The following is a 223,589-nucleotide window of genomic DNA, read 5'->3' as shown; positions in this document are numbered from 1 at the left end:
CCTTCGCCTGCAAGTTTGCAGGCGAGGTGAAGGGCTTCGACATCACGCAGTACATCTCCGAGAAGGAAGCGCGCCATATGGACCGCTTCATCCACCTCGGGATGGCCGCCGCTATCCAGGCGGTACAGGACAGCGGTCTCAAGACCGGCGATGCGCTGTCGCCCGAGGAGGCGACGCGCATTGGCTGCAACATCGGCTCGGGCATCGGCGGACTGCCGATGATCGAGGAAACGCACGCGGAACTCGTGAATCGCGGCCCGCGCCGCGTGTCGCCGTTCTTCGTGCCCGCCTCGATCATCAACATGATCTCGGGCCACGTTTCCATCAAGTACGGCTTCCAGGGTCCGAACATCGCGGTCGTCACGGCCTGCACCACCGGCTTGCATGCGATCGGCCTGTCGGCCCGCATGATCGAGTACGGCGATGCCGACGTGATGATCGCGGGCGGCGCCGAGTCAACCGTCTCGCCGCTGGGCATCGGCGGCTTTGCCGCGGCGCGTGCACTCTCGACGCGCAACGACGATCCCCGCACTGCGTCCCGTCCGTGGGACAAGGACCGTGACGGCTTCGTGCTCGGCGAAGGCGCGGGCGTGGTCGTGCTCGAGGAATACGAGCATGCCAAGGCGCGCGGCGCCAAGATCTACGCCGAGGTCTCGGGCTTCGGCATGAGCGCCGACGCCTACCACATGACGGCGCCCAACGTCGACGGCCCGCGCCGGTCGATGTCGATGGCGCTGGCCAACGCAGGCGTCAATGCCGACGAGGTGCAGTACCTCAACGCGCACGGCACCTCGACCCCGCTGGGCGACCTGAACGAGACCAACGCGATCAAGAACACCTTCGGCGCCCATGCGAAGAAGATGGTCGTGAACTCGACCAAGTCGATGACCGGCCACCTGCTGGGCGGTGCCGGCGGCATCGAATCGGTGTTCACGGTGCTCGCGCTGCATCACCAGAAGAGCCCGCCGACCATCAACATCTTCAACCAGGACCCGGAGTGCGACCTCGACTATTGCGCCAATCAGGCGCGCGATCTCAAGATCGATGTCGCGGTCAAGAACAACTTCGGCTTCGGCGGCACCAACGGCACGCTGGTGTTCAAGCGCGTTTGATTCTTGCTCTTCCATGTACAGCGCACCGTCGGTGACCTATCCGGTGGGGCGCTCGCGCGGCGCGACCCGGATCCTGATTGCCACGTGGGCCCTGGGCGCCTGCTGCGCAGGTCTCTCGTGCTATCTGATCGATAGCGTCGGGTGGCGCCAGTTGCTGCTGGTCCTGAGCGTCCTGTTTTCAGGCGTTGCGGCCGGACTCGGGCTGCGAAGCGACGGTGCGGCCATGTTGCACTTCGACGGCCTGTGCTGGAGCCTGACCGGCGCCGACCCCGGCCGGGCCGTTCGCGCGGCGCGCGCCGCCGTGGCGCTCGACCTGCAATCGCTGCTGCTGGTCCGCCTGACCCAGCCGGGCCGCGCCGGGCGATGGATATGGATCGAACAGCGCGCCATGCCGGAGCGCTGGCGCGATGTACGCCGTGCGGTATATTCGCGCGCCCCGTCCGCCTCGCCTGCGGGCGAGCCGTGGCGAGCAACCGCGCCTGCCGATGCGCCCTGAACCTCCCCGATGACAACTTCTCCGCCGCCAGTGCCACCGGACTCCGGCTTGCCCGATGGGGCCGCCGAGGCGCCGCGCCCGGGCGAGGTCGACCTCCAACTGGTCCAGCGCACGGTCGCGGGCGACCAGAAGGCCTTCGAACTGCTGGTCATCAAGTACCAGCGCCGGATCGAGCGCCTGATCGGGCGCATGGTGCGCGACGTCGACCTGGTCGAGGACATCGCCCAGGAAACCTTCATCCGGGCCTACCGCGCGCTGCATCAGTTCCGCGGCGACGCCCAGTTCTACACCTGGCTCTACCGGATTGCGGTCAACACCGCCAAGAAGGCATTGGTCGACATGAAGCGCGACCCGACCATCTCCGAAAGTGCCTTGCGGCCGTCTTCTGACGAGGATGATGAAACTTACCGCCCTGGAAACGAACCAATCAGCGACGAAACTCCCGAATCAGTCTTGGCAGCAAACGAGATCGCCCAGGTGGTCGAGGCGGCCATGGAAGCATTGCCGCCCGAATTGCGCCAGGCGGTCACCCTGCGCGAGATCGAGGGCATGAGTTACGAAGAAATCGCCGAGGTCATGAATTGCCCGATCGGCACGGTGCGCTCGCGTATTTTCCGGGCGCGTGAGGCCATTTCGGCCAGGGTCAAACCGCTGCTGGACAACCAGTCCGGCAAGCGTTGGTAGGTAAGCAGGTGAATGAAATGAATCAGACGATGACGGTTCGTGAACAGGTGTCCGCACTGGCGGACGGTCATTTGCATGGCGAGGACTTCGCGCGGGCCATCGACACCACCTGCGCGGAGGAGGACGCGCGCGGTGCCTGGCGCGCCTATCACCTGGTGGGCGACATCCTGCGGTCGGGCGCCCATTCGCCCTGCAGCGACACCAATGCATTCCTGGCCCGTTTCCAGCAGCGCCTGGCCGCGGAGCCCGTCATTGCGGCGCCGGCGCTGGTGGCAGCGCCCGCCCCCGCGGTGCTGGCGGCGCGGCACAGGACTGATGCAGCCAACGAGCCGGTGTTCCGCTGGAAGCTGGTGGCTGGTGCTGCGTCGCTGGTGGCGGTTGCCGCGATCAGCTGGACGCTGGTCGGAAACGGCATCGGTGTGTCGTCGCCGGGGGCCCAGATCGCAGCCCAGCAGCAACCGGCGGCCAATTCGGTGCTGGCCGCCGCGGCCGCCAACAGCCAGCTTGCGCCCACCGCTGCGCTGACGCCAACCCGCGTGATGGTCGGCAACGGCAGTCCGCAGGTCATGTTGCGCGATCCACGGCTCGACCAGCTGCTCGAAGCGCACCAGCAAGCCGGTGGTGCATCGCAAATGCCCTCGGGCTTCCTGCGCAACGCGACCTTCGAAGGCCCTGCGCGCTGATCCGCGCCCGTCGCTCTCCAATGACCGTTCAGATGCCGATCTCCGCACGCGCGTTCGCGCTGGTGCTCGCTGCTTTTTGTTTTGCGCAGATCGCGGCCGCGCAGACCCGGCCCGGGCTGGCGAACGCCAAGGGGACGGCCTCGGCCCAGTCGGGCGATGCGCCGCCCTCGATGAGCGTCGTCGAATGGCTGCAGCGCATGCACACGGGGGCCCGGCAGCGCAATTACGTCGGCACCTTCGTGGTTTCGGCTGCGGGTGGCGACCTGTCGAGCGCACGCATCTGGCATGTGCGCGACGGCGACCTGCAGATCGAGCGCATCGAGGCCCTGTCGGGGCCACCGCGCTCCACGTTCAGGCGCAACCACCATGTGATGACCTTCCTGCCCGAGGCGAAGGTCGTGAAGGTCGAGAAGCGCGAGAACCTCGACCTGTTTCCCAATCTGCCCGACAAGCCCGATTCGTCGATCGGCGATTTCTACGACGTTCGCGCCATCGGCAAGGACCGTGTGGCGGGCTTCGACGCCGACGTGGTGCAGCTGGTGCCGAACGACGGGCTGCGCTTCGGCTATCGCATCTGGAGCGAGCGCCGTTCCGGCCTCGTGGTGAAGCTGCAGACGGTGGACGCCGAATCCCGTGTGGTGGAGCAATCGGCGTTTTCCGAGTTGCAGCTCGACGCACCGATCAAGGCGCAGGCGCTCGCGCAGATGATGACCAACACCAGCGGCTACCGCGTCGAGAAGCTGGAGCTCGAGCGCGCCAGCGCGCAGGACGAGGGCTGGGTGCTCAAGGCGCCGGTGGCCGGCTTCAAGCCGCGCAGCTTCTACAGGCGTCCGGCCGGCAGCGACAACAAGGCGGGGCAGGACCGCACCGTCCAGTGGACCTTCTCCGATGGCCTGGCCTCGGTGTCGCTTTTCATCGAGCGTTACGATGAAAAGCGTGCGCCCCGCGATGGCGTGCTGACAATCGGGGCAACCAACGCCATTCGCCGGCGATTGCCCGAACCGGTGAGCGATTGGTGGCTGACCGCCGTGGGCGAGGTGCCGCAGCAGACGCTCAATGCGTTCGCCCAAAGCCTCGCGCGTACGCGCTGACCCGCTGCGCATGCGCAGCAGATGGCGCTGAACCAAGTCCGCATCACCGACTCATAGCTCTTCTTCTTTTGGCCGCTCTGTTCTTTTGAAAGAAAACCGATGATGTTCAAAGTCGAGGGACACAAGCTTCGTTCCTATCTCTTCGCATTCGGCATGGCCTGCTCGGCAGCCGTGGGTTTCCTGCCGGCCGCGCCGGCCATGGCACAGACGCCGCAGGCGCGCGGATTGCCCGATTTCGCCGATCTCGTGGAACAGGTCGGGCCGGCCGTGGTCGGTATCCGTACCGTCGAGAAAGTGACTTCGAGCGGCGGCAGCGGCGAAATGGACGAGGAGATGCAGGAGTTCTTCCGGCGCTTCTTCGGGCAGCCGCTGCCGGGCAACCCGCGTCCGGGCCCGCGCCCGAACCGGCCGCAGCAGCCGCAGGAGGAAGAGCGTCCGCGCGGCGTGGGCTCGGGCTTCATCCTTTCCGCCGACGGCTATGTCATGACCAATGCCCACGTGATCGAGGATGCATCCGAAATATTCGTCACGCTGACCGACAAGCGCGAATTCAAGGCCAAGCTGATCGGTGCCGACAAGCGCAGCGACGTCGCCGTGGTCAAGATCGAGGCGACGAGCCTGCCGGTGGTGAAGGTCGGCGACATCTCGAAGCTGCGCGTTGGCGAATGGGTCATGGCCATCGGTTCGCCGTTCGGCCTGGAGAACACCGTGACCGCCGGCATCGTGAGCGCGAAGCAACGCGATACCGGCGACCTGGTGCCCCTGATCCAGACCGACGTGGCCATCAATCCCGGCAACTCGGGCGGCCCGCTGATCAACCTGCGCGGCGAAGTGGTGGGCATCAACAGCCAGATCTATTCGCGCTCGGGCGGCTACATGGGCATTTCGTTCTCGATCCCGATCGACGAGGCGATCCGCGTCAGCGACCAGCTGCGCGCCACCGGCCGCGTTTCGCGCGGGCTGATCGGCGTGACCATCGGCTCGGTCTCCAAGGACGTGGCCGAATCCATCGGGCTCGGCAAGGCGCGCGGTGCGCTTGTGAGCAGCGTGGTGCCGGGTTCGGCGGCAGACAAGGCCGGCGTGCGCGAAGGCGACATCATCACCAAGTACGGCGACAAGGCCATCGAGACACCCAGCGACCTGTCGCGCTCGGTGGCCAGCACCAAGCCCGGCGCCAGGAACACGCTGACGGTGTTCCGCAACGGCAGCACGCGCGAGCTCTCGGTCACCGTGGCCGAGGGCGATCCTGAATCCAAGCCGTCCGGCAAGCGCCAGCCCGAGCGCGAGGAGCCGCAGGCCAAGCCGTCGGCGGCCGGCAAGGCGCTCGGCCTGGTGGTGAGCGACCTGACCGACGCCCAGAAGAAGGAACTCAAGATGCGTGGCGGCGTGCGCATCGAGGCGGCAAGCGATGTCGCCGCGAGGGCCGGCCTGCGTGAAGGAGACGTGATCCTTGCCGTGGGCAATATCGAGGTCTCGAGCGTCAAGGAATTCGAATCCGCGGTCGCCAAGGCCGACAAGGGCAAGCCCCTGAGCGTGCTGTTCCGCCGCGGCGAGTGGGCCCAGTACGCCCTGATCCGTCCCGCACGCTGATCCGGCCTTTCCGTCAAGTGGCCCCACCCGTCACTCGGGTTTGGGGCCTATTTTTTGAGGTGTTTGCGACGCTGGAGCGCCCGGTTTCAAAAAAAATTCCGGGCCGAAAGCGTGTCAATTTTGTTTGTACTCACTAACTTATAGATAGGCTTAGGACGATTTTCGGTAGAATAGAAGCCATTGGGCGGCGGGTCCGCGCATAAGGGGAGAGCTTTCCTTCACCATGCGAGATGTCAGACAGCAGTCCACCGGCGCTCCACAGATCGCCCACAAGTTGTTCATGGAGTGCTCCACCGATCTTGTGGATAAGTTGTTTATATCTTTGATGTTGTGGACCTGCAACGACCCGTTTTGACCCTGTCCCCGGATGTACGTGCCTCCCTTTTTGCCTACAATGAAGCTCCAACTACTGCAGTTGCCATTGCTTGTTGGTTCAGGGCGCGTCTCCAGAAGACGCGCCCTTTTTTCTTGCCTGTCGCACTCTGCGCACGAGCCAATTCAAGTACTTAAGCGTTCCCGTTGATGAATCACATCAGAAATTTTTCGATCATTGCGCACATCGATCACGGCAAGTCGACGCTCGCGGACCGTTTGATCCAGCGTTGCGGCGGCCTCGCGGAACGCGAGATGGAAGCGCAGGTGCTCGACTCGATGGACATCGAAAAAGAGCGTGGGATAACCATCAAGGCGCAGACCGCCGCGCTGCACTACAAGGCACTCGATGGGCAGGTCTACAACCTCAATCTGATCGACACGCCGGGCCACGTCGACTTCTCTTATGAAGTGAGCCGCTCGTTGTCGGCGTGCGAAGGTGCGCTGCTCGTCGTCGATGCATCGCAAGGCGTCGAAGCGCAGACCGTGGCCAACTGCTACACCGCGCTCGACCTCGGCGTCGAAGTGGTGCCGGTACTCAACAAGATGGATCTGCCCAACGCGGACCCCGACAACGCACGCAGCGAAATCGAGGACGTGATCGGCATCGACGCGACCGATGCGATTCCGTGCTCCGCCAAGACGGGCCTGGGCATCGACGAGATCCTCGAAGCCATCGTGCACAAGATGCCCGCGCCGCGCGGCAATCCCGACGGCCCGCTGCGCGCGATGATCGTCGACAGCTGGTTCGATCCCTACGTGGGCGTGGTCATGCTGGTGCGCGTGGTGGACGGCCGCCTGGTGAAGGGCGAGCGCATCAAGATGATGGCGTCCGGCGCCATGTACAACGCCGACAACATCGGCGTCTTCACGCCGGCCAACGAACCGCGCGCGTCGCTCGAGGCCGGCGAGGTGGGCTACATCATCGCGGGCATCAAGGAACTGCAGGCCGCCAAGGTCGGCGACACCGTGACGCTGATCAAGCCGGGCACGGGCGGCGCGGCCGCCACCGCCACCGAGGCGCTGCCGGGCTTCAAGGAAATCCAGCCGCAGGTGTTTGCCGGCCTCTATCCGACCGAGGCCAGCGAGTACGACTCGCTGCGCGACGCGCTGGAAAAGCTCAAGCTCAACGATTCGTCGCTGCGCTACGAGCCCGAGGTGAGCCAGGCGCTGGGCTTCGGCTTCCGCTGCGGTTTCCTCGGCCTGCTGCACATGGAGATCGTGCAGGAGCGCCTGGAGCGCGAGTTCGACCAGGACCTGATCACGACCGCGCCGAGCGTGGTTTACCAGGTGGTGCGCAACGACGGCGAAGTCATCATGGTCGAGAACCCGTCCAAGATGCCCGATGTCGGCAAGATGAGCGAGATCCGCGAGCCGATCGTCACCGTGCACCTCTACATGCCGCAGGAATACGTCGGTGCGGTGATGACGCTGGCCAACCAGAAGCGAGGCGTGCAGATGAACATGGCCTACCACGGCCGCCAGGTCATGCTGACCTACGAGATGCCGCTCGGCGAGATCGTGCTCGACTTCTTCGACAAGCTCAAGTCGGTGAGCCGCGGCTATGCCTCGATGGACTACGAGTTCAAGGAATACCGCGCCTCCGACGTGGTCAAGGTCGACATCCTGCTGAACGGCGAGAAGGTCGACGCGCTGTCGATCATCGTGCACCGCAGCCAGTCGCAGTACCGCGGCCGGGCGGTGGTCTCGAAGATGCGCGAGATCATTTCGCGCCAGATGTTCGACGTTGCCATCCAGGCCGCCATCGGGGTCAACATCATTGCGCGTGAGACAATCAAGGCGCTGCGCAAGAACGTTCTTGCCAAGTGCTACGGCGGCGACATCACCCGCAAGAAGAAGCTGCTCGAAAAGCAGAAAGCGGGCAAGAAAAGAATGAAGCAGATCGGCTCCGTCGAGGTCCCGCAAGAGGCCTTCCTCGCGATTCTGCAAGTCGAAGACTGATCTCAAAAATGGCATTCATCACTTCCCTGGTCCTCGCGGCCTTTGCCGGCTATGTCGGTGCCTGGTACTTTGGTGCCATCGAGGGCAATTTCGCGCTCCTGCTGTTCCTGGCCACGGTGGTCACCGGCCTGTACTGGCTGGCCGAGCGCTTCTACTTCCTGCCGCGGCGCGAGCGCGCCGCCGCGGCGCTCGAAGCCTCCCTGAGCGAGCGCAACGCGCGCCTGGCCGGCCAGGGCATCACGCAGGTCGACACCGTCGACGCCAAGGCCGGCGAGCGCCTGCTGATGCAGCCGTGGTGGCTCGACTGGACGGCGGGGCTCTTCCCGGTGATCCTGGTGGTGTTCCTGCTGCGCTCGTTCCTGTACGAGCCCTTCAAGATTCCGTCGGGTTCGATGATGCCCACGCTGCTCACGGGCGACCTGATCCTGGTGAACAAGTTCACCTACGGCCTGCGCCTGCCGGTCATCAACACCAAGATCACCGACGGCACGCCGCTGGCGCGCGGCGACGTGGTGGTGTTCCGCTATCCGCCCAAGCCGAGCATGGACTACATCAAGCGCGTGGTCGGCATCCCGGGCGACGAAGTGGCCTACTTGAACAAGAAGCTCACCATCAACGGCCAGCCGGTTTCCAAGAACCCGATGCCCGACTACCTCGACAGCGAGTCGATGCGCCTGCTCAGGCAGTTCAACGAAGACCTCGGCGGCAAGCAGCACAGGCTGCTCAACGACGATGCCGGTCCGGCCTTCGTCCAGGGCGCCACCGACTTTCCGTACCGCGAGAACTGCCGCTACTCCGTCGAAGGCGTGGTCTGCAAGGTGCCGGCCGGCAACTACTTCATGATGGGCGACAACCGCGATAATTCGGCGGACTCCCGTTTCTGGGGCTTCGTTCCGGACAAGAACATCGTGGGCAGGGCGTTCTTCGTCTGGATGAACTTCGGCGACCTGGGTCGCATCGGTCCATTCCAATAAGCAGTCAGCATTGTTCGAGGGGTAAGAGGGCATGAGAACAAATCGGTCCATCCGCAGCAGGGCCGCGCACCAGCGCGGCATCTCGTTCATCGGTCTGGTGTTTGTCGCCGTGGTGCTGGGTTGCGTCGGCGTTGTCGTCGCGCAGGTCATCCCGACGCTGATCGAATGGCAGGCCATCGACAAGGCCGCCAACAAGGCCAAGGAAGGCACCACCGTGCCCGAAGTGCGCGCGATCTTCGACCGGGCCCAGGCCATCGACGACTTCCAGTCGGTTTCGGGCAAGGACCTCGACATCAGGAAGGTCGGCGACAAGGTGGTCGTCTCGTATGCCTACGAGCGCGAGATTCCCTTGTTCGGGCCGGCGTACCTGGTGCTCAAGTACAAGGGCGAGACCCGCTGAACGCGGCGACACGCAAGGTGGACGGCGGCCTCACGGCGCTGCAGGCGCGCCTCAAGCATTCGTTCTCCGACACGCGGCTGCTCCAGCTCGCGCTCACGCACCGCAGCTTTTCGGCCGACCACAACGAGCGCCTCGAGTTCCTGGGCGACTCGGTGCTCAACCTGGCGGTATCGCACCTGCTGTACACGCGCCTGTCGGCCCTGCCCGAAGGCGACCTGTCGCGCGTGCGGGCCAACCTGGTCAAGCAGGACACCCTGCACCGCCTGGCGCTGGAACTGCAGCTGTCGCCATTGCTGCGGCTCGGCGAAGGCGAGGCGCGTTCCGGCGGTCCCAACCGGCCGTCGATCCTGGCCGACGCGCTCGAGGCGCTGATTGGCGCCGTCTACCTCGATGCCGGCTTTTCAGCCGCCGAGGCGCTGGTGCGGCGGCTCTACGAGTCGGTCGAAATCAATCCGCGCATGGACGCGGTGGCCAAGGATCCGAAGACCGAATTGCAGGAATGGCTGCAGGGTCACAAAATGAAGCTGCCGGTGTACCGCGTGGCGGCCACGCTCGGCGCAGCGCACAAGCAGACCTTCGACGTCGAGTGCGAGGTGCCTGAGTTGGCCCTGCGCGAACGCGGCATCGGTGGTTCGCGACGTGCCGGCGAGCAGGCTGCCGCGGCGGCCATGTTGATCCGGCTCAAGGCACGCGGGGCCGCGTGAAATCAGAATGAACGACGCTATCAAATCAGCAGCAGACTCCCAGGGCCCGGCGGGCGAGACGGGCGCAAGCGGCCCCCAGCACTGCGGCCTGATCGCCATTGTCGGCAAGCCCAACGTGGGCAAGTCGACGCTGCTCAATGCGCTGGTGGGGCAGAAGATCAGCATCACCTCGCGCAAGGCGCAGACCACGCGGCACCGCATCACGGGCATGCGCACGCTGGGCGCCACGCAGTTCGTGTTCGTCGATACGCCGGGCTTCCAGACCCTGCATGCCAACGCGCTGAACAAGTCGCTCAACAAGACCGTGCAGGGCGCGGTCGGCGACGTGGACCTGATCCTTTTCGTGGTCGAGGCCGGCAGCTTCACGCCGGCCGACGAGCGGGTGCTCAAGCTGCTCGGCAAGGGCATTCCGACCGTGCTGCTCGCCAACAAGCTCGACAACGTGCACCGCCGTGGCGACATCGCGCCGTGGCTGCAGACCATGCAGGCGAAGCACGCCTTCGCCGAGTTCGTGCCGATGTCGGCCAAGAATGCCAAGGATATCGAGCGCCTGTTCGGCATCTGCGAGAAATACCTGCCCGAGCAGCCCTGGTTCTATGCCGAGGACGAGCTCACCGACCGCAGCGAGAAGTTCCTCGCGGGCGAGCTGGTGCGCGAAAAGCTGTTCCGCCTGACCGGCGACGAACTGCCCTACACCTCGACCGTGATCATCGACAAGTTCGAGGAAGAGCCGCCGCAGAAAAAGGGCCAGAAGCGCCTGCTGCGCATCGCCGCCACCATCGTGGTGGAGCGCGACGGCCACAAGGCCATGGTGATCGGCGACAAGGGCGAACGCATCAAGCGCATCGGCATGGAAACCCGGGTCGAGCTCGAAAAGCTGGCCGACGCCAAGGTGTTTCTCGAACTGTGGGTCAAGGTGCGGTCCGGCTGGGCCGACGACGAAGCCCGCGTGCGCTCGTTCGGCTACGAATGAAGTGGCAACTGCCCACCGCGTTTCGCACGAACCGGCGTACGTGCTCCATCGCTACGACTGGAGCGAGTCGAGCCTGATCCTCGAGGTCTTCACCCGGCACCACGGGCGCATCGCGCTGGTGGCCAAGGGGGCGAAGCGGCCGAGCTCCAATTTCAGGCCGGTGCTGCTGCCGCTGCAGCCGCTGCAGCTCAACTACGGCGGCGATGCCGAGATCCGCACGCTCAAGGGCGCCGAATGGATGGGCGGCCATGTCATGCCGACCGGCGAGGCGCTGCTCTCGGGCTACTACGTCAACGAACTGCTGCTGCGCCTGCTGGCGCGGGACGACGCCCACGAGGCGCTGTTCGATGCCTATGCGGGCGTGGTCCAGGTGCTGGCGGGCGACCACGCCGGCGCGCAGGCCACCACCCAGGCCGCGGCGCTGCGCGCCTTCGAGCTGCTGCTGCTGCGCGAAGTGGGCCTGCTGCCGTCGCTCGACGCGCAGACCCTCACGCTCGAGCCGCTGGTGGCCGATGCCCGCTACACCCTGGTGCCCGAAGCCGGCCTGCGGCTGGCGGCCGAAGCCGAGGCGGCGCTGGCCGGTGCCGACTGGCAGTCGCTGCAGGGCGTGCTCGACGATCGCGCGCCCTTCACGGCCACGCTGCGCGAGATTGCCACCATGAATGCCGGCAGCAACAGCGCCCTCAGGAACCAGCTGCGCGCCCTGCTCAACTACCATTGCGGTGTGTCCACGCTGCGCACGCGGCAGATGATGAGAGATTTGCAAGCCCTATGAGCACTCCCGGCCATTCCGCTACCACCTCGCTGTCGGTCAACCTCAACAAGGTGGCCCTGGTGCGCAATACGCGCCATCTCGGCATTCCGAGCGTGCTCACTGCCGCCAAGGCCTGCCTTGCCGCCGGAGCGCAGGGCATCACCGTGCACCCGCGGCCCGACGAGCGCCACATCCGGCCGCACGACGTGAGCGATCTGGCCGCGCTGCTGGCCAGGGACTGGCCCGCGATCGAGTTCAACATCGAAGGCAACCCCTTCCACAACCTGATGGACTTCGTGCGCGCGCTGAAGCCGCACCAGGCCACCTTCGTGCCCGACAGCGAAACCCAGTCGACCAGCGACCATGGCTGGAGCTTCCCAGAAGACGCCGACCGCCTGCGCCCGTTGATCGCCGAAGCCCAGGCCCTGGGGGTGCGCGTGAGCCTCTTCATGGACCCCATCCCCGGGATGATGGCCGCGGCCAAGGCTGTGGGCGCCGATCGCGTGGAACTGTATACCGAAGGCTATGCCGCATCGCGCGGCACGCCGAACGAGCGGGCCGTGCTGGCGCGCTATGTCGAAGCGGCACGCGCGGCGCAAGCGGCGGGCCTCGGCCTCAATGCGGGCCACGACCTGAGCCGCGACAACCTCACGGCGTTCCTGCGCGCCGTGCGCGGCGTCCAGGAGGTTTCCATCGGACATGCCTTCATCGCCGATGCGCTCGAACTGGGCTACGCCGCCACCACCAAGGAATACCTGCGCTGCATCGAAGAAGCGCAGTGAACGCTGGAGCGGCATGATCTACGGCATTGGTACCGACATCTGTGATCTGCGGCGCATCGCCGCAACGTTCGAGCGCCAAGGTGAGCGCTTTGCCCACCGGGTGCTGAGCGACGCCGAATTCGCGGTCTGGAAGGCCCGCAGCGAACGCTGGCCCAAGCGCGGCCTGAGCTATCTCGCCACGCGTTTTTCCGCCAAGGAGGCCTTCAGCAAGGCCATCGGCCTGGGCATGCGCATGCCGATGAGCTGGCGCCTGTGCGAGATCGCCAACCTGCGCAGCGGCAAGCCCGTCATCGTGCTGCATGGCGAGCTCAAGGAATGGTTCGAAGCCCGGGGCCTCACGGCCCACGTCACCGTGACCGACGAAACCGAATATGCCGCGAGCTTCGTGGTAGTGGAGAAGCTATGACCGCCGGGCTCGCCCGTTCCCACGCGCCGCTGATCATCGACGTGGCGGCCACCGGGTTGAACGACGCCGACCGCCGGCGCATTGCCAACCCGCTGGTCGGCGGCGTGATCCATTTCGCCCGCAACTGGCAGGACCGTGCGCAGATGAGCGCGCTCAATGCCGAGATCAAGGCGATCCGTCCCGACCTGCTGGTCTGCGTGGACCACGAAGGCGGCCGGGTGCAGCGCTTTCGCACCGACGGCTTCACGCGCCTGCCCTCGATGCGCGCGCTGGGCGAGCTGTGGATGCGCGATGCCATGCACGCCACGCAGGCCGCAACGGCCGCCGGCCAGGTGCTTGCCGCCGAGCTGCGCGCCTGCGGCGTCGACTTCAGCTTTGCGCCGGTGCTCGACCTCGACTACGGCGGCAGCAGCGTGATCGGCGACCGCAGCTTCCACCGCGATCCGCGCGTGGCGGCGCTGCTGGCCAAGAGCGTGATGCACGGCATGCTGCAGATGGGCATGCGCAATTGCGGCAAGCACTTTCCGGGGCACGGCTTCGTCACCGCCGATTCGCACGTGGAAATTCCGGTCGACCGGCGCAGCCTCAAGGCCATCCTGGCCGACGATGCGCGGCCTTACGACTGGCTCACGGGTGCGCTCACCGCGGTGATGCCGGCGCACGTGATCTATCCGAAGGTCGACAAGCGGCCTGCGGGCTTTTCGTCCAGGTGGCTGAAGGACATCCTGCGCAGCAGGCTTGGCTTCGATGGCGCCATCTTCAGCGATGACCTGAGCATGGAGGCGGGGCGCTACATCGACGGCGAGCTGCTGAGCTATGCCGATGCCGCGCTGGCGGCACTCGATGCGGGCTGCGACCTGGCGATGCTGTGCAACCAGAGCATCGGCGATGGCCGGCCGCTCGACGAACTGCTTGATGGCTTCGCCGCGGCGGCCAGGGCAGGGCACTGGCAGCCCGATGCGAAGAGCGAATCTCGCCGGCGGGCGCTGCTGCCGGAAACGCCGCCGCTCGACTGGAACACGCTCGCCGATTCGGCGGGCTATCGGCACGCGAAGCAGGTGCTTGCGCAGGCCGGGCTCGCAGCGCCGCACGGCGCCTGATGTACGGCTACGGCGTGTTGCCCGCGGGCGCGCTCGGCAGCGCGCTTGCCCACAGGCGCTCGCCGCCCGAATCCAGGTGCGTCAGGTACAGCCGGACATCGAATTCGAGCCGGTGGTAGTCCGGCTCCATGTGCTCGCACAGCGCATAGAAGCTCTTGTCATGGTCCCGCTCCTTCATGTGCGCGAGCTCGTGGACCACGATCATGCGCAGCCATTCCAGGGGCACCTCCCTGAACAGGCTCGCCACCCGGATCTCGCGCTTGGTCTTGAGCTTGCTGCCCTGCACGCGCGAAACGGTGGTGTGCGTGCCGAGCGCATTGCGGATCACATGCAGCTTGCTGTCGAACGCCACCTTGGATAGCGGCGGGGCCTTGCGCATGAAATCGCTCTTGAGTCCGCTCACGTAGTCGTAGAGCGCACGGTCCGTCTGCACCTCGTGAAGGGGGCCGGGATAGCGCTTGCGCAGCAGGGGCGCGAGCCCTTCGGTGGCGACCAGCTGCTGCACCTGCGCCAGCAGCGCGGATGGGTAGCCCGCGAGATACTTCATTTCATGCAACCGGTCCCGCGCAGGCGAGCCCGGTCGCCACGCCGCCGAACAGGTCGCCCTCGACCAGGTTCACGCCCGCGAAGCTCCTGCGCAAGGCCTGCTGGAACGGCCGCAGCGCGGACGAGCCGCCCGTCAGGTAGATGGCGTCGAGGTCGCCGCTGCGCAGCCCGGCGCGCTTGACGCAGGCATGCGCGCAGGCAATCACGTTTTCGAGCAGCGGGGAAAGCTGCTGCGCCATGTCGGCGGGCGAGAGCGAGGCGGCCAGCCCCGGCTCGGCGCACGAGAGGTCGATGGCGGTGGGCGCATCGTTCACCGACGCGTCGATCTTCGCCTGCTCGACCTCGCTCGCAATGCGGTGGCCGTGCCGCTCTTCGAGCACCGTCATCAGCCGGTCGTGCAGCCGGGTGTCGCTGTAGCTGGTGCGCAGGTCTTTCGCCTGCCGCACCGCCTTGGCGGCATAGAGCCAGTTGATCAGGTGCCAGGATGAAAGCTCGAAGAACACCTTGCTCGGCACTTCGCGCCCCTGTGCGCCCGTGTGGCGAAAGCCGAACTCCGGCATGACGCGGTCGAGGTTCAGCCGCTGGTCGAAGTCTGTGCCGCCGATGTGCACGCCGCTGGTGGCCAGCACGTCGCTGCTGCGGTCTTCGCGCGCGGCGCGGTCCGGGCCGACGCGCACGACGGTGAAGTCGGAGGTGCCACCGCCGACGTCGACGATCAGCACCAGCGATTCCTTCGCGATGCGCTGTTCGTAGTCGAAGGCCGCTGCAATCGGCTCGAGCTGAAAGGCGACGTCGCGGAACCCGGCTTCGCGGGCCGCATGGCGCAGGCTTTCTTCCGCGCGTTCATCCCGTTTGGAATCGTCATCCACGAAGTGCACCGGCCGGCCGATGACGACGCGCTCCGGCACCCGGCCCAGCTCGCGGCTCGCGCGCACGGCGAGTTCGCGCAGGAAGCGCGCGATGATGTCCTCGAAGCTCACGAGGCCGTCGTAGATGGCCGTTTTCTCCTGCATCAGCGCGCTGCCGAGCAGGCTCTTGAGCGAGCGCATCAGGCGGCCTTCGATGCCGGCCAGGTAGAGCGCGATGGCTTCGCGGCCGAAATGCGTCGTGCGGTCTTCGGCGTTGAAGAAGATCGCGGTCGGCAGCGTGGTGGCCGCGCCTTCGATGGGCAGCAGCCGGGCCGCGCCGTCGACCCGGCAGGCCACGGCGGAATTGGAGGTGCCGAAGTCGATGCCGATCGTCGGCAGCGACGACGGTAACTTCACGCTCAAGATTCCCTGCGCAGCGCCGGGAACAGGATCACGTCGCGGATGCTCGGCGAATCGGTCAGCAGCATCATCAGCCGGTCGATGCCGATGCCGCAGCCGCCGGTAGGCGGCATGCCGTATTCGAGCGCACGCACGAAGTCGTGGTCGTAGAACATGGCTTCGTCGTCGCCGCTGTCCTTGGCGGCCACCTGCGCGTTGAAGCGCGCGGCCTGGTCCTCGGCGTCGTTGAGCTCGCTGAAGCCGTTGCCGAATTCGCGGCCCGTGATGTAGAGCTCGAAGCGCTCGGTGACCTCGGGGCGCTCATCGTTGGCGCGCGCCAGCGGCGAGATCTCGGTCGGGTGCTCCATGATGAAGGTCGGCTGCCAGAGCTTCTCTTCCACCGTCTCTTCGAAATACATCACCTGCAGGCTGGCCAGGCTGCGCTGCGAGAGCTTGTCCTTTTCTTCGCTGAGGCCGATCTTGCGCAGGGCGTTGATGAGCCAGGCGCTGTCGTCGACGCCGGTGCCCGCTTCCGTGTACTTGAGGATGGCTTCGCGGATCGTCAGGCGCTCGAAGGGCTGCGTCAGGTCGACCGGCTTGCCCTGGTAGGTGAGTTGCTGCGTGCCCACGGCCTTGTCGGCGATGGTGCGGATCAGCGTCTCGGTGAAGTCCATCAGGTCGCGGTAGTTCCAGTAGGCCGCGTAGAACTCCATCATCGTGAACTCGGGGTTGTGCCGCACCGAGATGCCTTCGTTGCGGTAGCTCCGGTTGATTTCGAACACGCGCTCGAAGCCGCCGACGATCAGGCGCTTGAGGTACAGCTCGGGCGCGATGCGCAGGAACATCTCCTGGTCGAGCGCGTTGTGGTGCGTCTTGAAGGGCTTGGCATTGGCGCCACCCGGGATGGGGTGCAGCATCGGCGTTTCGACTTCGAGGAAGCCGTGGGCCACCATGAACTCGCGCAGCGCGCTCACGGCCTTGCTGCGCGCGGTGAAGCGCACGCGGGCGGTTTCGTCGGTGATCAGGTCGACGTAGCGCTGGCGGTACTTCTGCTCCTGGTCGGCCATGCCGTGGAACTTGTCGGGCAGCGGGCGCAGGCTCTTGGTGAGCAGGCGCAGCTTGGTGACCTTGACCGACAGCTCGCCGGTCTTGGTCTTCATCAGCGTGCCTTCAGCGCCCACGATGTCGCCCAGGTCCCAGCGCTTGAACTCGGCGTAGGCCTCTTCGCCGATGGCATCGCGCGTGACGTAGAGCTGGATGCGGCTGGTCGCGTCCTGCACCGTGGCGAAACTGGCCTTGCCCATCACGCGCTTGAGCATCATGCGGCCGGCCACGCTCACGGAAATGGCTTGCGATTCGAGTGCCTCGGCATCGACGGCGCCATGCATCTCGATCAGCGCGGCGGCGCGGTGACCCGGCTTGAAGTCGTTCGGAAACGCGACCCCCTTGCCCTCGGCCTGCGCGGTGCGCATCAGCTTGAGCTTTTCGCGGCGTTCCGCGATGAGCTGGTTGTCGTCGACGGCAGGCGCGGTGGCTGGAGCCGCGGCGGGCGTGGGAATGGAGGGGATCAGGTGGTCGGACATGAAGAGCGGGTGGGGGCGCAACAAAAAGCGTGCGCAACCGGGCATTTTAGCCGATCGGGTGCAAACGGAACCGGCCCCCAGTGCCCGCCAAACCTGCGCGAAATGCTATGAAAGAAGTAGCAACTTATTCAGTGATGCCCGCGCGTGCCAGCAGATCGCTGACCAGTTCGAGCCGCATCAGCGGACTGTCGAGTTCCATGAGCCGCTGCCGCAGTTCAAGCTGCATGGGCACCAGTTCGCACCAGCGGTTGGCCACCCAGCCGCAATCGTCGAAGCGGTAGGGCGCGCCGACGGGCAGGCGCAGGGCCTCGGCGCCCTGCGCGCGGCGGCGTTCTTCGAGGGTGTCGACGAGGCGCCGCAGCGCCGTGGCGGTGTGCTGGAGATCGCCCGGAATCCCGAGCGCAGTGTCTTCGGCCACGGCTTCCACCTCGGCAACCCACAAGCCGTATTTCTGCAGTTCGGCGGCCCGGACCCGGAACCGCTGGGTGCCCACGCATTCGATCTGCAGCAGGCCGCTTTGCGGCGAATCGAATTGGCGGATGACCGCCAGCGTGCCGACCGCCGCGAAGCTCTCCGCCTCGGCGCCGGCCTTGCGCACCTCGCTGCCGCTCGTGAGGCTGACCACGCCGAAGGGCGCATCGGCCTTGCGGCATTTGCCGATCATGTCGAGATAACGCACTTCGAAAATACGCAGCGGAAGCACGCCGTCCGGAAACAGGACCGTGCCGAGCGGGAACAATGGCAGTGAATGCAAAAGGGGCTGTGTGGTCATCGAGGAACCTTGCATGGCTATCATCGCATTCCCCTCACGACCACGCCCCATGCTCTACCAGATCCCCTCGTTCCTTCTCGACGTGATCGTCGGCCTGCTCGGCGGCGCCTGCCTGCTGCGCCTCTACATGCAGTACCACCGCGTGCCTTTCGGCAACCCGCTCGGGCGTTTCGTCTTTGCGATCACCGACTGGATCGTGCTGCCGCTGCGCCGCATCGTGCCTTCGGTCAAGCGCTGGGACCTGGCGAGTGCCATCGCGGCCTGGCTGCTCGTGCTGGCCAAGTTCCTGCTGCTGTGGCTCCTGATCGGCAACCTGGGCCGGATTGCCACCCTGCCGCTCGTTTCGCTGGTGGGGCTGCTGCAGCTCGCGGTGTCGGGGCTGACGGCGCTGCTGGTGGTCTATGCCGTGCTGTCGTGGATACCGGGCGCGTCGCCGATGCTGCTCGACCTGATCTCGCGGCTGGCCGAACCGCTGGTCCGGCCGTTCCGCCGGTTCATCCCGCTGATCGGCGGCGTGGACCTGTCGCCCCTGGCCGCGATCGTGGTGCTGCAGGTGATTGCGATCGTGCTGGGCAACCTGCTGGTGCTGGCTTACCAGCTGGGTGCCTGATCGGTCTTTCGTTCAGCTCACCGCATCGGCCGGCTGGCGCAGCAGCATTGCGAGCGTGCTCGCAATGGTCTTGCGCAGCTCGCGGCGGTCGCTGATGAAGTCGATCGCGCCCTTGGTCTGCAGGAACTCTGCGCGCTGGAAGCCTTCGGGCAGCGTCACGCGCACGGTCGATTCGATCACGCGCGGGCCGGCAAAGCCGATCAGCGCCTTGGGTTCGGCAATGACCACGTCGCCCACGAAGGCGAAGCCGGCCGAGACGCCGCCCATGGTCGGGTCGGTCAGCACGCTGATGTAGGGCAGGCTCTTCTTGGCGAGGCGCGTGAGCGCCGCGTTGGTCTTGGCCATCTGCATCAGCGAGAGCAGGCCTTCCTGCATGCGGGCGCCGCCGGTGGCGGTGAAGCAGATGAACGGCACCTTCTGTTCGATGGCCGTCTCGACGCCGCGCACGAAGCGCTCGCCGACCACGCTGCCCATGCTGCCGCCCATGAACTCGAATTCGAAGCAGGCCACGACCACGCTGATGCTGTGGACCGAGCCGCCCATGACGACCAGGGCGTCGGTCTCTCCGGTGTTCTCGAGCGCTTCCTTGAGCCGTTCGGGGTACTTGCGGCTGTCCTTGAACTTGAGCGCGTCCACCGGGAGCACTTCCTGGCCGACTTCGTAGCGGCCCTCGGCGTCGAGGAAGGCGTCGAGCCGCGCGCGGGCGCCGATGCGATGGTGGTGGCTGCAGCTCGGGCAGACGTTCTGGTTGTGCTCGAGGTCGGTCTTGTAGAGGACGGTCTCGCAGGCGGGGCACTTGATCCACAGGCCCTCGGGCACCTGGCGGCGCTCCGACGGGTCGGTTTGTGCGATCTTGGCGGGTAGCAGTTTTTCAAGCCAGCTCATAGGACTCCGATTTAGCTCCCCCCGCCCGCGTGCGGGAGAGGGGCTGGGTGAGGGCAGCAGCGATTATCGGCCAGCCGCGTTCTTGGGGGTAGCCGCCGGCAGGGCATCGAGCGCCTCGCGGATGCCGGCCAGGAATTCGCGCACCGCGGGCACCACCTTTTCGCGCGGCTGCCCGTCGATCAGCTGGATGATCCTGGTGCCGATCACGACCGCATCGGCGGCCGAACCCACGGCCTGCGCCGTGCGCGCGTCGCGGATGCCGAAGCCCACGCCCACCGGAATGCTCACGTGCTCGCGGATGCGCGGGATCATCCGGCCGACCGCTTCGGTGTCGAGGTGGCCGGCGCCCGTGACACCTTTGAGGGACACGTAGTAGACATAGCCGCTCGCGATGCGCGCGACCTGCGCCATGCGTTCGCTGGTGCTGGTGGGAGCCAGCAGGAAGATCAGGTCGATGTCCGCCGCCTTGAGGTCGGCGGCGAAAGCCTCGCATTCCTCGGGCGGGTAGTCGACCACCAGCAGGCCGTCGACGCCCGCAGCCGACGCATCGCGGATGAAGGCCTTCTTGCCGTGCACGAGGTCGTAGCGCTCGACCGGGTTCGCATAGCCCATCAGCACCACGGGCGTGGTCGCGTCCTTCTGGCGGAAGGCGGCCACCATGGCGAGCACCTGCTTCATGCCGACGCCCAGAGCCAGCGCGGCCTCGCCGGCCTTCTGGATCACGGGGCCGTCGGCCATGGGGTCGGAGAAAGGCACGCCCAGTTCGATCACGTCGGCACCGGCCTCGACCATGCCGTGCATGAGCTCGGGTGTGATGTCGGCGAAGGGGAAGCCCGCGGTCACGTACGGAATGAGGGCGCGGCGGCCTTCCTTCTTCAGGGCCTCGAAAGTGGCGGCAATGCGGCTCATCACTTGCCTCCCTTCACGCTCAGACCGCGCATCGAGGGGCGGTCGTAGAAGTCGACGCCCGACAGGTCGGCGACGGTGCCGATGTCCTTGTCGCCGCGCCCCGAGAGGTTCACGAGGATCGACTGGTCCGGCCGCATGGTCTTCGCGAGTTTCATGGCATAGGCCACGGCGTGGCTCGATTCGAGGGCCGGAATGATGCCTTCGGTGCGGCACAGGTAGTGAAAGGCTTCGAGCGCCTCGGTGTCGGTGATGCCGACGTACTCGGCGCGGCCGATGTCGGCCAGGTAGGCGTGCTCGGGGCCCACGCCGGGGTAGTCGAGGCCGGCGCTGATGCTGTGCGTTTCGGTCACCTGGCCGTCCTCGTTCTGCAGCAGGTAGGTGCGGTTGCCGTGCAGCACACCGGGGCTGCCGCGCAGGATCGACGCCGAGTGCTTGCCGCTGTCGAGCCCCTCGCCCGCGGCCTCCACGCCGATCAGGCGCGTGCCTTCGAACGGGATGTAGGGATGGAAGATGCCCATCGCGTTGCTGCCACCGCCCACGCAGGCCACCACCACGTCGGGCTGCCGGCCCTCGGCTTCGCCGGTGATGCCCTGGGCCGCGAGCATGGCGGGCATCTGGTCGATGCACTCCGTGCCGATCACGCTCTGGAAGTCGCGCACCATGGTCGGGTAAGGGTGCGGGCCGGCCACGGTGCCGATGATGTAGAAGGTGTTCTCCACGTTCGTGACCCAGTCGCGCATGGCCTCGTTGAGCGCGTCCTTCAGCGTCTTGCTGCCCGATTCCACCGGCACCACGGTAGCGCCCAGCAGGTTCATGCGGTAGACGTTGGGGCTCTGGCGCTTCACGTCCTGGCTGCCCATGTAGACCACGCACTCGAGGCCGTAGCGCGCGCAGATGGTGGCGGTGGCCACGCCGTGCTGGCCGGCGCCGGTTTCGGCGATCACGCGGGGCTTGCCCATGCGGCGTGCCAGCATTGCCTGGCCGATCACGTTGTTGATCTTGTGCGCGCCGGTGTGGTTGAGGTCTTCGCGCTTCAGGTAGATCTGCGCGCCGCCCATCTCGCGGCTGGTGCGCGCGGCGTGGTAGACCGGCGAGGGGCGGCCGACGAAGTGCTTGAGCTCGTAGTGGAATTCGGCGAGGAAGGCCGGGTCGTCCTTGTACTTCGCGTACGCGTCGCGCAGTTCGTTGATCGCGTGGGTGAGCGTTTCGCTCGCGAAGGTGCCGCCGTAGTTGCCGAAGTGGCCGGTGGCGTCGGGTTGCTGGTAGTCCTGGATATGGCTTTGCATGGTTCTCGATCGTTGGGCCGCAGCCCGAATCACGATCGGGTGCGGCGGCTAACTGGAGAAGGAGGCGTCTGCGGCTCTCACGGCGGCGACGAATTGCCGGATCTTTCCGGCGTCCTTCAGGCCCTTGTTCCCGGGACCGTCGATCTCGACGCCCGAGCTCACATCAACGGACAGCGTCTTGCAGCGCGTCCGCAGGATGCGAATGCCATCGCTCACGTTTGCAGGTGTGAGCCCACCACTCAAGACGAGGTGAGCGTCGACGGCGGGTGGAAGAAGTGACCAATCGAATGCCTTGCCGCCACCGCCATAACCTTCGACATGGGCGTCGAGCAGGATGGCCTGGGCGTGGGAGTAATCGGACGCGTATTTTACGAGGTCGAAGCCGGCTCCGGCGGCGCCCAGCGGAATACGGGCTGCGCGCATGTAGCGAAAGCGCCCCGGGCCGGTGGCCTGCTCGCACTGTTCGGGCGTTTCTTCGCCGTGGAACTGCGCGATCGCGCCCCTCACGCGTGAGAGGGCCGCTATGACTTTGGGAGCATCCTCGTTCACGAACAGCAGCACCGGCGTGATGAAGGGCGGCAGGCGCAAGGCGAGCTCGGCGGCGCGCTCGGCCGTCACGGCGCGCGGGCTTTTCGCGTAGAGCACGAAGCCGACGGCATCGGCCCCAGCCTCGACCGCGGCATCCACGTCGGCCTCGCGCGTGAGGCCGCAGATCTTGATGCGGGTGCGGGGAGCGGCAGTCATGGCGGCCCATCATAAGGAGCGCCGCCGGCCTGCAGCGTGGCCTCGGCCGGCAGACCCCACTTGGCGTCGTACAACGGCCCGAGAAAATACAGCCCGTTGGCCGAGAAGGTGGGCGCCGCCACCTTGCGGCTGCGCGCCTCGAGCACCTCGCTGATCCATTCGGGCCGCTCGTCGCCGCGGCCGATGCGCACGAGGCAGCCCATCAGGTTGCGGATCATGTGGTGCAGGAAGGCATCGGCCTCGAACTCGAAGTGCCAGCGGCAGCGGTCGCCGCTGCCGTTGCGCGTGATCTCGATGCGCCGCAGGTCCTTGACCGGCGAGCGGGCCTGGCAGGCCGAGGCGCGGAACGAACTGAAGTCGTGCCGGCCTACCAGCAGGGCGGCGGCGGCGCGCATCGCATCGCCGTCGAGCGCATGCATCGACCAGCCGACCCGGCCCGAATCGAGGCTGGGCCGCACGGGCGATTGCGACAGCACGTAGAGGTAGCGCCGCGCCAGTGCGCTGGCGCGGCAATGGAATTCATCCGGCACCGGCTGCGCCCACTGCACCGCGATGTCGTCGGGCAGGAAGCGATTGGTGCCGCGCATCCAGGAGAAGGGCTCGCGTTCGACGGTGGTGTCGAAGTGCACCACCTGCATCAGCGCGTGCACGCCGGCGTCGGTGCGGCCGGCGCACAGCGTGCCGATGGGCTGCGCCGCGAACTTGGTGAGGGCCGCCTCGAGCTTGTCCTGCACCGTGCGGCCCGAGCGCTGGCTTTGCCAGCCCTCGTATGCCTGGCCGTTGTAGCGGATGCCTAGCGCCAGCCTCACGAATTCAGGAACAGCGGAAAAAGCCGCTCGTCAGCGCAGCTCGGCGAGCAATTGCCTCGCCTGCGACTTGAGGTCGCCGGCGCTTTCGGCTTCGACTTCCTCGACCAGCGAGCGGGCGCCTTCGACGTCGCCGATGGCCTGCAGCTCGCGCGCCAGCGACAGCTTGACCGCATGGGGGCTCTCGTCGCCATCGTCGTCCTGCGCGGCTTCGGCGGGCCTTGCTGCTGCATCGGCGGTACCGGCCACCGGGCGGGCGGGAAGGCCGGCCAGCGCACTCATGTCGAATTCGATGAAGCCCGAGTCCGCAGGCAGGTTGCCGCGCAGCCCGGCCGGGCGGGTGTTGGCTTCGGCTTCGCCCAGCGCGCCGGGGCGGGTGATCGGGGACAGTGCGCCAGGGGCGGTGTCGAAGTCGTTTTCCAGGTCGACCGGTGCCGTGGGCGCGTGTGCATGGCCGTTGGACAGCGGCGCACTGCTGGCGGCAGGCGGCGCATAGGCCGTCTTCGGCAGGCTGGCACTCACCGGGGCCGGGGCCGGTGCCGGTGCCGGTGGCTGGCTCAGGTCCAGATCGAAGTCCAGCGGCGCAACCGAGGGCACGAAGGCTGGCGCGGCCGCCATGACAGGAGCAGGCGCCGCCACCGGGGCGGGCGCGGGCTTGGCCGCTGCCGTGGCAAGGGCGCCGGCAAAGGCGGCGCTTTCGGCGGGGGTCACGCCGCGGGGCGTGCCCGATTCGTACAGCGGATTGCCCGGATCGAGGTCCTTGCCCATTTCGACCACGCGGTTCCAGTCGGCGCCGGTGCCGTTGGTCAGCTTGTGCACTTCGGTCGCCAGGCCTTCGTAGGCCCGGACGTCGCGCCGCTTGGCATGGATCTCGAGCAGCTTGAGGTGGATGGCCGTGCGGTCCGGATTCACGCGCAGGGCTTCGCGGAGGATTTCCTCGGCCTGCAGGTCGCGGCCGTAGGCCAGGTACACGTCCGCTTCGGCCACGGGATCGACGTCGCCCGCATCGAGCTGGCTCGGCGAGTACGACAGCGACGACACGGTGGAATCGCCGCGCTGCTTGGTGTCGACCGATTCGCCGCCGCTGGCGCCGAAGAACGAATCCTTGGGAATGCGGCTTTCGAGGAACACGCTTTCGCTCATTTCTTCGCGGCGGCGGCCCAGGACGCGGTAAAGCAGGAAGCCGACCAGCAAGGCGATCAGCGCCGCACCGCCGAGCATCAGCGGGTTGTCCATCAGCTCTTCGAAGAAACCGCGCTCCACCGGAGGCGGCGGAGGCGCTGCCTTGACGACCGGCTTGGGCGCCGGGGCCGGCGCAGCGGCCGCGGCACTTGCCGCCGCTGCGGGAGCGGCCGGTGCCAGTTCGGAAGTTGCAGCAGGCGCCGGTTCGGCGGCTGGAGCGGTGGGGGCAGCTGCTGCCGGTACCGCTGCAGCAGGCGCGGGAGTCGCTGCCGGTGCCGGCGCCGAAGCGGCAGCGGGCGCCGTGGCGGGGACGACGGGTGCTGCGGCGGGCGCTGCAGCCGGGGCGGGCGCGGCGGCTGCAGGCACCGCAGCGGCCGGTGCCGTGGTGGCGGCTACGCCCGGATTGGGAACGGGGATGCCGGGGGCTGCCGGGGCAGGTGCCGCCGAGCCAGCGGCCGGCGCCGCCGAACCGGTGGCTGCCTTGAGCTTGGCCAGTTCGTTGATGTTCTTCGAGAGCTCGGCAACGCGGTTGTTGCTGTCCTGCGCCTGGCGGGTTTGCGCAACCTTTTCTTCGGCGGCACGGGCCGCTGCGCTGCCCTGCGAGATCGTCAGCTTGTCGGGTGCGCTTGCCGCGGCATTGCGATCCTCGACGTTGGCCTGCAGCTTGCCAGAAGCCTTGCGGTCGGCAGCGGCCACGTTCGACGTGGGTGCGTTCTCGGCAAGGCGCTGGCGGTAGGCGCGGAAGTCGCGGCTCTGCGCGGTAATGGTTCGCCGCGCTTCCGACGGCAGAATGGCGCCGGCTTCGGTGGCGCTCGGCAGATCGAGCACGGCGCCGGCCTTCATGCGGTTGACGTTGCCGCCAATGAACGCATCGGGATTGGCAAGCAGGAGCGCCACCAGCATCTGGTCGAGCGAAATGTCGGCAGGCTTGTGGGCCCCGGCGATCTTGCTGGCGGTATCGCCGCGCTGGACCGTGACCTGCTCGCCGCCGCCTGCCGGGCGGGCCGGCGCAGCGGCGCCGGGCGCCTGCGGTGCGGCGGTGGCGGGCACCGGCGCGGCGGGAGCGGTAACCGGTGCGACCGGCGCGCGCTCGCGGCGTGCGCGCGCCGCAGCCGCGCCCGGGCGTTCCGCAGGCGACGTGCTCACCTGGGGCGTGGCGGGCGCGATGGGCACGCTCGGCGCCGCCTGGCGGGTTGCCGGCGGATCGAGCAGCACGGTGTAGTCGCGCACCATGCGGCCCGACGAACCGTTGGCTTCGAGCAGCAGGTCGACGAAGGGATCGTTGAGCGGACGGCTGCCAGTGAGCCGGACGACGTACTGGCCGCCGGCGCGGCGCTGCAGCGTCGCCTTGACGTCGCTGAGCGCGGCGTTGTACGGAACGCCCGCATTCTTGAAGGCGTCGGCGCTGGCGACGCTGATCTTCAGGCTGTCCGCCTCGGCGGCGGCCATTTCGGTCACGTCGATTTCGGCGCGAAGCGGTTCGCCCAGGGCCGATTGCACCTTCAACTGCCCCAGCGCGAAGGCGCTGGCGTCTGCGCTTGCAATACCCAGGACCACGGCAACGGCCGTGCCCAGAACGGAAAGGCGAAGACCATTCAAGGGCAGGGAGGGGCGAGCGGCCGATGGGCGGGCCGCGGGCAACAGATGTCTTGTCATGCTGATAGGGGCGGCTCAGGCCCAGAATTTGTAAGAGGACGTTAGCATCATCACCGGGTACTGACAAGGCGGTGCGCCCGTTCTACCCAGTGCGCGCATACTTACGCACACATTCAGTGTTGCCTGATGGCAACACTTTCGGTCCATGGAGAGCCTGCGCGCCCCCATCAAGCCTCAAGGAGGATGCGCAGCATGCGGCGCAGCGGTTCAGCCGCACCCCACAGCAGCTGGTCGCCGATGGTGAAGGCGCCGACGTATTCGGGGCCCATCGCCAGCTTGCGGATGCGGCCGACCGGGATGTTCATGGTGCCCGTCACCGCCACTGGCGTCAGGTCCTTGAGGGTCGCTTCACGGGTGTTCGGCACCACGCTGGCCCACGGGTTGTCCGCGGCGATCAGCGCTTCGATGTCGGCCACGGGCACGTCCTTCTTGAGCTTGAAGGTCAGTGCCTGGCTGTGACAGCGCATGGCGCCGATGCGCACGCAGAAGCCATCGACCGGCACGGCGGCGGTGCCGAAGCCCGCGCCCTGGCCGAGGATCTTGTTGGTCTCCGCGCCGGCCTTCCATTCTTCCTTGGACATGCCATTGCCCAGGTCCTTGTCGATCCAGGGGATCAGCGAGCCGCCCAGCGGTGCGCCGAAGTTGGCCGTTTCCGAAGCGCTGAGATTCTGCTGCCTGTGCAGCACCTTGCGGTCGATCTCGAGGATGGCCGACTTGGGGTCGTCCAGCAGTGCGCGCACCTCGGCGTTGAGCGTGCCGAACTGCGTCAGCAGTTCGCGCATGTGCTGCGCGCCGCCGCCCGAAGCCGCCTGGTAGGTCATGCTGGTCATCCACTCGACCAGGCCCGCCTTGTAGAGGGCGCCCACGCCCATCAGCATGCAGCTGACCGTGCAGTTGCCGCCGATCCAGTTCTTGCCGCCCTTGGCGAGCGCGTTCTGGATCACCGGCAGGTTGACGGGGTCGAGCACGATGACCGCGTCGTCCTGCATGCGCAGGGTGGAGGCGGCGTCGATCCAGTGGCCGCTCCAGCCCGCGGCGCGCAGCTTGGGGAACACCTCGCTGGTGTAGTCGCCGCCCTGGCAGGTGATGACGATGTCGCACTTCTTGAGGGCCTCGATGTCGTTCGCATCCTTGAGCGCGGTCTCGTTCCTGGCCATGGCCGGGGCCTTGCCGCCGGCGTTGGAAGTCGAGAAGAAGACCGGCTCGATGAGCCCGAAGTCGCCTTCGGCCTGCATGCGGTCCATCAGAACCGAGCCGACCATGCCGCGCCAGCCCACGAGGCCGACCAGAGGTTGAGATGCGTTCGCCATTTCAGTTTGCCCTTTTAAAAAAGAAAGAAGTTGTCTTTTCTTGCCCCCGACTCGTCGAGCCGGGGAGGGGCGTGACGAAGCGGGCTGCGGTTAGCCGGTAATCGTCTTTTTGGTGATTGCTGCAACAACCGCGTCGCCCATTTCGCGGGTGCCGACGCGCTTCGTGCCTTCTGACCAGATGTCACCGGTGCGCAGCCCGGAGGCGAGCACGTGCTTGACCGCCGACTCGATCCGGTCGGCAGCTTCGGCTTGGTTGAGTGAAAAACGGAGCATCATGGCAGCGGACAGTATTGTAGCCAATGGATTGGCAACCCCTTTTCCGGCAATGTCGGGTGCGCTGCCGTGGCTGGGCTCGTACAGGCCCTGGTTGCTCGAATTGAGCGACGCCGAGGGCAGCATGCCGATGGAGCCGGTGAGCATGGCGGCCTCGTCCGAGAGGATGTCGCCGAACATGTTGCCGGTGACGATCACGTCGAACTTCTTGGGTGCCTTCACGAGCTGCATGGCCGCGTTGTCGACGTACATGTGGTCGAGTTCGATGTCCGGATAGTCCTTGTGCACCTCGGTCACGATGTCCTTCCAGAACTGGAAGGTCTCCAGCACGTTGGCCTTGTCGACGCTGGTCACGCGCTTGCTGCGCTTGCGTGCGGCCTCGAAGGCCACGCGGGCGATGCGCTCGACCTCGGGGCGCGAATAGCGCATGGTGTCGAAAGCCTCTTCGGCGCCCGGAAAATGCCCGTCGACGGCTGTGCGGCGGCCGCGCGGCTGGCCGAAGTAGATGTCGCCGGTCAGCTCGCGGATGATGAGGATGTCCAGGCCCGCAATCAGCTCGGGCTTGAGGCTCGAGGCGCCTACCAGCTGCTCGTAGCAGATGGCCGGGCGGAAGTTCGCGAACAGCCCGAGGTTCTTGCGCAGGCCCAGGATGGCCTGCTCCGGACGCAGCGGGCGGTCGAGCTTGTCGTACTTCCAGTCGCCGACCGCGCCGAACAGCACCGCGTCGGCTTCCTTGGCGAGCTTGAGCGTGGCTTCGGGCAGCGGATGGCCATGGGCCTCGTAGGCCGCGCCGCCGACCAGCGCCGTTTCCATCTCGAACGAGAGGTCGAGCGCGTCGAGCACGCGAATGGCTTCGGCCACGATTTCAGTGCCGATGCCGTCGCCCGGGAGAACTGCGATTTTCATGATTGGGTCTGAGGTTTTTTGAAAAAGGAAATGCGGTCGATCACGAGATCATCGTGTGCGCGAGCCAGGGCTTCTGCGCCAGCCGCTCGGCCTCGAAGGCCTTGATCTTGTCCTTGTGGCGCAGCGTGAGGCCGATGTCGTCCAGCCCGTTGATCAGGCAGTACTTGCGGAAGGCCTGCACGTCGAACGCGAACTCGCCGCCATCGGGCTTCACGACCACCTGGCGCTCCAGGTCGATGGTGAGCGTGTAGCCGGGGAACGCGAAGGTCTCGTCGAACAGCTGCGCCACCTGCGCCTCGGGCAGCACGATCGGCAGCAGGCCGTTCTTGAAGCTGTTGTTGAAGAAGATGTCGGCATAGCTCGGCGCGATGATCGCGCGGAAGCCGTACTGGTCGAGCGCCCACGGCGCGTGCTCGCGCGACGAGCCGCAGCCGAAGTTCTTGCGCGCCAGCAGGATCGAGGCGCTGGCGTAGCGCGGCTGGTTCAGCACGAAGTCGGGGTTCGGCTTGCGGCTTTCCGGATCCTGACCCGGAAAGCCGGCGTCCAGGTATCGCCATTCGTCGAACAGGTTCTGGCCGAAGCCGGTCTTGCGGATCGACTTGAGGAACTGCTTCGGAATGATCGCGTCGGTGTCGACGTTCTCGCGGTCCATCGGGGCCACGAGGCCCTTGTGCACGGTGAATTTCTGCATGTGAATTTCTCTCTGTGTTCAGGCGAACGTACGGACGTCGACAAAATGGCCGTGCACCGCGGCGGCGGCGGCCATGGCCGGGCTCACGAGGTGGGTGCGGCCCCCGGCGCCCTGGCGGCCTTCGAAGTTGCGGTTGCTGGTGGAGGCGCAGCGCTCGCCGGGCTCCAGGCGGTCGGCGTTCATCGCCAGGCACATCGAGCAGCCGGGTTCGCGCCATTCGAAGCCCGCGGCCTTGAAGATCAGGTCGAGCCCTTCGCGCTCGGCCTGTTCCTTCACGACGCCCGAGCCGGGCACCACCATTGCGAGCTTGACGTTCCTGGCCACCTTCCGGCCGAGCTTCTTCACCACGGCGGCGGCCTCGCGCATGTCCTCGATGCGGCTGTTGGTGCACGAGCCGATGAACACCTTGTCGATGAAGATGTCGTTCATTGCCTTGTTCGGCTCCAGGCCCATGTAGACCAGCGCGCGCTCGATGGCGCTGCGCTTGCTGGCGTCCTTTTCCTTCTCGGGATCGGGCACGCGGCCGTTGATGTCGACCACCATCTCGGGCGAGGTGCCCCAGGTGACCTGCGGCTGGATCTGCGTGGCATCGAGCTCGACCACGGCGTCGAATTTCGCGTCGGGGTCGGACTGCAGCGTGCGCCAGTAGGCCATGGCCAGGTCCCACTCCACGCCCGTGGGTGCAAGCGGGCGGCCCTTGACGTAGCTGATGGTCTTTTCGTCGACCGCCACGAGGCCGGCGCGCGCACCGGCCTCGATGGCCATGTTGCAGACCGTCATGCGGCCTTCCATGCTCAGGTCGCGGATGGCCGAGCCTGCGAATTCGATCGTGTAGCCCGTGCCGCCGGCCGTGCCGATCTTGCCGATGATGGCCAGCACGATGTCCTTGGCGGTGCAGCCGAAAGGCAGCTTGCCCTCGACCTTCACGAGCATGTTTTTCGCCTTCTTGCCCAGCAGCGTCTGCGTGGCCATGACGTGCTCGACCTCGCTGGTGCCGATGCCGTGCGCGAGCGCGCCGAAGGCGCCGTGGGTGGAGGTGTGCGAGTCGCCGCAGACGACAGTCATGCCCGGCAGCGTGGCGCCCGATTCGGGCCCGATCACGTGCACGATGCCCTGGCGCTTGCTCAGGAACGGAAAGAACGCGGCGGCGCCGAATTCCGCGATGTTCTTGTCGAGCGTGGTGACCTGCTCCTTGCTGGTCGGGTCGGCAATGCCTTCGTAGCCGCGCTCCCAGCCCGTGGTCGGCGTGTTGTGGTCGGCCGTGGCCACCACCGAGCTGATGCGCCACAGCTTGCGGCCGGCGACGCGCAGGCCCTCGAAGGCCTGCGGGCTGGTGACTTCGTGCACCAGGTGGCGGTCGATGTAGAGGATCGCGGTGCCGTCTTCCTCGGTGTGGACGACGTGTTCGTCCCAGATCTTGTCGTAGAGCGTGCGTGCCATGTCGGTCTCTTCTGTCTTTCGTGGGGAGTTGGATTGTCTTGTGTTCTAGGCGGCGAGCGGCTCTGCGGCGGCCGCCGGCGTGTGCAGATGGTTGACCAGCGCGCGCGCGGCCACCGGCAGGGTGGAGAAGTCGCGCGCCGCCAGGCGGATCTCGCGCCGGGACCAGGCGTCGTTCAGCGCCACGCTGCGAAGGTGGCTGCCGATGCCCGCCTGCAGCAGTTCGAATGCGCGCTGCGGCATCACGCCGATGCCCAGCCCGTTGTCGATCATGCGGCACATCGCGTCGAGCCCGGTCACGTGGATGCGCAGCTTGACGCTGCGGCCCGCCTCGAGCGCGGCCTGGTGCATGGCCACGTAGATCGAGCTGTTGGTATGCAGGCCGACGTGGTCGAAATCGAGCGAGGCGGCGAAGTCGATCGGCCCCTGCGTTGTCGTGAGCGGATGCCCCGCGGGCGCGATCAGCACGAGCCGGTCGTGGCGGTAGGGCAGGGTCTGCAGCTCGTTGGTGCCGTCGGGTATGTGGCAGATGCCGAGGTCGGCGGCGCCTTCCTGGACCGCGCGCACCACTTCGTTGCTCAGGTGCTCTTCGAGGTCGATCTTGATCGCGTCGTGCTCGCGCGTGAAGGCGCCGAGGTCCTCGGGAAGAAACTGCACGATGGCCGAGATGTTGGCATGCACGCGCACATGGCCGCGCACGCCCTCGGCGTATTCGCTGAGCTCGCCCTGCATCTTCTCGAGGCTGTAGAGCACCGAGCGCGCATGGTGCAGCAGGCTTTCGCCCGCGGGGGAAAGATCGACGCCGCGCGCATGGCGGTAGAGCAGGGTGGTGCCCAGGGTGGCTTCCAGGTCCGAGAGCCGCTTGCTGATGGCCGATGCGGCAATGAACTCGCGCTCCGCCGCGCGCCCGATGCTGCCGAGTTCGCAAACGGCCACGAACAGCTGCAGCGACGTGAGGTCGATGCGCCGGGCGAAATTGCGTTCGGAAGTGGTCATGGGGCTTTGGGCATCGCGTTTGGCGATGAGTTCGCCATTTTCCCAGGGTTTTGATGGGTCTGCCATCGCCATGTGAGATGGGTTCCTTGCCCTGGGGCGACGAGTCCCCTGCGGCCCCGCACGGCAAAACGCCCCGCGCCTCGCTTGTCGGCGAGGGGCGGGGCGTGCGGGACTCGGGCGTTTACTGGCGCTTCTTGGCGGCGTCCTCGACCTTTTCGCCGCCCTTCTGGATGTCCTGGCCAGCACCCCTGAAGGTGTTGCAGCCACCCAGCGGGATGGCAAGTGCGAAAGCGACGGCGATCAGCGCGGTAAGTTGCTTCATGACGGGTCTCCTGAAGGCGGTTGAAAAGCAAGGCTCGGAATCGGGCCTTCGCAGTCGAACCTACCCACGCCCCGCGGGCCGCCCTGTCAGCCAAGACGCAAAAAAGCTGCCCGAGGGCAGCTTTCCGGCTTGAGCGCAAGCAGCGCGCGTTCAGCGCTTTCCGATGGGCTGCACGTCGCGCTTGGGCGAGCCTTCGAACAGCTGGCGCGGGCGGCCGATCTTGTACTCGGGGTCGCCGATCATTTCGTTCAGCTGGGCAATCCAGCCGACCGTGCGGGCCAGCGCGAAGATCGCGGTGAACAGCGGCACCGGGATGCCGATGGCGCGCTGCACGATGCCCGAGTAGAAGTCGACGTTCGGGTAGAGCTTGCGCGACACGAAGTACTCGTCTTCCAGCGCGATCTTCTCGAGTTCCTTGGCGAGCTTGAACAGCGGATCCTGCTCGAGGCCCAGCTCGGTCAGCACTTCGTTGCAGGTTTCCTGCATCAGCTTGGCGCGCGGGTCGTAGTTCTTGTACACGCGGTGGCCGAAGCCCATGAGCTTGACGTTCGAGTTCTTGTCCTTGACCTTCTTGATGAACTCGCCGATCTTCTCCACGCCGCCTTCCTTCTGGATGTCGTAGAGCATGTTGAGCGCCGCTTCGTTGGCGCCGCCGTGGGCCGGGCCCCAGAGGCAGGCCACGCCGGCCGCAATGGCCGCGAAGGGGTTGGTGCCCGACGAGCCGCACAGGCGCACCGTCGAGGTCGAGGCGTTCTGCTCGTGGTCCGCGTGCAGGATGAAGATGCGGTCGAGCGCGCGCTCGAGCACCGGGTTCACCTTGTACTCCTCGCACGGCGTGGCGAACATCATGTGCAGGAAGTTGCCCGCGTAGCTCAGGTCGTTCTTCGGGTACATGTACGGCTGGCCGATCGTGTACTTGTAGGCCATGGCCACGAGCGTGGGCATCTTCGCGATCAGGCGGATCGCGGCGATCTCGCGGTGCTCGGGATTGTTGATGTCCGTGCTGTCGTGATAGAAGGCCGACAGGGCGCCCACCAGGCCGGTCATGATGGCCATCGGATGCGCGTCGCGGCGGAAGCCGCGCAGGAAGAACTGCATCTGCTCGTTGACCATCGTGTGGTTGGTCACGAGCTTGGTGAAGTTGGTCTTCTTGGCCTGGTCCGGCAGCTCGCCGTAGAGCAGCAGGTGGCAGGTCTCGAGGAAGTCGCAGTTGGTGGCGAGCTGCTCGATGGGGTAGCCGCGGTACAGCAACTCGCCCTTGTCGCCGTCGATGTACGTGATGGCCGACTGGCAGGCGGCGGTCGACATGAAGCCCGGGTCATAGGTGAACATGCCGGTCTGCGCATAGAGCTTGCGGATGTCGATCACGTCGGGGCCGACGGTGCCCTTGTAGATCGGCAGTTCGACGCTGTCTCCGCCGTTGCTGAACGACAGCGTGGCCTTGGTATCGGAAGCTTTCATTTCGGGTTTCTTTCAGAGGAGTATTCAGGAGGGCGAAGAGGAAACGGAGGTTGCGGGGCGCTGCGCGCCGTCGGTGCGCATCAGCTGCAGCAACTCGACCACCTCGGCCCCGGCCCATGCGGGCTCGGGCTCCTTTCTTCGCAGGAGAAGATCGAGGAGATCGTTGTCCGACAGGTCCATCAAGGTCTCCATCGCTCCCGCCTGGCCGTTGGTCATGCGGGATTCGTGCCGCTCGAAGAAGCGGGCGATGAACAGGTCGTTCTCGAGCAGGCCGCGCCGGCAGCGCCATTTCAGCTTGCTCAGCGCGCGTTGGCTGATCAGCTCGGACGGGTCGGCGGCGGTTTGCATGGTTTCTCTCGGAAAAGGATCAGATGGCGCGGCGCACCATCAGTTCCTTGATCTTGCCGATCGCCTTGGTCGGGTTCAGGTTCTTCGGGCACACGTCGACGCAGTTCATGATCGTGTGGCAGCGGAACAGGCGGTACGGGTCTTCGAGGTTGTCCAGGCGCTCGGCGGTGGCTTCGTCGCGGCTGTCGGCGATGAAGCGGTAGGCCTGCAGCAGGCCGGCCGGGCCCACGAACTTGTCGGGGTTCCACCAGAAGCTCGGGCAGCTGGTGGAACAGCTCGCGCACAGGATGCACTCGTACAGGCCGTTGAGCTCGTCGCGCTCCTCGGGCGACTGCAGGCGCTCTTTCTCGGGCGGGACGTTGTCGTTCTGCAGGTACGGCTTGATCGAGTTGTACTGCTTGAAGAACTGCGTCATGTCCACGATCAGGTCGCGGATGACGGGCAGGCCCGGCAGCGGCTTGAGCACGATCGTGCCCTTGAGCGTGAGCATGTTGGTCAGGCAGGCCAGGCCGTTCTTGCCGTTGATGTTCATCGCGTCGGAGCCGCAGACGCCTTCGCGGCACGAGCGGCGGAACGACAGCGTGGGGTCCTGCGCCTTGAGCTTCATCAGGGCGTCGAGCAGCATGCGCTCATGGCCGTCGAGTTCGATCTCGACGGTCTGCATGTAGGGCTTGGCGTCCTTGTCCGGGTCGTAGCGGTAGATCTGGAATGTGCGCTTCATCGTGAAACCTTGTGATGTTGTTCTTGCTTAGAACGTACGGACCTTGGGAGGAACGGAGTCGACCGTCAGCGGCTTGAGGTTGACCGGCTTGTAGGAGAGGCGGTTGTCCTGGCTGTACCAGAGCGTGTGCTTCATCCAGTTGGCGTCGTCGCGGCCGAGCGGCGCGACCGGGTCGTCGGCCGGGCGTTCGTAGTCTTCGACCGTGTGCGCGCCGCGGCATTCCTTGCGGGCGGCGGCCGAGACCATGGTGGCCTGCGCCACTTCGATCAGGTTGTCGACTTCGAGCGCCTCGATGCGCGCGGTGTTGAACACCTTCGACTTGTCCTGGAGGCCAATGGCGTTGACGCGCTCGCGCACGGCGGCGATCTTGACCACGCCTTCGTCCATCGAGGCTTGCTTGCGGAACACGGCGGCGTGCTGCTGCATGACGGCGCGGATCTCGCCCGCCACGTCCTGCGCATACTCGCCGCCGGTGGCGGCTTCGAGGCGGTTCAGGCGCTCCAGCGTACGGTCGGCGGCATCGGCCGGCAGCGGCTTGTGCTCCTTCAGCTTGTCGTTGAACTCGACGATGTGGTTGCCGGCCGCGCGGCCGAACACCAGCAGGTCGAGCAGCGAATTGGTGCCCAGGCGGTTGGCGCCGTGCACGCTCACGCAGGAGCATTCGCCCACCGCGTAGAGGCCGTTCACCACGGCGCTGTTCTGGTCGCCTTGCTGCACCACGACCTGGCCGTTGATGTTGGTCGGAATGCCGCCCATCTGGTAGTGAATGGTCGGCACCACGGGGATCGGTTCCTTGGTGATGTCGACGTTGGCGAAGTTCACGCCGATTTCGTACACCGAGGGCAGGCGCTTGTGGATGGTCTCGGCACCGAGGTGGTCGAGCTTCAGCAGCACGTAGTCCTTGTTGGGACCGCAGCCGCGGCCTTCCTTGATTTCCTGGTCCATCGAGCGCGAGACGAAGTCGCGCGGCGCCAGGTCCTTCAGCGTGGGCGCATAGCGCTCCATGAAGCGCTCGCCGTTGCTGTTGAGCAGGATCGCGCCTTCGCCGCGGCAGCCTTCGGTCAGCAGCACGCCGGCGCCGGCCACGCCGGTCGGGTGGAACTGCCAGAACTCCATGTCCTGCAGCGGGATGCCCGAACGCGCGGCCATGCCCAGGCCGTCGCCGGTGTTGATGAAGGCGTTGGTCGAGGCCTGGAAGATGCGGCCCGCGCCGCCGGTGGCCAGCAGCACGGTCTTGGCTTGCAGGATGTGCAGGTCGCCGGTTTCCATTTCGAGTGCCGTCACGCCGACCACGTCGCCATCGGCGTCGCGGATCAGGTCGAGCGCCATCCATTCGACGAAGAACTGGGTGCGCGCTTCGACGTTCTTCTGGTAGAGCGTGTGCAGCATCGCGTGACCGGTGCGGTCGGCCGCGGCGCAGGCGCGCTGCACGGGCTTCTCGCCGTAGTTGGCCGTGTGGCCGCCGAACGGACGCTGGTAGATGGTGCCGTCGGGGTTGCGGTCGAAGGGCATGCCGAAGTGTTCGAGCTCGTACACGACCTTCGGGGCTTCGCGGCACATGAACTCGATCGCGTCCTGGTCGCCGAGCCAGTCGGAGCCCTTGATCGTGTCGTAGAAGTGGTAGTGCCAGTTGTCCTCGCTCATGTTGCCGAGCGATGCGCCCACGCCGCCTTGGGCAGCGACGGTGTGCGAACGCGTGGGGAACACCTTGGAGAGCACCGCCACGTTCAGGCCCGCGCGGGCCAGCTGCAGCGAGGCGCGCATGCCGGAGCCGCCGGCGCCGACGATCACGACGTCGAACTTGCGCTTGGTGATTTGTTCTTTTGTGTAGGTCATGGTGGGGGTGGGGTCCTCAGATCTTCCAAAGCACTTGAATGGCCCAACCCGCACAACCGACAAGCCAGACGATGGTGAAAATTTGCAGGGCGAGGCGAATGCCGACGGGCTGGACGTAGTCCATCCACACGTCGCGCATGCCGACCCATACGTGGTACAGCAGGGCGGCGATCACCGAGAAGGTCAGCACCTTCATCCACTGCGCGGCGAAGATGCCGGCCCACAGGTCGTAGCCGATGGGGCCGCGCGTGAAGATCAGCTGCGCGAGCAGGATGATCGTGAAGAGCGCCATCAGGCCGCCCGTGATGCGCTGGCTGAGCCAGTCGCGCAAACCGTAGTGCGCGCCGACGACGATGCGCTTGGAGCCGTAATTCACAGACATGGTTGGCTCCTTCTCAGTACAGGCCGAACAACTTGGCGCCGAGCACCACGGTGAGCAGGACGCTCAGGACCAGCGTGACCAGGGCGGAGCTGTGTCCGAACTCCTTGGTGACGGCGGCGTGGCTCACGTCCATCCAGAGATGGCGCAGGCCGGCGATGAAGTGGTGCAGGTAGGCCCAGATCAGCGCGAGAGCCACCAGCTTGATGAACCAGCCCGGAACGAAACCAAGGCCGCTGTTGAACGCGGCCTTGAACCTGGCGAAGGAATAGTCGGACGAAAGCGAGGTGTCGAACATCCAGATGATGAACGGCAGCAGCAGGAACATGATCACGCCGCTCACGCGGTGCAGGATCGACACGATGCCGGCCGGCGGCAGCCGGTAGGTCGTGAGATCGGTGAAGGCGTTGATGTTTCGGAATTCGCGGCGCGGCGGCCGGGGAGGAGTTGCAAGCTCTGTCATTGGGGGGGGGCTTTCGTGGCTTGGTGGCTTGTTCTGAGAGCGAACGCTTTTGTTTCTTCTGCGGAATGCAAACAACGCAAAATTCTATTGCAATGCACCATTGCGTGGCGGAGGGGCCCGCGTCGGCGCAGCGCTGCAGTCGGATGCTAGGGAGTTCGCGGCGTGTTGCGCACGAATCTTTGGCGCTGCCATGCGGTGGGATCGTGATGCCATCTGGATGCGCGCTCAGCCGAGCTGGTTGCGGTAGTGGTGCGTGTCGGTGCGATAGAGGCCGCGGCGCAGTTCCATCGGCATGTCGTGGTAGGTGTGGGCCAGGCGCTCCACGCTGAGCAAAGGCATCTGCAGCGGCACGTCGAGCAGTGCGGCCTGCTGCGCATCGGGCAGCACCGCGCGGATCTTTTCTTCGGCGCGCACCATGCGCACGCCGAATTCGGTTTCGAACATGGCGTACATCGGGCCCGGCCAGGCGCGCAGCCGCTCGGCGGTGAGGCCCTTGAAGGGCGCACCGGGAAGCCAAAGATCCTCGAGGATGGTGGGCACGCCCACATAGGCGAGCACGCGCCGCACCTGCAGCACCGCGTCCCCCGTGCGCAGGCCGAGGGCGCGCGCCACGTCGGCCGAAGCGCGCTGGCGGCGGCAGTCGACAATGGTGCGCTCGGCCGGGCCTTCGGTGCTCGGGGTGCCGACATCGGGCACCAGCTTGAGGAAGCGGTATTGCACATGCTGCTCGGCATGCGTGGCGACGAAGGTGCCCTTGCCCTGGCGCCGCACCACGAGGTTCTCGGCCGAGAGTTCGTCGATGGCTTTGCGCACCGTGCCCTGGCTCACGCGAAAGCGCACCGCAAGGTCCATCTCGCTCGGAATGGGCTCGCCGGGCTTCCACTCGCCGGCCTGCAGGCTCTGCAGGATCAGCGTCTTGATCTGCTGGTAGAGCGGACTGAAGGAGGGCGTCGCAGAATCTTCGAGGACGGTGGGGGCATTCATGGCAGCGGTGGGATGCGCCGTGGCGGAACCTTGGAGCATATCTTATATAAGACATAAGACGAGGCTCATCGAATCGGCTTAAAATGCGGGCCGGCCTGCGCCGCGGGAAGGATTCCCGCCCTGCAGGACCATCGGCGCCACGCGCGCCCGCCGATACCGTTTCACCATCTTCTGGAGTCTTCCCATGAGCAAAAAACCCGTCCGCGTTGCCGTCACCGGTGCCGCCGGCCAAATCGGTTACGCCCTGTTGTTCCGTATCGCGTCCGGCGAAATGCTCGGCAAGGACCAGCCGGTCATCCTGCAGCTGCTCGAGATCCCCGACGAGAAGGCCCAGAAGGCGCTCAAGGGCGTGATGATGGAACTCGACGACTGCGCCTTCCCGCTGCTGGCCGGCATGGAAGCCCACGGCGACCCGATGACCGCCTTCAAGGACGCCGACTACGCCCTTCTGGTCGGTTCGCGTCCGCGCGGCCCGGGCATGGAACGTGCCGAGCTGCTGGCCGTCAACGGCGCCATCTTCACGGCGCAGGGCAAGGCGCTCAACGCCGTGGCCAGCCGCAACGTCAAGGTGCTGGTGGTCGGCAACCCGGCCAACACCAACGCCTACATCGCGATGAAGAGCGCTCCCGACCTGCCGCGCAAGAACTTCACCGCCATGCTGCGCCTGGACCACAACCGCGCCGCCAGCCAGATCGCTGCCAAGACCGGCAAGGCCGTGGCCGACATCGAAAAGCTCGTCGTCTGGGGCAACCACTCGCCCACGATGTACGCCGACTACCGCTTTGCCACCATCAAGGGCGACAGCGTCGCCAAGATGATCAACGACCAGGAATGGAACGCCAACACCTTCCTGCCGACCGTCGGCAAGCGCGGCGCGGCCATCATCGAGGCCCGCGGCCTGTCGTCGGCCGCCTCGGCCGCCAACGCCGCCATCGACCACATGCGCGACTGGGCCCTGGGCACCAACGGCAAGTGGGTCACCATGGGCATTCCGTCGGACGGCCAGTACGGCATTCCGAAGGACACGATGTTCGGCTTCCCGGTCACCTGTGAAAACGGCGAGTACAAGCTGGTCGAAGGCCTGGAAATCGACGCATTCAGCCAGGAACGCATCAACAAGACGCTGGAAGAGCTGCAAGGCGAACAGGCCGGCGTTGCGCACCTGATCTGAGCAGGATCGGCCGGCATGCTCGACTGGAATCCCGCGCTCTACCGTCGCTACGAGGACGAGCGCACCCGCCCCGCACAGGAACTCCTGGCGCGGGTGCCGTTGTCCGGAGCGGCCCACGTGGTCGACCTCGGCTGCGGCCCGGGCAACTCCACCGAACTGCTGGCCAACCGGTTCCCGACGGCGAAAGTCGTCGGGACCGACAACTCCGAAGCCATGCTGGCGAGCGCGCGCGAGCGCCTGCCACAGGCACGCTTCGAGTTGAGCGACATCGCGACCTGGGCGCCGCAAGACCAAGCGCCCGACCTCATCTACGCCAACGCAGCCCTGCAGTGGGTGCCGGATCATGAGCAACTGATTCCGCGCCTGTTCGCTGCGCTGGCCCCGGGTGGCGTGCTCGCCATCCAGATGCCCGACAACCGCGAAGAGCCCACGCACCGCCTGATGCGCGCCGTGGCCGCCGAGGCGCCCTGGGCCGAGCCCATCGGCAATGCCGACCGGCTGCGCACCCTGCTGTTGCCGCTCGGCGGCTACTACGACCTGCTCGCGCCCGGCGCGGCCAGGGTCGATGTGTGGCACACCATCTACCAGCACCCCATGGCCAACGCCGCGGCCATCGTCGAGTGGGTGCGCGGCACCGGGCTCAAGCCTTTCGTCGACCGCCTGCCGGCCGACCTGCAGGCCAGCTACCTGGCCGAATACGAGCGCCGCGTGGACCAGGCCTATCCCGTGCGCACCGACGGCAAGCGGCTGCTCGCCTTCCCGCGCATGTTCATCGTGGCGCAGAAGAAAGCATGACGAAAGCCGTTCATCCCGCTGAAGTGCTGCTTGGCGCGCAAGCCGGCGCCGTTACCTTGCCCGTGTGCGACCACTACAGCGGCGTCGAAGTCCGCATGAAGAAGAGCCTCGCGCTGCAGGCCGAGATGGCCGACGAGTTCGGCGCCTGCGTGTTCGACGTCACGCTCGATTGCGAGGATGGCGCCCCCGTGGGCGGCGAGGCGGAGCATGCCGCGCTGGTGACCGAACTCGCGCTGGCCGCCAGGCCCGGCATGCGCGTGGGCGTGCGCGTTCACCCGGTGGACCATCCCGCCTTCGCCGGCGACGTGATCACCATCGCCGGCCGCGCCGGCCACCGGCTCAGCCACCTGATGGTGCCCAAGGTGGAGTCCGTGGCCGATGTGGCGCAGGCGGTGGCGGCGCTCGAGGCCGCCGATGCCGATGCACTGCCGCTGCACGTGCTGATCGAATCGCCGCTGGCCGTGCACAACGCGTTCGAGATCGCGGCGCATCCGCGCGTGCAATCGCTGAGCTTCGGCCTGATGGACTTCGTTTCCGCCCATGCGGGCGCGATTCCCGCCGATGGCATGGGCGCGCTGGGCCAGTTCACGCATCCGCTGGTGGTGCGCGCCAAGCTGGCCATCGCATCCGCCGCGCATGCCTACGGCAAGGTGCCTTCGCACTGCGTGGTCACCGAGTTCAACGACACTGGCGCCATGCGTACGGCAGCCCGCAAGGCGGCCGCCGAATTTGGCTACACGCGCATGTGGAGCATCCATCCGAACCAGATCCGGCCCATCCTGGAGGCTTTTGCGCCCGACGAGGCGCAGATTCAAATTGCCACAAAAATCATTACAAATGCGGCCCTCGCAAATTGGGCACCGACACAAATTGATGGCACATTGCACGACCGCGCGAGCTATCGCCATTTCTGGCAAGTGCTGGCGCGTGCCCACGCAACAGGGCGCGCGCTGCCGCCAGAGGCCCAAGCCTGGTTTGCACTCGCGGCCTCCTGAAACTTCCGAATCCAGCCTCAAGGAAACATCCATGAAGAAAATTGCCCTGATCGCCACCCTGGCCCTGGCGCTTCCGTTCGCCGCCATCGCGCAGACCACCCCTGCCAAGCCGGCCGCCAAGTCCGAGGCCAGGAAGGCGCCCCCCAAGAAGCAGGTCACCCGCAAGGCCGCCAAGGCCGTCGAGGAAGTCACGCCCATTGTCGATGAAACCAACATCGTGCTGACCGAAGCCGACCTGGCCGTGGCCCAGCGCGTTTCCGTCGGCAAGGCCCAGTGCGAACTCGGCGCCGACGTGACCGTGGCGGCCGACGAGAAGAAGCCCGGCTTCTTCAACGTGTCGACCAAGGGCGTGAAATACCGCATGCACCCGGTCGAAAGCCGCACCGGCGCCATCCGTCTCGAAGACCCCCGTGCTGGCGCCATGTGGCTGCAGCTGGGCAACAAGTCGATGCTGATGAACCAGAAGGCGGGCCTGCGCATTGCCGACGAATGCCAGACGGCGGAGCAGGTCGCATTTTCTGAAGAAATGAAGAAGAACCCGCCCAAGAGCCTGTTCGAAGGCGCCGACGCGGCCAAGAAGTAAGAGAGTCCCACACGGGATGCGGCGCGGCTCTTGCTTGCCGTATCGCATGCCCGTCAGCCAGCCAGTTTCCGGAGAAAAGAAGATGTTGCAAGCCTACGTTGACCATGTTGCCGAACGCGCCGCGCTCGGTATCCCGCCGCTGCCATTGAGCGCGAAGCAAACCGCCGAAGCCATCGAGCTCCTCAAGAGCGCGAATGCCAAGGACGGTGCCTTCCTGCTCGATCTGCTCACCCATCGCGTGCCCGCCGGCGTCGACGACGCGGCCAAGGTCAAGGCGAGCTACCTGGCGGCCGTGGCCCACGGCACCGAGAAGAACGCGTTCATCTCGCGTGCGCGTGCCACCGAACTGCTCGGCACCATGCTCGGCGGCTACAACATCAGCCCGATGATCGACCTGCTCGACGACGCCGAAGTCGGCGCCGTGGCGGCCGAGGGCCTGAAGAAAACCCTGCTGATGTTCGACCAGTTCCACGACGTCAAGGAAAAGGCCGACAAGGGCAACGCCCACGCCAAGGGCGTGCTGCAGAGCTGGGCCGATGCCGAATGGTTCACCAGCCGCCCCGAAGTGCCGCAAAGCATCACGGTCAGCATCTTCAAGGTGGCCGGTGAAATCAACACCGACGACCTTTCTCCCGCACCCGACGCCACCACGCGTCCCGACATTCCGATGCACGCCCTGGCGATGCACAAGAACGCCCGTCCCGGCATCGTCCCTGAAGAAGACGGCAAGCGCGGCCCGGTGAAGTTCATCGAGGATCTGCGCGCGCGCGGCCACCTCGTGGCCTATGCCGGCGACGTGGTCGGCACGGGCTCCTCGCGCAAGAGCGCCACCAACTCGGTGCTCTGGTTCACCGGCGAAGACATTCCCTTCGTGCCCAACAAGCGCTTCGGCGGCGTCTGCCTCGGCGGCAAGATCGCCCCCATCTTCTACAACACCATGGAAGACTCGGGCGCGCTGCCCATCGAGCTCGACGTGAGCCAGATGAACATGGGCGACGTGGTCGAGCTGCGTCCCTACGAAGGCAAGGCGCTGAAGGACGGCAAGGTGATTGCCGAATTCAAGGTCAAGAGCGACGTGCTGTTCGACGAAGTGCGCGCCGGCGGCCGCATTCCGCTGATCATCGGCCGCGGCCTCACGGCCAAGGCGCGCGAGGCGCTGGGCCTGCCGGCGTCGACGCTGTTCCGCCTGCCGCAAAGCCCGGTCGACACCAAGAAGGGCTTCTCGCTCGCGCAGAAGATGGTCGGCCGCGCCTGCGGCCTGCCCGAAGGCCAGGGCGTGCGCCCCGGCACCTACTGCGAACCCAAGATGACCTCGGTCGGCTCGCAGGACACCACCGGCCCGATGACGCGCGACGAACTGAAAGACCTGGCCTGCCTGGGCTTCTCGGCCGACCTCGTGATGCAGTCGTTCTGCCACACGGCGGCTTACCCCAAGAAGGTCGACGTCAAGATGCACCATGAACTGCCCGAGTTCATGGCCAACCGCGGCGGCGTCTCGCTGCGCCCCGGCGACGGCGTGATCCACTCCTGGCTCAACCGCCTGCTCACGCCCGACACCGTCGGCACCGGCGGCGACAGCCACACCCGCTTCCCGATTGGCATCAGCTTTCCCGCGGGCTCCGGCCTCGTGGCCTTCGCGGCCGCCACCGGCGTGATGCCGCTGGACATGCCCGAATCGGTGCTCGTGCGCTTCAAGGGCAAGATGCAGCCCGGCGTCACGCTGCGCGACCTGGTCAACGCGATTCCGCTGTATGCCATCAAGAGCGGCCTGCTCACGGTCGAGAAGAAGGGCAAGAAGAACATCTTCTCGGGCCGCATCCTCGAAATCGAGGGCCTGCCGGACCTGAAGGTCGAACAGGCCTTCGAACTGAGCGACGCCTCGGCCGAGCGCTCGGCCGCCGGCTGCACGGTGCACCTGAACAAGGAACCGATCATCGAGTACATCAACAGCAACATCACGCTGATGAAGTGGATGATTGCCGAAGGCTATGCCGACGCCCGCACGCTGGCGCGCCGCATCGCCGCGCAGGAAGCCTGGCTTGCGGACCCGCAACTGCTCAAGGGCGATGCCGACGCCGACTACGCCGCCGTGATCGAGATCGACCTGGCCGAGATCCACGAACCCATCGTGGCCTGCCCGAACGACCCCGACGACGTGAAGACGCTGAGCGACGTGGCTGGCGCCGTGATCGACGAAGTGTTCATCGGCTCGTGCATGACCAACATCGGCCACTTCCGCGCCGCATCGAAGCTGCTCGAAGGCAAGCGCGACATCCCGGTCAAGCTGTGGATCGCACCGCCCACCAAGATGGACGCGCAGCAGCTCACCGAGGAAGGCCACTACGGCGTGTTCGGCAATGCCGGTGCGCGCACCGAAATGCCGGGCTGCTCGCTGTGCATGGGCAACCAGGCGCAGGTCCGCGAAGGCGCCACGGTGATGTCGACCAGCACCCGCAACTTCCCGAACCGCCTGGGCAAGAACACCAACGTGTACCTGGGTTCGGCCGAGCTGGCCGCGATCTGCTCGCGCCTGGGCCGCATCCCGACGCGCGAGGAGTACATGGCCGCCACGGGCGTGCTCGACGCGTCGAGCGCGCAGATCTACCAGTACCTGAACTTCGACAAGATCGACGACTACAAGACCGAGGCCGGCGCCGCAGTCGCGGCCTGATCCTCAGGCAGTTCGCGCATGGGATGGGAGCCCCGCTACGGCGGGGCTTTCCTGCGTCTGGAGTGGCACTTTTATCTGCCTCCCCGGCCGTCTCCGACACGCAAGGGCGCCCTCGGCCGGCCGGGAGAGCCGGCCTGGCCGACAAGAATGGCTTTCATCCGCCGCTTGTCGCGGAGAACAAGGAGACACGCCATGCCTCTGGCCTCTCTGATCGGCCGATGGGCCATGGAGCCGTTTTCCAAGGCGCTGCCGCCGCTCGGCGACACCGAACGCGCCGCGCTCGAGGCCGGCACCGTCGGCTTCGAAGGCCTGCTGTTTTCGGGCCGCCCCGACTTCGACCTGCTCTCGGCCATGGGGCCCAACCGGCTCAGCGAGCGCGAGCAATCCTTTATCGACCGCGAGGTGCGCGAACTGTGCCGCATGCTCGACGACCACGCCATCGACCAGGCGCGCGACCTGCCGCCCGAGGTGTGGCGGTACCTGCGCAACAAGCGCTTCTTCGGAATGATCATTCCCGAGGAATTCGGCGGTCTCGGCTTTGGCCACTACGCGCACGCCACGGTGGTGGCGCGCATCGCCACCGTCAACATTGCCGCAGCCGTGACCGTGATGGTGCCCAACTCGCTCGGGCCCGCGGAGCTGCTGCTTCGCTATGGCACCGACGTGCAGAAGGTGCGCTACCTGCCGCGCCTGGCCGATGGCCGAGAGCTCCCATGCTTCGGACTGACCTCGCCCTACGCGGGCTCCGACGCGGCGGCCATTCCGGACCGCGGCGTCATGGTCGAGCGCGAATTCGGCGGCCGGCGCACGCGCGGCTTCCTGGTCGACTTCGACAAGCGCTACATCACGCTCGCGCCCGTCGCCACCGTCGTGGGGCTGGCCTTCCATGCGGTGGACGAGAGCAGGCCCGAGGGCGAGCGCGAACTCGGGATCACCTGCGCGCTGATTCCGGTGCCGCACGAAGGCATGGAGATTGGCCGGCGCCATCGCCCGATGGACAGCGCCTTCATGAACGGCCCCATCCATGGGCGCCAGGTGTTCGTGCCGGTGGACTGGGTGATCGGCGGCGAGAAGCAGGTGGGCCAGGGCTGGCGCATGCTGATGGAGTGCCTGGCCGCGGGCCGCGCCATCTCGCTGCCCGCGCTCGGCTCGGCCATGCAGCAGACGGCGCTCTACGTGAGCAACGGCTATGGGCAGGTCCGCGAGCAGTTCGGACTGCCGATCGGCAAATTCCATGCGGTTGCGGGCCTGGTCGCGCAGATGTCGGCCGAGCTCTATGCGAGCGATGCGGCGCGGCGTTTCACCGCGGCCGCGCTGGACAAGGGCGAGCGGCCGAGCGTGGCCAGCGCGATCCTCAAGGTGCAGCTCACCGAGGCCGGTCGGCGCGCCGTGAACCACGGCATGGACATCCTGGGCGGCAAGGGCATCATCGCCGGGCCGTCGAACCTGCTTGGCGTGTCCTACCGGCAGGCGCCGATCGCCATCACGGTGGAGGGCGCCAACATCCTGACGCGCGCACTCATCGTGTTCGGCCAGGGCGCGATCCGCTGCCATCCGCATGTGCTGAGCGAAATGGCGGCCGTGCAGGCGCGCGACGAGGCGGCGCTGGGTCGGGCACTCGTCGCGCATGGCAAGCACGTGGCCACCAATCTGTGGCACAGCCTGTTCGGCGCGCCCGTGCTGGGCGAGCCACCCGAGGCGCTGGCGCGCGAGGCACGGCTGATCGCGCGCATGAGCGCCAAGTACGCGCTCACCGCCGACCTGGCCATGGGCCTGCTCGGCGGCCGGCTCAAGCGCATGGAGCTGCTGTCGGCGCGGCTGGGCGACGTGCTCGCGCACCTGTACCTGGCAAGTGCCAGCGTGTGGCGCTATCGCGTCGATGCGGCGCCCGAATTGCTGCCCTTCGCGCAGGCCGCGATCCGGCTGCAGTTGGACGAGGCGGGGAAGATCCTGCGCGACCTTTATGCCAACCTGCCGACCACCGGGCGGCGCGTGATCGGCGCGCTGGTGCTGCGCCGCACCGCGCACCTGGCGCCGCTGCGCGACGTGCAGCTGATGGCGCTGGCCGAACTGCTGCGCACGGATCCGCGCATCGTCCAGCGCTTGGCGCCGGACCTCAGCGAGCCCGCGGCCGGCGGCTTGCGCGACCTGATGCATGCGATGGAACTGGGCGAGCAGCTCGGTGGCGACACCGCGGCCGCGCTCAACAAGGCGCTGCGGCGTACCCGCTCGTTCGAGGCGGCCGCAAGCTCGGCGCCCGATCCGGAACTGGCGCTCGCCTATCTCAAGGCCGCCGACAAGGTGATCCAGGTCGACGACTTCGAAGGCCCCGCGCAGCAGCAGGCGCGCGCGGCGCTCAACCAGCCGGCTGCGCCGCCAGCGCAGCCAGCGCCGCGGCCGTCTGCGCATCGGCCGGAAAGAAGGACTCCACCGCCAGTTCCTGCAAAGTGACGTCCACCGGCGTGCCGAAGATGGTGGTGGTGCTGATGAAGCTCAGCACGCCGTTCGGCGTGGCCAGCCGAAAAGGCACCACGACGCCCGAAAGGTCCGTGTCCGCGGCGGGTGTGTCGTGGCTCACCTGGGGGGAGGGATAGGCTTCGAGTTCGTCGTGCAGGGCCTGCAGCACCGTGTCGCCGGTGGCCGCAATCTGCTGCTGGAGCCGTTCGAGCAGATGGGCGCGCCATTGCGCGAGATTGGCGATGCGCGAAGCCAGGCCGTCCGGATGCAGGCTCAGGCGAAGCACGTTGATGGGCGCCTTCACCAGCTCGGGCGCGGCGCCGGCCATCAGCATCGGCACCAGCGCGTTGTGCGCCACCAGGTTCCAGTGCCGGTCGACGGCCAGGGCAGGGAACGGCTCATGGCCCTTGAGCACCAGGTCCACCGCGCGCCGGGCCGAGGCCATGGCCGGGTCGTCGAGCGAGCGCTGCCTGTACATCGGCGCGAAGCCCGCGGCCACCAGCAGCGCATTGCGCTCGCGCAACGGCACGTCGAGCCGCTCGGCCAGGCGCAGCACCATCTCGCGGCTGGGCGCGGCGCGGCCCGTCTCCACATAGCTCAGGTGGCGGGTCGAAACCTCGGCTTCCTGTGCCAGGTCGAGCTGGCTCAGCCGGCGGCGGGTGCGCCAGTGCCGCAGGTGGGCGCCGAACGGATCGCGCGCGCCGGGCTGGCTGGCCGGGATGGAGTGGGTGCGGGTGGTGTTCATCGCCCGCATTCTGGCGCGGCGCCGATGCGGCGCCATGACCTCCCAGGTCATCGACGCGGCGCAGGCGGCGCGGAACCATTGGCTCCAACGCGGCAGGACTGGCTTGCGGCGTACCACCCGAAGGAGATTCTCATGTCCGTCTTTGCATCCCCCCGCTTCCTGCCCAACGTGATGTGGGCCGACGCCGCGTCCTGCGCCGCGACCGGTGCGCTGCAGGTCGCGTTCACCGGTGCGCTCGCCGGGCTGACCGGCCTGCCGGCGCCGCTGCTCATGGGAACCGGTGTCTTCCTGCTGGCCTATGCAGCCGCCGCGGCCTTGATGGCCAGCCGCCGCACGCCGCCGCGCACGCTGATCGGCCTCGTGGTGGCCGGCAATTTCGGCTGGGCCGTGGCCTGCATCGCGCTGCTGGTGAGCGGCATCTTCGCAGTCACCGCGCTGGGCACGGCCTGGGTGCTGGCGCAGGCGCTGTGCGTGGTGGTGCTGGCCGAGCTGCAATGGACCGGCCTGCGCCGCACGCGCGGCGGCGCGGACATGGCCTTGGCCTGAGTGCGCGGGATGCCGGCAACGCCCATTCATCCGGCATTTTTCGCGATGAGGAACGCTACGCCTCGAAGGCATGAGTTGGAAGACAGACTACAGCAACTGACATCGTTCCCCGCTATCCTTGAAGAGCTTCCACGAACAATCAGGAGTTCCTCAATGGCCAAAGCACCGGCGCACGCCTTTGCGTCCACCCTCAAGACCTTCAAGACCGCATCGGGCAAGTCCGGCAAGTACTGGTCGCTGAAGGAGCTGGCCAGGCAATATCCCAGCGTTGAACGGCTGCCGGTGTCGATCCGCATCGTGCTCGAGTCGGTGCTGCGCAACTGCGACGGCAAGAAGGTTTCGGCCAAGCATGTGGAAGAGCTGGCCCGCTGGGCGCCCAATGCGGACCGCATCGACGAGATCCCGTTCGTCGTCACCCGCGTGGTGCTGCAGGACTTCACCGGCGTGCCGCTCCTGGCCGACCTGGCCGCCATGCGCAGCGTGGCCGCCAAGCTCGGCAAGTCGCCCAAGACCATCGAGCCGCTGGTGCCGGTCGACTTGGTGGTCGACCACTCGGTGATGGTTGACTACTACGGCACGCCCAAGGCGCTCGACCTCAACATGAAGCTCGAGTTCCAGCGCAACAACGAGCGCTACCAGTTCATGAAGTGGGGCATGCAGGCCTTCGATACCTTCGGCGTGGTGCCGCCGGGCTTCGGCATCGTGCACCAGGTCAACCTCGAGTACTTTGCGCGCGGCGTCTACAAGAGTTCGAGCGACGACGCCGAGGTGCCGGTGTACTACCCCGACTCGCTGGTAGGCACCGACAGCCACACCACCATGATCAACGGCGTGGGCGTGGTGGGTTGGGGCGTGGGCGGCATCGAGGCCGAGGCCGCCATGCTGGGCCAGCCGGTGTACATGCTGACGCCCGACGTGGTGGGCTTCGAGCTCACCGGCAAGCTGCGCGAAGGCGTCACGGCCACCGACCTGGTGCTGTATGTCACCGCCATCCTGCGGGCCGAAAAGGTGGTGGGCAAGTTCGTCGAATTCTTCGGCCCCGGCGCCGCCTCCATCGCAGTGCCCGACCGCGCCACCATCGGCAACATGGCGCCCGAATACGGCGCCACCATGGGCTTCTTCCCGGTCGATGAAATGACCGTGGCGTACTTCGAAGGCACTGGCCGGACCAAGGAAGAGGTCGAGCGCTTCGAGGCCTACTACAAGGCGCAGGGCCTGTTCGGCATGCCGGCGCCCGGCGACATCGACTACACCAAGATCGTCAAGCTCGACCTGGGCACCGTGTCGCCGAGCCTCGCGGGCCCGAAGCGGCCGCAGGACCGCATCGACCTGGGCCATCTGTCGACCAAGTTCTCCGAACTCTTCAGCAAGCCCAACGACGCCAATGGCTTCAACCAGCCGCCCGAGCGCCTGAAGCTGCGCTATCCGCTGGCCGCGAACGGCCAGGGCGACGACGAGGAAGCCGCCCCGCCGCCGCCGGGCGCACCGCGCGACGTGGTCGAGATGGTGGCCAACCGGTCGACCAAGGCGGCCGCCCATGTGAGCGCGACTGCGCCCCCGGCGCCCAAGAACGGCGTGACCATCGGCAACGGCGACGTGCTGATCGCGGCCATCACCTCGTGCACCAACACCTCCAATCCGAGCGTGATGCTCGCGGCCGGCCTGCTGGCCAAGAAGGCGGTGGAGGCGGGCCTCACGGTCAAGCCGCACGTCAAGACCTCGCTCGCACCGGGTTCGCGCATCGTCACCGAATACCTCGAGAAGGCGGGCCTCTTGCCGTACCTCGAGAAGCTGGGCTTCTACCTGGCGGGCTACGGCTGCACCACCTGCATCGGCAATGCGGGCGACCTCACGCCCGAGATCAACGACGCCATCGTCAAGAACGACCTGGTCGGCGCGGCCGTGCTCTCGGGCAACCGCAACTTCGAGGCGCGCATCCATCCGAACCTGAAGGCCAACTTCCTGGCCTCGCCGCCGCTGGTGGTGGCCTTCGCGATCGCGGGCAACGTGATGGTCGACCTGATGACCGAGCCCGTGGGCAAGGGCAAGAACGGCAAGGACGTGTACCTGGGCGACATCTGGCCCAGCCCCAAGGAAATCGACCAGAACCTGCGCCATGCGATGAACGCCAAGTCGTTCCGCGAGAACTACGACAAGGTCAAGACCGACCCGGGCAAGTTCTGGAGCAGCATCAAGGGCACGACGGGGCAGGTCTACGACTGGCCTTCTTCCACCTACATCGCCGAGCCGCCGTTCTTCGAGGGCTTCAAGATGGAGCCGCACGCCTCGGACGCGGGCTTCAAGGGCGCGCGGATCATGGCGCTCTTCGGTGACTCGATCACCACCGACCACATCTCGCCGGCCGGCTCGATCAAGGAGAGCTCGCCCGCGGGCATCTGGCTCAAGGCGCACGGCGTGGCCAAGGCCGACTTCAACAGCTACGGCTCGCGGCGCGGCAACCACGACGTGATGATGCGCGGCACCTTCGCCAACGTGCGCATCAAAAACCTGATGATTCCGCCCGACGTCAACGGCACGCAGGAAGAGGGCGGCGTCACGCTGTTCCAGCCCGGCAACCAGAAGATGTTCATCTACGACGCCGCCATGAAGTACATGGAGCAGGGCGTGCCGACGGTGGTCTTCGGCGGCGAGGAATACGGCACCGGCTCGTCGCGCGACTGGGCCGCCAAGGGCACGCAGCTCCTGGGCATCAAGGCCGTGGTGGCGCGCAGCTTCGAGCGCATCCACCGCGCCAACCTGGTCGGCATGGGCGTGCTGCCGCTGCAGTTCCGCGGCGCCGATTCATGGCAGACGCTGGGCCTCGTGGGCGACGAGAAGATCGACGTGGTGATCGGCGGCGAGCTCAAGCCGCAGATGGACGTGAAGCTCGTGGTGCACCGCGCCGACGGCAGCCACCAGGAGGTGACGGTGCGCCTGCGCATCGACACGCCGATCGAGGTCGACTACTACAAGCACGGCGGCATCCTGCCGTTCGTGCTCAGGCAACTGCTCGCGGCTTGATCCGCGTCGGCCTCGTCTCCGACACCCACGGCCTGCTGCGCCCGGAGGCCGTGGCGGCGCTGCAGGGCAGCGACTTCATCGTGCATGGCGGGGACATCGGCGACGCCGGCATCCTCGAGGCGCTCGCCGCCATCGCGCCGCTGACGGTGGTGCGGGGCAACAACGACCGCGAGCCGTGGGCCGACCGCATTCCGGAAACGGCCTTGCTGAACGCTGGCGGCGTGGTCGTGCATGCGATACACGACCTGTCCCAGTTCGCCGCCGCCCCCGCCGGGGTTCGCGTGGTGGTCTCCGGCCATTCCCACAAGCCGAAGATCGAGGAGCGCGCAGGCGTGCTCTACGTCAATCCGGGCAGCGCCGGCCCGCGCCGATTCAAATTGCCAATTGCCGTGGCCGAGCTCATCGTCGATGGCGGTGCCGTGTCGGCACGCATCATCGAACTGGGTTGAGCGGGCACTAGCGGCCGGGATCCACGCGAAAAAGAGCCCGGCCCCCGAGGTCAAAGGGGCTTAGTCAGGTTTCTGCGATTGAGAATTGATAGCATCTAGCTTTTGCTCAATTGGCGCGTTCGGAACCCGACGCACTTTCTTACCGTGCAAACCAACAATTTCGGGGCCGCGCCGGCATCTTCCGGCCTGCGGCTCGACCAGCTTCCCGACAACCAGTGGGCCACCGTGCTCGACGTGGCCCGCCCCGAAGGCGCGGACGACCGCGAACTCGTGCTGCGCCTGACCGAGATCGGCTTCGTGCCGGGCGAAGCCGTGCGCGTCGTCGCCCGCGGCCTGCCGGGGCGCGAGCCGCTGGCGGTGCGGCTGGGCCACACCACCTTCGCGCTGCGGCGCCATGAGGCCGCATTGATTCACGTGGCACCCGGCGTGCCGGAGGGCGCAAGCCATGGTTGAGGCCGTCATCCAGGGACCGGGGCGCCTTGCGGCCACGGCGCAGCCGGCGCGCATCGCGCTGCTGGGCAATCCGAACTGCGGCAAGACGGCGCTGTTCAACCTGCTCACCGGCAGCCGCCAGAAGGTGGCCAACTATGCCGGCGTGACGGTCGAGCGCAAGGAAGGCTCGCTTCGCACCGCGTCGGGCCGCCGCGTGTTCGTGCTCGACCTGCCGGGCGCCTACAGCCTCAACGCGCTCAGCGTGGACGAGGCCGTGACGCGCGACGTGGTCACCGGCAAGAGCAGCGAGCCCTTGCCCGACCTGCTGGTGTGCGTGACCGATGCCACCAACCTGCGGCTCAACCTGCGGCTCGTGCTCGAGGCCAAGCGCCTGGGCCTGCCGATGGTGGTGGCGCTCAACATGACCGACATGGCCAGGAAGCAGGGCATCGCGGTCGACACGGCCGTGCTGTCGCGCGAACTGGGCGTGCCGGTCATCGAGACCGTGGGCGTGCAGTCTGGCGGCGCGCAGGGCCTGCTCGAAGCCCTCGATGCGCCGGTGGCCGCCGCGGCGCCGCTGCCCTGGCAGGCGCCGGGGCTGGACGACGTGCTGGCCACGCAGCGCGAAGTGCGCCGCATCCTCGGCTTGGCCGTGCGCGAGCCGGTCGGCAGCCTGGCCACCAGCGACCGCATCGACCGCGTGGTGATGCACCCGGTGTGGGGCCTCCTGGTGCTCGCGGTCACGATGTTCCTGATGTTCCAGGCCGTGTTCAGCTGGGCCAACGTGCCCATGGACGCCATCAAGGCCGCGACCGAAGGCCTGGGCGACCTGCTGAAGACCCACATGCCCGAAGGCATGCTGCAGAGCCTGCTGGTCGACGGCGTGATTGCCGGCGTGGGCGGCGTGATCGTGTTCCTGCCGCAGATCCTGATCCTGTTCCTGTTCATCCTGGCGCTGGAAGACTCGGGCTACCTGCCGCGCGCGGCCTTCCTGCTGGACCGCGTGATGGGCACGGTGGGCTTGTCGGGGCGTTCCTTCATTCCGCTGCTGTCGAGCTTTGCCTGCGCCATTCCCGGCGTGATGGCCACGCGCACCATCAGCAACTGGCGCGACCGCATCACCACCATCATGATTGCGCCGCTCATGACCTGCTCGGCGCGCCTGCCGGTCTATGCGCTGCTGATCGCGGCCTTCATTCCGGCGCGCACCGTGGGCGGCGTGTTCAACCTGCAGGGCGTGGTGCTGTTCGCGCTGTATGTCTTCGGCATCGTGTCGGCCATGGCGGTGGCCTGGGTGATGAAGCGCTTCCGCGACAGCAAGCAGCATTCGCCGCTGATGATGGAGCTGCCGGCGTACCGCTGGCCCAACCTGCGCAATCTGGCGCTCGGGCTCTACGAGCGGGCCTGGATCTTCATCCAGCGCGTGGGCACGATCATTCTCACGCTCACGATCCTGCTGTGGTTCCTGTCGACCTTCCCGTCGCCGCCCGAAGGCGCCGCCGGCCCGGCCATCCAGTACAGCCTGGCCGGCATGATCGGCCGCGGCCTGGAGCACATCTTCGCGCCCATCGGCTTCAACTGGCAGATCTCCATCGCGCTGGTGCCGGGCATGGCGGCGCGCGAAGTGGCGGTGGGCGCGCTCGGCACGGTGTATGCGCTCTCGGCCACCGGCGACGACGTGGCCGGCCAGCTCGAGCCGCTGATCGCGGGCAGCTGGTCGCTCGCAACGGCGCTGTCGCTGCTGGTCTGGTATGTGTTTGCGCCGCAGTGCATTTCCACGCTCGCGGCGGTCAAGCGCGAAACCGGCTCATGGAAGTACGTCTGGATCATGGCTGGCTACCTGTTCGCGCTGGCCTACCTGGCATGCTTCATCACCTACCGCGTGGCGCTGGCACTGGGCGCCGGATGACCTGCCGCAAGGCTTGAGCGATGTTTCTGGGTTAGTCTCGAACGCGCGTTGGAGTAAACGGACATGACACAGCAATTGATCGTCGGATTGATCGTCGCGGCAGCCGCGTTCTATGCGGTCTGGCGCTGGATGCCCGCGGGCTGGCGGCGCAGTGCCGCGCACAAGCTTGCGGCCGGCACGCACCGCGCCGGACTGGTCGACCAGGAGCGCGCCGATCAGCTGGCGGCCTCGCTTGCCAGGACCTCGGGCTGCGGCTCCTGCGACAGCTGCGGCAGCTGCGGTCCCAAGACGCCCGCCAATCCACCCGAATCCGAAAAAGCCGGCCAGGGCCCGCTGTCCACGCACAGCCGCTGAGGCCGATGCCCGCGCACATCCTCGTCGTCGGGGGCGGCATCGGGGGGCTTTCTGCTGCGCTGGCGCTGTCCCGCGGCGGCCACCGCGTCGATGTCTTCGAGCAGGCGCCCGTGTTCGCCGAGATCGGCGCCGGCATCCAGATGGGGCCCAACGTCACGCGGCGCCTCGCGCAACTGGGCCTGGCCGAAGGCCTGGAGGCGATCGCCGCGCGGCCTGATGCCCTGGTGGTGCAGAGCGCGGGCAGCGGCGCCGAACTGGCCCGCCTGCCACTGGGCGATGCCATGCGCGAACGCTACGGCGCTCCCTACCTCTGCGTGCACCGCGCCGACCTGCATGCGCTGCTGCTCGAAGCGGTGCACGCCCGCGGCAGGGGCACCCTGGTGACCGATGCGCGCATTGCGCAGGTCGAGACCAGCGACGATCTCGTGTGCATCTCGAGCAGCGGCGCGCGGGCCTGGGAGGGCGAGGCACTGATTGGCGCCGACGGCCTCTGGAGCCTGGCGCGGCAACGCCTCGACGTGCCGTCCGCAGCCGAGCCGCCGCGCGCCACCGGCCACACGGCCTGGCGCGCGATGGCCGAGCAGGCCGCGCTGCCGCAGGCCCTGCGCCGCGGCCGGATCGACGTGTGGCTCGGCCCGCACCTGCATGCGGTGGCTTACCCGGTGCGCGGCGGCGCCTGGCTCAACGTGGTGGTGATCGCGGAATCGGCACCGGCCGGCGATGCGCGCGACTGGGACCAGGCCAGCAGCCTCGCCGCACTGCAGAAGGCCACGGGCCGCAGCGGTCGCGCCTTGCAGGCCTTGCTCGAAGCCATGCCCGGCTGGCGCGCCTGGACGCTCAGCGACCGGCCGCCGCTGGCTTCCGCGGCCGAGATGGCCCATGAGCGCGTGGCGCTGGTGGGCGATGCCGCGCATCCGATGGTCCCCTACCTGGCGCAGGGCGCAGGCATGGCCATCGAGGATTCGATGGCCTTGGCCGAGGCACTGGGCCAAGGCCGTGCGGCCGACGTGCCGGCCGCCTTCGCCCGCTATGCCGAGGCGCGCTGGCAGCGCAACGCGCTCGTGCAGGCCAAGGCCCGGCGCAACGGCCAGATCTTTCATGCGGCCGGTGCGGTGCGCATCGGCCGCGACCTGGCGATGCGCACGCTGGGCGCACGGCTGCTGGACCAGCCCTGGCTGTACGGCGGCTGACGGCAGCCGTACCGACTGTGTTCAGAGCCTGAAGGTCTGCAGGTGCTCGATGCGTTCGGCCAGGCCTTCGGCACCGAGATAGTGGCCATGCGTGCCTTCCCGGACCTCGAGCAGCGTGGCTTCGAGCTCGGCGAGCGTCGCATCGCGCTCGATCACGAAGGCGGGCGGCATGTCGATGCCGGCTTCCGCGCATGCATCGGCGATCAGGTGCGCGCTGGCGGGCGCACCGCAGGCCGCGCACTTGACGATGGCCGCCACGCTGGGCTCCGCCCCGTTGGCAAGCAGCGCGCTCGTGAGCTCGGGCGAGATCTGGCCGTCGACATTGCCCAGCGCGTCGCGCGCCACCGGCGCGCCCGCGCGCACCAGCGCCATGGCCGCGGCGAAGGCGCCCTGGCCAATGGCCACGTCGGTGGCCAGCGCGCTGCCCTGCTGCGGGCCGTCGAAGCTCACGCCGGCGGCCGCGAGTTGGGCCACCAGATCCGCGTCGTCGGTGCCGATGGCGTGGTGCAGCGCGGCACGCGCAATGGCCGGCAGCCGGCGCAGCGTGCCGTCCGCCAGCGGCGTGCGCCAGTCGACCACCGCGCGGCAATAGAAGGCCACCAGCTTGTCCATCAGGTCGAGGTCCAGCCCGTGGTCCTGGTGCCGGTCGTCGAGGTACTGCAGCAGCGCCTGGCCCGAGAAGTAGTCGCCCGTGGGCGCCAGCGGGTCCTCGTCCAGGTGCAGGGCCGCGAAGGCGCCGCGCAGGTCGGGCGCGATGGTGCTCACGCTGTCTTCGTGCAGCGCGTGCGTCCAGGCGGGCGGCAGCCCGTGCTTCCACGCGACGATGCGGCCGTGTTCGGGGCCGGGCTCGACCACCGCATAGACGCGGTCGAGGTATTCGAAGCCGCCGAAGGGCAGGTGCGTGAGCTTGCCGCCCCAGGCGCGGCCTTCTTCCTTGGCGGCCTCTTCGGCCAGCTCCTGTTCGTGTTCGATCCAGCCCTGCAGGTCGCGGTAGCCGTCGCTGCCGTCCCAGAACAGCTCCGACCAGCTGATGGATTCCACGTTGCCGCTCATCGGCAGCGACAGGTCGTAGTCGAGCCGCCCGCCCGCCGTCTGCCGCCACAGCGCGGCCAGCGCCTCGGGGAGCGGGCCGGCGCACAGCGCCTCGATGGCGGCGATCCGCTGCGCCGGCATGGGCGGCTGGGCCTCGAAGATCACGCGGTCCGCGAACAGGACCACGCCATGCTCTCGCAAGGTCGCAAGCTCTTCGAGCGAGAACTGGACATCGTTCATGGCAGTGCCTCCGTTGTTGTTGCCAACGAATGTAGCGCTTCGGGCGGATGGGGCAAGCGGGGCAAGCGATAGCTCACAGATCGGTGCGCAGCTTCCAGATTTCGGGGAACAGCACCACGTCGAGCATCTTGCGCAGGTAGCTCACGCCGCCGGTTCCGCCGGTGCCGCGCTTGAAGCCGATCACGCGCTCGACCGTGGTCACGTGGCGAAAGCGCCAGAGGCGGAAGGCATCTTCCAGGTCGGTGAGCTTTTCGCCGAGCTGGTACAGGTCCCAATGGTCGTGCGGGTTGCGGTACACCATGAGCCAGGCCGCTTCCACGCCGTCGCTGGCCTGGTAGGGCTGGGTCCAGTCGCGCTCCAGGTGGTCGGCGGGCACCGGCAGCCCGTGCCGTGCGAGCAGCTTCAGCGACTCGTCGTAGAGCGACGGCGAGCGGTAGGCCGCATCCACCTGTGCGAGCAGATCGGGCCGGTGCGCATGCGGCTTGAGCATGGCGGCGTTCTTGTTGCCGAGCGCGAACTCGATGCAGCGGTACTGCGCGCTCTGGAAGCCGCTGGAGTTGGCGAGATAGGGGCGCATCGCCGTGTACTCGGGCGGCGTCATGGTCGAGAGCACCGTCCATGCGCTCACCAGCTGTTCCATGATGCGGCTCACCCGCGCGAGCATCTTGAAGGCGTCGGCCAGCTTCTCCCCGGCGATGCAGGTGGTGGCGGCGCGCAGTTCGTGCAGCATCAGCTTCATCCACAGTTCGCTGGTCTGGTGCTGCACGATGAACAGCATCTCGTCGTGCGCGGGCGACAGCGGATGCTGCGCGTTGAGGATCTCGTCCAGATGCAGGTAGTCGCCATAGCTCATCGACGCGCTGAAATCCAGCTGCGCCTTTTCCTCGTGGACGATCTTCTCGGGGCTCTTTTCGGTGCTCATGTCACTGCGTTCTTGCGGTTGAATTCGGCGCGCCGCCACTCGCCCGTCTCGAGCACCTGCACCAGGTGCTCGACCGAGTTCCACACGTCCTCGAAGCCGAGGTACAGCGGCGTGAAGCCGAAGCGGAGGATGTCGGGCATCTGCGAGTCGCCGGCGCGGTAGTCGCCGATCACGCCGCGCGCGATCAGCGCCTGCACGATGGCGTAGGCGCCTTCGTCGCGGCTCAGGCACACCTGCGAGCCGCGGCGCGCATGCTCGCGCGGCGTGACGAGCGCGAGGCCCTGTCCCGCGCAGCGCTCTTCCACCAGCGCGATGAAAAGGTCGGTGAGCGCGAGCGACTTGGCGCGCAGCGCGGCCATGGCGCCCTGTTCGCCGTTGAACACTTCGGCCGCGAGCACGGTATCCAGGCCGCACTCCAGCCCCGCCAGCGCGATGACTGGCTGCGTGCCGCAGAGATAGCGGCCCACGCCCGGCGCGGGGCGATAGTGCGGCGTGAACTCGAAGGGCGCAGCGTGCCCCCACCAGCCCGACAGCGGCTGCTCGAACTTGCCCGCGTGCCGCGTATGCACCCAGGCGAAGGCCGGCGCGCCGGGGCCGCCGTTCAAATACTTGTAGCCGCAGCCGATCGCGTAGTCGGCATTGCTGTCGTTGAGCGCCACGGGCACCGCGCCCGCGCTGTGCGCCAGGTCCCACACCGTGAGCGCGCCGGCGGCATGCGCGGCGGCGGTGACGGCCTTCATGTCGTGCATGGCGCCGGTGCGGTAGTTCACATGCGTGAGCATCAGCACGGCCACTTCGTCGGTCAGCACCGAACCCGGGCCTTGCAGTTCGCCCGCATCGATCAGCTTGAGCGTGAAGCCGCGCTCGCGGCACAGCGACTCGGCAATGTAGAGGTCGGTCGGGAAGTTGCTGCGCTCGCTGACCACCAGCTTGCGCCCGCTGTCCTTCTGCTGCGAGAGCGCCGCGAACAGCACCTTGTAGAGATTGACCGAGGTGCTGTCGGTGCACACCACTTCGCCCGGCGCGGCGCCGACCAGCCGCGCCACCTTGTCGCCCAGGCGCTGCGGCAGGTCGAACCAGCTGGCGGTGTTCCACGAGCGGATCAGGCCTTCGCCCCATTCCTTGGCCACCACTTCGGCGATGCGCGCGGGCGCGGCCTTTGGCAGCACGCCGAGCGAGTTGCCGTCGAGGTAGAGCACGCCCTCGGGAATGATGAATTGGTCGCGCAGGGCGCGCAGCGGGTCTTGCGCGTCGAGCGCGCGGCAGTCTTCGAGGGTCGTCATGATGGAGGTCTTCAGCGGGGAAGCTCGCGCAGCGCGGCGCGAACCGGGGAGGCATCGGCGCTGACCAGCTTGAGCGGCAGCGCGATGAGTTCGTAGTCGCCTTCAGGCACGTCGTCGAGCACCAGGTTCTCGAGCACGCGCAGGTCGAGGCGGCGGATGCGCTGGTGGCTCTCCAGGGTCTTGCTGTCGGCCGGATCGATGCTGGCGGTGTCGATGCCGATGAGCTTCACGCCCATGGCCGCGAGCCGCTCGACCGTGGCGGGCGCGTAGGCCGCGAGCTGCGGGTCCCAGTGGCCGACGGGCATGGCGGCATAGGTGCGCACGAGCACACGCTGCGGCATCTGGCTCGTGACGGCGTGCGCGATGTGTTCCCACTCGATCAGCGGCCCCTTGGCAATCGCGTGGATCACCCGGCACGGACCGAGGAAGGGCGCGAGGTCGACGAGGCCGATGGCCTGGCCTTCGGCGTCGTAGTGCAGGGGCGCGTCGGCATGCGCGCCGACGTGGGGGGAGAGCTTGATCTCGCTGACGTTGACCGGGCAATCCGGCGAAATGGTCGCGGCCCAGCGCTGCTGGTAGGGCGTGTCGCCGGGAAACACCGGCGCGCCTTCATGCACGGGCGGCGAGATGTCCCAGAGGCGGAGTTGGGGTTGCAGGGAACGCATGGCGCGAAGTTAGCGCCGGGCGGGGCGTCGTGGTGTCGGTTATTTCCAACACACGGCGTGACGAGATGATCGACCGGCTCAGGAAGGCAGCCCCGGCAGCCCGTGCCGCGCACGGGCCCGCTCGCAGGCGCCGCTGCCGGCCTGCAGCTCATGGCAGGGGTTGGGGCGCCATTCGTAGATGCCACAGGCCACGGCCTGGCCGATCTTGCCGGTGAGCGCGGCGCAGCGCGGCGGCGTGTGGTCGGTGCCGCGCATGCGGCAGAGGGCGCCGTTCACGTCGACCGCAAGGCCGGACGGCACCTTGCCGCCGTTGTCGTCGAGTTCGTGGATGCTGAAGTCGACGCGGTAGCTGGCGCAGCAGGCGCCGCATTGCTGGCAGGAGGTGGACATGCTCATCGGAAGGAATGCTAACGCCCGGTGTGTCAGGCCGCACTCCACGGCAGGCGGACCCGAAAGCCGACGCCGCGGCCCTGCAGCCCCTCCACGATCTCGACGCCGCCGCCCAGGCGCAGCGCCGCCTGGCGCACGATCGACAAGCCCAGCCCGGCGCCGCTGGCGCGAGCTTCGCCGCCGCGATGGAAGCGCTCGAACGCGTGCGCACGCTGCGCCATGGGAATGCCGGGGCCATCATCGCGGACTTCCACGAGCAGGTGGCTGTCTTCGGTGCGCAAGCTCACGGCGATGCTGCTGCCCGGCACGCCGTGCCGCAGCGCGTTGTCCACCAGGTTGCGCACGATCGATTCCATGGCCGGCAGGTCGATGCGGCCGTGCAGGGTGTCGGGCGCGTCCAGCGACAGTTCGCGGCCGTCGCGCAGCGCTGTCTGGGCCGCATGGCCGAGCAGGGTGCGCATCCAGTGCGCCAGGTCGATGCGGGAGGCCGGCGTGGTGCCGGCGCGGTCCAGCGCGGCCAGGTCGAGCAGTTGCTGCGCGAGGTGCGAAGTGCGTGCGATGGCGAGGTTCAGCTCCGCCTCGGCTTGGGCGCGCTGCGCTGCATCGGTGGCCTGCGCCAGCACATGGGCCTGTGCGTTGATCACGGCCAGCGGCGTGCGGATCTCGTGGGCCGCGTCCTGCACGAAGGCGCGTTCGCGCTCGAGTTGCCCGCGCATGCGCGCCAGCAGGGCGTCCAGCGCGTTCACCAGCGGCACGAGTTCGCGGTGCCGCGCCGCGACGCCGACGGGGCGCAGGTCGGCCGCGTCGCGCGCGGCGATGCGATCGGCCAGTTCCTGTAGCGGGCGCAGCCCGCTGCGAATGGGCAGCCAGATCGCCAGCAGCACCAGCGGCAACGCGATGCCCAGGTAGGGCAGCAAGGCAGCGCCGTTGTAGGCAAGAAAGGCGCTGTCGCTTCGCATCGGCTCGGCGATGTTGAGCGTCCACTGCGGCGTGCGGGCCTGTGCCAGCACATAGCGCGTGCCTCGCAGCTCGATCTGCTGCAACGGACGGGTGATGGCGGGGAGGCGCTCGATCGCCAAGCCGTCCGTGGCATGGATGCGGGTGCCGTCCCGGTCGAGCAGTTCGAATTCGAAGGCGCCGGGCAGGCGGCCGAACTCGCGCCGGCGGATGTTCAGCCAGGTGGCGCTGGCATCGACGAAGGCCACGGCCTGGTCGCGCGTGTGCAGATGCACCATCGACGCCTGCAAGGCGCCGGCGAAGCGCTGCAGGCCGGGGTCCTGCACGCGCACGCGAACGCGCTCCAGATAAAGGTAGGCCAGCAACGCGGCCCAGATCAGCACGAAGGCCAGCAGCACCGCCACGGCGCTGCGGCGCACCAGGGAGGGCTGCAGCGCAGCGCGCCAACGGCTCATGGAGCGGCGTGCCGTATCGCTGGCAGTGGTGCTCATGATTCCAGCAGGTAACCCACGCCGCGCACGGTGCGGATGCGCTCGGCGCCGATCTTGCGGCGCAGGTTGGACATGTGCACCTCGATGGCAGCGAAATCCATCGGATCGCCCAACGGGGCGAGCCGCTGCGCCAGGCTGCTCTTGGCGACCACGGCGCCGGGCTCGCGCGCCAGTTCCAGCAGGACCTGGAACTCGCGCTGCGACAGGGCCACGGCTTGCCCCGCCAGCTGCACCCGATGCCGGCGCGGCTCGATCACCAAATCGCCCAGGGTCCAGCTGTCGCTGGCCTGGCGCGCGCTGCGCCGCAGCACCGCGCGGATGCGCGAGATCAGCTCGGCGGTGGCAAAGGGCTTGACCACGAAATCGTCCGCGCCGCCGTCCAGGCCGGCCAGCCGGTCGTCCAGTGCCGAGCGTGCGGTGATGACGATCACCGGCGTCTGGCCGCCGGCATGGCGCCATCGCCGCAACAGGTCGAAGCCGCTCCCGTCGGGCAGCGACAGGTCGAGCAGCACGCAGTCGAACTGGGCGTCGTCCAGGCGCGGCGGCGCATCCGCCGCGCGCCGCCGCCATTCGCTGCTGAGCCCCTCGACCTTGAGCGCGGCCTGCAGCGCGGGGCCCAGGTCCAGGTCGTCTTCGATGAGCAGGAGGTGCATGGCAGGATTCTGCGGGGACGCAGCCAAAGGGAAGCCAAAGCGCAGCGCGAGGTCTGCTCTTTGGCTGTTCTTAAGCTGGGTTTTCGCAGAATGACAACGCACAAGGAGGAGACCGATGCACATCACCCACCGCGCCTGGCTGCCGTTGCTGGCGGCAGGCACCCTCTGGCTGGCCGGCTGCGGCACGCCGCCGCGCCATCCCGCGCTGCAGGAAGCGCAGCAGAAGGCGCAACTGCCGCCGCTGATCCCCGTGCGCGACTTCGTCGCCAACACCGAGGGCAGCGGCAACTACCGCATCTCGCCCGACGGCCGGCGCCTGGCCTGGCTCGGCACGAGCGGACTCTGGCCGGCGGTCTGGGTCAAGACGCTGGGGCGCGACGATGCACGCGCATTGCGGGTGCGGGCCGGGAGCCTGGCCTGGTCGGGCGACGGCCGCCGCCTGCTGCTGAGCAGGGATCCGGATGGCAGCGAGAACACCCGCTGGTTCGCGGTGACGGTCGACCAGGCGGAGGGGTTCGGCGCGCCGGTTTCGCTGTTCCCCGAGGCGGACACGCGCGCCTCGCTGCAGCGCACGATCCGCGGCACCGCACGGGTGGTGCTGCAGGCCAACCTGCGCGACAAGAAAGTCTTCGAGCCCTTCCTGGTCGACCTCGCATCCGGCCAGCGCACGCGCATGGCTGCCAATCCGGGCACTGTCACCGGCTGGCTGGTGGACCGCGGCGGCACCCTCCGCGGCCGCGTGCAGAGCGACGATGGCGGGGCATGGCTGCAACTGCCGGGCGCGCCGGGCCAGGACGAGGGCTGGCACACCACCGTGCGCTGGGGCCGCGAAGAGTCCCTCTACGTGGTCGAGATCGATCCGCAGGGCAGCATGGCCTGGGCGCTGTCGGCACGCGGACGCGACAAGTCGGCGCTGGTCCGGCTGGATCTTGCGACGGGCCAGGAGACCGTGGTGGAGTCGAACCCCGAGGTCGACATCTCGCGGGTCCTCGTGAGCCGCAACAGCGGACGGCCCCTGATGGTTCACGCCGAGCCCGGCTACCCCGTCCAGAAGTACCTGGATGCCGCCTTGCAGGCACGCCTGGAGCCTTTGGGCGAAGGCCGCCCGGCCGCCATCCACGTCAACAGCCTGGACGATGCCGAACAGGCCATGACGGTGAGCGTCGGCACCGATCGCGGCACCCGCTTCTACCTGGTGAGCGGCCCGGATGCGGCGCCCGAACTGCTGGGGCAGACCAGCCTGAACCTTCTCGCCGACGCGTTGGGCGAAAAGCGCCCGGTGCGCTTCCAGGCGCGCGATGGCTTGACGATCAACGGCTACCTGACGCTGCCGCCCGGGGTGCCGGCGCGGGGCCTGCCCATGGTCCTGCTGGTCCATGGCGGCCCGTGGGCGCGCGACGGCTGGTCGGCCAGCGGCAACAGCCGCGGGCTGCAGCAGTTCCTGGCCAACCGCGGCTATGCGGTGCTGCAGCTCAATTACCGCGGTTCCACCGGCTATGGGCGTGCCTTCATGGAGAAAGCCGTGGGCGAGTTCGCCGGCCGCATGCACGACGACCTGGTCGACGGCGTGCGCTGGGCGGTGCAGCAGGGCGTGGCCGATCCGGCGCGGGTGGCGGTCTGGGGCGCCAGCTATGGCGGCTACGCGGCGCTGCTGGGGGCCACGCTGACGCCGGAGGTGTTCGCCTGCGCGGTCGACGTGGTGGGCGTGTCGGACCTGGCGCGCCTGCTGGAAACCGCGCCGCCCTATTGGGCGCTCGGCCTTCCGTGGTGGAAGCGCTACGTGGGCGATCCGGCCGATCCGGTGCAGCGCAAGGCCATGGACGCCAGGTCACCCGTGTACATGGCTGCCAACGCGCGCGTGCCCATCCTGGTCATGCACGGCGTCAACGACGTGAGGGTCAAGCTGGAGCAGTCGCAGCGCATGGTGCAGGCGCTGCGCGAGCATGGCAAGACCGTGCGCTTCGTCACCTTCGGCGGTGACGGGCACGGCAACTACAAGTGGAACAACAACCTGAAGATGTACCGCGAAACCGAGGACTTCCTGGCCGGCTGCCTGGGCGGTCGCAGCGCCGGCTTCGACTACTACCAGCTGGGCGCCTGGGCCTTCTGACCGAGCCCAGGGCTTTGCGGCCTACAGCCGCCCCAGCAGCAGAAACTCCATCAGCGCCTTCTGCGCATGGAGCCGGTTCTCGGCCTCGTCCCACACCACCGACTGCGGGCCGTCGATGACCTCGGCCTGCACTTCCTCGCCGCGGTGCGCGGGCAGGCAGTGCATGAAGAGGGCGTCGGGCTGGGCGATGCGCATCATGTCCTCGTCGACGCACCAGTCGGCAAAGGCCTTGCGGCGGGCCTCGTTCTCGGATTCGTAGCCCATGCTGGTCCAGACGTCGGTGGTGACCAGGTCGGCGCCGCGGCAGGCTTCCATCGGGTCCTTGAAGACCTGGTAGCTGTCGGCCGAGCGCAGGCCCGCCACCGACTGGTCGACCTCGTAGCCGCTGGGCGTGCTCACGTGCACCTTGAAGCCGAGGATCTCGCTGGCCTGCAGCCAGGTGTTGGCCATGTTGTTGCCGTCGCCCACCCAGGCCACCGTCTTGCCCTGGATGGAGCCGCGGTGCTCGATGTAGGTGAAGATGTCCGCGAGGATCTGGCAGGGGTGGAATTCGTTGGTCAGGCCGTTGATGACCGGCACGCGCGAATGCGCGGCGAAGGTGTCGATCTTGGTCTGCTCGTAGGTGCGGATCATCACGAGGTCGACCATGCGGCTGATGACCTTGGCGCTGTCCTCGATGGGCTCGGCGCGGCCGAGCTGGCTGTCGCCGGTGGTCAGGTGCACCACGCTGCCGCCGAGCTGGTACATGCCCGCCTCGAAGCTCACGCGGGTGCGCGTGCTGGCCTTCTCGAAGATCATGGCCAGCGTGCGGTCGGTCAGCGGCTGGTGCTTCTCGTAGGTCTTGAACTTCTTCTTGATGATCGCCATGCGATCGAAGAGGTAGGTGTACTCGTCGGCGGTGAAGTCCGAGAACTGCAGGTAGTGGCGGATGGCGTTGGGCGTGGTGGCGGTCGTCATTGCGCTGCGGGCTCCGACAGGAATGTTTTGACGATGGGCGCGAGGATCGCGACGATCTCGTCGGCCTCGGCAATGCTCAGGATGAGCGGCGGCACGAGGCGGATCACCTTGTCGGCCGTCACGCTCAGCAGAAGGCCGGCGTCGCAGGCGCGGTTCAGGATCACGCCGCAGGGCCGGTCGAGTTCGATGCCCAGCATCAGGCCCTGGCCGCGGATCTCCTTCACGCCGGCCAGGCCGCCGATTTCGCGTTCGAGCGCGGCCTTCAGGTGCTCGCCCACGGCGGCGGCGTTCTCGAGCAGCTTGTGCTCTTCCATGATGCGGATGGTCTCGATGCCGGCGCGCATCGCGAGCGGGTTGCCGCCGAAGGTGGTGCCATGGTTGCCGGGGCCGAAGATGTTGGCAGCCCGGGGGCCGGCCACCACGGCGCCGATCGGCACGCCCGAGCCCAGGCCCTTGGCCAGCGGCATCACGTCCGGCTTGATGCCGGCCCACTGGTGCGCAAACCACTTGCCGGTGCGGCCCATGCCGCATTGCACTTCGTCGATCATCATGAGCCAGTCGCGCTGGTCGCACAGGGCGCGCACCTGCTTGAGGTATTCCCAGCGCATCGGGTTGATGCCGCCTTCGCCCTGGATGGTTTCGAAGAACACGGCGACCACGTTGGGGTTGCCTTCGGTGGCCTTTTTCAGCGCCTCGATGTCGTTCAGCGGCACGCGGATGAAGCCCTCGACCAGCGGGCCGAAGCCGGCCTGCACCTTCGGGTTGCCCGTGGCCGACAGCGTGGCGATGCTGCGGCCGTGGAACGCGGCTTCGTACACCACGATCTCGGGCCGTTCGATGCCCTTGTCGTGGCCGAACTTGCGCGCGAGCTTCAGGGCTGCCTCGTTGGCTTCCAGGCCGGTGCAGCAGAAGAAGGCGTTGGTCAGGCCCGACAGCTCGGTCAGCTTGGCGGCCAGCTGCTCCTGGCCGGGCACGTGGTAGTAGTTGGAGCTGTGGATCAGCTTGCTGATCTGGTCCTGCAGCGCGGGCACCAGCTCGGGATGGTTGTGGCCCAGCGTGTTCACGGCAATGCCGCCGAGGCCGTCGAGGTAGGCCTTGCCCGCGGTGTCCCAGACTCGGCAGCCCTGGCCGTGCGACAGCGCGATCGGCAGGCGACCGTAGGTGTTCATGACGTGGGGCGAGGTGGGCTGGGCGGTAGCGCTCATTCGGTTCTCCAGATAGGGAACCGCGGATTCTAGGCGTGCGGTTTGACGGCTTCGTTGAGGATTCCGCATTACAGCAATGCCCGCTGCCCGGGAGGCGAAAGGCGCCCGGATAGAATCGCTTGTTGCACCGCAGCACCTGCTGCGGGCGCCTCATTCAACGATGATTTCCCCCACTGCCAAAGAAATCTTCATCCAGGGCATCACCCACGATGGCCGGACTTTCCGCCCCAGCGACTGGGCCGAGCGGCTGGCCGGCGTGATGTGCTCCTTCCGTCCCGGTGGCGCCTATCCGGGCAGCCACCTGAGCTATTCGCCCTGGTGCATTCCGACCACCATCAACGGGGTCAAGTGCGTGGTGGTCAACCGCGCGCTGCGCGACGTCGAACCCATGGCCTGGGACTTCTGCGTGAATTTCGCGCGCGACAACGGCCTGCAGGTGGCCGAGGCCTGCCTGGTGCCCGACGTGCCGGGCGCGCCACCCAAGGCCTGAGCGGGCGGCTTCCCCGGACAGGAAGCGATCGGACATGAAAAAACCGCCCGAAGGCGGTTTTTTACACTTTGCTGCAGCGCACCCCGATCAAACGGCGGACCGGAGAATTCCGGTCCGGGCTTGCCTGACAGGTGTCAGGCGGCGGCCTTTTCAGGCGCGAGGGCGAGGGCCTTGACCTTCGCCGACAGGCGGCTCTTGTCGCGAGCTGCCTTGTTCTTGTGGAAGATGCCCTTGTCGGCGACGGTGTCGACGATGCTCTGGGCCTTCGCGAAGAGTTCGCTTGCCTTGGTCTTGTCGCCGGCCAGGACGGCCTTTTCGACATTCTTCACGGCGGTGCGGTATTTGGAGCGCAGCGAGGTGTTCGCAGCGTTGAGCTTGGTGTCCTGGCGGACGCGCTTACGGCCGGAGGCGAGGCGCGGGTTCTTTTTCTTGGGCTTGGCGGATGCCATGATTTAGTTCCTTAGGTGTCTGAGGATGATGCAGCAAAGCCCTCCATTATAGGCCGGGTTGCCTTTTTCGCCGAATCGAGGCTTGCCGGGCCCTACACTCGCCCCGTGTCCCTGTTCAAATCCGCTTCCACCGTATCCCTGCTGACGCTCGCTTCGCGGATCACGGGCCTCGTGCGCGACGTGCTTTTTGCCTCGGTGTTCGGCGTCAGCGCGCTGACCGACGCGTTCAACGTCGCCTTTCGCATTCCCAACCTGTTCCGGCGGGTTTTCGGCGAAGGCGCCTTCAGCCAGGCCTTCGTGCCGGTGCTCGCGGCGCGCAAGACCGAGGCCGGCCAGGAGGGCGCCAAGGCGCTGATCGACCACGTCGCCACGCTGCTGGCCTGGGCGCTGGTGGTGGTTTGCGTGGCCGGCGTGGTTGGCGCGCCCCTGCTGGTATGGGCCATGGCCAGCGGGCTGGCGGGCTTCGATGCGGCCGTGGTCATGACGCGCTGGATGTTTCCGTACATCGGCTTCATGTCGCTCGTGGCGCTGGCGGGCGGCATCCTGAACACCTGGCGCAAGTTCGCGGTGCCGGCCGCCTCGCCGGTGCTGCTCAACATCGCGCTGATCCTGGCGATCGTCGTCGGGGCGCCGCTGTTCCGCCGCTACGGCATCGAGCCGATCTATGCCCAGTGCGTGGGCGTGCTGGTCGGCGGCGTGCTGCAGCTGGCCATCCAGATTCCGGCGCTGCGCGCGCTGGGCCTCATGCCGCGCATCGGCGCGAGTTTCAAGGCGCTGGGCGACGCCTGGCGCGATCCCACCACGCGCCAGGTGCTGAAGCTGATGCTGCCCGCCCTGCTGGGCGTGAGCGTCGCGCAGATCTCGCTGCTCATCAACACGCAGATCGCCTCGCACCTTGCGGTCGGCAGCGTGACCTGGGTGAGCAATGCCGACCGCCTGATGGAATTCCCGACCGCGATGCTCGGCGTGGCGCTGGGCGTGGTGCTGATGCCCCAACTGGCCGGCGCCCGCGCGGCCAAGGACGATGCGCGCTATTCGTCGCTGCTCGACTGGGGCCTGCGGCTGGTGGTGCTGCTGTCGGCGCCGTGCGCCGTCGCGCTGCTGCTCTTTGCCCAGCCGCTGGTGGCCGTGCTGTTCCACAACGGCGCCTACCAGGGCGAGGACGTGCGGCGCACCACCGTGGCGCTGATGGGCTACGGCGTCGGGCTGATCGGCCTCGTGGCCATCAAGGTGCTCGCGCCCGGCTACTATGCCAGGCAGGACACGCGCACGCCCATGCTGATCGCCGTGGGCGTGCTGGTGCTGACCCAGGTCCTCAATTTCTTCCTGGTGCCGGTGCTGCAGCATGCGGCGCTCACGCTGACCATCGCCATCGGCGCGCTGGTCAATGCGATCTGGCTGCTGGTCGGCCTGATCCGCCGCGGCAGCTACAAGCCTGAACCCGGCTGGGGCAAGTTCGCGCTGCAGGTGCTGGCGGGCATGCTGGTGCTGGCGGCCCTGCTGGCGTGGGGTTCGCGCTACTTCGACTGGATCGGCCTGCGCGAGCAGCGCTTTTATCGCATCGGCCTGCTGGCCGCGCTGATCGCCGGCGCGGCGCTGCTTTATTTCGCGGTGCTCGCGGCCGTGGGCGTGCGGCTGCGCAGTTTCGTGCGCCGGTGAGAGGCCTTGCGTTGCGGCTTTGCGCAACGCAGCCGATTTCGAATTGCGCAAGCTGAAAACACCGCCTTGACGCTCCCCGCATGCTCCTCTACAAAGACACATGACGTTCAGCTTTCAGGTTCCCACGGCCCTGGCGTATTTCGAATCGCTGGTGCAGAGCGACGAACATTTTCCGCTGCTGGAGGCTGCCGCCAGCCTCGCGCAGGACGAATACCCCGACCTCGACGTGCAGCAGGTGCTGGGCGACGTCGACCAGCTCCTCGCACGCCTGAAGCGCCGGCTGCCGGCCGATGCCGCGCCGCTCGCCCGGCTGCGCGCGCTCAACCAGTTCTTCTTCAACGACCTGAACTTCGGCGGCAACGTCAACGACTACTACGACCCCGACAACAGCTACCTGAACGCCGTGCTGCGCACGCGCCGCGGCATTCCCATTTCATTGGCGGTGCTGTGGATGGAACTGGCGCAGGGGCTGGGCCTGCAGGCGCGCGGCATCGGCTTTCCGGGCCACTTCATGCTCAAGGTCACGCTGCCGAAGGGGCAGGTGGTGATCGACCCCTTCACCGGCAAGTCGCTCTCGCGCGAAGAGCTCGGCGAGCGGCTCGAACCCTACAAGCGCAGCAACGGGCTGGTCGGCGACTTCGACGTGCCGCTGGGCCTGTACCTGCAGCCCGCCAGCTCGCGCGAGATCATCGGGCGCATGCTGCGCAACCTGAAGGAAGTGCACCGCGCGCAGGAAGACTGGCAACGCGCCATTGCCGTGCAGGACCGCCTCATCGCGCTGCTGCCCAATGCCTGGGGCGAGTACCGCGACCGCGGCATCGCGCATGCCGAGCAGGGCAACACCGCAGCCGCCGTGCGCGACCTGGAAACCTACCTCGAGCATGCGGAAGACGCGCTCGACGTCGACGTCATTGCCGAGCGCGTGGCGGCGCTGCGGCGCGAATCCGACTGATGGCCACCAGCACCGGCGTGGCCGACGCCCCCGATCTCGGCACCTTGCATGAATTCCACGGCGTGCAGCCCGTGCTGCCGGTGTCCGACGCCGCGCGCGCCGCGCGCTGGTTCCGCGACGTGCTGGGCTTCGAGATCGACTTCATCGCCGGCGAGCCGCCGAGCTATGCGCGGGTCAAGAAGGGCGACCGCAGCTACGGCGACCCGGTCTACCTGCGGCTGTGGCAGTGCAACACGCGCGGGGCGCCGCCCTGGCGCGGCGAAATCGTGATCCACGTGGGCAAGGACATCGACGGCCTGCACGCCGCCTATGCGAAGCGCGGCGTCACGGTGATCGAGCCGCCCATCTCGCAGCCCTGGGGTCTGCGCGAATTCGCCATCCGTGAACCCGACGGGCATGTGCTGCGCTTCTGCGGCTATCTGCCCTGAATTTCTGATACATAAAATTACAAATAGGTCGAGGCGAGCGTGTCGATCGGGCCTGCGCTCGTGCGACGTGTGAACAGGAGCGCGCGGTTTCAGTGCCTCCCGATTTCATCAACTTCAGGAGAAACGACATGCGATTCATGGTTCTGGTCAAGGCCAACAAGGATTCCGAAGCCGGCGTGATGCCGAGCACCGAAGTGCTCACCGCCATGGGCAAGTTCAACGAGGAACTGGTCAAGGCCGGCGTGCTGCTGGCGGGCGAGGGGCTGCATCCGTCTTCCAAGGGGGCGCGCGTGCGCTGCGAGGGCCTGAAGCGCACCGTCATCGACGGTCCTTTCGCCGAGACGAAGGAGTTGCTCGCGGGCTTCTGGCTGCTGCAGGTCAAGTCGAAGGAGGAAGCCATCGAGTGGATCAAGCGCAGCCCGTTCCAGGAGGGCGAGATCGAGATCCGCCAGGTGTTCGAAGCCTCCGATTTCGGCGATTCGATGACGCCCGAGCTGCTGGCGCAGGAAGAGCGCCTGCGCGCCGAATCCGAGGCCCGGACCAAGGCCGGCCGCTGAACGGCAAGACCGCACCGAAGGAGACCACCATGCGATTCATGCTGCTGATGATTCCCCACGGCTACGAGACCGCCGCGCCCGGCACCATTCCCGACGACGTCGATGCGGTGGCGGCCATGATGGCCTACAACGAGTCGATGCAGAAGGCCGGCGTGCTGATCAGCTGCGACGGCCTGCATCCGCCCTCGATGGGCGCGCGCGTGAGCTTTCCGGGCCGCAAGCCCAAGGTTGTCGACGGTCCTTTCGCCGAAGCCAAGGAAGTGCTCGGCGGCTACTGGATCATCGACGTGCCCTCGCGTGCCGACGCCATCGAATGGGCCACGCGCTGCCCCGGCAGCGAGAGCGAGGTCATCGAGGTCCGCCAGATCCAGGAAATTGCCGACTACCCGCCCGACGTGCAGGCGCTGACCACCGAATTCGCGTCGATGCAGGCGGTCAAGAAGACTTGAGCCATGGGTGCTTCCGAGGGCCGCGGCGGCGGCGGCGAGGCCGCCGTCCATCGCAGCATCGAGGCGGTGTGGCGCATCGAATCCGCCAGGATCATCGCCACCGTCGCGCGCATGGTGCGCGACGTGGGCCTGGCCGAGGAACTGGCGCAGGACGCGCTGGTGTCGGCCCTCGAGCAATGGCCCGCCAAAGGCGTGCCCGACAACCCCGCCGCCTGGCTTACGGCCGTGGCCAAGCGCCGCGCGCTCGACCGGCTGCGGCACCGGCAGCTGGCCGAGCACAAGGCGCCCGAGATCGGCCGCGAACTCGATGCGCAGCACGAGATGGCCCAGGCCGATTTCGCCGAAGCGGTCGATGCGGCCATCGACGACGACATCGGCGACGACCTGCTGCGTCTGGTGTTCACCGCCTGCCATCCCGTGCTTTCGACCGAGGCGCGCGTGGCGCTCACGCTGCGCTTGATGGGCGGCCTCGGCACCGACGAAATCGCGCGGGCTTTTCTCGTGCCCGAAGCCACCGTGGCGCAGCGCATCGTGCGCGCCAAGCGCACGCTGCTCGAAGCGCGCGTGCCCTTCGAGGTGCCGCGCCGGCATGAACTCGAAGCGCGGCTCGCCTCGGTGCTCGAGGTGCTCTACCTGATCTTCAACGAAGGCTACTCGGCCACGGCCGGCGACGACTGGATGCGTCCCGCGCTGTGCGAGGAAGCCATGCGCCTGGGCCGCATCGTGGCGGAACTGATGCCCGATGCATCGGAAGTGCATGGCCTCGTGGCGCTGATGGAAATCCAGGCCTCGCGCACGGCCGCGCGCGTGGGCGCCTCGGGCGAGCCGGTGCTGCTGCTCGAGCAGAACCGCGCACGCTGGGACCACATGCTGATCCGGCGCGGCCTTGCGGCACTGGCGCGTGCCGAGGCGCTTGGCGGCGCCTTCGGCCCCTATGCGCTGCAGGCGGCCATTGCCGCCTGCCACGGCCGCGCGCGCACCGCGGAAGACACCGACTGGCCGCGCATCGCTGCGCTGTACGACGCGCTGGCCGAACTGTCGCCGTCGCCCATCGTCGAATTGAACCGCGCGGTGGCGCTGTCGATGGCTTTCGGGCCGGCCGCGGGGCTCGAAGTGGTGGATGCGCTCCTGGGCGAACCGGCCTTGCAGGCCTATCACCTGCTGCCGGCGGTGCGCGGCGACCTGCTCCTGAAGCTCGGCCGCCGCGGCGAGGCGCAGAGGGAATTCGACCGCGCCGCCTCGCTCACGCGCAACACGCGCGAGCGGACCTTGCTGCTGGCGCGCGCGCGGGCCTGCGCGGCCGCGCAGGGCTGAAACTCCTGGCCGCTATGCCTTCGGCGCCGAGGCCGAAGGCGAGCCGGGCAATCCGAACTGGTGCCAGGCGCGCCGCAGCTGCGTGTCAGAGCCGAAGCCCGAGATTTCCGCCGCCCGCGTCACGCTCGCGCCCGAGGCCAGCGCGAGCTGCGCGGCCGCCAGCCGCAGCCGGCGCAGGTAGGCCAGCGGCGCCACGCCCGCGTGCTCGACGAACAGCCGCGTCAGGTGCCGCGCCGAGGTGTGGGCCACTTGGGCCATCCGCGGCACGCTCCAGTCGGCCTGGGGCTGCTCGCTGACGGCGTCCTGCACGCGGTGCAGCGCGGCATGCAGGTGGTTGCGGTAGGCCAGGAAGGGCGACAGCTCCGGATCGTGCGGACCGCGCCGCTGCGCCACCACCATCGTCTGCGCCACCTGGGCGGCCAGCGCTTCGCCGCACACGTCGGCGATGCGGTGCAGCACCAGGTCGATGCCGGTGGTGACGCCCGCGCTGCTGTACACCGGCGAATCGATCACGAACACGCGGTTGGCGACCACCTCGCAGCGCGGCTCCACCGAGCGCAGTTCGTCGAGGTGATGGTGGTGCGTGGTGGCGCGCCGGCCGCAGAGCGCGCCGGCATGCGCGGCCAGCAGCGCGCCGGCGCAGACCGTGACCAGCTCGAGCCGGCCGGGCTCGAAGCGCTGGCCGCGCAGCCAGTGCAGCAGCTCCTGCGTCTCGGCGTTGTCGATCGGGATCGCGTCTCCGGGCAGCCCGACCAGCACGACCCAGGCCGGGCCATGCCATTGCGTCGGCAAGGGTGCGAGGTTGGCGAGCACTACGCCCACGGATCCGATCGACGTGGGCCGCGGGCCCGCGAATTCGATCTCGAAGCGCTCGGGCAGGCCCGCCGCAAGCAGCCGCTGGTTCGCGATGCGCAGCGCCTCGGCCGGGCCGGCCCAGTCGAGCACCAGGCTGCCCGGCAGCAGCACGAACACTACGCGGATGGGGTGTTGCCGGAGGTCCATGCGTAGTCCATCTGGCGCGCGGTACGTTCGGCCAGCGTGCGGCCGGCCAGGCGTTCGACCAGGTACAGGCTCATGTCGATGCCCGCGCTGATGCCCGCGGAGCTGACGATGCGGCCGCTGTCGACCCAGCGCTCGTTTTCGCGCACGTCGAGCGAGGGGAACTGCTCGCGCAAGTCCGCAATGTCTTCCCAATGCGTGGTGACGACTTCGCGCGTGGCCACGCCGCTTTTCGCGAGCAGGAAGACGCCGGTGCAGACCGAGGCGGCCAGCTGCGCGCCGGCCGCGCAGCCGGCGATCCAGCGCAGGGTGGCGGGGCTCGCCATGGGGGCATCGACCACGCCGCCGGGCACGATCAGCAGGTCGGCCGTTGGATTCGCGGCCAGGTCGTGATCGGCCAGCAGGCGCAGGCCGGCGCGCGCCTGCACGGGTTGGCTGGTGGTCGCTGCCACCGAGGCGACCTCGAAGGGGGCTTGCGCGCCGGGATTCATGCGCTGGCCGACGCGGCTCGCGGTGGTGAACACTTCGAACGGCCCCGCGAAGTCGAGCGCCTCGACGCCATCGTAGGCGAGGATCAGTACCCGAAGGCTCACTGGTGCACCCTTGGGGCGGCGCTCATGCGGCCACGCTTTCCGCGGAGCGCGCGCCGGCGCGCTCGAGCGCCTGCGCCACGCTGCAAACGGTGGCGAACCGGCCGTCCAGCACGGCCGCCGTGCGCGCCTTGATGTCGGCCGCGGCAAGCGGCCGGCCATCGGGCTGCAGCATGTCGAAGGTCAGCGTGGCCTCGGTCACGTAGTCGACCTCCCAGCCCAGGTCCGAGGCATGGCGCGTGGTGGTTTCGCAGCATTGCTCGGTGCGGATGCCGCTCACGATCAGCCGGCCGATGCCCTGCTGCGTGAGCCAGATGTCGAGCCCGCTGTTGACCAGCGCGCTGTGGCGGTGCTTGGTGAAGGTGGCTGCCGCCTCGAATGGCGCCAGGCCTTCGATCGGCCGCACGAAACCCGATTCGACCGCGAAGGGATGGCTTGCGGTGGCGGGACCGTCGACGTGGAAGACGCGCACGACCGGAATGCCCGCGGCCAGGCAGCCCTCGATCAGCGCGTTCTGGGCGGCGAAATAGGGCTGCGCGACGGGTTCGGACCAGTACGCGCGCTGGCGAAACGATTCCTGCGCATCGATCACAATCAGACAGGATTTCATGGCGTGGCTCGAAAGAGCGGAGTGGATGATGCCGCTTATTCTTCTACGCTGCCAGGGCGCGGTCCGCGCCGAAGCGGACCAGAACCGATCAAATCAGGACATCGGGGCTAAACCAGGCCGGCCGCCTGCAGCTCTTTCTTGAGGTACGCGTAGAAAAGCGGCGCCGCCACCAGTCCGGCCGGGCCGAACACCGCCTCGGCCACGAACATCACCGCCAGCAGCTCCCATACCCGCATCTGCGTGCGGCTGCCAACGACCTTGGCGTTGATCACGTATTCGGCCTTGTGGATGATGATCAGGAACACCAGGCAGGCCAGTGCCGTCACGGGCGACACCGACAGCGCCACCAGCGTGATCACCGAGTTGCAGACCAGATTGCCGACGATGGGCACCAGGCCCGCCACGAAGGTCAGCGTGATCAGGGCCGGCGTGTAGGGCAGGTGAGGACCCCAGAGCGGCATCAGGAACAGCAGGAAGACGGCGGTCAGCAGCGTGTTGAAGGCAGCGATCCAGAACTGCGCGGCCACGATCTGGCCGAAGGCCTCGCCGAAGATCGCGATGCGCCGGTGCAGCTGCGCGGCGAGCGGCCGGCGCTGCAGCGGCGAGGGCGCGATGGCGGCCAGTCCGCCCACGATGAGCCCCACGTAGGCAAACAGCAGGCCGCCGAGCCATGCCCGTCCGGCCAGCGCCAGCGATCCGGCCTGCGCGCGCAGGTAGTTGGCCACCACGCGCTGCACTTCGGCCGCGCCTTCGGGCAGGTAGACCGCAATCTCGGGTGGGAGCTTGAGCCGCAGTTCGAGCACCGTGCGGGCCGTGTAGTCGAGCAGTTCGCGGTACTGGTCGGGCGCGTCGAGGATGTACTCGCGCGCTTGCGACAGGCCCAGGGAGACGAGCGCGATGGGTGCCAGCAGCACCAGCGTGACTGCCAGCACCCGGGCCAGGACGTCGGCACGCCCGAGCGGCAGCCTGAGCCGGGCCAGGCCGGCGCCGATCAGGCGCGCAAACCAGCGCGTGGCGAGGAAACCGATGCACACGCACAGGAGGCCGGGCAGCAGGTGCTGCCACATCACCAGCAGCAGCGCGGCCGGCATCAGCAGGTAGCTGGCCAGAACCACGTTGCGCGAGGCGGCCTGGGGCTTGGTCTCGAAGGTGGCGAGGGAGGGTTTGGCCATCAGGGTCCGGGTGCTGCGCTTGCGAGCCTCGGAGCGAGGAGATCAGCCAACCACGACGGCGGCGCCCGCGCCGCGCTCGGCGATGGTGCCGATCTCGAACACCGACTCGCCGGCCGTGCGCAGCGTGGCGGCGCAGGCTGCGGCTTCGGCTGCGTCGATCACCACCACCATGCCGATGCCGTTGTTGAAGGTGCGGTTCATCTCGATGTCATCGATGCCGGCCACCTTCTGCAGCCAGGCGAAGAGCTCGGTCTGCGGCCAGCTGCCCTTCTTGAGGTGGGCGGCCGTGCCTTCGGGCAGCACGCGCGGAATGTTCTCGAGCAGGCCGCCGCCGGTGATGTGGGCCAGCGCCTTGATCGGGTGCTTGGCCAGCGCCTCGAGCACCGGCTTCACGTAGAGGTGGGTGGGCTCCATCACGGCTTCGCGGAACGGCTTGCCGTCGAGCGTGGCGGGCAGATCGGCCCCGGCGCGTTCGATCACCTTGCGCACCAGGCTGAAGCCGTTGGAATGCACGCCGGCCGAGGCCAGGCCCAGCACCACGTCGCCCGGCTTCACGTTCTGGCCCGTGAGGATCTTCGACTTTTCGACCGCGCCGACCGCGAAGCCCGCCAGGTCGTACTCGCCGGCCGGGTACATGCCGGGCATTTCGGCGGTTTCGCCACCGATCAGCGCGCAGCCGGAAATCTCGCAGCCGCGGGCGATGCCGCCGATCACGGCCGCGGCCGTGTCCACGTCGAGCTTGCCGCAGGCGAAATAGTCGAGGAAGAAGAGGGGCTCGGCGCCCTGCACCAGCACGTCGTTGACGCTCATGGCCACCAGGTCGATGCCGACCGTGTCGTGCATGTTCCATTCGAAGGCCAGCTTGAGCTTGGTGCCCACGCCGTCGGTGCCGCTCACCAGCACCGGCTCCTTGTAGCGCTTGGGCACCTCGAACAGCGCGCCGAAGCCGCCGATGCCGGCCAGCACGCCTTCGCGCAGGGTCTTCTTGGCGAGCGGCTTGATGCGGTCGACCAGAGCGTCGCCGGCATCGATATCGACACCTGCATCCTTGTAGCTGAGCGGGGTGGGCGTGGGGGAAGTCATGGTCGGACGGTGTCGAGAAGGGCGGGAAGGTGGAGGCGCCGGCGACCGAAGCGGCCGGGCCGATAGAATTCCTCACGATTTTAAGGGCCCTCCGGGCCCCCTCCATGAACCTTCCCGGGATGAAACAGCTCGCGCTCGATATCGGCATTGCGACGGGCCCCAGCTTCGACGCTTTTTTTGCCGGCCCGAACGAGGCGGCGCTGCGGCACCTGCAACTGTGGGTGGGCGGCGCCGGCAGCGCCGTGCCTCACTCTCCCGTCCCGACCTACCTGTGGGGCGAAGGCGGCAGCGGCAAGACCCATCTGCTCGAATCGGTGCGTGTCGCACTGCGGGAGCAGGGCGCGAGCGTGGGCTGGCTGCATGCCGGCCTGCTGGAGCCGCCAGAATTCGACGAGCGCTGGGGTGCCGTGCTGCTCGACGACGTGCACCTCTACACCGCCGTGCAGCAGCACGCGGCCTTCAACTGGTTCGTCAACGCGCAGACGCTGCAGCGCGGCGTCGTGGCCGCGGGCGCGCTGCCGCCGGCCGACCTGCCGCTGCGCGAGGACCTTCGCACCCGGCTGGGCTGGGGCCATGTGTTCCACCTGCAGGTGCTGAGCGAAAGCGAACGCCGCGCGGTGCTGCGCCAGGCCGCCGACACGCGCGGCGTCATGCTGTCGGACGAGGTGCTCGACTACATGCTGCATCGCTTCAGCCGCGACCTGGGCAGCCTGATGGAACTGCTCACGCAGCTCGACGGCTATGCCCTGCAGACACAGCGCGCGATCACGATCCCGCTGATCCGATCCATGCTCGAAAACGAATAGAGAAGAGCTTCAACCAACAATGATCAAGAAATTCATCGACAAGCTGCTCGGCAAATCGGCCGGCGGCGCACAGGGCAAGGGCCGCTTCGGCAAGCGCCAGGAGGTGCCGGCAGAGGTTCACAAGATCGATCCAGCCCTGGTCGACGAACGTGCCAGGAACGTCGTCACCACGCTCCAGCAGGCGGGCTACGAGGCCTACGTGGTGGGCGGCGCGGTGCGCGACCTGCTGCTGGGGCTGCGCCCCAAGGATTTCGACGTGGCCACCAACGCCACGCCCGAGCAGGTCAAGTCGCTCTTCCGGCGCGCCTTCATCATCGGGCGGCGCTTTCGCATCGTGCACGTGGTGTACGGCCGCGGCCGCGAGCACGAGGTGATCGAGGTCTCGACCTTCCGCGCCTACATGGACAATGCCGCCGCCGAGCAGGTGGCCGGCAACGAGCGCACCAGCAAGGGCGAGCTCGCGAGCATGAAGCATGCGGTGGACGCCAGCGGCCGCGTGCTGCGCGACAACGTCTGGGGCCCGCAGGAGGAAGACGCGGCGCGCCGCGACTTCACCGTGAACGCCATGTACTACGACCCGGCCAACCAGGTCGTGGTCGACTACCACAACGGCATCCGCGACGCCCAGAAGCTCACGCTGCGCATGATCGGCGATCCGGCCACGCGCTACCGCGAAGACCCGGTGCGCATCATCCGCGCCATTCGCTTCTCGGCCAAGCTCGCGGCGCTCGGTTTCAAGATGGAAGCCAAGACGGCCGCGCCGCTGGTCGAGTCGAGCAAGCTGCTGGCCGACGTGCCGCAGAGCCGCCTGTTCGACGAAATGCTCAAGCTGCTGCAGACCGGCCATGCCATTGCCACGGTCGAGCAGCTGCGCAAGCTTGGCCTCGCCAAGGGCATCTATCCGCTGCTCGACGTGGTGGTGGAGCGGGCCGATCAGCCCTTCGTGAAGGCGGCGCTGCAGGACACCGACCGCCGCGTCGGCGAAGGCAAGCCCGTGGCGCCGAGCTTCCTTCTGGCCTGCGTGCTGTGGGCCGACGTGCGCGACGGCTGGGCCCAGCGCGTCGAGGGCCAGCGCGGCCAGCGCCCGCAGCCGCCGTTCCCGGCGCTGCAGGACGCGATCGACGACGTGTTCAACGCCCGCATCGGCGATGTGTCGGGCCGCGGCAAGCTCGCTGCCGACATGCGCGAGATCTGGATGATGCAGCCGCGCTTCGACAAGCGCACCGGCTCCACTCCCTACAGCCTGGTGGACCAGGCGCGGTTTCGTGCAGCCTTCGACTTCATGCGCCTGCGCGCCGACGTGGGCGAGGTCAGCGAGGCCATTGCCGAGTGGTGGCAGGAGTTCAGCACTGCCGACGACGTGCGCCAGCAAGACCTGCTGGAGCAGGTGCGCGACGAGCAGAAGACCCGTCAGCGCGTGCGAACTCGCGACCCGGTGGCGCCCAAGCCCTCCCGCGGCGAACCGGCGGCGCGCCAGCGCCAGCCCGATGCCGACGCGCGGCAGGACGGCGAGGCCGAAGTCGAAGTCGAGGCCGGTGCCGTGCCGCCCGATGGCGAGCCGGCTGCGCCGCGCAAGCGCCGCCGTCGCCGCAAGCCGCGCACCGGAGGTGGTGGTGATGGTGGCGGCGAGGGCGGCGGGAGCGCCGCAGCCGAATGAGCGCACCGAACCGGCCGAAGGACGGCAAGAGCGGCGGCGCTTCGCCGAAGCCGAAGAGCGGCGGACCGGCGCCCGCACGGCGCCCGCCCGCCCGGCCTGCGGGCAAGGCGGGGTCTGCGGGGGCGCCCGCCCGCCGCACGCGCGAGGACTATCCGACCGTGCAGGCCTTCGTCGCCATCGGCGCCAACCTCGGCGACGCCCGGGCCGCCGTGACGGCGGCCATGGACGCCATCGGCACCATCGAGCGCACCGTGGTGACGGCGCGCTCGTCGCTCTACCGCAGCGCGCCGGTCGATGCGACCGGGCCCGATTTCATCAACGCCGTGGTGGCCGTGCGGACCGGGCTCACGGCCGAGGCCTTCCTGGCCGAGCTGCACCTGCTCGAGGAGCAGGCCGGCCGCGAGCGGCCCTTTCCCAATGCGCCGCGCACGCTCGACCTCGACCTGCTGATGCACGGCAATGCGATCAAGGACACGCCCGCGCTGGCCTTGCCGCATCCGCGCATGCGCGACCGCGCCTTCGTGCTGAAGCCGCTCGCCGAGATCGCGCCCGACAAGGTGCCGCGCGCGGCGCTTGCCCGCGTTTCCTCGCAGGTCATCGAGCGGATTCGCGACTGAGCAGGCGGGGCGGTGAGCCCCGTCGGCCGGGCGGCTTTGTTTCGCCCATTACACTTGCGCGGTTTTTCATGACGTTGTCACACATTTGTGGCAGCCGCGAACCCAGGAGAGAGCCATGTTCGGCAAGCTGCTGCCCCGCGAGGGGAATTTTTTCGAGATGTTCAACCAGCACGCCGAGCGCATCGTCGAAGCGGCGCGGGCGTTCGAGCAACTCGTGGCCAATTACAGCGACGTGCACCTGCGCGAGCAGTACAACCGCGACGTCGACAATGCCGAGCGTGCGGCCGACCGCGTCACGCACGACGTCAACCGGCTGATCCACAAGACCTTCATCACGCCGATCGACCGCGAGCAGATCCACAAGCTCATCAACACGATGGACGACGTGGCCGACCTGATCCAGGACTCGGCCGAGACCATGGCGCTGTACGACGTGCGCCACATGACCGACGAGATCGTGCGCCTCACCGCCCTGAGCGTGAAGTGCTGCGACCGCCTCAAGGACGCCGTCAAGTTCCTCGGCAAGATCGCCGACCCGGCGGTGGCCGAGGCCACGCTCAAGACCTGCGAGGAAATCGACCGCCTCGAGTCTGATGCCGACCGCGTGATGCGCAGCGCCATGAGCAAGCTGTTCCGCGAGGAGCCCGATGTGCGCGAGGTGATCAAGCTCAAGGCAATCTACGAATTGCTCGAGACGATCACCGACAAGTGCGAGGACGTGGCCAACGTCATCGAGGGCATCGTCCTCGAAAATTCCTGAGCGGTAACCATCGATGGCAACGGTTCAGGTCGCCCTCTGGGTGGTGATGATTCTGGTCGCGCTGGCGATCTTGTTCGACTTCATGAATGGCTTCCACGACGCGGCGAACTCGATCGCCACCGTGGTGTCGACCGGCGTGCTCAAGCCGGGCCATGCCGTACTGTTCGCGGCCTTCTTCAACCTGATCGCGATCTTCATCTTCCACCTGAGCGTGGCGGCAACGGTCGGCAAGGGCATTGCCCAGCCCGGCGTGGTCGATGTGCACGTGGTCTTCGGCGCGCTCGTGGGCGCCATCAGCTGGAACCTCGTGACCTGGTACTACGGCATCCCGAGCAGCTCGTCGCACGCGCTGATCGGCGGCATCGTGGGCGCCGTGATCGCCAAGACCGGTACCGGCGGCCTGGTGGCTTCCGGCATCTGGAAGACCGTGGCCTTCATCTTCGTTTCGCCATTTCTCGGCTTTCTGCTGGGCTCGATGATGATGGTGCTGGTGGCCTGGGGCTTCCGGCGCGCCACGCCCTCGCGCGTGGACCGCTGGTTCCGGCGGCTGCAACTGGTTTCGGCCGGGGCCTACAGCCTGGGCCACGGCGGCAACGACGCGCAGAAGACCATCGGCATCATCTGGATGCTGCTGATCGCCACCGGCTACGCCTCGGCCGGCGACGCGGCGCCGCCGAACTGGGTCATCGTGAGCTGCTATGCCGCCATCGCGCTGGGCACCATGTTCGGCGGCTGGCGCATTGTGAAGACCATGGGCCAGAAGATCACCAAGCTCAAGCCCGTGGGCGGCTTCTGCGCGGAGACGGGCGGCGCGATCACGCTGTTCCTGGCCACCGCGCTGGGCATTCCCGTGTCGACCACCCACACCATCACCGGCGCCATCGTCGGCGTGGGCTCGGCGCAGCGCGCGAGCGCCGTGCGCTGGGGCGTGGCGGGCAACATCGTCTGGGCCTGGATCTTCACGATCCCGGCGTCGGCTTTCGTTGCGGCGATTGCCTACTGGTTCAGCTGGCAGATTTTCTGAGGCTGCGCAGCCTTCGGGCGCAACACTTACTGTGAGATCTTCCGGCCTTCCTCGACCTGGTGTTCGAAGTAGCGCTGGAAGCTGAACACGATGCTGGCCATCAGCACCGTGGTGCCGAACAGGAGTGCCAGCACCACGGCGCCGATCGTGGCCCAGTTCGTGCGGCCCGGCGCGGCGTCCGAAGGTGCGCCGCCGTTGAAGCGGGCGTTCCACTTCTCGGGCGTCATGAGGCCGTAGACGATGGCCGTCAGCGCGCATCCTGCGATGGTGAAGCCCAGTAGCGGAATCAGCACCCAACTCCAGCCGTCGTCCAGGCCGTACATGCGCGCGCGCTCGATGCCGTACAGGCCCAGCGCGGTGGGAATGGGCAGCAGCCAGCCGAACCAGTCGCCGATGCCGCGCAGGTAGAAGCGGTGCAGGCCCAGCGGGCCTCCCAGGAAGGAGAGCCAGGCGGCAATGGTCTTGTTTTTCATTCGGGTTGGGTGGTGCTGCCTTCGCCGAGCACCTTTTCCATCAGGACCACGTCGCGCCATTCGCCGAACTTCCAGCCGCAGTCCTTGAGCACGCCCACGTGCGTGAAGCCCTGGCTGCGGTGCACGCCGACCGAGCCGGCGTTGGCCGAATCGCCGATGACGGCAATCAGCTTGCGCACGCCCGCCGCCTCGGCGGCCTGCGAGAGGGCGGCCAGCAGTTGGGCGCCCAGGCCCTTGCCGCGTGCGGCTTCGGACATGTAGATCGAGTCTTCGGCCGAAAAGCGGTAGGCCGGGCGCGGCTTGAACCAGTTGCAGTAGGCAAAACCCAACACCTCGCCATTTTCTTCGGCCACGAGGTAGGGCAGGTTCCTGCCGAGCACGTCGGCGCGGCGCGCGGCCATGTCGGCGGCAGAGGGCGCTTCGGTCTCGAAGGTGCCGGTGCCGTTCAGCACGTGGTGGGCGTAGATGGCCGTGATGGCCGCGATGTCTTGGTCGCGGCTGGGGCGGATGGTGAGGGTCATGCAGGTGGCAAACGGAACGCGGCAAGCGCGGAAATTCGGAGAAAACGCGGGTCGGGCTATAATCGCAGGCTTTTCAGCGTGTCGCTGGCCGGGTGGCCATGTCGCGTGTCTCGACGTTGAAAGAACACTGTGAGCGGGCCTCTTGTCAAACAACGGGCTTGCTGCACCACCCAAGGATAAATCATGGTCGTCATTCGACTCTCCCGCGGCGGCTCCAAAGGCCGTCCGTTCTTCAACATCGTCGTGTCGGACAAGCGCGTTCGCCGCGATGGCCGCTTCATCGAGCGCCTGGGTTTCTACAACCCGACCGCCAAGGAAAACGAAGAAAGCATCCGTATTGCCCAGGACCGCCTGGCCTACTGGAAGAGCGTTGGCGCACAAGCTTCGCCCACGGTCCTGCGCCTGATCAAGCAAGCCGCTGCAGCAGCCCCCAAGGCAGCTGCCTAAGCTGCCCGGCACGCCGATGCTGCCCGCACTCGAAGCCGCCGAATTGCCGGCGGATGCGATCGAGGTAGGACGCATCGCCGATGCATGGGGCATCAAGGGCTGGTTCAAGGTCCTGCCCCACAGCGCCCAGCCCGAGGCGCTTTTTTCTTCCAAGCGCTGGTTCCTGCAGGCTCCCGGAGCCTCGGCAACCGCAGCTTTCCGGCTCGCGATCCGCGAAGCCAAGGAACACTCCGACTGCATCGTCGCCTCCTCCGAGGACGTGCCCGACCGCAATGCGGCCGAGGCGCTTCGCGGCGCGCGCGTGTTCGTGCCGCGCTCGAGCTTTCCCACGGCCGGCGACGACGAGTACTACTGGGTCGACCTGATCGGCCTTTCGGTGGTCAACCGCGAAGGCGTGCCGCTCGGCACGGTGCGCGAGCTGCTCGCCACCGGCCCGCAGACCACGCTGGTGCTCGCGGCCGAGGAAGACGGCAAGGCCATCGAACGCATGGTGCCCTTCGTCTCGGTCTTCGTCGACAAGGTCGACCTCGCCGGCCGCCTCATCACGGTCGACTGGCAGCCTGAATACTGACCGGGGCTCGCGCGCATGCGCTTCGACGTCCTCACGCTGTTTCCCGAACTGTTCGCGCCCTTCATGGCCAGCGGCGTGACGCGCCGCGCCTACGAGGCCAAGCAGGTCGAGGTCGTGCTCTGGAACCCGCGCGACTTCGCGCAGGGCAACTACAAGCGCGTCGATGACCGGCCCTTTGGCGGCGGACCCGGCATGGTGATGATGGCCGAGCCGCTCTCGGCCTGCCTTGACGCGGCGCTGGCCGCGCGCGGATCCCGGGCGCCGGTCGTGCTGTTCTCCCCCATCGGCGAGACTTTGCGCCACGAAGCGGTCGAGCGCTGGTCGGCCAGCGAGGGCGCGGTGCTGGTCTGCGGCCGCTACGAAGGCATCGACCAGCGCTTCATCGACACGCGCGTGACGCACCAGATCAGCCTGGGCGACTTCGTTCTTTCGGGCGGTGAGATCGCGGCCATGGCGCTGCTCGATGCCGTGGCGCGGCTGCAGCCCGGCGTGCTGGGCGACGAGGCCAGCCATGTGCAGGACAGCTTCAATCCTTCGCTCGACGGATTGCTCGACTGCCCGCACTACACCCGGCCGGAGCAATGGAACGGGCAGGGCGTGCCGGCGCCGCTGCTGTCAGGGCACCACGTGCAGATCGAGCGCTGGCGCCGCGACCAGCGCCTGGCCATCACGGCCGCGCGGCGGCCCGACCTGATTGCCGCCGCACGCGCCGCCGGCCGCCTGAGCAGGGTCGATGAGGCAGCGCTGAAAAAAAAGCTATAATCCTCGGTTCCCCGATCCTCTGCCCGGCCGCGCCTGGCTTGTTGCTTTCATCCAGCGATGGAAGAGCAATGAAACCGAAGGCGCCTTTTGTGTAGCGCGAGCACGATCGAATATCAGGAAATCATGAACCTCATCGAAACCCTCGAGCAGGAAGAAATCGCCCGCCTCGGCAAGAAGATCCCCGATTTCATGCCCGGTGACACGGTCATCGTCAGCGTGAGCGTCGTCGAAGGCACCCGCAAGCGCGTGCAGGCCTACGAAGGCGTCGTGATCGCCAAGCGCAATCGCGGCCTCAACAGCGGCTTCACGGTGCGCAAGATCTCCAGCGGCGAAGGCGTGGAGCGTACGTTCCAGACCTACAGCCCGCTGATCGCCGGCATCGAAGTCAAGCGCCGTGGCGATGTGCGCCGCGCCAAGCTGTACTACCTGCGCGAGCGCAGCGGCCGTTCGGCACGCATCAAGGAAAAGCTGCCGGGCAAGTCGCAAGCAGCATCGGCCGCCAAGTAAGCTGCCTTCCTGCCGTGCAAAAAGCCGCCGCTCAGGCGGCTTTTTGCGTTGTGCGCCGTGCACGCTTCTTGCAAAAAGACAGCGCGGCTTTTTTACGCTCTACTCCTTCACTGAAACTCTCTCACTTGACCCACTCCACCGCCCCCATGCAACTCGCTCCCGTCGAACCCGTCAATGCCGTGGTGCCGCCCACGCTGCTGCCGTTCGACCCGCGCGAGGCGCCTGTGGTCGGCGGCCCCGACGGCCTGCCCGCCGTGGCAACCGCGCAATTGACGACCGAGGCCCTGCGCAGGCGCTTTGCCGCCCCGCCCGAGTGGACGCCCGAATTGCGGCGCGAGCCGCGCCTGACCGACCGCGCCCCCGCGCAGGCGGCCGTGCTGGTGCCCATCGTGCAGCGCGCGCAAGGCGCCACCGTGCTGCTGACCGAGCGCACGGCGCACCTGTCCAACCATTCGGGACAGGTGGCGTTTCCGGGCGGGCGCGTCGATCCCGAGGACGCCAACATCGCGGCGGCCGCACTGCGCGAGGCCTGGGAAGAAGTCGGGCTCTCGGCCCAGTACATCGAAGTGCTCGGCAGCCTTCCTACCTACACGACCATCACGTCATTCATCGTGACGCCCGTGGTTGCGCTGGTGAAGCCCGAGTTCGAGCTCACCATCAATCCCTACGAAGTGGCGCTGGCCTTCGAGGTGCCGCTGGCCTGGCTCATGGATCCGGCCAACCACCGCCGCCATACCGTGCCTGCGCCCGACGGCACCCGCCGCGAGTGGTATTCGATGCCCTACCAGGACGGCACCGAAGAGCGCTTCGTCTGGGGTGCCACCGCGGGCATGCTGCGCAATCTCTATCGTTTCCTCAGCGCCTGAGCTCGGCCCGCGCCGCGCCTGTGCAGGCGCCCTCGCTATCATCGAAGGATGAGCTTCTTTGCCATCCTGTGTGCGTTGCTGATCGAGCAGGTGCGGCCGCTCGCCTCCCACAACCCGGTGTACGGCGGCGTGCTGGCCTGGACGCGCTGGACCAGCCGCAATTTCGACGCCGGCAAGCCGCACCATGGATGGGTCGCATGGGGCCTTGCGGTGCTCATGCCCACGCTGATGACGCTGGGCATCCACCTGCTGCTGGTGTTCACGCTGGGGCTGCCGTTCGCAGTGCTCTGGAGCGTTGCGGTGCTCTACGTCACGCTCGGTTTCCGGCAGTTCAGCCACCACTTCACGGACATCCGCGATGCGCTCGACGAAGGTGACGAGCCGCTCGCGCGCTCGCTGCTGGCGCATTGGCAGGGCGTGGATGCGGCCGGACTGCCGCGCAGCGAAATCGTTCGCCACGTGATCGAGCATTCGGTGATTGCGGCGCACCGCCACGTGTTCGGCGTGCTGGCCTGGTTCTCGGTGCTGGCCGCCCTGGGCCTGGGGCCGGCCGGCGCGGTGTTCTATCGGATGAGCGAGTTCGTTTCGCGCTACTGGCACCACAAGAACGGCGCGGCGGTGCAGCCTTCGAGCGTCTCGGTGCAGCGGGCCGCGGAGAGCGCCTGGCACGCCATCGACTGGCTGCCTGCGCGCATTACCGCACTGGGCTTTGCCGTGGTCGGCAGCTTCGAAGAGGCGATCGACTGCTGGCGCAATGACGCACGGCGCTTTCCGAGCGAGAACGACGGCGTGATCCTCGCGGCGACCTCGGGCGCCGTCAATGTGCGCCTGGGCGGCGGCGCGCTGAGTCCGATTCCCGTCACCGATCCCCTCCCGCGCGCACAGGCCGGCGATTCGATGGCCGATGGCCGCCGGCTCGACAGCGGCAGCACGCCGGGCCGCGAGCCCGAGCCCGGCCACCTGCGCAGCGTGGTGGGCCTGGTGTGGCGTTCGGTGGTGATGTGGATGGTGCTGCTGGCCTTGCTCACGCTGGCCCGCCTGCTCGGCTGAGCGGCAGCTCTCCAAAAAGATCATGACCACCCCTGCACCGGCCTTCTGGAGCCCGCGCATCGGCGCGCTCGAACCCTATGTGCCCGGCGAGCAGCCGCGCATCGCCAACCTCGTCAAGCTCAACACCAACGAGAACCCGTATCCGCCGTCACCCCTCGCCATCGATGCCATCCAGCAGGCGGCGGCGAATGGCCTGGAGCGCTATCCGGACCCCGCCTCGCTCGCACTGCGCGAAGCGGTGGCGCGGCGGCACGGCCTGCAGGCCGACCAGGTCTTTGCGGGCAACGGCTCGGACGAGGTGCTGGCGCACGCCTTCTTCGCCTTCTTCCAGCAGGCCGAGCGGCTGCTGATGCCCGATGTGAGCTACAGCTTCTACCGGGTCTATGCGCAGCTCTACGGCATCGACTGCGAACTGCTGCCGGTCGACCCAGGCCTGTGCATCGACGTCGATGCCATGGCGGCCCGCGCCCGCGGCGGCTGCGCGGGCCTGGTGATCGCCAACCCGAATGCGCCCACGGGCATCGGGCTGCCGCTCGCACGCATCGAGCAGCTGCTCGCGGCCTGCCCTGAGCGCGTGGTGCTGGTCGACGAGGCGTATGTCGATTTCGGCGGCGAGAGCGCGCTGCCGCTCATTGGCAAATATCCGAACCTGCTGGTGGTGCAGACCTTGTCCAAGTCGCGTTCGCTGGCCGGCCTGCGGGTCGGCTTTGCCTGCGGGCAGGCGCACCTGGTCGAGGCGCTGGTGCGCGTCAAGGACAGCTTCAATTCCTATCCGCTCGACCGGCTTGCCACGGCGGGTGCGGTGGCGGCGCTCGAAGACGAGGCCTGGTTCCAGGCCACGCGCGACAAGGTCGTCGACACCCGCGAAGGGCTCAGCCTGCAACTCGAAGACCTGGGCTTCGAAGTGCTGCCTTCGCAGGCCAACTTCGTGTTCGCACGCCATCCGGAGCGCGACGCGGCCGAACTGGCGGCGCTGCTGCGCGAGCGCGCGGTGCTGGTGCGGCATTTCAGGCAGCCGCGCATCGCGCAGTATCTGCGCATCAGCATCGGCACTCGCGAGCAGTGCGGGGCGCTGGTGCAGGCGCTCGAATCGATCCTGGGCGTTCAGTAGCGCGACTGGCTGAGTTCGGCGAAGAGTTCGCCATAGATCCTGTAGCGCGTGGCGCTGATCGGCCCCGGCTTGCCGGGCGCGCCCACGTTCGCGATCACGCCGCAGCCCGGCTCGTGCAGATGGGTGCAGTTGTAGAACTTGCAGTCGTTCGCATGCGCGGCAATGTCGGGCATCAGGCCCGCGAGCTGCATCGGCGCGATGTGGTTCAGGCCGAATTCCTGGAAGCCCGGCGAATCGATCAGGCTGGTGGTGCGCGCCTCGTCGACCCAGTACCAGGTGGTGCTGGTGGTGGTGTGCTTGCCCGAATTCAGGGCCTGCGAGATTTCGCCGGTCAATGCGGTGGCACCGGGTACCAGCAGGTTGATCAGCGTGCTCTTGCCGGCGCCCGAGGGCCCCAGCACCAGCGTGCTCTTGCCCGCGAGCAGCTTCATGAGCGACGCGTAGTCGGCCTCGCCCGACGCCTTGAGCGAGAGCGGCAGCACGCCATGGTGCATGCGGCGGTAGGGCGCGAGCTTGTTCCATGCGCGCTCGAAGGGCTCGGCCAAATCGCTCTTGTTGAGCGCGATGATCGGCGTGATGCGTTCGGCTTCGGCGGCAATGAGCGCACGCGCGAGTTGATGCTCGGAGAACTCCGGCTCGGCCGCGATCAGGATCAGCACATGGTCGAGATTGGCCGCGAACGACTTGGTGCGGATTTCGTCCTGCCGGTAGAAGAGGTTGCGCCGCGGCACGACTTCTTCGATGGTGCCTTCGTCTTCGCTGGCCTGCCAGCGCACGCGGTCGCCGACCACGGCCTGGCTCTTCTTGCCGCGCGGATGGCAGATCAGGCGTTCGCCCGCTGGCGTTTCGACCAGGCAATGGCGGCCATGGCTCGCGATGACCAGGCCGTCGTGAAGAATGCGCGCGGAGGCGACGGCCCCCTTGGCGGGAGTGCGGCCCGGCTTAGCCAACGGCGGGTTTCCTCATCACGGTGCCGGGCTGGCCACCAGCGCGTTCGCCTGGCGCGCGCACTCGAAGTCGGTGATCGAGAGCCCGCCCACGTCGTGCGTGTTGAAACGCACCACGCAGCGGTTGTAGTGCACCGAGAGGTCCGGATGATGGTCTTGCGTATGGGCGATGAAAGCCAGCGCATTCACGAACGCGATGGTCTCGAAGTAGTCGGCGAAGCTGAAGGTCTTCTCGATGGCCACATTGGCACCGTCGCCGTCGAGCTTCCAGCCATCGAGCTTGGCGAGGCCGGAGACGATTTCGGTGGCGCTCAGTGACTTGCGGGGGATGTTTTTCCAGTCTTTGGGCTTGAACATGCTGCTCATGGTCTCGGCTTTCCGGCAAATGTCTTCTTCAGGCCGCCGTCATGCGCGCAAGGCGCTCGGAGGCCGGAGGGTGGGAGTAGTAGAACTTGACGAACACCGGGTCGGGCGTGAGCGTCGACGCGTTGTCCTGGTAGAGCTTGAGCAAGGCGGCCGACAGGTCGGCGCCGCTGGTTTGCGCCACCGCATAGGCATCGGCCTCGAACTCATGCTTGCGCGACAGGCGTGCGGGCAGCGGCGCGACGAAGAAGCCGAACACCGGCACTGCGAGCATGAAGAGCAGCAGCGCGAGTGCATCGTTCGGCGCCGTTGCCGCCATGTTGGGCTGCACGCCGAGGCCCGTGTAGAACCAGGCCTGGGTCGACACCCAGCCCAGCAGTGCGAAGCCCGCCAGGCTCAGCGCGAACATCGCAACGAGCCGCTTCACGATGTGGCGGTGCTTGAAGTGGCCGAGCTCGTGCGCGAGCACGGCCTCGACTTCGGCTGCGTCGAGCTGGCGCAGCAGCGTGTCGTAGAACACCACGCGCTTGCTCGCACCAAAGCCGGTGAAGTAGGCATTGGCATGGGCGCTGCGGGTGCTGCCGTCCATCACGAACAGGCCCTTGGCGGCAAAGCCGCAGCGCTTCATCAGCGCCGTGACGCGTTCCTTGAGCGTGGGGTCGTCGAGCGGCTTGAACTTGTTGAACAGCGGCGCAATGAAGGTGGGGTACACCAGCATCCCCAGCAGGTTGAATCCCATCCACACGGCCCAGGCCCAGAGCCACCAGGTGGCGCCGGCCGCGCCCATGAGCCACAGGATCAGCGCCGCAATCGGCAGGCCGATCGCGGCGCCGAGTGCCGTGGACTTGAGCGTGTCAGCGAGCCAGAGGCGCAAGGTCATCTTGTTGAAGCCGAAGCGCTCCTCGAGCCTGAAGGTCTGCCAGAGCGTGAAGGGCAGCTCGAGCAGGCCGCCGATGACCGCAAAGGCCGCCAGCAACGCCAGCTGCTGCACCATGCCGCCGCCGAGCCAGCTCAGCAGCAGCCTGTTGAGCACGTCGAGCCCGCCCAGCAGCGTCCAGCCAAGCAGCAGCGCGGTGCTCCAGGCCATTTCGACGAGGCCGAAACGCGCCTTGGCAATGGTGTAGTCGGCCGCCTTCTGATGGGCGGCGAGGCTGATGGTGTGCTCGAAAGCCGCCGGCACCGCGCCGCGGTGCCGCGCCACGTGGCGCACCTGCCGCGAGGCGAGCCAGAACTTCACGAGCAGGCCCGCGACCAGTGCAACGGCGAAGGCAGTGGTGAAGATGAGCGAATAGGACATGACTGGCGAGTTTAGCCCTCGGGTCCGGCCGGCGCAGGCCTTCGACGACAATCCTGCCATGCCCGAATCCCTTGACCCCACGACCGTCGCAACCCTCCCCGTCCTCAAGAAAAGCGACCAGAACCTGGTCTGGCTCGATTGCGAAATGAGCGGCCTCGACCCCGAGAAGGAGCGCCTGCTCGAGATTGCCGTGGTCGTCACCGGCCCCGACCTCACGCCACGCATCGACGGCCCCGTGCTGGTCATCCACCAGAGCGACGCGGTGCTCGACGCCATGGACGCCTGGAACAAGGGCACGCACGGCCGCAGCGGCCTGATCGACAAGGTGAAGGCTTCCACGCTGGACGAAGCCGCGGCCGAGCAGCAGCTGCTGGAGTTCGTGGCCCGCTATGTTCCCAGGAGCGGTTCGCCCATGTGCGGCAACACCATCGGGCAGGACCGGCGCTTCCTGGTCAAGTTCATGCCCAAGCTCGAGGCGTACTTCCACTACCGCAACCTCGATGTCAGCACCCTGAAGGAGCTGGCCAAGCGCTGGAAGCCCGCCGCCTACAGCGCCTTCAAGAAGCAGCAGGCGCACACCGCGCTGGCCGACGTGCACGAATCCATCGAGGAGCTCGCGCACTACAGGGAAACCTTCCTGAAATTGACGGATTAGGTAAAAACCCCGAGTCGTGCCATAATCGATGGCTTCGCTGATCTGGGGGATTTTCCGGTCAGCGTCTCTTGCATCTCCCTATCTTGCACACCGCGCCCGATCGCATCCGCTGATCAAAAAGGGCCGCAGCTTCCGGCGAAAGCCAGAAGTTGAATGTCGTTGGATGGTTGATGTTTTTAACCACCAACGGGGCGCCGCCTACGGCAGCGCTCGCGTTTGAGATTGATATTCACATGACCGACGCTTTTGAAGCGCAGGGCGAGTTCGCGCCTGTGCAATCCACCAACAACAACGAATTCATCGCCGCCGTGGACACCGTGTCCGAAGCGCCGATCCTCGAGGCGCTCGACGCCGCAGCGCCCGAAGCGGCCGCGGCCGAAGAAGCCCGCGTGCCCAACGGCTTCATCAAGCTCGGCCTCGCGCCCGAGCTGATCGCCGCCGTGGCCGACCTGGGCTTCACCCAGCCCACCACCGTGCAAGACAAGGTGATCCCGCTCGCCATGGGCGGTGAAGCCGGCCAGGACGGCAAGGCCCGTTTTGTCGACCTGATGGTCTCGAGCCAGACCGGCTCGGGCAAGACCGCCGCCTTCCTGCTGCCCGTGCTGCACACGCTGCTCAAGCGCCAGGCCGAGGCCGAAGCCGAAGCCAAGGCCGAATTCCAGCGCCTGGCCGCCGAAGCCGCCGCGCGCGGCGAAGCCGTGCCGAAGAAGCCCAAGCGCAAGGACCCGACCAACGCCCGCCATTTCAAGGCCGCCACGCCCGGCGCCCTGATCCTGTGCCCGACGCGCGAACTCGCGCAGCAGGTGGCGCATGACGCCATCGAACTGGTTCGCCACTGCCGGGGCCTGCGCGTGGCCAACGTGGTGGGCGGCATGCCCTACCAGCTGCAGATCGCCAAGCTGCAGAACGCCGACCTCGTGGTGGCCACGCCCGGCCGCCTGCTCGACCTGCAGCGTTCGCAGCAACTCAAGCTCGACCAGGTCAAGTTCCTGGTGGTCGACGAGGCCGACCGCATGCTCGACCTCGGCTTCTCCGACGATCTGGCCGAAGTCAACCAGCTCACCATCGAGCGCCAGCAAACGATGATGTTCAGCGCCACCTTCGCGCCGCGCATCCAGCAGCTGGCCCAGCGCGTCATGCGCGAGCCGCAGCGCATCACCATCGACAGCCCGCAAGAGAAGCACGCCAACATCAAGCAGTCGCTGTACTGGGCCGACAACAGCCAGCACAAGCGCAAGCTGCTCGACCACTGGCTGCGCGACACCAGCATCAACCAGGCGATCGTGTTCGCCAGCACGCAAGTCGAGTGCGACGGCCTCGCCAACGACCTGCAGCAAGAAGGCTTCAGCGCCGTGGCGCTGCACGGCGCCCTGAGCCAGGGCCTGCGCAACCGCCGCCTGATGGCGCTGCGCCAGGGCCAGGTGCAGATCCTGGTGGCCACCGACGTGGCCGCGCGCGGCATCGACGTGCCCACCATCACCCACGTCTTCAACTTCGGCCTGCCGATGAAGGCCGAGGACTACACCCACCGCATCGGCCGCACCGGCCGCGCCGGCCGCGACGGCCTGGCCATCACCTTTGCCGAGTTCCGCGATCGCCGCAAGATCATGGACATCGAGCAATACAGCCGCCAACAGTTCAAGGCCGAAGTGGTGGCCGGCCTCGAGCCGCAGCAGCGCATGCCGCAATCGCGCCCGCCGATGGGCGAGTACCGCGGCGGCCGTGGCGACAACCAGTCGCGCGACCGCAAGTTCGGCAATGGCGGCGGCGGTGGCTACCGTGGCGGCAACAGCGGCGGCTATGCTGGCGCCAGCGGCTTCAACGACCGCAACGCACGCGGTCCGGCCCCGAGCCAAGGCCACCAGGGCCCGCGTGGCTTCCAGGGCGGCAACAACGCCGGCTTCGGCGGCAGCCGTGACGACGGCGGCAATGGCGGCGGCTACGGCCGCAAGCCGGGCTGGGGCGACAACAGCGCCCCGCGCGGCGGCCACGGCCAAGGCCACCACGGTGGTGGCCGCGGCGACGGCGGCTTCGCGCCCCGTGAAGGCTTCGCTCCGCGCGAGGGTTTTGCACCGCGCGGCAACGGCGCAGGCCATGGCGGCCCGGGCAAGGTGTTCGTGCCGCGCGACGCCCAAAAGCGTGCGTTCAAGCCCTCGCGCTGATCCATTTCCAAGCGGCCGGCCGGCCGCTCGCCCCAAAAGAAAGCCCGCGCTTCCCACGAAGCGCGGGCTTTTTCATTGCGGGTTTCCGAGGGGGGCGCAGGCACGAAACTTGATTGACATATGAATCGATGAAAAGTAATGTAATAGGGCATTGCTTCCCCGGTCCGTACCGCGGCTGCCGGTTCATCGACGTCTGCCTTTCAAAGTTCGAACATGAAAATTGCAATTCTTGGTGGTGGCCACGGCGCCTATGCGGCCGCCGCGGACCTGTCCGAAGCCGGCCATGAGGTGCGCCTTTGGCGCCGCGATGCAGCCGCGCTCGAGCCGGTGGTGCAAGCCGGCGCGATCACGCTGAAGGACGCCGATGGCGTGCGCGAGGTGCCGCTGGCGCTGGCCACCGCCGACATCGCCGCGGCGCTCCAGGGCGCCGAGCTCATCGTCATTCCCACGCCCGCCATCGCCCAGCACGACATCGCGCTCGCCATGGCGCCGCACCTGGCCGACGGCCAGGTCGTCTTCCTGCCGCCGGGCACCTTCGGCAGCTATGTGATGGCAAGGACGGTGAAGCAGGCCGGCAGCCGCGCCGACGTAGCCTGGGCCGAAACCGGCACCTTGCCGTACCTCGCGCGCAAGCACGGCGAGCGCGAGGTGAACCTCACGATCCGCGCCATCCGCCTGCCGACCGGCGTCTATCCGGCGCGCAAGGAGGCCGAGGCCGTCGAGGTGATCCGCCGCGCCTACCCGGCGGTGCATGGCTGCGGCAATGCGCTCTCGGGCGCGCTCATGAACGCCGGCCCGGTCATCCACCCGCCGCTGATGGTGATGAACGCCGCGCCGCTGCAGCACTTCGAGCGCTGGGACATCCACAACGAAGGCACGCAGCGCGCCGTGCGCGACGTGACCGACCGGCTCGACCAGGAGCGCATGGCCGTGCGCGAAGCCTTCGGGCAGGGCGCGCCGCACTATCCGCTGGCCGACCACTACAACAACGACCAGTGGATGTACGGCGACGCGCACAAGCAGCTCGTCAAGTCGGGCGACTGGCGCGAGAACATCGACCTGCACACGCACCGCTACATCACCGAGGACACCGAGCTCGGCCTCGCCTTCCTGGCCTCGGCCGCGCGCCATGCGGGGGTGGATGCGCCCATCGCGCATGGCCTGCTGGCGATCGTCGGCGGCTTTCTCGGCCGCGACCTGCGGCACGGCCCGCGCACTTTCGAGAGCCTGGGCCTGGCCGACCTGAGCGCGGCGCAGCTCGCGCAGAGGCTGCACGATGGCGAATGAGCGCGCGTCGCTGCCCCGCTTTGCGGCTGTCGGCGCGGGCCGCATGGGGCGCGGCATCGCGATCGCGTTCGCCTACGCGGGCCACCGCATCTCGCTGGTCGACCTGCGCCAGCGCAGCGACGAGGACTGGCAGTGGCTGCAGGGCGAAGCGAAGGCCGAGATCGAAGCCAGCCTCGCGGGCCTGGCGCAGCTCGGGGTGATCGACGCTGCGCAGGTCCAGTCCATTGCCGCCCGCGTGGACTTCGTGAGCGCCGCCGAAGCACCGCAAGCGCTGGCCGCCGCCGAGCTGGTGTTCGAGGGCGTGCCCGAAACCCTGGAGGCCAAGCGCGAAGCCTTCGAGCAGCTCAACCGCCATTGCCGCGACGACGCCATCCTCACGTCGACCACCAGCAGCATCCTCGTTACGCAGCTCGCGGCGCTGGTGCGGCTGCCCGGGCGCTTCCTGAACATGCACTGGCTCAATCCGGCTTATGTGATTCCCGTGGTGGAGCTCAGTTGCCATCCCGGCACCGATGCCGCCGTGCTCGCGCGCACCAAGGCGCTGATGGAGGCCATCGGCAAGCTGCCCGTCGTCTGCGGCGCGTCGCCGGGGTACATCGTGCCGCGCCTGCAGGCGCTGGTGATGAACGAGGCGGCCCGCATGATCGAGGAGGGCGCCGCCACCGCCGAGGAAATCGACAAGGCCACGCGCTACGGCCTCGGCCTGCGCTTTGCCGCGCTCGGCGTGGTCGAGTTCATCGACTTCGGCGGCTGCGACATCCTGCACCACGCGAGCCGCGAGATGTCGGCCTCGATCGACAAGGGGCGCTACACCGCGCCGGCCATCGTCGATCGCATGGTCGAGGAGGGGCGGCTCGGCCTCAAGAGCGGCAGCGGCTTCTACGACTACCAGGGCCGCGACATCGCGGCCTACCGGCGCGACGTGCTGTCGCGCACGCTCGGCGAGTTGAAGCACGCGGGCCTGTGGCGCGCGCCGGCCGGCGAGACGCTGCCGTGACGATCCGCCGCGCCTTTGCCGACCTGTCGGTGGGGCAGGTGCACTACGCGGCATGCGGCGATGCGAACGCGCCGGCCGTGCTGCTGCTGCACCAGTCGCCGCGCAGTTGGGCCGAATACCGCGAGGTGCTGCCGCTGGTCGGCGCGCGGTATCGCACCGTTGCCATGGACACCGCGGGCTTCGGCGATTCGGCGGACGGCGGCGTGCCGGCGAGCATTGCGCAGTGGGCGCGCGTGGCGGGCGAACTGCTCGATGCACTGGGCATTGCGCGGGCCGACGTGGTGGGGCACCACACGGGCGGCGTCATCGCGGTCGAACTGGCGGCGGCGTTTCCGGGCCGGGTGCGCAGCCTCGTGCTGTCGTCCACGCCGTACACCGGCGAAGCCTTTCGCATCGCAAGGGCCGAGAGGCCGCCCATCGACGAGGTCGCTCCCAGCGAAGACGGCAGCCACCTGGCGGCACTCTGGCAGAGGCGCCAGGGCTTCTATCCTGAAGGGCGCCCCGATCTGCTCGAGGCCTTCGTGCGCGATGCATTGAAGGTCGGCCATCGCGTGGAGGAGGGCCATCGGGCCGTCGCGTCCTATCGCATGGAAGAGCGCATCGGCCGCGTGACGCAGCCCGCGCTGATCATCCGCGCCACCGCCGATCCGTTTGCCGCGCCGCATGCGCAGGAGCTGCTGCACCACCTGCCGCAGGCGCGCATGGTCGACATCGAAGGCGGCATGGTCCCCTTGCCCGACCAGATGCCCGAAGCCTTCGCGCAGGCGGTGCTCGATTTTCTTTCGGCGCTGCCCTCATGAAAGCCATCCGCATCCACGGCTTCGACGCGGTGCCGGTGCTCGAAGAGGCGCCCGACCCGGCGCCACGGCCCGGCCGCACCATCGTGCGCATGCACGCGGCCACCGTCGGCCACATCGACCGCACCGTGTGGCGCGGCAGCTTCCTGCGCCATCCGCCGCTGCCCTACACGCCGGGCGTGGAGGCCGCGGGCATCGTCGTTGCCAGCGGGCGCTTTGCCGCCGGCCAGCGCGTGTGGCTGCGCGGCAGCGGCCTGGGCACGCTGTTCGACGGCACCTGGTGCGAGCAGATCGATGCGCCCGACGAAGCGCTGGGCCTGTTGCCCGACGTGCTGCCGATGGCGGTGGGTGCCGCGTTCTTCTCGCCCACCACCTCGGCATGGGTGGCGCTGCATGAAGTCGCGAAGCTGCAGGCCGGCGAGCAGGTGCTGGTCACGGGGGCGAGTGGTGCCGTGGGCTCTCTCGCCGTGCAGCTGGCGCGCGAGCTTGGCTGCTCCGTGGGCGCGGTCGATCCGGACGCCGAGGCCCCGCCGACCGCGAGTGCGGACCTGCTGATCGACACGGTCGGCGGCACCGTCCTGTCGGCGGCCTTGCCGGCCGTGCGGCCCGGCGGGCGCGCCGTGCTCATCGGCTACACCGCGGGCCCCACGCTGCAGCTTGACATCGCGCACTTCCTGCAGCGCGACGTGGCGCTGCTGCCGCTCAACATGTTCAGGCGCGAAGCCGCCGGCCGGGCCGCGGCGCCCGAGCTGCTTGCGCGGCTGGCCGACGGCCGCCTGCATCTGGAGGTGCGCAGCTTTGCACTGGCCGATGCCGCCGTGGCGCTCGAATGGATTGCGCAGCGCGGCCATCGCGGCCGCGCGGTGCTGGTGCCTTAGCCGCGCCCCGCGCGCAAGGGGCGGGGCGCTTCAGTCTTCTTCCGGCTCCTCGACCGGCACATGCACATGCAGGTCGATCATCTGCCGCAGGGTCTGCTTCAGTTCCTCGGCGCGCCGCAGGCCGAAGGGTTCGAGCACGCGCCGCTCATGGTCGCGCGCGAGTTCCATCAGGTGCTCCACGGCCTTCAAGCCCTTGCGCGTGATGCGCACCAGCGTGATGCGGCGATCACTCTCATGGGGCAGCCGCTCGACCTGTCCGCGTGCCTCCATGCGGTCGAGCAGCCGCGTGACGGTCGGCTGCTTGGTCACCGTCACCTGCGCGAGCTGGCCGATGCTGATCGGCTCGCTGCCCGCGAGCGAGGCCATCACGCGCCACTCGGACACCGAGAAGCCCTGCTGCCGCGCCACCTCGTGGAATTCCGAGGAGATCAGCTGGCTGGCCTGCGCCAGCAGCGCGGGCAGGTAGTCATCGACGAAGCGATGTGTTTCAGGAGATGGCTCGGCCATGGAGGCACCTCACGGCCAAGCGCCCCGAACCAACCGCGGGCACGCTGCTTGCATGTCTAGGGTAATTCATGATTGTGGATACATTCATTTGTCAACATTATAGAAAGCACGGTGCGGCAGCTTGCACGCATCGTCCCACGAGAGAGAACAAGGACCGACATGGCTGAGCGTTCGTTCGTCGAAGAAGTCAAGAAGCTGCGGCTTTCTGGCGGAGATGTGTTTCGCGGTGAAGGCATTCTGGCGGTCACCAAGGCCCTGCTCGAATCGGGAGTTTCCTATGTGGCGGGGTACCAGGGGGCACCCATCTCGCACCTGATGGATGTGCTGGCCGATGCGCAGGACATCCTTGCCGAGCAGGGCATCCGCTTCGAGAACAGCGCGAGCGAAGCCACCGCGGCCGCCACGCTGGCCGCTTCCGTCAACTATCCATTGCGCGGTGCCGTCACCTTCAAGGCGACCGTGGGTACCAACGTGGCCTCGGACGCGCTGGCCAACCTGGCTTCGGGCGGCGTGACCGGCGGCGCGCTGATCATCGTGGGCGAAGACTACGGCGAGGGCTCGTCGATCATGCAGGAGCGCAGCCATGCCTTCGCGATGAAGTCGCAGATCTGGCTGCTCGATCCGCGGCCCAACCTGCCGAGCATCGTCGATGCGGTGAAGCAGGGCTTCGATCTCTCGGAGGCGAGCAACACGCCCGTGATGCTGCAGCTGCGCATCCGCGCCTGCCATGTGCATGGCCATTTCATTGCGGGCGACAACAAGCGCGCGAAGTTCACGCTGAAGGACGCGCTCGAGAATCCGCAGCGCGACGTCGGCCGCATCGTGCTGCCGCCCGCGAGCTTCGTGCACGAGCAGGAGAAGGTGAAGGACCGCTGGCCCGCGGCCGTGCGCTTCATCGAGGAGCGCCAGCTCAACGAGTTCTTCTCGGAGGACGCCGACGACATCGGCATCATCGTGCAGGGCGGCAGCTACAACACGCTGCTGCGCGCGCTCGAGCGGCTCGGCCTGGCCGACGTGTACGGCAATACCCAGGTGCCGCTCTACGTGATGAACGTGGCCTACCCGGTCATCGAGAGCGAGGTGATCCGCTTCTGCGAAGGCAAGCGCGCGGTGCTGATCGTGGAGGAGGGCCAGCCCAACTTCGTCGAACAGAACCTCGCGACCATCCTGCGGCAGGCCGGCTCGACCACCGCGCTGCATGGCAAGGACATGCTGCCCGTTGCGGGCGAGTACACCGCATCCGAACTGCTGAAGGGCGCGCGCAGCTTCTGCGAGCGCTATGAACGCCTCGCGCCGCTGCCGGTGCCTCCGCCGGTGCGCAAGGTGATTCCGCTCAAGGAAGTGGCGGCCATCGGCGTCGATGCCGCGCCCGAGCCGGCGCAGCCGTCCACCTCGCTCGCCGAGGTCGTGCATGCGCGCCCGCCGGGCTTTTGCACCGGCTGCCCCGAGCGGCCGATCTTCAGCGCGATGAAGCTGGTCGAGCGCGAGCTGGGTCCGCACCACGTGAGCGCCGACATCGGCTGCCACCTGTTCTCCATCCTGCCGCCCTTCAACATCGGCAACACCACCATGGGCTACGGGCTCGGCGGCGCCGGGGCCTCGGCGCTCAATGCGCCGGCAGGCAAGCGCGCGATCTCGATGATGGGCGACGGCGGCTTCTGGCACAACGGCCTGACCAGCGGCGTGGCCAACGCGGTGTTCAACAAGAGCGACAACCTCACCATCGTCGTCGACAACAACTACACCTCGGCCACGGGCGGGCAGGACATCCTCTCGTCGAACGCCGTCAACAGGACCCGCAGCACCGGCCACGAGATCGAGCGCGCCGTGCGCGGCGTGGGCGTCGAGTGGGTGAAGACGATGCGCCGCACCTACGACGTCGCCGGCATGCGCGACGCGCTGAAAGAGGCGCTCACCACGGCGAAGAAGGGCCCCAAGGTCCTGATTGCGCAGTCGGAGTGCATGCTCAACAAGCAGCGCCGCGAGAAGCCGCTGGTGCGCAAGGCCATCGTGGACGGCAAGCGCATGGTGCGCGAGAAGTTCGGCGTCGATTCCGATACCTGCACGGGCGACCACTCGTGCATCCGCCTGTCGGGCTGCCCCTCGCTGTCGATCAAGCCCAATCCCGATCCGCTGCGCACCGATCCGGTGGCCACGGTGCTCGACAGCTGCGTGGGCTGCGGCGTGTGCGGCGAGGTCTCGCATGCGGCGGTGCTGTGCCCGTCGTTCTACAAGGCGCAGATCGTGAGCAACCCGAACCGCTGGGACCTGCTGCGCGAGCGCCTGCGCGCCGCCATCATCGGCTGGCTGCAGCGCGGCGAAGCGCGCCGCCGCGAAACCTATGCCTTCTGAAGCGATGACGAACAAGGCGCAACCGATCAAGATCGCGATCCTTGCCATGGGCGGGGAGGGCGGCGGGGTGCTGGCCGACTGGATCGTCGACATGGGCGAGGCCAATGGCTACGTCGCGCAGACCACCTCGGTGCCGGGCGTGGCGCAGCGCACCGGCGCCACCATCTACTACGTCGAGCTGTACCCCATCGCCCAAGCCGAAGCCGACGGCGGCCGGCCCGTGCTCGCGCTGATGCCGCTGCCGGGCGATGTCGACGTGGTGCTGGCCTCGGAGCTCATGGAGGCGGGGCGCGCGGTACAGCGCGGGCTCGTCACCAGCGACCGCACCACGCTCATTGCATCCACGCACCGCGTGTTCTCCATCGCCGAGAAGAGTGCGCTCGGCGACGGCCGCGTCGACAGCGCGCAGCTGCTCGCGCACACCGCGCGGGCCGCCAAGCGCTTCATCCGCTTCGACATGGCGCAGGCGGCCGAAGCCGCGGGCAGCGTGATCAGCGCCGTGCTGTTCGGTGCCCTGGCGGGTTCGGGCGTGCTGCCGTTCAGCCGCGCGCAGTTCGAGGCCACCATCGAGCGCGGCGGCGTGGGCGTGAGGCCCAGCCTCAAGGCCTTTGGTGCGGCGTTTGCGCGTGCGCAGGGTGGCGACGATGGCGAAGCGCCGCCCGAAGCGGCAGCTGCCATGCCAACGCCGCAGCCGCGCCATCCGGCCGTGCGTGCATTGGTCGAGCGTGTGCAGCGCGAATTTCCTGCTGCGGCCCACGACCTGCTGCTCGAAGGCGTGCGCCGCCTGATCGACTACCAGGACACGGCCTACGCCAGCCTGTATCTCGACCGCATGGCCGCCGTGGCAGCGCTGCCGGGCCATGGCGACCATCGGCTGCTGCGCGAGACAGCGCGCCACCTCGCGCTCTGGATGTCGTACGAAGACACGGCCCGCGTTGCCGCGCTCAAGACCCGCGCCACCCGCTTCGAGCGCGTGCGCGGCGAAGCGCGCGTGCAGCCGGGCCAGGTGCTCGCCATCAACGAGTACATGCATCCGCGCCTGCAGGAAATCTGCGAGACGCTGCCGGGCGGCATTGGCCGCTGGCTCATGAACTCCACGCTGCCGAAGAGGATCGTCGAGCGCTTCACGCAGCACGGCCGCGTGATCCAGACCAGCTCGCTGCACGGCTACCTGATGCTGCGCACCGTCGCGGCCATGAAGCGCTGGCGCCGCTCGACGATGCGCTATGCGGAGGAAAACCGCCGCATCGAGGAATGGCTGCAGCGCATCGCCGCCACCGCGCAGTGCAACCCCGAACTGGCCGTCGAGCTCGCGCAGTGCCAGCGCCTGGTCAAGGGCTACAGCGACACGCACGAGCGCGGCATCCGCAACTACGACACGGTGATGCGCGCGGTCGAGCGCGCCGGTGCGGCGCTGGCCCCGGCCACCTTGCGCGAGCTGCGCGATGCGGCGCTTGCCGACGAACACGGCCACAAGCTGCAGGCTGCGCTGGCGCAGCACGCTCTGGCCTGAAGAGACAACGGACGAACGATGACCGCTCCCACCGCCACGCTCCAGCTTCGCGTTGCCGAAGCGCGCCAACTCAATCCGCTGATCCGCACGCTGCGGCTGCGCGCCGAAGACGGCCGCGCGCTCCCCGGTTTTGCGGCCGGCGCCCACATCCGCGTGCAGGTCTCGCTGCCGGACGGCAAGACCGATTGGCGCCACTATTCGCTGATCAACTTTGCGACTGCACGCAACGCCAACAACGCGCCGACCGAATACGTCATCGCCGTGCGCAAGGAGGCCGAAGGCCGCGGCGGCTCGCGCTTCATGCACGAAGCATTGAACGAGGGCGACACGCTCGCCATCGAGGCGCCGAAGAACGACTTTCCGCTGCACACCGGCCCCGGCGGATCGGTGCTGGTGGCGGGCGGCATCGGCGTCACGCCGCTCGCCACCATGGCCGCACGCCGCCGCGCCGAGGGTGCGCCGGTGCACATGCACTATGCCGGCCGCAGCCGCGAGCTGATGGCCTTCCTGCCCGAGCTGCAGGCGCTGCTCGGCGACGACCTGCGCGTGCATGCCGACGCCGAGGCCGGCGGGCCGCTCGACATCGACGCGCTGCTCGACGGCGTGTCCGCCGGCGACCGCCTCTACGTCTGCGGCCCCAAGGTCATGCTCGACGCCGTGCTCGCCCGCACCCAGGCGCGCGGCTGGGAGCACGACCGCGTGCATTTCGAGCTGTTCACCGAGCCGGTCGCGGAAGAGGGCGATCAGCCCTTCGAGGTGGAGCTCGCCCAGTCGGGCCAGCGCCTCACCGTGCCGGCCGACCAGAGCATCCTCGACTGCCTGATCGAGCACGGCTGCGACCCGATGTTCGACTGCAAGCGCGGCGAATGCGGCGTGTGCGCCACGCCCGTGCTCGAAGGCGAGATCGATCACCGCGACTACGTGCTGACCGCCCGCGAGAAGGCGCAAGGCAATGTCATGCAGATCTGCATCTCGCGCGCCAAGGGTGCGCGCCTGGTGCTCGATATCTGAAGCAGGAGACACGAGAACCATGACCTCGTACCGAGACAACCCCGATGCCATCCGCGCGCTGGTGCAGAAGGACCGTGTGCACCGCGACCTGTACACCAGCCAGGAGCTGTTCGAGCTGGAGCAGGAGCACTTCTTTGCCAACACCTGGAACTACGTCGGCCACGAGAGCCAGCTGCCCAAGCCCGGCGACTGGATCAGCAACGAGATCGCCGGCCGTCCGCTGATCGTCGTGCGCCACGCCGACGGCAGCGTGCGCGCGATGATGAACCGCTGCGCCCACAAGGGCTCGCGGCTGGTGAACGGGCCTTGCGGCAACACCGGCAAGTTCTTCCGCTGCCCGTACCACGCGTGGACCTTCAAGACCGACGGCTCGCTGCTGGCGGTTCCGCTGAAGACCGGCTACGAGAACACCGCGCTGCACGAGTGCGAATCGGCCAAGGGGCTCACCACGCTCAGGCATGTGCGAAGCCACCGCGGCTTCATCTTCGTGAAGATCAGCGATGCGGGGCCGGACTTCGACGACTACTTCGGCGATTCGCTGAGCTCCATCGACAACATGGCGGACCGCTCGCCCGAGGGCGAACTTGAAATCGCGGGCGGCTGCCTGCGCTTCATGCACCAGTGCAACTGGAAGATGTTCGTCGAGAACCTCAACGACACCATGCATCCGATGGTGGCGCACGAGTCGTCGGCCGGCACCGCCAAGCGCATGTGGGCCGACAAACCCGAGGACGAACCCAAGCCCATGGCGGTGGAGCAGTTCGCGCCCTTCATGTCCGACTACAAGTTCTTCGAGGACATGGGCATCCGAACCTATGACAACGGCCACAGCTTCACGGGCGTGCACTTCAGCATCCACAGCAAGTACAAGGCGATCCCTGCCTACGACGGTGCCATGAAGGCGCGCTACGGCGAGGCAAAGACCGCGCAGATCCTCGGCATGGCACGGCACAACACGGTGTACTACCCGAATCTCACGATCAAGGGCGCGATCCAGGCGATCCGCGTGGTCAAGCCGATCTCGGCCGACAAGACGCTGATCGAGAGCTGGACCTTCCGCCTCAAGGGCGCGCCGCCCGAGCTGCTGCAGCGCACCACCATGTACAACCGGCTCATCAACTCGCCGTTCTCGGTGGTAGGGCACGACGACCTGCAGGCCTACCGCGGTATGCAGGCCGGGCTGCATGCGAGCGGCAACGAGTGGGTGAGCCTGCATCGCAACTACGACCCGTCGGAGTTGAAAGGCGGAGAGATCACCACCGGCGGCACCAACGAACTGCCGATGCGCAACCAGTACCGCGCGTGGGTCCAGCGCATGACGGAGACCATGTGATGGCCGGCACCGAAGTCACCCGCCAGGACCTGATCGACTTCGTCGTGAACGAGGCGCACCTGCTCGACACCCGCCGCTACGAGGAGTGGAACGCGCTCTTCACCGACGATGCCTTCTACTGGGTGCCGCTGGTGCCTGACCAGGAAGACGGCCTCAACCACACCTCGCACCTCTACGAGGACAAGCTGCTGCGCGACCTGCGCATCGAGCGCCTCAAGAGCCCGCGTGCCTTCTCGCAGCAGCCGCCGAGCCGCTGCCATCACCTGCTGCAGGTGCCCGTGGTCGAGCAGTTCGACGCCGAGGCCAACCGCTTCGTGGTGCGCACCGGATTCCACTACACCGAATCGCAGGGCGACGAACTCCAGTTCTACGTCGGTACCTTCTTCCATCACCTCAGGGTGCAGGACGGCGCGCTGCGCATGGTGCTCAAGCGCGTCAACCTGCTCAACTGCGACGCGGCGCTGCCGGCCGTGCAGCTTTTTATCTAGGGACGCGATGCCACACGCCACCGTCCACGACGTTTTCGCGGCCACCGCGGCGCGCACGCCGCAGGCCGAATTCCTGTTCACCGAATCGGTGACGGCCGCTGCCTACGGAATCGAAGCTGGCGCCATCCGCTGGGCCGATGCTGCCGCGCAGATCGAGCGCCTGCGCGCGGCTTACGCGCGAGCCGGCTACGGGCACGGCCACCGCGTCGGACTGTTGTTGGAGAACCGGCCGGACTTCATCTTCCACTGGCTCGCGCTGAACGCACTGGGCGCGAGCGTGGTGCCGATCAACGCCGAGATGCGCTCGGCCGAGCTGGCCTACCTGATCGGCCACAGCGAAATCAGCCTGGCCGTGACGTTGCCAGGGCGCGCCGCCGACCTGCGTGCTGCGGCGACGCAGGCGGGCGTGGCGTTCGAGACGATGGGGCCTGAAGACGCAGTGCCGCCAGCGAAGACTGCCGCACCACGCGCCCATGAGCCCATCGGCGCCGACACCGAATGCGGCCTGCTCTACACCTCCGGCACCACTGGCCTCCCCAAGGGCTGCATCCTGAGCAACGCCTACTTCCTGCGCGCCGGCGAGTGGTATGCGGCGCTTGACGGCGTTTGCAGTATTCGCCGCGACACCGAGCGCGTCATCACGCCGCTGCCGCTCAACCACATGAACGCGATGGCCTTCTCCACCATGGTGGTGCTGGTCGCGGGCGGCTGCCTGGTGCAGCTCGACCGCTTCCATCCGAAGACCTGGCTGGCGAGCGCATGCGAAAGCGGCGCGACCATCGTGCACTACCTGGGCGTGATGCCGGCCATGCTGCTGTCCGCGCCCGCATCGGCTGCCGACCGCGACCATGCCATCCGCTGGGGCTTCGGTGCCGGCGTGGATCGCAAGAACCATGCGCCTTTCGAGGAGCGCTTTGGCTTCCCATTGGTCGAGGCCTGGGCCATGACCGAGACCGGCGCAGCCGCCTGCATCATGGCCAACCGCGAGCCGCGCCTCGTGGGCACCAGCTGCTTCGGCCGGCAAGAGGGCTTCGTTCAGATCCGCCTCGTGGGCGAGGATGGCAATGAAGTCGGCGTCGATGCACCAGGCGAGCTGCTGGTGCGTTCGGCCGGCGACGACCCGAAGCGCTATTTCTTCTCCGGCTACCTGAAGGACGAAGAGGCCACGCGCGAAGCCTGGGCCGATGGCTGGTTCCACACCGGCGACCTGGTGCGCCGCGATGCCGCGGGCAACTTCTTCTTCGTCGACCGCAAGAAGAACGTGATCCGCCGCAGCGGCGAGAACATCTCGGCCGTCGAAGTGGAGAGCGTGCTCAACCAGCACCCGGCCGTGAAGGCCTCGGCCGTGGCCGCCACGCCCGATGCGGTGCGCGGCGACGAGGTGCTGGCCTGCATCGTGGTGCGCGAAGGCGCCGATGCATCGCAGCGCGAGCAGCTCGCCGCCAGCATCGTCGAGCATGCGCTCGCCCAGCTGGCCTACTACAAGGCTCCGGGCTACGTGGCCTTCGTCGAGGCGCTGCCGCTCACGCCGTCGCAGAAGATCCAGCGTGGCCAGCTGCGCGAGATGGCGCAGTCGCTGCCGGGCCAAGGCCATTGCGTCGACACACGCGCCATGAAGAAAAGACAACAGGTGGGGCAGGCATGACGGCAAGACGACGACTCTCCTACGAAGGCGTCGCGGTGGCCGTGCCCATCACCGTGCCCTATGTGCGCTACTCCACGCGCACCGCGCACTGGTTCATCGGGCAGGCCATCGAGGCGCTGGTCGAAGCCAGCGGCGTGGCCAAGGAACAGATCGACGGCCTGTGCCTCAGCAGCTTCTCGCTCGCGCCCGACACGGCCGTGGGCGTCACGCAGCACCTGGGCCTGTCGCCGCGCTGGCTCGACCATGTGCCCACGGGAGGCGCCTCGGGCGTGATGTGCCTGCGCCGCGCGGCGCGCGCGGTGCAGGCGGGCGATGCCGACATCGTGGCCTGCGTGGGCGCGGACACCAACCACGTCGATTCCTTCCGCCAGACGCTCGGCAGCTTCAGCAACTTCGCGCGCGATGCGAGCTACCCCTACGGTTCCGGCGGGCCCAACTCGATCTTCGCGTTCATCACGGCCAACTACATGCGCACCTACGGCGCACGGCGCGAAGACTTCGGCCGCATCTGCGTGGACCAGCGCACCAACGCGCTCGGCAATCCGAACGCGATGTTCAAGAAGCCGCTCACGCTCGACGAATACATGGCCGCGCGGCCCATCTCGGACCCGATCCACCTGTTCGACTGCGTGATGCCCTGCGCGGGTGCCGATGCGTTTCTCGTGATGAGCGAGGAGCGCGCGCGCGACCTCGGTCTTGCGCACGTGGTGATCCGCGGTGCCATCGAGCGCCACAACGCCTACGCCGACGATCCGGTGATGGTGCAGGGCGGCTGGCGCATGGACCGCGATGACCTCTACGCGCAGGCCGGCGTGCAGCCCGCCGCGCTCGACTTCGTGCAGACCTACGACGACTACCCCGTGATCGTGATGATGCAGTTCGAGGACCTGGGCTTCTGCGAGAAGGGCGAGGGCGCGGCCTTCGTGCAGGCCAACACGATGACCTTCGACGGCAGCTTTCCGAACAACACGAGCGGCGGGCAGCTCTCGGCCGGGCAGGCGGGCGCGGCGGGCGGCTTTCTAGGCATGGTCGAGGCGATCCGTCAATTGACCGATCAAGCCGGCTCACGCGCGGTGCCCGAGGCACAGCTGGGCCTCGTCGCCGGCTTCGGCATGGTGACTTACGACCGTTGCCTGTGTACAGGCGCCGTCATTCTCGGGAGACCCGCATGACGATGCCTTTGATGCGCCCCCCGCGCAAGAACCCGGTGCTGCGCACCCGGCAGATGAACCTGCCGCCCGGCGCGCGCGGCCGTGTCGCGCTCGGCCTCACGGCGGCCGCTGCCGAAAGCCGCTTCGAGCTGCAGACCTGCGAGCAATGCGGCACGGTGCAGTACCCGCCGCGCGAGGTCTGCCACAAGTGCCTCTCGGCCTCTTTGCGCTGGCGCGCGCAGGGCGGCGAGGGCGAGCTGCTCGGCAGCACCACGCTGCACCACAGCAACGACCTGTTTTTCCGCGAGCGGTTGCCCTGGCGGCTGGGCCTGGTGCACCTCGATGCAGGCCCCACGCTCATGGTCCACCTGCATGGCGAGGTCGGCGATGCCCCGCAACGCGTGCGCGTGGGTGCCCGGCTCGACCGCGCGGGCCAGGCCGTTCTCATTGGTTTTCCGATTGAAGGGAGTCCCCACATGGCCGACGACAAGATGCTGCGTGAAATGACCAGCGACCCCAAGTTCCGCAAGGTGCTGGTGACCGATGGCAAGACCGAGGTGGGCCAGGCCATCGTGCGTGCGCTGGTGAAGGCCGGCGCCGACATTGTCTGGGTCGGCCATGCCGAGCCGTGGAAGAAGATGGGCGAGGGCCTGGACGACATCTCGGCGCTGCCCCAGGTCACGCTGGTGCCGCTGGACCTCACCAACGGCCGCCAGGTGACCGAGCTCGCGGGCTCCATCGGCGGCAAGGTCGACATCGTGATCAACAACGCGGAGGTGCACCGTACTTTCGGCATCGGCGCGCGCCGCGGCACCGACGTCGCCAAGGCCGAGATGGACATCAACTACTTCGGCCTGCTGCGCCTCGCGCAGGAGCTCGGCCCCGCGCTCAAGGGCCGCTCGGCCGACGGCGCGACGGGGGCCACGGCCTGGGTCAACCTGCTGTCGATCTACGCGCTCAGCAACTTCCCGCCGCACGGCACCTTCAGTGCCTCGAAGGCCGCGGCGCATTCGCTCGCGCAATGCCTGCGCGCCGAGATGCGGCCGGCCGGCATCCGGGTGATCAACGTGTTCCCGGGCCCTATCGACGACGAGTGGAACCAGCACACGCCTCCCCCCAAGCTCGCGCCCACCGCGCTGGCCAACGCCATCGTGAAGGCGCTGCGCGACGGCGTCGAGGACGTCTATCCGGGCGACGTGGCGCAGGAGTGGCTGGAGCGCTGGCGCGACAACCCGAAGGTGCTCGAGCGCGAACTTGCGGCGGGCGGCTGAGACAGGAGCCACACGAATGACCACGACAACCGAACTGATGTCCGCCGCCGAAATCCTCGGCGGCCTCGTGACCGCGATGGCCAGCGGCCGCATTCGCGTGATCGACCTCACGCAGACGCTCACGCCCGAGTTTCCGCAGATTGCCTTGCCGCCCGAGATGGGCCAGTGCTGGCCCTTCCGCATCGAGGAAGTGTCGAAGTACGACGAGCGCGGCCCGGGCTGGTACTGGAACAATTTTTCCTGCGGCGAGCACACCGGCACGCACTTCGACGCGCCGATCCATTGGATCTCGGGCCGCGATCTGCCGAACAACTCGGTCGACACGATTCCCGTGCAGCACTTCGTGGCGCCGGCCTGCGTGATCGACTGCTCGGCCGACGTGCAGGCGAACGACGACTACCTGCTGAGCGTGGCCGACATCGAGCGCTACGAAGCGGCGCATGGCCGCATTCCGAAGGGCGCATGGGTGCTGATGCGCACCGACTGGTCCAAGCGCAGCGACCCCGAGGCCTACCAGAACTTCGACGAGACCGGCCAGCACACGCCCGGCCCGAGCACCGAGGCCGTGCGCTTCCTGGTCGAGCAGCGCGACGTGCTGGGCTTCGGCTCGGAAGCCATCGGCACCGATGCCGGCCAGGGCTACCACTTGCGACCGCCGTACCCGTGCCACTACTACATGCACGGCGCGGGGCGCTACGGGCTGCAGTGCCTGAGCAACCTCGACCTGCTGCCACCGTCGGGAGCGGTGCTGATCTGCCCGCCGCTCAAGATCGAGAAGGGCAGCGGGAGCCCGCTGCGCGTTCTCGCCTTGGTGGGAGCGCAGGCATGACGCCGAAGGTCGCGGCCATCACCGGCGGCAGCGCCGGCATCGGCAGGGCGATCTGCGAGGACCTGCTCGCACAGGGCTACGAGGTGGTCTCGCTCGCGCGCCGCAAGGCCGGGATCGACCATCCGAAGCTGCACAGCATCGAGGTCGACCTGAGCGACCGCGCCGCGACGGGCGAGGCCGTGCGCGAACTGGTCGAGCGTTTCGCACCGACCACCATCATCCATAACGCCGGCGTGATCCGCGCGGCTTTGCTGCCCGAAGTGAAGCTCGACGACCTCGACACGCTGGTCGACCTGCACCTGGCCTCTGCGATCCAGCTGGTGCAGGGCGCGCTGCCCGCCATGCGTGCGCAACGCTTCGGCCGCATCGTGCTGCTGTCGTCGCGCGCCGCACTGGGCCTGGCCACCCGCACCAGCTACTCCGCCACCAAGGCCGGCATGCTGGGCATGGCGCGCACCTGGGCGCTCGAACTCGCCGCGGACGGCATCACCGTGAACGTGGTGGCACCGGGCCCGATCCGCACCGACATGTTCTACGACGTGGTCGAGGCCGGCAGCGAGAAGGAACGTGCGCTCGCCGCCTCCGTGCCCGTCAAGCGCCTTGGCGAATCGGCCGACGTGGCACGCGCCGTGCGCTTCTTCGCAGACCCGGACAGCAGCTTCATCACCGGGCAGGTGCTCTACGTCTGCGGCGGCACCAGCGTTGGCAGCCTCGCTCTCTGACAGTCATTCAGCGTTCTTCTCGTTCATCCATCACCTCTGGAGCATTGCCATGAAAGTCCTGAACCGATTCCGTGCCATCGCGGGCATTGCCGCGGCCTTTGGCGCCCTGAGCGCCGCGGGCGCATGGGCGGCCGATCTCAAGGTCGGCTTCATCACGTCGCTGTCGGGGCCGGTGTCGTCGCTCGGCATTCCCTACGAAAAGGGCATGAAGGCCGCCATTGCCTACAAGGCCGACATCGGCGGCCGCAAGATCCAGCTGGTGCAGCTCGACGATGCGTCCGACCCGTCCACGGCCGCGCGCAATGCCCGCAAGATGATCGACGAGGACAAGGTCGACGTGATCATCGGCACGGCGGGTTCGCCCGGCGCGCTGGCCATTGCCGGCGTGGCGCGCGAGACGAAGACGCCGCTGATCTCCATCGCCAACGCCAACCTGCCGGGCGAGGAGGGCGCATGGATGGTCACGCTGCCGCAGCCCGCCCCCTTGATGGTGAGCGCGGTGGTCGAGCGCATGAAGAAGTCGGGTGTGAAGACGGTCGGCTACATCGGCTTTTCCGACGCCTGGGGCGACCTGGTGTACGGCGCGCTGCAAAAGAGCGCGGAGCCCGCAGGCATCAAGATCGTCTCGAACGAGCGCTATGCGCGCGCCGATTCATCGGTGACCGGCCAGGTGCTCAAGATCGTGGCGCTGCGGCCTGACGCGGTGATCACCGGCACGTCGGGCACGCCTGGCGCGCTGCCCTACCTGGCGCTCGCGGAGCGCGGCTACAAGGGCCAGATCTACGGCATGCACGCGCTGATCAACCCCGACTTCGTGCGCGTGGGCGGCGCCTCGGTCGAAGGCCTGCTGGCGCCTACCGGCCCGGTGATCGTGGCCGAGCAGCTGCCGAGCGAAAACCCGATCCGCAAGGTGTCGATGGACTTCCGCGCGGCCTACCAGAAGGCCAACGGCGCGCCGCCGACCGATGCCTTCTCGGCCTACACCTTCGATGCCTGGCTGCTGTACCTCGATGCGGCCCAGCGCGCACTCGCCACCAAGGCCGAGCCCGGCACGCCGCAGTTCCGGCTTGCGCTGCGCGACGCCATCGTGAGCACCAAGGAGCTGGTGGGCACGCACTCGGTCTACAACTTCAAGCCGACGGACCGGTACGGTTCCGACGAGCGCTCGCGCGTTGTCGTGAAGCTGGAAAAGGGCCAGTGGAAGCTGGTTCCCTGAAACAACACACGCTGGAGCAACCTCAATGATGAAAAAGAACCTGGCCCGGATCCTCGGCCTCACCGCCGTGGCACTGGCGGCCGCACAAGCCATGGCGGCCGATCTCAAGATCGGCTTCATCAGCTCGCTTTCGGGCCCGGTCGCGGCCTTGGGCGTGCCGTACGAGAAGGGCATTCGGGCCGCCATTGCCGAGCATCCGGAGATCGGCGGCCGCAAGGTCCAGCTGATCGTGCTCGACGACGCCTCCGATCCCACCACCGCCGGGCGCAACGCGCGCAAGCTCGTGGTGGAAGACAAGGTCGACGTGCTGATCGGCACTTCGGGCGTGCCGGGCGCGATGGCCATTGCGTCGGTGGCGCGAGAACTCAACACGCCGCTGATCTCGCCCACGCCCGTCACCATCCCCGGCCCCGAAGGCGCCTGGACCGTGACGGTGTCGCAGCCGTTCCAGCTCATGGTCGCGGGCGTGGTCGAGCGCATGCAGAAGTCCGGCGTGAAAACCGTGGCCTTCATCGGCTTTTCCGATGCGCTCGGCGACCTGGCCTATGACTCGCTCGTGAAGAGCGCCGAGAAGGCCGGCATCAAGGTGGTGGCGAACGAGCGCTATGCGCGCAGCGATTCGTCGGTGGCCGGGCAGGTGCTCAAGATCGTCGCGCAGCGGCCAGATGCCGTGTTCGCCGGCAACTCGGGCACGCCCGGCGCGCTGCCTTACCTCGCCCTCGCCGAGCGCGGCTACAAGGGAAAGATCTACGGCACGCACGGCCTCATCAACGCCGACTTCGTGCGCGTGGGCGGTGCCTCCATCGAAGGCCTGCAGGTACCCAGCGGCCCCGTGCTGGTGGCCGACCAGCTGCCCGACAGCAACCCGATCAAGAAGGTGTCGATGGGCTTTCGCAGCGCCTACCAGAAGGTCAACGGCGCGGTGCCGACCGATGCCTTCTCGTCGTACACCTACGACGCCTACCTGCTGCTGGCCGATGCCGCCTCGCGCACCAAGGGCGAGCCGGGCACGCCGCAGTACCGCAGCGCGCTGCGCGATGCCATCGCCAGCACCAAGGAATTGGTGGGCACGCACGGCATCTACACCTTCAAGCCCGACGACCGCTACGGCTCCGACCAACGCGGCGTGGTGATCGTGCAGATGAACAAGGGCCAATGGAAGCTCGTGCCCTGAGCACGTGCTGAACCCACGCCGACCGTGCCCACGCCGATGACCAGCTACCGCCATCATCCCGACCGCATCGCCGCGCTCGTGCAGGACGACCGCGTGCACCGCGACCTGTACCTGAGCGAGGAGATCTTCGCGCTCGAACAGGAGCACCTGTTCGCGAACACCTGGGTCTATCTGGGGCATGCGAGCCAGGTGCCGGAGGCGGGCGACTTCGTGGCGCAGGACATTGCGGGCCGGCCGCTGCTCATGGTGCGCCAGCCTGATGGCGCGGTGCATGTGCTCTACAACCGCTGCGCCCACAAGGGCACGCAGCTCGTGACCGACGAATGCGGAAACACCGGCCGCTTCTTTCGCTGCCCCTATCACGCCTGGACCTACAAGCTCGACGGCGCACCGCTCGGTGTGCCGCTGAAGAACGGCTACGAAGGCACGCAGCTCAAGTCCTGCGAGTCGGGCCGGGGGCTCTCGGTGGTGAAGCACGTGAAGGTCTACCGCGATTTCGTCTTCGTGCGGCTCGCGGACAGCGGCCCTTCGTTCGAGGACTACTTCGGCGAGGTGCTCGGCGCCATCGACAACATGGTCGACCGCTCGCCCGAGGGGAGGCTCGCCGTGGGCGGCGGCGTGCTGCGCAACATCGTCCACTGCAACTGGAAGATGTACCTCGAGAACATCAACGACACGGTGCATCCGATGTCGACGCACGAGTCGGCCACCAAGGCGGCCGAGGCGCTGTGGGAAGGTCGCGCGCCTTCTGACCCCAAACCGATGGCGATGGAGCAGATCCTGCCTTTCGGCTCGGGCTACGAATTCTTCGACAAGATGGGCGGACGCGTGTTCGCCAACGGCCACAGCGTGCTGGGCGTGAACTTCAGCATCCACTCCAACTATGCGCAGCTGCCCGAGTACGAGGCTGCGATGCGCGCTGCACACGGCGAGGCGCGCGCGGCCGAGATCCTGCAGCGCTCGCCGCAGAATTCGGTCTTCTATCCGAGCCTGTCGGTCAAGGGCTCGCCGCAGGCCATCCGCGTGATCCGCCCGCTGGCCGCGGACCGCACGCTCATCGAAGCGTGGAGCTTCCGCGCGGCGGGTGCGCCCGAACTGCTGTTCGAGCGCGCGATGAGCTACAACCGGCTCGTGTTCTCGCCGATGTCGGTGGTCGCGCACGACGATGTGCACCTGTTCGAGAGCATCCAGCAGGGCCTGCGTGCAGGAGGCAACGAATGGGTGAGCCTGCACCGCAACTACGACGCGGCCGAACTCGCGCAGCCGACCCTCACCACCAACGGCACCAACGAACTGCTCATGCGCAACCAGTTCCGCGCCTGGGCGAAGTCGATGGCGGCGGGCATGGAGGGTGCGGCATGACGGACCCGCGCGATTTCGTCGCCCATGAGGCCGCACTGCTCGACGAGCGGCGTTTCGACGACTGGCTGACGCTCTTCACCGAGGACGGCCACTACTGGATCCCGCTGCTCGGCGCCGCGCAGGCCGACCCGTTCTCGCACAACTCGCTGGCCTACGAAGACCGGCTGCTGCTGCAGCTGCGCGTCGATCGCCTGAAGAACCCGCGCGCCCATTCGCAGCATCCCGCGAGCCACAGCCAGCATGTGCTGCAGCTTTCGCTCATAGAGGAAGAGACGGGCGATGCGGTTCGCCTGCGCACGCCTTTCCTCTACGTCGAGGCGCGCGGCGAATCGCAGATCCTGCTGGCCGGCACCGCCCGCCACCGCCTCGTGCGCACGCCCACGGGCTGGGCCATCCGCGAGAAGCGCGTCGACCTGCTCAACGCCGCGCGCGCATTGCCGGCGATCCAGTTGTTCATCTGAGTTTCCCGTTCATTCCATCCACCCTCACTGGAGCTACGACATGAAGAGCCTGATGCTGACCTTGACGCGCGGTGCCCTCGCTGCGGCGCTGACCGCCTGTGGTGTTGCGAGCGTGCTGGCGGCCGACCTCAAGGTCGGCCTGAGCGTGTCGCTGTCGGGGCCCAACTCCTCGCTGGGCGTGCCCTATGCCAAGGGCATGCAGGCCGCGCTGGCCTACAAGCCCGAGATCAACGGCCGCAAGGTGCAGCTCATCGTGCTGGACGACGGCTCCGACCCCACCACGGCCGGGCGCAATGCGCGCAAGCTGATCGAGGAGGACAAGGTCGATGTGCTGATGGGCACCTCTGGCGTGCCGGCCGCCATTGCCATGGCGCAGGTCGGCAAGGAAGCCAAGGTGCCGATGATCGGCCTCACGCCCATCCTGCTCGACGCGAACGAGAACCCGTGGGTCATGACGGTGGCGCAGCCCACGCAGCTGATGATCGATGCGGTGGTGGAGCGCATGAAGCGCAACAACGTCAAGACCGTGGGCTACATCGGCTTCACCGATGCCTGGGGCGACCTGGTCTACAACGCGCTGATGAAGGCCGCGCCCGAGGCCGGCATCAAGGTGGTGAGCAACGAGCGCTATGCGCGCGCCGATGCATCGGTGACCGGGCAGGTGCTGAAGATCGTGGCGCTCAGGCCCGATGCGGTGATGACCGGCGGGGCCGGCACGCCGGGCGCGCTGCCGTTCCTTGCGCTGCAGGAGCGCGGCTACAAGGGCGGCGTGTACGGCCAGCACGGGCTGATCAACCCCGACTTCGTGCGCGTGGTCGGCGCCTCGGGACAGAACGCGCTGATGCCCACCGGCCCGGTGATCGTGGCCGAGCAGTTGCCGGACAGCCACCCGACCAAGAAGATCGCGACCGAATTCCGCGCCGTGTTCCAGAAGGTCAACAACGCGCCCACCAGCGATGCGTTCTCGGCCTATTCCTTCGACGGCTGGCTGGTGTTTGCCGATGCCGCCTCGCGCGCCATGAAGAAGGCGGAGCCGGGCACCGCCGAGTTCCGTGTCGCGCTGCGCGATGCCATCTTCAGCACCAAGGAAGTGGTCGGCACGCACGGCGTCTACAGCTTCAAGCCCGGCAGCCTCTACGGCGTGGACGAACGCGCCCGCGTGATCGTCAAGCTCGACAACGGCCAATGGAAGCTCGCACCTTGAACCATCCCATGCCGACGACAACGACAACGATATTGCCAAGGGCTTTTCTATGACATGGGACGTGGCGCTGATTCTCGTCACCGATGGCCTGGCCAACGGTGCCGTCTATCTGCTGGCCGGGCTCGGGCTCGTGCTGATCTTTTCCGTCACGCGGGTGGTGTTCGTCCCGTTCGGCGACATCGCGGCCTTCGCGGCCCTGTCGCTCGCGGCCTTCGAGACCGGCCGCGTGCCGCCGACCATCGGCATGGTCGCCGTGCTTGCGGCGCTGGCGCTGGCGACGGAAATCGGCAGCCTGCTGCGGCGCGGCGAGGCCGCACGCATTCCCAAGGCGGTGCTGATGTGGGGCGTGCTGCCCGCCATTCCGTGCCTGCTGGCCTGGCTGGCGGCACGGCCCGGCGTGCCGGTGGCGGTGCACATCGCCGTGGCCGTGCTGCTGGTGGTGCCCATTGCACCACTGCTCGCGCGGGTGGTGTTCCAGCCGATCGCGGATGCCTCGGTGCTGGTGCTGTTGATCGTCTCGCTGGCGCTGCATTTCCTGCTGTCGGGCCTGGGCCTCCTGTTCTTCGGCCCTGAAGGCTCGCGCACCACGCCGCTCACGAGCGCCGTGTTCACGCTGGGCGACGGCTTCACGGTCAGCGGCCAGGTGGTGCTGATGGTAGGCGCGGCCATCGTGCTGAGCGGCCTCTTCTTCCTGGTGTTCGAGCGCACGGTGGCGGGCAAGGCGCTGCGCGCCACGGCCGTCAACCGCGTGGGCGCACGGCTGGTGGGCATCCGGCCGGTGCGCACGGCGCTGCTGGCCTATGGCTGCGCCTCGCTGCTGGCCGGGCTCATCGGCGTGCTGATCGCGCCGGTGACGACCATGTATTACGACTCGGGCTTCATCATCGGCCTGAAGGCCTTCGTGGCCGCGATCATCGGCGGGCTCGTGAGCTACCCGATGACGGCCGTGGGCGCGCTCGCGGTGGGCGTGGTGGAAAGCTTTGCCTCGTTCTGGAGCGGGGCGCTGAAGGACGTGATCGTGTTCAGCCTGCTGATCCCGGTATTGATGCTCAGGTCGTTCATGGCGGCCCATGCCGAAGAGGAAGAAGACGAGGTGGACCAATGAACGCGAACTCCAAACGCATGGCATGGATCGCGGTGGTGGTCGCCGTGCTGGCCCTGGTGCCGGCGGTGGCGGGCAGCTTCACGGTCTCGCTGCTCAACGACATCGGCATCGGCGCGCTGGTGGCGCTCGGGCTGGTGCTGCTCACCGGCGTGGGCGGTGCGACCTCGTTCGGGCAGGCGGCCTTCGTGGGCATCGCGGCCTATGCGACGGCCTGGCTCACCACCACGCAAGGCATGTCGCCATGGATCGGCCTCTTGTTCGCGCTGCTGCTCACGGGCCTGTCGGCGCTGGCCATCGGCATGCTCACGCTGCGGCTGGGCGGGCACTTCCTGCCGCTCAGCACCATCGCCTGGGGCCTGTCGATCGCGATGCTGTTCGGCAACGTCGATGCGCTCGGGCGCCACACGGGCCTGTCGAACATTCCGGCGCTGCAGATCGCGGGCTGGTCGCTGGCCGATCCGCGTTCGATGTACTACCTGATCTGGGTGGTGGTGGGGCTGGCCTGCCTGTTCAGCCACAACCTGCTGCAGTCGCGGCCGGGGCGCGCAATCCGTGGCCTGCGCGGCGGCGCCACGCTGCTCGCGAGCGTAGGGGCCGACGCCTACCGCGTACGGCTCACGCTGTTTGTCACGGCAGCGCTGTTCGCGGGGCTGGCGGGCTGGCTCTATGCGCACATGAACCGCTTCGTGAGCCCGTCGCCCTTCGACGTGCGCGCCAGCATCGAATACCTGCTGATGGCGGTGGCCGGCGGGCTCGGGCAGCTGGCTGGCGCGCTGGTGGGTGCCGCGCTGGTGCTGGTGCTCAAGAACGGCCTGCAGGACGTGCTGCCGATGCTCACGCAGCGTGCGGGCCAGCTGGAAGCCGTGGCCTTCGCGACGCTTTTCATTTTGCTGCTGCACTTTGCGCGCGGCGGCCTCATGGGCCTGCTGCGGCGCTGGACACGCCGCCGCGCCGGCACGCAAGGCGCTTCGCGCCACGAGGCGCCGGCGGTCGATCCGCTGCCGCACCGCCAGCTGCCCACGCGCGGTGCGCAGGTGCTGTCGGTGAAGGGCGCGGTCAAGCGCTTCGGTGGACTGGTGGCGGTCAACGACGTGAGCTTCGAAGTGAACGCGGGCGAGATCGTCGGCCTGATCGGGCCCAACGGCGCGGGCAAGTCGACCATGTTCAACCTGCTGACCTGCACCCTGCCGATGAGCGCGGGCCAGGTGCGCTTTCTCGACCACGACATCGCCGGCATGCCGCAGCGGCAGGTGGCGCGGCTGGGCCTTGCGCGCACCTTCCAGCACGTGAAGCTCAGGCCGCACATGAGCCTGCTCGACAACGTGGCGCTGGGCGCGCATTCGCGCACGCGCTCGGGCATCCTGGAGGCGGGCCTGCGGCTGGACCGCAAGGAAGAGATGCAGATCCTGCAGGAGGCGCAGCGCCAGCTCGACCGCATCGGCCTGGGCAACCGTGCGCACGAGCTCGCAGGCAGCCTGCCGCTGGGCACACAGCGCATCCTGGAAATCGCACGTGCGCTGGCCGCCGACCCGGTGCTGCTGGTGCTCGACGAGCCGGCGGCGGGCCTGCGCCGCAAGGAAAAGATGGCGCTCGGCGACCTGCTGCGCAAGCTGCGCGAGGAGGGCGTGACCATCCTCATCGTCGAGCACGACATGGACTTCGTGATGAAACTGGTGGACCGCCTGGTGGTGATGAACTTCGGCTCCAAGCTCGTGGAGGGCGTGCCGTCGGCGGTTCGCGCCGACGAGCGTGTGCAGGCGGCTTACCTGGGGAGTGTTGTATGAGCGCCGCACGGCCGCCCGAAGGCGCGGGCCCCCTTCAGGGGGTGCGCGAAGTACACGAAGTGACAAGCCTGGGGGTGACGAAATGACCGCGATGCTGGAGATTGGCGACCTGCATGTGTCGTACGGGCAGGTCGAGGCGGTGCGCGGCGTGTCGCTCGACCTGCAGCCGGGCCAGATCATCTCGGTGATCGGGCCCAATGGCGCGGGCAAGACCACGCTGCTCGCGGCCGCCATGGGGCTGCTGCCGTGCAAGGGCACGCTCCGCTTCGAGGGCGAAGACCTGCAGGGACTCGACGTGGAGGCGCGCGTGGAGCGCGGCCTGTGCCTGGTGCCCGAGAAGCGCGAACTGTTCGGCGAGCTCACGGTGCTCGACAACCTGCAGCTCGGCGCCTATGCCAAGCGGCTGCGCAGCGATGCGATGAAGCGCCAGCTGCAATCGGTGTACGACCGTTTTCCGCGCCTGGCCGAGCGCCGCTCGCAGCGCGCCGACACGCTCTCGGGCGGCGAGCGGCAGATGCTCGCGGTGGGCCGTGCCCTGATGTCCGCGCCGCGCCTGCTGATGCTCGACGAGCCCAGCCTCGGCCTCGCGCCGCTGATCGTGCGCGACATTCTTTCGATCGTTCGCAAGCTGCGCGAGGACGGCGTCTCGATCCTGCTGGTGGAGCAGAACGCGCGCGCCGCGCTCGAGACCTCGGACCACGGCTACGTGCTGGAAACCGGCGAGATCGCGCTGTCGGGCGCATCGGGCGAACTCGCGAGCGATCCACGGGTGCAGGCCACCTACCTCGGCGGAGGCACGCACGATGACGAGTGAGGCGCGCGCGCTGCCGCCGGGCCAGCGCACGCTGCCCGCGATGCTGCGGCGGCAGTCGGAACGCTTCGCTGCGCGCCCGCTGCTGCGGATTGCGGGCCGGCAGTGGACGCATGGCGACGCGGCCGAGGCGGCTGCGGTGCGAGCCGGCGCGCTGGCAGAGGCCGGCGTGGCGCGCGGCGACCGCGTCGCCGTGATGTGCGGCAACCGCATCGAGTTTCTCGAAATCTTTCTCGGCGCGGGCTGGCTCGGCGCCTCGGTGGTGCCGGTCAACACCGCGTCGATGGGGCCGCAGATCGAATACTTCCTTGCCAACAGCGAGGCGAAGCTGCTGGTGATCGAGGCGGGCTTTCTCGAACGGCTGGAGGCGGCCGACCTGGGGCGCACGTCCCTGCGCGAGCTCTGGATCGTCGGTGAAGCGCCCGTTTCATGGACGCCGCCCGCGGGCGTTCGCGCCTCCGGCTACCCGGAAGGCGCGCAGGCCATCGCGCCCGCTGCGGTGCAGCCCGGCGATCCGCTCGCCATCCTCTACACCTCTGGCACCACCGGCCCGGCCAAGGGCGTGGTCTGCCCGCATGCGCAGTATTTCTGGTGGGGCGTGAACAGCGCCGAGGTGCTCGGCGTCGGCCGCGACGACGTGCTGTGCACCACGCTGCCGCTGTTCCACATCAATGCGCTCAACACCTTCGCGCAGGCCGCGCTGACCGGCGCCGAGGTGGTGTTCGAATCGCGCTTCTCGGCCTCGGGCTTCTGGCCGTCGATGCGCGCCAACGGCGCGACCGTGGTCTACCTGCTGGGTGCGATGGTGCCGATCCTGCTGGCCCAGCCCGAGGGCGAAGGCGAGCGCGATCACCGTGTGCGCATCGGCCTCGGGCCAGGCGTGCCGTCGGCCGCCGGGCAGGCCTTCAGGGCGCGCACCGGCGTGGCGCTGCTCGAAGGCTATGGGTCGACCGAGACCAACTTCGCGATCGCCACCGCGCCGGATTCGCCGCGCAGCGGCGTCATGGGCTGGCTGCGCCCCGGCTTCCAGGCGCGCGTGGCCGATGAGGGCGATGTGGAGCTGCCCGCGGGCGAAGCCGGCGAACTGCTGCTGCGTGCGGACGAACCCCACGCCTTTGCGAGTGGCTACTTCAACATGCCCGAGAAGACGGTCGAGGCCTGGCGCAACCTCTGGTTCCATACGGGCGACCGCGTGGTGCGCGATGCCGATGGCGCCTTTCGCTTTGTCGACCGCATCAAGGACGCCATCCGCAGGCGCGGCGAGAACATCTCGTCCTTCGAGGTCGAGCAGGTGCTGCTGAGCCACCCCGGCGTGGCTTCGTGCGCCGTGTACCCGGTGCAATCCGAACTGGCCGAGGACGAGGTGATGGCCGCGCTGGTGCCGCGCGAGGGCCAGCGCATCGACCCGGCCGAACTGGCGCGCTTCTGCGAGGGGCGCCTGCCGTACTTCGCGGTACCGCGCTACATCGACGTGCTGGCCGACCTGCCGCGCACCGAGAACGGCAAGGTGCAGAAGTTCAAGCTGCGCGAGCGCGGCGTCGGCGAACAGACCTGGGACGGGCGGCCCGCCGTTCGTCCCCCGGCACAGACGGCATGAGTTCCGCGCCGCCACCGCTTGCCGGCCAGGCCGCGTTCGTGACCGGCGCGGGGCAGGGCCTGGGCGCCGCCATTGCGCGCGGGTTGGCCGAAGCGGGTGCGCGCGTGGTGCTTGCGGACATCGATGCGCGTAGCGCCGAATCGGCGGCCGCGGGCCTGCGCGCCGCGGGCGCCGATTGCATCGCGATGGAACTCGACGTGCGCAGCGAGCCGGCGTTCGCGCGCTGCTTCGATGCAGCGGTGGCCCATTTCGGCGCCATCGACCTGCTGGTCAACAACGCCGCGCGCACGCCGTTCACTTCGCTCTGGGACATCACGCCCGACGAGTGGGACGACGTGCTGGCCGTCAACCTGCGCGGCAGCTTCTTCGGCTGCCGCATCGCCGGTCGGCACATGCGGGGGCGCGGGTCTGGGCGCATCGTCAACCTGGCGTCGCTGTCGGGCCAGCAGCCCAGCGCCGCGACCGGCGTGCACTACGCGGCCAGCAAGGCCGCGCTGCTGGCGCTGACGCGCAGCTTCGCGCAGGAACTCGCGCCGCATGGCGTCACCGTGAACGCACTGGCCCCGGCGGCGGTTCGCAGCCCCGCGCTCGATGCACTGGACCCGGCGCGGCAGCAGGCGCTGAAGGCCACCATTCCCCTCGGCCGCTTCGGCGAGGCCGAAGAGGTGGCGGCCGCCGTCGTCTACCTCGCGTCGCCCGCGACCGCCTTCATGACAGGCGCCACGCTGGACCTCAACGGCGGCCGCTTCATGCGCTGAACAGGCGATGCGCCATACACGCTAAAATAGTTCAGAACTAAACAATTCAGGTATGCACGCAAATTCATTGACCGGCCGCCATGCCCTCGTCACCGGCGCCGCGCGCGGCATCGGGGCCGAGATCGCCCGCACCCTGGCTGCCGAGGGCGCAACGCTCACGCTGCTCGGGCGCGACCTCGATGCGCTCCGGCGCGTGGCTGCGTCGCTCGCGGGCCAGGGCCACGGCGTGGCCGCGGCCGACGTGGCCGACGCGCAGGCCGTGCAGTCGGCCTTCGCGCTGGCGCGTGCCGAGCGCGGGCCGTTCGCCATCCTCGTCAACAACGCGGGTGCAGCCGAGAGCACGCCTTTTCTCAAGACTTCGGCCGAGCTCTGGCAGCGCATGCTGTCGGTGAACCTCACCGGCACCTTCCTGTGCACCCAGGCCGCGCTGCCCGACATGCTCGAAGCCGGCTGGGGCCGTATCGTCAACATCGCCAGCACCGCGGGCCAGAAGGGCTATGCCTACGTCGCGGCCTATGCGGCGGCCAAGCATGGCGTGGTCGGGCTCACGCGCTCGCTCGCGCTCGAGGTGGCGCGCAAGGGCGTCACGGTGAACGCGGTGTGCCCCGGCTACACCGACACCGACATCCTGCGCGCGAGCGTTGCCAACGTGGTGGGCAAGACCGGCCGCAGCGAAGCCGATGCGCTGGCCGAGTTCTCCAGCGCCAATCCGCAGCGCCGCATCGTGCAGCCCGCCGAGGTGGCGGACGCGGTACGCTGGCTCTGCGGGGAGGGCGCCGCGTCCGTCACCGGGCAGTCGGTCTCGGTGTCGGGCGGGGAGGTGATGTGATGCGCAACGACGCCTCGCATGCCGCGCTCAGCGACGCCGAAGAGCTCGGCCACGAGGCCCGCGCCGGCCGCGAAGACCACGCCATGCTCAGGCTGTGGCTGCGCATGCTCGCCAGCACCACGCAGATCGAGGCCGAGATACGGCGCCGGCTGCGCGAGCGCTTCGGCATCTCGCTGGCGCGCTTCGACTACATGGCCCAGCTCTACCGCTATGAAGAGGGCCTGAAGATGCGCGTGCTGTCGCGCTACCTGATGGTGACCGGCGGCAACGTCACGGGCCTGACCGACGAGCTCGAGCGCGACGGCCTGGTGGCGCGCGCCCACAGCCCCGACGACCGCCGCTCGTGGATCGTGAGCCTCACGCCCAAGGGCCGCGCGAGCTTCGAGACCATGGCCAAGGAGCACGAGCAATGGATCCTCGAGATGTTCTCCGGCCTCGACATGAAGACCGTCAGGCAGATGCATGCCCAGCTCGGCCAGCTGCGCGTGCACGTGATGCGAAGCGAGCCTGCGGGCGAGGAGGGCTGATGGCGACGAGCACAGGCGAAACCGAAGCGCCCCAGGTCGAGTTCCAACGCGCGCGGATGATCCGCTTTTCCGATTGCGACCCGGCAGGCATCGTCTTCTATCCGCAGTACTTCATCATGCTCAACGGCCTGGTGGAAGACTGGGTGAGCGAAGGGCTCGGCATCGGCTACCACGCGCTCATCGCCGAGCGGCGCATCGGCCTGCCCACGGTGCGGCTCGAGGCCGACTTCCGCGCCGTGAGCCGCATGGGTGACCAAGTCATGTTGGGCCTTGCCGTGGAGCGGCTGGGCTCGCGCTCCATGACGCTCGTGCTGCGCTGCTTCGATCCCGCGAGCGGCGAACTGCGCATGCAGGTCAGGCAGGTGCTCGTGACCACCTCGCTCGAGAGCCATCGCGCCGTGGAAATTCCGCAAGACCTGCGCACGGCCATCCTGCGCGGCACGCCCTCGCTCGCCTGAAGCGCATCAGGGCGGCGGCTCGTCACCGGGCGCGCGTGCCGCACGCTGCTTGAGCCAGCCGCTGAGTTCCCTCTTTTCCTTGGCGTTGGCCTGCCGCCAGGCCTGGCGCGCGGCTGCGATGAAGCGCTCTTCCGCCGCATCGGGCACTTCGGAGGGCCGGTCTTCCTTGTCGAGCCAGCCCGGCTCCACCTCGCAATGCTGCTCGATCTGCCGCGCCAGGTTGTCGCCGATCGGGCGGGAGCTCTTGATCTGGCTCCACATGCTGGGCGAGATTTCGATCTTCCTGGCAAAGGCCTGGTCCAGTCCCTTGGCGGGCAGGCCGGCTGCAATGGCCCCTTCGAGAAAGCGGCGGTGCAGCGCAAGAACATTGCGGCGACGCGCGACGGTGGTATTGGGCACTGTTTGAAAACAACAACAACGAGACAGAGAAAGATTGTCCCGGTTGTTGACGCTCGCGTAAACACTATTTACAGTTCGGCTCATTCGCGGTCTCGGCCGCACAAAGAAGAAAACTTCAACCAGGAACCATCGTGATCCCCACCGCACTGAACCTCACCAGCATTCGACCCGCTTCGGGCCGATCGCTCGTGCGCGTTGCAGCGTTCAAAGGTCGGATGCCCCCGGGCGGAGGTTGCGCTTAAAGCGCACTTCCCAAGCTCTGTTCACCAGAGGCCCGGACACCGCAAGGTTCCGGGCCTTTTTTTTTGTTTTGCCATTTCGGGTGTGCCTTCGCCACACCGCCAGTTTCCAGCCGCGTGGACGGCCTGGCGGGATGTGCAGGAAAGTGGACCGTTCCTGTGCGGCGACGTCGTACGGGGCAGCACCCCAGGGTGCTGTCCGTCGCGCGAGGACACAACCGAAATGGAAAACCCGCGCCATCAACCCAAGGAGCCACCATGCGCAAGCGCAGCAACACCCCCATCCGGATGATCGCGGTTCGTCCGGCGCAGCCGCGCCGCCGCATGGCGTGGGCGCTTGCGCAGCGCCTGGGCATCGGCGCTGCGGCCGGGCAGGGCGCGCAGGAGCCTTCGCTTGCGCCAACGGACCGCAGCCTCGAATATCCCGATCTCGACCAGCGCGTGCGCGAAGTCGGCGAGTGGTAGTGCTGCAAGGCATCGATATGAACATGAAGGAGTGAGTGCCGCATGGACAACAAGCAAGCCATCATCGAAAGCCTCGCGCGGGCATTGGAAAGCTGGGTGCGCCATGCCAGCGCTGCCCAGCTCTGGCAGGTGCAGCAGCAAGGCGGCCTGGGGGCGTCCATCGCGGTGGAAGAAGATGTCGTGCACGCCCGCATCGAACTCGGCGGCCCGCGCAACCCGCTGTCGGAACTGGGCCGCACCGATGGGCGCCTGCCCGTGACGGAAGCCTTTCTCGGCAACGGCGCCGCATCATGGGGCGCGCCGCCCCCGCACGGAGACCCGGCGCGCGAGGTCTGGTTCCTGTCGAACGAAATGGCCCAGGGACATGCGCGCCAGTACCTGCTGGCGGAGGTGCGAGAAAGGCGGGAAGTGCTGTTGCGGTTTGTCGAGGGCTGGCTGGACGGCGCGCCGTAGTGCCCTAGGGGGAGGCCAATGAAAAAAGCCCGCTACCGGGGAGGTAGCGGGCTTTTCAGCGTTTCCGCGATGTTGGTTGGTGGGCCCTGAGTGACTCGAACACTCGACCTACGGATTAAGAGTCCGCTGCTCTACCAACTGAGCTAAGAGCCCTTGCACAAAACGTTTTGCGTTTTTTGGCAAGACCGCAAGTATAGCGTAAAAATTCCGAGGCTCAACGATTTTGTACGCGGCGGCGTTAGGATTCGCCATCATCGACGGGGCCGCGGTCCCTCCATCAGGAGATCTTCCATGACAGATACCACCACCATGTCCCATGTTGTGATCACCGGGGCCGCAGGCGCGCTGGGCCGCGCGGTGGTCCAGCACTTCCTCGAGCAGGGCGCGCGCCTGGCGCTGGTTGACCACCGCGCGGATCGCCTGGCCGAGGTCTTCCCGGGCCTGGACAACTCGCAGCACCTGCTGCTGGCGGGCGACGTGACCTCGGCGGCCGACATGTCGGAACTCGCGAGCCAGGCGCTCAAGGCCTTCGGCCGCATCGATGCGCTGGTCCACATTGCCGGCGGCTTCGAGATGGGCGAGGCCACGCACGCGCTCACGCGGGCGAGCTGGGACCGGATGATGAACCTCAACGCCTGGTCCTTCGTGGCGGTGACGCAGGCGGTGCTGCCTTCGATGATCGAGCATGGCGCAGGCCGCATCGTGGCGGTGACGGCCAAGGTGGCGGCGCGCGGCCTGCCGGCCATGGCGGCGTACATCGCATCGAAGAGCGCGCTGCAGCGCCTGGTCGAGGCCATGGCCGCCGAGGCCGCCCCGCATGGCGTGGCCATCAACAGCGTGGCGCCCAGCGTGCTCGACACGCCGGCCAATCGGCAGGCCATGCCGGACGCCAATCCCGCCGAATGGGTGTCGACTGCCGTCGCGGCGCAGACCATCGGCTTTCTTGCGTCGCCCGCGGCCGCGGCGCTGCATGGGCAGCACCTGACGCTCGACACCTGAGCTGAAGCAACAGCAGCAGCAAGGGCCCTGGCGGCAACGCCAGGGCTTTTTTTTGCCTCTTCGCGCGGCCGCTGGCGGGCAGGCGCTTTGTCATGGTTGCGGGCCAAGGGGGCGGGGCGCTTGTCTCCCTGGAAAAGGGGCGCACTGCTCATGTGCGCATACGGCGCGATTTCTACAGTGACTCCACGGCAAGACGCTTCGGCCCGGCAAGGGGAAAGAAGCGGTGCCGGCCGACAAACATCACTGGGGAACACGCATGGAAACGCTCAACCTGCTGCCAAGAAGCTTCATGACCCTGCTGCGCGAGGACGCGGGCATGTCGTTCATGGAAGCCGCGCTCATCGGTTCGCTGGTGGTGGTTGTGTGCCTGCTCCTGCTGCTTGCCGTGCGGCGCAGCGCCTGAGGTCCGCGCCATGCAGGAATTCAACGCAGTCCTCGATCTGCTGACCATGCTGGCCTCGGACTTCCGCATGGGCGGGCTCTTCGTGCTGCTGGTGATGGCGGCGGTGAGCGACGTGCGCTTCTATCGCATTCCCAACTGGCTGACCTTCGGCGGCATGGTGTTCGCGATCGTCTACGGCACCTTCGCGGCGCGCACGCCGATGACAGGCGCGATGGCCGCTCTGGGCGGCCTGGGCACCGGCCTCGCGATCATGCTGCCGTTCTATGTGCTGGGGATCATGGGCGCGGGCGACGTCAAGCTGATGGCGATGGTCGGCGCCTTTCTCGGGCCCTACCAGACGCTGCAGGCCATCCTGTTCACCTGCATTGCCGGCGGCTTTGCGGCCGTGGCGGTGGCCATTCACCGGCGCCGCCTGGGCCACATGCTGGCCAACGTCAAGGGAGCCGCGCAGGGCATCGTCGTCTCGGGCATTGCGGGCATACGGCCGAACGGAACGATCGACACGCGGCAATCCATCGGAAAGCTGCCGTACGGCATCTGCATTTGCGTGGGGACGATCGCACAGGTCCTGGCGCATCAGTTGGGCTTCGTCTAGCCCGTCCCATTCTTCATTTCATCCACGGCGGAGATTCGCATGAAAAACATCAAGGCGCTCGGGCTGCTTCTGCTGGCCCTCCTGACCGGCCTGGCGGCCGCGGTCTACGCAGCGGGCTGGGTCTCCCGACAAGGCGGGATCGCATCCAACAAGGTGGTGGTGGCCGCCGTCGACATCGAACTGGGCAGCCGGGTCAACCCCCAGATGCTGTCGCTGGTCGACTGGCCGAGCGGCTCGCTGCCGCCCGGTTCGTTCAAGGACGCCAAGTCGCTCGAGGACCGCGTGGTCAAGGTCGGCGTGCTGCGCGGCGAGGCCATCCTGGAAGGCAAGCTCGCGCCGGTCGGCACCAAGGGCGGCCTCTCCGCCGTCATTGCCAGCGGCAAGCGCGCCATGACCGTGCGGGTCAACGACGTGGTGGGCGTGGCGGGCTTTGCGCTGCCGGGCAACTACGTCGATGTGATGGTCAACGCGCAGCAGGACAAGAACCGCGGCGAAGAGAACCGCCAGATCAGCAAGACCGTGCTCGAGAAAGTGCTGGTGCTGGCGGTGGCGCAGGAGGCCAACCGCGACGACACCAAGCCGAAGGTGGTCAGCGCCGTGACGCTGGAGTTGTCGCTCGAAGACTCCGAAAAGCTCGACCTCGCACGCAGCGTGGGAACCCTCTCGCTGGTGCTGCGCAACCAGATGGACAGGACCACGGTTGCCACCGCAGGCGTCACCAAGGGCCAGCTGTTCGGCGAGAAGGAAATCCTGCCGATCTCCACCACCGTGGCAGCGCGGCCGGCCCCCGCGCGAGTGCCGCGTACTGCCCCCGTGGTGCTGCGGCAACCAGAGTGCGTGGAAGTGATCCAGCACGCAGCCCGCTCGCTCACCTGCTTCTGATCACCCGCCTGGAGGAACCACAAGTGCAACATCTTTCTTCTTCATCCGCCTGGCTGCTGGCGGCGCTCACGACCCTGGCGGCGCCCGGGTTTGCGGCGGAGCCTGCAGCAGCCCCGGCCCCGGCTCCCGTCGCGGCGTCAACGGCGCCCGCGCCGGCCGCCGCACCTGCGATGCGCCGCTGCAGGGCCATCATTCCGGACGACCAACCGACCTATGCGGTGCTCGGCAAGTCGGTGGTCATTCCGCTGCAGACACGTGTCGCGCGCATCCTGGTCAGCGGGCAGCCGCCGAGCAACGCCCCGGCAGCCACGGCGCAGCCGGCACAGGCGTCCGCGGCGGCAAAGGGCGCGGGCGATGGCGTCGCCGATGTCGACGTGATGCTGCTGAGTCCGAACGATCTCTTCTTCCGCGGACGGCAGGCCGGTTCGATGAACGTGGTGCTGCAAAGCGCCGACGGCACCTGCTATATCAAGGACGTCATCGTGACGATCGACCCGGGCGCGCTGCAGTCCAAGCTGGCCGAGCTGATGCCCGAAGAGAACCGAATCCGCGTGCGCAGCGCCGAGAAATCCATCGTGCTCACCGGTGAGGTGAGCGACACGCTCAAGCTCGACGACGTGCTGACCCTGGCCTCGGCCTACGGCGCGGACGGCAAGAAGGTGGTGAATCTGCTGCGCGTCACGGCGCCGCAGCAGGTCATGCTCGAAGTGAAGATCGCCGAGGTCAGCAAGACACTGCTGGACCGGCTGGGCGCGCGTGTCGGCCTGCTTCGCACAGCCAGCGGCGGTCTCAACACCTATTCGCTGATCTCCGACTTCCTGAGCGGCGGCTCGGGCCTTGTCGAGGCGCTGCGGATCGGCCGGGCCTCGATTGGAATCGATGGCCAGAAGGACGACGGCCTGGTGCGCATCCTGGCCGAGCCCAACATCATGTCGATCAGCGGGCAGCAGGCTAGCTTCCTGTCGGGCGGAAAGATCTTCATCCCCGTGGCGCAGAACTCCAACGGCCGCACCGGCTCGACCATCACGCTGGAAGAAAAAGAGTTTGGCATCGGCGTGAAGTTCACCCCCACCGTGCTCAACGGCGGACGGATCAATCTCAAGATGGTCTCGGAGGTGTCGGACCTGTCGCAGACGGGATCTCCCTTCACCACCGTGGGCGGCGTGACGGCCGTGCTGCCTTCGCTGACGGTACGCCGCGCCGACACCACCGTGCAGCTCAACGACGGCCAGAGCTTCGTCATTGCGGGGCTCATCAAGAGCAATGTCACCGAAACCATCAAGCGCTACCCCGGCCTCGGCGAGGTTCCGGTGATGGGCGCGCTGTTCCGCAGCTCCGAATTCCAGAACGACCAGACGGAACTGATGTTCGTGATCACGCCGCGCCTCGTTCGGCCGCTGGGCGAATCGCCTCGCGTCCCGACTGACAACCATGTCGTTCCGAGCCGCGCCGAGATCTACCTGAACGGAGCCCTCGAAAGCAGCACCCCGGCCCCGGTCGCACCGGCAAGCAATCCCCTGTAAGGAGCATCACCATGTTCAAGTCGACCATCCTCGCGCTGACGCTGCTCGTGGGCACCGGCTGCTCCCACGTCACACCCCACTACGACGCGCGCTTTGGCGATGCCGTACGCGACGCCAAAAGAAAGATGACGCTCAACCCCGATGCCGGCAAGGACGGGAATCCGGTGGTGGGCATGGACGGCCGCGCGGCGCGCGAGTCGATGCTGCAGTACCAGAAATCCTACAAGTCGCCACCCCCGGCAGTCAACGTCATCAACATCGGTGGCGCGATTGGTGGTGGAGGTGGCGGCGGTGAGGGGCGTTAGGCGGCCCTCGAACGATTCTTGAATTCGAACAGAAAGGAGTTGCCTCACAAAGATAGAAGTCAATCAACCCAAAAGCCTACGCAAGATTTTTTTTTTCTTACTGCAATTTCAAAGGTGAAAAAATGAACCAACTTTTTATCCGTGCCGGCAACTTCATGTCCTCGTTCGCCAAGGAAGAGGACGGCGCGCAAGTTATCGAGTACGCGCTCATCATCGCAGTCGTGTCGATTGCTCTCGTCATTGCACTGCAGGGCCTCACCACTGGAGGTTACTTCACAACCTTCATTGAACGTGTAGCCGCCTGCCTCTCGGGCGACATGGTTACCTGCGCAGGGTGATTCGGGTACTAGCCCACTTGCGAAAACGTGGCAGTGGCGCTTGGGTCCTTCCGGGACTCAGCCCACTTGCCTCGAATGCGATCACTGCGCCATCGATTCATCTCCAAGAAAAGAGGTTTTCCATGTACAGGACAGGCAGTCGCAAAAAGCAGGACGGTGCCGTGATCGTGACCGTGGCACTCGTTCTTCTCTTCCTGCTCGGGTTCATGGGGATCGCCCTGGATTTCGGCCGTCTCTTCATCGTGAAAACCGAGCTGCAGACCGCCCTGGACAGTTGTGCCCTGTCTGCCGCGCAGGAACTCGACGGCGCCAGCGATGCGTTGACACGTGCCACCAGTGCAGGCAAGACCGCAGCCGATCTCAACAAGATCAATTTTCAAGGTGCGGCGACCGGCATTGCCGAGACCAACATCGTGTTCAGCGACTCGCTGATCGGCACCTACAGCCATACCTTCACGCCGGTCGCGAATGCCCGGTATGCCAAGTGCCTGCACACGAAGTCGGGCATCGCACCATGGATTCTTCATGCGCTGAGCGCGTTCAGTGGAAACAGTACGTACGGGGCATCGCAGAGCGTCGCCGCGGTCGCCGTTGCCACCAGGGCGCCGTCACAGACCAACTGCCTGGTTCCTGTCGGCATCTGCCAGAAATCCACCGCGCCCGGCTGGGGATTCGCGCGGGGTGAATGGATCGAGGGCGTGACCAACGAGAACGACGATGTGGAATCCGGTCAGTTCCACTGGGTGGACTTTACCGGCAGCGGTGGTGGGGCACGCGAGATCAAGGATCTCCTGACGAGCAGCGGGCAATGTGGCCTTCCCGGTATGGAGACGGACGTCGGCAAGGCGGGCAAGACCAATGGCGCGGTTGCAGCCTGGAATACCCGCTTCGGCATCTACCAGGGCAGCCTCAGCGCCGCGACTGCCATTCCCGATCAGACTGGCTATGCCTGGTATGCCGACAGCGCTGCCGCCATCAACCCAGGCAGGTATGACGACCCCGGATCGAACGGATTTACCGCCAAGCGCAACGCATTTGCGCCTTACGAAGGGGACAACCAGAACCCTGACACCAAGAACCTCAAGACCCAGGGAAATTTCAGTTCCACCGACTACACCAAGGGCGCCAATCGACGCGTGGTCACGACTGCCGTGGTCGATTGCCCATCTATCACGCTCAAGGGATTTGCCTGCATGTTGATGCTGCATCCGCTGGAAAAGAACGCGAGCGGGAAGAAGTCGAAGATGTGGCTCGAGTTCATCGGCAATGCGGAGTCCGTCGGCAGTCCATGTGCGACCGCAGGTCTGGCCGGCGGCACAAGCGGCCCCAAGGTCCCGACGCTCGTACAGTAGGAGAGATGCCATGAAGAAGAAGCAGAACGGCGTGGCCCTGGTCGAATTTGCCCTGATCCTTCCATTGCTGCTCATCCTGACGTTCATCACGACCGAGTTCGGGCGGGCGCTGTACCAGTACAACACCATCGCGAAATCGCTGCGAGACGCCTCCCGCTATCTGTCCACCCAGGATCCGTCGATCGCAACCACGGATCCCGCCAAGATCACGACCGCCAAGAACCTGGTGGTCTTTGGTAACCCGGCCGGCGGCGTCTCGCCATTGGTCCTGGGTCTCGAAATTTCTCACGTTCCCGATCCGACCTGGCAGTTCAAGGGCAGCGGCCCGGCCATCAATACCGTGACCATCAAGGTCACGGGATACAAGTTCCGCCCGCTCATCACCGGGGCGTTCGGGCTCACCTTCGGAGATGCGAACGGAGAGATCCCGTTCGGGGATATCAGCGCCACCATGCGAGGTCAATCATGAATCGAACAAGGCAGACCGGGGCGACCGCGGTGGAGTTCGCGCTGGTCCTGATGCTCTTCCTGACCTTCCTGCTGAGCATCATGGATTTCGCGCGCATGTTGTGGACGTGGAATGCAGCTGCCGAAGCGACGCGCTGGGGCGCTCGCGCGGCGGTCGTGTGCGACCGAGACGCCACCGTCGTGCTCTCCAACATGCAGAAATTCCTGCCGCAATTGACGGCAGCCAATGTCAGCATCGACTGGTACGACGCGGAAGGCAGCGTCAGTGCGACCTGTACCGCCGCCGATTGCAGCGGCGTGAATGTTCGCATCCTGAATCTTGACTACCAGTGGATCTCGCCCATCGGATTCGGAACGCATGCCCCGATCCCGATGCCGAGCTTTTCCACCTACCTGCCGCGCGAAATCATGGGCCAAGACCCGAACAGCAACGCCGTCTGCTCCTGATCTGCACTTAACCCCGAGCTACATCATCATGAAAATCTCCATCATCTCCCCCAATCCCGCCCACCTGCAGGACATGCGCAAGGTGCTGGAGGCGCGCTCCCATGTGGTTTCCCAGTTCGAAGGAGGCAAGAGCCGCATGCAATGGGTGGTCGAGCAATCGACGCCTGAGCTGCTGCTGGTGGACGGCATGTGCTGCGACCCCCATGAGGTGGCGATGGTGGAGCAGCTCACGATGCGCCATCCCTCGATCGCGGTGGTACTGCTGTGCGCGATGCAGACGCCCGAGTTCCTGATTCTTGCCATGCGTTCGGGCGTGCGCGAAGTGCTGCCTTCGCCGCCCGAGCCCGCGGCCCTCGAGGCGGCAGTGGAACGCATCGCGCTCAAGATGGCCGGGACGCAGGCGCGCGAGCCGGGCCAGGTGGTGGCGTTCATGCCGTGCAAGGGCGGCAGTGGCGCCACCTTCCTCGCGACCAATATCGGGCATCAGCTTTCGATGCGCCGCTCGGTGCTGCTGATCGACCTGAACCTGCAGTTCGGCGATGCGCTTTCCTATGTGAGCGACCTGCGGCCAACTTCCACGGTGGCCGACGTGGCGCGCGACATCGGCCGGCTCGATGCCTCGCTGCTTGCCGCAAGCGTGGTGAAGGTGGCGCCGGGCTTCAGCATCCTTGCCGCACCAGAGGATCTCTCTCGCGCGCTGGAGGTCAAGGCCGAGCACGTCGATGCCATCCTGCAGGTGGCCGCGGCGCAGTACGACTTCGTGCTGTTCGACCTGGGCCTGCGCATCGATCCGCTCGCCATCCGCGTCATGGACCGCGCGGACCGGATCTTTCCGGTGCTCCAGCCCAGCCTGCCGCACATCCGCAACGTGACGCGCCTCATGCAGATGTTCAAGTCGCTCGGCTATCCGGCCGGCAAGGTCGAGCTGTTGGTCAACCGCAGCGCCGGTGGCACGGAGATCGGCTTGTCCGACATGCGCCGTTCGCTGGGCGGAGCCACGCTGGTCAGCGTGCCCGATGGCGGCAAGGATGTGGACGCCTCGATCAACCGTGGCGTGCCGCTGGCGGAGATGTCGCGCGGCAGTTCGCTCTGCAAGCGGCTGGAGGAAATATCTCACACGCTCAGTCCACGCCCGAAGGAAGCGCCGGGCTTCATCGGCCGGCTCTTTCGCCGCGCCTGACACCCGAATTGCGCGCCTACGAATCTTCTTCCTCCAACAGCAAGGCAGGTCCACATGTCATTCAGAGAACAGCTCAATGCGATCGAAGCCGCGCCGGTCGCCCGCCCGCCGGCGTTGCCCGTGGCCGATGGGGCGCTTTCGTCCTTTGCCTCGGATACCTACAAGCTCCTGAAGGAGCGAATGCACCTGAAACTGCTGGACCGTTTCGACCTCGCGGTGCTCGAAACCCTGAAGCCCGAGGTGCTGCGCCATGAAATCTCCACCATGGTCGCGCGGCTGCTGCAGGAAGAGCCCGAGGCGCTGAACGACATCGAGCGGCGCACGCTGATCCGCGACATCCAGCACGAGATGCTCGGCTTCGGACCGATCGAGCTGTTGATGGCCGACCCCACGGTGTCGGACATCCTGGTCAACTCGCACGACCAGATCTATGTCGAGCGCAAGGGCCGGCTGGAGCTGACGGACGTGAGCTTCACCGACGAGAAACACCTGCTGCGCATCATCGACAAGATCGTCTCGCTGGTAGGGCGGCGCATCGACGAATCGAGCCCGATGGTCGATGCCCGGCTGCCGGACGGGTCGCGCGTCAATGCGGTGGTCGCGCCGGTAGCGCTGGACGGCCCGATGATGTCGATTCGCCGCTTCGCGAAGATCCCGCTGAAGATGGAAAACCTGGTGAACGACCTGAAGACGCTGACGCCGCAGATGGGGCTGATGCTCGAAGGGCTGGCCAGCGCGAAGATCAACATGCTGATCTCCGGCGGCACCGGCGCCGGCAAGACGACGCTGCTGAACATTCTCTCAGGCTTCATTCCCGCCACCGAGCGCATCATCACCATCGAGGACGCGGCCGAGCTCCAGCTCCAGCAGCCGCACGTGGCCCGCATGGAAACCCGGCCGATGAACATCGAAGGCAAGGGCGAGATCACGCAGCGTGCGCTGGTTCGCAACGCACTGCGCATGCGGCCCGACCGCATCGTGATCGGCGAGGTGCGCGGCGCCGAGGCGGTCGACATGCTGCAGGCCATGAACACCGGCCACGAAGGCTCGCTGACCACCATCCACGCCAACAGTCCGCGCGATGCGCTGGCGCGGCTGGAGAACATGATCAGCATGGCCAACCTGAACCTTCCGCATCATTCGGTGCGCCAGCAGATCGCATCGGCCATCACCGTCGTGATCCAGGTCCTGCGCATGGTCGACGGCAGGCGCAAGGTCACCAGCATCCAGGAGATCACCGGCATGGAAGGCGAGGTGGTCACGATGCAGGAGATATTCGCGTTCCGCCAGACCGGCATGGGCCCCGACGGCCGGGTGCGCGGGTACTTCCATGCCACGGGCGTGCGGCCGAAATTCGTCGAGCGCCTGCACTCCTTCGGTGTGGTGCTGCCCGACACCATGTTCGATCCCGACAAGCACTACGAATAGGAGACCATCATGTTCGACAACCTGGTTGGCGACACGCTCATCACACTGTCCGTGCTGGTCTTCGTGACGGTGCTGATGGTGATCGAGGGCCTGTACATGCTGTGGCGTTCCTACAGAGGACCGGGGGTGCAGAAGATCGGCAAGCGACTGCAAGCGCTGTCGGCGGCCACCGACCGCATCGCGCAGGCGCGGCTCGTGAAGGACCGCGTGCTCAGCGAGGCACCGTGGATGCAGCGCGTTCTCTTGAAGCTTCCGCGGGCCCACAGCCTGGATCGCTTCATTCTCCAGGCCGGGCTGGAGTGGACGGTCTCCCACGTGCTGCTGGCCTGTGCGCTGTCCGGTGCGCTTGTTGTCTTTGCGATGGCGTCGCTTGCGAACCAGCCCGCATGGATTGCGATGCTGGTGGGTGCCGCCGGTGCGGCGGTGCCGCTGCTCTACCTGAGCCACCGGCGCAGCCGCCGCCTGGCGCATCTGGAGCGGCAGCTGCCGGACGCACTGGACCTGGTGACGCGCGCACTGCGCGCGGGCCATTCGTTCGCGAGCAGCGTGCAGATGATCGGCGAGGAAATGTCCGAGCCCATTGCGGGTGAGTTCCGCATGGTGGCCGACGAGGTCGGCTTCGGCGTCTCGCTGCAGCAGGCGCTCACGAACATGAGCGAGCGCGTGCCGCTCACCGACGTGCGCTATTTCGTGGTGTCGGTGCTGATCCAGCGCGATTCCGGCGGCAACCTGACCGAGGTGCTCGGCAACCTGAGCCGGCTCATCCGCGACCGGCTCAAGCTGCTGGCGCGGGTGCGGGTGCTGTCGGCGGAAGGGCGCCTGTCGGCCTGGATCCTCGGACTGATGCCCTTTGCGCTGGCCGCGCTCATGAACGCCTTCAACCCGGCGTTCATGTCGCCGCTGTGGACCGATCCGATCGGCATCACGGTCGTCAAGTACATGCTGGCGCTGATGGTGATCGGCGTGCTGATCATGCGCAAGATCGTGAAGATCCGTGTCTGAAGGAGAAATGCCATGCTGCTTCCCATTCTCGTTTTCGTGACCGTGTCCCTCGCCATTGGCGGATTCGTGGTCTGGATGCTGCCCACGCGCACCGAGCAGCGCCTTCGGGCGGTGGCGCCTCCATCGGGCAAGTCGGGCTGGACCGAAACCGCCGTCAAGATCGTCGGGCCCTTCGCCCAGCTGTCTTCGCCCACGGGCGACGGCGAGACCTCGCCGCTGCGATTGAAATTCCTGAACGCGGGCATCCGCCATCCGGATGCGAGCCTCTTCTACTTCGGCCTGAAGACGCTGCTGCCGCTCGGCTTTGCGGGCCTGGCCTTTGTGGCGATGCGCGCAGCAGGGGCGGACAACGGGCTCAGCACCCTGCTGTGGCTGGCCGTGGCCGCGCTCTTCGGCTGCTACTTGCCCAACATCGTCCTGCACGTGGTGATCAGGGAGCGCCAGCGCGAGATCTTCGAGAACTTTCCCGATGCCGCCGACCTGATGCTGGTGTGTGTCGAGGCGGGCCTCGGGCTTGATGCCGCGCTGGTCAAGGTCACCGAGGAGATCCGCGTCAAGAGCGAGGCCCTGGCGCAGGAGCTGCACTGGACCAATCTGGAAATGCGCGCGGGCGGCACGCGCGAGAAGTCGCTGCATAACCTTGCGCTTCGCACCGGCGTGGAAGAAATCGGAACCTTCGCCACCATGCTGACCCAGGCCGACCGGTTCGGCACCAGCATCGGCGAATCGCTGCGCGTGTTCTCGGAAGACCTGCGCCACAAGCGCCAGGTTCGCGCGGAAGAGTTGGCCGCCAAGGTGCCAACCAAGATGCTGCTGCCGCTGGTGCTGTGCATCTTCCCGTGCGTCTCGATGGTCGTCCTCATGCCGGCGATCATCCGGATGATCCGTGTCATCGGGCCGATGCTCGGCGGCGGGCACTGAGCCCGTCCGCCGCGCTCAATGGGGCGCGGCGTCGAGCTGGTGCTTGATGGCGTAGATGTACAGCTCGAGCCGGTTCGCCACGTCGAGCTTCTGGTAGATCGACGTGAGGTGATTGCGGAAGGTGTGCTCGGTCACGAACAGCCGCGAGGCGAGCGTCTTGTTCGCGGCGCCGCTGCCTTCCACCACGGCGCGGATGATCTGCCGCTCCTTCTGCGTGAGACTCGCGATCCGGGCCGCTTCGGGATCCAGCTTCGCCGGCTTCTTCGGTGCGGTCAGCTCGGAGAACACGCGGCCCATGGCCTGCGCGTCGATGCACAGCTCGCCCTTGTGCACGCGCGCGATCGCATCGAGCACCTCTTCGGCGGAAGCGTCCTTGCACAGCACGCCCCTGGCGCCGCGCAGCACCGCAAGATCCAGCGTCTGCTGCTTGCGTTCCGCCGTGAGGATGAGCGCGCGCGAGACGTCGTTCGACAGCAGCTTGGGAAGTATGTCGAGGGAGCATCGACCCCCCAGGTCCAGATCGAGCAGGATGACATCGGGCACCACGTGCTCGGTCTGTTCCAGCGCCTGCTCGAAGCAGTTGGCGGTGGCGACGACCTTCATGCGCGGCTGCTCGCCGTCGATCAGCTTCGACAGGCCCCACAGCATGGTCTGGTGGTCGTCCACGAGCATGACGCCGATGGGGTGTGTTGTTGTGGCTTGCATCTTGACACCTTCGCCTTCCTAGATGGGTATTTCGATCAGTACGGCCGTGGCGCCGCCCGCGCCCTGGCCGACCTGCGCGCTTCCGCCGAGGGCGGCTGCGCGTTCGCTGATGGAACGTGGGCGGAAGTCCGTGAAGTCCAGGCCGCAGGATTCGTTCTCGATCCGGATCTGCAGCCCGCCGTCCGTGCATCCGATGTGGATGCGGCCGCGGTGCGCATGGGTGTGCTTGCAGATGTTGTTCAGTCCTTCGCGCACCAGTTGGAGCACTTCGGCCGTCATGCGGTCGTCCAGGTGGACATCGCCATCGACCATGATCTCCATGTCGATGCCGTAGAGCGTCTTGATGCGCGCGGCCTGGCGGTGCAGGTGCGGAAGAATGAACTCGCAGTGGGTTTCGCCGCCGTGCTTGACGATGCCCGCATAGTGGCGCAGGTCGGCCACCACGCCATCGGCCATGCTGGCGAGCTTGTCCAGGTCATCGACCAGCGGGTTGTCGGCGCCCGCCTTCTTGCGCAGCGCGCTCAACCCCAGCTTCAGGCCGATGTAGGGCTGGATCGCGGTGTCGTGCAGGTCCAGCGAGATCTTCAGGCGCTCCTTCGAGGCGGCCTCCGACGCCATCCGGTCGAGCACGCCGATCGTCTCGATCACCGGAAAGACCTGGCCCATCATGTGCGCAAGGAACAGCGCGTCCGATTTGCGGAACAGCCCCTCGCTGGACGACACGTAGATGCGTCCCTCTCCCTGGCGCATCGGCAGCGGTGCGCTGATGAAGGAGCGCGCCTCCAGCATGGCGGCAACCGCCGCGCTGCGCCGCAGGCCGGGTTCGTCCTGCGGGTACCAGCGGCGCAGGCGGAGGTCGAAGGCATGGCCCTGCACGCACAGCCGGCTCAGCGGCCAGGGCAGGCGATTGCGCAACACGATGTGCCCGGGGTTCAGTGCCATCAACGGCAATTCGAAGGCCTGGTCGATCGTCTCGACGTCGACCGGCTCGCCCGCATGGCTTTGCCGGAGCGTGCGCATGACCCAACTGCTGGTTGCCGTGTCGCGCGTCAGGAGAATGCAGTGGCTTGCCTTGTAGAAGGCCAGCGTCTTTTCCATGGTGCTGGCGATGGTGCGGGCCACGCCGAACCGGGGATTCGACAGCCGGCTCACCTGGCTCAGCAGCGAAAGGCGCCGCCGCAGTTCGACCTTCGATCCGCCCCAGTGCCCGATCATGTGCCCGAGCGCCAGCAGGAAGGTGGTGCGCATCAGCAGCTGCGGCGTGTCGCTTGCGAGGCTGCTTCCCAGGCCGCAGACGGCCAACGAGGCTACCGAGGCCATGGTTACCCGGGCGCCTTCCTCGTATCCCCACCGGAAGGACGACGTGAGGATGGCAAAGAAGTAGAAGAGGAAGTAGAGGCTTCCGGTGCCGCCGGTAGCGAAGACGATCTGCGTGAACCACAGCACGTCGAACCAGTGGATGGCCTTGCCCTGGAAATAGGGCTGGCCCTTTCGCGTGCAGATGTACACGCCGAGGCTGTAGAGCGCGTAGCAGGAAAACGTGAGCCAGACGACGCTGCCTACCCGTTGTTGCGGGTCGCGAAGGTCAACCGCAACCGCCAGCAGCGCCGACACCGCCAGCACCAGCCGCATCCGCGACACCATGAGCGCATCGGCGGTGAGGCTGGAGTCGGTCCCGCAATCCGGGTCGATGGAGTGGGCTTGCATGGCGGTTTTTCAAGTGCATGGAACGGTTCATGCCCTGCCAGCCAACCACGGCGAGGTGCCCATGCCCCTGGGAAGGAAGCCTTGCGACGTAACACCTTGGTTCACTTTTGCGCCAAAATTAATATCTGCGAGGATTTCACATTACTACTTTTGTAGTCGAAAGCAATACTTTTTGGTTAACCCCGGTTGCAATGTGTACTTTTGTTACAGAATGATGCAAATTGCGACACCCGGCTGGCGGATGCATCGCGGGCCGAAAGTGCCCGGGGCCGGGCAAAGAAAAAGGGCCCGGAAAAATCCGAGCCCTTCTGATGGGATGGTGGAGAGGAGGAGGATCGAACTCCCGACCTCCGCATTGCGAACGCGGCGCTCTCCCAGCTGAGCTACCCCCCCCAACGCAAGCCGGATTTTAACCAGAACGCGCCCGGGAACGCATGGCCCGCATGCCAAGATGCGCGCTTCGAAAAAGAAGGAAAGCACAACCCGCATGACCTCGTACGAACCCGCCTGGCTGGAAGGCATGTACAACAATCTTGCGCGCGTGAAGGACCACCCGGCGTACTTCGACCGCTGGGGCCGCGATTCGCAAGCCGTGCGCGAAACCCTGCCCGGGCGGATCGACGTGCCCTATGGCCGGGGCGTGAACGAGACGCTCGACATCTTTCCCGCCCCGATACCCGGCGCGCCGGTGCTGGTGTTCATTCACGGCGGCTACTGGCGCGCAATGGACAAGCGGGACCATTCGTTCATTGCGCCCGCGTTCAACGACCGCGGCGTGTGCGTGGTGATGCCCAACTACGCGCTGTGCCCCGGAACGGCGGAGGAACCCGTCACCGTGCCGGGCATCCTCACGCAGATGGTGCGTGCGCTCGAGTGGACCTGGCGCAATGCCGCAAGCTTCGGCGCCGACCCCTCGCGCATCACCGTGGCCGGGCACTCGGCCGGCGGCCACATGGCGGCCGCGCTGCTGGCCTGCAACTGGAAGACAGTCTCGCCCGAGCTGCCGGCGCAGCTGGTGCGCAATGCGCTGTCGATCTCGGGCCTTTACGACCTTCGCCCGCTGCAGCGCACGCCCTTCCTGGAAAAGGTCCTGAAGCTCTCCGATGCGGATGCGCTGCGCGCCAGCCCGGCGCTGTGGCCGGCTCCCGCACGCGGCCAGCTGCATGCGCTGGTGGGCGGCGACGAAAGCGAGGAGTTCATCCGCCACAACGCGCTGATCCGCGATGCGTGGGGCCGCAACGCGGTGCCCGTGTGCGAATCGCTGCCGGGGCTGAACCACTTCAGCATCGTCGATGCACTGGCAGACCCGGCCCACAGGCTGCATCGCGACGCGGTGCAGTTGCTGGAGGCCTGATCGATCCAGCCGGGCCGGAGCGGGGCGGGGCCTACATCAGCAGGTGCTCGCCCGCGTTGTCGCCGCCGAGCGTGACGTAGTTGACCTTGCGGATGTCCATCAGCGCGCGGCCGCCCGCGTAGCTGATGGAGCTCTGTACGTCCTGCTCCATCTCGATCAGCGTGTCGGCCAGCTTGCCCTTGATGGGCTCGAGAATGCGCTTGCCCTCGACGTGCTTGTATTCGCCCTTGTTGAAGTCGCTGGCGGAGCCGTAGTACTCCTTGAAGAGCGTGCCGTCGACCTCCACCGTCCGGCCCGGCGATTCCTCGTGCCCCGCGAAGAGCGAGCCGATCATCACCATCGAGGCGCCGAAGCGCACGCTCTTGGCAATGTCGCCATGGTCGCGGATGCCGCCGTCCGCGATGATCGGCTTGGTTGCCACGCGCGCGCACCACTTGAGCGCGCTGAGCTGCCAGCCGCCGGTGCCGAAACCGGTCTTGAGCTTGGTGATGCAGACCTTGCCCGGGCCGATGCCGACCTTGGTGGCGTCGGCGCCCCAGTTTTCCAGGTCGATCACGGCTTCGGGCGTGCCGATATTGCCGGCAATCACGAAGGAGCCCGGCAGCTTCTGCTTGAGGTAGCCGATCATGTTCTTCACGCTGTCGGCATGGCCGTGCGCGATGTCGATGGTGACGTATTCGGGCACCAAGCCCTCGGCCACCAGTTGGTCGACGGTGTCGTAGTCGGGCTTCTTCACGCCCAGCGAAATCGACGCGAACACGCCCTTGCCGTGCATCTGCTTGACGAACTTCACGTTGTCCAGGTCGAAGCGGTGCATCACGTAGAAGTAGCCGTTCTGCGCCAGCCACAGGCAGATCGGCTCGTCGACCACCGTCTTCATGTTGGCCGGCACCACCGGCAGGCGGAAGCTGCGTGCGCCGAGCGTCACGCTGGCGTCGCACTCCGAGCGGCTTTCCACGCGGCACTTGCGCGGCAGCAGGAGGATGTTGTCGTAATCGAAGATTTGCATGAGAAACCAAGCTTCCTGTGAAAGGTGCGCCGCCGAACGATTTCGGCGGCGTGGGCGCTTGGTCCCGGCCCGGTCATTGGCGCCATGCAGGCACAAAAAAACCGGGCGACAAGAAACTTGGGCCCGGTGATTGATTATAGGGAGGTGGCGCCTCGCCTTCCTCCGCGCTTTCGTATAGACCTTATTCGCCGGCCGATCTGCCCGGCCCGCCGTGGCGAAGAGCACCATGCGGCGGCACCACTTGATGCAGATCAGTGCCGTGCGGCGGCCGCGCTCGACAATGCGGCCACCGCAGCACGCCGTGCGCCGCCTTTCGTTTTTTTCTGGAGATCGTTCCCATGCTTCGCCACCGCCTCGCTGTCATCGCCGTCCTGGCGCTCGCTTCTTCCTCCGCCTTCGCCGCCGACTGCAGTCTCGAGATCGAAAGCAACGACGCCATGCAGTTCAACAAGCCCGCCGTCGAGGTGAGCAGGAGCTGCAAGGAATTCACCGTCAAGCTCAAGCACGTCGGCAAGCTGCCGAAGCAGGCCATGGGCCACAACTGGGTGCTTGCCAAGGCGGCCGACGTGCAGGCGGTCGCCGCCGACGGCATCGCTGCGGGCCTGCCGCAAAACTATGTGAAGGCCGGCGACGCGCGCGTCGTGGCGCACACCAGGATCATCGGCGGCGGCGAAAGCGACAGCGTGACTTTTCCGGTCGCCAAGCTGGGCGCGGCCGACAGCTACATCTTCTTCTGCTCCTTCCCCGGCCATTCGTCGATCATGAAGGGCACGCTGAAACTCGTGAAGTAAAAGGGCGCGGGCAACCCCGCCGCGGCGTCGGGACGCCCTGGCTTCCTACAATGCCGGGATGTCTCTTTTCGGCTCGTATGACGCCACTGCCGGCGCACCCCAACTCCCAGCGGCCGATTCGCCCCTGCTCGCCAACCTCAACCCGGAGCAGCGCGCCGCGGTCACCCTGCCTGCGGGCAATGCCCTGATCCTCGCCGGCGCCGGCTCGGGCAAGACGCGGGTGCTGACCACCCGCATCGCCTGGCTGCTCCAGACGGGGCAGGTCTCCGCCGGCGGCATCCTGGCCGTGACCTTCACCAACAAGGCCGCCAAGGAAATGATGACGCGGCTGACGGCGATGCTGCCCGTCAACGTGCGCGGCATGTGGATCGGCACCTTCCACGGCCTGTGCAACCGCCTCCTGCGCGCCCACTGGAAGCTGGCCAACCTGCCTTCCACCTTCCAGATCCTCGACACGCAGGACCAGCTCTCGGCCATCAAGCGGCTCATGAAGCAGTTCAACGTCGACGACGAGCGCTTTCCGGCCAAGCAGACCCAGTGGTTCATTGCCGGTGCCAAGGAAGACGGCCTGCGTCCAAAGGACGTCGAGATCCGCACCGAGGACGACCGCAAGAAGGTCGAGCTCTACCAGCTCTATGAAGAGCAGTGCCAGCGCGAAGGCGTGGTCGACTTCGGCGAGCTCATGCTGCGCAGCTACGAGCTCCTGCGCGACAACGATCCGGTGCGCGAGCACTACCAGCGGCGCTTCCGCCACATCCTGATCGACGAGTTCCAGGACACCAACCGCCTGCAGTACGCGTGGATCAAGATGCTCTCGGGCATCACCACGGCCGGAGGCCAGTTCGTGCCGGGCCAGAACAACAGCGTGATCGCCGTGGGCGACGACGACCAGAGCATCTACGCCTTTCGCGGCGCGCGCGTGGGCAACATGGCCGACTTCGTGCGCGAGTTCGATGTGCAGCACCAGATCAAGCTGGAGCAGAACTACCGCAGCTACAGCAACATCCTCGACTCGGCCAACGAACTCATCAGCCACAACAAGAAGCGCCTGGGCAAGAACCTGCGCACCGACCAGGGCCCGGGCGAGCCGGTGCGCGTGTACGAGTCGCCCACCGACCTGGCCGAGGCGCAGTGGATGGTCGAGGAAATGCGCCAGCTCGTGCGCGACGGCTTCGACCGCAAGGAAATGGCCGTGCTCTACCGCAGCAATGCGCAGAGCCGGGTGATCGAAACGGCGCTCTTCAACGCCTCGGTGCCGTACCGCGTGTACGGCGGCCTGCGCTTCTTCGAGCGCGCCGAAATCAAGCACGCGCTGGCCTACCTGCGCCTGCTCGAGAACAAGGACGACGACACCAGCTTCCTGCGCGTCGTCAACTTTCCGCCGCGCGGCATCGGCGCGCGCACGCTCGAGCAGCTGCAGGACGCGGCGCGCACGGCGGGCCGCTCGCTGCACGACGCGGTGCATGCCGTCGGCGGCAAGGCGGGCTCGAACCTCACGGCCTTCGTGGCCAAGATCGACGTGCTGCGCGAGCAGACGCAGGGCGCGAGCCTGCGCGAGATCATCGAGCTGGTGCTTGACCACAGCGGCCTCGTCGAACACTACAGGGCCGACCGCGAAGGTGCCGACCGCATCGAGAATCTGGAAGAACTGGTGAATGCGGCCGAGAGCTTCGTCACGCAGGAAGGCTTCGGCCGCGATGCGGTGGCGCTGCCCATCGACGAACTGCGCCAGTCGCCCGCGAGCCAGGGCCTGGACCCGAACCGGCCCGTCATCGACGAGCCGCTCGCGCCCGATGCCGAAACCGGCGAAACGCTGAGCCCGCTGGCCGCGTTTCTCACGCATGCGGCGCTCGAGTCGGGCGACAACCAGGCGCAGGCCGGGCAGGACGCGGTGCAGCTCATGACCGTTCACGCTGCCAAGGGCCTGGAGTTCGACTGCGTGTTCATCACCGGCATGGAAGAGGGGCTGTTCCCGCACGAGAACTCGATGAGCGACTTCGAGAGCCTCGAGGAAGAGCGCCGCCTGATGTACGTGGCGATCACGCGCGCACGCAAGCGCCTGTACCTGAGCCATTCGCAGACGCGCATGCTGCACGGCCAGACGCGCTACAACGTGAAGAGCCGCTTCTTCGAAGAGTTGCCCGAAGGCGCGCTCAAGTGGCTCACGCCGAAGAACCAGGCCTTCACACCCTCGGCCTTCGGCTATGGCGGCGGCTATGCGAGCACGCGCAGCGGTGGAGGCAGTTACAGCGGCGGTGGTGGCTACGGCGGCAGCAAGGACAGCTTCGCGAGCCCGCCGGTGCCGCCGCAGAAGGCCGCGCCCTCGCACGGCCTGCGCTCGGGCATGCAGGTGTTCCACAACAAGTTCGGCGAAGGCACGGTGCTGTCGCTCGAAGGCACGGGTGACGACGCGCGCGCGCAGGTCAAGTTCGCGCGGCATGGCGTGAAGTGGCTCGCGCTGTCGGTGGCCAAGCTCACGCCGGTGTGAGGATGTTCGGATTTGCTATTAAACAAATAGCTGAGGCCGTAATAACCACGGGCGATTCCAGCGGGTTTTAACCAGGCAATCACCGTACGCTCCATGCTCGCCAAACGTGGGGAGTTGAGGGTGTGGTGGCGCGCCTTGCCGCCAGTGTCGTTCGGCGGCGCGGCGCTGCTCGGCGTTGTGGTGCTGAAGCTGTTCTTTGGCGAATTGGCGGACCGGGGCGGGCTGTTTCGCATCGTGTCGTTCATCGCGGTGGGCGCATTGCTGCCGCTGGTGGGCTATTTCGCGCCCGTGCCGCCAAAGAAGAGGGAAATGGAGAAAGATGTTGTGTTGCCCGAAGGAGGTGCAGCATGAAGCAGAACACCAAGTCGTCGCTTCTTCTGGCGAATGTTTGCCTTGCCATGGCCGTGGCCTGGTGTGGCGCGGCCGGGGCGCAGCCTTCCACCACCGCGCCCATTGCCCTGCAAGGCAGCGGGCCGTACTACCGGCTCGCGCTGCCGCTGGGCATCTACGGCCTGGCCGCGCGTAGCGACCTGCGCGACATCCGGGTGCGCAATGCCACCGGCGATGCCGTGCCCTACGCATGGCTGCGCGACGAGGCCGCGGCCCCGCGCTTCAGCTCGAAGGAGGTGCCGATCTTCGCGCTGCCCGCGAGTGCCGACCATGCATCGGACGACGCGTCGCCGAGCTTCAGGGTGCGGCCCGACGGCTCGCTGGCGCTGACCCGCAAGCCGGCGCGCCAGCAGACAGAAGCGGCGCAGTGGCTGATCGATGCGAGCCAGCTCAAGGGTGGCCTGCTGCAGGCGCGCTTCGAGGTGGCGCCGGATGCGCGCGGCCTGTTCGCCTTCAGGCTGGAGGCCAGCGACGACCTGCGGCACTGGCGGCCGGTGGGAGGCGAGGAACAGCTGGTGCGGCTCGCGCACGGCGGGCAGGCCATCGAGCGCCTCGCGGTCGAGCTGGGCGGCGTGCATGCGCGCTTCCTGCGCCTGCGCTGGAGCGATCCGCGCAGCGGCGCGCCGCTGACCGGCGTGGCGATCGACAGCGTGCAGGAGACCGAGCCCACGGCGCCGCTCCAATGGTCCGGCGCGCTCAAGCCGGAGCGCTGCGGCGCCGACCACTGCGACTACGCACTGCCGCGCGGCCTGCCGGTGGAAGCGCTGCGCATCGATCTGGCCGAAGTCAACACGCTGGCGCAGGTCGGCATCTCGGGGCTGCTCGCCGCCACGCCGACGGTCCCCGCCGATCCGGCGCCCGTGCCGCGCAATCCGTTGTATGCGCTGCGGCATCGGCAGCGCCCGCCGGCGGCCCCCACCGGCAGTGCGGGCGAGGTGCCGCTGATCGACACGGTGGTGTACCGCCTTGCGCAAACGGGCGGGGAGGCGCGCTCGCCGGTGCTGGCGCTGGACGGCGCGCGCTACACGCACCTGCGGCTGCGCACCGCGGGGCCGGTGAGCCTGCTGGGCGCGGCGCCGCCGTCGATTGCGGTGGGCGCGACGCCGCGCACGCTGGTGTTTTTGGCACAGGGCGCCGCGCCTTATTCGCTGGCCTGGAATGCGGCGCCGGAGAAGAACGCCGTGCAGGGCGGTCCGCCCGGCGCGGCGCTGGCGCTTGCCACGCTGCTGCCGGGCTACAGCGCGAACAAGCCGGTGGCGGCGGGCGAGGCCACCGTCGTGCTGCCGCAGCCGCCGGTGGCCGCCGTCGATGCAGCAGTGGCCGCGGCGGCGCAATTGCCGGTGCCCACGCAGCCCCATCCATCGCGCAAGTGGTGGCTGTGGGGAGCGCTGGGCATCGGCCTGCTGCTCCTGGCCGGCATGGCCTGGTCGCTGTTCGCGAGCCTGCGCAAGGACAAGGCCGCGGCCGATTGAGGAGAAGGATCAGCCCGGATCGAAGCTGTCGCGGAAGGTGAACCAAGTGGAGCTCAGCGACATGGCCGCGAGCACCAGCGCCGATCCCACGATCAGCACATTGCCGACGAGGGCCGCGCCGCCGGCCGCCGCGCCCACGCCGACCAGCACGGTGGCGATGAGCCCCATGCCGATGCCCGCGAGCAGGAACACGCCGAACCACGCCAGCACGAAGAGCGCGTAGGCGCCGAAGTTGCGGAACAGCGCCACCACGCTGAAGAAGATGCTCTTCACCGGCTCCACGCCGTGCCAGTGCACGAGCGCCGGGGCGTGCCACATCGCCAGCGAGAGCGGCAGGTTCAGGCACATGAGGAACATGCGTGCCACCTGGAAGTCGCTGCTCGCGATGGTCTCGGCTGAGGGCATGTCGTCGAGCAGGTAGGCGCGCGCCAGCTCTCCGCCATCGATGAAGCTCGTGAGAAGCACGGCCACCACGAAGTACGCCGCCGAGATCACACCGAGCTTGACCAGCGAGCGCCACTCGGTGCGCATGGCGGCGGCCACCGCCACGAACATGGCCGATCCGGTGGGCCGCTGCGCGTGGCCGGCAATGCCGGCGCCCTCCGCGTTGTCGGTGTAGGCCACCGAGGTGGCCACCATCAGGCCCAGCGTCATGAAGGGCAGCAGGATCGGCGCCAGTACGCTGCCCACCAGCGGCAGCAGCGACACCGTCGAGATCAGCGCCATCAGCAGGAAGAACAGCGAGATGAAGGCGAGCGGCTGCCGCCAGAAGGTCTTGAGCCCGAGGCGGACCCATACGGCGCCGGTTCGCGCCGGCACGATGTGGAGTTTCATTTTTGAAGGGTCAGGCGGGCAGCGGCTCGAGCGACTGCGCCATGGCATGCGGATGGGTGGCGCGCTCGCGCAGCACGCGCTCGAAGTGCGCCGGGTCGTGCGGCTTCAGCATGCTGGCTTCGCGCGGCAGGTGAAAGTCCCACAGCCGTGAAATCCAGAAGCGCAGCGCCGCGGCGCGCAGCATGGCGGGCAGCAGCGCGCGCTCGGACGCATTCAGCGGGCGCACGCTTTCGTAGGCCGCGAGCAGCGCGCCGGCGCGTTCGGCGTCGTGCTGGCCGGTCGAGAGATCGATGGCCCAGTCGTTCAGGCACACGGCCAGGTCGAACAGCCAGGTGTCGGTGCCCGCGAAATAGAAGTCGAACACGCCGGTGAGGCGCGGCGCCGCGCTGGCGTTGTCTCCGGTGGCGAACATCACGTTGTCGCGGAACATGTCGGCATGCACGGGGCCGCGCGGCAGCGCCGCGTAGGCCGACGATTCGGCGATGTGGTTCTGGTAGGCGAGCTCGCCGCGCAGCAGCGCCGCCTGCGATTCGTCGACGTAGGGCAGCACCACCGGCACGGTGTCGTTCCACCATGCGAGGCCGCGCAGGTTCGGCTGGATGCGCGGAAAGTCGCGCGCGGCCAGGTGCATGCGCGCGAGCAGGGCGCCCAGCTCGGCGCAATGGGCCGTGCCCGGAGCCAGCTCGCTTCGGCCCGAGAGCCGCTGCACCAGCGCGGCCGGCTTGCCCGCCACCTTGAGCAGCAGTTCGCACGGGGCGTTCGCGGGAATCGTCAGGGCATGGCCCGAGGGCGGCTGGACGGCCGGATCGGCCACCGGCTCGGGCACCGGCAGGCCGCGGCCCGCCAGGTGCTTCATGAGACAAAGGTAGTAGGGAAGCTGCTCGGCGCTGAGGCGCTCGAACAGCGTCAGCACGAACTCGCCGCTTTCGGTGGTCGCGAAATAGTTGGTGTTCTCGATGCCACCCTCGATGCCGCGCAACTCGCGCAGGGGGCCGAGGCCCAGGCGCTGCACGAGCGCGTCTGCCTCGCCGAAATCGACTTCGGTAAAAACTGCCATGGCGGTGCTCAGCGTCTTGCTGCAGGTGGAAGGCGGCGCGACACGGTCAGAACTTCATCACGTTCCAGACCCGGGCGCCGTTGCCGTTCGAGTTGGCATCGCCCGAACCGGTGCGCGCGCCTGGATCGTTGGGCCGCACCTCGTAGCCCGGCACGTTGGCCTTGGGCTTCACGTTGATGCTCTGCGTGCGGCCGCCATAGCGCACCTCGTCGACCGAGGCGCCGCTGTCTTCCGTGTGGATGTGCTCGACCTTCTGGTTGCGGCGACCGTCGGCCTGCTCCTGGTTTTGTAGCGGCTCGGGCGGCGCAGGCGTTGCGGCGGGCGCAGGCTGCGCCTGGACGGCGGCAACGGGGACGGCAAAGGCCAGCGCCAGCAGGATGCGGCGGGCGACCAGGAGTGTGGGGCTAGGCATGCAGGGATTGTAGGCGCGGGGGCGCTTTCGGGGTGTCGGCGGTCGGCGCTTGCCGGCGTGGTTCGGGATGCCGGTCCGGGCACGGCAAAATGGCCCGATGACCGACAAGAAAACGCTGCTGCTCGTCGATGGCTCGAGCTATCTTTACCGCGCCTTCCATGCCATGCCCGACCTGCGGGCCGTGCCCGGCGACCCGAAGAGCCCGGCGACCGGCGCCATCCGCGGAATGATCAACATGATGACGGCGCTGCGCCGCGAGGTGCGCGCCGACTACGCGGCCTGCGTCTTCGATGCACCCGGCAAGACCTTCCGCGACGACCTGTACCCCGAATACAAGGCCAACCGCTCCCCCATGCCCGACGACCTGCGCAGCCAGATCGACCCCATCCACGAGGTGGTCAAGCTGATGGGCTGGCCGGTGCTGTGCGTCCCCGACATCGAGGCCGACGACGTGATCGGCACGCTCGCCAAGACCGCGGCGCAGCAGGGCATCGAGGTCATCGTTTCGAGCGGCGACAAGGACCTGAGCCAGCTGGTGGACGAGCACATCACGATCATCGACACGATGAACGGCAAGAAGCGCGACGTGGCGGGGGTCACGTCGGAGTTCGGCGTGCCGCCCAACCTGATGATTGACTACCAGACGCTGGTCGGCGATGCCGTCGACAACGTGCCCGGCGTCGAGAAGGTTGGCCCCAAGACAGCTGCCAAGTGGCTGCTCGAATACGGCTCGCTCGATGCGCTGATCGAGCGCGCTGCCGAGGTGAAAGGCCAGGCCGGCGAGAACCTGCGCAAGGCCTTGGACAAGCTCCCGCTGAGCCGCCAGCTCGTCACTATCCGCACCGATTGCGACCTGGCTGCGCACGTCGCCGGCCTGCCTTCGCTCGAAGGCCTGCCGGTCGGTGCGCCGCAGACCGCCGAGCTCAAGCCCTTCTACGAGCGGTTCGGCTTCAAGAGCCTGGTCAAGTCGCTCGAGGCACTGGAAGTGCCGCCCGAGCTGATCGAGGAGAACATCAAGAAGCAGATGGCCCGCGGCGCCGCCGCAAGCGCCGACCAGGGCGGCCTGTTCGACGAATCGGCCGAGCTCGGCGCGCTGGAGGCCGCTGCGCCCGCGAGCAACCTGCGCTACGAGACCCTCACCACCTGGGAGCAGTTCGATGCCTGGCTCGCCAGGCTCGAGGCCGCCGAGCTGGCCGCCATCGACACCGAGACCACCTCGCTGGACGAGATGGTCGCGCGTATCGTCGGCGTGAGCTTCAGCATCGAGCCCGGCGCGGCGGCCTACGTTCCGCTGGCGCACAACTATCCGGACGCGCCCACGCAGCTGCCCATCGACGAGGTGCTCGCCAGGCTCAAGCCCTGGCTCGAAAACCCCGCGAAGAAAAAGCTCGGCCAGCACATCAAGTACGACCGCCACGTGTTCGCCAACCACGGCATCGAGGTGCAGGGCTATGCGCACGACACCATGCTGCAGAGCTACGTGCTCGAGGCGCACCGGCCGCACGGCCTCGCGAGCCTGGCCGAACGCCACCTGGGGCGCAGCGGCATCTCGTACGAGGACCTGTGCGGCAAGGGCGCGCACCAGATCCCGTTCAGCCAGGTCGATATCGCCAAGGCCGCTGAATATTCGTGCGAGGACAGCGACCAGACGCTCGACGTGCACCTCACGCTCTGGCCGCAGATCGAGCGCGACGAGAAGCTGCGCTTCATCTACCAGCTCGAGATGGATTCGAGCGAGGCGCTCTACCGCGTCGAGCGCAACGGCGTGCTGATCGATGCGCCCACGCTCGCCGCGCAGAGCCACGAACTCGGCACGCGCATCATGGCGCTCGAGCAGGAGGCCTACGAGATCGCGGGCCAGCCCTTCAACCTGGGCTCGCCCAAGCAGATCGGCGAGATCTTCTTCACCAAGCTGGGCCTGCCGGTGGTCAAGAAGACGCCCAGCGGCGCACCGAGCACCGACGAGGAAGTGCTCGAAAAATTGGCCGAGGACTATCCGCTGCCGGCCAAGATCCTCGAGCACCGCGGCCTGTCCAAGCTCAAGGGCACCTACACCGACAAGCTGGGCCAGCTCGCCAACCCGCGCACCGGCCGCGTCCACACGCACTATGCGCAGGCGGTGGCGGTCACGGGGCGCCTGTCGAGCAACGATCCCAACCTGCAGAACATCCCGATCCGCACGCCCGAAGGCCGCCGCGTGCGCGAGGCCTTCATTGCGCCGGCCGGCAGCGTGATCGCGAGCGCCGACTACTCGCAGATCGAGCTGCGCATCATGGCCCACATCAGCGGCGACGAGTCGCTGCTGCGCGCCTTCAGGGAAGGCATCGACGTGCACCGCGCCACCGCGGCGGAGGTGTTCGGCGCCACGCCCGACCAGGTGTCGAGCGAGCAGCGCCGCTATGCCAAGGTGATCAACTTCGGGCTCATCTACGGCATGAGCAGCTTCGGCCTGGCGCGCAACCTGGGCATCGAAACCAAGGCCGCGGCCTCCTACATCGACCGCTACTTTGCGCGCTACCCGGGCGTGAAGGCGTACATGGACGAGACCAAGGCGCTGGCCAAGGAAAAGGGCTACGTGGAGACCGTGTTCGGCCGGCGCCTCTACCTGCCCGAGATCAATTCGCCCAACGGCCCGCGCCGCGGCGGCGCCGAGCGCGCGGCCATCAATGCGCCGATGCAGGGCACGGCGGCCGACCTGATCAAGCTCAGCATGATCAAGGTACAGAACGTGCTTGACGAAGAGAAGCGCGCCACCCGCATGATCATGCAGGTGCACGACGAACTGGTGTTCGAAGTGCCCGAGACAGAGATCGAATGGGTGCGCACCGAGATCCCGCGCCTGATGGCCGGCGTGGCCGAACTCAAGGTGCCGCTGCTGGCCGAGATCGGCATCGGTCCCAACTGGGACAAGGCGCACTGATCCACCTCCACTAAAGAAAGAAGAACCACGCACATGACATTCCAGCCCCGCAAATTTCTGCTCGCCGCCGTTTGCGCCGCCTGCCTGGGCACCGCGTTTGCCGCCCCCGATGCCCGCATCGCCTCGCTGGCCGCCAAGGAAAAGCCCGCGCTGCTCGAGACGCTGAAGGAGCTGGTCTCGATCGAATCGGGCAGCCGCGACCTCGAAGGCCTGGAGAAGATCTCCGGCCTCATCGCCGCGAAGTTCAAGGCCATGGGCGGCGAGGTCGAGCTCGTCGACACCAGCGCCGAGGCCTACCGCATGGAAGACACGCCCGAGAAAATCGGTAGGGCGGTGCGCGCCACCTTCAAGGGCACGGGCAAGAAGAAGATCATGCTCATCGCGCACATGGACACGGTCTACACCGTGGGCATGCTCGACAAGCAGCCGTTCCGCGTCGAAGGCGACAAGGCCTATGGCCTGGGCATCGCCGACGACAAGCAGGGCGTGGCGGTCATCACGCACACGGTCGCGATGCTGCAGGCGCTGAAGTTCAAGGACTACGGCACGCTCACGGTGCTGATCAACGGCGACGAGGAAATCAGCTCGCCCGGTTCGCGCGCGCTCATCACGCGGCTGGGCGGCGAGCATGACGCGGTGCTGTCGTTCGAGGGGGCCTCGGTCAAGGAAGACAAGCTCTCGCTGGCCACCGCGGGCATTGCCTCGGTCACGCTGAACGTCACGGGCAAGGCCTCGCATGCGGGCTCGGCGCCGGAGCTGGGCGTGAACGCGCTCTACGAGCTGTCGCACCAGATCCTGCAGATGCGCGACCTGTCCGATCCGGCCACCGGGCTCAAGATGAACTGGACCATCTCGCGCTCGGGCAGCAACCGCAACGTGATTCCGGCCAGCGCCACCGCGGCCGCCGACGTGCGCGTGCTCAAGGTGAGCGACTACGACCGCATCGAGCAGCAGGTGCAGGAGCGCGTGAAGAAGCAGCTGGTCCCTGAGGCCAAGGTCGAGATGAAGTTCGAGCGCCGCCGTCCGCCGCTCGAAGCCACCGGTGCCTCGCTCGCGCTCGCCAAGCATGCGCAGCAGATCTACAAGGACGAGCTCGGCCGGCCGCTGGGCGCCGACGACAAGGTGGCCGGCGGCGGCACCGATGCCGCCTTTGCCGCGCTCAAGACCAAGGCGCCGGTGGTCGAGCGCTTCGGCCTGCAGGGCTTCGGCGCGCATTCGGCCGATGCCGAGTACGTGCTGGTCGACTCCATCGAGCCGAGGCTCTATCTTGCGACCCGCATGGTGATGGACCTCTCGCGCAGCAAAGTCGCGGGCAACTGAGCCGGCCATGCGCCTGCGCCACATCGAGGTCTTCAACGCGATCATGCTCACGGGCAGCGTGAGCGCGGCGGCGCGGCTCATCAACATCACGCAGCCGGCGGTGAGCCGCACCTTGCAGCATGCCGAGCTGCAGCTGGGCTTTCCGCTGTTCCAGCGCGCCAAGGGCCGGCTCACGCCGACCACCGAGGCGCTCACGCTGTATCCGCACATCGAGCGGCTGTTTGCGCAGCTCGACGAGGTGCAGCGCCTCGCGGCCAACCTGCGCGCGGGCAGCGACACCGGCGAGCTGCGCATCCTGAGCGTGCTGGCGCTGAGCTACGAGGTGCTGCCGCGCGCGCTCAAGGCCTTCCGCGAAAAGCACCCGGGCTATGCGATCACGGTCGAGTCGCTGCACTCGCCGCAGATCATGTCGGCGCTGCTGCTGCAGGAGGCCGACGTGGGCTTTGTCTTCAGCCCCGCGGTGCATCCCTCGCTCACGCAGGAAACGCTGGCCGACACGCGCATGGTGTGCATCGCGCCCAAGGGCATGCTGCCGCGCGCGCTGGTGCGCAACGGCTCGGTGGCGCTGCACGACCTGGTCGACCGGCCGGTGATCGGGCTCGACAGCCGCGACCCGGTGGGCACCAGCCTGAGCCAGGCCTGCCGCCAGGCAGGCGTCGGCTTCCAGCAGGCGGTGGTCACGGTGCAGACCTACCACGCCGCGCTGTCGATGGCGCACCACGGCCTCGGCGTGGCGCTGGTCGACGGCTGCACGGCCCGCTCGGCGGACGCCGCCAAGGTCGACGTGCTGGCGCTGGAGCCGCACATTCCGGTGCCGGTGCGCGCCTTGCGCTTTGCGGGCAAGCCCGATTCGGTGGCGGTGCGCGGCATCACGCGCTGCATGCGGGAGGCGATCGAGCAGGCGGCCTGATCAGCGGCGCCGCAACTCAGGAAGCCGCGGACTCCAGCGCCTCGGCAATCCGCTGCGCCGAGCCGAAGGCCAGCGTGAAGCCCAGCGCGCCATGGCCCGTGTTGAACAGCATGTTCGGCGGCGCGCTCGCCAGCCGGCCGATGATCGGCAGCCCCTTGGGCGTGGCCGGCCGCATGCCGGTCCACGGATGCAGTTCCTCGAGCCGGCTTGCATGCGGGAACACGGCGCGCGTGGCGGCGGCCAGCGTCTCGATGCGCGTGGCCGGAATGCTCGCGTCGTGCCCCACCAGCTCCGCCATGCCCGCCACGCGCAGCCGCGAGCCGATGCGCGCGAACACCACCTTGCGGGCGCTGTCGGTCACGTTCACCGTGGGCGCGGCGCCGGGCGAGGGATCGACCTCCACCGTGATGCTGTAGCCCTTGAGCGGATACACCGGCAGGTAGGCGCCCAGCGCGCGCCCGAGCCTGTGCGAGGCCGAGCCCAGTGCCATCACGAAGGCATCGGCCTCGATGTCGCCTGCACTGGTGTTCACTGCCGCCACCCGGCCGTTGCTGCGTGCGAAGCCGTGCACGTCGGCACCGAGCAGAAATCGCACGCCGCGCGCGCCGAGCACCCGCTGCAGTTCGGCGCAGACCTTGAGGCAGTCGGCCGCGCATTCGCTGGGCGTGTAGACGGCGCCGGCCATCTGGCTGCGATAGCCCGCGAGCGCGGGCTCGATGGCGGCGCATTCGTCGGGCGAGACGATGCGCTGCGCGCTGCCCATGGCGCGCTGCAGCTCGAGCTGCGCGCGTGCACCGTCGAGCGAGGCCGCGCTGGCGTACAGCACCAGCTTGCCGGTGGCGGAAAAGTCGCAGTCGGGTGCCACGTCGGCCTGCATCGCCTCGAAGCCGCTGCGGCTCAGCGCGGCCAGCGCGAGCAATTGTGCGGTGGTGCTGCGGGAGGTCTGCGCATTGCAGGCGGCCAGGAAGGCCAGCCCCCAGCGCCACTGCAGCGGATCGAGCTGGGGCTGCAGCTTGAGTGGCGAGGAGGGCGAGAGCAGCAGCTTGGGCAACTGCTTCCAGATCGACGGATCGGCCAGCGGCTGCACGTACGAGTAGCTCAGTTGCGCGCCGTTGCCGCCGCTCGCGCCCGCACCGGGGGCGGCGCGGTCGATCACCGTGACTTGGTGGCCCCGGCGTTCGAGCTGCCAGGCGGTGGCCAGGCCCACGATGCCGGCGCCGAGCACACACACATGCATGGAGGCAACTTTCCGGGAAGGAGTGAATAGGGGACAGCATCGACTGTAGGTGCGTGCCGCGCCGGCCGGAAATGCCAAAAGCGCGGTGGCCCATAGCCAAAGCGCATGCCTTGCCGCCCGGCTTTGCCCAACCCATAACCTTTGGGTATGGCCTAGGGTTCAATTGGAATTGTCGCGGTGTGTCACTCCTTCTTACACTGGCCGCTCTGTTCAACCAATCTGAAGAAGGCTCGCATGAAACTCTCCGCATTGATGGCTGCCGCTGCCGTGGTGTTGCTTTCCGCCACCGGCGTCCAGGCCGCCGACACGCTGGCCAAGATCGCCGAGTCCGGCAAGATCACGCTCGCCTACCGCGAGTCGTCGGTGCCCTTCAGCTACCTGGACGGTCCCAACAAGCCGATCGGCTTCTCGGTCGAACTCTCCAACGCCGTGGTCGAGGCGGTGAAGAAGAAGCTCAACAAGCCCAGCCTGCAGGTGCAGCTGATGCCGGTGACCTCGCAGAACCGCATCCCGCTCATCACCAACGGCACTGTCGACCTGGAGTGCGGCTCCACCACCAACAACAGCGCACGCGGCAAGGACGTGGCCTTTGCCGTCAACCATTTCTACACGGGCACGCGCCTGTTGACGAAGAAGTCCTCGAAGATCAAGGACTACGCCGACCTCGCCAAGAAGACGGTGGCCAGCACCACCGGCACCACCAATGCGCTGGTCATGCGCAAGTACAACACCGAGAAGAACCTCGACATGGACATCGTGCTCGGCAAGGACCACGCCGACGCCTTCCTGCTCGTGGAAAGCGACCGCGCCGTGGCATTTGCCATGGACGACATCCTGCTGTTCGGCCTGATCGCCAATGCCAAGAACCCGGCCGACTACGAGGTGGTGGGCGAGCCGCTGCAGGTCGAGCCCTATGCCTGCATGCTGCCCAAGGACGACCCGGCCTTCAAGAAGCTGGTGGACGACACCTTCATCGGCATGATGAAGAGCGGTGAGTTCGAGAAGCTCTACACCAAGTGGTTCATGTCGCCGATCCCGCCGAAGAACGTGCCGCTGAACCTGCCCATGAGCCAGCAGCTCAAGGACAACATCAAGGCGCCTTCGGACAAGCCCGCTACTTGAGCTCGCCCCCAGGCTGCGCGCACTTCGTGTCGCTTCGCCCACCCCCTACCGGGGGCAATACCAGCGGCCCGGCAAAGCCGGTTCCGCGGTATTCCTGAAATAGAGAAAGAACATGGCTTCGACGAATGTAGTTGGCATCCTGGGCGGCATGGGCCCTGCGGCGGGGGCCGACTTCGTCCGGCTGTTCGTGCAGGCCTGCGCGCAGCAGATGCGCGCTCGCGGGGAGCCGGTGCGGGACCAGTCCTTTCCGGAGCACTGGCTGGCGCAGGTGCCGGTGCCCGACCGCACCGATGCACTGGGCTCGGCCGAGAATGGCGCACACCAGCCGCTCGAGCCGATGCTGCAGGCGCTCGGGCGCCTTGCCGCGCTGGGCAGCCAGGCGGTGGCCATTGCCTGCAACACCGCGCATGCCTGGCACGCCAGGCTGCAGGAGCGCTTTCCGCAGGTCGAGCTGCTGCACATGGCGCGCGAGGTGGCGCGGCATCTGGCGGCGCAGGGCACGGGCAGCGTGGCGCTGATGGCCACCGAAGGCACCTACCGCGTCCGGCTCTACGAACAGGCGCTGGCCGAAGCGGGGCTCGATTGCCATGTGCCGCTGGCCGAAGAGCGCCGCATCATCACGCGCGGCATCTTCGACGGCGTCAAGGCGGGCAACATGCAGCTCGCCGAAGCCTGTTTTTCGCAGGTGGCGCTGCAGCTCGCAGAGCGCCATGGACCGGTCACCATCATCATGGGCTGCACCGAGGTGCCGCTCGGGCTGCAGGGTTCGGCCGCCGTGGCCGGGCTGAGCCTGGTCGACCCGGCGCAGGTGCTGGCCGCCGCACTGGCGCGCCGCGCCTACCGCGACTAGCAACCCTGCCGGCAGACGGGCCGGGCCGATTTCGCCTACATTGCGGCGTGCGTTTTCACGCATGCCCCCTTGTCCGACGATTCAACTGGAGCCCAACCCATGTCCCTTCGCGACGACAGCCGTTCCGATTTCGATTCGCTTCGCCCCGGCCAGAGCACAGAGCAGGGCGCCACGCGCCGCACCGCGCTCAAGGCCGCCATTGGCGTGGGCTACGCGGCCGCGGTCATGCCGGTCATGGCGCAGACCGCCATCAGCACCTCGGCCGAGGGCCTGAAGGCCGGGCCGGTCAAGTACACCGTCAATGGCTTCGAAGTGCCGGCCTATGCAGCGGCGCCCGCCGGCAAGACCGGCCTGCCCGTGATCCTGGTGATCCAGGAGATCTTCGGCGTGCACGAATACATCGCCGACACCTGCCGCCGCTTCGCCAAGCTCGGCTACCTGGCCATTGCGCCCGAACTCTATGCGCGCCAGGGCGATCCGCGCGGCTACACCGACATTCCCAAGCTGCAGGCCGACATCGTGAGCAAGGTGCCCGATGCGCAGGTCATGGCCGACCTCGACGGCGCGCTGGCCTACGCCGCGGCCAACGGCGGCAATGTCTCCAAGGCCGGCATCACCGGCTTCTGCTGGGGCGGCCGCATCGTGTGGCTCTATGCGGCCACCGGCAAGGTCAAGGCCGGCGTGGCCTGGTACGGCCGGCTGGTCGGCCAGCCGAGCGAGCTCACGCCCAGGCACCCGGTCGACGTCGCAGCCAGCCTGCAGGCGCCCGTGCTCGGCCTCTACGGCGGCAAGGACCAGGGCATCCCCCTTGACACGGTTGATAAGATGAAAGCGGCCCTGGCCACCGGAACCCCGGCGGCCAAGGCTTCGAGCTTCGTCGTGTATCCCGAAGCAGGCCACGCGTTCCATGCCGACTACCGCCCGAGCTACGTGAAAAGCGCGGCCGAAGACGGATGGCAGCGCGCCACGGCCTGGTTCAAAGCCAATGGCGTCGCCTGACGGCCGCCTGCAGCCATCCACCGCCGAAGGCCGTCCCAGTGACGGCCTTTCTCTTTTATGAACGGTATCGGGCATCAATGCCCATCGACATTGCGCAAGCAGCTATGAATTTGATAGTGATCATCGCGGCGACCCTGGTTGCCGGCATCGGAAGCGTGTGGCTGGCCGCATTGCTCTTGCGCGTGGGCGTTCGCAACGGCTCGGGTGGGGTGAATTCGCAGCACCTGCTGAGCCTGGCCGCGGGCGCGCTGCTGGCCACCGCGTTCATGCACCTCTTGCCCGAAGCCTTCGAAAGCCGCATCGAACCCGCGCTGCTGTTCGGTGTGCTGCTGTTCGGGCTGGTGTTCTTCTTCCTGCTCGACAAGGCCGAGCTCTGGCACCACGGGCACGAGCACCATCATGGCGACCACGGCCATGCGCACGACCACGGCCATGCGCACAGCCACGCGCCCCGCATGGGCGGCGGCTGGGCCGTGCTCACCGGCGACAGCGTGCACTGCTTCGGCGACGGCATCCTGATCGCGTCGGCCTTCATCGCGGACATTCGCCTGGGCCTGGTGGCGGCCGTGGCCGTGCTGGCGCACGAGGTTCCGCACCACATCGGCGACCTGGTCGTGCTGCGCCAGAGTTCGGCCAACCAGCGTGCGGCGCTCGTCAAGGTGTCGCTGGCCGGCACCATGACCATGCTGGGCGGCATCGTGGGATGGTGGCTGGTCGACCAGCTGCACGGCTGGCTGCCCTACTTCCTGGTGCTGGCCAGCAGCAGCTTCGTCTACGTGGCGCTGGCCGACCTGATCCCCCAGCTGCAGAAGCGGCTGCCCGCGCGGCAGACCGCGGCGCAGATCGCCTGGCTGGTGGTGGGCATCGCGCTGGTCTCGCTGGTGAGCCGGCTGGCGCACGGCGAGCACGGCCATGGCGACCATGGCCACGACGAAGGCCACGGGGAACACGGCCACGTCCACAAGGACTGAAGGCAGGCCGCCGGCGCCGGTGCGGGAAACTTTCCGACACCGACGCCGCGCTCCGGGTGAACCGAAATGGCCGAAACAGGCGCACTATAGGGGGTCGTCCAGTATTCAGCCTGAGGAGCCGATCATGATTCACGTCGACGCCACCGCGCGTTCCGCCTCGTCGTCCGACGAAGACGACGACAACACGCCAGCCGACGACTTCGAGGAGACCGACAGCGAAATCTCCGACGACCTGTCGGAGGAAACGGGCATCGATCTCACGGATGCGAGCGAGCTCGACGCCGACAACGTACCGGCCGACGAGGAGTTCGACCGCGTGATGAACGCCCCTGATTGATCCCCGTCAGGCCTTCGCGTCGCGCCGCGTGATCACCTGCCCGTTGCGCGCACCGCTGTGCGCGCCGTGCTGCCACGTAACGGCGCCGTTCACGATCACCGCGTCGATGCCTTCGGCCGGCAGCGTCGGTGCGGCGTAGCTGGCCGTGTCGCGCACCGCCTGGGCATCGAAGATCACCACGTCGGCATGGTGGCCCGGCTTCAGCGCGCCGCGCTCGTGCAGCCCGAAGTTGCGCGCGGTGAGCCCGGTCATCTTCCACACCGCCGTCTCCAGCGGAAACAGGCCGACGTCGCGGCTGTAGTGGCCCAGCACGCGCGGGAAGGTGCCCCATAGCCGCGGATGCGGCTTCTCGCCGAGCGGAATACCGTCGGAGCCGATCATGGTGTCTTCGAAGGCGAGGATGCGCTGCACGTCGTCCTCGTCCATCATGAAGTAGATCGCGCTGCCCGGCGAAAGCCGCTTCGCCGCCTCTTCGCCCGACACGCCCCATTCGGCCGCGATGTCCTTCAGGTCGCGACCTGCGCATTCGGGGTGCGGCACGCTCGAGGCGATCAGCACACGGCCGTCGATCATGCCGCGGTCGGTGCGGATCATGGTGGAGCCCGCCGTGTAGGGATAGCAGTCGAGCCCGATGCACTGGTGGCGCATCGCTTCCTTGATGAAGGGCAGCGTGACCTTGCTCTTGCCGAAGTTCTGCGCGTTCTGCACCTTGTGGTGCGACACCACCACTGGAACGCCGAGCGCGCGGCCGATGTGGAAGGTTTCTTCCAGCGACTCCATCACGCGGTCCGCCTCGTCGCGCATGTGCGTCACGTAGAGCGCCTTGCGCGCGCTGAGCGGGCGGGCGACCTCGATGATCTCCTCGGTGGTCGCCTTCACGGCCGGTGGGTAGAAGGTGCCGGTCGACAGGCCGATGGCGCCGGCCTGCATCGCTTCCTCGACCAGCGCCCGCATCGCGGCAATCTCGCTGTCGTTGGCGGGCCGGTCGAGGTCGGACATGACCACGGCGCGCAGGGTCGAGTGGCCCACCATCGCGGCCACGTTCACTGACGAAGGCGTGGCGCGCAGCGCATCGAGGTAGGCCGCGAAGCTCGTGAAGCGGCCCGCGGCCGGCGACTCGAGCAGGCTCAGCGGCATCGGCAGCTCCATGTCTTCGCGCAGCGGCGCGGCGCTGATGCCGCAGTTGCCCGCAATCACGGTGGTCACGCCCTGCGACACCTTGAACGGCATCTGCGCCTGCGACAGCACGGCCTGGTCGTCGTGCGTGTGCGAGTCGATGAAACCCGGCGCGACGATGCGGCCGGTGGCGTCGAGCGTCCGGTCGGCGGTGTGGCCCGCGAGATTGCCGATGGCGGCGATGCGGCCGCGGGCGATGCCCACGTCGGCCTCGAAGCGCGGCGCCTTGGTGCCGTCGATCACGGTGCCGCCGCGGATCAACAGGTCGTAGTGGGGTGTCTTGTCGGTCATCGGTGGGGTCTTTCAGCGGAAGTGGCAGGCGACCCAGTGGCCGCCGGTGGAAGACGAGGGCCGTTCGCTCAGTTCGGGCGTCTTCTCCTTGCACACCGCCTGCGCCATCGGGCAGCGCGTGTGGAAGCGGCAGCCCGACGGCGGATTGGCCGGGCTCGGCGGGTCGCCCTGCAGCAGCATGCGGCGCGCCGGTGTGCGCGGGTTGGGCACGGGCACGGCCGAGAGAAGGATCTCGGTGTACGGATGCAGCGGCGCAGAAAACAGCGTGTTCCGGTCCGCGATCTCGACGATGTGGCCGAGGTACATCACCGCCACGCGGTGGCTGATGTGGCGCACCACCGCGAGGTCGTGCGCGACGAACAGGTAGGCAATGCCGAACTCTGCCTGCAGGTCCATCAGCAGGTTCACCACCTGCGCCTGCACCGACACGTCGAGCGCGGACACCGGCTCGTCGCAGACGATCAGCTTGGGGTTGAGCGCCAGCGCGCGCGCAATGCCCAGCCGCTGCCGCTGGCCGCCCGAGAACTCGTGCGGAAATTTCTTCGCCGCCTCGGGCCTGAGGCCCACGCGCGAGAAGAGCCACTGCACGCGCTCGCGCCGCTCGGCCGCCGTGCCCGTGCCGGAAGTGCTGAAGTTGCGCATCGGTTCGGCCACGATGTCGCCGGCCGTGAGGCGCGGATTGAGCGAGGCATAGGGGTCCTGGAAGATGATCTGCAGCTGGCGCCGGCGCAGCCGCATCTCGTTGGCGGAGAGCGTCAGCAATTCTTCGCCTTCGAGCTCCACCGAGCCAGAGGTCGGTTCGACCAGCCGCATCACCGACTTGGCGGTGGTCGTCTTGCCGCAGCCCGATTCGCCGACCAGCGACAGCGTTTCGCCGCGCGCCACCGAGAACGAGACGCCGTCGACCGCCTGGATCGCGGGCCTGGCCGGCCGCAGCCAGCGCTTGGGCGAGATGTAGTGCTTGCGCAGGTTGCGCACCTGGAGCAGCGGGGCTGCGGTTGTCGTGGTCATGCGCTCACCTCGCCTGCATCGGCCCATTGTTCTTCGACGGCGAAGCAGGCCACCACGTGGTCGCCACCCTGCAGCGTGAGCTGCGGCGCCTCGGCACGGCAGCGCTCGCGCGCATGGTTGCAGCGCGCCGCAAAGGCGCAGCCGCGGCCCAGCTCGTGCGCGGCCGGCACCAGCCCCGGAATCTCGGCCAGCCGCGTGCTCGCCGTGTTCATCGACGGCATCGAGGCCATCAGCGCGCGCGTGTAGGGGTGCAGCGGCCGGTCGAACAGGTCGACCACGTCGGCCTCTTCCACCTTCTTGCCGGCATACATCACGACCACGCGGTCGCAGCTCTCGGCCACCACGCCGAGGTCGTGCGTGATCATCACCACGCCCATGCCCAGCTCCTTCTGCAGCCGCTTGATGAGGTCGAGGATCTGCGCCTGGATCGTCACGTCGAGCGCGGTGGTGGGCTCGTCGGCAATCAGCACCTCGGGGTTGCAGGCCAGGGCCAGCGCGATCATCACGCGCTGGCGCATGCCGCCCGAAAGCTGGTGCGGATACTCGTTCACGCGCCGCTCGGGTTCGGGGATCTGCACCACGCGCAGCATCTCGACCGCGCGCTGCAGCGCATCGGCGCGGCCGGCCTTCTGGTGCAGCTGCACCGTCTCGGCGATCTGCCGGCCCACGGTGAGCACCGGGTTCAGCGAGGTCATCGGCTCCTGGAAGATCATCGAGATGCGGTTGCCGCGGATCTGCCGCATCTCGCGCTCGCCAAGCTGCATCAGGTCGGTGCCGCGCAGGCGCACGGCACCCGTGTGGCGCCCGGGCGGCGTGGGCACCAGCCGCAGGATCGAGAGCGCGGTCACGCTCTTGCCGCAGCCCGATTCGCCGACCACGCCGAGCGTGCGGCCCGCGCGCACCGTGTAGGAAACACCGTCGACCGAACGCACCACGCCGGCCAGCGTGTGGAAATGCGTGCGCAGGTTGTCGACTTCGAGCAGGGGCTCGCCGGGCGCGAGCGCGAGAGGGGACATGGGTGCCATGGGCGGCCTCACAGCTGCCGCGCCAGGCGCGGGTCGAGCGCATCGCGCAGGCCGTCGCCCAGCAGGTTGATCGCCAGCACCGTGGCCGCCAGCAGCAGGCCCGGGTACAGGATGATGTGGAACGCCACCGCCACGAAGTTGCGGCCCTCGGCCATCATGTTGCCCCAGCTCGGCGTCTGCGCCGGCACGCCCACGCCGAGGAAGGAGAGCGCCGCTTCCGTCAGCACCGCGGCAGCGGCCACGAAGGTCGACTGCACGATCAAAGGTGCCACCATGTTGGGCAGCACGTGGCGCAGCAGGATCACCGGCAGCCGCGTGCCGACCGCATGCGCGGCCTCGACGTACAGCTGCTCGCGCAAGGTGAGCGCGAGCGAGCGCACCAGCCGCACCACGCGCGGAATCTCGGGCACCGTGATGGCGACGATCACCGTCGTGAGGCTGGCGCGCGTCACCGCCATGAGCGCGATGGCCAGCAGGATGCCGGGAATGGCCATGAGCCCGTCCATCACGCGCATCACCGGCCCGTCGGCCCAGCGCACGAAGCCCGCGAAAAGGCCGATCAGCACGCCGAAGAAGGTGGCGAGCAGCGCGACCGAGGCGCCCACGATCATCGACACCTGCCCGCCCCACACGGCGCGGCTGAACACGTCGCGGCCGAGGGCGTCGGTGCCGAACAGGTGCTCGGCCGAAGGCGGCTGCATGCGCGCGAGCGGATCGATGTCCTGCGGATCGAAGGTGGCGATCCAGGGCGCGCCGATGGAGACAGCGGCGACCGCAACCAGCAGCAGCCCGCCGACGATCAGCGTCGGATGCTTGCGCACCCAGCGCCAGCGCGGCGGCACGAAGGGCGCATCGTCGGCCGCGGCGACGGGCGCGGCGGTGGCAACGGGCAATGGGAGTTCACTCATCGGGAGTACGGTGGACATGGATTCATCTAGTACGTGATGCGCGGGTCGAACAGCCGGTAGCTCAGGTCGATCAGCAGGTTGATCAGCACGTACACGCCGGCCGACAGCAGCAGCACGCTCTGGATCACGGGATAGTCGTGGCGCTGCACCGAATCGATGACGAGGCGGCCCACGCCCGGAATGGCGAACACTGTCTCCGTCACCACCACGCCGCCGATCAGGAGCGCAATGCCCACGCCCACCGTGGTGGCGATGGGAATGGCCGCGTTGCGCAGCGCATGGCCCAGCACCGGCAGCACCCCCAGGCCCTTGGCGCGCGCGGTGCGGATGTAGTCTTCATGCAGCACCTCGAGCACGGTGGCGCGCGTCATGCGCGTGACGAGCGCGATGTACACCAGCGCGAGGTTCACGCAGGGCAGCACCAGGCCGCGAAGCCATTGCCCGGGGCTGTCGGAGAAGCGCACGTAACCCTGCACCGGGAACCACGGCAGCTGGATCGCGAAGGCGTAGATCAGCAGGTAGCCCACCAGGAACACCGGCACCGAGAACGCGAGCACCGCGAACAGCATCACGAGCCGGTCGATCCAGCTGCCCGCGCGGTAGGCCGCGAGCGTGCCCAGCGGCACTGCCAGCACCAGCGTGAGCGCCATGGTGAGCACCGCGATCGACACCGTGGGCTCCAGCCGCTGCGCGAGCAGCTGCGCCACCGGCACCTGCGTGAAGATCGAGGTGCCGAGGTCGCCCGTGAAGAGCTTGCCGAGCCAGATCGCGAACTGCTGCCACAGCGGCAGGTTCAGGCCCAACGCGGCGCGCAGCTTCTCGATGTCTTCGACGGAGGCCAGGTCGCCCGCGATCAGCGCCGCGGGGTCGCCCGGCGACAGGTGGATCAGCAGGAACACCACCACCGCCACCACCGCCATGACGGGCAGCGTCGAGAGAAATCGCCTGAGGATGTAGCCCATGGTGCTGCCGTGCGGTGCCGGTTACTTGTCGAGCATCCAGACCGTCGGCATGCCGGCCCAGAGCTTGTCCGTGCCCTTGAGGCTGGCGCGGGCGGCAAACGCGGCCGTGTACTGGCCTGCGTTGATGTAGGGCACCGTTTCGTAGGCGCGGGCCTGGAAGGCGTCGAGGATCTCGCGGCGCTTGGCCGGAACGGTTTCCTTCAGCCAGGCGTTGCGCAGGTCGTCGAGCGCCTTGTCGCAGGGCCAGCCGGGCAGGGTGTTGCCGCAGGCCGCGCTCAGGTAGGCGTTGGTGATGGGGGAGTTGACGTCGAACTCGCCAGCCACGGTGACGTACATGTTCCAGCCGCCGGCCTCCGGCGCATCGCGCTTGGCGCGGCGCGCGCCGATGGAGGCCCAGTCCATGGTCTGCGCATCGACGTTCATGCCGATGCTGCGCATGGTCTGCGCGGCCATCAGTGCCTCGGCATTGAGGTAGGTGACGTCGCTCGGCACCAGGATGGTGACCTTCTCGCCCTTGTAGCCGGCGTCCGCGAGCATCTTCTTGGCCTTGGCCACGTCGGCCTTGCGGTAGGGCTCGGCGCCCGCGGCGGTGTCGTTGGGACTGCCGCAGATGAAGAAGGTCTGGCAGTAGGCCATGCGCATGTCCAGCGGATAGCCCATGGCCGCAACGATGCGTTCCTGGCTCACGGCCTGCAGCAGCGCCTGGCGCACCTTCGGGTTGTTGAAGGGCGGCAGCAGGTGGTTCATGACCAGGAAGCCCTGGTAGGTGCCGCCCGAGCCGATCTTCACGCTCGGGTCGGTGCGCAGCGGCGCGATGTAGTCGGGCGGTACCTGTTCCACCAGGTCGACCTCGCCGCGCTTGAGCGCCGCGATGGCGCTGTTGGCGTCGGGCAGGTAGAGCCATTCGACGCGGTCGAAGCTGGTCTTCTTGCTGCCGGCCAGGCCGCTCGGCGGTTCGCTGCGCGCCACGTAGTTGGTGTTGCGCACGAACACGGTCTTGTTGCCCGGCACCCATTCGTCGCGCTTGAAGACGAAGGGGCCGGAGCCGATCACCTCGGGCAGCGGTGCCGTGGCGGGCATCTTCGCGAGCCGCTCGGGCAGGATCACCGGCGGAAAACTCGAAGGCTTGGCCAGCCCCTCGAGCACCAGCCCGAAGGGCTCGGCGAGCGTGAGCGTGAAGGTGCGCGCATCCACCGCCTTCCACTCGGCGCCGCCCGCCACCATGGCGCGGCCGATGCTGTCGCGCGCGGCCCAGCGCTGCAGCGAGGCAATGGCGTCGGCCGAGGTCACGGCGCTGCCGTCGGAGAACTTCAGGCCCGGGCGCAGCGTGAAGCTCCACTGCTTGCCGTCCTTGGAGGATGTGTACTTCTCGGCCATCTGCGGCTGCGGCTTGCCGTTCGCATCCTGCGCGAACAGCGTGTCGTAGACCATGTAGCCGAAGTTGCGCGAGATGTAGGCGGTGGTGAAGGTCGGGTCGAGGATCTTCAGGTCGGCATGCGCCACCACCTTGAGCGTCTTGGGCGGCGTCTGCGCGAGCGCCGGCAGGCACGCGGCCGAAAGCGCCAGGGTGGCAAGGGCGGCAAGCGTTCGTCGTTTCATCGTCGGTTCTCCGGTGGGGCTGTAAACAGAAAGCTCAGGCGGCAACGCCGATCGGCCACTTGGGCAGGCGCGCCTTGCGATAGGGCAGGGTGTTGAGGTCGAGCGTCACGGCGCCCGGCGCGCCGGCGTAGATCACGTGCTTCGCGACCTTCGAGTAGGAAGCGTAGAAGTGCTGCGACGACTTCACGACGATGATCTTCTTGGCCGCAAGGTCGCATCCCAGCTGCGTGAACAGGTCGGTGCCCATGGCCTGGTTGCGCAGCGTGATCAGTACGATCTCGATGCCGTCGGCCTCGAGCAGCGCGCTGTCGCCCATCAGCGTGGGCGTGCCCGCCAGGCCCGTCATCACCAGGTCGTGCTTGAGCGCCTTCACGGTGCAGTCGAGGTCGATCGGGTCGCCCGAGAGCGGGCTGATCTTGCCGCCGATGCGCATCGCGAGCTTCGCGCCCACGCCCGCATCGAAGGCGATGCGCACCGCGATCGGGTCCCACATCGGGCCGATGGCCGCGTTCGTGATGCCGCGCTCGACCATTCGGCGCAGGATGAAGGTGGAGTCGCTGGCCGCGCCGCCGCCGGGGTTGTCGGCGCCGTCGGACAGCACCACCGGGCCGCCGTCGAAGGCCAGTGCCTGGTCGAGCGAGGCGTCGATGCCGGGGTAGTCGATGGCGAGCCCGTCGCGCATGGCAATAACTTCGTCGGCCAGCTGGCGGGCGAGCGCATCGGCCTTGGCCTGGTCGCCGTCCGTGTAGACCAGCACCTTGGTGCCCATCTCGGCAACGTCCCCCCACGAGAAGCCGTGCGTGAGAGAAATCGACAGCACGCCGTCCTTGCCCTCGAGCGACTGCATGCGCTCGACGAAGCCGCGCGCCGGCTCGCGCGAGGTGTGCACGGTGACGATCATGTCGCAGTCGACCACCGCGGCCACCGGCTTCACCTTGCCTTCGGCCATGGCGGCGCAGATGTCCACCAGCTCCAGGCCGCGCTCGAGCACGTCGGTGTGCGGATATTCCTTGAACGAGATCATCAGGTCGGCATTGGCGACCATCTGGGGCGTCAGGTGGTTGTGCGGATCGAGCTCCGCGCCGATCACCACGCCGGGCCCGACGATCTGCCGCACGCGCGCGAGCAGGTCGCCTTCGCAGTCGTCGTAGCCGTCGGCCACCATCGCGCCGTGCAGCCCGAGCAGCACCATGTCCACCGGCAGCACCGCACGCAGGTCGGCCAGCAGCTCGTCGCGCAGCGTCTCGTAGGCATGGCGCGTGGTCGTGCCGCTGGGCTGCGCGCCGGCCACCATGCCTTCGAACAGCTGCCAGCCCTTGTCCGCACCGCGCATGCGCGCTGCCCACAGCGGGCCGGAGAACAGCGTCATCGCGTCCGGGTGCTGGCCGGCCGGGAAGTAGCCGCGGTCTTTGAAGGAGGCGAGGCCGGTCGGCATCGGGCCGAAGGTGTTGGTTTCGGTGGCCAGGGAGGCGCTGAAGACACGCATGGGTTTGTCTCTGTGGTTGTAGGAGTGTTCTTGTCAGCCGGCTGTGGCAGTGCGCAGCCGCTGCGGTCCGAGCATCTCGGCCGTGAGGCCGAAGCCCGCGATGCGTTCGGGCAGCGGCAGTCCGCGCGCCAGCGCGGCGCAGGCCTCGCCCATGGCCGCCGAGGTCTGGATGCCGTAGCCGCCCTGCGCCGCCACCCAGAAGAAGCCCGGCGCGTCCGGATCGAAGCCGCCCACCAGGTCGCCGTCGGCCACGAAGGAGCGCAGGCCGGCCCAGGTGCGCGCGGGCCGGCGGATGGCGAGCGTGGTCGCTTCCTCGATGCGGTGGATCGCGAGGGCGATGTCCAGCTCCTCGGGCTGCACGTCCTGCGGCTCGACCAGGTCGGCATTGGCCGGCGAGCCGAGCAGCATGCCGGCATCGGGCTTGATGTACCAGCCTTCGTCGGCGCCGAACACCATGGGCCAGTGCGCGATGCTGCTGCCTTCGGGCGGCGCGAAGACGAAGGCGGAGCGCCGGCGCGGCTCGATGCCGATGGGCTGCACGCCCGCCATCTGCGCGATGGTGTCGACCCATGCGCCTGCGGCGTTGAGCAGCACCGGCGCTTCGTACACGGCGCCGCCAGCCGTCACGCGCCAGCGCTCGCCGATGCGTTCGATGGCCGTCACGCCGGCATCGCACACCAGCTTGCCGCCGGCCTGCCGCATGCCGCGCAGGTAGCCCTGGTGGATGGCATGCACGTCCATGTCGGCGGCATCGGGCTCGTAGACGGCGCCGGCCACCTGCCCGGGCCTGAGCGCAGGCACCATCGCGAGCGCTTCCTCGCTGCCCAGGCGCGTGGCGCCGGTGTTCATGGCGCGCAGCACGTTCCAGTGGGCCTCGAGTTCCGGCAGGTGCTCGGTGCTCGCGACCATCATCGCGCCGCGCGGCGTGAGCAGCGGGTGTTCGGAAAAGCCTTCGGGCGGATGCTCGAGAAAGGCGCGGCTCGCCATGGTGAGGGCGCGCACCTGCGCGGTGCCATAGCTTTCCATGAAGAGCGCGGCCGAGCGGCCGGTGGAGTGGTAGCCCGGCTGGGCCTCGCGCTCGAGCAGGATCACGCGGGCATGCGGCGCGAGCCAATGGGCCACCGAAGCCCCGGCAATGCCGCCGCCAATCACAAGGTAGTCGGCCACCGTGGGCGCTGGAGAGTTTGCAGTCATCGGCGAAAAGTGTAGGTAGAAATTTGCGGATACGCAAATAAAATAGATGACACCAAGGGGAAACCATGGTGCACCGCATCGGTGAAATTTGCGTCAACGCAATTTGCGTATACGCAACTTTTGGGCCCGCGTCACACGGGTCGTCATGGATGGCGCGGCGCCGGGCTGGCAGAATTGCGCTGCACCACAAGAGAAAGCCAAGCGTGAATCCACACACAGGGACCAAGTCGGGAACAAGGCCGAAGGACGAGGCGCCCACGCTGGACCGCACCACTTTCGGCCATCGCCTGCGCGCCGCGCGCAAGCGTTTCGGCTGGACGCTGGCGCAGCTGGCCGAGCGCTCGGGCGTGTCGATCACCACCATCTCGCGCGCCGAGCGCGGCCAGCTCGCGCTGGGCTACGAGAACTTCACGGCACTCGGCCGCGCACTCGAGATGGACATGAACGCCATGTTCGCGGGCGCCGGCGTCAAGCCCGCGCAGCTCGACGGGCCGGTGGTCACGCGCGCCGGCAAGGGCGTGGTGTACCGGGGCCTGTCGATCGCCTACGAATTCCTCGGCACCACGGCGGCCGGCAAGCAGATGAGCCCCATCGTGGGCACCGTGCATGCGCGCCGCATCCATGGCCCGGAAGACTTCGTGCGGCATGGCGGCGAGGAATTCGCCTATGTGCTGTCGGGCGAGATCGAAGTGCACTTCGAAAACGGCGAAGTGGTGCACCTTGCGCGCGGCGACTCGCTGTATTTCGACAGCCGCATCGGCCATGCCTATGTGAGCGTGAGCCGGCAGCTCGCGAAGATCGTGGGCATGACCACGGCGGAGAGCGGGCACATGCGGTCGGCGCGCGAGGCGCCTGCTTCCGGGCCGGTGGAAAAGGCGTCATCCAGACCCAGGCCCGGATCCAAGCCCGCAGCCGCCACGAAGAAAGCCACTCGAGGCCGCGGAGCCTGAAGCTTCGCCCCGCTGTCCTGCTGTCGCCGATTTGCGCGCGAATCCTGGCGAGGGTCGCTATGCTGGCGCCCGCCAATCACTCCGACAAGAAACCGTCATGAACCTGCACTCGTCCTTCCTTGCCCTCCGGTCCGTGTCGCTGGCATGCAGCCTCGCCCTTGGCGCCGCCGCCACCGTGCACGCCGCGCCCGATGCCAAACTGCTGGCCGCCGCCGAAAAAGCGCAGCCCGCGGTGATCGAGAGCCTCAAGGAGATGGTGCTGATCGAATCGGGCAGCCTGAATGTCGACGGCCTGCTCAAGATGGCCGATGCGGTGGAGGCTCGGCTCAGGTCCGCGGGCTTCAAGACGGAGCGGCGCAAGGCCACGGCCGGCGCGGGCGCCGACATCGTCATCGGCACCCTCAAGGGCACCGGCAAGCGCAGGATCATGCTGCAGGGCCACATGGACACGGTGTACGCCGCAGGCATACTGAACAGCCAGCCATACAAGGTCGATGGCAACCGCATCTACGGCCCCGGCATTGCGGACGACAAGGGCGGGCTCGCGGTCATGATGGCTTCGCTGAAGATCCTGGCCGATGCTGGCTGGCGCGACTACGACACGCTCACGGTGCTCATGAATCCCGACGAAGAGGTGGGCTCGGTCGGTTCCGGCGAGCTCATCGCGGCCATGGCCGATCAGCACGACACGGTGCTGTCGTTCGAACCCACCGCCGCCAAGTCGGTGGCCAAGGGCGAATCGCTGCTGCTGGGCGCGGCCGGCATCGCGCAGGCCACGCTCGAAGTGAAGGGCCGGGCATCGCATGCAGGTGCGGCACCCGACTTGGGCCGCAACGCCCTGTACGAACTGTCGTACCAGTTGCTGCAGACCAAGGATGTCTCGAAGGATATTCCCGGGGTCGCACTCAACTGGACCGTGGCACGCGCCACCGGCCCGATCAACCAGATCACCGAAAAGGCCCAGGCGCTCGGCGACATCCGCATCACGCAGCCCGGCGCCGAGAAGAAGCTGGAGGCGGCATTGCAGGCGAAGATCGCGAGTGGCAAGCTGGTGCCCGACACCGAGACCACGCTCAAGGTGGAAGTGGGCCGCCCGGCTTTCGTGGCGGGCGAGAAGGGCCGCGCACTGGCGGAGAAGGCCCAGGCCATCTACAAGGAGATCGACCGCGAACTCGCGCTCACGCCAATGACCGGCGGCGGCACCGATGCGGGCTATGCGGGCCGCTCCGGCAAGGCCACCGTGGTCGAGAGCTTCGGCCTGGCGGGCTTCGGCTATCACGCACGCGACGAATACATCGAGGTCGACTCGATCGTGCCGCGGCTCTATCTCGTCACCCGGCTGCTGACGGAAATCGGCAAGCAGTAGCGGGCCTCGCGGCGGCAGCTCTCAGGGCTGCTCCTTGGGAGGTTCGCCGGGGCGGCCCGGCGGGCGGCGATGGGCCGCTGCTGCTGCGGCCGCCGCATGCTGCTGGGCCTGTTGCTGTTGGCGTTGCTGCTGCTGTTGCATCGCCTGCTGCCGTTGTTGCTGTTGCTGTTGCTGTTGCTGTTGCTGTTGCTGTTGCTGTTGCTGGCGCGCCGCTTGCGCCTGTTGCTGTTGCTGCTGCCGCTGCAATTGCTCTTGATGCTGCTGTTGTCGGGCCTGTTGCTGCGCCTGCTGCCGCTGCACCTGTTGCTGTTGAGCCTGCTGCTGTTGGAGCACGCGGGCCTGTTGCTGGGCTTGCTGCTGCATCTGCTGGCGCCGTGATTGCTCCTGCTGTGCCGACTGCCTTTGTTGCTGGCGCTCCTGCATGACCTGCTGCTGTTGAGCCTGGTTGGCCGCGCGCGCCTGTTGCTGTTGTTGCTGGGCCGCCAGCTGCCGCCGCGCGAGGTCCTGCTGCTGTTGTTGTTGAAGCAAGGCCTGCGGTGCTTGCGGGGACGTGTTGCGCGCCTGCTGACGCGCCAGCCGCTCTTGTTGTTGTGCCTGTTGCCGCGCCTGTCGCTGTGCCTGCTGCTGTGCTTGTTGCTGTGCTTGTTGCGCTTGCTGGCGCTGCAATGGGTCTTGCTGCTGGTGCTGCTGAAGGCGTGCCTGCCGCTCCTGCTGGCGCTGGCGGGCCTGCAGCTGCTGTGCTTGTTGTGCGGCTTGCTGCTGCTCCTGCTGCTGGCGCATGAAGGCTTGCTGCTGCCGTGCCTGCTGCTCCCGTTGCTGCTGCTGCTGCTGCTGCTGCTGCTGCTGCTGCTGTTGCTGTTGCTGCGCGAACTGGGCGTGCTGTGGCGAGGGCAGGCCCGGCCCGCCCGCGAAATTGGGCGCGGGCGCGCCCGGTGGCAGGCTGCGCGGCGCGTTGTTGTTGTTGTTGTAGACATTGCGCACGTTGTTGACCACCGTCGTCGAGCGCGAGATGTAGGTGCTGTTGTTGTAGACCACCGCGGGCCGCGCATAGGCCGGCTGCACCGTGCGGTCGCGGTCACGGTCCCGGTAACGCGGCGCGCCCCAGTTCACGTCCCACGAACGCCAGCCCCAGTCGTGCCGTTCGAGTGCGGCGCCCACGACCACGCCGAGCCCGAAGGTGAACGCGCCGGCCGCCGCCACCTGGCCGCGGCTGTAGCCGGGCGCAACCTCGACGGGCGGGGTGTACGCATAGCCGGGGTACACGGGCACCGGTTCGCCGTAGATGCGCTGCGGGTCGTAGCTCGGCACGTAGACCACGTCGGGCCGCGCGGGCTCGATGGTGATGAACTGCGGCGGCGGCTCGATCACGGCGGGGCCTGCATAGATGGGCTGCACGTCCGGCGCCGGCGTGTAGTTGCGCGGTGTGGCGGCGCTGGCGACGCGCAGCTTGTCATTGTTCTTGAGCCGGCCCGCCGCCGATGCACGCTGGCGCATGACCTGAATCGCGTTCATCACGTCGGCCGGATCGTTGTAGTAGGCCTGGCCAAGCGCCTCGGTCCATGCGATGTTGCCGGCCATCTGGTCCAGCACCGGGCGGAATGCGGTGAGCGATTTCACGCTCGGGTCCCAGGGCTGCTGGTTGGCCGCATCGGCGAGCGGGCCGCCCTTGAGTGCCGAGTTCTGGGCCAGCCAGCCGTGCGCTGCAGTGACCTGGTCGGGATAGGTTGCGCCGGCCAGCACCTGCGCCACCAGCTTGTCGGGGTACAGCGCGATGGGGGCGACCAGCTGGTAGAGCTGCTCGGCCGAAGGCGGCGTGTAGGCCGCTGGCGCTGGGGCGGCCGGTGCGGCGGCCGCTGGAGGTGCGGGCGCAGGTGCCGGGGCCGAAGGCGTGCTGTCGCTCTTGTTGCAGCCGGCGATGGCGAGCGCGCCGATGCACAACGAGAGCGTCAGGAGCCGCGCGACCGGCGTGCGGCGGAGTGATGTTGTCATCTGGAGTTCCTATGGGCGCAGAGGTCACGCCCTCGAAACTCTTCAACGGCGCGCCACCTGTAGCGACGACGCCAGCCTGCATCGTCGATGCAACGGTCTGTGTCGGTGTTGCGCCGCCTGCGCTGTCGGCGCAGAACCACAAGCCCCAGGCGCGCTACTTGGCGCCGCCCGTGTATTTGGTGACGCTCGTCGCGTTCACGTGGTAGCCGCTCACGCCCATCATCGAATCGTTGCGCAGGGTCTGCAGCTTGCCGGTGACCCACACGGTGTCCATGGCGCGGAACTTGGCTCCCTTGGGCGTGACCACGTGCAGGATCTGGTTGGCCGGTGGCGGTGGCGTGTGGATGCAGGCGCCGAAGTAGGGCACGAGCAGGAACTCGGTCACTTCGCCTTTCGCTTCTTCGAGCGGCACGATGAATCCCGGGATCTTGATGTCCGCGCCGTTCATGGCCGGGTTGGTCGGTGCGTTGTTCGACACTTCCTGCATCTTCATGAGCAGCTCGTTGGCGCGCGGGTCGCCGTCGTTGAGCGCGCTCAGGTCGATGCCCTTGAATTCCTTGGCCGGGTCCCAGTCCTTGGGCACGAGTTCTTCCCAGGTGATCTGGCGCGGCTGGCCCGGCGGGGCCTTGGCCGCTGCGGCAGGCGCGGCCTTGCCGCCGAGCGGGTTCGATGCGGTGGTGTCCTTGGGCGCCGGGTCGGCGGCCCACGCAACCAGCGAAAGCATCGATGTTCCAAGTGCCAGCGCCACAGTTCCAGAAACACCGCGGAACCGGCTTTGCCGGGCCGCTGGTGTTGCCCCCTGCAAGGGGGTTGGCGTAGCGACACGAAGTGCGCGTAGACTGGGGGTGTACATATTGCTAAATCCTCGGGGAGAGGCCGTCGGCAAGAGAGAGCCTATAGGCGCGGATGCCCGGCAGCAGGCTTGCCAGCCAGCCCGCGGCCAGCAGGCTCGCCATCAGCAGCCATTCGTTCAGTGTAGGTGGCGAAAGGCTCAATGTCAGCCCGAATTGCGCCTGCAGCCATGGCGCGAGCAGGGCGATGCCGAGCACCGCCATCACCACGCCGAAGGCCACGCCCAGCACCGTGACCATGGCGCCCTCGAGCGCGAGCAGCGCCAGCACGTGGCGCAGGCCGGCGCCCACGGCGCGCAGCACGGCGAGCTCGCGCCGCCTTTCGTTCAGCCCGGCCATCACCACGGAGACCAGGCCCGCAAGGCTCACCAGCGCCACCAGCGCCGACATCAGCAGCAGGGCGTTCTCGCCGATGCCGATCACGCTCCACAGTTCGTCGAGCGCCACGCCGGGCAGGATGGCCATCAGCGGCTCGCCGGTGTAGGTGGAAATCCAGCGCTGCACGCCGAACACGGCCGAGCGGTTCTGCAGGCCCACGAGCGCGGCCGTCACGTTCTTGGGCGTGAGGTCGAACTTGCGCACCTGCTCGGCCGGGATCTTCACGCCCGGCATCGGCGCGCCGCCCACCCATTCGAGGTGGATGGCTTCCATTGCTTCGAGGCCGATGTGCACCGTGCGGTCGACCGGCGTGCCGGTGCGCGCGAGCACGCCCACCACGGTGAAGGGCTTGTCGGCATGCTCGGACGCGTTGAGTTCGCCGCTTCCGTGCGCGAGCGTGATCTTCTGGCCGACGTGGTAGCCGAGCTTGTCGGCCACCTCGGCGCCCACCACCGCATCGAACAGCGCGCTGAAGGGCTTGCCCTCGCGCAGCGCGAGCGGCTGGCGGTTGCCGTAGCGAAAGCGCGTGAAGTATTCGGGCGAGGTGGCGAGCACTGCGAAGCCGCGATGCGAATCGCCCAGCGAAAGCGGCACCACCCAGTCGACGCCGGGGTGCGCGGCCAGGGCCTGCACGCTCTTCCAGGAAATGTTGTTGGTGGCCGCGCCGATGCGGAACACCGAGTACAGCAGCAACTGCGTGGAGCCGGTGCGCGCGCCCACGATCAGGTCGGTGCCCGAGACGGACGACGCGAAGTTCTCGCGCAGCTCGGTGCGGATGCGCTCCACGCCGAGCAGGAGGAAGGTCGACAGCGCGATCGAGAACACCGTGAGCGCCAGCGTGAAGCGCCGGTTCCAGGCGCTGCGCCAGGCGATGGAAAAAAGCGCCTTCATCTCAGCTGTCCGCCGCCATGGCCGCCGGCGCCGCGCGGTTGATCTCGGGCAGCAGCACATGCCGCGCAAAGCGCTGCGCAATGCGCTGGTCGTGGCTCACGAACACGAGCGCGCTGTTGTTCACGGCGCAGGCCGTCAGCAGCACATCGAGGAAGGCTTCGCGCCGGTCTTCGTCGAGCGCCGAGGTGGGTTCGTCGGCGATCACCACTTCGGGCTGGCCGATGAGCGCGCGCGCGGCGGCCACGCGCTGCTGCTGGCCCACGGAAAGCTGCATCGCCTGGCGCTTCCACAGGTTGCGGTCGAGCCCCATCTGCCCGAGCAGGTGCTCGGCCTCTTCGCGCGCGCTGCCGCCGCGCGCGGCCTGGGACTCTCGCCGCTGCGAGAAGCGGCAGGGCAGCAGCACGTTGTCGAGCACGTTCAGGTACGGCAGCAGGTTGAACTGCTGGAAGATGTAGCCGACGTGGGCGACGCGGCAGCGGTCGCGCGCGGCGCCCGAGAGCTGCGACCAGTCGTGCCCCAGCAGCGTGACCCGGCCTTCGTCCGCCACCAGCACGCCGGCCAGCAGCGAGAGCAGCGTGCTCTTGCCGCAGCCGCTCGGCCCGTGCAGGAAGACCGCCTCGCCCGCGGTGATGCGCAAGGCCTCGATGTCGATGCACGGCCTTGGCATGCCGGGCCACGAGAAGCGCAGCCCTTCGGCGACGAGCACCACGCGCAGCGGCGGCGCGGCCTCGCCCTGGGGGACGGTGCTCACGGTGTCACTTGCCCAGGTTCAGGCGAACGGGCTGGGCGGCTTGCGCGCCGGCCGGGCGCTTGAGCTGGCGCTTGAACTGGCCTTGGGCGGATGCAATCTGCGAATCGATCTGGCGCGTGCCCTTGAAGGCGGAGAAGAGATTCACGTCGATGAACTTTGCCGCGGCCGCATTGGTGCAGTTGAACGAAAAGGTCGCGTCGAGGTCTGCATGGCCCGCGGGCTCGCTGGGGTCGGGGTTGCCAAGGCCCAGTGCGCTGGAGCGCAGTTCGACCGGGCCGAGCTTGCAGTTGGCGGCCGGGTCGATGGCAAAGAGCTTGTCGGCTGCGCGCAGCTGGGCGATGGCGTCTTCGGCGGTCTTCTTCTCGGCTGCGGTCTTGGGCGCGCGCTCGAAGCCGACGATGTTGTCGAGCGGGGACTCCATGTCGATCACCACCGTGGGGCCGTCGATCGCCACGTCGAGCTTGAGCTGGCCGTGCACATGCGCATGCTGCTGCGCCTGGGCGGAAAGAAAGGGGGCTGCGAACAGTGCCGCGGCCAATGCGAGGCCGGATGAAATGCGTCGAAGTCGGATCTGTTTCATGGTTCTGCGCCTTGCCGGGTCGGCAGCCCCGGCGTGTTGCTCCATTCGCTCCAGCTGCCGGCATAGAGCGCTGTCGTCCCAAGGCCCGCGATCTGCATCGCGAGCAGGTTGGGCACAGCGCTCACGCCGCTGCCGCAATGGTGGACGACCGTCGCCGGATCGCGTCCCACGAGCAGCGCTTCGAACTCGGCACGCAATTGCGATGCCGGCTTGAACTTGCCGTCGGGGCCGAGGTTCTCGGCGAAGGGCCGGTTCACAGCCCCGGGGATGTGACCCGCGATCGGGTCCAGAGGTTCCACCTCTCCGCGATAACGTGCGGCGGCGCGTGCGTCGATCAGGTTCTGGTCAGGCTGGCCGAGCCGGCGCGCCACCACGTCGGTGGCCACCAGTTCCACCAGCGGCTCGCCCGCCACGAAGTTCGACTGGAAGCGCGCGGGCTCCTCGCGGCTCGTGACTTCGCCGCCCGCGGCCTGCCAGGCCTGCAAGCCGCCGTCGAGCACGGCCACCGCGCCGTGGCCCATCCACTTGAGCATCCACCAGAGCCGGCCGCAGTAGTTGGCGCCGTTGCGGTCGTAGACCACGGCCTGCATGTCGTTGGAAAGGCCGATGCTCGACAGCCATGCCGCGAACTTCTCGCGGCTGGGCAGCGGATGGCGCCCGCCCGAGGCCGGCACGCCGTCTTCCTGCGCGACCACCACGTCGCCCTGGGCGCCCGGAACGCCGTGCTTGGCGCTCAGGTCGGTGTCCAGGTTCGCGTACAGGGCACCCGGGATGTGGGCAGCGGCATATTGCTCCGCGCCGGCTTCGGGCTTCATGAGATCGAAGCTGCAGTCGAAGACCATCAGGGGCGCGTCGCCGGCCTGCAGTTGCTGGAGTTGTTCGACGCTGACGAGGGTGGTGTACATGGCGGGGTTCCTTCGTTGTCGATGAGGTTCGATGCGGATCAGTGTTCTTCGGCCGGCGCCTTGGGCACTGCGCGCTGGCGCAGCACGGTGGCCGCGATGCCGCTCACGATGATGAGCGCCATGCCGGCCCAGCCGGCGGCGTCGATGCGGTCGTCGAACAGCACCACGCCATAGAACGCCGCAAAGATGATGCCGGAGTACTGCAGGTTGGCCACCACGAGCGTGCCGGCCTGCGTCTTGGCCGTGGCATAGGCGCGCGTCATGCAAAGCTGCCCGAGGGCCGCCAGGAGGCCGATCGGCAGCAGCCACAGCGCATGCTGCCACGTCCAGGAATTTCCGCCCGAAAACCCCGTGGCGGCCGTGGCAAAGGCTCCGGCCGCGGCCGAGCCCACCGCGAAGTAGAACACCGTGCGCAGCTCCGGCTCGCCGATGCGCGACAGCGCCACCACCTGCATGTAGGCGAAGGCGGCTGTGAGGCCCGACAGCAGGCCCAGCATTCCCGCGAAGCCGTCGCTGCCGCTGACCGTGGGCTTGAGCATCAGCACCACGCCGACAAAGCCCGCGAGCACGGTCAGCGCGAGCGTGCCCTGCAGCGGCGGGCGCTCGATGCGGCCGTCGCGCCCGGGCACCGGCACCCAGGCCAGCAGCGCGCCGCCGACCAGGAAGGCCGCGATCCACACGCTGCTCATGTAGTTGAGCGTGACGGCCGTGGCCAGCGGCATGTGGGCAATGGCATAGAACCACGCGCCCAGCGACACCACGCCGATGGTGCTGCGCCAGGCGTGCATGCCGGGGTAGCGGGTGGCCATGGAGACGCCGCGGTTGCGCGCCAGCAGCCACAGGAACACGATGCCGATCAGGCCGCGCCCGAGCACCATCTCGCCGCTGTTGAACCAGGCCGAGGCGATCTTCACGACCACGCTCATGGTGGCGAACAAAAAGGCGCCGAGCACCATCCAGAGCGCTTGCACTGTGTTCTTCAGCTCAGGCGTTGTTCTGCATTGCGCTGCGGTACCACTCGTGGAACTGCTGCATGCCGTCTTCCATCGGGCTCTGGTAGGGGCCGCTCTCGTCGTCGCCGCGCAGCATGAGCGCGCGGCGGCCGGCGTCCATGCGCTCGGCGATCTCGTCGTCCTCCACGCAGGTTTCCATGTAGGCGGCCTGCTGGGCCTCGACGAATTCGCGCTCGAAGGCCACGATTTCCTCGGGGTAGAAGAACTCCACCATGTTGAGCGTCTTCGTGGGGCTCACCGGATGCAGCGTCGACACCGTGAGCACGTGCGGATACCACTCGATCATCACGTGCGGATAGTAGGTGAGCCAGATGGCGCCGTACTTGGGCGGCTTGCCCTCGCGGTACTTGAGCAGCTGCTCCTGCCACTTCTGGTAGATGGGGCTGCCCGCGCGGCCGAGCCGGTTGGCCACGCCCACGGTCTGCACCGAGAAGTTGCGGTTGAACTCCCAGCGCAGGTCGTCGCAGGTGACGAAGCTGCCCAGGCCCGGGTGGAACGGGCCGACGTGGTAGTCCTCCAGGTAGACCTCGATGAAGGTCTTCCAGTTGTAGTTGCACTCGTGCAGCTCGACCCGGTCGAGCGCGTAGCCCGTGAAGTCGAGGTCGGCACGCGGGCCGAGTTCGGCCATGTCGGCCGCCACGTCGCGCCCGCTGCCGTCCGGGCCGCGTTCGAACAGCAGGCCGTTCCACTCGGTGAGCGGATAGTTGTGCAGGTTGAGGCAGGGGTCCTGCTGGAAGTGCGGCGCGCCGATCAGCGTGCCCGTGGTGCGCGCGTCGCTCGCTGCATAGGTCCAGCGGTGCAGCGGGCACACGATGTTGCCGCCGGCCTGGCTGTCGAGCTGGCCGCGGCCCTGCAGGATCAGCGCCTGGCGGTGGCGGCACACGTTGGAGATGAGTTCCACGCCCTTGGGCGTGTGCACCAGCGCGCGGCCCTGGTGCTCCTGCGGCAGGGTGTGGAAGTTGCCGGGCTCGGGCACGGCCAGCCGGTGGCCCACATAGCGCGGGCCCTGCGCGAACAGCGTTTGCATCTCGCGCGCGTAGAGCGACTCGTCGAAGTACGCGGAAACTGGAAGTTGGCTCGTGGCCTGCTGCAGTTGAAGACTTAAATCAGACATGGAGGACCTGACCAAGCTCCCCACAGGGAGAAAAAAAGAAAGACGGAAGGCGCCGTCTGGAAGGCGACGGCCCGAAGAGTTGTGCCGGGTTGGCCGGCATGGGAAGCCAGGATTGTACCCAAGGGGGCCGCGCAGTGCCCGTGGCGCGCTGCATGCCGGCGGCCGTTTGCTTCCCCGTCCTAAAATGCGCGGTTTCACACTCGTTCGCTCGCATGCCCAAGGTTCCTTCTTCCGCCACGTCCAGCCCGGCCGCCACGCCCGACACGGGGCCGCTGCCGGCCAGCTACGAAGCCGGGCTCCAGGAGTTGGAACAATTGGTTGCAGAACTCGAGTCGGGCCAATTGCCGCTCGACCAGCTGCTTGGCAGCTACCAGCGCGGCGCGGCGCTGCTCGCCTTCTGCCGCGAAAAGCTCCAGGCGGTCGAAGACCAGATCAAGGTGCTCGACGCGGGCAGCCTCAAGCCCTGGACCGCCGAATGAGCGCGGTTGACTTGGTGGGGTGGGACGCCGCGCGCCTGGCCAGCTGGAGCGACCCGCACCTGGCGCGCGTCGAGGCGGCGCTGTCGCGCTGGGTCGGCGTCGATGCGCCGGTGCTGCTCGGCGATGCCATGCGCTATGCCGTGCTCGACGGCGGCAAGCGGCTGCGGCCGCTCCTGGTGCTGGCGGCGAGCGAAGCGGTCGGCGGCAATGCGGCCGCGGCGTTGCGCGCGGCCTGCGCAACCGAGCTGATCCATGCCTACTCGCTGGTGCACGACGACCTGCCGAGCATGGACAACGACGTGCTGCGGCGAGGCAAGCCCACCGTCCACGTGAAGTACGGCGAAGCCGACGCGCTGCTGGCCGGCGACGCCCTGCAGGCACTGGCCTTCGAGCTGCTGACACCCGACGACGGCGAGATTCCCGCATCGATCCAGGCCACGCTGTGCCGGCTGCTCGCGCGCGCCGCGGGCAGCCAGGGCATGGCAGGCGGGCAGGCCATCGACCTGGCCAGCGTGGGCCTGGCGCTGGACGAAGCGCAGCTGCGTGAAATGCATCGCCTGAAGACCGGCGCGCTGCTGCAGGGCAGCGTCGAGATGGGCGCGGCCTGTGCCGGGGCCGTGGCGCCCGCCGCGTTGGTCGCGCTGCGCGACTACGGGGCCGCCATCGGCCTGGCGTTCCAGGTGGTCGACGACATCCTCGACGTCACGGCCGATTCGCAGACCCTCGGCAAGACGGCCGGCAAGGATGCGGCCGCCGACAAGCCCACCTATGTTTCGCTGTGGGGCCTCGACGGCGCGCGTGCGCAGGCGAGGCAGCTGCTGGCCGAATCGCTTGCGGCGCTGGACCGCAGCGGCCTTGCCGACACCGCGGCCTTGCGCGCGCTGGCCCACATGGTCGTCGACCGCGACCGATGAACAACTCACAGATGGACAAGAAGACCCACGACGTTCCCCCCATGGCTGCGCTGCTTCCCACGCTTCACGATCCATCGCCGATCCGCCAGTTCGACCGCGCCCAGCTCAGGCAGCTGGCGGCCGAGGTGCGCGCCTGCGTGCTCGACAACGTCTCGCGCACCGGCGGCCACCTGAGCTCCAACCTCGGCACGGTCGAACTCACGGTCGCGCTGCACCATGTGTTCAACACGCCGCACGATCGCCTGGTGTGGGACGTGGGCCACCAGACCTATCCGCACAAGATCCTCACGGGCCGGCGCGAGCGCATGCCCACGCTGCGGCAGATCGGCGGCATCTCGGGCTTTCCGCAGCGCAGCGAGAGCGAATACGACACCTTCGGTACCGCGCACTCGTCGACCAGTATCTCGGCCGCGCTCGGCATGGCGATGGCGGCCAAGCAGAAGGGCGAAGACCGCCATTCCGTGGCCATCATCGGCGACGGCGCACTCACGGCCGGCATGGCCTTCGAGGCGCTCAACAACGCCGGCGTCTGCGACTGCAAGCTGCTGGTGATCCTGAACGACAACGACATGTCGATCAGCCCGCCCGTGGGCGCGCTCAACCGCTACCTCGCGCAGCTCATGAGCGGCAACTTCTACGCCGCGGCCAAGAACGTCGGCAAGAGCGTGCTGCGTGCCGCGCCGCCGCTGTTCGAGCTGGCCAAGCGCTTCGAGCAGCATGCCAAGGGCATGGTGGTGCCGGCCACGCTGTTCGAGCAGTTCGGCTTCAACTATGTCGGCCCCATCGACGGCCACGACCTCGATTCGCTGGTGCCCACGCTCGAGAACCTCAAGCACCTGGACGGCCCGCAGTTCCTGCACGTGGTCACCAAGAAGGGGCAGGGCTACAAGCTGGCCGAGGCCGACCCGGTGGCCTACCACGGGCCCGGCAAGTTCGATCCGCAGGTCGGGCTGGTCAAGTCCACCGCGGTGGCCAAGCAGACCTTCACGCAGGTCTTCGGCCAGTGGCTCTGCGACATGGCCGCGCACGACGGCCGGCTGGTGGGCATCACGCCGGCCATGCGCGAAGGCTCGGGGCTGGTCGAGTTCGAGCAGCGCTTTCCCGACCGCTACTACGACGTCGGCATTGCCGAGCAGCATGCCGTCACCTTCGCGGCGGGCCTTGCCTGCGAGGGCTTGAAGCCGGTGGTGGCGATCTATTCGACCTTCCTGCAGCGCGCGTACGACCAGCTGATCCACGACGTCGCGATCCAGAACCTGCCGGTGGTGTTCGCACTCGACCGCGCCGGCCTCGTGGGCGCCGACGGCGCCACGCACGCGGGCGCCTACGACATTCCGTTCCTGCGCTGCATTCCCAACATGAGCATTGCCTGCCCGGCCGACGAGCGCGAGTGCCGCCAGCTGCTGTCGAGCGCCTACGAGCAGAACCACCCGGTGGCCGTGCGCTATCCGCGCGGGGCCGGTGCGGGCGTGGTGCCGCACCTCGCGCTCGACGCGCTGCCGTTCGGCAAGGGCGAAGTGCGCCGCGAGGGCAAGCGCATCGCCATCCTCGCCTTCGGCACCCTGCTGTACCCTGCGCTCACGGCGGCCGAATCGCTCGACGCCACGGTGGTCAACATGCGCTGGGCCAAGCCGCTCGATGTGGAGCTGCTGCTGAAGGTGGCGGGCACGCATGACGCCATCGTCACGCTCGAAGAGGGCGCCGTCATGGGCGGCGCGGGCAGCGCGGTGCTCGAGGCGCTGCAGGCGGCCAATATGCAAAAGCCGGTGCTGCAGCTGGGCCTGCCCGACCGCTTCATCGAGCACGGCGATCCGGGCAAATTGCTCGCGTCTATCGGGCTCGATGCGGCCGGCATTGCCGCCTCGATCACGCAGCGCTTCGGCGCTGCCGCAGGGTAAACCCCCGCCGGCCGCGTGTAAGCGCGTTTTTACAATAAGCAAGACTTATCAAAGTCCTCGACGCGGCCACAAGCCGCGTTTCGTTTTTTCCAATGCACTCGGAGTGAATTCAATGGATCGTCGTTCCCTCATCAAAAACGCCGGCATCGCCGGCGTTCTGGCCGCCGGCATTGCGCCCGCAGTTCATGCGCAGGCGGCCGTCCGCTGGCGCCTGGCATCGAGCTTTCCCAAGTCGCTCGACACCATCTACGGCGGCGCGGAAGTCTTCGCCAAGGCGGTCAGGGCCATGTCGGGCGGCAAGTTCGAAATCTCGGTTCATGCCGGCGGCGAGCTGATGCCTCCCTTCGGCGTGGTGGACGGCGTGCAGAACGGCTCGGTCGAGATGTGCCACACCGTGCCTTACTACTTCTACGGCAAGAACCCCGCGTTCGCGCTGGGCTCGGCCATTCCGTTCGGCCTGAACTCGCGCCAGATGAACGCGTGGATGATGCACGGCAATGGCCGCAAGCTCATGAACGAGTTCTACGCCAAGTACAACATGCTGAGCTTCGCCGGCGGCAACACGGGCTGCCAGATGGGCGGCTGGTACCGCAAGGAAATCAAGTCGCCGGCCGATTTCAAGGGCATGAAGATGCGCCTGGGCGGCGGTCTCATCGGCGACGTCATGACCAAGCTGGGCGCGGTGCCCCAGAGCATCCCCGGCGGCGAGATCTACCAGTCGCTCGAAAAGGGCACGCTGGATGCCGCCGAGTGGGTCGGACCCTATGACGACCAGAAGCTCGGCTTCAACAAGGTGGCGCCGTTCTACTACTACCCTGGCTGGTGGGAAGGCGGTCCGGAAGTGGACTTCTTCATCAACCAGAAGGCGTTCGACGGCCTCTCGGCCGAGAACAAGGCCATCGTGGAAGCGGCTGCGGCCGTGGCTTCGTCCGACATGCTCGCCAAGTACGACGCGCTGAACCCCACCGCGCTGAAGCAGCTGGTGGCGTCCAAGACCAAGGTGCTGCCGTTCTCGCAGGCCGTGCTCGACGCCTCCTTCAAGGCCTCGATGGAAGTGTTCGCCGAGAACGGTGCCAAGAGCCCCGAGTGGAAGAAGATCTACGCCGACCTGCGCACCTTCCAGCGCGACCAGGTGCTGTGGTTCCGCTTCGCCGAATCGGCCTTCGACAACTTCATGTCCAAGCAGAAGCTCTGATCCGCGGGCTTCGGCCCGGCAAAGAAAAAGCCCGCATCGCGCGGGCTTTTTTTTGTCTGCGGCCCGCGCGGTGCGCGGGCCTGGAACCAGGGGGCGGGCTATTTCTTGTCCCGCTCCATCGATTCCAGCATGGCCTTCATCGGATCGTCCTCGGCCGCAGGGGCCGAAGCTCCGGTTTCCGGCGCAGGCGCCGGCGCGCCACCCGCATCGGGAGCCGGTACTTCGGGCGCCGGCACCTCGGGCGTGGTGCCCGGCATGTTGGCTTCCATCTCGCGCATGACCTTGTCGAGGTCATAGACCTCCTTCTCGTCCAGCCCGCTCGACACGATGCCCGGGAACGCGATGATCAGGCCGACCATCGTGAGCTGGATCAGCAGGAACGGCACGGCGCCCCAGTAGATCTGCATGGTGCTGACCGGCTCGATCTGCTGGCCCGTGACGCGGTCCTTGTAGGCCTTGGTCGGCGCCACGCTGCGCAGGTAGAACAGCGCAAAGCCGAACGGCGGGTGCATGAACGAAGTCTGCATGTTCACCGCCAGCAGCACGCCGAACCAGATCAGGTCGATGCCCAGCTTGTCGGCCACCGGCGCCAGCAGCGGCACCACGATGAACGACAGCTCGAAGAAGTCGAGGAAGAACGCCAGGAAGAACACCATGACGTTCACCACGATCAGGAAGCCCAGCTGGCCGCCCGGTACCTTGGCCAGCAGGTGCTCCACCCAGCGCGGTCCGTCCACGCCCTGGAACACCAGGCCGAAGATCGTGGCGCCGATCAGGATGAACACCACGAAGCACGACAGCTTGGTGGTGGTGTTGAGCGCCTGCTTGAGCAGCGACATGCTCATTCGCCGGCGCACCGTGGCCATGATCAGCGCGCCTATCGCGCCCATCGCTCCGCCTTCGGTCGGGGTGGCAACACCCAGGAAGATGGTGCCGAGCACGAGGAAGATCAGCAGCAGCGGGGGAATGAGCACGAAGGTCACGCGCTCGGCCATGCGCGAGAGCAGGCCCAGGCGCGTGACGCGGTTGACGACGGCGATGACCAGCGCCAGCAGCACGCCGGCGCACATTGACACCACGATGGTCTCGTCGGTGGCCACGCTCGTGACTTCTTCGCCCTTCCACCAGGTGTGGATGTCGGCAATGTGCCGGGCGAACCATACCGAGGCCACGACGCAGACCGCCGTGAGCACCAGCAGCGAGGGGCCGCCGCTCTTGCCGTTGTCCTCGCGCAGCGTGCGTGCTTCCGGCGGCAGGGCCGGCACCCACGAAGGCTTGAACAGGGCGAGCAGGATCACGTAGCCGGCATACATGCCCATCAGCAGGAAGCCGGGCAGGAAGGCGCCCTTGTACATGTCGCCGACGCTGCGGCCGAGCTGGTCGGCCAGGATGATCAGCACCAGCGAGGGCGGAATGATCTGCGCCAGCGTGCCCGAGGCTGCGATCACCCCCGTTGCCAGGCGCCGGTCGTAGCCGTAGCGCATCATGATCGGCAGCGAGATCAGGCCCATCGAGATCACCGAGGCGGCCACCACGCCCGTGGTCGCCGCGAGCAGCGCACCCACGAACACCACGGCCAGCGCCAGGCCGCCGCGGATCGGGCCGAACAGCTGGCCGATGGTCTCGAGCAGGTCTTCGGCCATGCCGCTGCGCTCGAGGATCAGCCCCATGAGCGTGAAAAACGGAATCGCCAGCAGCGTGTCGTTCTGCATGATGCCGAACAGCCGCAGCGGCATGGCCTGCAGCAGGGCTTCGGGCAACAGCCCGAGCTCGACGCCGACGAAGCCGAAGAACAGCCCGCAGGCGCCAAGGCTGAAGGCAACGGGGAAACCGACCAGCAGAAAGCAGATCAGGCCCGCAAACATCAGCGGGGCGTAGTTCTGGACAATGAATTCCATGATGTTCCGGTTCAGCTGGATTTGGTTTGGGCTTCGGCCAGCCGGCGGATCGACTCGGCGAGCTCTTCTTCAGCCGTCTTTTCTCCCCGCTTCGACGTCGGATCTTCGATCCGGCCCTGGAGGAAGGCGATGCGCTTGATCAGTTCGGACCACCCCTGCAGCATCAGCAGCGAGAAGCCCAGCGGGATCATCGCGTAGACCGGCCAGCGCACGAGGCCCCCGGCGTTGTTCGACATTTCGCCCGAACGGTAGCCCTGCAGGAAGAACGGAATGCCATACCAGAGGACGGCAAAGCAGAACGGCGTGAGAAAAAAGACGAAGCCGATGATGTCGACCCAGATCTGTCCGCGCTTGGACAGGCGGCTGACAAGCACGTCGACCTTCACGTGTTCCTGGTTCAGCAGGGTGTAGCCCGCGGCAATCAGGAAGGACGCGGCGAACAGGTACCACTGGACCTCGAGAAAGGCGTTGGAGCTGATGTTGAAGGCCTTTCGAACCACGGCGTTGACGGCGCTGATCACCGTGGACGCAAGGATGAGCCAGATCACGTACTTGCCGATCTGGCCATTGAGCCAATCGACCGCGCGCGAAAATCTGAGCAGGAAATTCATGCTCTTCTCCAGAGAGGAAATGGATGCTTGGATGCAAAAGCGGGCCGGGCGCCGCCGGCAAGCGGCGGTCCGGGGGCTTTCGGCGGACGCGCGATTTTATCGGCGCGGGAAGCCGTTTTCGGACCGGGCCGGGCGGTGTATTCCCGTAGGCGCGGGCGCAATGCGCCGCGATGGTGCGATGGCTCGCGATAATGAAACATGCCGCCGTCGTCGCCGCCCCTGTTGCCCGCGGGATTGCCGTACTCCATCGATTCGCCCGACATGCAGCGCGCCGGCCGCGAACTGCTCTCGCTGGCCCTGATCGATGCGCGCAACCACACGCTCCACCTGTTGTCGCTCTACGAAGATGCGCTGGGATCGCCCGCGCTTGCGGTGGAGCGCACGGGCGATGCGGGCGTGGTGCCGCCGCTCTGGCTGGCCGGACACATCGGCTGGTTCGCCGAATGGTGGATCGGGCGCAACACCCAGCGTGCCTTCGGCGCAGACTGCCCGGTGCGGCCGACCCGGCTGGCCGCCATCGAGCCCGCTGCCGACGACTGGTGGAATCCGGCCCAGTCAGCCCCCGCGCAGCGCTGGTCGCCCGGCCTGCCGGACTTGGCCCAGACCAAGGCCTACCTGCTCGAAACGCTGGAGAGCACGCTCGAACTGCTCGAGCATGCGGCCGAGACCGATCCGGGGCTGTACTTCTACCGCCTTGCGCTCTTCCATGAAGACCTGCGCGGCGAGCAGTTCATCGTGATGGCGCAGACGCTGGGGCTGCCGCTGGGCATCGAGCCGATGCCCGCGGCCGTCACGCGCGAGCCGCTGCTGCTGCCGGCCACGCAATGGGAGCTCGGCCTGCCCGAGGGCTGCGGGTTCGCCTTCGCGCAGGAGCAGGGCGCGCACCGCGTCGAGGTGCCCGAGTTCGAGATCGACGCCCAGCCCGTGACCTGGAGCCAGTTCATCGAATTCGTCGACGAGGGCGGCTACGACCGCGAGGAGTTCTGGCATCCGCAGGGCTGGCGCTGGCTGGCCTCGCAGATCGAAGGGCGCCGCGGGCCGCGCCATGTCGAGCAGATCGGTGTCGCGCGCAACGGCACCGGTGGCTCGGTGCTGCAGCACCGTTTTGGTGCCACGGTGCGTGCGGCCGGCCACCACAGCGCGGTGCACCTGAGCTGGTGGGAGGCCGACGCCTGGGCGCGCTGGGCCGGCCGGCGCATCGCGACCGAGGTCGAGTGGGAAATTGCGGCGCACACGGCGGCACGGCGCGGATTCCGTTGGGCCGACGTGCACGAGTGGACCGCGGGTACGCTGCGGCCCTGGCCCGGCTTTCGCGCCGATCCCTGGAGCGCGGGCAGCGAGTTCGATCCCGTGCCCGCATTCGGCGAGGCGCGCGTGCTGCGCGGCGCTTCGTTCGCGACCCGCTCGCGCTTGCGTTCGCCGCGCCGCCGCAGCTTTGCGCTGCCCGGCCGCGACGAAGGCTTCTTCGGCTTCAGAACCTGCAGTCTGTGATCCACCCCCGAAGCGGCGCACTTCGTGCAGCCGCCTCCGCGGTGTTTCCCGAAGGGGTCAGCGAGGGTGCGGGTCCGACGACAGCGGCGGCGCCACTTCCTCCAGCGGCTTGCACTCCGCATCGGCCGCATAGCGCAGCGCCAGCAGCCCCGCGACGATGACCAGCGTGGCGCCGATCGCGTAGCCCACCATCACCGCGCCGCGGCTGCCGGTTTCGATCAGCACGCCGAACAGCACCGGCGCCACGAAGCCGCCCGCGCCCATGCCGATGGCGTAGAAGATCGCGATGGCCATGGCCCGCATCTCGAGCGGAAACACTTCGCTGACCGTGAGGTAGGCGGAACTCGCTGCGGCCGAGGCCAGGAAGAACACCGCCGACCAGCACAGCGCCTGGCTGCGCGCGTCGAGCCAGCCCATCATGAAGGCCCAGCCGGTGAGCGCGAGCCCGACGCCCGCGAGCACGTAGGTCAGCGCAATCATCCTGCGCCGCCCCACGCTGTCGAACAGCGGGCCCAGCAGCAGCGGCCCGAGCACGTTGCCGAGCGCGAACGGAAAGATGTAGAGCGCCACGTTGTCCTCGGCCACGCCGTAGAAGCGCGTGAGCACCAGCGCATAGGTGAAGAAGATCGCGTTGTAGAAGAAGGCCTGCGAAACCATCAGCGCCACCGCGACCACGCTGCGCTCGCGGTAGCGTCGCAGCAGCACGTGCGCTACCTCGCGCATCGACGGGCTGCGGTGGTGCCCGCCGCCGTAGGCCACGCGGCCTTCCGCCAGCGCCAGCGGGCCGTGCTGCGCGCGGGCCTCGGCCTCGATGGTCTCGACGATGCGCAGCGCCTCGTCGGCGCGGCCATGCGCCATCAGCCAGCGCGGGCTTTCGGGCACATGGCGCCGCACCAGCAGGATGGCCACTGCCAGCACCGCACCCAGTGCGAAACCCGCGCGCCAGCCCCACACCGGACCGATCACGCGCGGATCGAGCAGCACCAGGCTGAGCCCGGCCCCCAGCGCTGCGCCGATCCAGAAGCTGCCGTTGATCGCGAGGTTGACGCGGCCGCGCACGCGCGCCGGAATGAGTTCGTCGATGGCCGAGTTGATGGCCGCATATTCGCCGCCGATACCCAGGCCCGTGATGAAGCGACAGAGTGCAAAGAAAGCGAAGTTCGGCGAGAACGCGGTGGCCAGCGTGCCCAGGGTGTAGACCACCAGCGTGACCAGGAACAGCTTCTTGCGCCCGAGCCGATCGGTCAGGCGGCCGAAGAGCAGGGCGCCGATCACCGCGCCCGCGATGTAGATCGAGCCCGACCAGCCGATCTCGCCGGCGCTGAGCCCCAGCGTGTCGGGCCGCTCGAGCACCGCGCCGATCGAGCCGACCAGCGTCACCTCGAGGCCGTCGAGCACCCAGGCCACGCCGAGCGCGACCACCACGCGCCAGTGCCAGCGCGACCAGGGCAGGCGGTCAAGACGGGCGGGAATGTCGCTGTGCACCGCAGCTGTCATGGGCACAACCTTAACCCATGTGCCCGGACCGCCTCTTCAAGGCCCGTGGTGTGCCTTCTTCTCGCGCGCGAAGGTCCACCAGGGCAGCAGCGCGCGCAGCGACTGCACCTCGCCGCTGTCGGCGGCTTCGTAGCCGGGCAGCGTTCCCAGCAGGTGCTGCCAGCTTGCGCTGCGCAGCACCGCCACCAGCGCCTGCATGGCGGGCTGGTCGAGCGCCGACTTGAGGCAGGCCAGGTGATAGCGCTCCCGCACCAGCGGCACGAAGTCGAGCCCTTCGGCGTGCGCGGCCGATTCCAGCCCGAGCCCCGCATCGGCCTGCCCGGACGCGACGGCATGCGCGACCGCGGCATGCGAGGTTTCGCAGCGCCCGTAGCCCGCGAGCGCGGTGGCGTCGAGCCTGGCCTCTGCCAGCAGTTCGTCCAGCAGCAGGCGCGTGCCGGTGCCGATCGCCCGGTTGACGTAGCGCGCGCGCCGCCGCGCCGCGTCGGCCAGCGAGCGCAGGTTGAGCGGGTTGCCCGGCGCCACGAGCAGGCCCTGCGTGCGCCGCGCGAATCCGATCAGCTTGTGCTGGCCCGGCTTGAGCAGCGGCTGGTAGGTGCGCTGCGCCAGCGAGCCGTGCGGCGGATGCTCCAGCGTGTGGAAGCCCGCCATCACGCAGCGGCCCTGGTTGAGCGCGCGGATCGCATCGACGCTGCCGGTGAATTGGATGTCCAGGTGCAGCTGCGCGGTGCCCGCCGCATGCGTGCGCAGCAGCGCGAGCGCGTCGTCGTGGCTCGCCTGCAGGCTCAGCACATGGGTGCGGTCGTCGAAGGCGAGGGCGAAGGCGCGCTCCAGTTCGGCATGCAGCGCCTCGATCTGCGGCGCCAGCCGGGCCTGGGCCTGGCGCTCGGCCCACAGCAGCTTGTCCCCGAATTCGGAAAGCTGCGCGCGCTGCCCCCGCTCGCCCTGCACCAGGGGATGGCCGAGCGCCTGCTCCCAGTGCTTGAGCTCGCCCCACACATGGCGGTAGGACAGGTCGAGCGCGCGCGACGCGGCCGAGATGGAGCCGTGCTCGCGCACCGCCTGCAGGATCTGCATCAGCGGATTGCGGATCTGCCGCGATCCGCTGCGGCGGGGCCGGATCGCGTAGGAAAGGTCGATCTGTTGCACGGGGGCTGGCGGGGAAATGGAGGCCGGCTCATTATGCAGAGCCGTCCATCGCCCGCCCGCCGTGCGTCAGGCCGTCTCTGCGAGCGCGTCGCCCAGCGCGTTGACGAGGCGGTCGATCTCCGCCTTCTCGGCGATGAACGGCGGCGCGAGCTGGATCGTGTCGCCGCCGTAGCGCACGTAGAAGCCCTTCTTCCAGCAGTTCATCGCAATCTCATAGGGGCGGCGCGCCGGCTCGCCCGGCAGCGCGGCAATCGTCAGGCCCGCGGCCAGGCCGTAGTTGCGGATGTCCGTCACGTGCTTGCTGCCCTTGAGGCTGTGCACTGCGGTCTCGAAGTGCGGCGCGAGCGCCTGCACGCGGCCGATCATGTCTTCCTTCTGCAGCACGTCGAGCGCCGCGATGCCGGCGGCGCAGGCCACCGGGTGCGCGCCGTAGGTGTAGCCGTGCGGGAATTCGAGCATGTAGTCGGGGCCGCCCGCCGCCATGAAGGTGTCGTAGATCTCCTTGCTGGCGATCACCGCGCCCAGCGGCTGCGCGCCGTTGGTCACCTGCTTGGCGATGTTCATGATGTCGGGCGTCACGCCGAAGGCATCGGCGCCCGTGAGCGCGCCGCAGCGGCCGAAGCCGGTGATGACCTCGTCGAAGATCAGGAGGATGTTGTTGGCCGTGCAGATGTCGCGCAGGCGCTTCAGGTAGCCCTTGGGCGGAATCACCACGCCGGCCGAACCCGCGAAGGGCTCCACGATCACGGCCGCGATGTTCGAGGCGTCGTGCAGCGCGATCAGGTCGAGCAGGCGGTCGGCCAGCTCGGCGCCGTTCTCGGACATGCCGCGCGTGAAGGCGTTGGCCGCGATCTGCGTGTGCGGCAGGTGGTCCGCTTCCACGGCCTGGCCGAACAGCTTGCGGTTGGCCGCGATGCCGCCCACCGAGATGCCGCCGAAGTTCACGCCGTGGTAGCCCTTCTCGCGGCCGATCAGGCGCGTCTTGCTGGCAAGGCCCTTGGTGCGCCAGTAGGCGCGCGCCATCTTGAGCGAGGTGTCGGCCGCTTCGGAGCCCGAGCCGGTGAAGAACACGTAGTCCAGCCCCGCGGGCGTGAGCTCCTTGATCCTGTTGGCCAGCTCGAACGAGAGCGGATGGCCGAACTGGAAGGCGGGCGAGTAGTCGAGCTTCGCGATCTGGCGGCTCACCGCTTCAGTGATTTCAGGGCGGCCGTGGCCGAGGCCCGAGCACCACAGGCCCGAGAGACCGTCGAAGATCTTGCGGCCGTCGCCATCGGTGAAGTAGGCGCCCTTGGCCTCCACGATCATGCGCGGATCGGCCTTGAAGTTGCGGTTGCCGGTGTAGGGCATCCAGTGCGCGTCGAGCCAGGCGGCGTCGGTGCGCAGGGCGGGCGTCGGTTCGATGGCGGGCGTTGCAAGGGTCATGGCGCTTCCCGCGCAAGCGGGCTCCAGAAAGGGTGATGAGGTGTGCCGATTGTTGGCAGGGCCTTCAGTGTGGAGAATGGTGCGATATCAATGTTCACTTGACACTTTATGCAAGTAAAGGCGAAAGCCCAAAACAGTGCCCGGAACCGCGCCGTGCTGGGGCAGCTCAGCGACATGGACCTGCGCCTGCTCAAGGTGTTCAAGAGCGTGGTCGACTGCGGCGGCATGGCGGCGGCCGAGCTGGAGCTCAACATCGGCACTTCCACCGTGAGCCGGCATGTGAAGGACCTGGAAACCCGGCTCGGCCTGGTGCTGTGCCGGCGCGGCCGCGCGGGTTTTGCGCTCACGGCCGAGGGCCAGCGCGTGTACGACGAGACGCTGCGCCTGCTGGCCTCGGTCGATGCCTTTCGCGGCAGCATTGACGACATCCACAACCGCATGGGCGGCCAGCTCGACGTGGCGCTGTTCGACAAGACGGCCACCAACCCGAAGGCGCGCATCGGCGACGCCATTGCGCGCTTCACCGAACTTGCGCCAGAGGTGAGCCTGGCGGTGCATGTGGGCTCGATCAACGCCATCGAGCAGGGCGTGCTGGAAGGCAATTTCCAGATCGGCATCATCCCGGCGCACCGCGCCTCGAAGAGCCTGGTGTACGCCTACATGTTCGACGAGACGATGCTGCTGTATTGCGGCAAGGGGCACCCGCTCTTCGAGAGCAACAACGCAAAGCTCACATGGGCCAGGCTGCGCGAGCATCACTTCGCGGGCCTGGGCTATCACTCGCCCAACATGGAACTGAGCCATCGCGCCAAGCTCTCGCGCAAGGCGACGGGCTTCGACCAGGAGGCGATTGCCACGCTGATTCTTTCGGGGCGGTTCCTGGGCTTCCTGCCCGACCACTACGCGCAGGTGTTCGAGGAGCGCGGGCTCATGAAGCCTGTGCTGCCGGCGCGGTTCAACTACGCGTGCCGGTTCGTGAGTCTGCTGCGGCGGTCGCCCAAGCCGTCACGGGCTGTGCTGGCGTTTCAGGAGTGCCTGGAGAAGGCGCACTGCTGAACTCGGGGCGCCGATTGGGTTGGAGCCGGCTTGATTCAGGGCGCGCTCCCGCCGACGGGGTACGCGGCGAGGCGAATGTCCTCCGGCCTTCGGCCTCCTCCTTGATTTCGCTGCGCAAGGCACCCGCCCCGAACAACAGCACCACAAAAATCAACGCTGCCCGCCCCCAGGCAGCAACAGATGCTTGGCCCCGATATGCGCTTCCATCTCATGCATGTGCGCCTCGGCATCGACCATGTGCTCGGCCATCAGGCGGCGCACCTCGTCCGCATCTTCCCGGCGATAGGCCGCCAGCAGCTGCGTGTGATAGTCGACGTTGGCCTCGCCGAAGTGGTGGTGGTCCAGCGCCTTCTTGTAGACCACGAGGTCGCGCAGCAGGTCGTTCAGGAAGCGGCACATGAAGGACAGCACCGGATTGGGGCAGGCCTCGGCCAGCATCGTGTGAAACGCGAGCTCGGCCTCGCGCTGGGTGCGCAGTTCGTCCTCGTTGGTGGGCTCCAGCGTGCAAAGGCGCACGTTGGCTTCGAGCCGCTCGAACTGTTCGGGCGTCAGCTTGCCGACCACGCTCACGGCCAGCTCGGGCTCCAGCACCTTGCGCAGCTGGTAGATGTGGTGCCCGTCCAGGTGATGGAAGTGCAGGAAGTTGCGCAGCGGCTCCGACGCATGGTCGACCGACACCTGCTGCAGATAGGCGCCGCCGCCGGGGCCGGTGCGGATGGAGACCAGCCCGCGCACCTCCAGCGCCTTCAACGCCTCGCGCACCGTGCTCTTCGAGTAGCCGAAGAGCTCGATCAGTTCCTTCTCGTTCGGCAGCCGGTCGCCCGGCTGCTTGCGCTCGGCCACGATCCAGCGCTTGACGTCCTCGACGATGACGTCGGAGAGCTTCTGCCGCTTGGCGCGGGTGTGCCCGAAGGTCATGGCGTCCTGCGTCGATTTCATGCGTAAAGGGTCGTTTCGGGTGAGGTGAGGGCTCTGGAGCAGGTATCGGGCCCGGGCCTTCCCGGATTTTGGCACGGGCATTGCTAGCGGGTTTTTACCAGCATATTAATCATATTTATCCGCTTAAATTCGGTGCCGACTTCAGGCAGCACCTTTCTCTTACCTCCCACCCACGTCCGGAGAATTCCATGCAACGCAGACACCTTCTTCAGCTCGCCGCCCTGTCGGCCGCTCCCGCTTCCCTGCTGGCCGGCCGCACGGCCTTCGCCCAATCGGCCGATGCGATCCGCTTCGGCTGCCCGGTTCCGATGTCGGGCGCCTTCGCGGCCAACGGCAAGTTCGCGGACCTGGGCATGAAGCTGGCCATCGAGCAGTACGGCAGCGTGCTCAAGCGCCCGCTCGCCTACACGGTGCTCGACACCGAAGGCAAGCCGGCCACCGCGGTGCGCAAGGTGCAGGAAGCCTCGCAGCAGCAGGGCGCCAAGTTCTTCGCGGGCGGCATCCTGTCGTCGGAAGCGCTGGCCATGGGCAAGGAGGCCGAGAAGGCGGGCGGCGTCTTCATCACCACCGCGGGTGCCGACGAGATCACGGGCAAGGACTGCAACCCCGCCACCTTCCGCTGGTCGGTGCCCACCTTCGGCGCGATCGAGCAGACGGTGCGTCCGCTGATCGCCGCCATGCCGAAGGCCAAGCGCTGGTACACCATCACGCCGCAGTACGTGTTCGGCGAAGGCCTGCTGGGCGCGGCCAAGAACATCTTCCAGGAGAAGGGCATCGAGCACGTGGGCAACAGCTACCACTCGCTCAACGAGAAGGAATTCAGCGGCTATCTCACCAATGCCATGGCCGCCAAGCCCGACGTGCTGCTGCTCCTGAACTTCGGCGCGCAGTCGTCGGCCGCGCTGCGCCAGGCGGTGAGCTTCGGCATGCACAAGAACATGACGATCCTCATGGCCTGGGCTTCGGGCCTGGAGCAGTTCGACGAGCTGGGCGCCGACCTGTGCGACGGCGTCTACTTCGGCGCGCAGTACTGGCACACGGCCGACACCACCCTGAACAAGGACCTGGTGAAGCTCACGGCCGACAAGCTCAAGATCGTGCCCAACTACAGCCTCGCAGGCTCGTATGTCTGCACCAAGATCCTGATCGACGGCATCGTCAAGGCGGGCACGGTGGACCAGAAGGCCGTCATCGCGGCGCTCGAAGGCATGAAGTACGAGGGGCTCACGGGCACGGAAGAAATCCGCAAGGCCGACCACCAGGTCGTCAAGGACTACTACCTGCTCAAGGGCAAGGCCAAGTCGAAGATGAAGAACGCGGCCGACTATGTGGACGTGGTGAGTTCGGGCAAGTCGTTCCTTGCCATCGACAAGACCGGCTGCAAGCTGGCCTGAGGCCGCCAAGGACACCGACGCGCCCATGACCGTCTACCTGCTCCAGACCATCAACGGAATCGGCATCGGCATGCTGTATTTCCTGCTGGCCGTTGGCTTGTCCATCGTGTTCGGCCTGCTGCGCTTCGTGAACTTCGCGCACGGGGCCTTCTATCTGCTGGGCGCGTACCTGTGCTTCCAGGCCATGCAGTGGGGGCTCGACTTCTGGGCCGCGCTGGTGCTGGTGCCCTTGTTCGTGGGCGCGCTCGGCTGGCTGGCCGAGAAGCTGCTGCTGCGCCGCGTCTATGCCAAGGCGCACGAGTTCCACATTCTCGTGACCGTGGGGCTTGCGCTGGCGGTGCAGGAGATCGTCATCGTGTTCTGGGGGCCGCTCGGCAACAGCGTGGCGACGCCCGACCTGCTGCAGGGCGTGGTGATGTGGGGCAGCTTCATCTATCCCAAGTACCGGCTGTTCGTGATCGGCTTCACCGCCGTGCTCGCGGTGCTGCTGTGGTGGGTGCTCGAAGGCACGCGCCTGGGCAGCGCGGTGCGCGCGGGCAGCGAATCGACCGAGATGGTGTCGCTGCTTGGCATCAACGTGTTCCGCGTGTTCAGCCTGGTGTTCGCGTTGGGCGCGGCCACCGCGGCACTGGCCGGCGTGCTGGCCGCGCCGATCCGGGGCGCGGAGCCCTTCATGGGCGTGGAGGCACTCAGCGTTGCTTTCGTGGTGGTGGTGATCGGCGGGCTCGGCAGCTTCGGCGGCGCGCTGGTCGGCGGCCTGCTGATCGGCATCGTGCAGAGCCTCATGAGCACCATCTGGCCGCCAGGCGCGAGCCTGATGATCTACGTGGCGATGGGGGCGGTGCTGCTGCTGCGCCCGCATGGCCTGCTCGGCCGCAGAGGATGAACATCGCCATGCCCAAAAAAATCACTTTCCTGCTGGCGCTCGTCGTTGCGCTGGTCCTGCCGCTGGTGCTGCGCTCGGGTTCGCTCGCGAGCGAAGTGCTGATCTACGCGCTCGCGGCCCTGGGCTGCAACCTGCTGCTGGGCTACACGGGGCTGCTCTCGTTCGGGCAGGGCATCTTCTTCGGGCTGGGCAGCTACACCATCGCGATCCTGCTCACGCGGCTTTCGCTGCCGATGCCGCTTGCCTTGCTCGCGGCCATTGCCATGGGCGCATTGGGCGCGGCGGTGGTCGGCTGGGTCGCGATCCGCCAGCGCGGCACCTACTTCGTGATGCTCACGCTGGCCTTCGCGCAGATGTTCTACTTTGTGGCGTACACGGCTTCGGGACTCACGGGCGGCGACAACGGGCTGCTCGACGTGCCGCGCCCCGCCTTCATGGACACGCCCTGGAAGTACTACGCCTTCGTGGCCGTGATGTTCCTCATCGCCTTCGGCCTGCTGCTGCGCGTGACCGATTCGGTCTTCGGCCGCACGCTGCTTGCCATCCGCGACAACGAGGACCGCGCCGCCGCGGTGGGCTACGACCTCAAGCGCTTCAAGCTGCTGGCCTTCGTGATCTCGGGCGCCGTCACGGGCCTGGCGGGCGGGCTGCACGCCATGATGACCGGCATCGCGCCGCTGTCGAATGCCGAATACCACACGAGCGAGATGATCCTGGTCATCACGGTGATCGGCGGCACCGGCAACCTGTTTGCCTCGGTGCTGGGCTCGGCCTTCTATGTGCTGCTGGCCGACTGGCTCTCCACGCTGTGGCCGCGGTGGCTGCTGTTGCTGGGGCTGATGCTGATTGCCGTGAGCATCGGCATGCAGCGCGGCCTCTGGGGCCTGGGCGAAAGCGCATGGCGCCGCGTGTTCCGCAAGGTACCGCCTTCGGCGCCGGCCGTGCCTGGCGTGCAGGGAGAAAAAGCATGACGCAACCCATCCTGATCGAAGCCGTCGGCGTCACCAAGCACTACGGCAAGTTCGCCGCGCTCGGCGGGGTCGACCTGAAGATCAAGCGCAACACCGTGCATTCGGTGATCGGGCCGAACGGCGCCGGCAAGACCACGCTGTTCCACATGCTCACGGGCACCGGCACCACCACGGGCGGCCGCATCCTGTTCGACGGCCACGACGTGACGCACGAGCCCGACCACAAGCGCGTGCAGCGTGGCATGGCGCGTTCGTTCCAGGTGACCAGCCTGTTCGCGAGCTTGCCGGTGCGCGAGAACCTGCGCGTGGCGGCGCAGGGCATCGCGCCGCGCCAAGCCATGAACTGCTGGCGCGCGCCGGTCGGCGAACGCGCTTGCGCGGAAACCGTGGCCGAGGTGCTGGAACGCGTGGGCCTGCAGCGGCTGGCCGACGTGCCCGCGAGCGAGCTGTCGCATGGCCAGCAGCGCCGCCTCGAAGTGGGCATGGCGCTGGCCGCCAAGCCCAAGGCCATCTTCCTGGACGAGCCCACCTCGGGCATGGGCATCGACGACCTGGACGACATGAAGCGGCTGATCCGCGGCCTGCGCGATGCGCACACCGTGGTGCTGATCGAGCACAACATGAGCATCGTGATGGATATTTCCGACACCGTGACCGTGATGCAGCTGGGCCGTGTGCTGGCCGAGGGGCTGCCGGGCGACATCCGTTCCGATGCGCGCGTGCGCACGGCCTACCTGGGCAACATGATCACCGGGGGCAAGGCATGAGCGCAAAGAACATTCTCGAAGTCGAGGCGTTGCACGCGCACTATGGCAAGAGCCACGTGCTGCAGGGCGTGTCAATGACGGTGGGCGAGGCCGAACTGGTCACGCTGCTGGGCCGCAACGGTGCGGGCAAGTCGACCACGCTCAAGGGCATTGCCGGCGCCGTCACGCCCACCGGCGGCCGCGTGCGCTTCCAGGGCGCGGACATCGCGGGCCTGGCGCCGCATCGCATTGCCACGCGCGGCGTGTGCCTGGTGCCCGAGCACCGCGGGGTCTTCAAGCTGCTCACGGTGGAAGAAAACCTGCTGCTCGGCCAGCGCCGCGATTCGCCCTGGCAGCTCGGCGACATCTACCGCATCTTCCCGCGCCTGAAGGAGCGGCGCCGCAACGGCGGCGGCCAGCTCTCGGGCGGCGAGCAGCAGATGCTGGCCATCGGCCGCGCGCTCATGAACCATCCGCGGCTCTTGATCCTCGACGAGCCGGTCGAAGGCCTCGCGCCGGTGATCGTGGAGGAAATCGTCGCGCAGCTCAAGCTCATCAAGGCGGCCGGCGTGGCCATCCTGCTGGTCGAGCAGAACCTGGAAGTCTGCGTGCAGCTGGCCGACCGCCACTACATCCTGGAGCAAGGCGTGATCGTGCACGAGGCGGGCAACGCCGCCTTCATGGCCGATCACGATGTGAAAGACCGCTATTTAGGCGTGGGCCTTGCTTGAGGCTTCGCGCATCCCTTCTTCTTTTTGCAAAGCCATGAACTCACCAACCCAACTGCGCATCAACGGCGACCGTCTCTGGAGCTCGCTGATGGAACTGGCGAAGCTCGGCGCCACCGAGAAGGGCGGCGTCTGCCGCATTGCGCTGACCGACCTCGACCGCCAGGGCCGCGATCTCTTCACCCGCTGGGCGCGCGAGGCCGGCTGCGAAGTGCGCGTCGACCGGATCGGCAACATCTTTGCGCGCCGCGCCGGCCGCGACAACACGCGCCCGCCGGTGGTCACCGGCAGCCACATCGACACCCAGCCCACGGGCGGCAAGTTCGATGGCAACTATGGCGTGCTGGCCGGGCTGGAGGTGATCCGCAGCCTGAACGATGCGAAGGTCGTCACCGAGGCGCCGCTGGAAATCGCCGTGTGGACCAACGAGGAGGGCTCGCGCTTCGTGCCCGTGATGATGGGCTCGGGCGTGTTCGCCGATGCCTTCACGCTCGAGCACGCGCTCGCGCAGCGCGACAACGACGGCATCAGCGTGGCCGAGGCGCTGGCTTCCATCGGCTATGCGGGCAGCGTGCCGGCCTCGGTCGCGGCGTCGCCCGTGGGCGCGTATTTCGAGGCGCACATCGAGCAGGGGCCGGTGCTCGAGGCCAACGAGCGCGTGATCGGCGTGGTCGAGGGCGCGCTCGGCCAGCGCTGGTACGACGTGGTGGTGCAGGGCATGGAAGCGCATGCCGGCCCCACGCCCATGGAGCTGCGCAAGGATGCGCTGCTCGCGGCCTCCGAGCTGGTGATCGAGGTCAACCGCATCGCGCTGGCCCATGCGCCGCATGCGCGCGGCACCGTGGGCTGGATCGACAACTATCCGAATTCGCGCAACGTGATCCCGGGCCGCGTGAAGCTCAGCGTCGACCTGCGCGCGGCGGACGACGTGGTGCTGTCGGCCATGGACGCCGAGCTGAAAGCGGCGGTGCAGCGCATCGCCGCCAAGGGCAAGGTCGAGGCCACGGTGGAGCAGGTCGTCTACTTTCCCCCGCAGCCCTTCACGCCCACGCTGGTGTCGGGCATTCGAGAGGCCGCCGAGGCGCAGGGCATGACCTGGATGAACGTGATCAGCGGCGCGGGCCACGACGCGGTGTACCTCGCGCGCGTGTGCCCCACGGCGATGATCTTCGTGCCCTGCCTCGATGGCATCAGCCACAACGAAATCGAGGACGCGCAGCCCGACCACCTGGAGGCCGGCTGCAATGTGCTGCTGCAGGCCATGCTGCAAAGCGCGGGAGTCGCGTCGTCATGAGGGTGCTGATCGCGCGGCTCAACCACGAGACCAACACCTTCTCGCCGGTGCCCACGCCGCTCGCGGCCTTCGGGCCCGACGGCCCCACGTTCGCAGAGCAGGCCTACAAGGACAACAAGGGCATGCGCACCGCGATGTCCGCCTTCATCGACCTGGCCGAGCAGGCCGGCGCAACGCTGGTCACGCCGGTGTCGGCCTCGGCCAATCCGAGCGGGCCGGTCGATGCGGGGGCCTACACCACGCTCACGCGGTGCATCGTGGATGCGGCGCCGGGTTGCGATGCCATCCTGCTCGACCTGCACGGCGCGATGGTGGCGCAGAACAGCGCGGACGGCGAAGGCGACCTGCTCGCACGGCTGCGCGCCGCGGCGCCCGGCGTGCCCATCGGCGTGGCGCTCGACCTGCATGCCAACGTCACGCCCGCGATGGTCGGCAATGCCGACGTGATCGTCGGCTTCAAGACCTATCCGCACATCGACATGTACGAGACCGGCGAGCATGCCGGCCGCCTGCTGTTCGACCTGCTCGCAGGAAGCAGCAGGCCCGCGATGCGCTGGCATCCGCTGCCGCTGATGGCGCACACGCTGCGCAGCGCCTCGTTCACCGGCGCGATGCGACGGGCCATCGAGGCGGCGCGCGCGGCCGAAGCGTCGGAGTCGCTCGCGGTGTCGATCTTTGCCGGCTTCTCGCTGTCGGACATCGAGGCGCCCTGCATGAGCGTGGTGGTGGTCGATGCCGAATCGCCCGAGCGCGCGCAGGCCACGGCCGACCGGATCGCCAACCAGATGTGGGACGAGCGCGAGGCCTTCATCTACCGCAGCGAGCCGCTGGCCGAGTCGATCGCGCGCGCCAAGGCCATCGCCGGCGGTGCCACGCGGCCGGTGCTGCTGCTCGACCATGGCGACAACTGCATGTCGGGCGGCAGCTGCGACACCATGGACGTGCTGCAGGAAGCGCTCGCGCAGGGGCTCGATGGCATCGGCGTCGGTCCGCTGTGCGACCCCGAGGCGGTGGCCGCGCTGATCGCGGCGGGCGAGGGCGCCGAGGTGACGGTGGCGCTCGGCAACAAGGTGTCGCTCGAAGGCATCGGCCTGTCGAAGAAGCCCGTGACGCTGACCGGCACGGTGCGCACCGTCGGCAACGGCGAATACGTGATCACCGGCCCCACCTACACCGGCCAGCGCAGCAGCATGGGCCGCACGGTGCTGTTCGACATCGGGCCGGCACGTATCGTGGTGACCGAGCGCACGCAGGAGCCCTGGGACATCGGCGTCTTCGAATGCGTGGGGCTCGATCCGCGCAAGGAACGCTTCCTGCTGCTCAAGTCGCGCATGTACTGCCGCCCGGTGTTCGAGCCGCTCTCCGCCGCGCTGGTCGAATGCGACAGCCCGGGCGTGACCAGTTCGGACTACAGCCTGTTCCCGTTCTCGAAGGTGCGCAGGCCGGTCTTCCCGCTCGACCCGGTCTGAGCCGGAGGGGGTTGGGCCTACCTATGCAAAGGTCTGCATAGGTAATTGGAAGTACACCCCGATACTGCGGCGCTTCCACCCATGAAGCCCACCGCGTGAACACCTTTGCACAGAGCGCCATCGCGGCCTGGCAGCTGCTCGTGTCCGGCGATCCGGTGCTGCTGGCCATCGTCGGGCGCTCGCTCGCGGTCAGCGCCAGCGCCTGCGTGCTGGCCTGCGGCCTGGGCCTGCTGCTGGGCGCCTGGCTGGGCGTGGCGCGCTTTCGCGGCCGGGCCGGCTTGCTCACGCTGCTGAACACCCTGCTGGCGCTGCCGTCGGTGGTGGTCGGGCTGGTCATCTACCTGCTGCTGTCGCGCTCGGGCCCGCTCGGCTTCCTGGGCTGGCTGTTTTCGTTCAAGGCCATGGTGCTGGCGCAGACGGTGCTGGTGCTGCCGGTGGTGACGGCGCTCACGCGCCAGGCCGTCGAGGACGCCGAGCGCGCGCATGGCGAGCAGCTGAGCTCGCTCGGCGCCGGGCCGCTCGCGCGCGCGCTGCTCCTGGTGTGGGACGAGCGCTACGCGCTGCTCACGGTGCTGATCGCGGCGTTTGGCCGCGCGGTATCGGAAGTGGGCGCGGTGATGGTGGTGGGCGGCAACATCGACGGCTTCACGCGCGTGATGACCACGGCCATCGCGCTCGAAACCAGCAAGGGCGACCTGCCGCTGGCGCTGGCCCTGGGCATCGTGCTGCTGGGCGTGGTGCTGGTGCTCAACCTTGCGATTGCCGCCGTGCGGGGCTGGCGCGAGCGGGTCGACGGCGGGGGCGGCGCAGGCGGCATGGCGGCCTGGTGGCGGCCGGAGGCGCGCCCGTGAACGAACACGCGCAGCCCGCGGGCGTGGACGCCACCGTCTTCGCGCTCCATGGCGTCGACGTGCGCCTGGGGCGGGTGGCGGCGCTGCAGGGCGCAACCCTGAGCATCGCGGCCGGCGAGCGCGTGGCGCTCATCGGCGCCAACGGCAGCGGCAAGACCACGCTGCTGCGGCTGCTGCACGGCCTGGTGCCGCATGCGGCAGGGAGCTTCACCAGTGCCGCACCGCGCCGGCAGCAGGCCATGCTGTTCCAGCGCCCGCACATGCTGCGGGCCTCGGTGACGGTCAATGTGGCCTTGGCGCTGTGGCTGCGCGGCATGCGCTGGCGCGATGCCCGCCGCGCCGCGATTCCGGCGCTGGCGCGCGTGGGCCTGGAAGACCTGGCCGAGCGCAACGCCCGCGCCCTGTCGGGCGGCCAGCAGCAGCGGGTGGCGCTGGCGCGCGCCTGGGCGCTGCATCCGGCGGTGCTGCTGCTCGACGAGCCCACGGCCAGCCTCGACCCGACCGCCAAGCGCGAGGTCGAGACCCTCATCGCCGAAGCCGCCGCCGGCCGCACGCTGGTGTTCGCGAGCCACAACCTCGGGCAGGTCAAGCGGCTCGCGAGCCGCGTGGTCTACCTCGAGCACGGCCGCGTGCTGGCCGACCTGCCCGTCCACGATTTCTTCCATGGGCCCCTGCCGGAAGAGGCCCGCCTGTTCGTCAAAGGAGAGTTGGCATGAACCTGTTCCTCAAGCCGCGCCGCGCAGGCGCGGGCATTCGCGCCTCGCTGGCCGTGGCTGTTTTCTTCCTGGCCGCGGGTGCCGCGCGCGCAGAGACCATCACCATGGCCTCGACCACGTCCACCGAGCAGTCGGGCCTGTTCTCGCACCTGCTGCCGGCTTTCAAGAAGGCGAGCGACATCGACGTCAAGGTGGTGGCGGTGGGCACCGGCCAGGCCATCGACATGGCCAAGCGCGGCGATGCCGACGTGCTGTTCGTGCACGACACCGCGGCCGAGGAGAAGTTCGTGGCCGAGGGCTTCAGTGACAGGCGCTATCCGGTGATGTACAACGACTTCGTGCTGGTGGGCCCGCAGGCCGACCCGGTGGGCGCGAAGGGGGGCGACATCGCCGCTGCGCTGAAGAAGATCGCGGCCGCCAACGCGCCTTTCGTGTCGCGCGGCGACAAGAGCGGCACCGACGCGGCCGAGCGCCGCCTCTGGACGCAGACCGGCGTGGCCCAGGCGGGGCAGCCGGTGCCCAACGAGCGCAAGGGCACGGGCTACAAGGAATGCGGCTGCGGCATGGGGCCGGCGCTGAACATCGCGGCCTCGTCCGGCGCCTATGTGCTGGCCGACCGCGGCACCTGGCTCAGCTTCAAGAACCGCGCCGGGCTGGCGGTGCTGGTCGAGGGCGACAAGCGCCTTTTCAACCAGTACGGCGTGATGGTGGTGAGCCCGGCGAAATTCCCTTCGCTCAACAGCCGGGGCGCGCAGAAGTTCGTCGACTGGGTGATCTCGCCGGCCGGGCAGCAGAGCATCGCAGCCTACAAGATCGGCGGCGAGCAGCTGTTCTTTCCCAACGCGCTGTCGAACTGAGCGGCGTATGCCGCCGCGCATCGTTGCATGACCTGCGAGGTCATCGACGCCGCGCGCGGCCGGCGCGACCATTCCTTCACCCCGCGATGTTGCGGGCCGAACCCTCGAAAGGAAATGGTCATCATGAACACCGCCGCACACGACGCCGCCGCCATTGCCCAACGCTACATCGCTGCCTGGAACGAAACCGATGCCGCGCGCCGCGCCCAGCTGATCGAAGCCGGCTGGACGGCCGACGCGCACTATGCCGACCCGCTCGCGCAGGCCAGCGGCCGCGAGCAGATCGGCGCGCTGATCGGCGCCGTGCACCAGCGCTATCCGGGTTTCCGCTTCAACCTGTTCGGCAAGCCCGAGGCGCACGGCGACAACCTGCGCTTCTCGTGGACCCTGGGCCCGAGCGGCGCCGAAGACCTGATCCAGGGAACCGACTTCGCCCGGCTCGATGCCGGCAAGCTGCAGTCGGTGACCGGCTTCCTCGACAAGGTGCCGGTCGGGGCCTGAACAGGCTTCAGTCCGTGGAGCCGGAAGCGCGGCCGCGCCAGAGCTTGCGGTAGACGGTGGCGCGGCTGATGCCCAGCGTGCGCGCGGCTTCGGCCACGTTGCCGCGGGCGTCGGCCACGGCCTTGCGGATCAGCGCGGCCTCGACGTCGCGCAACCGCGGCCGGGGCTCGGGCACCGCGACGGCCGAGCCCTTGCCGCCGCGCTGGGGCCTGACCTGCACGCGCAGGCCGGACCACAGCGGCACCTCGAGCACGGCGTCGCCGCGGCGGGCCGCATCGAACAGCATGTCCAGCGGCATTGCGAACAGGTCGTTGCAGTGCAGCGCATGGCTGCGCGCCAGCGGCTCGTGCAGCATCTGGCGCGCCGCGGCATTGGCGCCCGCCACGGTGCCGTCGGCGTCGATGCACAGCAGCCCGTCGGTGGCCTCGCCGCGCGGGCAGCCCGGCCACGAGAGGTGCAGCCGCAGCTCGCAGGGCTGGTTCAGCACCAGCATGTTCTCGATGCTGCGCGCCGACAGCGTGGCCAGGTGCCGCAGCTCCGGCCGCTCCACCGCCTGCACGCCGGTCAGGTCGAGCATGCCGATGCAGTCGCCCCGGGGGCCGAAGAGCGGCGCCCCGGCGCAGCTGTAGATGCTGGTGTCCTCGAAGAAGTGCTCGCCGCGGTGCAGCCACACCGATTCCTGCTCGGCCAGCGCGGTGCTGATCGCGCTGGTGCCGACCGCGCGCTCCGACAGGTCGACGCCCACGCGGGCGATGTTGCGGGCGTAGCGGCTGGCGGTGTCGGTGCCGTCGGGCAGCGGGCCGACGTCGATCACGATGCCGTCGGCATCGGTCAGGACGGCGAAATAACGGGTGTCGGCGATGGCGCGGGACAGCCGCTCGATCACCGGCCGGGCCGCCGACACCAGCGCGCGGTTGCGCTCGGCCGCGTCGCGTTCGGCCGACTGGGACACCGGCTCGAAGCTGATCCGTTGCTGCGGCTGCCGCCCCGCCTCCAGGCAGCGCTCCCAGGAACGCAGGATCCATGGCTCGATGCGCACCGCACCCCGCAAGCGGGGGGCTTCGCCGTGGATCAGCTCCCGGCGGGCCTGCGCAATGGCGGCGGAACGTTCGGGCAGGGGCGCAACGATGGAGGCGGACATCGGGTCGGTTCGCTCGGGTGGGGCGGTTTTTCCCAGACTTGCCGGGCCGCAAGCTGTTTCATTTTGAGAATTTCGTACGCGCTGCGCAAGCGGCAAGGGTTTTGCCTAGGATAGTGCACCGGGCCGGCATCCAAGATGCCTTTCGCTGAACCAGCCATCACCTTCAACGGAGACAGCCAAATGCAGGTAGCTTTCACGGTCAACGGCCGACCGGCCACGGTCGACGCACCCCCCAATACCTTCCTGGTGCACGCCATCCGCGAGCATCTCCACCTGACCGGCACCCATGTCGGCTGCGACACCGCCCAGTGCGGCGCATGCACCGTTCACATGAACGGGCGCGCGGTGAAGTCGTGCAACATCCTGGTCGGGCAGGCGGCCGGTGCGCAAATCACCACCATCGAGGGCATCGCCCAGCCCGACGGCACCATGCACCCCATGCAGGCGGCCTTCAAGGAATGCCATGGCCTGCAGTGCGGTTTCTGCACCCCGGGCATGGTCATGAGCGCCATCGACCTGTGCACCCACCATCCCAAGTCGAGCGAATCGGAGATCCGCGAGCTGCTCGACGGCAACCTGTGCCGCTGCACGGGCTACCAGAACATCGTGAAGGCCGTGCAGATGGGCGGCGAGGCCATGGCCTCGGGCACGCCGGTCAAGACCACCGCCACGGCGTGAAGGGAGCAACATCATGGGTGCCTCCGACTTCTCGAACCTGCCCCACATCGGCGAAGCGCTGCGGCGCAAGGAAGACTATCGCTTCCTGACCGGCGCAGGCAACTACACCGACGACATCACGCTGGCCAACCAGAGCCATGCGGTCTTCGTGCGCTCGCCGCACGCCCACGCCGCCATCAAGTCGGTCGACACCGCCGAGGCGCTCAAGATGCCCGGCGTGGTCGGCATCTTCAGCGGCAGGGACATCGAGGGCAAGATGGGCGGCCTGCCCTGCGGCTGGCTCATCAACAACCCCGACGGCACCCCCATGAAGGAGCCGATGCACCCGATCCTCGCGATCAACAAGGTGCGCTACGTGGGCGACCATGTGGCCATGGTGGTGGCCGAGACCGTCGAGCAGGCCAAGAATGCGGCCGAGGCCGTGGTGGTCGACTACGACGTGCTGCCCGCGGTCGTGAGCGTGGCCGATGCCGCCAGGAAGGCCAGCGGAGTCACGCTGCACGACGAGGCGCCCGACAACCAGTGCTACAAGTGGGCGCTGGGCGACAAGGCGGCGGTCGATGCGGTGTTTGCCAATGCCGCGCACGTGACAAAGCTCGACCTCGTCAACAACCGGCTGGTGCCCAACCCGATCGAGCCGCGCGTGGCCATCGGCAGCTACAGCCGCGGCACCGACGACTACACGCTCTATGTGTCCAACCAGAACCCGCACGTCGAGCGCCTGCTGATGACGGCCTTCGTGCTGGGCCTGCCCGAGCACAAGGTGCGCGTGATCGCGCCCGACGTGGGCGGCGGCTTCGGCTCCAAGATCTTCCTCTACGCCGAAGACGTGTGCCTGACCTGGGCCGCCAAGCAGCTCAACCGCAACATCAAGTGGACGGCCGAGCGTTCGGAGTGCTTCCTGTCCGACGCGCACGGCCGCGACCATGTGAGCCATGCCGAAATGGCGATGGACAAGGACGGCAAGTTCCTCGCGATGCGGGTGCACACCGACGCCAACCTCGGCGCCTACCTGTCGACCTTCTCCACGGCCGTGCCGACCATCCTCTACGCCACGCTGCTCGCGGGCCAGTACACCACGCCGCAGATCTACGTCGAGGTCGATGCCTGGTTCACCAACACCGCGCCGGTCGATGCCTACCGAGGCGCGGGCCGGCCCGAGGCCACCTACCTGCTCGAGCGCCTGGTGTCGCGCTGCGCCTGGGAAATGAACTTGGGCCAGGACGAGATCCGCAAGCGCAACTTCATCACCACCTTTCCCTACCAGACACCGGTGGCGCTGCAGTACGACACGGGCGATTTCCACGCCTGCATGGACAAGGCCCGCGTGCTGGCCGACGTCGATGGCTATGCGCAGCGCAAGTCGGCCAGCGAGGCCGCGGGCAAGCTGCGCGGCATCGGCTACTCGAGCTACATCGAGGCCTGCGGGATCGCGCCGTCGAACATCGCCGGGGCGCTGGGCGCGCGGGCCGGCCTGTTCGAATGCGGCGAGATCCGCGTGCACCCCACCGGCAGCGTGACGGTGTTCACCGGCTCGCACAGCCATGGCCAGGGGCACGAAACCACCTTTGCGCAAGTGGTGGCGGCGCGCCTGGGCATTCCGGTGGACAACGTCGACGTGGTCCATGGCGACACCGGCCGCGTGCCCTTCGGCATGGGCACCTACGGCTCGCGCTCCATTTCGGTGGGCGGCGCCGCCATCATGAAGGCGCTCGACAAGATCGAGACCAAGGCCAAGAAGATCGCCGCGCACCTGATGGAGGCGAGCGATGCCGACATCGAGTTTGCGAACGGCGAGTTCACGGTGAAGGGCACCGACAAGAAGATCCCGTTCGGCCAGGTGGCGCTCACGGCCTACGTGCCGCACAACTACCCGCTCGACAAGCTCGAGCCCGGCCTGAACGAAACCGCCTTCTACGACCCGACCAACTTCACCTTCCCGGGCGGCACCTACATCTGCGAGGTCGAGGTCGACAAGCAGACCGGCGAAGTGCGCGTGGACCGCTTCACCGCGGTGGACGACTTCGGCACCATCATCAACCCGATGATCGTCGAGGGCCAGGTGCACGGCGGGCTGGTGCAGGGCATCGGCCAGGCGCTGCTCGAGAACTGCGTGTATGACAACGAAACCGGCCAGCTGCTCACCGGCAGCTTCATGGACTACGCCATGCCCAGGGCAGGCGACTTTCCGCAGTTCAAGCTCGACACCGTGTGCACGCCGTGCACGCACAACCCGCTGGGCACCAAGGGCTGCGGCGAGGCGGGGGCCATCGGCTCGCCGCCGGCCGTGATCAACGCCGTGCTCGACGCGCTGGCACCGCTGGGCGTCAAGGACTTCGACATGCCCGCATCGGCCAGCCGCGTCTGGGAAGCGATGCAGGCGGCCGCCTCCCACTAGAACAACGAAGGAACCCACACCATGTATGCCTTCACACTCGAACGGCCGGCCACCGTGGCCGATGCGGCCAAGCTCGTTGCCGCGGGCGCCAAGCCGCTGGCCGGCGGCCAGACGCTGCTCGCCTCCATGAAGCTCAGGCTGTCGGCGCCCGAGCAGCTCGTGGACCTGGGCGGCATCAAGGAGCTCACCGGCATCAGGAAGGACGCCGGCACGATCACCATCGGCGCGATGTCCCGCCACCTGGACGTGGCCAACAACGCCGACGTGAAAGCGGCCTTCCCCGCGCTGGCCGACCTGGCCGGGCGCATCGGCGACCGGCAGGTGCGCGCGATGGGCACCATCGGGGGCTCGGTGGCCAACAACGACCCTGCCGCGTGCTATCCCAGCGCGGTGCTGGGCTCCGGTGCGACGGTCATCACCTCGAAGCGAGAGATCGCGGCGGACGATTTCTTCCTTGGCCTCTTCACCACGGCACTCGAAGAAGACGAGCTGATCACCGCCATCCGCTTTCCGATCCCGAAGCGCGCCGTGTACGAGAAGCTGCGCCAGAAGGCATCGAACTTTCCGCTCGTCGGCGTGTTCCTGGCGCGGTTCGACGGCGGCGTGCGCGTGGCCATCACCGGCGCGGGCAACGGCGTGTTCCGCCACGCGGGGCTTGAAGACGCGCTCAACAAGAGCTTCACCGCGGCCGCTGCCGCGGCCGTGAAGATCGACGCGAGCGAACTCAACAGCGACCTGCATGCCTCGGCGGCCTACCGTGCCAACCTGATCAGTGTGCTCACGCAGCGCGCCGTCACCAGGGCGCTGGGCTGAACCAGACAGCGCCGCCACCGCTTGCAGGCCGGAAGGCGCGACACCCCCGCGTCTTCCGCTACGCTTCGCCATGATCTTCCCGACCATCGACTCCCTTTCCGAAGGCTTGATGCAGGCCGGCTACTTTGCCGACCGGCGCCTGGCCACGGCCGTGTTCCTCGCGCTCAGGCTGCAGCGTCCGCTGCTGCTCGAGGGCGAGCCCGGTGTCGGCAAGACCGAACTGGCCAAGGCGCTGTCGACCGCGCTGAACCGCGAGCTGCTGCGCCTGCAGTGCTACGACGGGCTGGAGCAGCGCGAGGCGCTCTACGAATGGAACTACGCGGCGCAACTGCTGCACATGCGCGCGGCCGAGGCCACCGGCGCGGCGCGCGACGTCGAAGCCGAGGTCTACCAGCCGCACTACCTGATCCGCCGCCCGCTGCTGCAGGCCCTGCAGACACCTGCGCCGGGCGCCGTGCTGCTGATCGACGAAGTGGATCGCGCCGACGAGCCCTTCGAGGCCTTCCTGCTCGAATACCTGGGCGAGTACCAGGTCAGCATTCCCGAGCTCGGCACCGTGCGCGCCGTGGTGCCGCCGGTCACGATCCTCACGAGCAACCGCACGCGCGAGCTGAACGACGCGGTCAAGCGGCGCTGCCTTTATCACTGGCTCGACTATCCGGAGCGCGAACGCGAGCTGGCCATCGTGCGGGCCCAGGTGCCGCAGGCCGGCGAGAAGCTCTCGGCCCAGGTGGCCGCCTTCGTTGCGCGGCTGCGCGACGCGCCCTTCGTCAACGCCTTCCAGCGCGCGCCCGGCATCGCCGAAAGCGTGGAGTGGGCGAGGGCATTGATCGCGCTCGACACGGTCGAACTCGACCCCGAAGTGGTGGTCGACACTGCGGGCATCCTGTTCAAGCAGCGCGACGACGTGGCGGCGCTCACGCGCGAGCTGGCATCCGATCTGCTGAAACCCGAGGAGCCGGTCGCGCCCTGAGCGCGGCCGAAGGTCGAGGCGCCCGCATGGCCGGCATCCAGCAACTCGGCGACGTACGCAGCGGCAAGCTGGCCGGCAACATCACGGCCTTCGGCCGCGCCCTGCGCCGCGCCGGCGTTCGCACCGATGCGATGCGCATTGCACTGGCCGCCGAGGCGGCGACGCTGGTGGGCGTGGAGAACAAGCTCGACCTGGGCGCCGCGATGGAAGCCGTCATGGTCAGCCGCGAGCAGGACCGCATGGTGTTCCGCGAACTCTTCGACGCCTGGTTCCGCGACCCCGAACTCGCCAACAAGCTGCTCGCCCAGATGCTGCCGAGCGCCGAGGGCAAGGCCGAGCCCTCCAAGCGGCGCCCGCGCGTGCGCGAGGCCCTCGCTGCGCCGCGCGATCCCGCCCGGCCCGCCGCGATTGCCAAGCCCGACAAGGAGATCGAGTTCGATGCCGCCATGACATCGAGCGACCGCCAGCGCCTGCAGCATGCCGACTTCAATGCGCTTGGCGCGTCCGAGTACCAACTGGTGGAACGGCTCGCGCGCGACATCAGCCTGCCCATTCCCGCCGTGCCTTCGCGCCGGCTGCGCGCGGCCAACGACGCCGGCCGCCAGCATGCGCGCATGCATTGGCCCGGCGTGCTGCACGAGGCGGCGCGCACCGGCGGCGAATTGCTGCGCCTGCCGCGGCTGGCCCGGCGCGAGCAGCCGTTGCCGCTGCTGGTGCTGGTCGACGTGTCGGGCTCGATGGAACGCTATGCGCGGCTGCTGCTGGCCTTTCTGCACGCGGCGACGCGGCGGGCGGGGCGGCGCGACGTGTTCGCCTTCGGCACCCGCCTGACCGATCTCACGCCGGCCTTCCGGCTGGCCGACACCGATGCCATGCTGGCGGCCGCCGGTCTGGCCATCGACGATTTCGCGGGCGGCACGCGGTTCGGCAGTTCGCTGGCCGAGCTTCGCCGCGCGCATGCCCGCCGCCTGACCGGCCGCCGCACGCTGGTGCTGGTGATCAGCGACGGGCTCGACACCGGCGAGCCGGCGCTGCTCGAAAGCGAGCTGCTCTGGCTCAAGCGCCACTCGCGCCGCCTGCTGTGGCTCAACCCGCTGCTGCGCTTCGAGGGCTACGCCCCTTTGGCGCGTGGGGCCGGCGTGCTGCACCGGCATGCGGATGCGATGCTGGCGGTCCACAATCTCAGTGCCCTCGAACAGCTGGCAAGCAGCCTCGCCGCCCTGATGAAAAAATGACGTACACCCCCAGTCTTCGCGCACTTCGTGTCGCTTCGCCAACCCCCTTGCAGGGGGCAACACCGTTGGCCCGGCAAAGCCGGTTCCACGGTGTTTCCGGCCGAGACGATCACGGTGCTGCTTCGACACTCGTTGGATAACAAGGAAACCACCATGGAAATGCTCGGCAACCGCCGCCTCGGCGTCACCCAACAACAGGCCTGGGATGCGCTCAACGATCCCGAGACGCTCAAGAAGTGCATTCCCGGCTGCGACAAGTTCGAACTCACGGGCGACAACCAGTACAGCGTGGCGCTTGCGGTCAAGATCGGCCCGGTGTCGGCCAAGTTCAGCGGCAAGGTCGCGCTGTCGGATATCGTGGCGCCCGATGGCTACAAGCTCAGCTTCGAGGGGCAGGGCGGCGTGGCGGGCTTTGCCAAGGGCTCGTCCAGCGTGACGCTGCGGCCGCTGGACGCCGCCGCCGAAGCCGCACCGGCAGCGGCCGGCTGCGAGCTCGACTACACCGTGCAGGCGCAGGTCGGCGGCAAGATCGCGCAATTGGGCCAGCGCCTCATCGATGGCGCCGCCAAGTCGACCGCCGACGACTTCTTCAAGCGCTTCGAGGCCGAGATGCAGAGCCGCTACGGCCCTCCGCCTGCCGCCGCGGCTGAGGAAGCGGCCGAGGCGCCCGCAGAAAAGGCCGGCATGATGTCCGGCCTCATGAAGAAGATCGGCCTCGGCAAGAAGGACGACAAGGACGCGTCCGCCGCACCGGGCGACGCCAGCAGCTAGGAACGGATCACGCGATGGAAAATCTCGATGTCATGGTGCTGCGTACGCTGCGCGACTGGCGGCGGGCCGGCAAGCGCGCGCTGCTCACGACCGTGGTGCGCACCTGGGGCTCCTCGCCGCGGCCGGTCGGCTCGATCATGGCGCTGGCCGACGATGGCGCGGTGGTGGGCTCGGTCTCCGGCGGCTGCATCGAGGACGACCTGATCGCGCGCTACAGCCATGCGCACGGCAACGGCGAAGAGGTGCCCGTTGGCGCGCCGCCCGTGCTCGTGAAGTACGGCATCACGGCCGACGAGGCGCACCGCTTCGGGCTGCCCTGCGGCGGCACGCTGGAGCTGCTGCTCGAATACGACCCCGCCGCGGCCTCGCTCGACACGCTCGTGGCCCAACTGGAGCAAGGCAGGCTCATGCAGCGCACCGTCACGCTCGCGACCGGCGCCGTGCGGCTCGCCGAAGCCACCGCGCCCGACGCGCTCAAGGTGAGCGACACCGAGCTCACCAACACCTTCGGCCCCGAATACCGCATGCTGCTGATCGGCGCCGGCCAGCTGGCCGAATACCTCGCGACCATGGCCAAGTTCGCCGGCTTTGCCGTGACGCTGTGCGATCCGCGCGCCGAGTACCGCACTGCATGGACGCTGTCCGGCGTGGAGATCACGACCGAGATGCCCGACGATGCGGTGCTAGCCTTCAAGCCCGACCGCCGCAGCTGCGTGGTCGCGCTCACGCACGACCCCAAGCTCGACGACCTCGCGCTGCTAGAAGCACTGCAGAGCGAGGCCTTCTACGTGGGCGCGATCGGCTCGCGCCGCAATGCCGATGCGCGGCGCGGCCGCATGATCGAGCACTTCGGCCAGACAGAGGAATCGCTCGTGCGGCTGCGCGGCCCCATCGGCATCTACATCGGCAGCAAGACGCCGCCCGAGATCGCCGTGAGCGTGATGGCCGAGATCCTGGCGGTGAAGAACGCGGTGACGCTGCCGCGGGAAATGGAAGTGGCGCGCGCCAAGGGGATGCAGCAACTGGCGATGAGCTGATCGCTGGCGCCGGGCTACTCCACGCCGAGCAGGTCGTAGATCCTGCGCACGTACTCGCCGAACTCGGGACTCGTCTTGACGTGCAGCTTGCGCGGCTCCGGCAGGTCGATGCGGAAGAAGTCGGCCATGCGCGCGGGGCCGGCGGTCAGCACCGCGCAGTGCGAGCCCAGGAATACCGCTTCCTGGATGCTGTGCGTGACCACGATGAAGGTCTTGCGGCTCTGTTCCCAGATGCGCAGCATTTCGAGGTTCATCTTTTCGCGCGTCAAGGCGTCGAGCGCGCCGAAGGGTTCGTCCATCAGCACCAGCCGGGGATCGTGGATCAGCGCGCGCGCAATGGCGGCGCGCTGCTGCATGCCGCCCGAGAGTTCATAGGGCAACTTGTCGGCAAAGCCGGTCAGGCCGACCATCTCCAGCAGCTCGTGCGCGCGCTTGGTGGCGGCGCGGCGCTCCAGCCCCAGGATGTCGGCGGGCAGCAGCACGTTGTCGAGGATGGTGCGCCACTTGAGCAGCAGCGGCTGCTGGAACACCATGCCCACGTCCCGGCCCGCATTGAATCCGCGGCCAGCGGGCCCGCCGATCTCGAGCGTGCCGCCGTCATGGCCGTGCAGCCCCGACAGGATCTTGAGCAGTGTCGACTTGCCGCAGCCCGAGGGGCCGACCAGTGAGACGAGATCGCCGTCGTGCACGTCCATCGTGACGTCGGAAACGGCCAGGAATTCCTCGTTGCGCTTGCGGTAGACCTTGCGCAGCTGCCGCATGCGGATCAGCGGCGCCTCTTTGCGGGTTTGCAGCACAACGCTCATGCCAGCCACCGCGAGAGGTTGCCGCGCACGAACGCGTCGTCGCCCAGGTCGCCGTGCTGGCGGTAGACGCGCTCGATTTCCTCGGCCTGTCCGGGCCCGAGGCCCTCGGCCGGGTCGAGGCACCAGATGCCTTCGAGCAGGCCCTGGCGGCGCAGCACTTCATGGCAGCCCGCGATGCAGCCGTGGAAATTGTTCGCCACGTCGAAGAAGGCGGCATTGCAGTCGGTCACGCGCGAATCGAGCGCGAGCAGGCCCGGGCTCAGGACGCCGCCATTTGCCGCGAGTTCGGCCTTGATGGCCGCGAGCTGCTTCACGGCACTCGACGTCCAGACCGACCAGTGGCCGAGCAGACCACCGCGAAAGCGCACCTGGACCGGCGCGCCCTCGCGCATCGCAGCGAAGGGCAGCGCGAGATCGAGCACGATGTGGTCGTCGTTGCCGGTGTAGAGAAACACGCGTTCCTCGGCGCGTGCGTCCACCAGGCCACGCACCACGTCGATCGTGCGGTAGCGGTTGAACGGCGCCACCTTGATGGCCAGCGCGTTCGGAATCAGCGCGAAGCGGCGCCAGAAATCGCTCGACAGGACCGGGCCGCCGACCACGGTCTGCAGGTAGAAGCCGATCAGCGGAATCTCCTCCGACACCGCTTCGCAATGCGCGATGAGCGCGCCTTCCGACGAGCCCGCCAGCGCGGCCAGGCTCAAGAGCCCTGCGTGGTAGCCGAGCGAGGCGGCCGTGCGTGCCTCGCCGCGCGCCTGTGCGGTGGGGCCGCAGAGTCCGGCGATCATCGCCATCGGCCGGTCGCTCCATGCGAGGCGGTCCTGCATTGCGGCTTCGAGCACGGTTGCGTAAAGGCCGCACTCGCGAATGCTGAACTGCGTGGTGTGCACGCCCACCGCCAGGCCGCCGGCGCCGGCGTCCACGTAGTAGCGCGTCAGCGCGCGCTGGCGCCGGCGGTCGAATTGGCGCGAGGCATCGAGTGCGAGCGGGTGCGCGGGAATCACCGTGCCCTGCGACAGCAGCGCAAGAACGTCGGTGGGCAGGTCGGAGCGGTTCAATGGCATGTGGATGGTCCTCAGCCGAATTCGGGCCCGGCGATGGCATGGATGAAGGCGGGCTGGCCGAGGAGCGGTGGCGCGTCGCCGCGTGTGGCCAGCGCCATGCGCGCGAAACCGCGCTGCGGCGCAAAACCCGCCCGGCGCAGTGCCTGCGCCATGGCAGGGCGGTCGTCGGGAACATCGATGCAGATGCGCCCGGACAGGTTGCCGACGGTGCTCGGCAGCAGCGCCGCGGCGGTCTGTTCGTGGGCCGACAGCAGCGGTCCGATCTGGTGGGCCGCGCGGCCTGTGCGAACCAGGCCGAAGGCCAGGCCGTTGCGCACGCAGCAGCTGCCTTCGCGTTCGAGCAGGTCGGCGAGCACCGCCGGGCGGGCGACGCCAAGGGCCTGCGCATCGAGCGCGGCGAGTCCGCCGATGGATGGCTTGTCGACAGGCCGGGCTGCGGCTGCTTCGGTGCCCGCTTCCCGCTGCCAGCGCGTGAGCCGCCACAACGGGCTGAAGCCGAATCCGGCATAGAGCGGCTCGCCTTGCGGCGTGGCGTCGAGCATGGCGGTAAGGCCGGCTTCCTTCACCTGCTGCAGGCAGCGCGCGAACATTGCGCGGCCCAGCCCCCGCCCGCGTGCGGCGGGCATCACGAGGATCATGCTGATCCAGGCCACCTTCTCCATCGGCAGCACGGCGCCGCTCGCGACTACCGTGCCCTGCGCGTCGCGGATCACGTGGATGCTGCCGAGCCGCTCGAACAGCTGCCAGTCGCGCAAGGTCTGGTTCCAGCCGCTGGCGGCGACCAGCGCGTCGAGCATCGGCGCGACGGCCGGGGTGATCGGCGCGAGCGTCTCGACAGCGGGCGTGGTCACGGCGTCAGTACTTTCCGTCGCGGGATTCGAACTTGGTCGGCTTGCCGTACTGGCGCTGCTCGCGCGAGATCCAGTCGGCGACCCAGCGGATCTGCTGGGCGAGCGGCACGCGCGGATAGCCGAAGAGGCGCTCCGCCTCGCCGGTGTTCATGAGCCAGGCCGTCGGTGCTTCCTGACCGGTGATCGCCGCGGGCTTGCCGAACCGGCGCGCGAACTCTTCCGTGAGCCAGCGGATCGACGTGGTCTCGGGCCCGCTCACGTTGAGCGGCGATGTCGGCACCGTCGCCTCCGCAAGGCAGCGCAGCGCCTGCGAATTCGCATCGCCCTGCCAGATGACGTTGACGTGCCCCATCGTCACGTCGACCGCTTCGCCGCGCCACACCTTGAGCGCCACGTCGGCCAGCACACCGTAGCGCAGGTCGATGGCGTAGCTCAGGCGGAACAGCCGGCCCGGCGTCGCGTGCTGCTGCGAGAAGTATTCGAACATGCGCTCGCGGCCGACGCAGGAGTTGGCGTACTCGCCCGGCGGATTGGGCGGCTCGCCCTCACTCGCACCCTGGCTTGCCACGGATACGAAGGGGTACACGCAAGCGGTCGAGAAAGCCACGATGCGCGATGCGCGAAAGTGCTCCGCCACCAGGGCCGGCACATGCGTGTTCATGGCCCAGGTGAGCGGGTTGTCCGCATCCGCGCCGAACTTGCGGCCGGCCATGAACACGATGTTGGCGCACGGCGGCAAAGCGGCGATGGCCGTGCGGTCGAGCAGGTCGCAGGCGATGGTCTCGATGCCGTGCGCCTCGAGCGACTCGCGCACGCCGGCTTCGCTGAAGCGCGCCACGGCAATCACGCGGCGCCCGGGCATGGCGTTCTTCGCGAGGCGCGCCAGCGTCGGCCCCATCTTGCCGCCGACGCCGAGGATCATCAGGTCGCCATCGATGCGTGCCATGTCGCGCACGAGGTCGCGCGATGGGGTGGCCAGGTAGTCTTCGAGCGCGGCTTCGGTCTCGAAGCGCTCGGGAAAGGGAAGGTCGTCGAGGACTCGTGCGGTCATTGGATTCTTGCGTCCTGGGTGATGAAGATGCGCTCCAGCAGGAGTACCAGCAGGTAGAGCAGAACGCCCAGGCCCGTGATGAGCAGAACGGCCATGAAGACCGCGGGCGTGTCGAGCGATGCCTGGACCTGGATCATCAGGTAGCCCAGGCCGCGCTCGGAGGCAATGAACTCGCCGACCACGGCGCCCGCTACCGCAAGGATGGTCGCGACCTTCATGCCCGAGAACACGTACGGCAGCGAGCCCGGCAGCTGGATGTAGCGGAACAGCTGCCAGCGCGAGCCCTTGAGCGCGCGCACGAGGTCGAGCAGCTCGGGTTCGGTCTCATTGAGGCCGCGGATGGTGGTCAGCAATATCGGGAAGAAGCACAGGCTGAAGGTGATGAGGATGTTCGGCCCGATGCCGTAGCTGAACCACACGATGACCAGCGGCCCCATCGCCACCTTGGGAATCATGTTGAGCGTGACCAGCAGCGGAAACACCAGCAGCATCAGCCGGCGGCTGGTGATGAAGAGCAGCGCGCAAAGAATGCCGAGCACCAGCCCCAGCGCGTAGCCGCCGAACACCTCGGCGGCGGTCACGCCGGTGTTCTTGAGCCAGCTGTAGTTCGGGTTGGCGAGTGTGGCCAGCACCTTGGAGGGCGCGGGCAGGATGAAAGACTGGATCGCGAAGACCCGCACCGCGATCTCCCACAGCGCGATGCCTGCTGCATGCACCGCGATCACGACGGCCCAGCGCTGCCATTCGGGGCGCTCGCCCGCGAGGGGCGCGGGTGCAATGGGCGCCAGGGCGCCGTCGGATGCCGTCATCTCTATATCCGTGTCGAGGAAGCAATGCGGCGGATCATAGGAGTCGGATCGACTCCAGTCAACCAACTAGTTGATAATTTTTGCCATCAAGGCCGCAGCGCGTTCAGCGCGAACTCCACCACGTGCCTGCGGCGCTTGAGCAGCGCGCCGCGCGAGTCGAGCGGCTTGCCGAAGATGGCCGACAGCGTATGGTTGTTGGAAAAGAAGAAATACGAAATGCCCGCGATCGAGATGTAGAGATTGATCGCGTCGTAATCGGGACGAAAAACACCTGCGGCCACGCCGCGCTCCAGCGTGGCTTCGAGCATCTCGATGAACGGTGAGTGCATCTTCTGAAGCCGCTCCGATTCGCGCAGGTGGGCACCATGGTTGCGGTTCTCGTCGGCCAGGAGGGCGATGAACTCGGGGTGCTCCGCAAGATAGTCGAAGGAGAACGCGACCAGTTGTGCCATGGCTTCCATCGGTTCGAGCGCGCCCAGCGAAAGCTTCTGTTCCTTCTCGCGGATTTCGGCGTAGACAGATTCGAGCGCAACGAGGTACAGCCCCTGCTTGCTGTCGAAATAGTGGTAGACGAGCTGCTTGTTGACGCCGGCTGCGGCGGCGATCTCGTCGACGCGCGCACCCGCGAAGCCCTTGGTGGCGAACTCTGCAACCGCAGCGGCAATGAGGGCCTGCTTGGCGGAGGCGGGATCGCGTTCGCGCCTGGGGGCCGCGGCGGCCTTGGGAGTGGAGGAGGGCATGCTGAATTGATTCTGGCTTGTGGCAGGCATGGTCTCGATTGCCTATCAACCAAACAGTTGGTAATATGAAATGCAGGACCTGTTTTTACCTTCTTTTGGAGTGATCCGCATGAAAAAGCTGTTGTCGGCCGCCGGTTCCATCGTGATGCTGCTGGCAGCCAGCCCCGTTGCTCTCGCCGCCGATGCCATGAGCCTCACGCTCAACTGGACGCCCACGGCCGACCATGCGCCGATCTACTACGCCAAGTCGCAAGGCTGGTACAGCCAAGCGGGCATCGACCTGAACATCGAGGCAGGCAAGGGCTCGGCCGTGTCGGCGCAACGCGTGGGAACGGGCGGCGCCGAACTCGGCATTTCCGATCTGCCCACTGCCATCCAGGCCAAGGGCAAGGGCGCGGACATCAAGGCGGTGATGGTGATCTACGCGAACAGCCCGCAAGGCTTTTACTGGCTCAAGTCGTCGGGCATTGCCGGGCCGAAGGATTTTTCGGGACACAAGATCGGCAATCCTCCTGGCGATGCCGCACGCCTGATGTGGCCAGCGTTTGCCAAGAGGGTGGGGCTCGACCCGGCCAGCGTCACGTTCGTGAACGTGAGTCCGCAGGCCAAGGTGGCCGCGCTCAAGAGCAAGTCGGTCGACATCATCAGCGATTTCTACAACGAGCATGACCTGAAGGCGAGGGAGTTCGGCAGCGACCTGGGCTTTCAGCCATGGCGCGACGCGGGCATGAACGTGTACGGCAACTCGCTGATCGTGAACGGTGCCTATCTTTCGAAGAATGGGGCGCAGGTGAAGAAGTTCGTGGCCGTGACGCAGCGCGCCTACGACGCCTGCGTGAAGAGCTTCGACCCTTGCCTGCAGGCGCTCACCGCCAGCGTGAGCGGCCTCACGCCCGACAACCAGCGCGACCAGTGGAATCGCATCAAACAGCTGATGCGCGACGACACCACCACCAAGGTGGCGCTCGGCGCCTTCGACGACAAGCGCGTGAAGGCCGACTATGAGCTGGTGTCCTCGCTGATCGGCATCGACAAGCCCTACGACCCGGCGACGCTCTACACCAACGAATTCCTCGACAAGGCCGTGCGCATGGCGCCCAAATGAGCTTCTTCGGCTTTTCAGCCGGATTTGGCCGCCGGCGGCACGTTGCCGCCCTTTTGCCGTTCCCGGAAAAGCGCGGCGCGCATCAGGAAGATGGTGGTGATGGGCGCCGTGAGCGCAATGAACAGGACGATCAGCACGGCGTGCAGGAAGAGGTTGAAGCCCTGCACCGAGAAATAGACGATGGTGGCAATCGTCATGCACCACACGCCCACCGTGGCGCCGAGCGTCGGCGCATGGATGCGGCGGAAAAAGGTGGGCAGCCGCACGAGGCCGAAGGAGCCGATGGCGGCAAAGGCTGCGCCCAGCACGGCGAACACGGCGGTGACGATTTCCGCCCATAACGGCAGCGGCCCCACGATGAAATCCGTCATTCGATGACCTCCCCGCGCAGGAGAAACTTGGCCATGGCCGTCGAGCCGACGAAGCCGAACAGCGCCGTCAGCATCGCGGCTTCGAAGTACACGTTGCTCGCATAGACGATGCCCAGCACCAGCATCATCAGCATGCCGTTGATGTAGAGGCAGTCCAGCGCCATCACGCGGTCCTGCGCGCTCGGGCCTATCAACAGACGGGCCAGCGCGCAGAGCATGGCCACCGCCAGCAGCAGCAGCGCCAGTTTCAAGGCCCAGAAAAGTACAGGCGTCATGATTCGAAGATCTCCATCAAGGGTCGCTCGTAGCGCTGCTTGATCATGGCGATGAAAGCGGCTTCGTCGTCGACGTCGAACACATGGATCAGCAGCGTGCTGCTGTCGAATGCGATCTCGCCCCAGGCCGTGCCGGGCGTGAGGCACATGATCATGGCCAGCACCGCGAGCCCGTTCGGGTCGCGCAGCTCCAGCGGCACGTTGATGAACCGCGAGGCGATGCGCGAGGTGCGGCGCGTCAGCAGCCGCTGGGCCACGAAGAGCGCCGATTCCAGCATGTCGGCCACGGCCCGGCCCGCGAGCCGCAGCGCGACCCAGGGCTTGCGCATGCGCACGGTAGCGGGCCGCAAGCCCTTGGTGAGCAGCGGAACCGCAATGGCGAGCACCGCGGCCGACAGCAGCGTGGCGGCTTCGAGCGACTGGTTGAGCAGCAGCCATACGGCAAACAGCGCCAGCGAGAGCGGCGGCGAAGGAATCCAGCGCTTCATGGTGCCGGGCCCTCCGCGGGGGCCACGGGGTTGGGCACCTGCCGCGCGCCCATCACGGCATTGCGGTAGGCGGCGGGCGTGCGCAGCCCTTCCGCGGTGGTGATGGCGTGGCGCATGACAGGGCCGGCCCAGACTGTGAGCGCCACGCTGGCCGCGAGCAGTCCAGCCACCGGCAGCACTTCGAGCGCGGGCAGGGCGGGCATGGTGGGATGCGGCTGGGTCCAGAAGTGGCGCATGCCGGTGCGGCTCAGCGCAATCAGCGCGAGCAGGCCTGAAACCACCAGCAGCGCCAGGAAGATCCATGCGGGCATCGAGGTGCCGCCGGTGGAGAAGGCGCCCGACAGCATCGCGAACTTGCCCACGAAGCCCGACAGCGGCGGCAGGCCCGCGAGCAGCAGGGTGCAGCCGATGAAGCTCAGCCCCAGGAAGGCCACCCCGGCGGGAATCGCGCGGCCGTAGAGCGCCTGCGCCTCGTCGTCGAGGTTCACGTCGTCGAGCACGCGCAGGTCTTCCGCGAGGAAGGGCGCATTGCCGGCCTTCTCGTGCGGCGCAACGCTCATGCCGGCGTTGCGCCAGCGCTCGATCATGTCGGTCAGCAGGAAGAAGGCGCTGACGGCGAGCGTCGAGCTCAGCAGGTAGTAGAGCGCGCCGGCCCACACGGCCGGCTCCCCGAGTCCGATGGCCGCGAGCAGCGTGCCCGCCGACACCAGCACGCTGAAGCCCGCGAGGTTGGAGAGCCGCTGCGTGCCCACGATACCGATGGCGCCCGCGAACAGCGTCGCCAGCCCGATCGCGATGAGCGCGGATTGACCGAACGCAGCCGAGCTGCCGGCATCCGGTGCGAAGAGCAGCGTCCACAGCCGCAGCAGCGTGTAGATGCCGAGCTTGGTCAAGAGCGCGAACACGGCGCCCACCGGCGACACCGCCGCGCTGTAGGCCGGCACCAGCCAGAAGTTGAGCGGCCAGGCGCCGGCCTTGGCGAAGAACGCGGTCGCGAGAATGGCGGCGGCCGCATGCACGAGGCCGCGGTCGGCCGGCGCGAGCTGCGCGATGCGCATGCCGAGGTCGGCCATGTTGAGCGTGCCGGTCGCGCCGTAGAGCAGGGCCGCGCCGATGAGGAAGAGCGACGAGGCGGCCAGGTTGATGGCGATGTAGTGGAGACCGGCCTGCACCCGCAGCCGGCCCGAGCCATGCAGCAGCAGGCCGTAGGAGGCCGCGAGCAT

General features: G+C 67.7%; 220 protein-coding genes and 2 tRNA genes (2 of these 222 only partly in view). 134 read left to right on the top strand and 88 right to left on the bottom strand.

Translation table 11 applies throughout. The features are described from left to right. The 15 genes from fabF to nagZ all read left to right on the top strand — a co-directional run. Window positions 1-1,112, top strand: the 3' portion of a protein-coding gene (fabF, locus tag EJO66_RS01670; RefSeq protein ID WP_124957198.1) for a beta-ketoacyl-ACP synthase II. It extends 133 nt beyond the left edge of the window; the window shows 1,112 of its 1,245 coding nt (coding positions 134-1,245); its start codon lies beyond the left edge, outside the window; its stop codon occupies window positions 1,110-1,112. Between the two features lie 13 nt (window positions 1,113-1,125). Further along, window positions 1,126-1,608, top strand: coding sequence for a hypothetical protein (locus tag EJO66_RS01665; protein WP_124957197.1), 483 nt, complete (start codon window positions 1,126-1,128; stop codon window positions 1,606-1,608). 9 nt (window positions 1,609-1,617) lie between these two features. Next, window positions 1,618-2,292: an RNA polymerase sigma factor RpoE gene (gene rpoE / locus EJO66_RS01660; protein WP_223262179.1), complete on the top strand. Its 675-nt coding sequence runs from the start codon at window positions 1,618-1,620 to the stop codon at window positions 2,290-2,292. A 29-nt stretch (window positions 2,293-2,321) separates the two neighbouring features. Continuing rightward, window positions 2,322-2,975 carry a sigma-E factor negative regulatory protein gene (locus tag EJO66_RS01655; RefSeq protein ID WP_420856666.1) on the top strand — a complete coding sequence of 218 codons (654 nt, stop codon included), beginning with the start codon at window positions 2,322-2,324 and terminating at the stop codon, window positions 2,973-2,975. Between the two features lie 20 nt (window positions 2,976-2,995). Then, complete coding sequence (locus EJO66_RS01650) at window positions 2,996-4,066, top strand: MucB/RseB C-terminal domain-containing protein (RefSeq protein ID WP_124957195.1); 1,071 nt, start codon at window positions 2,996-2,998, stop codon at window positions 4,064-4,066. Window positions 4,067-4,165: 99 nt separating this feature from the next. Then, complete coding sequence (locus EJO66_RS01645; RefSeq protein ID WP_124957194.1) at window positions 4,166-5,656, top strand: DegQ family serine endoprotease; 1,491 nt, start codon at window positions 4,166-4,168, stop codon at window positions 5,654-5,656. A 522-nt stretch (window positions 5,657-6,178) separates the two neighbouring features. Next, window positions 6,179-7,990: a translation elongation factor 4 gene (gene lepA, locus EJO66_RS01640; RefSeq protein ID WP_012746544.1), complete on the top strand. Its 1,812-nt coding sequence runs from the start codon at window positions 6,179-6,181 to the stop codon at window positions 7,988-7,990. Between the two features lie 8 nt (window positions 7,991-7,998). Then, the gene (gene lepB / locus EJO66_RS01635; protein ID WP_124957193.1) at window positions 7,999-8,964 is read left to right on the top strand and encodes a signal peptidase I; all 966 of its coding nucleotides are present in this window, start codon (window positions 7,999-8,001) and stop codon (window positions 8,962-8,964) included. Window positions 8,965-8,995: 31 nt separating this feature from the next. Continuing rightward, complete coding sequence (locus EJO66_RS01630; RefSeq protein WP_124957192.1) at window positions 8,996-9,364, top strand: DUF4845 domain-containing protein; 369 nt, start codon at window positions 8,996-8,998, stop codon at window positions 9,362-9,364. 17 nt (window positions 9,365-9,381) lie between these two features. Then, the gene (gene rnc, locus EJO66_RS01625; RefSeq protein ID WP_124957191.1) at window positions 9,382-10,068 is read left to right on the top strand and encodes a ribonuclease III; all 687 of its coding nucleotides are present in this window, start codon (window positions 9,382-9,384) and stop codon (window positions 10,066-10,068) included. A 7-nt stretch (window positions 10,069-10,075) separates the two neighbouring features. Beyond that, window positions 10,076-11,041: a GTPase Era gene (gene era, locus EJO66_RS01620; RefSeq protein ID WP_124957190.1), complete on the top strand. Its 966-nt coding sequence runs from the start codon at window positions 10,076-10,078 to the stop codon at window positions 11,039-11,041. A 1-nt stretch (window position 11,042) separates the two neighbouring features. Further along, window positions 11,043-11,816 (top strand): DNA repair protein RecO, encoded by a 774-nt coding sequence (recO, locus tag EJO66_RS01615; protein ID WP_124957189.1) that lies wholly within the window; start codon window positions 11,043-11,045, stop codon window positions 11,814-11,816. Beyond that, entirely contained in the window at window positions 11,813-12,577 is a 765-nt protein-coding gene (locus EJO66_RS01610) for a pyridoxine 5'-phosphate synthase (protein WP_124957188.1), read from the top strand. The genes recO and EJO66_RS01610 overlap by 4 nt, the downstream gene beginning before the upstream one ends. Before the next feature lie 13 nt (window positions 12,578-12,590). Continuing rightward, window positions 12,591-12,983 (top strand): holo-ACP synthase, encoded by a 393-nt coding sequence (gene acpS, locus EJO66_RS01605; protein WP_012746551.1) that lies wholly within the window; start codon window positions 12,591-12,593, stop codon window positions 12,981-12,983. Then, a complete protein-coding gene (gene nagZ, locus EJO66_RS01600) occupies window positions 12,980-14,083 on the top strand; it encodes a beta-N-acetylhexosaminidase (protein WP_125964523.1) in 1,104 nt (367 codons plus the stop codon). The genes acpS and nagZ overlap by 4 nt, the downstream gene beginning before the upstream one ends. 7 nt (window positions 14,084-14,090) lie before the next feature. On the opposite strand, the gene EJO66_RS01595 is transcribed toward nagZ, so the two are convergent. The 4 genes from EJO66_RS01595 to EJO66_RS01580 all read right to left on the bottom strand — a co-directional run bounded on the left by EJO66_RS01595 (window position 14,091) and on the right by EJO66_RS01580 (window position 18,255). Then, window positions 14,091-14,630, bottom strand: a complete 540-nt coding sequence (locus tag EJO66_RS01595; RefSeq protein WP_124957186.1) for a M48 metallopeptidase family protein — start codon at window positions 14,628-14,630, stop codon at window positions 14,091-14,093. Window position 14,631: 1 nt separating this feature from the next. Next, on the bottom strand, window positions 14,632-15,900 hold the full coding sequence (locus tag EJO66_RS01590; protein ID WP_125964522.1) for an Hsp70 family protein: 1,269 nt from the start codon (window positions 15,898-15,900) through the stop codon (window positions 14,632-14,634). After that, window positions 15,897-17,459 (bottom strand): lysine--tRNA ligase, encoded by a 1,563-nt coding sequence (lysS, locus tag EJO66_RS01585; protein ID WP_124957184.1) that lies wholly within the window; start codon window positions 17,457-17,459, stop codon window positions 15,897-15,899. Before lysS ends, EJO66_RS01590 begins: the two co-directional genes overlap by 4 nt. 124 nt (window positions 17,460-17,583) lie before the next feature. Next, entirely contained in the window at window positions 17,584-18,255 is a 672-nt protein-coding gene (locus tag EJO66_RS01580) for an LON peptidase substrate-binding domain-containing protein (protein WP_125964596.1), read from the bottom strand. A gap of 25 nt (window positions 18,256-18,280) precedes the next feature. On the opposite strand from EJO66_RS01580, the gene EJO66_RS01575 reads away from it, so the two are divergent. Beyond that, on the top strand, window positions 18,281-18,841 hold the full coding sequence (locus tag EJO66_RS01575) for a YggT family protein (RefSeq protein ID WP_124957183.1): 561 nt from the start codon (window positions 18,281-18,283) through the stop codon (window positions 18,839-18,841). 12 nt (window positions 18,842-18,853) lie between these two features. On the opposite strand, the gene accD is transcribed toward EJO66_RS01575, so the two are convergent. The 19 genes from accD to EJO66_RS01480 all read right to left on the bottom strand — a co-directional run bounded on the left by accD (window position 18,854) and on the right by EJO66_RS01480 (window position 38,436). Then, entirely contained in the window at window positions 18,854-19,726 is an 873-nt protein-coding gene (accD, locus tag EJO66_RS01570) for an acetyl-CoA carboxylase, carboxyltransferase subunit beta (protein WP_125964521.1), read from the bottom strand. Window positions 19,727-19,789: 63 nt separating this feature from the next. Next, window positions 19,790-20,635 (bottom strand): tryptophan synthase subunit alpha, encoded by an 846-nt coding sequence (gene trpA, locus EJO66_RS01565; protein WP_124957182.1) that lies wholly within the window; start codon window positions 20,633-20,635, stop codon window positions 19,790-19,792. Then, a complete protein-coding gene (gene trpB, locus EJO66_RS01560; protein ID WP_164547765.1) occupies window positions 20,635-21,909 on the bottom strand; it encodes a tryptophan synthase subunit beta in 1,275 nt (424 codons plus the stop codon). The genes trpA and trpB overlap by 1 nt, the downstream gene beginning before the upstream one ends. A gap of 60 nt (window positions 21,910-21,969) precedes the next feature. Beyond that, window positions 21,970-22,665, bottom strand: a complete 696-nt coding sequence (locus EJO66_RS01555) for a phosphoribosylanthranilate isomerase (RefSeq protein ID WP_124957180.1) — start codon at window positions 22,663-22,665, stop codon at window positions 21,970-21,972. Continuing rightward, window positions 22,662-23,474, bottom strand: a complete 813-nt coding sequence (truA, locus tag EJO66_RS01550) for a tRNA pseudouridine(38-40) synthase TruA (RefSeq protein ID WP_125964519.1) — start codon at window positions 23,472-23,474, stop codon at window positions 22,662-22,664. The genes EJO66_RS01555 and truA overlap by 4 nt, the downstream gene beginning before the upstream one ends. Window positions 23,475-23,504: 30 nt before the next feature. Beyond that, a complete protein-coding gene (locus tag EJO66_RS01545) occupies window positions 23,505-26,252 on the bottom strand; it encodes a FimV/HubP family polar landmark protein (protein ID WP_420856665.1) in 2,748 nt (915 codons plus the stop codon). Between the two features lie 224 nt (window positions 26,253-26,476). Continuing rightward, on the bottom strand, window positions 26,477-27,619 hold the full coding sequence (gene asd / locus EJO66_RS01540) for an aspartate-semialdehyde dehydrogenase (RefSeq protein ID WP_124957177.1): 1,143 nt from the start codon (window positions 27,617-27,619) through the stop codon (window positions 26,477-26,479). Window positions 27,620-27,709: 90 nt separating this feature from the next. Beyond that, on the bottom strand, window positions 27,710-28,798 hold the full coding sequence (gene leuB, locus EJO66_RS01535) for a 3-isopropylmalate dehydrogenase (protein WP_124957176.1): 1,089 nt from the start codon (window positions 28,796-28,798) through the stop codon (window positions 27,710-27,712). 40 nt (window positions 28,799-28,838) lie between these two features. After that, window positions 28,839-29,489, bottom strand: a complete 651-nt coding sequence (gene leuD, locus EJO66_RS01530) for a 3-isopropylmalate dehydratase small subunit (protein WP_125964517.1) — start codon at window positions 29,487-29,489, stop codon at window positions 28,839-28,841. An 18-nt stretch (window positions 29,490-29,507) separates the two neighbouring features. After that, entirely contained in the window at window positions 29,508-30,929 is a 1,422-nt protein-coding gene (gene leuC, locus EJO66_RS01525; protein WP_124957174.1) for a 3-isopropylmalate dehydratase large subunit, read from the bottom strand. Between the two features lie 45 nt (window positions 30,930-30,974). Further along, window positions 30,975-31,922 carry a LysR family transcriptional regulator gene (locus EJO66_RS01520; RefSeq protein WP_124957173.1) on the bottom strand — a complete coding sequence of 316 codons (948 nt, stop codon included), beginning with the start codon at window positions 31,920-31,922 and terminating at the stop codon, window positions 30,975-30,977. Between the two features lie 181 nt (window positions 31,923-32,103). Further along, window positions 32,104-32,244: an entericidin A/B family lipoprotein gene (locus EJO66_RS01515; protein ID WP_124957172.1), complete on the bottom strand. Its 141-nt coding sequence runs from the start codon at window positions 32,242-32,244 to the stop codon at window positions 32,104-32,106. A gap of 150 nt (window positions 32,245-32,394) precedes the next feature. Then, window positions 32,395-33,705, bottom strand: coding sequence for a citrate synthase (gene gltA, locus EJO66_RS01510; RefSeq protein ID WP_021006166.1), 1,311 nt, complete (start codon window positions 33,703-33,705; stop codon window positions 32,395-32,397). 24 nt (window positions 33,706-33,729) lie between these two features. Continuing rightward, complete coding sequence (locus tag EJO66_RS01505) at window positions 33,730-34,053, bottom strand: FAD assembly factor SdhE (protein WP_124957171.1); 324 nt, start codon at window positions 34,051-34,053, stop codon at window positions 33,730-33,732. Between the two features lie 19 nt (window positions 34,054-34,072). Continuing rightward, complete coding sequence (locus EJO66_RS01500) at window positions 34,073-34,774, bottom strand: succinate dehydrogenase iron-sulfur subunit (RefSeq protein ID WP_012746572.1); 702 nt, start codon at window positions 34,772-34,774, stop codon at window positions 34,073-34,075. A 27-nt stretch (window positions 34,775-34,801) separates the two neighbouring features. Then, window positions 34,802-36,610, bottom strand: a complete 1,809-nt coding sequence (sdhA, locus tag EJO66_RS01495; protein WP_124957170.1) for a succinate dehydrogenase flavoprotein subunit — start codon at window positions 36,608-36,610, stop codon at window positions 34,802-34,804. A gap of 16 nt (window positions 36,611-36,626) precedes the next feature. Beyond that, on the bottom strand, window positions 36,627-36,992 hold the full coding sequence (gene sdhD / locus EJO66_RS01490) for a succinate dehydrogenase, hydrophobic membrane anchor protein (RefSeq protein ID WP_028254163.1): 366 nt from the start codon (window positions 36,990-36,992) through the stop codon (window positions 36,627-36,629). 13 nt (window positions 36,993-37,005) lie between these two features. Next, on the bottom strand, window positions 37,006-37,452 hold the full coding sequence (sdhC, locus tag EJO66_RS01485; protein ID WP_124957168.1) for a succinate dehydrogenase, cytochrome b556 subunit: 447 nt from the start codon (window positions 37,450-37,452) through the stop codon (window positions 37,006-37,008). Between the two features lie 225 nt (window positions 37,453-37,677). After that, on the bottom strand, window positions 37,678-38,436 hold the full coding sequence (locus EJO66_RS01480; RefSeq protein WP_124957167.1) for a GntR family transcriptional regulator: 759 nt from the start codon (window positions 38,434-38,436) through the stop codon (window positions 37,678-37,680). A 184-nt stretch (window positions 38,437-38,620) separates the two neighbouring features. Here EJO66_RS01480 and EJO66_RS01475 point away from each other — a divergent pair, with 184 nt between their 5' ends. The 6 genes from EJO66_RS01475 to EJO66_RS01450 all read left to right on the top strand — a co-directional run bounded on the left by EJO66_RS01475 (window position 38,621) and on the right by EJO66_RS01450 (window position 47,102). Continuing rightward, window positions 38,621-39,607, top strand: coding sequence for a malate dehydrogenase (locus tag EJO66_RS01475; protein ID WP_018903264.1), 987 nt, complete (start codon window positions 38,621-38,623; stop codon window positions 39,605-39,607). A 15-nt stretch (window positions 39,608-39,622) separates the two neighbouring features. Beyond that, window positions 39,623-40,402, top strand: a complete 780-nt coding sequence (gene tam / locus EJO66_RS01470) for a trans-aconitate 2-methyltransferase (protein ID WP_124957166.1) — start codon at window positions 39,623-39,625, stop codon at window positions 40,400-40,402. Further along, window positions 40,399-41,397 (top strand): HpcH/HpaI aldolase/citrate lyase family protein, encoded by a 999-nt coding sequence (locus tag EJO66_RS01465; protein ID WP_124957165.1) that lies wholly within the window; start codon window positions 40,399-40,401, stop codon window positions 41,395-41,397. Before tam ends, EJO66_RS01465 begins: the two co-directional genes overlap by 4 nt. A gap of 31 nt (window positions 41,398-41,428) precedes the next feature. Continuing rightward, complete coding sequence (locus EJO66_RS01460) at window positions 41,429-41,980, top strand: hypothetical protein (RefSeq protein WP_124957164.1); 552 nt, start codon at window positions 41,429-41,431, stop codon at window positions 41,978-41,980. Window positions 41,981-42,062: 82 nt separating this feature from the next. Then, window positions 42,063-44,651 (top strand): bifunctional aconitate hydratase 2/2-methylisocitrate dehydratase, encoded by a 2,589-nt coding sequence (locus tag EJO66_RS01455; RefSeq protein ID WP_124957163.1) that lies wholly within the window; start codon window positions 42,063-42,065, stop codon window positions 44,649-44,651. Window positions 44,652-44,843: 192 nt separating this feature from the next. Next, the gene (locus EJO66_RS01450) at window positions 44,844-47,102 is read left to right on the top strand and encodes an acyl-CoA dehydrogenase (protein WP_125964516.1); all 2,259 of its coding nucleotides are present in this window, start codon (window positions 44,844-44,846) and stop codon (window positions 47,100-47,102) included. Here the strand turns inward: EJO66_RS01450 and EJO66_RS01445 are convergent. Beyond that, on the bottom strand, window positions 47,008-47,853 hold the full coding sequence (locus EJO66_RS01445) for a helix-turn-helix domain-containing protein (protein WP_124957161.1): 846 nt from the start codon (window positions 47,851-47,853) through the stop codon (window positions 47,008-47,010). The two genes, EJO66_RS01450 and EJO66_RS01445, sit on opposite strands and share 95 nt — an antisense overlap. 132 nt (window positions 47,854-47,985) lie before the next feature. Here EJO66_RS01445 and EJO66_RS01440 point away from each other — a divergent pair, with 132 nt between their 5' ends. The 7 genes from EJO66_RS01440 to EJO66_RS01410 all read left to right on the top strand — a co-directional run bounded on the left by EJO66_RS01440 (window position 47,986) and on the right by EJO66_RS01410 (window position 55,754). Next, on the top strand, window positions 47,986-48,399 hold the full coding sequence (locus tag EJO66_RS01440; RefSeq protein WP_124957160.1) for a hypothetical protein: 414 nt from the start codon (window positions 47,986-47,988) through the stop codon (window positions 48,397-48,399). Between the two features lie 153 nt (window positions 48,400-48,552). Further along, the gene (gene acnA / locus EJO66_RS01435) at window positions 48,553-51,420 is read left to right on the top strand and encodes an aconitate hydratase (RefSeq protein WP_125964515.1); all 2,868 of its coding nucleotides are present in this window, start codon (window positions 48,553-48,555) and stop codon (window positions 51,418-51,420) included. Continuing rightward, window positions 51,417-51,869 (top strand): metallophosphoesterase family protein, encoded by a 453-nt coding sequence (locus EJO66_RS01430; RefSeq protein WP_124957158.1) that lies wholly within the window; start codon window positions 51,417-51,419, stop codon window positions 51,867-51,869. The genes acnA and EJO66_RS01430 overlap by 4 nt, the downstream gene beginning before the upstream one ends. A gap of 144 nt (window positions 51,870-52,013) precedes the next feature. Then, entirely contained in the window at window positions 52,014-52,322 is a 309-nt protein-coding gene (locus EJO66_RS01425; RefSeq protein WP_124957157.1) for a FeoA family protein, read from the top strand. Then, window positions 52,315-54,210 (top strand): ferrous iron transporter B, encoded by a 1,896-nt coding sequence (feoB, locus tag EJO66_RS01420; RefSeq protein WP_125964514.1) that lies wholly within the window; start codon window positions 52,315-52,317, stop codon window positions 54,208-54,210. The genes EJO66_RS01425 and feoB overlap by 8 nt, the downstream gene beginning before the upstream one ends. Window positions 54,211-54,273: 63 nt before the next feature. After that, window positions 54,274-54,564 (top strand): DUF6587 family protein, encoded by a 291-nt coding sequence (locus tag EJO66_RS01415; RefSeq protein ID WP_124957155.1) that lies wholly within the window; start codon window positions 54,274-54,276, stop codon window positions 54,562-54,564. Window positions 54,565-54,569: 5 nt separating this feature from the next. Further along, a complete protein-coding gene (locus EJO66_RS01410; RefSeq protein WP_125964513.1) occupies window positions 54,570-55,754 on the top strand; it encodes an FAD-dependent monooxygenase in 1,185 nt (394 codons plus the stop codon). 21 nt (window positions 55,755-55,775) lie between these two features. Here the strand turns inward: EJO66_RS01410 and EJO66_RS01405 are convergent, their stop codons facing one another. The 7 genes from EJO66_RS01405 to EJO66_RS01375 form a co-directional block, all read right to left on the bottom strand. After that, a complete protein-coding gene (locus EJO66_RS01405) occupies window positions 55,776-57,026 on the bottom strand; it encodes an SMI1/KNR4 family protein (RefSeq protein WP_125964512.1) in 1,251 nt (416 codons plus the stop codon). A gap of 73 nt (window positions 57,027-57,099) precedes the next feature. Further along, window positions 57,100-57,948, bottom strand: a complete 849-nt coding sequence (kynA, locus tag EJO66_RS01400) for a tryptophan 2,3-dioxygenase (protein ID WP_125964511.1) — start codon at window positions 57,946-57,948, stop codon at window positions 57,100-57,102. Further along, complete coding sequence (gene kynU, locus EJO66_RS01395; protein ID WP_124957151.1) at window positions 57,945-59,231, bottom strand: kynureninase; 1,287 nt, start codon at window positions 59,229-59,231, stop codon at window positions 57,945-57,947. The genes kynA and kynU overlap by 4 nt, the downstream gene beginning before the upstream one ends. A gap of 11 nt (window positions 59,232-59,242) precedes the next feature. Then, entirely contained in the window at window positions 59,243-59,896 is a 654-nt protein-coding gene (gene kynB / locus EJO66_RS01390) for an arylformamidase (protein WP_125964510.1), read from the bottom strand. Between the two features lie 78 nt (window positions 59,897-59,974). Further along, window positions 59,975-60,286, bottom strand: a complete 312-nt coding sequence (locus tag EJO66_RS01385) for a YkgJ family cysteine cluster protein (protein WP_124957491.1) — start codon at window positions 60,284-60,286, stop codon at window positions 59,975-59,977. Window positions 60,287-60,318: 32 nt separating this feature from the next. After that, on the bottom strand, window positions 60,319-61,734 hold the full coding sequence (locus tag EJO66_RS01380; protein WP_223262176.1) for a sensor histidine kinase: 1,416 nt from the start codon (window positions 61,732-61,734) through the stop codon (window positions 60,319-60,321). Then, entirely contained in the window at window positions 61,731-62,387 is a 657-nt protein-coding gene (locus tag EJO66_RS01375; protein ID WP_124957149.1) for a response regulator, read from the bottom strand. Before EJO66_RS01375 ends, EJO66_RS01380 begins: the two co-directional genes overlap by 4 nt. 115 nt (window positions 62,388-62,502) lie before the next feature. On the opposite strand from EJO66_RS01375, the gene EJO66_RS01370 reads away from it, so the two are divergent. Next, window positions 62,503-64,497 (top strand): S9 family peptidase, encoded by a 1,995-nt coding sequence (locus EJO66_RS01370; RefSeq protein WP_124957148.1) that lies wholly within the window; start codon window positions 62,503-62,505, stop codon window positions 64,495-64,497. 21 nt (window positions 64,498-64,518) lie between these two features. Here EJO66_RS01370 and argF read toward each other — a convergent pair whose 3' ends face one another. Beyond that, window positions 64,519-65,454, bottom strand: coding sequence for an ornithine carbamoyltransferase (argF, locus tag EJO66_RS01365; RefSeq protein WP_124957147.1), 936 nt, complete (start codon window positions 65,452-65,454; stop codon window positions 64,519-64,521). Continuing rightward, window positions 65,451-66,659: an aspartate aminotransferase family protein gene (locus EJO66_RS01360; RefSeq protein ID WP_125964509.1), complete on the bottom strand. Its 1,209-nt coding sequence runs from the start codon at window positions 66,657-66,659 to the stop codon at window positions 65,451-65,453. Before EJO66_RS01360 ends, argF begins: the two co-directional genes overlap by 4 nt. A 160-nt stretch (window positions 66,660-66,819) precedes the next feature. Here EJO66_RS01360 and EJO66_RS01355 point away from each other — a divergent pair, with 160 nt between their 5' ends. Further along, window positions 66,820-67,149 (top strand): DUF3579 domain-containing protein, encoded by a 330-nt coding sequence (locus EJO66_RS01355; protein ID WP_125964508.1) that lies wholly within the window; start codon window positions 66,820-66,822, stop codon window positions 67,147-67,149. A gap of 134 nt (window positions 67,150-67,283) precedes the next feature. Here EJO66_RS01355 and rpsT read toward each other — a convergent pair whose 3' ends face one another. Continuing rightward, complete coding sequence (rpsT, locus tag EJO66_RS01350) at window positions 67,284-67,598, bottom strand: 30S ribosomal protein S20 (RefSeq protein ID WP_007831346.1); 315 nt, start codon at window positions 67,596-67,598, stop codon at window positions 67,284-67,286. A gap of 105 nt (window positions 67,599-67,703) precedes the next feature. Between rpsT and murJ the strand changes: the two genes are divergently transcribed. The 6 genes from murJ (at window position 67,704) to EJO66_RS01320 (ending at window position 72,957) form a co-directional block, all read left to right on the top strand. After that, window positions 67,704-69,257: a murein biosynthesis integral membrane protein MurJ gene (gene murJ / locus EJO66_RS01345; RefSeq protein ID WP_125964507.1), complete on the top strand. Its 1,554-nt coding sequence runs from the start codon at window positions 67,704-67,706 to the stop codon at window positions 69,255-69,257. A gap of 100 nt (window positions 69,258-69,357) precedes the next feature. After that, window positions 69,358-70,209, top strand: coding sequence for a SirB1 family protein (locus tag EJO66_RS01340; RefSeq protein ID WP_124957143.1), 852 nt, complete (start codon window positions 69,358-69,360; stop codon window positions 70,207-70,209). Further along, window positions 70,209-70,637: a bleomycin resistance protein gene (locus tag EJO66_RS01335; RefSeq protein WP_124957142.1), complete on the top strand. Its 429-nt coding sequence runs from the start codon at window positions 70,209-70,211 to the stop codon at window positions 70,635-70,637. The genes EJO66_RS01340 and EJO66_RS01335 overlap by 1 nt, the downstream gene beginning before the upstream one ends. A gap of 128 nt (window positions 70,638-70,765) precedes the next feature. Further along, entirely contained in the window at window positions 70,766-71,194 is a 429-nt protein-coding gene (locus EJO66_RS01330) for a YciI family protein (protein WP_124957141.1), read from the top strand. Between the two features lie 29 nt (window positions 71,195-71,223). Beyond that, window positions 71,224-71,643: a YciI family protein gene (locus EJO66_RS01325; RefSeq protein ID WP_124957140.1), complete on the top strand. Its 420-nt coding sequence runs from the start codon at window positions 71,224-71,226 to the stop codon at window positions 71,641-71,643. A gap of 3 nt (window positions 71,644-71,646) precedes the next feature. Beyond that, window positions 71,647-72,957, top strand: a complete 1,311-nt coding sequence (locus tag EJO66_RS01320) for an RNA polymerase sigma factor (protein WP_124957139.1) — start codon at window positions 71,647-71,649, stop codon at window positions 72,955-72,957. Window positions 72,958-72,969: 12 nt separating this feature from the next. On the opposite strand, the gene EJO66_RS01315 is transcribed toward EJO66_RS01320, so the two are convergent. The 5 genes from EJO66_RS01315 to purM form a co-directional block, all read right to left on the bottom strand. Beyond that, window positions 72,970-73,959, bottom strand: coding sequence for a GlxA family transcriptional regulator (locus EJO66_RS01315; protein ID WP_125964506.1), 990 nt, complete (start codon window positions 73,957-73,959; stop codon window positions 72,970-72,972). Next, window positions 73,929-74,549, bottom strand: a complete 621-nt coding sequence (locus EJO66_RS01310) for a DJ-1/PfpI family protein (RefSeq protein ID WP_125964505.1) — start codon at window positions 74,547-74,549, stop codon at window positions 73,929-73,931. The genes EJO66_RS01315 and EJO66_RS01310 overlap by 31 nt, the downstream gene beginning before the upstream one ends. Before the next feature lie 22 nt (window positions 74,550-74,571). After that, on the bottom strand, window positions 74,572-75,156 hold the full coding sequence (locus EJO66_RS01305; protein ID WP_125964504.1) for a cysteine hydrolase family protein: 585 nt from the start codon (window positions 75,154-75,156) through the stop codon (window positions 74,572-74,574). Window positions 75,157-75,263: 107 nt separating this feature from the next. Next, window positions 75,264-76,328, bottom strand: coding sequence for an AI-2E family transporter (locus tag EJO66_RS01300; protein WP_125964503.1), 1,065 nt, complete (start codon window positions 76,326-76,328; stop codon window positions 75,264-75,266). 42 nt (window positions 76,329-76,370) lie between these two features. Next, window positions 76,371-77,411 carry a phosphoribosylformylglycinamidine cyclo-ligase gene (gene purM, locus EJO66_RS01295; protein ID WP_124957134.1) on the bottom strand — a complete coding sequence of 347 codons (1,041 nt, stop codon included), beginning with the start codon at window positions 77,409-77,411 and terminating at the stop codon, window positions 76,371-76,373. 119 nt (window positions 77,412-77,530) lie between these two features. On the opposite strand from purM, the gene hda reads away from it, so the two are divergent. The 5 genes from hda to EJO66_RS01270 all read left to right on the top strand — a co-directional run bounded on the left by hda (window position 77,531) and on the right by EJO66_RS01270 (window position 82,275). Next, the gene (gene hda, locus EJO66_RS01290; protein ID WP_223262175.1) at window positions 77,531-78,217 is read left to right on the top strand and encodes a DnaA regulatory inactivator Hda; all 687 of its coding nucleotides are present in this window, start codon (window positions 77,531-77,533) and stop codon (window positions 78,215-78,217) included. Window positions 78,218-78,236: 19 nt separating this feature from the next. Then, window positions 78,237-79,874 (top strand): polynucleotide adenylyltransferase PcnB, encoded by a 1,638-nt coding sequence (gene pcnB, locus EJO66_RS01285; RefSeq protein WP_125964502.1) that lies wholly within the window; start codon window positions 78,237-78,239, stop codon window positions 79,872-79,874. Continuing rightward, on the top strand, window positions 79,871-80,491 hold the full coding sequence (folK, locus tag EJO66_RS01280; RefSeq protein WP_317617007.1) for a 2-amino-4-hydroxy-6-hydroxymethyldihydropteridine diphosphokinase: 621 nt from the start codon (window positions 79,871-79,873) through the stop codon (window positions 80,489-80,491). Before pcnB ends, folK begins: the two co-directional genes overlap by 4 nt. A gap of 115 nt (window positions 80,492-80,606) precedes the next feature. Continuing rightward, window positions 80,607-81,251: a DUF47 domain-containing protein gene (locus EJO66_RS01275; protein ID WP_012746613.1), complete on the top strand. Its 645-nt coding sequence runs from the start codon at window positions 80,607-80,609 to the stop codon at window positions 81,249-81,251. Window positions 81,252-81,264: 13 nt separating this feature from the next. After that, on the top strand, window positions 81,265-82,275 hold the full coding sequence (locus EJO66_RS01270; protein ID WP_124957130.1) for an inorganic phosphate transporter: 1,011 nt from the start codon (window positions 81,265-81,267) through the stop codon (window positions 82,273-82,275). 26 nt (window positions 82,276-82,301) lie between these two features. Here EJO66_RS01270 and EJO66_RS01265 read toward each other — a convergent pair whose 3' ends face one another. Both EJO66_RS01265 and EJO66_RS01260 read right to left on the bottom strand, forming a co-directional pair. Next, window positions 82,302-82,748 (bottom strand): NINE protein, encoded by a 447-nt coding sequence (locus EJO66_RS01265; protein WP_124957128.1) that lies wholly within the window; start codon window positions 82,746-82,748, stop codon window positions 82,302-82,304. Continuing rightward, the gene (locus EJO66_RS01260; RefSeq protein WP_124957126.1) at window positions 82,745-83,269 is read right to left on the bottom strand and encodes a GNAT family N-acetyltransferase; all 525 of its coding nucleotides are present in this window, start codon (window positions 83,267-83,269) and stop codon (window positions 82,745-82,747) included. Before EJO66_RS01260 ends, EJO66_RS01265 begins: the two co-directional genes overlap by 4 nt. Window positions 83,270-83,452: 183 nt before the next feature. Between EJO66_RS01260 and rpsP the strand changes: the two genes are divergently transcribed. The 7 genes from rpsP (at window position 83,453) to hisC (ending at window position 88,583) form a co-directional block, all read left to right on the top strand. Continuing rightward, window positions 83,453-83,716 (top strand): 30S ribosomal protein S16, encoded by a 264-nt coding sequence (rpsP, locus tag EJO66_RS01255; protein ID WP_007831311.1) that lies wholly within the window; start codon window positions 83,453-83,455, stop codon window positions 83,714-83,716. A 16-nt stretch (window positions 83,717-83,732) separates the two neighbouring features. Then, window positions 83,733-84,287: a ribosome maturation factor RimM gene (gene rimM / locus EJO66_RS01250; protein WP_124957124.1), complete on the top strand. Its 555-nt coding sequence runs from the start codon at window positions 83,733-83,735 to the stop codon at window positions 84,285-84,287. A gap of 15 nt (window positions 84,288-84,302) precedes the next feature. Next, window positions 84,303-85,049 carry a tRNA (guanosine(37)-N1)-methyltransferase TrmD gene (gene trmD / locus EJO66_RS01245; RefSeq protein WP_124957122.1) on the top strand — a complete coding sequence of 249 codons (747 nt, stop codon included), beginning with the start codon at window positions 84,303-84,305 and terminating at the stop codon, window positions 85,047-85,049. Window positions 85,050-85,172: 123 nt separating this feature from the next. Continuing rightward, complete coding sequence (gene rplS, locus EJO66_RS01240) at window positions 85,173-85,556, top strand: 50S ribosomal protein L19 (protein ID WP_018903298.1); 384 nt, start codon at window positions 85,173-85,175, stop codon at window positions 85,554-85,556. Between the two features lie 146 nt (window positions 85,557-85,702). After that, a complete protein-coding gene (locus EJO66_RS01235; protein WP_124957120.1) occupies window positions 85,703-86,422 on the top strand; it encodes a CoA pyrophosphatase in 720 nt (239 codons plus the stop codon). Between the two features lie 48 nt (window positions 86,423-86,470). Then, window positions 86,471-87,472 carry a CobD/CbiB family protein gene (locus tag EJO66_RS01230; protein ID WP_124957118.1) on the top strand — a complete coding sequence of 334 codons (1,002 nt, stop codon included), beginning with the start codon at window positions 86,471-86,473 and terminating at the stop codon, window positions 87,470-87,472. Window positions 87,473-87,494: 22 nt separating this feature from the next. Further along, a complete protein-coding gene (gene hisC / locus EJO66_RS01225; protein WP_124957116.1) occupies window positions 87,495-88,583 on the top strand; it encodes a histidinol-phosphate transaminase in 1,089 nt (362 codons plus the stop codon). On the opposite strand, the gene rsgA is transcribed toward hisC, so the two are convergent. The 3 genes from rsgA to EJO66_RS01210 are packed head-to-tail and all read right to left on the bottom strand — an operon-like array spanning window position 88,577 to window position 91,190. Further along, on the bottom strand, window positions 88,577-89,533 hold the full coding sequence (gene rsgA / locus EJO66_RS01220) for a ribosome small subunit-dependent GTPase A (protein ID WP_124957114.1): 957 nt from the start codon (window positions 89,531-89,533) through the stop codon (window positions 88,577-88,579). The genes hisC and rsgA overlap by 7 nt on opposite strands. 15 nt (window positions 89,534-89,548) lie before the next feature. Then, window positions 89,549-89,896, bottom strand: a complete 348-nt coding sequence (locus EJO66_RS01215; RefSeq protein WP_124957112.1) for a 4a-hydroxytetrahydrobiopterin dehydratase — start codon at window positions 89,894-89,896, stop codon at window positions 89,549-89,551. A 28-nt stretch (window positions 89,897-89,924) separates the two neighbouring features. Next, a complete protein-coding gene (locus tag EJO66_RS01210; protein WP_124957110.1) occupies window positions 89,925-91,190 on the bottom strand; it encodes a M48 family metallopeptidase in 1,266 nt (421 codons plus the stop codon). A gap of 58 nt (window positions 91,191-91,248) precedes the next feature. Here EJO66_RS01210 and orn point away from each other — a divergent pair, with 58 nt between their 5' ends. The 6 genes from orn (at window position 91,249) to EJO66_RS01180 (ending at window position 97,966) form a co-directional block, all read left to right on the top strand. Next, entirely contained in the window at window positions 91,249-91,845 is a 597-nt protein-coding gene (orn, locus tag EJO66_RS01205; protein WP_124957108.1) for an oligoribonuclease, read from the top strand. Window positions 91,846-92,078: 233 nt separating this feature from the next. Further along, window positions 92,079-94,007: a DEAD/DEAH box helicase gene (locus EJO66_RS01200; RefSeq protein WP_164547759.1), complete on the top strand. Its 1,929-nt coding sequence runs from the start codon at window positions 92,079-92,081 to the stop codon at window positions 94,005-94,007. Between the two features lie 213 nt (window positions 94,008-94,220). Next, on the top strand, window positions 94,221-95,294 hold the full coding sequence (locus EJO66_RS01195; RefSeq protein WP_124957104.1) for an NAD/NADP octopine/nopaline dehydrogenase family protein: 1,074 nt from the start codon (window positions 94,221-94,223) through the stop codon (window positions 95,292-95,294). After that, complete coding sequence (locus tag EJO66_RS01190; RefSeq protein ID WP_125964501.1) at window positions 95,284-96,291, top strand: 3-hydroxybutyryl-CoA dehydrogenase; 1,008 nt, start codon at window positions 95,284-95,286, stop codon at window positions 96,289-96,291. Before EJO66_RS01195 ends, EJO66_RS01190 begins: the two co-directional genes overlap by 11 nt. Continuing rightward, window positions 96,288-97,091 carry an alpha/beta fold hydrolase gene (locus tag EJO66_RS01185; protein WP_124957100.1) on the top strand — a complete coding sequence of 268 codons (804 nt, stop codon included), beginning with the start codon at window positions 96,288-96,290 and terminating at the stop codon, window positions 97,089-97,091. Before EJO66_RS01190 ends, EJO66_RS01185 begins: the two co-directional genes overlap by 4 nt. Next, window positions 97,088-97,966 (top strand): quinone oxidoreductase family protein, encoded by an 879-nt coding sequence (locus tag EJO66_RS01180; RefSeq protein WP_125964500.1) that lies wholly within the window; start codon window positions 97,088-97,090, stop codon window positions 97,964-97,966. Before EJO66_RS01185 ends, EJO66_RS01180 begins: the two co-directional genes overlap by 4 nt. A gap of 30 nt (window positions 97,967-97,996) precedes the next feature. Here EJO66_RS01180 and EJO66_RS01175 read toward each other — a convergent pair whose 3' ends face one another. Then, window positions 97,997-98,473 (bottom strand): MarR family winged helix-turn-helix transcriptional regulator, encoded by a 477-nt coding sequence (locus EJO66_RS01175; protein WP_025569755.1) that lies wholly within the window; start codon window positions 98,471-98,473, stop codon window positions 97,997-97,999. 159 nt (window positions 98,474-98,632) lie between these two features. Here EJO66_RS01175 and EJO66_RS01170 point away from each other — a divergent pair, with 159 nt between their 5' ends. The 23 genes from EJO66_RS01170 (at window position 98,633) to EJO66_RS01060 (ending at window position 124,074) form a co-directional block, all read left to right on the top strand. Further along, window positions 98,633-100,825, top strand: coding sequence for a thiamine pyrophosphate-dependent enzyme (locus EJO66_RS01170; RefSeq protein ID WP_124957096.1), 2,193 nt, complete (start codon window positions 98,633-98,635; stop codon window positions 100,823-100,825). Between the two features lie 4 nt (window positions 100,826-100,829). Further along, window positions 100,830-102,338, top strand: coding sequence for an indolepyruvate oxidoreductase subunit beta family protein (locus EJO66_RS01165; protein WP_125964499.1), 1,509 nt, complete (start codon window positions 100,830-100,832; stop codon window positions 102,336-102,338). Window positions 102,339-102,356: 18 nt separating this feature from the next. Further along, on the top strand, window positions 102,357-103,349 hold the full coding sequence (locus tag EJO66_RS01160) for a PDR/VanB family oxidoreductase (protein ID WP_125964498.1): 993 nt from the start codon (window positions 102,357-102,359) through the stop codon (window positions 103,347-103,349). A 19-nt stretch (window positions 103,350-103,368) separates the two neighbouring features. Beyond that, a complete protein-coding gene (locus EJO66_RS01155; RefSeq protein WP_124957090.1) occupies window positions 103,369-104,682 on the top strand; it encodes an aromatic ring-hydroxylating oxygenase subunit alpha in 1,314 nt (437 codons plus the stop codon). Then, window positions 104,682-105,170, top strand: coding sequence for an aromatic-ring-hydroxylating dioxygenase subunit beta (locus tag EJO66_RS01150; RefSeq protein ID WP_125964497.1), 489 nt, complete (start codon window positions 104,682-104,684; stop codon window positions 105,168-105,170). The genes EJO66_RS01155 and EJO66_RS01150 overlap by 1 nt, the downstream gene beginning before the upstream one ends. A 7-nt stretch (window positions 105,171-105,177) precedes the next feature. Then, the gene (locus EJO66_RS01145; RefSeq protein ID WP_125964496.1) at window positions 105,178-106,815 is read left to right on the top strand and encodes an AMP-binding protein; all 1,638 of its coding nucleotides are present in this window, start codon (window positions 105,178-105,180) and stop codon (window positions 106,813-106,815) included. Continuing rightward, entirely contained in the window at window positions 106,812-107,987 is a 1,176-nt protein-coding gene (locus EJO66_RS01140; protein ID WP_124957084.1) for a thiolase family protein, read from the top strand. Before EJO66_RS01145 ends, EJO66_RS01140 begins: the two co-directional genes overlap by 4 nt. Beyond that, entirely contained in the window at window positions 107,984-109,237 is a 1,254-nt protein-coding gene (locus EJO66_RS01135) for an SDR family NAD(P)-dependent oxidoreductase (protein ID WP_125964495.1), read from the top strand. The genes EJO66_RS01140 and EJO66_RS01135 overlap by 4 nt, the downstream gene beginning before the upstream one ends. Window positions 109,238-109,253: 16 nt before the next feature. Beyond that, complete coding sequence (locus EJO66_RS01130) at window positions 109,254-110,066, top strand: cyclase family protein (protein ID WP_124957080.1); 813 nt, start codon at window positions 109,254-109,256, stop codon at window positions 110,064-110,066. After that, complete coding sequence (locus tag EJO66_RS01125) at window positions 110,063-110,788, top strand: SDR family NAD(P)-dependent oxidoreductase (RefSeq protein WP_125964494.1); 726 nt, start codon at window positions 110,063-110,065, stop codon at window positions 110,786-110,788. Before EJO66_RS01130 ends, EJO66_RS01125 begins: the two co-directional genes overlap by 4 nt. Before the next feature lie 49 nt (window positions 110,789-110,837). Continuing rightward, on the top strand, window positions 110,838-112,004 hold the full coding sequence (locus EJO66_RS01120; protein WP_124957076.1) for an ABC transporter substrate-binding protein: 1,167 nt from the start codon (window positions 110,838-110,840) through the stop codon (window positions 112,002-112,004). A gap of 28 nt (window positions 112,005-112,032) precedes the next feature. After that, entirely contained in the window at window positions 112,033-113,178 is a 1,146-nt protein-coding gene (locus tag EJO66_RS01115) for an ABC transporter substrate-binding protein (protein WP_125964595.1), read from the top strand. 36 nt (window positions 113,179-113,214) lie between these two features. Continuing rightward, window positions 113,215-114,540, top strand: coding sequence for an aromatic ring-hydroxylating dioxygenase subunit alpha (locus tag EJO66_RS01110; protein WP_125964594.1), 1,326 nt, complete (start codon window positions 113,215-113,217; stop codon window positions 114,538-114,540). Next, a complete protein-coding gene (locus EJO66_RS01105) occupies window positions 114,537-115,001 on the top strand; it encodes an aromatic-ring-hydroxylating dioxygenase subunit beta (RefSeq protein ID WP_124957072.1) in 465 nt (154 codons plus the stop codon). Before EJO66_RS01110 ends, EJO66_RS01105 begins: the two co-directional genes overlap by 4 nt. Before the next feature lie 40 nt (window positions 115,002-115,041). Beyond that, entirely contained in the window at window positions 115,042-116,205 is a 1,164-nt protein-coding gene (locus tag EJO66_RS01100; RefSeq protein ID WP_124957070.1) for an ABC transporter substrate-binding protein, read from the top strand. Between the two features lie 49 nt (window positions 116,206-116,254). Next, window positions 116,255-117,310, top strand: a complete 1,056-nt coding sequence (locus EJO66_RS01095) for a branched-chain amino acid ABC transporter permease (RefSeq protein ID WP_124957068.1) — start codon at window positions 116,255-116,257, stop codon at window positions 117,308-117,310. Next, window positions 117,307-119,094 (top strand): branched-chain amino acid ABC transporter ATP-binding protein/permease, encoded by a 1,788-nt coding sequence (locus EJO66_RS01090; protein WP_124957066.1) that lies wholly within the window; start codon window positions 117,307-117,309, stop codon window positions 119,092-119,094. The genes EJO66_RS01095 and EJO66_RS01090 overlap by 4 nt, the downstream gene beginning before the upstream one ends. 82 nt (window positions 119,095-119,176) lie before the next feature. Then, window positions 119,177-119,908, top strand: coding sequence for an ABC transporter ATP-binding protein (locus EJO66_RS01085; RefSeq protein WP_047785234.1), 732 nt, complete (start codon window positions 119,177-119,179; stop codon window positions 119,906-119,908). After that, window positions 119,898-121,502: an ATP-dependent acyl-CoA ligase gene (locus EJO66_RS01080; protein WP_125964493.1), complete on the top strand. Its 1,605-nt coding sequence runs from the start codon at window positions 119,898-119,900 to the stop codon at window positions 121,500-121,502. The genes EJO66_RS01085 and EJO66_RS01080 overlap by 11 nt, the downstream gene beginning before the upstream one ends. After that, the gene (locus EJO66_RS01075; RefSeq protein ID WP_124957062.1) at window positions 121,499-122,260 is read left to right on the top strand and encodes an SDR family NAD(P)-dependent oxidoreductase; all 762 of its coding nucleotides are present in this window, start codon (window positions 121,499-121,501) and stop codon (window positions 122,258-122,260) included. The genes EJO66_RS01080 and EJO66_RS01075 overlap by 4 nt, the downstream gene beginning before the upstream one ends. Window positions 122,261-122,312: 52 nt before the next feature. After that, complete coding sequence (locus EJO66_RS01070) at window positions 122,313-123,089, top strand: SDR family NAD(P)-dependent oxidoreductase (RefSeq protein WP_124957060.1); 777 nt, start codon at window positions 122,313-122,315, stop codon at window positions 123,087-123,089. Beyond that, complete coding sequence (locus EJO66_RS01065) at window positions 123,089-123,616, top strand: MarR family winged helix-turn-helix transcriptional regulator (protein ID WP_012746654.1); 528 nt, start codon at window positions 123,089-123,091, stop codon at window positions 123,614-123,616. The genes EJO66_RS01070 and EJO66_RS01065 overlap by 1 nt, the downstream gene beginning before the upstream one ends. Next, on the top strand, window positions 123,616-124,074 hold the full coding sequence (locus tag EJO66_RS01060) for an acyl-CoA thioesterase (protein ID WP_124957058.1): 459 nt from the start codon (window positions 123,616-123,618) through the stop codon (window positions 124,072-124,074). Before EJO66_RS01065 ends, EJO66_RS01060 begins: the two co-directional genes overlap by 1 nt. Window positions 124,075-124,080: 6 nt before the next feature. On the opposite strand, the gene EJO66_RS01055 is transcribed toward EJO66_RS01060, so the two are convergent. Next, window positions 124,081-124,473: a hypothetical protein gene (locus EJO66_RS01055; RefSeq protein ID WP_125964492.1), complete on the bottom strand. Its 393-nt coding sequence runs from the start codon at window positions 124,471-124,473 to the stop codon at window positions 124,081-124,083. A gap of 497 nt (window positions 124,474-124,970) precedes the next feature. Between EJO66_RS01055 and EJO66_RS01050 the strand changes: the two genes are divergently transcribed. Both EJO66_RS01050 and EJO66_RS01045 read left to right on the top strand, forming a co-directional pair. Continuing rightward, window positions 124,971-125,177: a short-chain dehydrogenase gene (locus EJO66_RS01050; RefSeq protein WP_124957054.1), complete on the top strand. Its 207-nt coding sequence runs from the start codon at window positions 124,971-124,973 to the stop codon at window positions 125,175-125,177. A gap of 42 nt (window positions 125,178-125,219) precedes the next feature. Beyond that, window positions 125,220-125,630, top strand: coding sequence for a hypothetical protein (locus EJO66_RS01045; protein ID WP_124957052.1), 411 nt, complete (start codon window positions 125,220-125,222; stop codon window positions 125,628-125,630). Window positions 125,631-125,707: 77 nt separating this feature from the next. On the opposite strand, the gene EJO66_RS01040 is transcribed toward EJO66_RS01045, so the two are convergent. After that, window positions 125,708-125,783, bottom strand: a tRNA-Lys gene (locus EJO66_RS01040). Between the two features lie 138 nt (window positions 125,784-125,921). Here EJO66_RS01040 and EJO66_RS01035 point away from each other — a divergent pair. The 14 genes from EJO66_RS01035 (at window position 125,922) to EJO66_RS00975 (ending at window position 137,473) form a co-directional block, all read left to right on the top strand. Continuing rightward, window positions 125,922-126,629: an SDR family NAD(P)-dependent oxidoreductase gene (locus EJO66_RS01035; protein ID WP_125964491.1), complete on the top strand. Its 708-nt coding sequence runs from the start codon at window positions 125,922-125,924 to the stop codon at window positions 126,627-126,629. Window positions 126,630-126,885: 256 nt separating this feature from the next. Continuing rightward, window positions 126,886-127,032, top strand: a complete 147-nt coding sequence (locus tag EJO66_RS32500; protein WP_164547758.1) for a hypothetical protein — start codon at window positions 126,886-126,888, stop codon at window positions 127,030-127,032. 10 nt (window positions 127,033-127,042) lie between these two features. After that, the gene (locus EJO66_RS01030) at window positions 127,043-127,627 is read left to right on the top strand and encodes an A24 family peptidase (RefSeq protein ID WP_124957048.1); all 585 of its coding nucleotides are present in this window, start codon (window positions 127,043-127,045) and stop codon (window positions 127,625-127,627) included. A 39-nt stretch (window positions 127,628-127,666) separates the two neighbouring features. Beyond that, window positions 127,667-128,509 (top strand): Flp pilus assembly protein CpaB, encoded by an 843-nt coding sequence (cpaB, locus tag EJO66_RS01025; RefSeq protein ID WP_124957046.1) that lies wholly within the window; start codon window positions 127,667-127,669, stop codon window positions 128,507-128,509. Between the two features lie 23 nt (window positions 128,510-128,532). Further along, a complete protein-coding gene (locus EJO66_RS01020; protein ID WP_125964490.1) occupies window positions 128,533-130,032 on the top strand; it encodes a type II and III secretion system protein family protein in 1,500 nt (499 codons plus the stop codon). A gap of 11 nt (window positions 130,033-130,043) precedes the next feature. Continuing rightward, complete coding sequence (locus EJO66_RS01015; RefSeq protein ID WP_124957043.1) at window positions 130,044-130,337, top strand: hypothetical protein; 294 nt, start codon at window positions 130,044-130,046, stop codon at window positions 130,335-130,337. 122 nt (window positions 130,338-130,459) lie between these two features. Further along, complete coding sequence (locus EJO66_RS01010; RefSeq protein WP_124957041.1) at window positions 130,460-130,675, top strand: Flp family type IVb pilin; 216 nt, start codon at window positions 130,460-130,462, stop codon at window positions 130,673-130,675. A gap of 122 nt (window positions 130,676-130,797) precedes the next feature. Then, window positions 130,798-132,027: a pilus assembly protein TadG-related protein gene (locus EJO66_RS01005; RefSeq protein WP_124957039.1), complete on the top strand. Its 1,230-nt coding sequence runs from the start codon at window positions 130,798-130,800 to the stop codon at window positions 132,025-132,027. A gap of 10 nt (window positions 132,028-132,037) precedes the next feature. Continuing rightward, window positions 132,038-132,496: a TadE/TadG family type IV pilus assembly protein gene (locus EJO66_RS01000; protein ID WP_124957037.1), complete on the top strand. Its 459-nt coding sequence runs from the start codon at window positions 132,038-132,040 to the stop codon at window positions 132,494-132,496. Continuing rightward, complete coding sequence (locus tag EJO66_RS00995) at window positions 132,493-132,942, top strand: TadE/TadG family type IV pilus assembly protein (protein WP_125964489.1); 450 nt, start codon at window positions 132,493-132,495, stop codon at window positions 132,940-132,942. Before EJO66_RS01000 ends, EJO66_RS00995 begins: the two co-directional genes overlap by 4 nt. 28 nt (window positions 132,943-132,970) lie before the next feature. Continuing rightward, a complete protein-coding gene (locus tag EJO66_RS00990; protein WP_124957033.1) occupies window positions 132,971-134,122 on the top strand; it encodes a CpaE/TadZ family protein in 1,152 nt (383 codons plus the stop codon). A gap of 54 nt (window positions 134,123-134,176) precedes the next feature. Then, window positions 134,177-135,550, top strand: a complete 1,374-nt coding sequence (locus tag EJO66_RS00985) for a TadA family conjugal transfer-associated ATPase (RefSeq protein ID WP_124957031.1) — start codon at window positions 134,177-134,179, stop codon at window positions 135,548-135,550. A gap of 9 nt (window positions 135,551-135,559) precedes the next feature. Then, window positions 135,560-136,552 (top strand): type II secretion system F family protein, encoded by a 993-nt coding sequence (locus EJO66_RS00980; protein WP_124957029.1) that lies wholly within the window; start codon window positions 135,560-135,562, stop codon window positions 136,550-136,552. Between the two features lie 12 nt (window positions 136,553-136,564). Then, complete coding sequence (locus EJO66_RS00975; protein ID WP_124957027.1) at window positions 136,565-137,473, top strand: type II secretion system F family protein; 909 nt, start codon at window positions 136,565-136,567, stop codon at window positions 137,471-137,473. 15 nt (window positions 137,474-137,488) lie between these two features. On the opposite strand, the gene EJO66_RS00970 is transcribed toward EJO66_RS00975, so the two are convergent. From EJO66_RS00970 to EJO66_RS00960, 3 genes are all read right to left on the bottom strand, one after another. Continuing rightward, the gene (locus EJO66_RS00970) at window positions 137,489-138,178 is read right to left on the bottom strand and encodes a response regulator (protein ID WP_124957025.1); all 690 of its coding nucleotides are present in this window, start codon (window positions 138,176-138,178) and stop codon (window positions 137,489-137,491) included. Window positions 138,179-138,196: 18 nt separating this feature from the next. Next, entirely contained in the window at window positions 138,197-139,885 is a 1,689-nt protein-coding gene (locus EJO66_RS00965; protein ID WP_124957023.1) for a sensor histidine kinase, read from the bottom strand. 317 nt (window positions 139,886-140,202) lie between these two features. Next, window positions 140,203-140,278 (bottom strand) — tRNA-Ala (locus EJO66_RS00960). A gap of 94 nt (window positions 140,279-140,372) precedes the next feature. Here EJO66_RS00960 and EJO66_RS00955 point away from each other — a divergent pair. Continuing rightward, a complete protein-coding gene (locus EJO66_RS00955; protein WP_125964488.1) occupies window positions 140,373-141,239 on the top strand; it encodes an alpha/beta hydrolase in 867 nt (288 codons plus the stop codon). A 31-nt stretch (window positions 141,240-141,270) separates the two neighbouring features. On the opposite strand, the gene EJO66_RS00950 is transcribed toward EJO66_RS00955, so the two are convergent. Next, a complete protein-coding gene (locus EJO66_RS00950; RefSeq protein WP_124957019.1) occupies window positions 141,271-142,248 on the bottom strand; it encodes a GMP reductase in 978 nt (325 codons plus the stop codon). A gap of 338 nt (window positions 142,249-142,586) precedes the next feature. Here EJO66_RS00950 and azu point away from each other — a divergent pair, with 338 nt between their 5' ends. From azu to EJO66_RS00930, 4 genes are all read left to right on the top strand, one after another. After that, window positions 142,587-143,039, top strand: coding sequence for an azurin (gene azu / locus EJO66_RS00945; RefSeq protein ID WP_124957017.1), 453 nt, complete (start codon window positions 142,587-142,589; stop codon window positions 143,037-143,039). A gap of 58 nt (window positions 143,040-143,097) precedes the next feature. After that, the gene (locus tag EJO66_RS00940; protein ID WP_125964487.1) at window positions 143,098-145,527 is read left to right on the top strand and encodes a UvrD-helicase domain-containing protein; all 2,430 of its coding nucleotides are present in this window, start codon (window positions 143,098-143,100) and stop codon (window positions 145,525-145,527) included. A 93-nt stretch (window positions 145,528-145,620) separates the two neighbouring features. Beyond that, on the top strand, window positions 145,621-145,878 hold the full coding sequence (locus EJO66_RS00935) for a DUF2339 domain-containing protein (protein ID WP_223262174.1): 258 nt from the start codon (window positions 145,621-145,623) through the stop codon (window positions 145,876-145,878). Then, complete coding sequence (locus EJO66_RS00930; protein WP_125964486.1) at window positions 145,875-147,389, top strand: DUF3999 domain-containing protein; 1,515 nt, start codon at window positions 145,875-145,877, stop codon at window positions 147,387-147,389. The genes EJO66_RS00935 and EJO66_RS00930 overlap by 4 nt, the downstream gene beginning before the upstream one ends. Window positions 147,390-147,398: 9 nt before the next feature. On the opposite strand, the gene EJO66_RS00925 is transcribed toward EJO66_RS00930, so the two are convergent. The 3 genes from EJO66_RS00925 to EJO66_RS00915 are packed head-to-tail and all read right to left on the bottom strand — an operon-like array spanning window position 147,399 to window position 149,692. Beyond that, a complete protein-coding gene (locus EJO66_RS00925; protein WP_124957011.1) occupies window positions 147,399-148,223 on the bottom strand; it encodes a BPSS1780 family membrane protein in 825 nt (274 codons plus the stop codon). Window positions 148,224-148,233: 10 nt separating this feature from the next. Further along, window positions 148,234-149,280: a homoserine kinase gene (locus EJO66_RS00920; protein ID WP_125964485.1), complete on the bottom strand. Its 1,047-nt coding sequence runs from the start codon at window positions 149,278-149,280 to the stop codon at window positions 148,234-148,236. Between the two features lie 46 nt (window positions 149,281-149,326). Continuing rightward, a complete protein-coding gene (locus EJO66_RS00915; RefSeq protein ID WP_124957007.1) occupies window positions 149,327-149,692 on the bottom strand; it encodes a hypothetical protein in 366 nt (121 codons plus the stop codon). Between the two features lie 97 nt (window positions 149,693-149,789). On the opposite strand from EJO66_RS00915, the gene polA reads away from it, so the two are divergent. Genes polA through EJO66_RS00900 form a run of 3 tightly spaced genes read left to right on the top strand, consistent with a single transcriptional unit; the run spans window position 149,790 to window position 154,842 of the window. Then, entirely contained in the window at window positions 149,790-152,612 is a 2,823-nt protein-coding gene (gene polA, locus EJO66_RS00910) for a DNA polymerase I (RefSeq protein WP_125964484.1), read from the top strand. Between the two features lie 33 nt (window positions 152,613-152,645). Further along, window positions 152,646-153,932, top strand: coding sequence for a M20/M25/M40 family metallo-hydrolase (locus tag EJO66_RS00905; protein WP_124957003.1), 1,287 nt, complete (start codon window positions 152,646-152,648; stop codon window positions 153,930-153,932). Window positions 153,933-153,939: 7 nt separating this feature from the next. After that, on the top strand, window positions 153,940-154,842 hold the full coding sequence (locus EJO66_RS00900; RefSeq protein ID WP_124957001.1) for a LysR family transcriptional regulator: 903 nt from the start codon (window positions 153,940-153,942) through the stop codon (window positions 154,840-154,842). A gap of 16 nt (window positions 154,843-154,858) precedes the next feature. Here EJO66_RS00900 and EJO66_RS00895 read toward each other — a convergent pair whose 3' ends face one another. Then, complete coding sequence (locus EJO66_RS00895; protein WP_125964483.1) at window positions 154,859-156,079, bottom strand: D-amino acid dehydrogenase; 1,221 nt, start codon at window positions 156,077-156,079, stop codon at window positions 154,859-154,861. Between the two features lie 234 nt (window positions 156,080-156,313). Here EJO66_RS00895 and EJO66_RS00890 point away from each other — a divergent pair, with 234 nt between their 5' ends. The 5 genes from EJO66_RS00890 to EJO66_RS00870 all read left to right on the top strand — a co-directional run bounded on the left by EJO66_RS00890 (window position 156,314) and on the right by EJO66_RS00870 (window position 160,358). Continuing rightward, complete coding sequence (locus EJO66_RS00890; RefSeq protein ID WP_124956997.1) at window positions 156,314-157,201, top strand: transporter substrate-binding domain-containing protein; 888 nt, start codon at window positions 156,314-156,316, stop codon at window positions 157,199-157,201. Between the two features lie 112 nt (window positions 157,202-157,313). Continuing rightward, on the top strand, window positions 157,314-158,051 hold the full coding sequence (locus tag EJO66_RS00885; protein WP_124956995.1) for an aspartate/glutamate racemase family protein: 738 nt from the start codon (window positions 157,314-157,316) through the stop codon (window positions 158,049-158,051). 99 nt (window positions 158,052-158,150) lie between these two features. After that, on the top strand, window positions 158,151-159,050 hold the full coding sequence (locus EJO66_RS00880; protein ID WP_124956993.1) for a dienelactone hydrolase family protein: 900 nt from the start codon (window positions 158,151-158,153) through the stop codon (window positions 159,048-159,050). 104 nt (window positions 159,051-159,154) lie between these two features. Next, entirely contained in the window at window positions 159,155-160,021 is an 867-nt protein-coding gene (locus EJO66_RS00875; RefSeq protein WP_164547757.1) for a ZIP family metal transporter, read from the top strand. 124 nt (window positions 160,022-160,145) lie between these two features. Continuing rightward, entirely contained in the window at window positions 160,146-160,358 is a 213-nt protein-coding gene (locus EJO66_RS00870; protein ID WP_012746693.1) for a hypothetical protein, read from the top strand. Window positions 160,359-160,364: 6 nt separating this feature from the next. Here the strand turns inward: EJO66_RS00870 and EJO66_RS00865 are convergent, their stop codons facing one another. Genes EJO66_RS00865 through EJO66_RS00830 form a run of 8 tightly spaced genes read right to left on the bottom strand, consistent with a single transcriptional unit; the run spans window position 160,365 to window position 170,010 of the window. After that, window positions 160,365-161,825 carry an N-acyl-D-amino-acid deacylase family protein gene (locus EJO66_RS00865; protein WP_125964482.1) on the bottom strand — a complete coding sequence of 487 codons (1,461 nt, stop codon included), beginning with the start codon at window positions 161,823-161,825 and terminating at the stop codon, window positions 160,365-160,367. A 12-nt stretch (window positions 161,826-161,837) separates the two neighbouring features. Next, on the bottom strand, window positions 161,838-162,836 hold the full coding sequence (locus EJO66_RS00860) for an ABC transporter ATP-binding protein (protein WP_124956987.1): 999 nt from the start codon (window positions 162,834-162,836) through the stop codon (window positions 161,838-161,840). Further along, complete coding sequence (locus tag EJO66_RS00855; RefSeq protein ID WP_125964481.1) at window positions 162,833-163,861, bottom strand: ABC transporter ATP-binding protein; 1,029 nt, start codon at window positions 163,859-163,861, stop codon at window positions 162,833-162,835. The genes EJO66_RS00860 and EJO66_RS00855 overlap by 4 nt, the downstream gene beginning before the upstream one ends. 8 nt (window positions 163,862-163,869) lie before the next feature. Next, window positions 163,870-164,769 carry an ABC transporter permease gene (locus tag EJO66_RS00850; RefSeq protein WP_125964593.1) on the bottom strand — a complete coding sequence of 300 codons (900 nt, stop codon included), beginning with the start codon at window positions 164,767-164,769 and terminating at the stop codon, window positions 163,870-163,872. A 26-nt stretch (window positions 164,770-164,795) separates the two neighbouring features. Further along, window positions 164,796-165,731: an ABC transporter permease gene (locus tag EJO66_RS00845; RefSeq protein WP_012746698.1), complete on the bottom strand. Its 936-nt coding sequence runs from the start codon at window positions 165,729-165,731 to the stop codon at window positions 164,796-164,798. A gap of 21 nt (window positions 165,732-165,752) precedes the next feature. After that, a complete protein-coding gene (locus EJO66_RS00840) occupies window positions 165,753-167,330 on the bottom strand; it encodes an ABC transporter substrate-binding protein (protein WP_125964480.1) in 1,578 nt (525 codons plus the stop codon). Between the two features lie 34 nt (window positions 167,331-167,364). Beyond that, entirely contained in the window at window positions 167,365-168,816 is a 1,452-nt protein-coding gene (locus EJO66_RS00835) for a M81 family metallopeptidase (RefSeq protein ID WP_125964479.1), read from the bottom strand. Window positions 168,817-168,849: 33 nt separating this feature from the next. Beyond that, window positions 168,850-170,010, bottom strand: coding sequence for an NAD(P)/FAD-dependent oxidoreductase (locus tag EJO66_RS00830; RefSeq protein ID WP_124956979.1), 1,161 nt, complete (start codon window positions 170,008-170,010; stop codon window positions 168,850-168,852). Between the two features lie 203 nt (window positions 170,011-170,213). Between EJO66_RS00830 and EJO66_RS00825 the strand changes: the two genes are divergently transcribed. Further along, on the top strand, window positions 170,214-170,960 hold the full coding sequence (locus EJO66_RS00825; protein WP_125964478.1) for a helix-turn-helix domain-containing protein: 747 nt from the start codon (window positions 170,214-170,216) through the stop codon (window positions 170,958-170,960). A 97-nt stretch (window positions 170,961-171,057) separates the two neighbouring features. Then, window positions 171,058-172,326: a M20/M25/M40 family metallo-hydrolase gene (locus EJO66_RS00820; RefSeq protein ID WP_125964477.1), complete on the top strand. Its 1,269-nt coding sequence runs from the start codon at window positions 171,058-171,060 to the stop codon at window positions 172,324-172,326. 21 nt (window positions 172,327-172,347) lie between these two features. On the opposite strand, the gene EJO66_RS00815 is transcribed toward EJO66_RS00820, so the two are convergent. From EJO66_RS00815 to EJO66_RS00780, 8 genes are all read right to left on the bottom strand, one after another. After that, complete coding sequence (locus EJO66_RS00815) at window positions 172,348-174,315, bottom strand: DUF3300 domain-containing protein (protein ID WP_125964476.1); 1,968 nt, start codon at window positions 174,313-174,315, stop codon at window positions 172,348-172,350. 154 nt (window positions 174,316-174,469) lie between these two features. Next, complete coding sequence (locus EJO66_RS00810; protein ID WP_223262172.1) at window positions 174,470-175,039, bottom strand: DUF3299 domain-containing protein; 570 nt, start codon at window positions 175,037-175,039, stop codon at window positions 174,470-174,472. Between the two features lie 133 nt (window positions 175,040-175,172). Beyond that, window positions 175,173-176,435 (bottom strand): ABC transporter permease, encoded by a 1,263-nt coding sequence (locus tag EJO66_RS00805; protein ID WP_124956970.1) that lies wholly within the window; start codon window positions 176,433-176,435, stop codon window positions 175,173-175,175. Between the two features lies 1 nt (window position 176,436). Continuing rightward, the gene (locus EJO66_RS00800) at window positions 176,437-177,186 is read right to left on the bottom strand and encodes an ABC transporter ATP-binding protein (protein WP_125964475.1); all 750 of its coding nucleotides are present in this window, start codon (window positions 177,184-177,186) and stop codon (window positions 176,437-176,439) included. Between the two features lie 4 nt (window positions 177,187-177,190). Continuing rightward, window positions 177,191-177,766 carry a DUF2796 domain-containing protein gene (locus EJO66_RS00795; RefSeq protein WP_125964474.1) on the bottom strand — a complete coding sequence of 192 codons (576 nt, stop codon included), beginning with the start codon at window positions 177,764-177,766 and terminating at the stop codon, window positions 177,191-177,193. Further along, entirely contained in the window at window positions 177,763-178,671 is a 909-nt protein-coding gene (locus EJO66_RS00790) for a sulfurtransferase (protein WP_125964473.1), read from the bottom strand. Before EJO66_RS00790 ends, EJO66_RS00795 begins: the two co-directional genes overlap by 4 nt. A 38-nt stretch (window positions 178,672-178,709) precedes the next feature. Next, the gene (locus EJO66_RS00785; protein WP_124957487.1) at window positions 178,710-179,627 is read right to left on the bottom strand and encodes a DMT family transporter; all 918 of its coding nucleotides are present in this window, start codon (window positions 179,625-179,627) and stop codon (window positions 178,710-178,712) included. Between the two features lie 28 nt (window positions 179,628-179,655). Next, the gene (locus EJO66_RS00780; protein WP_124956962.1) at window positions 179,656-180,798 is read right to left on the bottom strand and encodes an aromatic ring-hydroxylating oxygenase subunit alpha; all 1,143 of its coding nucleotides are present in this window, start codon (window positions 180,796-180,798) and stop codon (window positions 179,656-179,658) included. Window positions 180,799-181,010: 212 nt separating this feature from the next. Between EJO66_RS00780 and EJO66_RS00775 the strand changes: the two genes are divergently transcribed. The 4 genes from EJO66_RS00775 to EJO66_RS00760 all read left to right on the top strand — a co-directional run bounded on the left by EJO66_RS00775 (window position 181,011) and on the right by EJO66_RS00760 (window position 185,284). Beyond that, window positions 181,011-181,277 carry an exodeoxyribonuclease VII small subunit gene (locus EJO66_RS00775; protein ID WP_012746712.1) on the top strand — a complete coding sequence of 89 codons (267 nt, stop codon included), beginning with the start codon at window positions 181,011-181,013 and terminating at the stop codon, window positions 181,275-181,277. After that, window positions 181,274-182,191, top strand: coding sequence for a polyprenyl synthetase family protein (locus EJO66_RS00770; protein WP_124956960.1), 918 nt, complete (start codon window positions 181,274-181,276; stop codon window positions 182,189-182,191). The genes EJO66_RS00775 and EJO66_RS00770 overlap by 4 nt, the downstream gene beginning before the upstream one ends. Before the next feature lie 41 nt (window positions 182,192-182,232). Next, window positions 182,233-184,089 (top strand): 1-deoxy-D-xylulose-5-phosphate synthase, encoded by a 1,857-nt coding sequence (gene dxs / locus EJO66_RS00765; protein WP_125964472.1) that lies wholly within the window; start codon window positions 182,233-182,235, stop codon window positions 184,087-184,089. Between the two features lie 112 nt (window positions 184,090-184,201). Beyond that, on the top strand, window positions 184,202-185,284 hold the full coding sequence (locus EJO66_RS00760; RefSeq protein WP_124956956.1) for a TRAP transporter substrate-binding protein: 1,083 nt from the start codon (window positions 184,202-184,204) through the stop codon (window positions 185,282-185,284). A gap of 98 nt (window positions 185,285-185,382) precedes the next feature. Here the strand turns inward: EJO66_RS00760 and EJO66_RS00755 are convergent, their stop codons facing one another. Next, window positions 185,383-187,182 (bottom strand): TRAP transporter large permease, encoded by a 1,800-nt coding sequence (locus EJO66_RS00755; protein ID WP_125964471.1) that lies wholly within the window; start codon window positions 187,180-187,182, stop codon window positions 185,383-185,385. Window positions 187,183-187,193: 11 nt separating this feature from the next. Continuing rightward, window positions 187,194-187,793 (bottom strand): TRAP transporter small permease subunit, encoded by a 600-nt coding sequence (locus tag EJO66_RS00750; RefSeq protein ID WP_124956952.1) that lies wholly within the window; start codon window positions 187,791-187,793, stop codon window positions 187,194-187,196. Between the two features lie 198 nt (window positions 187,794-187,991). Between EJO66_RS00750 and EJO66_RS00745 the strand changes: the two genes are divergently transcribed. Beyond that, the gene (locus tag EJO66_RS00745; RefSeq protein WP_124956950.1) at window positions 187,992-189,284 is read left to right on the top strand and encodes an SUMF1/EgtB/PvdO family nonheme iron enzyme; all 1,293 of its coding nucleotides are present in this window, start codon (window positions 187,992-187,994) and stop codon (window positions 189,282-189,284) included. A 57-nt stretch (window positions 189,285-189,341) separates the two neighbouring features. Here EJO66_RS00745 and EJO66_RS00740 read toward each other — a convergent pair whose 3' ends face one another. From EJO66_RS00740 to aptA, 3 genes are all read right to left on the bottom strand, one after another. Continuing rightward, a complete protein-coding gene (locus EJO66_RS00740; RefSeq protein WP_124956948.1) occupies window positions 189,342-190,781 on the bottom strand; it encodes an MFS transporter in 1,440 nt (479 codons plus the stop codon). A gap of 36 nt (window positions 190,782-190,817) precedes the next feature. Then, window positions 190,818-191,930, bottom strand: coding sequence for a substrate-binding domain-containing protein (locus EJO66_RS00735; RefSeq protein WP_124956946.1), 1,113 nt, complete (start codon window positions 191,928-191,930; stop codon window positions 190,818-190,820). Between the two features lie 66 nt (window positions 191,931-191,996). Further along, the gene (gene aptA, locus EJO66_RS00730; RefSeq protein ID WP_124956944.1) at window positions 191,997-193,352 is read right to left on the bottom strand and encodes an omega-aminotransferase AptA; all 1,356 of its coding nucleotides are present in this window, start codon (window positions 193,350-193,352) and stop codon (window positions 191,997-191,999) included. A gap of 108 nt (window positions 193,353-193,460) precedes the next feature. On the opposite strand from aptA, the gene EJO66_RS00725 reads away from it, so the two are divergent. Beyond that, the gene (locus EJO66_RS00725; protein WP_125964470.1) at window positions 193,461-194,408 is read left to right on the top strand and encodes a LysR family transcriptional regulator; all 948 of its coding nucleotides are present in this window, start codon (window positions 193,461-193,463) and stop codon (window positions 194,406-194,408) included. 150 nt (window positions 194,409-194,558) lie between these two features. Here the strand turns inward: EJO66_RS00725 and EJO66_RS00720 are convergent, their stop codons facing one another. Beyond that, window positions 194,559-195,347: a FadR/GntR family transcriptional regulator gene (locus tag EJO66_RS00720; RefSeq protein ID WP_124956940.1), complete on the bottom strand. Its 789-nt coding sequence runs from the start codon at window positions 195,345-195,347 to the stop codon at window positions 194,559-194,561. Between the two features lie 188 nt (window positions 195,348-195,535). Between EJO66_RS00720 and EJO66_RS00715 the strand changes: the two genes are divergently transcribed. From EJO66_RS00715 to EJO66_RS00665, 11 genes are all read left to right on the top strand, one after another. Further along, the gene (locus EJO66_RS00715; protein ID WP_125964469.1) at window positions 195,536-196,741 is read left to right on the top strand and encodes an ABC transporter substrate-binding protein; all 1,206 of its coding nucleotides are present in this window, start codon (window positions 195,536-195,538) and stop codon (window positions 196,739-196,741) included. A 25-nt stretch (window positions 196,742-196,766) separates the two neighbouring features. Further along, window positions 196,767-197,627, top strand: coding sequence for a branched-chain amino acid ABC transporter permease (locus EJO66_RS00710; RefSeq protein WP_012746725.1), 861 nt, complete (start codon window positions 196,767-196,769; stop codon window positions 197,625-197,627). An 8-nt stretch (window positions 197,628-197,635) separates the two neighbouring features. Next, window positions 197,636-198,598, top strand: coding sequence for a branched-chain amino acid ABC transporter permease (locus EJO66_RS00705; protein ID WP_124956936.1), 963 nt, complete (start codon window positions 197,636-197,638; stop codon window positions 198,596-198,598). Beyond that, the gene (locus tag EJO66_RS00700) at window positions 198,595-199,365 is read left to right on the top strand and encodes an ABC transporter ATP-binding protein (RefSeq protein ID WP_124956934.1); all 771 of its coding nucleotides are present in this window, start codon (window positions 198,595-198,597) and stop codon (window positions 199,363-199,365) included. Before EJO66_RS00705 ends, EJO66_RS00700 begins: the two co-directional genes overlap by 4 nt. Then, a complete protein-coding gene (locus EJO66_RS00695; protein WP_124956932.1) occupies window positions 199,362-200,075 on the top strand; it encodes an ABC transporter ATP-binding protein in 714 nt (237 codons plus the stop codon). Before EJO66_RS00700 ends, EJO66_RS00695 begins: the two co-directional genes overlap by 4 nt. 34 nt (window positions 200,076-200,109) lie before the next feature. Continuing rightward, window positions 200,110-201,366, top strand: a complete 1,257-nt coding sequence (locus tag EJO66_RS00690) for a Zn-dependent hydrolase (protein WP_124956930.1) — start codon at window positions 200,110-200,112, stop codon at window positions 201,364-201,366. Beyond that, window positions 201,363-202,835: a M81 family metallopeptidase gene (locus EJO66_RS00685; RefSeq protein WP_124956928.1), complete on the top strand. Its 1,473-nt coding sequence runs from the start codon at window positions 201,363-201,365 to the stop codon at window positions 202,833-202,835. Before EJO66_RS00690 ends, EJO66_RS00685 begins: the two co-directional genes overlap by 4 nt. A gap of 95 nt (window positions 202,836-202,930) precedes the next feature. After that, window positions 202,931-203,686 carry an ABC transporter permease gene (locus EJO66_RS00680; RefSeq protein WP_124956926.1) on the top strand — a complete coding sequence of 252 codons (756 nt, stop codon included), beginning with the start codon at window positions 202,931-202,933 and terminating at the stop codon, window positions 203,684-203,686. Then, window positions 203,683-204,402 carry an ABC transporter ATP-binding protein gene (locus tag EJO66_RS00675; protein WP_124956924.1) on the top strand — a complete coding sequence of 240 codons (720 nt, stop codon included), beginning with the start codon at window positions 203,683-203,685 and terminating at the stop codon, window positions 204,400-204,402. Before EJO66_RS00680 ends, EJO66_RS00675 begins: the two co-directional genes overlap by 4 nt. Next, entirely contained in the window at window positions 204,399-205,259 is an 861-nt protein-coding gene (locus tag EJO66_RS00670) for an ABC transporter substrate-binding protein (protein WP_124956922.1), read from the top strand. Before EJO66_RS00675 ends, EJO66_RS00670 begins: the two co-directional genes overlap by 4 nt. Before the next feature lie 123 nt (window positions 205,260-205,382). Then, window positions 205,383-205,760 (top strand): nuclear transport factor 2 family protein, encoded by a 378-nt coding sequence (locus EJO66_RS00665; RefSeq protein ID WP_124956920.1) that lies wholly within the window; start codon window positions 205,383-205,385, stop codon window positions 205,758-205,760. A 7-nt stretch (window positions 205,761-205,767) separates the two neighbouring features. Here the strand turns inward: EJO66_RS00665 and EJO66_RS00660 are convergent, their stop codons facing one another. Then, a complete protein-coding gene (locus EJO66_RS00660) occupies window positions 205,768-206,901 on the bottom strand; it encodes a helix-turn-helix domain-containing protein (RefSeq protein WP_124956918.1) in 1,134 nt (377 codons plus the stop codon). 180 nt (window positions 206,902-207,081) lie between these two features. Between EJO66_RS00660 and EJO66_RS00655 the strand changes: the two genes are divergently transcribed. From EJO66_RS00655 to EJO66_RS00625, 7 genes are all read left to right on the top strand, one after another. Beyond that, window positions 207,082-207,579, top strand: coding sequence for a (2Fe-2S)-binding protein (locus EJO66_RS00655; protein ID WP_124956916.1), 498 nt, complete (start codon window positions 207,082-207,084; stop codon window positions 207,577-207,579). 13 nt (window positions 207,580-207,592) lie between these two features. Next, the gene (locus EJO66_RS00650) at window positions 207,593-209,977 is read left to right on the top strand and encodes a xanthine dehydrogenase family protein molybdopterin-binding subunit (protein ID WP_124956914.1); all 2,385 of its coding nucleotides are present in this window, start codon (window positions 207,593-207,595) and stop codon (window positions 209,975-209,977) included. Window positions 209,978-209,998: 21 nt separating this feature from the next. Further along, entirely contained in the window at window positions 209,999-210,790 is a 792-nt protein-coding gene (locus EJO66_RS00645) for an FAD binding domain-containing protein (RefSeq protein ID WP_125964468.1), read from the top strand. 70 nt (window positions 210,791-210,860) lie between these two features. Next, entirely contained in the window at window positions 210,861-211,763 is a 903-nt protein-coding gene (locus EJO66_RS00640) for an AAA family ATPase (protein WP_124956910.1), read from the top strand. A 26-nt stretch (window positions 211,764-211,789) separates the two neighbouring features. Beyond that, window positions 211,790-212,998 (top strand): vWA domain-containing protein, encoded by a 1,209-nt coding sequence (locus EJO66_RS00635; RefSeq protein ID WP_125964467.1) that lies wholly within the window; start codon window positions 211,790-211,792, stop codon window positions 212,996-212,998. A gap of 153 nt (window positions 212,999-213,151) precedes the next feature. Continuing rightward, window positions 213,152-213,769, top strand: a complete 618-nt coding sequence (locus tag EJO66_RS00630) for an SRPBCC family protein (RefSeq protein ID WP_125964466.1) — start codon at window positions 213,152-213,154, stop codon at window positions 213,767-213,769. 14 nt (window positions 213,770-213,783) lie between these two features. Next, on the top strand, window positions 213,784-214,806 hold the full coding sequence (locus EJO66_RS00625; protein ID WP_124956904.1) for an XdhC family protein: 1,023 nt from the start codon (window positions 213,784-213,786) through the stop codon (window positions 214,804-214,806). A gap of 14 nt (window positions 214,807-214,820) precedes the next feature. On the opposite strand, the gene EJO66_RS00620 is transcribed toward EJO66_RS00625, so the two are convergent. The 6 genes from EJO66_RS00620 to EJO66_RS00595 form a co-directional block, all read right to left on the bottom strand. Further along, window positions 214,821-215,612 carry an ABC transporter ATP-binding protein gene (locus tag EJO66_RS00620; protein ID WP_125964465.1) on the bottom strand — a complete coding sequence of 264 codons (792 nt, stop codon included), beginning with the start codon at window positions 215,610-215,612 and terminating at the stop codon, window positions 214,821-214,823. Then, a complete protein-coding gene (locus tag EJO66_RS00615; protein ID WP_125964464.1) occupies window positions 215,609-216,676 on the bottom strand; it encodes a dihydrodipicolinate synthase family protein in 1,068 nt (355 codons plus the stop codon). The genes EJO66_RS00620 and EJO66_RS00615 overlap by 4 nt, the downstream gene beginning before the upstream one ends. Before the next feature lie 11 nt (window positions 216,677-216,687). After that, the gene (locus tag EJO66_RS00610; RefSeq protein ID WP_124956898.1) at window positions 216,688-217,527 is read right to left on the bottom strand and encodes a GNAT family N-acetyltransferase; all 840 of its coding nucleotides are present in this window, start codon (window positions 217,525-217,527) and stop codon (window positions 216,688-216,690) included. 4 nt (window positions 217,528-217,531) lie between these two features. Then, window positions 217,532-218,578 (bottom strand): NAD-dependent epimerase/dehydratase family protein, encoded by a 1,047-nt coding sequence (locus EJO66_RS00605; RefSeq protein ID WP_125964463.1) that lies wholly within the window; start codon window positions 218,576-218,578, stop codon window positions 217,532-217,534. Then, window positions 218,575-219,387, bottom strand: coding sequence for an ABC transporter permease (locus EJO66_RS00600; protein WP_124956894.1), 813 nt, complete (start codon window positions 219,385-219,387; stop codon window positions 218,575-218,577). Before EJO66_RS00600 ends, EJO66_RS00605 begins: the two co-directional genes overlap by 4 nt. 86 nt (window positions 219,388-219,473) lie before the next feature. Next, on the bottom strand, window positions 219,474-220,127 hold the full coding sequence (locus EJO66_RS00595) for a TetR family transcriptional regulator (RefSeq protein ID WP_124956892.1): 654 nt from the start codon (window positions 220,125-220,127) through the stop codon (window positions 219,474-219,476). A 109-nt stretch (window positions 220,128-220,236) separates the two neighbouring features. On the opposite strand from EJO66_RS00595, the gene EJO66_RS00590 reads away from it, so the two are divergent. After that, on the top strand, window positions 220,237-221,232 hold the full coding sequence (locus tag EJO66_RS00590; protein ID WP_125964462.1) for an ABC transporter substrate-binding protein: 996 nt from the start codon (window positions 220,237-220,239) through the stop codon (window positions 221,230-221,232). Between the two features lie 14 nt (window positions 221,233-221,246). Here the strand turns inward: EJO66_RS00590 and mnhG are convergent, their stop codons facing one another. The 4 genes in view from mnhG to EJO66_RS00570 are tightly spaced (each overlapping or abutting the next) and all read right to left on the bottom strand, a layout consistent with a single transcriptional unit that may run on beyond the window. Next, a complete protein-coding gene (gene mnhG / locus EJO66_RS00585) occupies window positions 221,247-221,603 on the bottom strand; it encodes a monovalent cation/H(+) antiporter subunit G (RefSeq protein ID WP_124956888.1) in 357 nt (118 codons plus the stop codon). After that, the gene (locus EJO66_RS00580; RefSeq protein WP_093018408.1) at window positions 221,600-221,878 is read right to left on the bottom strand and encodes a K+/H+ antiporter subunit F; all 279 of its coding nucleotides are present in this window, start codon (window positions 221,876-221,878) and stop codon (window positions 221,600-221,602) included. Before EJO66_RS00580 ends, mnhG begins: the two co-directional genes overlap by 4 nt. Further along, window positions 221,875-222,366 (bottom strand): Na+/H+ antiporter subunit E, encoded by a 492-nt coding sequence (locus EJO66_RS00575; RefSeq protein WP_125964461.1) that lies wholly within the window; start codon window positions 222,364-222,366, stop codon window positions 221,875-221,877. The genes EJO66_RS00580 and EJO66_RS00575 overlap by 4 nt, the downstream gene beginning before the upstream one ends. Beyond that, window positions 222,363-223,589, bottom strand: partial view of a monovalent cation/H+ antiporter subunit D gene (locus EJO66_RS00570; RefSeq protein ID WP_206168825.1) — the 3' portion only. The gene runs 432 nt beyond the window's last position; 1,227 of the gene's 1,659 nt are visible here — the last part of the coding sequence; its start codon lies beyond the right edge, outside the window; its stop codon occupies window positions 222,363-222,365. The genes EJO66_RS00575 and EJO66_RS00570 overlap by 4 nt, the downstream gene beginning before the upstream one ends.

The organism is Variovorax beijingensis (genome assembly GCF_003951285.1).
Taxonomy (GTDB): domain Bacteria; phylum Pseudomonadota; class Gammaproteobacteria; order Burkholderiales; family Burkholderiaceae_C; genus Variovorax; species Variovorax beijingensis.
This window is presented reverse-complemented; position numbering and strand designations above follow the sequence as displayed.

Coding starts and splice junctions, on each gene's coding strand:
- EJO66_RS01665 (WP_124957197.1), top strand. CDS start 1,126: ATGTACAGCGCACCGTCGGTGACCTATCCGGTGGGGCGCTCGCGCGGC.
- rpoE (WP_223262179.1), top strand. CDS start 1,618: ATGACAACTTCTCCGCCGCCAGTGCCACCGGACTCCGGCTTGCCCGAT.
- EJO66_RS01655 (WP_420856666.1), top strand. CDS start 2,322: ATGACGGTTCGTGAACAGGTGTCCGCACTGGCGGACGGTCATTTGCAT.
- EJO66_RS01650 (WP_124957195.1), top strand. CDS start 2,996: ATGACCGTTCAGATGCCGATCTCCGCACGCGCGTTCGCGCTGGTGCTC.
- EJO66_RS01645 (WP_124957194.1), top strand. CDS start 4,166: ATGATGTTCAAAGTCGAGGGACACAAGCTTCGTTCCTATCTCTTCGCA.
- lepA (WP_012746544.1), top strand. CDS start 6,179: ATGAATCACATCAGAAATTTTTCGATCATTGCGCACATCGATCACGGC.
- lepB (WP_124957193.1), top strand. CDS start 7,999: ATGGCATTCATCACTTCCCTGGTCCTCGCGGCCTTTGCCGGCTATGTC.
- EJO66_RS01630 (WP_124957192.1), top strand. CDS start 8,996: ATGAGAACAAATCGGTCCATCCGCAGCAGGGCCGCGCACCAGCGCGGC.
- era (WP_124957190.1), top strand. CDS start 10,076: ATGAACGACGCTATCAAATCAGCAGCAGACTCCCAGGGCCCGGCGGGC.
- EJO66_RS01610 (WP_124957188.1), top strand. CDS start 11,813: ATGAGCACTCCCGGCCATTCCGCTACCACCTCGCTGTCGGTCAACCTC.
- acpS (WP_012746551.1), top strand. CDS start 12,591: ATGATCTACGGCATTGGTACCGACATCTGTGATCTGCGGCGCATCGCC.
- nagZ (WP_125964523.1), top strand. CDS start 12,980: ATGACCGCCGGGCTCGCCCGTTCCCACGCGCCGCTGATCATCGACGTG.
- EJO66_RS01595 (WP_124957186.1), bottom strand. CDS start 14,630: ATGAAGTATCTCGCGGGCTACCCATCCGCGCTGCTGGCGCAGGTGCAG.
- lysS (WP_124957184.1), bottom strand. CDS start 17,459: ATGTCCGACCACCTGATCCCCTCCATTCCCACGCCCGCCGCGGCTCCA.
- EJO66_RS01580 (WP_125964596.1), bottom strand. CDS start 18,255: ATGATAGCCATGCAAGGTTCCTCGATGACCACACAGCCCCTTTTGCAT.
- EJO66_RS01575 (WP_124957183.1), top strand. CDS start 18,281: ATGCTCTACCAGATCCCCTCGTTCCTTCTCGACGTGATCGTCGGCCTG.
- accD (WP_125964521.1), bottom strand. CDS start 19,726: ATGAGCTGGCTTGAAAAACTGCTACCCGCCAAGATCGCACAAACCGAC.
- trpA (WP_124957182.1), bottom strand. CDS start 20,635: ATGAGCCGCATTGCCGCCACTTTCGAGGCCCTGAAGAAGGAAGGCCGC.
- EJO66_RS01555 (WP_124957180.1), bottom strand. CDS start 22,665: ATGACTGCCGCTCCCCGCACCCGCATCAAGATCTGCGGCCTCACGCGC.
- asd (WP_124957177.1), bottom strand. CDS start 27,619: ATGGCGAACGCATCTCAACCTCTGGTCGGCCTCGTGGGCTGGCGCGGC.
- leuB (WP_124957176.1), bottom strand. CDS start 28,798: ATGAAAATCGCAGTTCTCCCGGGCGACGGCATCGGCACTGAAATCGTG.
- leuD (WP_125964517.1), bottom strand. CDS start 29,489: ATGCAGAAATTCACCGTGCACAAGGGCCTCGTGGCCCCGATGGACCGC.
- leuC (WP_124957174.1), bottom strand. CDS start 30,929: ATGGCACGCACGCTCTACGACAAGATCTGGGACGAACACGTCGTCCAC.
- EJO66_RS01520 (WP_124957173.1), bottom strand. CDS start 31,922: ATGACCACTTCCGAACGCAATTTCGCCCGGCGCATCGACCTCACGTCG.
- EJO66_RS01515 (WP_124957172.1), bottom strand. CDS start 32,244: ATGAAGCAACTTACCGCGCTGATCGCCGTCGCTTTCGCACTTGCCATC.
- gltA (WP_021006166.1), bottom strand. CDS start 33,705: ATGAAAGCTTCCGATACCAAGGCCACGCTGTCGTTCAGCAACGGCGGA.
- EJO66_RS01505 (WP_124957171.1), bottom strand. CDS start 34,053: ATGCAAACCGCCGCCGACCCGTCCGAGCTGATCAGCCAACGCGCGCTG.
- EJO66_RS01500 (WP_012746572.1), bottom strand. CDS start 34,774: ATGAAGCGCACATTCCAGATCTACCGCTACGACCCGGACAAGGACGCC.
- sdhA (WP_124957170.1), bottom strand. CDS start 36,610: ATGACCTACACAAAAGAACAAATCACCAAGCGCAAGTTCGACGTCGTG.
- sdhD (WP_028254163.1), bottom strand. CDS start 36,992: ATGTCTGTGAATTACGGCTCCAAGCGCATCGTCGTCGGCGCGCACTAC.
- sdhC (WP_124957168.1), bottom strand. CDS start 37,452: ATGACAGAGCTTGCAACTCCTCCCCGGCCGCCGCGCCGCGAATTCCGA.
- EJO66_RS01480 (WP_124957167.1), bottom strand. CDS start 38,436: ATGAATGCCCCCACCGTCCTCGAAGATTCTGCGACGCCCTCCTTCAGT.
- EJO66_RS01475 (WP_018903264.1), top strand. CDS start 38,621: ATGAGCAAAAAACCCGTCCGCGTTGCCGTCACCGGTGCCGCCGGCCAA.
- tam (WP_124957166.1), top strand. CDS start 39,623: ATGCTCGACTGGAATCCCGCGCTCTACCGTCGCTACGAGGACGAGCGC.
- EJO66_RS01465 (WP_124957165.1), top strand. CDS start 40,399: ATGACGAAAGCCGTTCATCCCGCTGAAGTGCTGCTTGGCGCGCAAGCC.
- EJO66_RS01460 (WP_124957164.1), top strand. CDS start 41,429: ATGAAGAAAATTGCCCTGATCGCCACCCTGGCCCTGGCGCTTCCGTTC.
- EJO66_RS01455 (WP_124957163.1), top strand. CDS start 42,063: ATGTTGCAAGCCTACGTTGACCATGTTGCCGAACGCGCCGCGCTCGGT.
- EJO66_RS01450 (WP_125964516.1), top strand. CDS start 44,844: ATGCCTCTGGCCTCTCTGATCGGCCGATGGGCCATGGAGCCGTTTTCC.
- EJO66_RS01445 (WP_124957161.1), bottom strand. CDS start 47,853: ATGAACACCACCCGCACCCACTCCATCCCGGCCAGCCAGCCCGGCGCG.
- EJO66_RS01440 (WP_124957160.1), top strand. CDS start 47,986: ATGTCCGTCTTTGCATCCCCCCGCTTCCTGCCCAACGTGATGTGGGCC.
- acnA (WP_125964515.1), top strand. CDS start 48,553: ATGGCCAAAGCACCGGCGCACGCCTTTGCGTCCACCCTCAAGACCTTC.
- feoB (WP_125964514.1), top strand. CDS start 52,315: ATGGTTGAGGCCGTCATCCAGGGACCGGGGCGCCTTGCGGCCACGGCG.
- EJO66_RS01415 (WP_124957155.1), top strand. CDS start 54,274: ATGACACAGCAATTGATCGTCGGATTGATCGTCGCGGCAGCCGCGTTC.
- EJO66_RS01410 (WP_125964513.1), top strand. CDS start 54,570: ATGCCCGCGCACATCCTCGTCGTCGGGGGCGGCATCGGGGGGCTTTCT.
- EJO66_RS01405 (WP_125964512.1), bottom strand. CDS start 57,026: ATGAACGATGTCCAGTTCTCGCTCGAAGAGCTTGCGACCTTGCGAGAG.
- kynA (WP_125964511.1), bottom strand. CDS start 57,948: ATGAGCACCGAAAAGAGCCCCGAGAAGATCGTCCACGAGGAAAAGGCG.
- kynU (WP_124957151.1), bottom strand. CDS start 59,231: ATGACGACCCTCGAAGACTGCCGCGCGCTCGACGCGCAAGACCCGCTG.
- kynB (WP_125964510.1), bottom strand. CDS start 59,896: ATGCGTTCCCTGCAACCCCAACTCCGCCTCTGGGACATCTCGCCGCCC.
- EJO66_RS01385 (WP_124957491.1), bottom strand. CDS start 60,286: ATGTCCACCTCCTGCCAGCAATGCGGCGCCTGCTGCGCCAGCTACCGC.
- EJO66_RS01380 (WP_223262176.1), bottom strand. CDS start 61,734: ATGAGCACCACTGCCAGCGATACGGCACGCCGCTCCATGAGCCGTTGG.
- EJO66_RS01375 (WP_124957149.1), bottom strand. CDS start 62,387: ATGCACCTCCTGCTCATCGAAGACGACCTGGACCTGGGCCCCGCGCTG.
- EJO66_RS01370 (WP_124957148.1), top strand. CDS start 62,503: ATGCACATCACCCACCGCGCCTGGCTGCCGTTGCTGGCGGCAGGCACC.
- argF (WP_124957147.1), bottom strand. CDS start 65,454: ATGACGACCGCCACCACGCCCAACGCCATCCGCCACTACCTGCAGTTC.
- EJO66_RS01360 (WP_125964509.1), bottom strand. CDS start 66,659: ATGAGCGCTACCGCCCAGCCCACCTCGCCCCACGTCATGAACACCTAC.
- EJO66_RS01355 (WP_125964508.1), top strand. CDS start 66,820: ATGATTTCCCCCACTGCCAAAGAAATCTTCATCCAGGGCATCACCCAC.
- rpsT (WP_007831346.1), bottom strand. CDS start 67,598: ATGGCATCCGCCAAGCCCAAGAAAAAGAACCCGCGCCTCGCCTCCGGC.
- EJO66_RS01340 (WP_124957143.1), top strand. CDS start 69,358: ATGACGTTCAGCTTTCAGGTTCCCACGGCCCTGGCGTATTTCGAATCG.
- EJO66_RS01335 (WP_124957142.1), top strand. CDS start 70,209: ATGGCCACCAGCACCGGCGTGGCCGACGCCCCCGATCTCGGCACCTTG.
- EJO66_RS01330 (WP_124957141.1), top strand. CDS start 70,766: ATGCGATTCATGGTTCTGGTCAAGGCCAACAAGGATTCCGAAGCCGGC.
- EJO66_RS01325 (WP_124957140.1), top strand. CDS start 71,224: ATGCGATTCATGCTGCTGATGATTCCCCACGGCTACGAGACCGCCGCG.
- EJO66_RS01320 (WP_124957139.1), top strand. CDS start 71,647: ATGGGTGCTTCCGAGGGCCGCGGCGGCGGCGGCGAGGCCGCCGTCCAT.
- EJO66_RS01315 (WP_125964506.1), bottom strand. CDS start 73,959: ATGGACCTCCGGCAACACCCCATCCGCGTAGTGTTCGTGCTGCTGCCG.
- EJO66_RS01305 (WP_125964504.1), bottom strand. CDS start 75,156: ATGAAATCCTGTCTGATTGTGATCGATGCGCAGGAATCGTTTCGCCAG.
- EJO66_RS01300 (WP_125964503.1), bottom strand. CDS start 76,328: ATGGCCAAACCCTCCCTCGCCACCTTCGAGACCAAGCCCCAGGCCGCC.
- purM (WP_124957134.1), bottom strand. CDS start 77,411: ATGACTTCCCCCACGCCCACCCCGCTCAGCTACAAGGATGCAGGTGTC.
- hda (WP_223262175.1), top strand. CDS start 77,531: ATGAAACAGCTCGCGCTCGATATCGGCATTGCGACGGGCCCCAGCTTC.
- pcnB (WP_125964502.1), top strand. CDS start 78,237: ATGATCAAGAAATTCATCGACAAGCTGCTCGGCAAATCGGCCGGCGGC.
- folK (WP_317617007.1), top strand. CDS start 79,871: ATGAGCGCACCGAACCGGCCGAAGGACGGCAAGAGCGGCGGCGCTTCG.
- EJO66_RS01275 (WP_012746613.1), top strand. CDS start 80,607: ATGTTCGGCAAGCTGCTGCCCCGCGAGGGGAATTTTTTCGAGATGTTC.
- EJO66_RS01270 (WP_124957130.1), top strand. CDS start 81,265: ATGGCAACGGTTCAGGTCGCCCTCTGGGTGGTGATGATTCTGGTCGCG.
- EJO66_RS01265 (WP_124957128.1), bottom strand. CDS start 82,748: ATGAAAAACAAGACCATTGCCGCCTGGCTCTCCTTCCTGGGAGGCCCG.
- EJO66_RS01260 (WP_124957126.1), bottom strand. CDS start 83,269: ATGACCCTCACCATCCGCCCCAGCCGCGACCAAGACATCGCGGCCATC.
- rpsP (WP_007831311.1), top strand. CDS start 83,453: ATGGTCGTCATTCGACTCTCCCGCGGCGGCTCCAAAGGCCGTCCGTTC.
- rimM (WP_124957124.1), top strand. CDS start 83,733: ATGCTGCCCGCACTCGAAGCCGCCGAATTGCCGGCGGATGCGATCGAG.
- trmD (WP_124957122.1), top strand. CDS start 84,303: ATGCGCTTCGACGTCCTCACGCTGTTTCCCGAACTGTTCGCGCCCTTC.
- rplS (WP_018903298.1), top strand. CDS start 85,173: ATGAACCTCATCGAAACCCTCGAGCAGGAAGAAATCGCCCGCCTCGGC.
- EJO66_RS01235 (WP_124957120.1), top strand. CDS start 85,703: ATGCAACTCGCTCCCGTCGAACCCGTCAATGCCGTGGTGCCGCCCACG.
- EJO66_RS01230 (WP_124957118.1), top strand. CDS start 86,471: ATGAGCTTCTTTGCCATCCTGTGTGCGTTGCTGATCGAGCAGGTGCGG.
- hisC (WP_124957116.1), top strand. CDS start 87,495: ATGACCACCCCTGCACCGGCCTTCTGGAGCCCGCGCATCGGCGCGCTC.
- EJO66_RS01215 (WP_124957112.1), bottom strand. CDS start 89,896: ATGAGCAGCATGTTCAAGCCCAAAGACTGGAAAAACATCCCCCGCAAG.
- EJO66_RS01210 (WP_124957110.1), bottom strand. CDS start 91,190: ATGTCCTATTCGCTCATCTTCACCACTGCCTTCGCCGTTGCACTGGTC.
- orn (WP_124957108.1), top strand. CDS start 91,249: ATGCCCGAATCCCTTGACCCCACGACCGTCGCAACCCTCCCCGTCCTC.
- EJO66_RS01200 (WP_164547759.1), top strand. CDS start 92,079: ATGACCGACGCTTTTGAAGCGCAGGGCGAGTTCGCGCCTGTGCAATCC.
- EJO66_RS01195 (WP_124957104.1), top strand. CDS start 94,221: ATGAAAATTGCAATTCTTGGTGGTGGCCACGGCGCCTATGCGGCCGCC.
- EJO66_RS01190 (WP_125964501.1), top strand. CDS start 95,284: ATGGCGAATGAGCGCGCGTCGCTGCCCCGCTTTGCGGCTGTCGGCGCG.
- EJO66_RS01180 (WP_125964500.1), top strand. CDS start 97,088: ATGAAAGCCATCCGCATCCACGGCTTCGACGCGGTGCCGGTGCTCGAA.
- EJO66_RS01175 (WP_025569755.1), bottom strand. CDS start 98,473: ATGGCCGAGCCATCTCCTGAAACACATCGCTTCGTCGATGACTACCTG.
- EJO66_RS01170 (WP_124957096.1), top strand. CDS start 98,633: ATGGCTGAGCGTTCGTTCGTCGAAGAAGTCAAGAAGCTGCGGCTTTCT.
- EJO66_RS01165 (WP_125964499.1), top strand. CDS start 100,830: ATGACGAACAAGGCGCAACCGATCAAGATCGCGATCCTTGCCATGGGC.
- EJO66_RS01160 (WP_125964498.1), top strand. CDS start 102,357: ATGACCGCTCCCACCGCCACGCTCCAGCTTCGCGTTGCCGAAGCGCGC.
- EJO66_RS01155 (WP_124957090.1), top strand. CDS start 103,369: ATGACCTCGTACCGAGACAACCCCGATGCCATCCGCGCGCTGGTGCAG.
- EJO66_RS01150 (WP_125964497.1), top strand. CDS start 104,682: ATGGCCGGCACCGAAGTCACCCGCCAGGACCTGATCGACTTCGTCGTG.
- EJO66_RS01145 (WP_125964496.1), top strand. CDS start 105,178: ATGCCACACGCCACCGTCCACGACGTTTTCGCGGCCACCGCGGCGCGC.
- EJO66_RS01140 (WP_124957084.1), top strand. CDS start 106,812: ATGACGGCAAGACGACGACTCTCCTACGAAGGCGTCGCGGTGGCCGTG.
- EJO66_RS01135 (WP_125964495.1), top strand. CDS start 107,984: ATGACGATGCCTTTGATGCGCCCCCCGCGCAAGAACCCGGTGCTGCGC.
- EJO66_RS01130 (WP_124957080.1), top strand. CDS start 109,254: ATGACCACGACAACCGAACTGATGTCCGCCGCCGAAATCCTCGGCGGC.
- EJO66_RS01125 (WP_125964494.1), top strand. CDS start 110,063: ATGACGCCGAAGGTCGCGGCCATCACCGGCGGCAGCGCCGGCATCGGC.
- EJO66_RS01120 (WP_124957076.1), top strand. CDS start 110,838: ATGAAAGTCCTGAACCGATTCCGTGCCATCGCGGGCATTGCCGCGGCC.
- EJO66_RS01115 (WP_125964595.1), top strand. CDS start 112,033: ATGAAAAAGAACCTGGCCCGGATCCTCGGCCTCACCGCCGTGGCACTG.
- EJO66_RS01110 (WP_125964594.1), top strand. CDS start 113,215: ATGACCAGCTACCGCCATCATCCCGACCGCATCGCCGCGCTCGTGCAG.
- EJO66_RS01105 (WP_124957072.1), top strand. CDS start 114,537: ATGACGGACCCGCGCGATTTCGTCGCCCATGAGGCCGCACTGCTCGAC.
- EJO66_RS01100 (WP_124957070.1), top strand. CDS start 115,042: ATGAAGAGCCTGATGCTGACCTTGACGCGCGGTGCCCTCGCTGCGGCG.
- EJO66_RS01095 (WP_124957068.1), top strand. CDS start 116,255: ATGACATGGGACGTGGCGCTGATTCTCGTCACCGATGGCCTGGCCAAC.
- EJO66_RS01090 (WP_124957066.1), top strand. CDS start 117,307: ATGAACGCGAACTCCAAACGCATGGCATGGATCGCGGTGGTGGTCGCC.
- EJO66_RS01085 (WP_047785234.1), top strand. CDS start 119,177: ATGACCGCGATGCTGGAGATTGGCGACCTGCATGTGTCGTACGGGCAG.
- EJO66_RS01080 (WP_125964493.1), top strand. CDS start 119,898: ATGACGAGTGAGGCGCGCGCGCTGCCGCCGGGCCAGCGCACGCTGCCC.
- EJO66_RS01075 (WP_124957062.1), top strand. CDS start 121,499: ATGAGTTCCGCGCCGCCACCGCTTGCCGGCCAGGCCGCGTTCGTGACC.
- EJO66_RS01070 (WP_124957060.1), top strand. CDS start 122,313: ATGCACGCAAATTCATTGACCGGCCGCCATGCCCTCGTCACCGGCGCC.
- EJO66_RS01065 (WP_012746654.1), top strand. CDS start 123,089: ATGCGCAACGACGCCTCGCATGCCGCGCTCAGCGACGCCGAAGAGCTC.
- EJO66_RS01060 (WP_124957058.1), top strand. CDS start 123,616: ATGGCGACGAGCACAGGCGAAACCGAAGCGCCCCAGGTCGAGTTCCAA.
- EJO66_RS01050 (WP_124957054.1), top strand. CDS start 124,971: ATGCGCAAGCGCAGCAACACCCCCATCCGGATGATCGCGGTTCGTCCG.
- EJO66_RS01045 (WP_124957052.1), top strand. CDS start 125,220: ATGGACAACAAGCAAGCCATCATCGAAAGCCTCGCGCGGGCATTGGAA.
- EJO66_RS01035 (WP_125964491.1), top strand. CDS start 125,922: ATGACAGATACCACCACCATGTCCCATGTTGTGATCACCGGGGCCGCA.
- EJO66_RS32500 (WP_164547758.1), top strand. CDS start 126,886: ATGGAAACGCTCAACCTGCTGCCAAGAAGCTTCATGACCCTGCTGCGC.
- EJO66_RS01030 (WP_124957048.1), top strand. CDS start 127,043: ATGCAGGAATTCAACGCAGTCCTCGATCTGCTGACCATGCTGGCCTCG.
- cpaB (WP_124957046.1), top strand. CDS start 127,667: ATGAAAAACATCAAGGCGCTCGGGCTGCTTCTGCTGGCCCTCCTGACC.
- EJO66_RS01015 (WP_124957043.1), top strand. CDS start 130,044: ATGTTCAAGTCGACCATCCTCGCGCTGACGCTGCTCGTGGGCACCGGC.
- EJO66_RS01010 (WP_124957041.1), top strand. CDS start 130,460: ATGAACCAACTTTTTATCCGTGCCGGCAACTTCATGTCCTCGTTCGCC.
- EJO66_RS01005 (WP_124957039.1), top strand. CDS start 130,798: ATGTACAGGACAGGCAGTCGCAAAAAGCAGGACGGTGCCGTGATCGTG.
- EJO66_RS01000 (WP_124957037.1), top strand. CDS start 132,038: ATGAAGAAGAAGCAGAACGGCGTGGCCCTGGTCGAATTTGCCCTGATC.
- EJO66_RS00995 (WP_125964489.1), top strand. CDS start 132,493: ATGAATCGAACAAGGCAGACCGGGGCGACCGCGGTGGAGTTCGCGCTG.
- EJO66_RS00990 (WP_124957033.1), top strand. CDS start 132,971: ATGAAAATCTCCATCATCTCCCCCAATCCCGCCCACCTGCAGGACATG.
- EJO66_RS00985 (WP_124957031.1), top strand. CDS start 134,177: ATGTCATTCAGAGAACAGCTCAATGCGATCGAAGCCGCGCCGGTCGCC.
- EJO66_RS00980 (WP_124957029.1), top strand. CDS start 135,560: ATGTTCGACAACCTGGTTGGCGACACGCTCATCACACTGTCCGTGCTG.
- EJO66_RS00975 (WP_124957027.1), top strand. CDS start 136,565: ATGCTGCTTCCCATTCTCGTTTTCGTGACCGTGTCCCTCGCCATTGGC.
- EJO66_RS00970 (WP_124957025.1), bottom strand. CDS start 138,178: ATGCAAGCCACAACAACACACCCCATCGGCGTCATGCTCGTGGACGAC.
- EJO66_RS00965 (WP_124957023.1), bottom strand. CDS start 139,885: ATGCAAGCCCACTCCATCGACCCGGATTGCGGGACCGACTCCAGCCTC.
- EJO66_RS00955 (WP_125964488.1), top strand. CDS start 140,373: ATGACCTCGTACGAACCCGCCTGGCTGGAAGGCATGTACAACAATCTT.
- EJO66_RS00950 (WP_124957019.1), bottom strand. CDS start 142,248: ATGCAAATCTTCGATTACGACAACATCCTCCTGCTGCCGCGCAAGTGC.
- azu (WP_124957017.1), top strand. CDS start 142,587: ATGCTTCGCCACCGCCTCGCTGTCATCGCCGTCCTGGCGCTCGCTTCT.
- EJO66_RS00940 (WP_125964487.1), top strand. CDS start 143,098: ATGTCTCTTTTCGGCTCGTATGACGCCACTGCCGGCGCACCCCAACTC.
- EJO66_RS00935 (WP_223262174.1), top strand. CDS start 145,621: ATGCTCGCCAAACGTGGGGAGTTGAGGGTGTGGTGGCGCGCCTTGCCG.
- EJO66_RS00930 (WP_125964486.1), top strand. CDS start 145,875: ATGAAGCAGAACACCAAGTCGTCGCTTCTTCTGGCGAATGTTTGCCTT.
- EJO66_RS00925 (WP_124957011.1), bottom strand. CDS start 148,223: ATGAAACTCCACATCGTGCCGGCGCGAACCGGCGCCGTATGGGTCCGC.
- EJO66_RS00920 (WP_125964485.1), bottom strand. CDS start 149,280: ATGGCAGTTTTTACCGAAGTCGATTTCGGCGAGGCAGACGCGCTCGTG.
- EJO66_RS00915 (WP_124957007.1), bottom strand. CDS start 149,692: ATGCCTAGCCCCACACTCCTGGTCGCCCGCCGCATCCTGCTGGCGCTG.
- polA (WP_125964484.1), top strand. CDS start 149,790: ATGACCGACAAGAAAACGCTGCTGCTCGTCGATGGCTCGAGCTATCTT.
- EJO66_RS00905 (WP_124957003.1), top strand. CDS start 152,646: ATGACATTCCAGCCCCGCAAATTTCTGCTCGCCGCCGTTTGCGCCGCC.
- EJO66_RS00900 (WP_124957001.1), top strand. CDS start 153,940: ATGCGCCTGCGCCACATCGAGGTCTTCAACGCGATCATGCTCACGGGC.
- EJO66_RS00895 (WP_125964483.1), bottom strand. CDS start 156,079: ATGCATGTGTGTGTGCTCGGCGCCGGCATCGTGGGCCTGGCCACCGCC.
- EJO66_RS00890 (WP_124956997.1), top strand. CDS start 156,314: ATGAAACTCTCCGCATTGATGGCTGCCGCTGCCGTGGTGTTGCTTTCC.
- EJO66_RS00885 (WP_124956995.1), top strand. CDS start 157,314: ATGGCTTCGACGAATGTAGTTGGCATCCTGGGCGGCATGGGCCCTGCG.
- EJO66_RS00880 (WP_124956993.1), top strand. CDS start 158,151: ATGTCCCTTCGCGACGACAGCCGTTCCGATTTCGATTCGCTTCGCCCC.
- EJO66_RS00875 (WP_164547757.1), top strand. CDS start 159,155: ATGAATTTGATAGTGATCATCGCGGCGACCCTGGTTGCCGGCATCGGA.
- EJO66_RS00870 (WP_012746693.1), top strand. CDS start 160,146: ATGATTCACGTCGACGCCACCGCGCGTTCCGCCTCGTCGTCCGACGAA.
- EJO66_RS00865 (WP_125964482.1), bottom strand. CDS start 161,825: ATGACCGACAAGACACCCCACTACGACCTGTTGATCCGCGGCGGCACC.
- EJO66_RS00860 (WP_124956987.1), bottom strand. CDS start 162,836: ATGACCACGACAACCGCAGCCCCGCTGCTCCAGGTGCGCAACCTGCGC.
- EJO66_RS00855 (WP_125964481.1), bottom strand. CDS start 163,861: ATGGCACCCATGTCCCCTCTCGCGCTCGCGCCCGGCGAGCCCCTGCTC.
- EJO66_RS00850 (WP_125964593.1), bottom strand. CDS start 164,769: ATGAGTGAACTCCCATTGCCCGTTGCCACCGCCGCGCCCGTCGCCGCG.
- EJO66_RS00845 (WP_012746698.1), bottom strand. CDS start 165,731: ATGGGCTACATCCTCAGGCGATTTCTCTCGACGCTGCCCGTCATGGCG.
- EJO66_RS00840 (WP_125964480.1), bottom strand. CDS start 167,330: ATGAAACGACGAACGCTTGCCGCCCTTGCCACCCTGGCGCTTTCGGCC.
- EJO66_RS00835 (WP_125964479.1), bottom strand. CDS start 168,816: ATGCGTGTCTTCAGCGCCTCCCTGGCCACCGAAACCAACACCTTCGGC.
- EJO66_RS00830 (WP_124956979.1), bottom strand. CDS start 170,010: ATGACTGCAAACTCTCCAGCGCCCACGGTGGCCGACTACCTTGTGATT.
- EJO66_RS00820 (WP_125964477.1), top strand. CDS start 171,058: ATGAACCTGCACTCGTCCTTCCTTGCCCTCCGGTCCGTGTCGCTGGCA.
- EJO66_RS00815 (WP_125964476.1), bottom strand. CDS start 174,315: ATGACAACATCACTCCGCCGCACGCCGGTCGCGCGGCTCCTGACGCTC.
- EJO66_RS00810 (WP_223262172.1), bottom strand. CDS start 175,039: ATGCTTTCGCTGGTTGCGTGGGCCGCCGACCCGGCGCCCAAGGACACC.
- EJO66_RS00805 (WP_124956970.1), bottom strand. CDS start 176,435: ATGAAGGCGCTTTTTTCCATCGCCTGGCGCAGCGCCTGGAACCGGCGC.
- EJO66_RS00795 (WP_125964474.1), bottom strand. CDS start 177,766: ATGAAACAGATCCGACTTCGACGCATTTCATCCGGCCTCGCATTGGCC.
- EJO66_RS00790 (WP_125964473.1), bottom strand. CDS start 178,671: ATGTACACCACCCTCGTCAGCGTCGAACAACTCCAGCAACTGCAGGCC.
- EJO66_RS00785 (WP_124957487.1), bottom strand. CDS start 179,627: ATGGTGCTCGGCGCCTTTTTGTTCGCCACCATGAGCGTGGTCGTGAAG.
- EJO66_RS00780 (WP_124956962.1), bottom strand. CDS start 180,798: ATGTCTGATTTAAGTCTTCAACTGCAGCAGGCCACGAGCCAACTTCCA.
- EJO66_RS00775 (WP_012746712.1), top strand. CDS start 181,011: ATGCCCAAGGTTCCTTCTTCCGCCACGTCCAGCCCGGCCGCCACGCCC.
- EJO66_RS00770 (WP_124956960.1), top strand. CDS start 181,274: ATGAGCGCGGTTGACTTGGTGGGGTGGGACGCCGCGCGCCTGGCCAGC.
- dxs (WP_125964472.1), top strand. CDS start 182,233: ATGGCTGCGCTGCTTCCCACGCTTCACGATCCATCGCCGATCCGCCAG.
- EJO66_RS00760 (WP_124956956.1), top strand. CDS start 184,202: ATGGATCGTCGTTCCCTCATCAAAAACGCCGGCATCGCCGGCGTTCTG.
- EJO66_RS00755 (WP_125964471.1), bottom strand. CDS start 187,182: ATGGAATTCATTGTCCAGAACTACGCCCCGCTGATGTTTGCGGGCCTG.
- EJO66_RS00750 (WP_124956952.1), bottom strand. CDS start 187,793: ATGAATTTCCTGCTCAGATTTTCGCGCGCGGTCGATTGGCTCAATGGC.
- EJO66_RS00745 (WP_124956950.1), top strand. CDS start 187,992: ATGCCGCCGTCGTCGCCGCCCCTGTTGCCCGCGGGATTGCCGTACTCC.
- EJO66_RS00740 (WP_124956948.1), bottom strand. CDS start 190,781: ATGACAGCTGCGGTGCACAGCGACATTCCCGCCCGTCTTGACCGCCTG.
- aptA (WP_124956944.1), bottom strand. CDS start 193,352: ATGACCCTTGCAACGCCCGCCATCGAACCGACGCCCGCCCTGCGCACC.
- EJO66_RS00725 (WP_125964470.1), top strand. CDS start 193,461: ATGCAAGTAAAGGCGAAAGCCCAAAACAGTGCCCGGAACCGCGCCGTG.
- EJO66_RS00720 (WP_124956940.1), bottom strand. CDS start 195,347: ATGAAATCGACGCAGGACGCCATGACCTTCGGGCACACCCGCGCCAAG.
- EJO66_RS00715 (WP_125964469.1), top strand. CDS start 195,536: ATGCAACGCAGACACCTTCTTCAGCTCGCCGCCCTGTCGGCCGCTCCC.
- EJO66_RS00710 (WP_012746725.1), top strand. CDS start 196,767: ATGACCGTCTACCTGCTCCAGACCATCAACGGAATCGGCATCGGCATG.
- EJO66_RS00705 (WP_124956936.1), top strand. CDS start 197,636: ATGCCCAAAAAAATCACTTTCCTGCTGGCGCTCGTCGTTGCGCTGGTC.
- EJO66_RS00700 (WP_124956934.1), top strand. CDS start 198,595: ATGACGCAACCCATCCTGATCGAAGCCGTCGGCGTCACCAAGCACTAC.
- EJO66_RS00695 (WP_124956932.1), top strand. CDS start 199,362: ATGAGCGCAAAGAACATTCTCGAAGTCGAGGCGTTGCACGCGCACTAT.
- EJO66_RS00690 (WP_124956930.1), top strand. CDS start 200,110: ATGAACTCACCAACCCAACTGCGCATCAACGGCGACCGTCTCTGGAGC.
- EJO66_RS00685 (WP_124956928.1), top strand. CDS start 201,363: ATGAGGGTGCTGATCGCGCGGCTCAACCACGAGACCAACACCTTCTCG.
- EJO66_RS00670 (WP_124956922.1), top strand. CDS start 204,399: ATGAACCTGTTCCTCAAGCCGCGCCGCGCAGGCGCGGGCATTCGCGCC.
- EJO66_RS00665 (WP_124956920.1), top strand. CDS start 205,383: ATGAACACCGCCGCACACGACGCCGCCGCCATTGCCCAACGCTACATC.
- EJO66_RS00660 (WP_124956918.1), bottom strand. CDS start 206,901: ATGTCCGCCTCCATCGTTGCGCCCCTGCCCGAACGTTCCGCCGCCATT.
- EJO66_RS00655 (WP_124956916.1), top strand. CDS start 207,082: ATGCAGGTAGCTTTCACGGTCAACGGCCGACCGGCCACGGTCGACGCA.
- EJO66_RS00650 (WP_124956914.1), top strand. CDS start 207,593: ATGGGTGCCTCCGACTTCTCGAACCTGCCCCACATCGGCGAAGCGCTG.
- EJO66_RS00645 (WP_125964468.1), top strand. CDS start 209,999: ATGTATGCCTTCACACTCGAACGGCCGGCCACCGTGGCCGATGCGGCC.
- EJO66_RS00640 (WP_124956910.1), top strand. CDS start 210,861: ATGATCTTCCCGACCATCGACTCCCTTTCCGAAGGCTTGATGCAGGCC.
- EJO66_RS00635 (WP_125964467.1), top strand. CDS start 211,790: ATGGCCGGCATCCAGCAACTCGGCGACGTACGCAGCGGCAAGCTGGCC.
- EJO66_RS00630 (WP_125964466.1), top strand. CDS start 213,152: ATGGAAATGCTCGGCAACCGCCGCCTCGGCGTCACCCAACAACAGGCC.
- EJO66_RS00625 (WP_124956904.1), top strand. CDS start 213,784: ATGGAAAATCTCGATGTCATGGTGCTGCGTACGCTGCGCGACTGGCGG.
- EJO66_RS00620 (WP_125964465.1), bottom strand. CDS start 215,612: ATGAGCGTTGTGCTGCAAACCCGCAAAGAGGCGCCGCTGATCCGCATG.
- EJO66_RS00615 (WP_125964464.1), bottom strand. CDS start 216,676: ATGCCATTGAACCGCTCCGACCTGCCCACCGACGTTCTTGCGCTGCTG.
- EJO66_RS00605 (WP_125964463.1), bottom strand. CDS start 218,578: ATGACCGCACGAGTCCTCGACGACCTTCCCTTTCCCGAGCGCTTCGAG.
- EJO66_RS00600 (WP_124956894.1), bottom strand. CDS start 219,387: ATGACGGCATCCGACGGCGCCCTGGCGCCCATTGCACCCGCGCCCCTC.
- EJO66_RS00595 (WP_124956892.1), bottom strand. CDS start 220,127: ATGCCCTCCTCCACTCCCAAGGCCGCCGCGGCCCCCAGGCGCGAACGC.
- EJO66_RS00590 (WP_125964462.1), top strand. CDS start 220,237: ATGAAAAAGCTGTTGTCGGCCGCCGGTTCCATCGTGATGCTGCTGGCA.
- mnhG (WP_124956888.1), bottom strand. CDS start 221,603: ATGACGGATTTCATCGTGGGGCCGCTGCCGTTATGGGCGGAAATCGTC.
- EJO66_RS00580 (WP_093018408.1), bottom strand. CDS start 221,878: ATGACGCCTGTACTTTTCTGGGCCTTGAAACTGGCGCTGCTGCTGCTG.
- EJO66_RS00575 (WP_125964461.1), bottom strand. CDS start 222,366: ATGAAGCGCTGGATTCCTTCGCCGCCGCTCTCGCTGGCGCTGTTTGCC.